The organism is Bradyrhizobium sp. USDA 10063 (assembly GCF_054063735.1).
Map to the genome: position 1 here is coordinate 6,826,127 of NZ_JBSSGP010000002.1, position 222,343 is coordinate 7,048,469.

The window sequence follows — 222,343 nt, forward strand, 5'->3', positions numbered from 1 at the left end:
GCGGAATTCCTGGCATCGGGAAAGCTGAACGGCCTCTGCCTCGTCGAGCCGCGGCAGGGCAACTGCCACGCGATCAATGCGGCCTTCGAGACGGCGCTCGCGACCTTTCCGCGGGCTGCGAACTTCCTGATGATCGACGACGACGAAATCGCCTCGCCCGATTGGCTCGAGCGCATGATCGAGGCCGCCGAGACGACCGGCGCGGACGTGATCGGCGGACCGGTCTGGCCGAATTTCGACGACGAGCACAAGCGCGGCCTGAAGCGTCATCCGGCCTTTGCGCCGGCCTATCATAGCAGCGGGCCGGTGCCCGTGATCTATGGCTGCGGCAACTGCCTGATCCGCCGCCAGGTGTTCGCTCGCCTCGGTAGTCCCGCGTTCGACTTGCGTTTCAATTTCTTAGGCGGCGGCGACCACGATTTCTTCGCCCGCTCCCGTCGCGCCGGTTTCCGCTTCTACTGGGTGACGGATGCGGCCATCATGGAGACGGTGCCGCGGAGCCGGACCAAGCTCGGCTGGATCGTGCGGCGTGGCCTGCGGATCGGGGCGATCAATTATCACATCGAGCACAAGGCGGCGCAGTCGGTCTGGTCGCGCGCCGCTGTGATGGCCAAGATGTTCGGCCTGGTGCCGTTCTCGCTGTTCCGCGCCACGCGCATCGTCTTGCGGGAGCACCAGCCTATCATCGCCATGCATCCGATGATGGTCGCGGTCGGCAGCGCGCTTGCGGTGCTCGGCATCGAGCCGCAACCCTACGCCGCCTCAAAGATCGTTTCGTGACTGAGTTCTTCATCACTTCCGAAGCCCGGGCCGTCCTTGCCGATGTCTGGCGGCGGCCGGTGATGGATTTCGTCCGCGCCGCGGTCTTCATCGGCATTCTGCTGCTGGTGTGGCTCTCGCTGCATCCGTTCGACGATCTCAGCGACATGCGCGTCGGCGAGGTAACTTCCGGCAAGGAGGCCGTGCTCTACGCGCTGTTCGGCGTGCTCATGGTGCTGATGCTCTTCTTGACCATGCGTGACAACATGCCGGCGCTGGCCTCGCTGTTGACCCCGGCCTATGTGCTGTTCGGGACCTGGCTTTGCCTGACCGTCGTGCTGTCGTTCGATCCGGCCACCTCGAGCCGCCGTTTCGCGCTGTCGGTGTTCGTCGTGGTGGTGACGGCGACGATGATGCTGCTAGCGAAGTCGCAGGGCGAGTTGATGCGCTGGTTCAGCATCGCCGCGCTGGTCTTGCTCGCGACCTGCTATCTCGGGATATTGCTGGCCCCGAACCTGTCGATCCATCTGGCGACCGACCCGCAGGAGCCGGCGCTCGCCGGCAATTGGCGCGGCGCGTTCGGGCACAAGAATGTCGCCGCCGCGATGATGGCGATGATGATGTTCCTCGGCGTCTATTTCATCCGCGCCGGCGGATGGATTTCGGGCGTCATCGTCATAGCGCTCTCCGCCCTGTTCCTGGTCTACTCGGCGGGCAAGAGCTCGATCTCGCTTTGCCTGGGCGTGCTGCTGCTGACCTCGCTGATGTCCGTCGTCCGTTCCTTCTGGGGGCGCGCCTTGATGTTGCTGTTGCCGCTCATCGTGCTCAATCTGTTCAGCGTCGGCACGGTGCTGAGCGATACCCTCGCGTCGGTCGCGAAGCTCTTGCCGCTGGATACGAGCTTCACCGGCCGTTCCGACATCTGGGTCTTCGCCGTCGAGTCCCTGCATCAGCGGCTCCTGACCGGCTACGGCTTCGAAGCCTTCTGGGGCAGCAACGCGATCACGAATTTGAAGGAAGGCAAGGAATGGGCGGGTTACGCCTCGCATAGCCATAACGGCTATCTCGACACCGCGCTCGGCACCGGCCTTCCGGGGCTCGTGTTTCTGATCGCCGCGATCGTCGTCAAGCCGCTGCGCGACTTCCAGGCTGCTGACGAAGGCGGCAATGATGGGCCGCTGTCGATGGTGTTCCTGCGGATATGGCTGTTCGGCCTCTATCTGTCGTCGATGGAGAGTTTCTTCCTCGACCGCGCCGATCCGATCTGGGCGACATTCCTGATCGCCGTGTTCGGCCTGCACTATCTCGCGCGATTCCGGTTGCGGGCATAGATGACGGCCGCCGCCGCGGCCGCTACATCGCGCCACCAGCCGGTGAAGTCAAAGGGGGCTTGCGCCGGCGGCTGTTCCGCCGCGGACACGATCGCATCCGCATAGACCTCGCCCGCCGATCCGCGCGGAACCAGGATGATCGCGCCGCGATCGATCAATTGCCTGAAGCGCGGATGGTGGTCGAACTCGTTAGCCAGGGCAGGGCCGGTCGCGATCAGCGGCCGGCCCGATTGCGCGCAGGTGAGGATGCTCGAACGGCGGGCCGTAATGCCTTCGTCCAGCGGGTAGCAGAAAGCGTCGACCTCGCTGAACAGGCCGAACACTTCGGCATCCGAGGCAACATAGCCGGAGACGATCACGTCCTCGCCGAGGCCAAGCTCGGCGGCGCGCGCGTGGAAATTCTCCTCGACCTTGTCGACGCCACGGATGAAGGAGCCGATATAGACAAGCAGCGGCCGCAATCCGCGCGCCTTCAGGATCGCGCCGATCTCGAGCAGCGCATTCGGCTGCTTGCCCGGATAGATCGAGCCGAAATGGCCGATCACCAGTCGTCCGCTGGCGCGTGCCGCTGATAGCCGCTGCCGCAATTCGGAGTCGTCGATGGTCGCGGGCGCTTCGACATTGGGCGGCAGCGGCGCGAGCACGCACTTGTCGACAGCGGAGGCGACCACGGGATCATCGGCAAGCTCCTTCCGCACCAGCGGCGAGAACATGACGATACTGTCGGCAAGCCACACCGCGGGGATGTAGGTGATCCGCCGCATCCAGTTCAGCCCGGCCCATTCATGTTCGACCAGGATGACCGTGCGTCGCCTGAGCTTTGCGATTGTGAGCGTGAGAAGCGGCCGCAGGATCACGCGCTTCCAGGCCACGATCGGAAAATTGCAGACCACGCTCTGCGCCGAACCGACCGCGCGCCAGATGTCGCGGAGCGATCCCTGGCCGCGTGTCAGCGTTAACGTTTGGCTACTGCCGGGATCGAGCTCTTCGATCGCTTCGCCGAGCAGGCGCGTGAACTGCCCGACGCCGCAATGCATCTCGGCTCCCGCGCCGAGGAACAGCGCCCGATATCGGGGTGTGGAGGTCATCGCTGCAGCGGCGGGCTTCCGAGGTGATCTCCGTTAGCCATATCGCGCAGACCTTAGCTTCCGGTAAGCGCCTGAATAGTGCCGGCATCGATCTTGCCAATCCTGGCGTGACGGCGGCCCGGTCGTCCCGTAACGGGACATCGGACAATCAAAACGACGCAAGGCGACCAGGAGCGCGACATGACGAGAAGCAAGATCTTCACCAAATGGGATGACACCCATTCGGAGCTCTGGAGCCATCAGCCGATCCGGCTCGAGCACGCGATGCACAAGCAGCCCGCGTTCTCGATGGACGAACTCGCGAAGCTGATCGAGAATTATCCGCGCGAGCACTACAGCCTGGTCAAAACAGGTGCGAAGGGCTCCAGCCGGGTCTGGCGCGAAGGCGAGATCGGCAAGCTTGGGGGTCGCGAGGTGATCGAGGCGATCTCGCGCGGCGGCCTCTGGCTCAACCTGCGCAACGTCACCTCTGTCGATCGCCGTTTCCGCGAGATGGTCGATCAGATGTTTGCGGAGATCGCCGCGAAGGCTCCCGGCTTCGACGCGCCGACGCATCAGGCGGGCATCCTCGTCTCCTCGCCGGACGCGCAGGTCTATTACCACTCCGACCTGCCGGGGCAGGGATTGATCCAGATCGCCGGCCGCAAGCGCGTCTATATCTATCCGAACACACCGCCATTCATCCGGCCGGAGCATCTCGAAGATATCGCGCTCTTCGACGTCGAGGTCGATATCCCCTATGCAGCCTGGTACGACCAGCACGCCCAGGTGATCGATCTCGAACCCGGCCAGATGTTGAACTGGCCGCTCAACGCGCCGCATCGGGTCGAGAATCTCGGCGTCGTCAACATTTCGATGACGGTATCCTACGTCAACGATGAAATCCGGCGCGCGCAGATCCTGCATCTCGCCAATGGCATGCTGCGTCACCGCTTCGGCTACACGCCGAAGAGCCGCAGCCTGCGTGGTCCGTCCTTCTTTGCCAAGCAGGTGATGCAGAAGCTGCTGCGCGACGGCAATTGGGTGAAGCGCGAGCGATCGGTGCGCCGCCCGATCGACTTCCGTCTGGACGAGACCGAACTCGGCAAGATCGTCGACCTGCCGAAGGCGGCGTAAGCGCGACTTGCGGCGATGACAACACTTGCAACATCGGCGGGCAAGCTCACGGCGCATGCGAAAGCGCGCGCGGCCGGCTATCGCGTCGAGATCTTCTCCGACTGGAAGCAGGCGGCAGCGCGATGGGGCGCGTTCGCCCCACCGACCGCGTTCCAGAATCCGCAATGGTATGAAGCCTGGTACGCCGCTTTCGCCGATACCGACGGTGTCTCGCCGGTGGTCGCCTTCGTCACCGACGCCGCGACTGGCGAGCCGGCGGCGTTGTTGCCGTTGATCCGTCACCGACAGGGCAACATTCGAACCATCGAATTCGCTGATCTCGATCTCACCGATTACAACGCGCCCTTGCTTGGGTCGGCTGCGCCGCGTGATGCCGCCGCAGCGCGTGCCTTCTGGCGCGACCTGCGCGCCGCGTTGCGCAAGCTGCCCGGCGGCGCCGATCTGATCCGCTTCCGCAAGGTCGCACCCGATCTCGACGGCCGGCCCAATCCGCTGGCGCTGCTCGATGGCGCGGCGGTGTGCCCGGTCAACGGCAATCTCGTCACCATGGGCGAGGACTACGATGCCTGGCGCTACACGCTGGAGCGGACGGTGCGCAAGGAGCTGGAGCGGAGCTGGCGCGTGTTCACGCGCGATCCGGCGGCGGCCTTCACGATCGCCGCGGACAGTGACGAAGCGCTGCGGATTCTCGCGACGACCGAGGCTCAGCAGAGCTCGCGGATGCAGAGCCTGGGAGTCAATTTCGTCCTCAATGACGAGAACTGCGCCGCGTTCTATCGCAGCCTGGTCCGCAATGGTGTCGCCAGCGGCTATGCCGTGGTGTCGGCGCTGACGGCTGGCGAGGAGGTGGTGGCAACGCTGCTCGGTATCCGCAACGGCTCGCGCTACGTGATGATCCGCATCAGCAACGCCGGCGACCGATGGAGCAATTGCTCGCCGGGCCGGCTGATCATTGAGCGTACCATGGCGGCGCTGCACAAGCAGGGCGTTCGCGAGTTCGATTTCTCGATCGGCAACTACGCCTACAAGCGTCGTTACGGCGTGAAGCGCTTTCCGTTGCTCGATATCGGCGCAGCCTTGAGCTTGCGCGGACTGCCACATGCCCTCCGCGACCGCGCTGCGCAGGAATTACGCAATTATCCGAAGCTGACGACGTATCTGAAACGCGCGCTCGGCAAGCCGCCGTCCCGCGAAGAGACATGATCGCGATGCCGTAGGGTGGGCAAAGCGCAGCGTGCCCACCATCAAGCACTTCGCTCGTGACGGTGGGCACGCTTCCGCCGTCGCTCGTGGATGGCTCATGGCAGAAGAGTCGCTTTGCCCTCCCTACGCACCGCCGTCCCGCGAGGAGAGCTGATCTGCTTTAATGCAGAATTGTCACACTCACGCGGATTGTGTGGGTGTTCTTCCTATGTTCGCAAAAGTCCACAATTGTGGTCGCTGCAGCGCCGTATGCTGGCTCCCGGGCTAAGGGCCACCGGGGAATGTTTCCGCAAGGAGAGCCGACATGCCAGCCTATATCCATCACCATGCCGTGGAACCGGACTTCATCATCTGCCCGAGCTGCGCAGGTCTTCCGATGTTCGTCACGGATGTTGAGCCGCATTGGAGCATGGCGAAAATCGACTTCACCTACGAATGCTCCGATTGCGGCGCGCAGGTCAGGCAGACGGTGACAAAGCCGGAACTGCTGAATTAGAGCGTGATCCGGAAAAGCAGGAACCGCTCAAGCGAAAGATGAGGTCATGATCCGATTCAAGCTGATCGGATCACGATTCAAGGTCGGCGCTGTTCAGAGCTGCCGCACCACGCCGGGTCGGCCAGGCGAGCATTCCAGCGCGGCGCGATCCCATTTTGCGGCAATCGCGGCAGCCTCATAGGTGCTTTGCAGGAATTCCAGCACCGCCTGGTCGGGATCGCTGGAGGTGCGCGCGGCATCATAGGGCAGGATGAATTCGCCAAGCGACTCACTGAAGAAGGCTGCGTCGGGTCGCACCTTGGCGGTGCGGAAGCCCGCAGGCTCGGGATAGGCATAGCAATAGAACGCCGGATAATCGATGGCGCCGCCGCCCGGCCAGAAACCCGCGCTGCTCACCTCATGCGAATAGGCTTCGTGCGCCACCGCGTCGGGCAGGTGTGGCACACCACCGGGATGGCGTGGTGCCGTCCTGCCGGAGAAACGTGTCACCGCGAGATCAAAGCTGCCCCAGAAGAAATGCACGGGGCTGGCTTTGCCGAGGAAGCCGGTGCGGAACTGCTTGAACAGCCGGTCGCAGTTCAAGAGGATCTGGAAGAAGCGCCGCACCGCGTCCGCATCGTAGGAGCGGTGCTCGTTGTCTTCCGAGAACCGGATCGGGTCCGGCAATTCGTTCGGCATTTCGTCGATCGCAACGTCGATGCCGAGCTCTCTCAACGCAGCGAGCGCCGCCGCGTAGAAGCCCGCCACCGAGAGTCCGGCCAGCGCAAAATGCCGCTCGCCGCCGTCGCTGCTCGAAATGCGCAAGGCGTGATCGATGAAGTCGAAATCGATTTGAAAGGTTCTAATGCCGTCAGGGATCGGCGAGGTGGTCAGCCCGCGCGCGGTGACATAGAGCGTGACGTGCCACGAATGGTTCAGCCAGGGCGACTTGGCCAGCCGGATCTTGCCGACGATCTGGCTCCAGAGCTGCAGCGTGGCACAGGTATCGCGCCATGCCGCGGTCGGCAGTTCCGGCCACAAAACTTGCTTGGTGTTGCTCATGCCAAGACCTCACGCGTGATAGCCCGTGAAGCAGTCAATCTATCACGAGTTCGTTATGGCAATTCCAGGGATGCGCGCGGATAAATCGACATCACGACTTCGTGCATTCCGGACAGCGGCGTTGCCCGCGCGTGGCGCGGAAAAGACCCTTGCACCACCAGCGTCGCGCGAGAGCCTGCAGCGGCCTACGCACCAACTGCGCCATGAAAAGCATTTCAACCATATCGTGATCCCCGACGCGCATGTGCCGCCAGGTCCGGGGGGCAAGGACCTGGCGGCTGCAGTCATGCGGTTTGAACATGAAGGTGCGATCGAATGAAATTTCCGACCGCACCAGTCAGATAGGGCAGTGCTCGCAAAAGAGAACGCCCTTGAACTCGCATCAGCCATGCAGTTTGTTCGCGGTCTCCGCGATCACACGTCCTTGATAACGCGCGCCTGCAAGCTCGTTCGCGCTCGGTTGCCGGCTGCCGTCGCCGCCGGTGATCGTGGTGGCGCCATAGGGCGAACCGCCGGTGATCTCGTCGAGCTTCATCTGACCGGCAAAGCCGTAATTGAGGCCGACCACGGTGAGGCCGAAATGCAGCAGGTTGGTGATGATCGAGAACAGCGTCGTTTCCTGCCCGCCATGCTGGGTCGCAGTCGAAGTGAACGCGCCGGCGACCTTGCCATGCAAGGCGCCCTTGGCCCAGAGACCGCCGGCCTGATCCAGGAAATTCGCCATCTGCGAGGACATGCGGCCGAAGCGGGTGCCGGTACCGATGATGATCGCATCATAATTGGCGAGGTCGTCGATCTTCGCGATCGGCGCTGCCTGGTCGAGCTTGTAGTGTGACGCCTTCGCGACTTCGGCCGGCACCAGCTCAGGCACACGCTTGACGTCGACGGAGGCGCCGGCTTCGCGCGCGCCTTCGGCGACCGCATTCGCCATGGCCTCGATGTGACCATAGGCGGAATAATAGAGGACGAGAACTTTGGCCATGATGGCTCTCCTTTGGTTGTGTTGTTGAAGTTTGTGAGTAGTTGAAGTTGGAGCGTCATTGCCGGGCTTGACCCGGCAATCCATCACAATCGAGAAACCTTTCGGAGGGGATGGATGCCCGGGTCATCCCCGATCGGGTCGGGGACGGGCGCCCGGGCATGACGAGTGGAGTTACGCCGCGTCGACCAGCACCAGTTCGGAATCTTCCCGCGCGGTGATCGTCAGCTTCGCTTCATCGCGGATCGCGGCGCCGTCACGGGCATCGACACGCACGCCGTTGACTTCGATGCTGCCGGCCGCGGGCACAAGATAAAGATGCCGCTTCTGCTCCGGCGCATATTCTGCGCTCTCACCGGCCTTCAGCGTGGTGGCAAGCACGCGCGCCTTGGCGCGGATCGGCAGCGCATCCGCATCGTCCTCGAAGCCGCTCGCGATGGTGACAAGCTTGCCGGAGCGATCGGCCTTCGGGAAAGGCTTGGAGCCCCAGGTCGGCTCGCCGCCTTGCGTCGTCGGCTCGATCCAGATCTGGAAGAGCGTCGTCTTCGACGGCTCGAGATTGTACTCGGCGTGGCGGATGCCGCTTCCCGCGCTCATCACCTGCACGTCGCCGGCCTCGGTGCGGCCTTGGTTGCCGAGCGAGTCCTGGTGCGTGATCGCGCCTTCGCGGACGTAGGTGATGATCTCCATGTTGGCATGGGGATGCGGCGGAAAGCCGGTGTTCGGTGCAATCTCGTCGTCGTTCCACACGCGCAGGGCGCCGTGGCCCATATTGTTCGGATCATAATGGCTGCCGAAGGAGAAGTGGTGCTTTGCCTTCAGCCAGCCATGGTCGGCGCCGCCGAGCTTCGCATAGGGTCTGAGTTCGATCATCGGATATTTCCTCAGTTTCGACACGCCTTGGATATGCCGCCGGGCGTGGTATAGAAATAGAAACTATCGAAACTCATTGTTTCCGTTTATGGCAAAGGGCAGTCGCCAAGATGTCAAAACTCCCGGATTTCGAAGCGCTCGCGATCTTCGCAAAAGTCGTGGAATTGCGGTCATTTGCGGCGGCCGCAACCGAGCTTGCGCTGTCGAAGGCCACCGTCTCCAAGGCGGTCAGCCGGCTCGAGGACCGGCTTGGTGCGCGGCTGTTCAACCGCACCTCGCGGCGGCTGGCGCTGACGGATGCAGGGCAAAAACTGTCCGAGCGCGCCGCGCGCCTGCTCGCCGATGGCGAGGCGGCCGAGAACGAGGCATTGGCGCAATCGGTCACCCCGCGCGGCCTGGTGCGGCTCGCGGTGCCCATGACATTTGGAGTGAAGTCGGTCGCGCCGCTGTTGCCGGAATTTCTGGAGAAATATCCGGAAGTGTCGATCGACCTGCATTTGAGCGATGCGACCGTCGATCTGATCGGCGAAGGTTTCGACGCCGGCCTGCGCATCGCGCGCCTGCCCGATTCGTCCTTGATCGCGCGGCGGCTCTGCGCGATGCCGCGTTATACGGTGGCGGCGCCGTCCTACCTGAAGCGTTACGGCCGGCCGACGCATCCGATGCATCTCGCCGAGCACAAATGCTTCGGCTACGCCTATCTCTCGACCGCGGGCGTCTGGCACTACACCAACGCAGCCGGCGAGCAGGCGAGCGTGCGACCCGCCGGGCAGTTGCGCGTCAACAATGGCGAAGCGCTGCTGCCGGCCGTTCTCGCCGGCCTCGGCATCGCCGATCTTCCCGGCTTCATCGTTGGAGAAGCCATCGCGCGCGGCGAAGTCGAAGTGATCCTCAAGGGCTGGAAGCAGCCCGAAGGCGCCGTGCACCTGGTGACACCCCCCGGCGGCCCGCGCCCCGCGCGCGTCGAAGTGCTCGCGGAATTCCTGGCAAAGCATTTTACGAAAGGCCGGAAGCGGTGAGGCGAATGCCACCTTTGCCCATCACGCCCTCTATCGGCTACGCTATTCCCCACAAACCAAAACAAAACCACTGGGGAGAAAATGCTGATGAAACGCCGGGAGATTCTGAAAGCCGCCGCGGTCTTGCCGCTGGCGCACGCCGCGCTTTCGCATGCTGCGTTCGCGCAAGGCGCTGTTTATCCCAACCGCAACATCACCATGATCGTGCCGTTTCCGGCTGGTGGGCAGGCCGATCTTGCGGCGCGGCCGGTGGCGGCGGCGCTCGAGCGGATCCTCGGCAAGCCCGTGATCGTCGACAACCGCGCCGGTGGAGCCGGCGGCTCCGTCGGCAATGCACAGGCCGCGCGTGCCGAGCCGGACGGCTATACGCTGTTGATGACGCTGTCCTCGCTCGCCGTGCTGCCCGAAGCCGATCGGCTGTTCGACCGCCCCGTCGCCTATGAGGTCTCGCAGTTCGCGCCGATCGCGCGCGTGCTCGCCGATCCGACGCTGCTCGCGGTGCCGGCCTCTGCGCCTTGGAAGACGCTGCAGGATTTTGTCGACGACGCCAAGAAGCGACCTGGCCAGATTCCCTATGGCTCGTCCGGTCCCTACGGCACGCTTCACGTCGCGATGGAAATGTTTGCCGCAAGCGCCGGCATCAAATTGCTGCACGTGCCGTTCCGCGGCGCCGGCCCGGCGCTGACCGCGCTGTTGAGCGGCACGGTGCAGGCGATGGCATCCGCCCCGGGCACGCTGAAACAGCAGGTCGCGGACGGCAAGATGCGGGTGCTCGCTAATTGGGGCGCCGAACGCGTCGCCAGCTTTCCCGATCTGCCGACGTTCAAGGAACTCGGCTACCAGGATGTCGAGTTCTACATCTGGGCCGGCCTGTTCGCGCAGCGCGCATTGCCCGCGCCGATCATGGCGCGACTGCGGGAGGCGATGGCGGAAGCAGTGAAGGCGCCGGAAGTCGTCAGGACCTTCGAGACCGCGGGCAGTCCGGTCGCCTATCTCGACGCGCCGGAGTTTTCCAAATTCGTCGCCGATGACAGCGCGCGGCTGATCGCGGCGGTCAAGAAGATCGGCAAAGTGGAGTAGGCGATTTCACATTTTGTTGCGGGTCGCGAACCTTCCACAGTCTCATTCATTTGGCATAGTTGGAACGTGGCGTGTGCCTGGAACCGGCGCGCCGAACATCGAACGAGACGTTTATCGACAAGATATTGGAAGAGGATCCTGCATGCGAACGCCGCGCATTGTCCTGGGCTGTGCGATCCTGGTCGGCACCGGACTGGTCGTGCAAACCTCGGCATTCTCCCAAGAGTATCGCGGAACCTGGGAACAGCAGATGGCCTGCACGCCCGACGTCTGGCGGCTGTGCAGTGATCAGATTCCTGATGCCAACCGGATCACGGCATGTTTGCGGCAGAACACGCCGCAACTATCCCGTGATTGTCGTGCGGTATTCGAGTCCAGTGCGAGCGCCCAGCAGCCGCCTTCACGCGTGCCGCCGCGAGCCGCGCCGCGCGCACGGGGAGCGCCGCCCGCTGCGCAGCCTCAACCGGCGCCGCCCAGACCTGACGACGACGAATAGGCCGACGCTTCATCCTGCGGCTGATGCTCGCAGACGTCGACCCATTCGGCCGACGTCAAGTCCGCCATTCGCGCCGGCGTAATTCTGACCGCGCTGTGGGTCGAGCCGGCGGCGGGTACGACGGTGTCGAAAGCCTTCAGCGACACATCGCAATAGACTGGCAGCGGCGTCCTCAGGCCGAACGGGCAGACACCGCCGACCTCGTGTCCGGTGATATCGGCGACCTCGTGCAGCCCCAGCATCTTCGGCTTTACGCCGAACAGCGTCTTTATCTTCTTGTTGTCCATCCGCGAGGTACCGCTGGTGACGATCAGCACCACGCGCTCGCCGACCCGCAGCGACAGCGTCTTGGCGATGCGCCCGGGCTCGACGCCATAGGCTTCCGCGGCCAGCGCTACCGTCGCGGAGCTCCTGGTCGATTCGATCACGGCAATGTCGGGCGCCTTCTCGGCGAAGAAGGCGCGAACGGATTCCAGACTCATATTCTAGGACCTGTGGGAAGAGACCAGCGCAGGAAGCTCGGATAGACCATGGATGCGATAGTCCGGCGCAACACCGAGCTCATCCATCTGCGTGCGCAGCGCCTTGAACATCGTCAGCGGCGGCAGCGTCTCGTTTTCGACGCAGGCGAGCGCTATCGCCTGCGGCGTCACCCGCTCGATCCAGGCGACGTTCAAGCCGAACGCCTTCGCGCCGCAGGCGTCCCACGGATTCGAGGAGATGAACAACACATCCGAGGGCGGCACGCGAAGCACGTCTTCGATCAGCGCGTAGGCCTCCGGGCTCGGCTTGAAGATCTTCTTGGCGTGGACGCTGATGGTTGCGTCCAGCACGCGGTCGAGTCCGCTGTTGCGCACCAGCGCCTTCAGCATTTCCGGGCTGCCGTTGGAGAGGATCGCGAGTTTCTTGTGCTTCATCGCTTCGAGCGAGGCGAGCGCGTCCGGATAGAGATCGAGATCCAGGTATTTGTCGATGATCCTGTCGAACGTCCCGGCGTCGTATTCCAGGCCGAGGCTCCGCAGCGTGTAGGCGAGCGAGTCGCGCGTGACGACGGAAAAGTCCTGGTAGCGCCGCATCAGCGAGTGCAGCCAGCTATATTCGAGCTGCTTGATGCGCCAGATCTGCGTGATGATCTCGCCATAGCCGGGAAATGCATCCTCGGTCACTTCAGCGACCGACTGGACGTCATAGAGTGTGCCATAGGCATCGAAGACGACGGCTTTGATGGTCATTGTAACTTCTCTTGCCCGCCGATGGTCGCATACAGGAATTTGCGGACCGCGTCGACCGATTGATCCCTGGCTGCCTGGTTGAATTCTAGGTGATGCCCGAGAAACTTTACTGGCGTTGCAAGGCTGGGGACATCGAAGGCGTGATAGGCGCCGGGATAGACGATGAACTCGATCGGAACGCCCAGGCCCTTCTGGCGCGAAATGCCGTAGTCGTCGCGGCCTTCCACCAGGTTGCGGCACTCCTTGGCCAGCGTCCAGTCGTCGAGCTCGCCGATCAGGATCAGCGTCGGCACGGTCATGCTGTCCTTGATGCCGAGGCACGGCGGATAGAATGCAATCGCCGCGCGGAATTTGTCGTTCGATGTCCGCTCGATCATGCCGCGCTCGACCGAGGTGAGCGCCAGCAATCCGCCCTGCGAGAAGCCGATGACCGCAACGCGATCGCGATCGACGAAAGGCTGCTGCACGAGGAAGGCCAGCGCCCGATAGGCGTCGAAGACGGTTGCGGTTGGCGGGCCGCCGGCGCAGGTGCTGCTGAGGCCGCGCGGACCAAAGCGGTCCACCGTCAGCGTTACATAGCCCCAGGATACGATCAGCCTGCCCCAGCGCTCGTCGAGCTGGCGCCAGCCGCCATTGCAGCCATGAAGCAGCACCACCGCCGGCAAGGCGCCGCTATCGCGCGGCTGCCGCAGGTAACCTTGCAAGGGCTGCGAGGTCGCCAGCGGATTTTCGACCTCGACCAGACGGCCGTCGGATAGACCACCCGCGAGGCATGCGGTCGCGCTCCCGGTCAGGAGCGCCGCGAGAATGGCAGCGAAAGTGGCAGCGACCTTGGCGAGGCTTGGCATCGACCACCTCCCGTTCGATCGCCGGCCAGCGATCCAAGGATCGCCTTATATACCCAAAATCTTCCGCGCGTTGGCCTTCAGTACCTTGGGCCGGATCTCCTCGCGGATGTCGAGCTTGGCGAAATCCGAGAGCCATCGGTCCGGCGTAATCACCGGCCAGTCCGAGCCGAACAGCATCTTGTCCTGCAGGATCGAGTTGATGTAGCGCACGAGGATCGGCGGAAAATATTTCGGCGACCAGCCGGAGAGGTCGATGTAGACGTTCGGCTTGTGGGTCGCCACCGAGAGCGCCTCTTCCTGCCAGGGGAAGGACGGGTGTGCGAGGATGATCTTCAGGTCGGGGAAGTCGGCGGCGACATCGTCCATATACATCGGGTTGGAATATTTCAGCCGCATCCCCATGCCGCCGGGCATGCCGCTCCCGACGCCAGTCTGTCCGGTGTGGAACAGCGCGATCGCGCCGCCGTCATTGATCGCTTCATAGAGCGGGTAGGCGAGGCGGTCGTTCGGATAGAATCCCTGCATGGTCGGGTGGAATTTGAAGCCGCGGACGCCATAGTCCTCGATCAGCTTTCGTGCCTCGCGCACGCCGAGCTTGCCCTTGTGCGGATCGATGCTGACGAAAGGAATCAGCACATCGAGATTTTCGGATGCGACTTCCAGCATCTCGTAATTGTTGTAGCGGCGGAAACCGGTCTCGCGCTCGGCATCGACAGGGAAGATCACGGCCGCGATGTTCTTGGATCGGTAATAGGCTGCGGTCTCCGGCACCGTCGGCGGATGCTTGTGGGGCGACTTGAAATACTCCGCCATCTGCGCCTGGAAGTCGTCATAGCCGTCGTCGCCATGCATGCCGCACGGCTCCTCGGCATGGGTGTGAATGTCGATCGCAAGGACGTTGTCGATGTCGGGCAATTTGAGCTTGGGCATTTTGGGGTCCTTGGGTTCCCGCGGCTTGTTTCCTCGGTTTCCAAAATTGATTATACTATATAACGAATTCCGCAAGGCAGCCAGAAACCCGCAGGCGGCGGGCCTGTTCGGATTGACATTTATGCCTCCGATCGCCTAGAAGGCGCGTGTCCCGGGCGGCAGGGCCGTTTTTCGGGACAAATCCCATTTTGCCACATTTGGGCAGGTTTTAGGTTCGGGCTTGAGCACGGCCTTTCAACGCATCAGGATTGTCCCATGAAGGTCCGTAACTCGCTGAAATCGCTGCGCGGCCGCCATCGCAACAACCGCCTGGTCCGCCGCAAGGGCCGGGTCTATGTGATCAACAAGGTGCAGCGCCGCTTCAAGGCCCGCCAGGGCTGATCGCCGGTCCTTAACCCCGGTTCGCTCCAATACGTCGTTTCACACGTCTTTGACGTCGCGCTGCTTTGCAGCGCGGCGTTTGTGCGTTTAAGCTGCGCCAATGGAGTTGAGATTCCTGAGGCCTATAACGCGCTCCCTGATCGCCGCGGTCATTATTGCGGCGCCGGCGACAGCGTTTGCCCAGGGCGATCCCCGGGTCATCCCCCCGCCCAAGGAGCAGAAGAAGCTCCCCGAGGCGCCCAGCAAATTGCCGAAGGTTGGCGCCGACCGTACCCGCGGACTGGATTTCCTGTTCGGGGCGCTGAAGGCCGCGCCCGATGAGGCGAGCGCCAAGCACGTGGAGGCGCGGATCTGGGCGCAGTGGCTGCAGACGCCAAGCGATACCGCGATGCTTCTCATGGTGCGCGCCAAGGCCGCGATGGACGCCCAAAATGTCGATGTCGCGCTGAAACTGCTCGATGCCGTCGTGAAGCTGCGCCCCGACTATATCGAAGGCTGGAACCGGCGTGCGACAATCTATTACCTGAAGAATGACTATGCGCATTCGCTGGAGGATATCCAGCAGGTCCTGATCCGTGAGCCCCGCCATTTCGGCGCGCTGGCCGGCCTCGGCATGATCATGCAGGACCTGGGCGACGACAAGCGCGCGCTCGACGCCTTCCGCAAGGCGCTCGCCATCAATCCGCACCTGGAGAAGGTGCCGGACCTGGTGAAGCAGCTCAGCGAAAAGGTCGAAGGCCGCGATATCTAGTCTCACCGGATTAACCACGACTTCCGGCCGCCGATTGCGGCGTGGAACAATTACGGCTACCGGGCTTGGTTCCCGCTCGAACCCGCCTGGAGCGAAGCCATGAAATCGTTGCTGTTGGCCGGCACGGTGATCGTCGCGACGACAGCCGTCGGTCTTGCCGACGGGCTCTATTGGGTGGTGGGCAACCGCGCCACCAACACCTGCGACATCGTCACCAGCAACCCGATCATCGACGGGAACATCTGGTTCGCCGACGGTCCCTACAACTCGGTTGACGACGCCAAGCTCGCGCGCTCCACCATCAGCCAATGTCCAAAGGATCAACCGCCGGCCGACAACCCCAAGTAAGGGGCGAAGTGACGGCGCGAGGTTGAGCCGCTGAACTCAGTGCAACAGCCTGCCGCTACGGGTGAACTGGTCGCGCGCCGCTGCCGCATAAAGCTGCTGCAGCTCAGCCTCGAGTTGCTCATTGACCAACAGCAGCGCCCTCAATGCGCCATGCAGGTCGCCATTGCATCTTGCGACGATCTGGTCGATAGCCGCTTCGCACGGATCGGAACTCATTGATACTCCTCCGAATTTCCTTGTGAACTGTTGCTGCGGCGTCCTGTTCCTGTGGATTGCGTGGACAGGCTTGCCGTGTTCCATCTCGATCAAGCCGCGCGTTTTGGCAGAATGCCGGCGGGAATTTACGGAACAGGTAATGACGCTGGTATGAACCCGCTATCCACAGGATGGACGTGCTGTGGAAAACCGGCGGCGCCTGACGATAGGACATCGGCGTCGGCGGCCGCCGTTCACCTCTGCAACAGACCGTCCGGGCCTTAATCGATGGCGATTGTAATCGCAGTGGCGGCGCTGGCGCTGCTGGCCGCAGCCACGCAGGTAGGCGTCGTGCTGGTGCAACGGGCCTTTCCGGCGCAGGGCGTGATGGTCGAGGTGACAGGCGACGTGCTGCATGTCGTCGATATCGGCCCGCGCGAGGCGGCCTCGCCGCCGATCGTGATGTTGCATGGCGCAAGCTCCAATCTCGAGGTGATGCGCCGCCCGCTCGGCGAGCGCCTTGCCCGAGATCACCGCGTGATCCTGATCGATCGTCCCGGCCATGGCTGGAGCACGCGCGCGCGGGCCAGCGATTCCACGCCTGCGATCCAGGGGCAGATGATCTCGGAGGCGCTGACGAAGCTCGGCATCGAGCGGGCGGTCGTGGTGGCGCATTCCTGGAGCGGCGCGCTGGGCCTGAGATTGGCGCTCGATGATCCCGACCGCATGGCCGGTCTCGTGCTGCTTGCGCCGGTCGCCTATCCCTGGAAGGGCGGCGTCGGCAGGTACAACGAGCTGATCGCCACGCCCGTGATCGGCCCGCTGTTCGCCTATACGATCACGCTGCCGCTCGGCACGCTGCTCACCCGCTCGGGCGCACGCGGCGTATTCCTGCCGCAGACCATGCCGGACGGTTTCGTAAAGGACACAGCGACGCCGCTCTTGCTGCGGCCGCGCGAATTCATCGCCAATGCGCGCGACCTGGTGACGCTGAAGGCCGCGGTCGCCGAGCAGGCGCCGCGCTACGGCATGATCAAAGCGCCCCTCACCATCATCACCGGCGACGCCGACAAGACGGTATCGACCGACATCCACTCCCGCCCGCTCGCCGCCGCGGTGCTGCATGCCAAGCTGATCGTGCTGCCGGACACCGGTCACATGATCCAGAACGCAGCACCTAGCGTAGTGATCGCGGAGATCGAGGAGATGATCGCGAAGCCCCACGAGACTGCGGCCGGAGGATGATGGCAAATCAGAACATGAACTGCTATAATATGGACATGACCAAACTATTCGAACGTGCAATCGAGCGAATGCGGGAGCTTCCTGCGCAAGATCAGGACGCTCTCGCTAACGCACTGCTCGCTCTTGCCGGAGAGCCAACACCCGTTGTCTCTTTGGATGACGATACCCGCGCTGCTATTGCGGAAGGCCTTGCGCAAGCCAGGCGCGGCGACTTTGTTTCCGACGAAGAGGTGAGAAACGCCGAGAAGCGTCGGGGTCTATGAAGGTCCGATATACTCGGCGCGCGTTCAATGATCGCGAAGCCATTTACGATTTCTTGGAAGAGCGAAGCCCAAACGGGGCAATCAACGTTCAGCGCGCCATCCTCAATACGATTCACGCGCTCAGATCGTATCCGCGGCTCGGACAACGAACCGAATTCGCAGACGTGTACGAGCTAACCGTTCCCCGCTACGCGTACAAAGTCTACTATCGGCTTGAGGGTGACGAGGTGTGGATACTTCATATTCGCGATGCTCGCCGTCGGCCGCTGGAGGGGCGAGATTTACCTTAGCACGGCCGTCGCGCGTCGTAACGCCGCGCCGAGAGGCGTTACGACGCAGGATGAGCATTACTACTGCTTGATTTTCCCGTCCTTGTCGAACTGTGCAAGGTAGGACCAGAGGTTGTTGGCTTCCGTCTCGTTCTTGATGCCGGCGAATGCCATCTTGGTGCCCGGAATCTTGGCCTTGGGGTCCTTGATGTATTCGAGGAACTGTTCCTTGCTCCAGGTGATGCCGGAATTCTTGTTGGCGTCCGAATAGTTGTAATCAGGCGCGGTGCCGGAGTGGCGGCCGTCGAGCCCGTTGAGCTCGGGGCCGACCTTGTTCTTGGCGCCTTCGCCAATCGCATGGCAGGCGAGGCACTTGTTGAACGAGGTCTTGCCGGCGGCAACGTCCTGCGCCTGCGCGCCCGACGCAACGAACACTGAGGTGACGACGGCCAGCGCGCTCAAGATCGATGTTTTCATGTGGTGCTCTTCGTTTCTTCCCTGATTAGGTGGGCGGGTTGCTTGTGGCAAACCCGCCTCGGTTGGACAAGTGACGAAACTTTGACAGTCTTCACGGCGGCAGGCTTGCCCGAGAGCGAACTTGACCTGCAGGAGCAGCAAGTTTGGCGCGGCCTTCCCATTTAAGCCCGGAAATGCTTGATTTTCCCGGACAAATCGATAAATCGCTCCGTTTGGAGGGACCCGCATGGCCATCATGATGCCGGCTGCCGATCAGGCGGTTCTCAGTCGCCGCAGCGAGATCGTTGCTGCACTGCGGGCGATCGTGCCGGGCGAGGGCGTGATCGACAGTGCGGCCGAGATGCTGGCCTACGAATCCGACGGCCTCACGGCCTATCGCCAGCCGCCGATGGTCGTGGTGCTGCCCGATACCACCGAGCAGGTCTCAAGAGTACTGAAATATTGCCACGAGCAGGGCATCAGGGTGGTGCCACGCGGCTCCGGCACGTCGCTGTCCGGCGGCGCACTGCCGCTTGCCGACGGCGTGCTGCTCGGCCTCGGCAAATTCAAGCGCATCCGCGAGATCGATTTCGACAACCGCGTCGTGGTGACCGAGCCCGGCGTCACCAACCTCGCGATCAGCCAGGCGGTGGCGCATGCCGGCTTCTACTATGCGCCCGATCCATCGTCACAGATCGCCTGCTCGATCGGCGGCAATGTCGCGGAAAATTCCGGCGGCGTACATTGCCTGAAATACGGCATGACCACGAACAACGTGCTCGGCTGCGAGATCGTCCTGATGAACGGCGAGGTCCTGCGCATCGGCGGCAAATCGGCGGAGAACGCCGGCTACGACATCATGGGAATCATTACCGGCTCGGAGGGCCTGCTCGGCGTCATCACCGAAATCACCGTGCGCATCCTGCAGAAGCCGGAGACGGCGCGCGCGCTGATGGTCGGCTTCGCCGAGGTCGAGGCCGCCGGCGAATGCGTGGCGCGCATCATCGGCGCCGGCATCATCCCGGGCGGCATGGAGATGATGGACAAGCCCGCGATCCACGCCGCCGAGGCCTTTGTCCATGCCGGCTATCCGCTTGACGTCGAGGCGCTCCTGATCATCGAGCTCGACGGTCCGAGCATCGAGGTCGACGAACTGATCCGGCGGGTCGAGACCATCGCGCAGGGCTGCGGTTCGACCACGTGCCAGATCTCCAATTCGGAAGCCGAACGCAATCTGTTCTGGGCCGGCCGCAAGGCGGCCTTCCCCGCGGTCGGGCGGATCTCGCCCGATTACCTCTGCATGGACGGCACCATCCCGCGCGGTGCGCTGCCGAAGGCCTTGGCGCGTATCCGCGAGCTCTCTGAAAAATACCAGCTCGGCGTCGCCAACGTGTTTCACGCCGGCGACGGCAACCTCCATCCGCTGATTCTCTATGACGCCAACAAGCCCGGCGAGATGGAGCGGGCGGAAGCTTTCGGCGCCGACATCTTGCGCTGCTGCGTCGAGCTCGGCGGCGTGCTCACCGGCGAGCACGGCGTCGGCATAGAAAAGCGCGACCTGATGCCGGAAATGTTTTCCGAGATCGATCTCAACCAGCAGCAGCGCCTGAAATGCGCCTTCGATCCGCAAGGCCTGCTCAATCCCGGCAAGGTGTTTCCGACCCTGCACCGCTGCGCCGAACTCGGCCGCGTCCATGTGCATGGCGGCAAGCTGGCGTTTCCGGATATTCCGCGGTTCTAGCGCGCCCTTCTTTCGTTTCTCCCCTTGTTGGCACTTCTGCACGCCACGATCGCGGCAGGCGTAGGGTGGGCAAAGCGTAGCGTGCCCACCGTTACCACTGCGCTCGTGATGGTGGGCACGCTTCCGCCCGTGCTCGTCTGAGCGGTGGTGAATGAAGTCGCTTTGCCCACCCTACCGCTCAACGCACAACAATTGGCACTTCAATCACAGCAGCGCGTATTGCGTGCGTTCGCGTTTCGCCAGCAGCGGCAGCGCTTCGCTGGCGATGTAGGTCTTGAAGTGCGCGCTCTCCTGATGCGCCTTGAAGGCGGCTTCGTCGCGGAACAGTTCGTAGAACAGGAACTGCGCCGGATTGTCCTTGGCGCGCGAGATCAGGAACAGCTTTGCACCAGGTTCGCGCTGCGCCTCGGGCAGGAAGCGCGACAGGATATCGGCAATGCGGTCGGCCTGGCCTTCCTTTGCCTCCCATTGCGCGACCACCAGCAAGCCGCCGCCGTTGACGGCTTCTTTCACTGTCGTGTCGATTGCGTATTGACCCATGGCCATTGCTCCTTTGATAGGTTGCGTGGAGCTTGCTTCCTACATCCGGTGCTGCCGATGATAATTCGATATCGGACGAATGATGAACGTAATAACTTCGATATTGATCGAAGTGTTTGTGCGGATGGAGGCGCCAGGATCGCGCGCCAAATGGATCGCGGAGGGGCGATGGCGAAACCGCCAACTTTACCCATGGTGCTCTTGTGTCCGGCATCGATGCCTTTAGAAGGGGTGGCGGAGAACAGCAGCGGCTGCGGTGGAAAGGCAAGGCGGTAGGCGTGGATATCCGGAAGGTACGAGATGCTGAAGACGTCGAGCAGGTGGTGCGGGCGGCGATCGCCGCCGAGCAGCCGCTCGAGATCATCGGCCATGGTTCCAGGCGAGGAATCGGCCACCCGATGGCGACCAACGCGGTGGTCGATCTCTCCGCGCTGAACGCGGTCGTCTCCTACGAGCCGAACGAACTGATCATCACCGTGCAGGCCGGCGCGCCGCTTGCCGACGTGCAGTCGCTGATCGATGCCAAGAACCAGCAATTCGCCTTCGAGCCGGTCGATAGCTCGGTGCTGCTCGGCACGAAGGGGAGCGGCACCATCGGTGGCATGATCGGGGCGGGACTCGCCGGGCCGCGCCGGATCAAGTCCGGCGGCGTCCGCGATCACCTGCTCGGCGCCCATGCCGTCTCCGGCTTCGGCGACAGCTTCAAGACCGGCGGCAAGGTGGTGAAGAACGTCACCGGCTACGACCTCTGCAAACTGCTCAGCGGTTCCTGGGGTACGCTCGCGGTCATGACGGAGGTGACGCTGAAGGTGATGCCGAAGCCGGAAGCCGAACGCACGCTCATCCTGCGCGGTCTGGACGACGTCACCGCGGGCCGCGCCATGACTGCGGCGCTCGGCTCGCCCTTCGACGTCTCCGGTGCGGCGCACCTGCCGGGTTCGGCGCTCCGGCCGGCCGACGCCTCGCTCATTCCTCTAGGGGCGCCGGAGCAGGCCGTGACGCTGTTGCGGCTCGAGGGGATTGCGGCATCTGCCGCGCACCGTGCGGCCCATCTCGCCAAGGCGCTCGCTTCGTACGGCGCGGTCGAGACCATCGAGGATGCCGCCTCCCTCTCGATCTGGAGCGCGCTCCGCGACGTCGCGCCGTTCGCGGCGAATGGCGCGCTCGGCGCCTGGCCGGTGTGGCGGATCGTCTGTCCCCCGGCCTCGGGCGGCGCACTCGGGCAGGCCTTGGCACGGGAGACCGGCGGCGACGTGATCTATGATTGGGGCGGCGGATTGATCTGGGCGGCTGTGCCGCTCAAGGCGGACGCGCAGGCCGCGCAGGTCAGGGGCCGCGTCGAGGCCGCCGGCGGCCACGCCACCCTGATCCGCGCATCCGAGGAGGTGCGGCGTGCCGTCGACGTGTTCCATCCGCAGCCGCGCGGGCTCGCCGATCTCAGCGAGCGCGTCCGCCTGAGCTTTGACCCCAAGAACATCCTCAACCGCGGCCGGCTGACGCGGGGGACTGCATCATGAAGACCGAATTCTCCCTCACCCAACTCGCCGATCCCGATATCGCCGAGGCCGACAAGATCCTGCGCGCCTGCGTCCATTGCGGCTTCTGCACCGCGACCTGTCCGACCTATGTTCTGCTCGGCGACGAGCTCGATAGTCCGCGCGGCCGGATCTACCTGATCAAGGAGATGCTGGAAAAGGACAAGCCGCCGACGGCGGAGGTGGTCAAGCATATCGACCGCTGCCTCTCGTGCCTCGCCTGCATGACCACCTGTCCGTCCGGCGTGCATTACATGCACCTCGTCGACCAGGCCCGGGTCAGGATCGAGCGGGACTATCGGAGGCCGTTTACCGAGCGGCTGCTGCGCTCCGTGCTTGGTTTCGTGCTGCCGCGACCCGGCGCCTTCCGTACCAGCATGACGCTGGCCCGGTTGGCCCGGCCGTTTTCGGCGCTGTTGCCGACGCCCAAGGGCGACGCCACCCCAGGCCTGCTTCGGCGAATCAAGGCAATGCTGGCGCTGGCGCCATCCCGCCTGCCGCCGGCGGGGCCGCCTGCGGGAAGCGTGTTCCCGGCGGCTGGGACACGGCGCGGAAGGGTCGCGCTATTGCAGGGTTGCGCCCAGCAGGTGCTGGCTCCGCGTATCAACAAGGCCGCCGTCAACGTGCTGACCCGTCACGGCGTCGAGGTGGTGCTGGTCAAGGACGAGCAATGCTGCGGCGCGTTGACCCATCACCTCGGGCAGGACGGCGATGCGCTCGCCCGCGCCCGCGCCAACGTCACGGCATGGCGGAAGGAGGCGGAACATCGCGGCCTCGATGCCATCCTGGTGACCACGTCAGGCTGCGGCACCGTGATCAAGGACTATGGTTTCATGCTGCGCGAGGATCGCGAATTCGCTGCTCCCGCAGCGAAGGTCTCCGCGCTGGCAAAGGACATCACCGAGTATCTGGCCGGCATTGAACTCGATCCGCCGCGCCTCGAAGATGAGGTCACCATCGCGTATCACTCCGCTTGTTCGCTGCAGCACGGGCAGAAAATCACAGGCCTTCCGAAAGAATTGCTTTCCAAGAATGGATTCGTGGTGAAAGATGTGCCGGAGAGCCATTTGTGTTGCGGTTCGGCGGGGACCTACAACATTCTCCAGCCCGACATTGCGATGAGGTTGCGCGATCGGAAGCTCGCCAACCTCGCGACAATCAAGCCGGACATGATTGCTGCGGGCAATATTGGCTGCATGGTTCAGATTGCCAGCGGCACGTCAGTTCCTGTGGTGCACACGATTGAGCTTCTCGATTGGGCGACAGGAGGTCCTCGGCCAGGGGTGAATTGATCGATTGCCTATCGAGCATGAACCGGACCCGGGGGCCGTGTTGGGGCGACGTGGGTAGCGGTTTTCTCCACGACAGGCGCACGCGTTTGCGCGGAGGCCATGCGCGACAAAGGACGGGGAGGGAGGTGCTTCGAAGAAGCACGATCCCGATCCGGGCAAGCGGACTATTCGAAGCGCTCGACAGACTGAATCAGCGGCAACAGGAGGATCACGATGGCTAAAGCGAAGAAGGGTAAGAAGGGGAAAAAGGCCAAGAAGGTTAAGAAGGCGGTAGCGGCGAAGAAGAAGTCTGCGAGGAAGGTCGCCAAGAAGACCGCGAAGAAATCTGCGAAGAAGGCCGCCAAGAAGGCGGCGAAGAAATCCGCGAAGAAGTCGGCAAAGAAGTCGGCAAAGAAGGCCGCGAAGAAAACCGCCAAGAAGGCGGCGCCGAAGAAGGCCGCCAAGAAGAGCGCGGCAAAGAAGGCTGCAGCTCCCAAGCCGGCCGCCCCGGTCGCTGCCCCCGCTCCCTCGCCGGAGCCCGAACTCGGTCCGAGCTGGGCAACCCCCAGCCCGTCGGAGCGGTCGGAAGGCTCGGAGGACTCCTCTAGTCCGTCCTGACACAGCCAGGCAAAACCCGACGTGAGAGCCGCAGCCCTTTACCGCTGCGGCTCTTTCGTTTCCAGCTCAGGTATCGTGACGTCACACGGATGATTCGACTGCGCGCGGCCCGGACCGTTGCAGGAGAGACTCAGTCCGGGGCGTTCGAGGGGTGCGGATGTACTTCACGAGGCAGGGAGGTCGGTAAAGTTGTTGTGAGATTGCAACACCCGTCAACAACCTCGTTCCAACAGGGCAGAACGCCTAAAAAGTCGGCACATGCTCGTCTTTTTTGCTTCAACATGAGGGCCATCGCGTTCCAGATTGCCTGCGGAATTTGGTCGCAGTCGGTGATCGCTCGCCCCGGGGGGCCGGAGGAGCTGGACTGTTTTTGAACGTGTGGGGATCCTTCATGAAGAAACTGGCTTTGTTAGCAACGGCGCTGGCAATGTTCTCAAGCTCGGCAATGGCTGCCGATATGGCCGTGAAGGCCGTCAAGGCGCCGCCGCCGCCCCCGTTCGAGCCTTGGGATTTCGCCTTCGGCGCAGCGCTGATGAGCGACTACGTGTTCCGCGGCATCACCCAGTCGAACCACAAGCCTTCGGTCGCCGCCTATTTCGAGCCGCGCTACAACGTCACCAAGGACCTGCAGCTCTATATCGGCGCCGCCGGCGAGAGCATCTCCTTCCCGAACCGCGCCGCGGCCGAGATCGATATCTACGGCGGTATCCGCCCGACCTTCGGCATCTTCGCCTTCGACTTCGGTGTCTGGGGTTACCTCTATCCGGGCGGCTCGTGCTTCAATTCCGCCGCGCTGCCGGGCTCCGGCATTCCGGGCTCGGATTCGAGCTGCGCCGCCAGCCCGTTCGGCAACTCCGATCCGATCACGGGCGGCCTGCCGATCAACGGCAACTTCGCTAAGAAGAGCGCGAGCTTCTATGAAGGCTACGCCAAGCTCAACATCGCCATCAACGACCAGTGGGCGGTGGGTTTCAACGAGTACTACTCGCCGAACTTCCTGAACCTCGGCGCCTGGGGCAACTACGCGTCGGTCACCGCCAAGTGGACCGCGCCCTCGACCCTCTTCGGTTCTACCGGCATCGGCATGTACGTCTCGGGTGAGTTCGGCCGGCAGTGGCTCGGTACCTCCGACTCCTTCTATGGCACCACCATTGCCAGCCCGCTCGGCGGCGGACCGTTCCCCGGCGGTATCCCGGAGCCGAGCTACAACACCTGGAATATCGGCATCGGCTTCACCTACAAGGTGTTCACGCTGGACCTGCGTTACACCGACACCAACCTCTCGAAGGGTGATTGCAACGCCTTCACCAGCGACTACACCGCCCGCTTCGACGGCAGCTTCACGCCGATCAACCCGGGTGGCTTCAGCTCCAACTGGTGCGGCGCGACGGGTATCGCCAAGCTCTCGGCTGACCTGACTGCGATCTCGAACCTGAAGTAAGCTCCACGCGCGTGGATCTTTGGGGGCGGCGGAGCGATCCGCCGCCCCCTTTGTTTTTGTGGCGGTCCGGGCGCCGGCGCGAAGCGTCTCAACCTCCCCTTGAAAAGTGGAGGTCGGTTTGCGCTGGAAGCGCAAAGCGGGTGGGGATCAGGTCTCTCCACACGAACAGTGTGACTCGCGGCAGACCCCCATCCCAACCTTCCCCCTTGCAGGGGGAAGGGGCGCAGCGGTGCAAGTGGCAATCCCGCTCTAAGACGTCGCGGCGACCTTGGCGGATTCACGCAACGTAAACCGGTCGCCGTCTCGGACCAGCGCGATATTGCGCTGATGGAACTCCTCCAGCGTCGAGCGATGGCCGATCGAGACGATCGTGGTATCAGGCAGTTCCTTCATCAGCAGACGATAGAGCGCGGCTTCCGACGGCTCGTCGAGCGAGGCGGTCGCCTCGTCGAGGAACAGGTAGTCGGGCGCATGCAGGAGCGCGCGCGCCAGCCCCAGGCGCTGCTGCTCGCCGAGCGACAGCATCCTGTTCCAGTGCCCCTCTTCCTCGAGCCGCGATGCAAGCCGCGGCAGGCCGATCTGGGCGAGCACTTCCCTGATCCTGTCGGCGCTGAACTTTTCGGCTTCGGCGGGATAGACGATCGCCGCGTGCAGCGAGCCGATCGGGAAATAGGGTTTTTGCGGCAGCATCATCAGCGAGGCGTGCTCGGGAATGACGATCGAGCCGCTGCCGAACGGCCAGATGCCGGCAACCGCCCGGAACAGCGTCGACTTGCCGGCGCCTGACGGCCCGGTGACCAGCGTGCGTTCGCCGGGACGAAGCTTGAGCTCGGTTGCCGAAACCAGCGGCGTGCCATTGGGCAGTTTCACGAGAAGCTGCTGCAAGGCGATCTCATCGCTTGCAGCGGGCGCTGCTTTGACCGCATCGGGATCGGCCGCGATCCGCTCCGCCTCTGCAATCGATCGCTCGAAGCCATCGAGACGGGCGACCACCGCGCGCCATTCCGCCATGGTGCGATAGACCGATATGAAGAACGACAGCGCATCCTGCACCTTGCCGAAGGCTTCAAGGATCTGCATCACGGTTCCGAGCTGGATCTTGCTCGCGAAATAGGCCGGTGCGGACAGGATGACGGGAAACACCACGGCAGTCTGCGAGTAGCTCTGCGTGAACGCCGTCAGCCGCTTGGTCCGGCTCATGATGCCGTACCAGTTGGAAACCACGCGGCCAAAGCGCGTCGATAGCTGTTCGCGTTCGGCGCGGTCGCCCTTGAGCAGCGCAATCTGTTCGGAGTTTTCGCGAACCCGCACCAGGTTGAAACGGAAATCGGCTTCCAGTCGCTGCTGATCGAAATCGAGCCGCACCAGCGGCGAGCCGATCCACTGCGTCAGGGCCGTGCCGAAGATGGCGTAGACCAGCGCGCCCCACACCAGATAGCCGGGGAACGACATGTCGCTGCCGAACAGATGCAACGGCGCCGCCGCCGACAGGCCCCAGAGGATCACGACGAAGGACGCCAGCGTCACGATCGAGCTCAACAGCCCGATGCCGAGCCCCAGCGTCTGGTTGACGAACATCTTGACGTCGTCGCTGATGCGCTGATCGGGGTTGTCGGCCGCATCGCCCTGAAGCTGCATGCGGTAGTGGTTGGCATCATGCAGCCATTCGCCGAGATATCTGCTGGTCATCCAGCGGCGCCAGCGGATCTGGAGCCACTGGTTGAGATAGAGCTGATAGATCGACAGCACGGTGAGGACCGTGGCGAGCACGCAGAACACGATGAGTTCGCGGACGAAGCCATCCCAGTTGTGGTCCTGCAGCGCGTTGTAGAAACGATTGCGCCACTGGTTCAGCAGCACGTCGTTGCCGACCAGCGCCAGCTCGATCGCGATGACCGCGGCAAGCAGGCCGCGGCCGGCCCATTTGTCTTCGGAGTTGAAATAGGGCGCTGCAATGCGCCACACCGTCGCGAGCGTCGAACGAATGTTGTTCACAGATCAGCGTCTCCGGGGATCGCCTACAAAGGCTTGAAAAAACGGGATAATCAGGGAACCTTCAGACTAAAGTCGTAGGTTCCGCGGTCAGCGTCCACTTGTCGCAGCGTGAGAGTCGACCCTAGCATGCCGAGGCGACGCGGGGCTGGGGACTTTCTGATTTCGCGAGGTTGTGAGCGTTTCGGCTTTCGCCGATTCGGGCAGGCCTGTTTCGCACGACATCATCTTGATAGCGCCGGTTCATGCTGGTCGCAGACGCCGACGGCAAGCCTTGGGGAGGAACAAGAAAAATGTGGAACCAAATCTACAACCCGCTCGGCAACGCCGCGCTGTCGACGATCGCCGCCGCCGTTCCCGTGGTCACCCTGCTGGTCCTGATCGCCAGCGGCAAAGTGAAGGCGCATGTCGCCGCCATCATCGCCGTGATCGTGACCAACCTGATCACGATCTTCGTCTTCACCATGCCCGTGAACATGTCGGTCCGCGCCACGCTGCTCGGCGTGGTGACCGGCTTCTTCCCGATCGGCTGGATCGTGCTGAACGTCATCTTCCTCTACCAGATCACAGTGTCGACCGGGAAATTCGAGCTCTTGAAGCGCGCGATCGGCGGCGTCACCGAGGACCGGCGCCTGCAGCTGCTCCTGATCGCGTTCGCCTTCGGCGCGTTCTTCGAAGGCGCCTCCGGCTTCGGCACGCCGGTCGCGATCACAGGCGCGGTCCTGATCGGGCTCGGCTTCTCGCCGCTCGCGGCTTCCGGCCTGTCGCTGATCGCCAACACCGCGCCGGTCGCCTACGGTGCGCTGGGCACGCCGATCCTGGGCCTTGCGTCGGTTACCGGGCTCGATCCTTACGTGCTTGGCGCGATGGTCGGGCGGCAATTGCCGCTGTTCTCGCTGATCGTGCCGTTCTGGGTGGTGTGGGCGTTCGCCGGCTGGCGGGGCATGAAGGACGTCTGGCCGGCGATCCTGGTCACGGGCGTCTCCTTCGCGGTCCCGCAATTCGTGATCTCGAACTTCATCAATCCCTGGATCGTCGACATCGGCGCCTCGCTGATCTCGATGGGCTGCCTGATCCTGTTCCTGCGCGTCTGGCAACCACGGCAACTCTGGCTGTCGCCGGCGCTGCGCAACCACGATGAATCGGCCGCCACGATGGCTGCGCCCAAGCCGCTGGACAAGACGCCGCTGACGCAGAGCGAAATGTGGAGCGCGCTGCTGCCGTGGATCATCGTCTGCATCCTGATGCTGATCTGGGGCAACGGCGCCTTCAAGGCCTGGGCGAACGCCAATTTCGTCTGGAACTATCCGGTGCCCGAGCTCGACAAGCTGATCAACAAGATGCCGCCGGTCGCTGCCAAGCCGACGCCGGAAGGCGCCGTGTTCGGCTTCACCTACCTGTCCTTCACCGGCACGGGCATGCTGATCGCGGCGATCATCTCGGGTCTCTTGATGGGCTTCTCGCCGCTCAAGCTGATCACCGAATATGGCCGCACCATCCGCCTGTGCGCGATCTCGCTTATCACGATCTCGGCGATGCTCGCGATCGGCACGCTGACGCGGCTCTCCGGCGTCGACGCCACGCTCGGGCTGGCCTTCGCCGCAACCGGCGTGCTCTATCCCTTCTTCGGCACGCTGCTCGGCTGGTTGGGCGTGGCGCTGACCGGATCGGACACCGCCTCCAACGTGCTGTTCGGCAACCTGCAGAGGATCACCTCGGAACAGTTGGGCCTGTCGCCGATCCTGATGGCCGCCGCCAACTCCTCCGGCGGGGTCATGGGCAAGATGATCGACGCGCAATCGATCGTGGTCGCCTCGACCGCGACCAACTGGTACGGCCATGAGGGCTCGATCCTGCGCTACGTGTTCCTGCACTCGATCGTGCTGGCCTGTCTTGTCGGCCTGTTCGTGACGCTGCAGGCCTATGTCTTCCCGTTCACGGAGATGGTCCTGAAGTAGCGATCCCTCCTTCACCTTCCCCCTGAAAGGGGGAAGGCCGGGATGGGGGTCTGCCGCGAGTCACACTGTTCGTGTGGAGAGACCTGATCCCCACCCGATTTGCGCTTGCGCGCAAACCGACCTTCCCTTTTCAAGGGGAGGTGTTCCCGCCGCGGCCGATCTCGCCAACGTCATCGGTGTCCAGTAAAAGCGCGCGTCGGCGCAGCTTGGAGATTTGCGAGCGGAGTCATGGTTTCACGGATTTATGGAAAAGGTGCCTTTGTTCTGGCGCTGCTCGCGACCGCGGTGACGGTGCGCGCGGCTCATGCGCAGGAAGAGTTTCCCTTTGGCTTCGAAATGACGCTCGATGCCGCGCGCATGCCCGGCTCCAAGCGGATTCCCTCGCTCGATATCGGCGACAATGGTGAGGTGGTGCTCGAACTCTGGTGCAAGGGCGGCAAGGGCCAGTTCTCGGTCGCCGGCAACACCATCATCTTCGTTCCCGGCACAATGGAGACGCGCAATTGCCCGCCCGACCGGGCGCAGGCCGACGATGATCTGCTTGCTGCGCTCGGCGACGTCGCGACCTGGCGCCGTCAGGGCGATGCCATCACGCTCACGGGATCAAAGACCCTGCGTTTCCGCCTCAATACGAACTGACGTCTTATTTCCACGCCGACTTGTCGGCGTCCCAGCGTTGGGCCTTGAATTCCTTCGCCAGCGCCTCGATCGAGCCGTTGTCGTTGGGCGGCTCGCCGCCTTCCTCGTCGCCGACGGAATCTTCCGAGAGGTTCAGCTTTGGGCCTGAGCCTTCGTCGGCGGTGGTGACCACCGGGCTCGAGACCCACAGCATGAGCTTGTCCGACGTGCCCGGCTTGTCCGAGGACACCAGCGCCGACATCTCGATGGTCTCGGTGAGGCCGAGCGCGGGATAGATCTGGCTCGGACGCTTGAAGGTCAGTTTCAACTTGCCGGTGTTGGCGTTCCATGATGCCGTCGCCGGCTTTGCCGCCAGCGTCTTGCTCAGCACGCCCGATGTCGCGGATGCGATCTTGTCCTTGTTGATCTTGTCGCCGGTGAGCCAGTCGGCGGCGGCGAAGCGGATGGTGCGGTCCATCTCGACGGTGCCCGTGGTCCAGCCGGCCGCGACCACGCCCGGCGTCGTCTTGGCCTTGGCGACGAGGGCCGCGGCCTGTTCCGGATCGACGGTGAGGTTGATGGTCTGCTCGCCGGCGCGCAGCGCGTCGCAGGTGATGCCGAGGCTCGAGAGACCGACCTCGACGACCTGGCCCTTGAGGCTCTTCAGGAAGTCCAGCGCCGCGTCGAGCTTGACGCGCACGCCGACGGATTCGGGAGAGACTTCGGTGAAATCCTTCGGCTGCGGCGTGATGCCGTCATCGGTGGTCTGGCTCTCCTGAAATTCCCGCTCCGAAAGGTCGGTATTGTCGGAGGAGGCCACTTCCGTCACCGCCTGGCCGATCGTGATTTGGCCGCGGAATTCGAAACTGTCGCCGGTCGGCTTGCGCACGAGCTTCACCGTGACGGACGATTTGTCATTCAGGCTCTGCGTCGTGCCGCTCAGGTTCTGGCCGTTGACGGCGAGGTTGACGACGAAGCGGTCCTTGCGGTCGGAACCTTTTTCCGCGGGATAGCAGACGTCGAGCACCGCCGCGGTGACGTTCTTGCCCTGGCGGGTTTCCTTCAGCACCGCGTCGGCGTTGCCCTCCATCAAGCCGTCGATCGAGGTGAAATAGCGCGTCTCGGTCGCGCCCGGCGCCGTCCTGGACGGCAGCTTCATCTGGGCAAAAGCGAAATCCGACGAGGCCGTGATGAGGCCCAACAGGCAGAGCAGGAGCGCGCGCATAGGAACTTCCTCGGCGACAGAATCAGCGACGTCGTAACTACCAAACCTCGCTCCTATTGGCCAAAAAAGAAGGCCGCCCGGAGGCGGCCTTCGCGTCTGATATCTGCGGGTTGATTTGGGCCTCAGAAGCCCATGCCACCCATGCCGCCGCCTCCTGGCGGCATGGCCGGCGCCGGCTCCTTCGGCAGTTCGGCGACCATGGCTTCCGTCGTCACCAGGAGGCCCGCGACCGAGGAGGCGTCCTGCAGCGCGGTCCGCACGACCTTGGCGGGATCGATGATGCCCTCCTCAACCAGGTCGACATATTCCTCGGTCTGGGCGTCGAAGCCGAAGGTCTCGGACTTGTTCTCGAGGATCTTGCCGACCACGATCGAGCCTTCGACACCGGCATTTTCCGAGATTTGGCGTACCGGGGCCTCCAAGGCCTTCAGCACGATGTTGATGCCGGCCTGGACGTCGGAATTGTCGTTGGAGAGACGGCCGACCGCCTTCTTGGCGCGCAGCAGCGCCACGCCGCCGCCGGGCACGATGCCTTCCTGCACCGCGGCGCGGGTTGCGTTCAGCGCATCCTCGACGCGGTCCTTCTTCTCCTTGACCTCGACCTCGGTGGCGCCGCCGACACGGATCACCGCGACGCCGCCGGCGAGCTTGGCCAGCCGCTCCTGCAGCTTCTCGCGGTCGTAGTCGGAGGTGGTCTCCTCGATCTGCGCCTTGATCTGCGTGACGCGGGCGTCGATGTCGGCCTTCTTGCCGGCGCCGCTGACGATCGTGGTGTTCTCCTTGTCGATCACGACCTTGCGGGCGCGGCCAAGCATCTTGATGGTGACGTTCTCGAGCTTGATGCCGAGCTCTTCGGAGATAAGCTGGCCGCCGGTCAGGACCGCGATGTCCTCCAGCATCGCCTTGCGGCGGTCGCCGAAGCCCGGTGCCTTGACGGCGGCGACCTTCAACCCGCCGCGCAGGCGGTTGACCACCAGCGTCGCCAGCGCCTCGCCCTCGACGTCTTCGGCGATGATCAAGAGCGGCCGGCCGGACTGCACCACCGCTTCCAGCACCGGCAGCATCGCCTGCAGGCCGGACAGCTTCTTCTCATGCAGGAGGATGTAGGCGTCCTCGAGCTCGGCGGTCATCTTCTCAGCATTGGTGATGAAATAGGGCGAGAGATAGCCGCGGTCGAACTTCATGCCTTCGACGATGTCGACCTCGGTCACCAGCGACTTGTTCTCCTCGACCGTGATCACGCCCTCATTGCCGACCTTCTGCATGGCCTGGGCGATCATCTTGCCGATCGCGGTGTCGCCATTGGCCGAGATGGTGCCGACCTGGGCGACCTCGGAGGAGGCGGCGACCGGTTTGGCGCGCTTCTCGAGGTCCTTGACCACGGCGGCGACCGCGATGTCGATGCCGCGCTTGAGGTCCATCGGGTTCATGCCGGCGGCAACCGCCTTGCCGCCCTCGCGCACGATCGCCTGCGCCAGCACGGTCGCGGTGGTGGTGCCGTCGCCCGCGGTGTCGTTGGTCTTGGAGGCGACTTCGCGCAGCATCTGCGCGCCCATGTTCTCGAACTTGTCCTCGAGCTCGATCTCCTTGGCGACGGTGACGCCGTCCTTGGTGATGCGCGGGGCACCGAAGCTCTTTTCGATGACGACGTTGCGGCCCTTCGGGCCGAGCGTGACCTTCACCGCATTGGCAAGGACATCGACGCCGCGCAGCATGCGCTCGCGGGCTTCTCCGGAAAATTTAACGTCTTTGGCAGCCATATCTTGCTCCTGGAATGATTGAGGGCAGATGGGCCGCGCTCTTCAACCGTCATTGCCGGGCAAAAGCGCGAAGCGCGTCTTCACCCAATTTTCCGGCAATCCATCCTTACTGAAGAACGATGGGTGCCCGGATCAAGTCCGGGCATGACAGTGGAGAGCGCGGCTGTTTTGCTTGAGTTTGCGGCTTAGACCAGCACGCCCATGATGTCGGACTCCTTCATGATCAGGAGTTCCTCGCCGTCGAGCTTGACCTCGGTGCCCGACCATTTGCCGAACAGCACACGGTCGCCGACCTTGACGTCGATCGGGATCAGCTTGCCGGTCTCGTCGCGGCCGCCCGGCCCGACGGCGGTGACTTCGCCCTGCGAGGGCTTTTCCTTGGCGGTGTCGGGGATGATGATGCCGCCCTTGGACTTCTCTTCGGCTTCGATGCGCTTGACCACGACACGGTCATGCAGCGGGCGGAATTTGGATTTAGCCATGACGTTCCCTCTTGGAGGCTCGGTTTCAGGTCTCATTCATCGAGGCCGGGATTGAATGCCGGCCGGTCGATGGCTTGCGGGCAGGTATCCGGCGCCTTAGCAATCGTCGCGCCAGAGTGCTAATTTGTGGGCCGGGAAATATGGCTTGGCGCCTTTCCTGTCAAGCAAAGTGGTTAAGGCCTTGGTGAGGCCAATATAGGATGCTGCAACAAAACCAAATCAGAGCCTGGGTTGGAGTCTTTGCGTCATCGTTTCGACGTCATTGCTCTGCCTTACGTTTTACGCTTGGCTGCAGGACGGGTGCGGCCCAAGGTGCGGCCCAAGGATATTTTGGGGGAGTACGGATGATCGGATCAGATGACGCGCGCGCGGTTGCGAAATTTGCGACCGTTTCGGCGCTGACGCTTCTGTTGAGCGCGTGCAGCAGCGTCAACCTGCCGTCGCTGTCATCCAACCCGGAGCCCGCCCCCGAGCCGGGGGTGGCGCCGGAAATGCCCGCTACCATCCGCTCCGACGAGATCGTCGGCCGCTGGGGGCTGGCCTCCTACCAGAACCCCGCGGACCGCGCCCGCACCGAGAAGATGGCGCGCGACCAGTGCAAACAGCCTTACGTCATCGGCGCCGGCCAGACCGGCGGCGTGATCATGCATCTGGCCGACCAGGCCACCCCGCAGGAACTGCGACTGAAGGGCTCTCCGAGCGGCAAGAACTATATCGGCCCGCCGGGTCCGGCCGGCACCGAGCAGGACCGCGAGATCGTGTCCTTCGACGGCCGCGTGATGGTCACCCGCTTCGTCGACAAGGACGCCGCCGTCCGCTACGGCAACATGGTCTACGTCCGCTGCGCGCCACGGGCGTGAGCCTTCGGCGCCTGCTTCCGTCATTGCGAGGAGCGAAAGCGACGAAGCAATCCATGCCTCAGCAAGCGGAGAGATGGATTGCTTCGCTTCGCTCGCAATGACGCCGAGAAACAAAAAACGCCGGCATCGCGCCGGCGTTTTGCGTCGTTCCTGTGAGCATTCCGCTCAGTCGAACATCGCGTCGATATCGTCCTGCGAGGCGTGGCCGATGTCGCCGTCGAGCTTCGGGCCGTTGAGCAGGCGGGCATCGCCCTCGCGGGTGTCGATGATCGGCGGCGCGTGCGCCTTGATGGCATCGACACCGCCCCAGATATCCATCATCGCGTTGATGTGCTGCTCGATGAACTTCATCGTGCTCATCACCTTGCTGATGCGCTGGCCGGTGAGGTCCTGGAAGTTGCAGGCCTCGAAGATCGCCACCACGCGCTCCTGGATATCCTCGGTGAGCAGTTTCTGCTGTTCGGGCGAGGCGACCTTGGTCAGCGCGGTCGCGGCCTGGTCGATCGCCTCGGTCGCCTCGAGGATCTGCTGGGTCGCCTGTTCGGTGCCGCCGACGACGGCGCCGAGCTCGCCATTCACCTTGGCCATCTCCTGGCCGTCAAAGCTCTTGCCGTGCAGCACCGCGATCTCGCGCTTGGTGCGGTTGATGGCATCGTGGATCAGGTCGAGCTCGACCTTCAGCTTCTCGCATTGCTCGATCTGCGCGCGATAGGTATCGAGCAGCGCGTGCGCTTCCGCGACCTCGCGCGCTACCGCCGCCTCGGCGACTTCGGTTGCGGCCGGCCGCTGGGCATGGACGCCGAGCGCCATCTGCGCGCGGATGGAGCGAAGCTCCGCCATGATCTCCCGATGCATTGGACCGATTTCGCCGCCTTCCACCGTAACCGGTGCCGGCATCGGCATGTCGCCCATAACGGCTTGTTCAACACGAAAACGCTTACGATTAATCGACATGAGACTATTCCCGCCCCCTTCACTCCCACTGTTCTACGCAGAAGCGATTTAATACGGAGTTCACATGGGAATGTTTTGCCGCCTGCGTTTCGCGTCGCGCCGCATACCGGCGATTAACCATGTGCGTCCTGCATTTAAGCAAAATAAACGCTAATTCCGAAATCCGCGCCCGATTGCCGACGTGGTGAATCCGAACGCTCGATACGTTTACCAAACCGATGCGGTTTTGATTTTGATTGGTCGCGCGCCACGGCGTCCCACGCCGGAGGCTTACGATTGACGAAACAGTACAGAGTACGTCGATGAAGAAAATAGTCTTTGCGCTTATTGCCGGCGCGTCGTTCCTGCTTGCCGCTCCGCATCAGGCGTTTGCGATCGATGGCGCGCCGCTTGCCGAGCCGACCGTGATCTACTCCTACCGGGCGCCGCCTCAGCCGGTGCGCAGGGCTTCCAACATGGGCGGCGGCTTCATCGAATTCCTGTTCGGCGACGGTCCCGACCAGGGCTACCCGCCATCCTACGAGCAGCAGCCGATGTATCAGCAGCAGCCGGGCTATTATGGCGGACGGCGCACCATGCTGCCGCCGATGGATCCGCAACAGCCGATGATGCGCCAGGAGGAGGCCGCCGATCCCGCGCAGCGGCCGTTCGATCCGAGGTATGAGAAGCAGCTTGTCGATTATGACGGCAAGGAAGGTCCGGGCACGATCGTCGTCGATACCCCGAACAAGTTCCTTTATCTCGTGCAGGCCGACGGCAAGGCCTTGCGCTACGGCATCGGCGTCGGGCGTCCCGGCTTCACCTGGTCGGGTGTCAAGACGATCTCCGCCAAGCGCGAATGGCCGGACTGGACTCCGCCTCCGGAAATGCTGGCGCGTCGCCCCGATTTGCCCAGGCACATGGTGGGCGGTCCGGAAAATCCGCTCGGCGCGCGCGCGATGTATCTCGGCTCCTCGCTCTATCGCATCCACGGCTCGAACGAGCCCTGGACCATCGGCACCAACGTTTCCTCCGGCTGCATCCGCATGCGCAACGAGGATGTCATCGACCTCTACGGCCGCGTCAATGTCGGCACCAGGGTCGTGGTGATCTAGTGATGCTGTCGTCCCGGGCAAGCGAAGCGCAGACCCGGGACCCATAACCCCAGCTATTCCTATTGGATGAAGCTGGGGCCACCAGTTCGCGCAACCACACCCATTGGTGGTTATGGGTCCCGGGGTCAAGCCCGGGACGACGGATAAAGAGAAACGGCCGCTCTCTCGAGCGGCCGTTCTGCTTTTCAATCCGCACGCGGCTTACGCGTAGTCGCTGCCGCCGTCGTCGCCGCCGTCATCGAACCCATCGTCGTCATCGTCGGGACCATATCCATCGTCGTCGTCGTTATTGTTGTTCGACGCCTGGTCGTACAGGCCGGAGCGCGAGTCGTTGTCGCGTCCACCGGAGCCGATGTCGTTGACGCCGGCGTCGCGCGCAAGATTGCCGCCGGACTGGTCATTGCCCCACGCCTTGCTGTCGCCGACATTGCCGGAGTCCCCGAACGCCTGGTGACCACCGCCACCGCCCATCAGCCCGCGGATGCTGTTCATCAGCAGCGAACCACCGACCACGCCGGCAGCCGCTGCCGCGGCGGTGCCGAGGAACGAGCCGCCGCCACCGCCGAACGGACCCGCTTGCGGCGCGCCATAGGGCTGGGCCTGCTGGCCGTAAGGCGGCTGGCCATACGGCGGCTGGCCGTAGGATCCTGGACCCTGCGCCTGCTGCATCGCCTGGCCGCTATTCCAGACCGGGCGGCTGCCGGGCTCCGGCGGGCGCACCGGCGGAACCGAGCCGCGCGACTGATTCTGGTTCTGGCCGAAGATCGCATCGCGCATCGAATCGAGGAAGCCGCCGCCTTGGCCCTGCTGCTGCTGTCCGCCGCCGAGCTCCGCTTCCAATTGCTGGATGTGGTCGTTGGCGCGCTTCAGCGCCTCGTCCTGCACCAGAGCGGTCTGCACCAGCGCATAGGCGGCGTTCGGCGCCTTGCGCAGCCCTTCCGAGATGGCGGCCAGGGCCTCGGGATCACGCGGGGCGTTCTCCAGCTTGGCGAGCCGGTCGAAGAGATCGTCGATCAATTGGCGTTCTTGCGGGGTCATGGCCTTCTCCTCCATCGCGTCGACTGCGTCGAAGCGCGGAACATGTAGGGCCGCCATTGTGGCGCAAGGAGTGGGGCAGCGAATTAAATTTCAGTATGCGACAAAACGACCGGCGGATTTTCCTGCGCGCATTCAAGCCAGTGTAACATTGTTCGCCGCCAGCATTTCCGGGAAGTGCTCGCTGCCAAGAAACGCATGCTCTCTTTCGCGCTGGGTCGTCAGCGGATCGAGCTCCCTGAGCATCTCATCGACAAAGCCGGGATGGCACATCACAAGTCCGCCGTCGGGCAGTCCCTCGAGAAATTGTCGCATCAGGGGACCGAAATCGGGCGATCCCGAAAAATCATAGGCGCCGGCAAAAGCCGGGTTGAAGGGAATGCCGGCGCGTCGTGCGCGCTTCCTGAACTGCGCGCTCAGCGTATCCAGCACCAGCGCTTTCGGCGCGCGCATGCGCTGCGATAATGGCTGGTTGCGTCCGCCCTGCCGCACCCAGGCTCCGGGCGCGGCTTGCTTCACCGCGCGCAGGAAGGCGTCGCGCACCTGCGGAAACAATTGCACATGCTGATGGCCGTCCACAAAGTCAGGCGCGCGGCCGAACATGTCCTTGAAGGTTGCAAGCTGCTCGATGAGCTCGGCATGGATCATCTCGCGATCAAGCCGCCGGAGCAGGCCGGCGCGCAACATCTTCGCGAACGGAAGGAAGAGGCCGCCATTGACGGGCCGGAAATGCATGGTCAGCGGGCGGAATGGCGCGCTCAGCGTCGCGTGCAGGCCGATTGCGCAGCGCGGACTTTCGGCGGCAACGCTCTTCAGCGCCGCCACTTCGTCGCGGCCGACTGCCGTGCCCACCACCATCACCGAGGTCGCATTGAGACGGCCGCGCGCGATGAGATCGCGAATGCCGCGGTTGACGCCCTCGCTCAATCCGTAATCGTCGGCGCAGAGCCAGATCCGGCGCGGCTGCGCGGCGTCGTTCATTCCGCCGCGGTCCGTTCGCCGCCCGCAGCAGCCGCATCGGGGCCGGCGCGCTTCTCGCTATGTTCGGCGACGAAATAGATCGGCCGCGCCTTCAGCTCGGACAGGATCTTGCCGATATATTCGCCGACAATGCCGATCATGATGAGTTGCACGCCGCCGATCGTCATCAGTCCGATCACCAGCGAGGGATAGCCGGGCACCTGCTTGCCGGTCGTGAAGACCTCCCACAGGATCGAGAGCCCGAACAGGAAGGCCGCGGTCGCCAGCAGCACGCCGAGCAGGCTGGCGAAGCGCAGCGGCGCCACCGAGAACGATGTCAGTCCCTCGATCGACAGGCCGATCAGCCGCGTCGCGCTGAAGGTGGTGACGCCATGCGCGCGCGGCGCCGGCTCGTAGTCGACCCTGATCTGGCGGAAGCCGATCCAGCTTGCCAGGCCCTTGAAGAAGCGGTTGCGCTCGGGCAGTTGCCGCAGCGCCGCCACCGCACGCGGCGACAGCAGGCGGAAGTCGCCGGCATCTTCGGGGATCTTCTGCCGCGCGCCCCAGTTGATCAGCGCGTAGAAGCCGTGCACCGCAAGCCTGCGCAGGAACGGCTCGTTGTCGCGATGCGCCTTCGCGGTATAGACGACATCGTAGCCGTCATCGATCCAGTGCGAGACCAGTTTCTCGACCAGGGTCGGCGGATGCTGGCCGTCGCCGTCCATGAACAGCACGGCGCCGCGCCGGGCATGGTCGAGGCCGGCCATCAGCGCCGCCTCCTTGCCGAAATTGCGCGACAGCGACACCACCTGGACATCCAGCGTGTCGGGGGACAGCGAACGCGCGATCGAGAGCGTGTTGTCCTTGCTGCCGTCGTCGACATAGACGACTTCGCACGAGAGCCCGTAGCGGTCCTTCAGCGTCCGCGCGAGGCCGATCAATCGCTCATGCAGCAGCGCGAGCCCCGCGGCCTCGTTGTAGACGGGAACGACGATCGACAGCCCTTGCGCCGCGGCATCCGCCGTGGTGGTGGTCAGGCCGGAAACGTCAGAGCCCAGCGTCATCGATTAGGTTCCAGATCATCAACAATATATGGTAGCGCCCAGTAGCTGTCGCCACGATGAACGGGCGCGCGGCATCATTGCCGCAGGAACGCTTCGAGTCTGGCGAACAGCGGGTTCTCGCGGTCGAAGACGTAGTCGAGCGAGACCACCGACACCGTATCGGCGCCATGCTCGCGCAGGAAGCTGCCGAGCGGATAAAGCTGCGCCGGTGGGCAGTGCAGCGTCAGCATGCCTGACGAAGTCGGCCCGCCGAATGGGGCGACCACGCCGAAGCGGTTGTGAGCCTCCGCCAGCAATGCTGCATCGCATCCTTTGAATCGGGTGCGGACCTCGCGATATTTGTTCGCCCGGGCGCGAGCGGCGATGTGATCCAGGATGACGCGCGCGGCTTCGCGGGCCTCGGTCGACCAGTCGGCATCTTTCGAGGCGACGAGGTTGGCCTGGCTGCGCAGGATCACGCCGTCGTCCAGCACCTTCAATCCGTTGGCGGCGAGCGTCGCGCCGGTCGTGGTGATGTCGACGATCAGTTCCGCCGTGCCGACCGCCGGCGCACCTTCGGTCGCGCCTGCGCTCTCGACGATGCGATAGTCGAGGATGCCGCGGGAGGCGAAGAAGGTTCGGGTCAGATTGATGTACTTGGTCGCGATCCGCATCCGCCGGTGATGCTGCTCGCGGAAGCCCGTGGTGACGTCGTCGAGATCGGCCATGGTGCGCACGTCGATCCAGGCCTGCGGCACCGCGACCACCACATTGGCGTAGCCGAAACCTAGCCCGTCGATCAGGTGCACGCGCTTGTCGGCGTCCGCGATGCTCTCGCGCACGAGGTCCTCGCCGGTGACGCCGAGATGCACCATGCCGCGCGCGAGCTGCGAGGCGATCTCGCTTGCCGAGAGATAGGCAATCTCGACATTGTCCAGCCCGGCGATGGTGCCGCGATAGTCGCGTGCGCCGCCGGGCTTGGACAGCGTCAATCCGGCGCGGGCGAAAAACGCCTCGGCGTTCTCCTGCAAACGTCCCTTCGACGGGACCGCGAGAACGAAGGGCGCGCTCATGCCTTGCCTCCGCGCACAGGCTTGCCGAGCTGCGTCAGCGTTTCGATCCAGACGGAGAAGCCGACCGCCGGGATCGGCTGGGCCGAGCCGAGCTGTGTCATCAATCCATCATAGCGGCCGCCGGCGACCAGCGGCTCGGCGCCGTTGCCTTTGGCGTGCAGTTCGAACTCGAAGCCGGTGTAGTAATCCAGCCCGCGCCCGAACGAGGTCGAGAAGCGCGTTTCGCTCGTATCGATGCCGCGCGCGGCCATGAAGCCGACGCGGCGTTCGAACTCGTCGATCGCGCCGGAGAGGTCGAGCTTGGCGTCCTCAGCCAGCGTGCGCAGTTGCGCGATGGCGTCGTCCGGCTCGCCCGTGATCGACAGGAAGCGCTTGATGGTGGCGATCGCGTCGCGCGGCAGCGCGCCGGCCTTCAGCGTCGATTGTTCCAGGAAGCGGTCGGCGATCTCGGCGACGGTGCGGCCGCCGACATTGGTGGTGCCGGCGATCGACATCAGGTCGGTGACGAGCGCCAGCGCCGCCTTGCGGTCGGAGCCGGCGAGCGCGGCCAGCACGCCCTGATATTCATTGCGGCCGGGGCCACCCGCGAGCGTCAGCCGCTCGATATCCTCGGTGAGGCTGACCTTGCGGTTGAAATCCTTGATCAGGCGGCGGCGCCACACCGGATAGAGCCCGAGGGCCTCGATCAGCGCATTGAACAAGGCGACGTCGCCGGTACGAATCTCGACATCAGTCAGTCCGAACGCCGCCGTCGCCTCCAGCGCCAGCGCCAGCATCTCGGCATCGGCTGCGGCGCGGTCCTGGCGGCCGAATGATTCGATCCCAGCCTGCAGGAACTCGCTAGGCTGACCGCCGCGATAACGGAATACCGGCCCGAGATAGCTGAAGCCGGCCGGCCTCCCGGCCTGCGGCGAGGCCAGGTAATCGCGCGCCACGGGGATGGTCAGGTCCGGGCGCAGGCACAGGTCCTCGCCGCTCGCGTCGGTGGTGAGGTAGAGGCTCTTGCGGATACCCTCGCCGGAGAGGTCGAGGAACGGCTCGGCCGGCTGCAGGATCGCCGGCTCGGCCCTGACGTAACCGGCCTGCGCAAACGACAATAGCAGCGCATCCGCCCATGCGGCGGAGGTGGCGGCACCGCGTGTGGTGGCAGTTACGGTCATCTCGACGTCCAACTAGCCCGAAAGCGGGTTCCCGAAGTGGCCCAAGGGCGGTTCAAGGGTTTGCGGGCGAGCCCTTAGCACGGCAAAAGCGCTGTTTCGACCGGCATCGGCCAAATCGCTTAATGGGCCGTGCCTTACCGATTTAAGCCGGCATTGCCTAGCCCTTTGGCCTAGCCCTTTGGGCCCCAGTCCCCGAGTGCCGCCTGGACCAGCGCCAGCGCCGCGACCCCTGCGGTGTCCGCGCGCAGGATCCGCGGCCCCAGCGACAGCCGGAGGATTCTGGGCTGGCGCAGGAGCAGCGTCCGCTCTTCCTCGGCGAACCCGCCCTCCGGGCCGATCAGCACGTCGATGCCGTCGGTGGCAGCCCCCTGCTGCAGCGCCTGCAGGGGATCGCCGAGGTCGGCGGCCTCGTCGCAGAATACCAGGAGCCGGTCGCCCGCGCGCCGGCTGAGGAAGCGCTCGAGCGGGACGGGATCGGCGACCTCGGCGAGGGCGGTGATCCCGCATTGCTCGGCTGCCTCGATCACATTGGCGCGCATCCGCTCGCCGTTCACCCGCGAAACCTGGGTGAAGCGGGTCAGGACCGGCTGCAGGCGCGACGCGCCCATCTCGACCGCCTTCTGCACCATGTAGTCGAGCCGGGCGTGCTTTAAGGGCGCGAAGACATAGGCGATGTCGGGCAGGCGATCCTGTGGCCGGGTCTGGCGGTGGATGGTCAGCGTGTCCGCCCGCTTGCGGCCACTGATCTCGGCCTGCCATTCGCCATCGCGGCCGTTGAACGCCAGGATGGTGTCCCCAGCCTTCAGCCGTAACACGTTACCGAGATAGTTGCTCTGGTCGCGGTCCAGCGGGACGGTTTCGCCCGCCTGCAGGGGCGCATCGACGAACAGGCGAGGGGCGCGAAAGTCGTAGTCCGGCATCTGTTAATGTTCCGTCGGAGGCATGATCCGGAAAAGTGGAAACCGGTTTTCCGAACAGATCATGCCCAAAGAGTCCGCGCTTTTAGCCTAAAGCGCTAGAATCCGTAGCTTATTTTTGATCGATGGCGCGGCGTGACGCCGCGCTGTTGCCCCAATCCACGGGTTGTTAAGGATCGGCTGGAATCGTAAAAAGCCGCATGGAAATTGTGCTTCGCTTGGAAGCCGGCTGCCGGAGAAATATCCTTGATGACCCGCCTGATGGTGTCGCTGACGGTTGCCGCCGTGGTGCTCCACGCCGGCCAGGCCTTTGCGCAGGGCGCATTTCCCGCGCCGCTGCCCGGTCAGCAGGCCGCAGCGCCTGCTAACGCCTCGCCCTTCCCGCCGGTCAACGGCGCAGCTCCGTCCGCGTCGATCGGCGCGCCTTCGGCCTTCCCAAGCCAAGGTGCAACTCCGCTTGCGGGCGGCGGTGGCGGGTTTGCACCACCGCAGCCCCCATCTGCGGGCGCGGGCCCGTCGGATGCCTGCATGAAGGGCTTCATCCCCTTGCGCGAGGAGACCGAGCGGCGCGGCAAGCTGATCAAGGTCGCCGGCGAAAAGAAGGCTGGACCGGACGAGGCCTGCAAGCTCATCGGCAATTACAGCCAGGCCGAGCTGAAGATGATGAAATACGTCAAGGACAACTCGGCGAAATGCGGAATCCCGCCGCAGATCCTCGAGCAGCTCCAGAACGGCCACAAGAACACCGAGGCGATGCAGAAGAAGGTCTGCGCGGTGGCGCAGCAGATGGCGACACAGGCGCGCGGGCCGGCCGGCCCGACCTTGAGCGAAGTGCTGGGGTCTGCCTCCGCACCCGAGGCGACGCCAACCCGCAGCAAGGGCGGCAGCACCTTTGACACGCTGAACGGCAACGTGCTGTCGCGATGAGCGACGTCACCGCCCGTGTTGCCGATGCGACCGGCAACTGGGTCGACACCCACGCGCCGTCCTGGTCGCGGCCTTACTTGCGTCTCTCCCGCTTCGACCGGCCGATCGGCTCGTGGCTGTTGTTGATGCCGTGCTGGTGGTCGGCGGCGCTCGCGGCCGGCATCGCCCATGACCTCCGCCAGCTCCCGCTTGTCATCCTGCTGTTCTTCATCGGCGCCTTCGTGATGCGCGGCGCGGGCTGCACCTGGAACGACATCACCGACCGCAATCTCGATGCGAAAGTGGAGCGGACGCGGTCGCGGCCGATTCCGGCGGGGCAGGTGAGCGTGACGCAGGCGCTGATCTTCCTGGTCGTGCAGGCGCTGATCGGTCTCGTGGTGCTGCTGCAGTTCAATCGTTTTGCGGTCATGACCGGCATCGCCTCGCTCATCATCGTCGCGATCTATCCGTTCATGAAGCGCATCACCTGGTGGCCGCAGGTGGTGCTGGGGCTCGCCTTCTCCTGGGGCGCCCTGATGGGATTTGCCGTCATCCTCGAGCGCATCGATCTGACCGCATTGACGCTCTATGCCGGCTCGATCGCCTGGGTGATCGGCTACGACACCATCTATGCGCATCAGGACGCCGAGGACGACGCGCTGATCGGCATCAAGTCGACGGCACGCCTGTTCGGCGCAGCGACGCACAAGATGCTCGCGGTGTTCTATTCGCTCGCGGTTGTCCTGATCGGCACGGCGCTCGTGCTCGCGGGCGCGCGCTGGTTCGCGTGGATCGGCCTCGCCGCCTTCGCGGTGCATCTGGCCGTCCAGATAAAGCGGCTCGACATCAGGGATCCCGCGTTGTGCCTGCGCATCTTCAAGTCCAACCGCGACGCCGGCCTCATCCTGTTCGCCGGCCTGCTCGTTGACGCCGTGATGCGCTGACGCGTCCCGGTCATTCCGGGGCGCGCCTCTTAGCGCGAGCCCGGAATCCATCGGGCCGCATGTACTGGTGGTGAAATGGATTCCGGGCTCGCCGCTTCGCGGCGCCCCGGAATGACGGCGCGTGTTGTGGTGCGAGCCGTCGTCCCGCTCAATCCCGCGCGATGATCTCGCGTTCGCCGCGATGGACGCGGGCCGCATCGAGCGCGCCACCGCTACAACGGCGCACCAGGAATCGCGGGCGGCGCGTGTGAATGACGTTGCGGCGCCTTCGCCGGGCCGCAGGCTCGCGCGGCGCCTGCTCGCTCAGTTGCGGCAGGCGGAGCACGTCGCTCCACATCTGCCAGGCGCTTTCGATCTCGTCGCGATCGGAACTGACGCCAAGCGGAATCGTGAGTGACGGATCGCGGTGGACGAGCGTCAGTAGCTGCTCGTCGCCGAAGTCGCGCAACGCGACGCCGATGAAGTCGCTGACGCGAAGATTGACGGCCATCCGCATGCCTTTGACGGCACGGCGCAGCACGACGCGTTCGTGGTGAAGTTCAACCTGCCGCACGCCGCCGTCCGCGCGGACGTCCTGCGCATGGAAGCTGAGCGGAAGAGAAAGCGGGTCGAGCCGTTGCACACGGCCCGACCCGGCGGGGTTGAGCCCGCCTGTTGCTGTTTGACGCCTCACGGCTTTATCTCCCCGCCGGGATTATGTTCCCGGTCGATGCGCGAGACCTTAGCGCAGCCGTTTCCGGATCAGCTTAAAAAGGCTGGTTAAAGAGAGGTCAAAGGCGCACATGCTTGACGAGACCTTGACGGGCTCAAGCAATTCTTCTTCATCGCGCCGGCAAAATGCTTGAAATCGCTGCAAATCCGGCACATTTGGTGGGCTTGGCGCGTCGCGTTCCGTCGGGCCCCTTCAATGTCAGGAATCTGTTCGTGAACCCTTCACCATCGCTAGCCGAGAAATCCGCGACCGGCCTGTTCGACCAGTCGGCCTTGAGTGAACTGGCGCAGCGTCTCGTCGAAGCGGCCAAGCGCGCCGGCGCGGATGCGGCGGATGCGATCGCGGTGCGCGGCGTTTCACAGAGTGTCGAGGTGCGCGACGGGCGCGTCGAGGAGTCCGAGCGCTCCGAAGGCGACGATGTCGGTCTGCGCGTGCTGGTCGGCCAGCGCCAGGCGGTGGTCTCGACCAATGATGTCACTGGCGATGGGATCGCCAAGCTTGCCGAGCGCGCCGTGGCGATGGCGCGTGTCGCGCCCGACGACAAATATGTCGGGCTCGCGGATCCCGCGCTGCTCGCGCGCGACTTCCCCGATCTCGACCTGCTCGACCGCAACGTGCCGTCGACCGCGGAACTCGAACGCCGCGCCACCGAGGCGGAAGCCGCGGGGCTCGCGGTGAAAGGCGTGACGAAGTCCGGCGGCGCGTCGGCTTCCTCCGGCATCGGCGGCATGGTGCTGGTGACCTCGACCGGTTTCCATGGTTCCTATCTGCGCTCGAGCCAGGGCATCTCGATGACCGCGATCTCGGGCGAGGGCACCGGCATGGAGCGCGACTATGATTTCACGAGCGCGCTGCATGCATCCGATCTCGCAACGCCTGCAAGCGTCGGCCGCAAGGCGGCCGAGCGCGCGGTGGCGCGCACCAATCCGCGCAAGGTCGAAACCTGCAAGGTGCCTGTCGTCTATGATCCGCGCGTTTCGAATTCGCTGGTTGGCCATCTCGTCGGCGCCATCAATGGCGCATCGATCGCGCGCAAGACCAGTTTCCTGAAGGATCGTCTCGGCCAGCAATTGTTCGCCAGCAACGTCCGCATCATCGATGATCCCCTGCGCGTGCGAGGCCTGCGCTCGCAGACCTTCGACGCCGAGGGCGTCAAGGTGAAGAAGACGGCCCTCATCGATGAAGGCGTGCTCACCACCTGGCTGCTCGATTGCGCGACCGCGCGCGAGCTCGGCATGGTCACGACGGGACATGCGCATCGCGGCGTCTCCTCGGTGCCGTCGCCGGGGGCCTACAATCTACATCTCGAGCCGGGCTCGGCGACGCCGAAGGAACTGATCGCCGACATCAAGCAGGGCTTTTATGTCACCGACCTGATCGGCTCCGGCGTCAACGGTGTGACCGGCGACTATAGCCGCGGCGCCTCTGGCTTCTGGGTCGAGAACGGCGAGATCACCTACGCCGTCAGCGAAGTGACCATCGCAGGGCACCTGCTGGCGATGTTCAAATCGCTGGTCGCCGCGAACGATCTGGAATTCCGCTACGGCGTGAATGCACCGACCTTGCGCATCGAGGGACTGACGCTTGGCGGACGCTGATACGGACGACGCGATCCTGGCGCGCGACGCCGGTCTGCTGGCGGAGACGGTGCGGGACGCGGGGGCGCTGGCGCTCTCGCTGTTTCGCACCGAGTTGAAGAACTGGATCAAGGGCGCCTCTTCGCCGGTGTCGGAGGCCGATATCGCGGTCAACGACCTGCTCGAGCAGCGCCTGCGTTCGGCGACGCCGGATTACGGCTGGCTGTCGGAAGAGAGCGCCGACGACCAGGCGCGGCTTGGCAAGCGCCTGGTGTGGATCGTCGATCCCATCGACGGCACCCGTTCCTATCTGGCCGGGCGCGAGGACTGGTGTGTCAGCGTGGCGCTGGTCGAAAATGCCTCGCCCGTGCTGGCGGCGGTATTCGCGCCCGCCAGCGAGGAGTTCTTCTTCGCGGTGCGCGGGCAGGGCACCACGCGCAATGGCATCGCGGTCCGCGCGGCCGCGGGCACCGATCTCGATTTCTCCCGCATGGCCGGCCCGAAGCCGCTCCTGCAGCGACTGAGCCCTTCGACGCATGAGATCACGCTGCATCCGCGAATCGGTTCGCTGGCGCTCAGACTATGCCGGGTCGCGCATGGCGCGCTCGACGCGGCCTTCGCCGGCGGCAATAGCCACGACTGGGACCTTGCGGCGGCGAATTTGATCGTGCAGGAAGCGGATGGTAAGATGACCGCGCTTTCGGGGGATGCGATTGAGTATAATCGCCGGGAGCTGGCGCATGGGGTGCTGGTGGCAGCGGGACAAGATCGTCATGCACGTATTGTCGAGCATTTTCGCAACCGCCCGTTGCACTGACCGCCTCGCGCCACAGGACTTCCCTGCCGGGCATCTCATCAGGAAAAACCGTTATGTCAGATAGTGCCCAGCCGCAGCAATTATTGCATCTCGTCATCGGTGGCGAGCTGATCGACCTCCAGCACAACACCTTCAAGGATCTCGATCAGGTCGAGATCGTCGGCGTCTATCCGAACTACGCCAGCGCTCACGCGGCCTGGAAGGCAAAGGCGCAGCAGACCGTGGACAACGCCCATATGCGCTATTTCATCGTCCACCTCCATCGGCTGCTCGATCCGGGTCAAGACACAAAGCCTTCCCTTTGAAACGACTGATTCGCGATTTTCTGCGCAGCGGCCTCGTGCAGCGTGCGCTGGGCCTGCTTGCGGCCGAATATCTGCGGCTGGTCTGGCTGACCAACAGGTTCAGCTTTGAGCCGCCTGACGTCTACGAGCAGGTGGAACCGCAGATGCCCTGCATCTTCGTGTTCTGGCACGGCCAGCACCTGATGACCCCCTTCATCCGGATCAGGGGGAGCTACCGCGCCAAGGTCCTGATCTCGCGCCATCGCGACGGCGAGTTCAACGCGATTGCGGCCGAGCGGCTCGGCGTCGGCACCATCAGGGGGTCGGGCGATCATTCCGGCAGTTTTCACCGCAAGGGCGGTGTCGGCGCTTTCAGGGAGATGGTGAAGGCGCTGGAGGAGAAGTGGAACGTCGCGACCACCGCCGACGTGCCCAAGCGCGCCCGGGTCGCCGGCCTCGGCGTCATCATGCTGGCCCGCGAGTCGGGCCGGCCGATCATGCCTTTTGCCATGGTTACCAGCCGGTTCATCCGGTTGAAAAACTGGGATTCCACCACCATCAATTTGCCATTCGGAAGGGGCGCATTGGTGGGCATCGATTCCGTGGAGGTGCCGCCCGACGCCGACGCCGCGACCATGGAAACGCTGCGGCTCAGGGTGGAGGCTTTGCTGAACGAAGCGACCCGAAAGGCCTATGCCGCCGTCGGGCGTCCGGAGGGAGCGCTTGGCTAACTCGCTGCCGATGACGTTGCGGGTCTACCAAAGACTATCGTCCGCGATGGTCCCGCTCGCGCCTGCGCTGATCCGGCGGCGGCTGAAGCTCGGCAAGGAGGATCCGGCCCGCGTCGGCGAACGGCGTGGCGTGAGCGCCGATGTGCGGCCGCACGGCCCGCTGGTGTGGATCCATGGCGCCAGCGTCGGCGAGGTGCTGGCAGCGGCGGCGCTGATCGAGAAACTGCGCGAGCTCAACCTGCGCATCCTGCTCACCTCCGGCACCGTCACCTCGGCGGCCATCGTCGCCAAGCGCTTCCCGCCTGACGTCATCCATCAATACGTGCCCTATGATTCCCCGCGCTATGTCGCCCGCTTTCTCGATCACTGGCGGCCGTCGCTGGCGCTGTTCATCGAGTCGGATCTGTGGCCGAACCTGATCCTGTCGAGCTCCGCGCGCCGCCTGCCCATGGTGCTGATCAACGGACGGATGTCGCAGCGCTCGTTTCCGCGCTGGCAGCGGATGTCGAACACGATCTCGGCCTTGCTCGACCGCTTCGACATCTGCCTGGCGCAGTCGAGGATGGACGGAGAACGCTTTTCGGCGCTCGGCAGCCGCAACGTTGTCATCACGGGCAACCTCAAGCTCGACGTCGCAGCGCCGCCGGCCGATCCTGCCAAGCTGGAAAGGCTGATGTCGGTGACGCGCGGCCGGCCGATCGTGGTCGCGGCCTCCACCCATCCCGGCGAGGAAGAGCAGCTCGTGGAAGCGCATCGCGCGCTTGCGGGTTTCTTTCCCTCGCTGCTCACGGTGATCGTGCCGAGGCACCCGGATCGCGGCGAGGCGGTCGCGCGTGTCGTCGAGGCGGCCGGCCTGCACGGTGCGCTGCGCTCGCGCGAGGAACTGCCGATTGCGACCACCGACATTTATATCGCCGACACCATGGGCGAGCTCGGCCTGTTCTATCGGCTGGCGCCGATCGTGTTCATGGGCGGCTCGCTGGTTCCGCACGGCGGCCAGAACCCGATCGAGGCGGTGAAGCTCGGCGCCGCGATCGTGCACGGCCCGCACGTCTTCAATTTCACTGACGTCTATGAGGCGCTCGACCGTGCCGGCGGCGCACGGCGCGCCGAGACGCAGGACGCATTGGTGAAGCAGCTCGGCCGGTTGCTGGACGATGCCAAGGCGCGCGAAGCCGCGCTGGGGGCCGCCGAACATGTGGTGCGGCAACTTGGCGGCGCGCTGGAGCGCACGCTTGCGGCGCTCGAACCGTATCTGTTGCAGTTACGGATCGAGATGGGAGCCGCCAATGCGTGAGCCGGCCTTCTGGCACGGTCCGGCATCTTGGAAATCGCATCTGTTGCAGCCGCTCGCCGCGCTCTACGGCGCCATCGCCGCCAAGCGCATGCAGCGCAAGGGGATTGACGCCGGCATTCCCGTGTTCTGCGTCGGCAATTATCACACCGGCGGCGCCGGCAAGACGCCGACAGTGCTGGCGCTGGCGAAACTGTTGCGCGATCTCGGCGAAGTGCCGGTCGTGCTCAGCCGCGGTTATGGTGGCCAATTGCGCGGACCGGTGAAGGTCGATCCTGCCACACATTCCGCCGCCGATGTTGGCGATGAACCGTTGATGCTCGCCGAGCAGCTACCGGTCGTGATCGCGCGCGACCGCGCCGACGGCGTTGCGCTGGCGAAGTCGCAAGGCGCGAGCGTGCTGGTGATGGATGACGGCTTTCAGAACCCGGCGGTCGCCAAGGATGCCTCGATCGTCGTGATCGACAGTCACCGCGGACTCGGCAATGGCAAAGTGTTTCCGGCCGGTCCGTTGCGTGCGCCGCTCGCGCCGCAGATCGCGCGCACCGACGCGCTCGTCGTGGTCGGCGACGGCGCCGCGGCAAAGATGCTGGCGACCGAGATTGCCGTGCGCGGAAAGCCGGTGCTGACGGCGCGACTGCGCCCGGACGATGCATCGCTGACCTCGCTGCAGGGCCGGCGCGTGCTCGCCTTTGCCGGCATCGGCGATCCCGCGCGCTTCTTCAACACCCTCAGGAAGAGCGGCATCGACGTCATCAAGGAGAGTGCATTCCCCGATCACCACGTGTTCTCGAAGGCCGACATCGATGCCCTGCTGTCGGAGGCCACACGCGACGGGCTGACATTGGTGACCACGGAAAAGGATCTGGCGCGGCTCAAGCTGCGCGGCGAGTCGCCCGTCTGGGCGCAGGCGGTGGTGCCGTTCGCTGTGACGCTGGAGTTCGAGGACGGAGCCGCATTGCGGAAATTCGTCGCGTATAGCCTATTCAAAGCGCGCGAACGCGGTTTCCAAGAGACCAATTCGTAGCCTGGGTACGCTTCACTCCACCCGAGCTACAGAACGCAAGCGGCCACACGTGACGCCCTCATCCTGAGAGCGTGAGAATCTTTAGGCAATGAGCATTTGCCACAGCCGCGGTGCTGTGATTCGCTTGCATTGCGCGCGAGGCAGGGGCTGACGATGGCTGACGAGCAATTGTTCGAGGGGTTACCTGAGCAGGAAAGACCGCAGGCCGAAGGGCGTGGTGCGCTGCGGCTGCGGGTGCCGGAACGCAGTCAGATCGGCATGCAGGTGGCGGCATTGGACGATCTGATCTCGGAGGATCATCCGGTCCGCTCGGTCTGGGCGTTCGTCGAGGGGCTGGATCTGTCGGCGTTGCACGAGGTGATCAAGGCGCGCGAGGGCCAGCCCGGACATCCGCCAGCAGCACCGGAACTGATGTTGGCGCTTTGGCTGTGGGCCACGGTCGATGGGGTGGGCAGCGCCCGCCAACTGGATCGGCTGTGCCGCGATCATCTGGTCTATCGCTGGTTATGCGGCGGGGTGTCGATGAACTATCACAGCCTGTCGAACTTCCGGATCGCGCATATGGCAGTTCTGGAGCGGCTGCTGGCGCAGGGGGTCGCATCCATGGTGGAAGCTGGCCTGGTGTCGCTCGACACGTTGGCGCAGGATGGCTTGCAGGTGCGCGCGGGTGCCGGGGCGAGTTCCTTCCGCCGGCGCGCGCGGCTTGATGATCTGCTCACCGCGGCGCAGACGCGGGTGGCGCGCCTGCGCGCTGAAGCCGAGACGGATCCGGCGGCTGGCGATCGTCGCCAGCGGGCGGCGAAGGCGCGTGGCGCCCGCGAGCGCGAGGCGCGGATCGCGGCGGCGCAGCAGCGCATGAAGGAACTGGAGGTCGAGCGGGAGCGGCGCGAGAAGACCAACAAGAACCAGGTGGCCAAGCAGAAGGAGCCGCGCGCTTCGACCACCGATACCGACGCGCGGGTGATGAAGATGGCCGATGGTGGGTGGCGTCCGGCTTATAACATGCAGATCATCTCGGCGCCGGAACACCAGGTGATCGTTGCGGTCGACATCGATACCAGCGGCTCGGATCGCGGCCTGGCGCAACCGGGGATCGAGACGGTGCACGCTGAAGGCTACGACCCCTCCAACTATCTGGTCGACGGCGGCTTCACCAAGAACGACGACATCGAGTGGGCCCACGCCAAAGATATCAAACTGTGGTGCCCGGCGGGGCAAACCAGGCACGGCACCGACCCTTATGCGCCGAAGCAGGGTGACGGTGTTGGCGTCGCGGATTGGCGTGAACGCATGCAGAGCAAGGACGGTAAGGCATTCTACCGACTGCGCGCCGAGCACGAATGCATCAATGCCCATGCCCGCCGCATGGGACTGCGCCAGCTAACCCTGCGCGGCAAGATCAAGGCCCGCCTCCATCTGCTGTGGTTCGCCGTCGCTCACAACATGATGCGCTTCCTCGCCTTGCACGCCAAGGCGCAGGTCGCGGCATGAACAGAGGCGTCCACGCCAGCAGGTGCCCACAAAGCGCCGCAGCAGCCGCAGCACCGGCCCGGAGGTCAGATCGCGGTCATTCGGCGCCGGCTCAACCGAAAAGCTTTACGGTCTGTGCCTTCCAGCCCATCACATGTAAAATTCTCCGGACAAGGCGAATCATTCTCACCCTCTGAGGAGGCCGCGAAGCGGCCGTCTCGAAGGATGGGCCCGGGAGCGAGAGCGGGGCCTCATGGTTCGAGACGCGCTACGCGCTCCTCACCATGAGGGTCTGGCATCGCGCCCGCGGAGCAGCCCGTAACCCGGGCTACGAACGAATGCGCGCTATCCCTGCTGCTTCAGCGCCGCGGGAAAATGCCGCTGCAGCACTGCGCCTGGGGTTGCATAGGGCTCTTGCAGATCGACGCTCCAATACTTCAGCTCGTCGAGCGGGATCCGTACGTCCGTGATGGCGCAGCGGACATAGGTTCCCGGCGAGATCACGCGGAAATCGCCATCCAGATATTGCACCTGCGCTTCGCCATGACCCGAGGGACCGAACTTGTTCAGCACTATGAAACTCTCCGCCCGGCCTAAACCCAAGGCCTCGTTGGGGTTGCGATTTATACCTACCATAAATAGGCTGTAATGTCCGCAGGTTAAACCACCGACTTGTGATGAATTGCGGCCAGACTGCATGATAGTTTCGCAAGTATGGTCCGCTCGGTCAGCAGCGACACCATGATCCGGCCAATTGAGATGCGGTTTTTGTCAGCAGCCATTTTCCTGACGCTCGTTGCCGTGGCTTCCGCCGCGACGGCGGCGCCGCTGCCCGCTCCGCACCAGGTCGATATTCCCGCCATCAATCTCACGTTGCACGCGCAGCTCTATAAGCCCGATGGCAACGGCCCGTTTCCGACCGTGATTGCGCTGCATGGCTGCGGCGGTCTCACCGGGCGTTCGGAGCCGGTCTTGCCGCGCTACCGCGACTGGGCGGAACAATTGCTCAGGGCCGGTCACGCCGTGCTGTTGCCCGACAGCTACGGCTCGCGCGATCTCGGCCCGCAATGCCGCGTCAAGGAGCGGGAACGGCACGTGCTGGCGCGCCGCGAGCGGGTCGCCGATATCGTGGCGGCGCGGCAATGGCTGATGCAGCAGCCCTGGGTGGCGCATGAGCGCATCAGCCTGATCGGCTGGGCCAACGGCGCCAGCGCGCTGTTATGGGCCGTGCGGCCGCAACTCCTGTCGCGCGGCACCGAGCCGGATTTCCGTTCGGCGATCGCGTTCTATCCGGATTGCCGGCTGTCCTCCAGGCTCGGCTGGAGCACGCGGGTGCCGACCTTGGTCATGATCGGCGGCAACGACGATGTGAGCTCGCCGCCGGCCTGCCACCAGATGGTCGACGGCGCGCGCGGCCGCAGCGCGCTGGCCCGGATCATCGTCTATCCCGGCGCCTATCACGACTTCGACCTCGCCAACCTGCCGCTGCACGCGATTGCCGAAGCGACCGATGCCGCGGTGCCCGAGGGCGGCCACGTCGGCACTGATAAGGCGGCGCGCACCGACGCCCAGAAACAGGTCTCCGCCTGGCTCGCGCGCTAGAACAGGCTGCCCTGGTCGACCGGCTTTGCTATCCGCTTTGGCGTCGGCTTCGAGTCGCGCGTGACCGGTTTGGGCTGGGCGGGAGGCGCTGCGGCGGCAGGGCGATCGGCATCAGCGGTGGCGGCCACCCGGCCGTCGGCGAATTCGATCGACAGTTGCGCATTCGGCCCGACGCTGGCCGCGGCATGCACCGGATGTCCCGCGTCGTCGCGTACCAGCGCAAAGCCGCGCGTGAGCACGCTGCGATAGGACAGGGCCGCCAGCAATTTTCCGCTCTGGCCGACGCGCGCATCCAGCCGCTGCAGCAGCGTGACCATGGCGCGCTGCGCGCGCTCGGCGAGCCGATGGGTGCGTTCGCGCTGGCGAGCGATCGCATTGCGCTGCGCCTGCGCATTGGCGAGCTTGGAAGCCTTGAAGCGAACTTCGAGGCCGGTAAAGCGCTCGCGCCGGCTGCGCAGGAGCGAGCGTGCCGAGAGCGCTATCCGCTCGCCCGACACGGTCAGGCGTTGCCTGGCATGCGAAATCTGCCCGTGCAGCACGCGCAGCGTCAGCCGGCCGCTGGTGGACGCGAAGCGGCGGAAATGCGCGTGCGTGTTCGCCTTCAACCCGCGCGGCAACGCGGCACCGAGATGATCCAGCCGCTGCCGCGGAATTGCCAAAAGTTCGCTCGGCGCCGGCAGCGCGCGCGCGGCGGCCCGCAATTCGTTGCGGCGGGCCTCCTGGCCGCGCTGCCAGCACACGGACGCGCGCCGGGCAAGGGCTGCGACCTCGGCAAGCAATTCGCTGCGCACCGGCACCGCCATTTCGGCCGCCGCCGTCGGCGTCGGCGCGCGCTTGTCGGCGGCGAAATCGATCAGCGTGATGTCGGTCTCGTGGCCCACAGCCGAGATCAGCGGGATCATGCTGTCGGCGGCGGCGCGGACCACGATCTCCTCGTTGAAGGACCAGAGGTCCTCCAGCGAACCGCCGCCGCGCGCGACGATCAGAAGATCGGGTCGCGGGATCCTTCCGCCTTCGCCCAGCGCGTTGAAGCCGCGGATCGCGGCGGCGACCTGCTCGGCGGAGCCGTCGCCCTGCACCTTGACCGGCCACACCAGCACGCGGCGCGGAAAGCGGTCCTCCAGGCGATGCAGGATATCGCGGATCACGGCGCCGGTCGGCGAGGTGACGACACCGATCACTTCCGGCAGCCAGGGCAATAGCTGCTTTCGCGCCTCGTCGAACAGGCCTTCGGCGGCGAGCTTCTTCTTGCGCTCCTCCATCAGCGCCATCAGCGCGCCGATGCCGGCCGGCTCCAGCGCCTCGATCACGATCTGGTATTTGGAGGAGTTCGGATAGGTGGTGAGCTTGCCGGTCGCGATGACCTCGAGCCCCTCCTGGGGCTTGAAGCGCATGCGGGCGTGGGCGAACTTCCAGATCACCGCCTCGATCTTGGCGTTCTCGTCCTTCAGCGCGAAATAGCAATGGCCGGAGGAATGCGGGCCGCGGAAGCCCGTGATCTCGCCGCGGACCCGGACATGGCCGAACCGGTCCTCCACCGTTCGCTTCAGCGCGGAGGACAGTTCCGAGACGGTGAATTCGGGCGCATTGAGCAGATTCGGTGCAGTGGTCATATCACCTGATAGAATCGGGCTTTTCGGGCGCGGGCGCAAGGTCCCGGGGTGATAACCAGGCCGTCCGGCCACATATCCACATCAGGCCCAAGATCTTGCCCAAGCCATTCCTTGCGGCGGCGTGATGCCGTGCTAAACCGTCGCGCTACGGCGCGGCAACCCTTAATTCTGACTGCAATCGCATGAACATTCTCCTGATCGGTTCCGGCGGCCGCGAACATGCGCTGGCGTGGAAGATCGCCGCCTCTCCACTGCTGACAAAGCTGTGGTGCGCCCCTGGCAATGCCGGAATCGCGCGCGAGGCCGAATGCGTGGCGCTCGAAGCAGCCGATCATTCCGCCGTGATCGAATTCTGCAGGCGCAACGAAGTCGATCTCGTCGTGATCGGTCCGGAGATTCCGCTCGCCGCCGGGATCGTCGATGATCTTACTGCCGCCGGGATCAAGGCGTTTGGCCCGAGCAGGCAGGCTGCGCAGCTCGAGGGGTCCAAGGGTTTCACCAAGGATCTCTGCCGCGAGTTCAACATTCCGACCGGCGCCTACCGCCGCTTCGACAATGCCAATGACGCGCTTGCCTATGTGCGGGCGCAGGGCGCGCCGATCGTGGTCAAGGCTGATGGCCTCGCCGCTGGCAAGGGCGTCGTGGTGGCGAAGACCGTGGGCGAGGCGGAAGCGGCCATCGCGATGATGTTCGAGGGCGCGTTTGGCTCGGCCGGCACCGAGGTCGTGATCGAGGAGTTCCTGTCCGGCCGCGAGATCAGCTTCTTCGCGTTGTGCGATGGCGAGACCGCGATCCCGCTTGCCTCCGCGCAGGACCACAAGCGCGTGTTCGATCACGACGAGGGGCCGAACACCGGCGGCATGGGCGCCTATTCGCCGACGCCGTTCGTGACGCCTGAAATCCACGACCAGATCATGGCGCGGATCATCCTGCCGACCGTCGCCGGCATGAAGCAGCGCGGCATTCCATTCCGCGGCGTGCTCTATGCCGGCGTGATGCTGACGGAGCAGGGCCCAAAGCTGTTTGAATACAATGTCCGCTTCGGCGATCCCGAATGCCAGGTGCTGATGCTGCGGATGATGTCCGACATCGTGCCGGCCTTCCTCGCCGCCTGCGACGGGCAGTTGAAGAATTTCGACCTGCGCTGGTTCCCCGAGCCGGCGCTGACCGTCGTGATGGCCGCCAAGGGCTATCCTGGCGACTACAAGAAGGGCACGCGCATCGAAGGGCTCGACGAGGCCGCCCAAATCGAGGGCGTGGAGATCTTCCACGCCGGCACGATGGAGAAGGATGGCGCGATCCTCGCCAATGGCGGCCGCGTGCTCAACATCTGCGCGTCGGCCACGACCGTGACGGAAGCCAAGCAGCGTGCTTACGCCGCGATCGACCGCATCCGCTGGCCGGACGGCTTTTGCCGCCGCGACATCGCCTGGCAGGCGGTGGAGGCCGAGCAGGGCGGCTGACTCACTCGTCATACGCGGGCTTGACCCGCGTATCCATCTTCAAAAGAATCAACTTGCGGGACGGATTGCCGGGTCAGGCCCGGCAATGACACCGACGCACAGGAGGTACGCGAATGTCCGATCTCGCCGATCTGTTTCCCGGTTACGCCTCCGAATGGATCAACACCTCCTCCGGCCGCATCTTCGCGCGCGTCGGGGGCAAGGGACCGCCGCTGCTCCTGCTGCATGGATTCTCGTCCACGCATGTGATGTGGCATCCGGTGGCGCCGAAACTCGACGACAGGTTCACGCTGATCATCGCCGACCTGCCGGGTTATGGCTGGTCCGATATGCCTGACAGCGACAAGGACCACACGCCGTATACCAAGCGCGCGATGGCGAAGGCCCTGATCGAGGCGATGGAGAAGCTCGGCCACGCGCGTTTCGCGCTCGCCGGTCACGACCGCGGCGGCCGCGTCTCCTATCGGCTGGCGCTCGATCATCCGGGACGGCTGTCGAAGCTCGCGGTGCTGGATATCCTGCCCACCTATAACTACTGGGAGCGCATCAACCGGCTCTATGCGCTGAAGATCTATCACTGGACCTTCCTGGCGCAGCCGGCCCCGTTCCCGGAGACGCTGATCCTGGGCGCGCCGGATTTCTTCCTGAAGCACAAGATGGCGAGCCAGACCAAGTCGAAGACGCTGGACGCGATCGATCCGCGGGCGCTGGAGCATTATCTGGCGCCGTTCCGCGATCCCTCACGCGTGCATGCGATGTGCGAGGATTACCGCGCCGGGGCCTATGCCGACTACGAGATCGACAAGGCCGATGTCGAGGCGGGCAAGAAGATCACGATCCCGATGCTGGCGCTGTGGGGCGATGCCGGCATCGCCAATGCCGCGGCCACGCCGCTCGACACCTGGAAGCAGTGGGCGACCAATGTCGTGGGATCGCCGGTCGATTCCGGGCATTTCCTGACCGAGGAAAATCCGGAAGCGACGGCGAAGCTGCTGCGGGAGTTTTTCCTGGCGCTTTAACCACAACCTCCCCCGTCATACCCCGCGAAGGCGGGGTATCCAGTAAACGCCGGCAGTGGTGTTTGAACCGGGACGCCTGCGTTTACTGGATCATCCGCCTGCGCGGATGATGACAGCGGCGTGGGGTGCGCGCATGGACGCAACTCACCGCCGCTCCTTGAAAAACTCCCGCAACAGCGCCGCGGCCTCCGTCTCGCCGATGGCGGGATAGATTTCCGGCCGGTGATGGCAGGTGGGTGAGGAGAAGAACCGCACGCCGGACTCGACGGCGCCGCCCTTGGGGTCGGCCGCGCCGTAATAGAGCCGCCGGATGCGGGCGAACGAGATCGCGGCGGCGCACATCGTGCACGGCTCGAGCGTGACATAGAGGTCGCAATCCACCAGCCGCTCGGTGCCGATCGCCTCCGCGGCCTGCCGGATCGCCAAAATCTCGGCATGCGCGGTCGGGTCGCGGTCGGTCAGGGTCCGGTTGCCGGCGGTGGCGATCACCTCGTAGCCCCGCACGATCACGCAGCCGATCGGAACTTCGCCGGCCTTTCCGGCGTTTTCGGCGGTTTTCAGCGCCAAATCCATGAAAGAAGGGACGGTCATGCCTCGTATCATCGGAAGAAACCTGCTACTAGCTGCGCCTTCAGCAACAGTGGACACCGGCTTTGCAATAGATGCCGCCCGAAAATGGCGCGCGCAAATGCCTTTTGACCGACATTTAGAGTGAGATCTTTCATGCCCCGCGACCGCGACAAACACAACGACTCCCCGCGCGGCCGGCGGGACTGGGCGCCGGGCAAGGGCCGATCGGGAAAGCCCCGCGGGCCGGAAAAGAAGTTCGCCAAGCGCGGCTACGGCCGGGACCGCGACGAGGGCGAGAAGCGCTCGTTCGGCGGCAAGCGCGAGGATCGCCCGTTCCGCCGTCGCGAGGAGGGCGATGCGCCGCGCCGCGAGTTTGGCGACCGGCCGCGCTTCAAGCGCGACGATCGTCCGCGCGAGGATCGCGGCGAGCGCACCTTCAAGCCGCGCGGCGACCGTCCGAAATTCGGCCGCGATGACCGAGCCCCGCGCGATGACGCCCGACCGGCCGGCCGCTTCTCGGATCGGAAGTTCGGCGACAGGAAGCCTTACGCTTCGCGCGACCGCGACGGCGAGAAGCGACCCTTCCGCGAGCGCGGCGAGGGTCCCCGCGGCGAACGCTCGTTTGGCGAGCGCCCGAAGAGAAAATTCGGCGACGACAAGAAATTCTCCCGTGGTGCTGCGGATCGCAACAGCGACCGTTGGGATCGCAACAGAGACCGTGGCCCGCGCAAGGATTTTGGCGACCGTCCGCCGCGTGGCGAGTCCAAGCCGTGGGAGAAGCGCGAGCGCGATTTCGACCGGCCGAAGTTCGACAAGCCGCGCCATGACCGACCGCACGGCAATCGCGGAGACGAGCGCCCGCGCTTTTCGCGCTCGCGCGACGACCGTCAGCAGGGCGATCGTCCATTCCGTGAGCGGCCGAAATTCGATCGCCCCCGCGAGCGCGGCGATGAACGTCCCCGCGGCCCGCGACGTCCGGAGGGGCGCCAGGATTGGCAGGAGCATCCGCGCAGCGAAGGGCGCTTCGGTGATCGTCCGCGCCGCGACAATGAGGATGACAGCAAGATCTTCGCGAAGCGTCCGGCCTTCGGCGGCCGCGGCGCCTATCGCGAACGTCCGGCGGATTTCGAGAGGCGGCCGCGTCCGGAGCCGAAACCGAAGAAATCCGGCGAGCGCATCGCCAAGGTGCTGGCGCGTGCGGGACTTGCCTCGCGCCGCGACGCCGAGGAGATGGTGACGCAGGGCCGCGTCACCGTGAACGGCCGCGTCATCAATTCGCCGGCGCTCGACGTCACCGCCAACGATGTCGTTGCGGTCGACGGCAAGCCGTTGCCGCCGCGCGAGCGGACGCGATTGTTCATGTATCACAAGCCGCGCGGGCTGATGACGACGCATGACGACCCCGAGGGGCGGCCGACCGTATTCGACAATCTGCCCGAAGGCCTGCCGCGGCTGATCAGCGTCGGCCGGCTCGACTTCAATACCGAAGGCCTGCTGCTGCTCACCAATGACGGCGGGCTCGCGCGCGTGCTCGAACTGCCGGACACCGGCTGGCTCCGGCGCTACCGCGTCCGCGCCCATGGCGAGGTGACGCAGGCGCAGCTCGACGAACTGAAAAAGGGCGTCGAGGTCGAGGGCGTCAAATACGGTCCGATCGAGGCGACGCTGGAGCGCGACCAGGGCTCGAACGTCTGGCTGGTGTTCGCGATCCGCGAAGGCAAGAACCGCGAGGTGCGCAACGTGATGGCGCATCTCGGGCTCGAGGTGAACCGGTTGATCCGGATCTCCTACGGCCCGTTCCAGCTCGGCGAGCTCGAGGAAGGCAAGGTCGAGGAGGTCAAGACGCGGGTGCTGCGCGAGCAGCTCGGCGAGAAGGTCGCCAAGCTTGCCGGCGCCGACTTCGCCCGGCCCGAGCACCATGCCGGCGGTGACGACGATGCGCTACGTGACAGGAAGCCGCCCAAGAGCAAGCGTGCCGTGATCGCCGACCGCAAGGGCCGCCGCGTGCTGGTGCAGCGCTCCGGCAGCGAAGAAGCGCGCGCCCGCAACGAGGAAGAAAATGCCGGCTACGGCCCGCCGCGCCGCGTCAAGCGCGCCTATCACGGCAAGCGCGACCTGAAGCCGAAGGACGAGTAGCCAAGAGATGCGCGTCGTCGGGGGACGATTGAAGGGCCGGAGCCTGGCCGCGCCATCTTCGCGCGACATCCGCCCGACCGCGGACCGCCTGCGCGAGTCCGTGTTCAACATCCTCGTCCACGCCTATGACGATCCGATTGAAGACGCGCGCGTGCTCGATCTCTTCGCCGGCACCGGCGCGCTCGGCATCGAGGCAGTGTCGCGCGGCGCGAAGTTCGCGCTGTTCGTCGACAATGGCGCCGAAGCGCGCGCGCTGCTCCGCAACAATATGGAGTCGCTTGGCCTCGGCGGCGTGACAAAAGTGTTCCGCCGCGACGCCACCAATCTCGGCCCCGCGCATCCGGTCGAGCCGTTCTCGCTGGTGTTTCTCGATCCGCCCTACGGCAAGGGATTGGCGGAGAAGGCGCTGACCTCGCTCCGCGACGGAGCGTGGCTGACGCCGGGCGCGCTCGTGGTGGTGGAAGAGGCGAAGGCCGCCGCGTTCACGGCGCCGGAGGGATTTGAGGAATTGGAGCGCCGCGCCTACGACGACACGGAGTTCGTGTTTTTGCGGGCGCGGTGACCGCACCACCGCCATCGTCGTCATGCCCCGCGGAGGCGGGGCATCCAGTAACCCGCAGCCTTTCACTTAAGCCGAGATGTCTCTGGAATACTGGATCGTCCGCCTTCGCGGACGATGACCGAGCACCGTTACCTTCTTCCGAACAGCTTCTCGATATCCGACAGCTTCAATTCCACATACGTTGGCCGGCCGTGGTTGCACTGGCCGGAGTTCGGCGTGTCTTCCATCTCGCGCAGCAGCGCGTTCATCTCTTCCGGCTTGAGGCGGCGTCCGGCGCGCACCGAGCCGTGGCAGGCCATGGTGGCAGCGACATGCATCAGGCGTCGCTCGAGCGGCAGCGCCTCGTCCCATTCGGCCATGTGCTCGGCGAGGTCGCGCAAGAGCCCGGCCGCATTGGCCTTGCCGAGCAGCGACGGCGTTTCGCGCACCGCGACCGCGCCGGGGCCGAAGGATTCGATCGCAAGCCCGTAAGTGGCAAGCTCCTCGGCGCGATCCAGCAGCTTCTCGACGGTCGATTCATCGAGCTCGACGATCTCGGGGATCAAAAGGATCTGCCGCTGCACGCCATTCCTGGCCAGCGACGCCTTCAGTCTCTCATAGACGATGCGCTCATGGGCGGCGTGCTGATCCACCACGATGAGTCCGTCGCGAGTCTGCGACACGATGTAGGTCTCGTGGATCTGCGTGCGCGCCGCGCCGAGCGGGCGATCGAGCATGTCGGCCACAGGCTGCGCCTCGAAGCGGACATCGGCGGTCGGCGCGCCGACGTCGAAGGCGGCCTGGCCGGGCTCGGCCAGCGCGCTCGCCGCCGCGCCGTCGAACGAAGGCATCGGCCGCACCGGAAAAGCGGGCGAGTTTCGCCAATCCCAGTTGCTCGGGCGCGGGGCCACGAAGGCGGGGCGGAAGGCGGAGAGCGCCGCGCCATCGGTATTGGCGGCGGTGCGCCGTCCCTCGCGCGCAAGCCCCTCCTTGAGCGCATGCACGATCAGGGCGCGGACCAGGCCGGCATTGCGGAAGCGCACCTCGGTCTTGGCCGGATGCACATTGGCGTCGACCTCCTGCGGCGGCAGCGTAACGAACAGCGCCACCACCGGATGGCGGTCGCGCGGCAGATAGTCGGCATAGGCCGCGCGCACCGCTCCCAGGATCAGCTTGTCGCGCACCGGCCGGCCGTTGACGAACAGATACTGGCCGAGCGCATTCGCCCGCGTCAGCGAGGGCGCGGCGGCAAAGCCTTCGACCACGACGCCTTCGCGCTCGGCACGGACCTCGATCGCACATCCGCGGAAGTCGGTGCCTAAGATATCGCCGAGCCGCGTCAGCCGGCCGGGAGCGCCGGGCAGCGCCGCGGCCCAGGTCACCGGCGCGCGCTCCTCACCGGCGAGCGTGAAGGCGATGTCGGGCCGCGCCATCGCCAGCCGCCGCACCACCTCGCGGATCGCTTCCGCCTCGGTGCGGTCGGTCTTCAGGAATTTCAGCCGCGCCGGCGTCGCATAGAAGAGATCGCCGACCTCGACGCGGGTGCCATGGCCGAGGGCTGCCGGCATGACCTCCGATTTAACGCCGGCCTCCACCGAAAGCGACCAGGCATGTGGTTCGTTCGCATGCCGCGTCACGATGTTGAGCCTTGCCACCGCGCCGATCGAGGGCAGTGCCTCGCCGCGGAACCCGAGCGTCCGGATCCGCAGCAGGTCTTCGTCGTCGAGCTTCGACGTCGCGTGGCGGTCGACCGCAAGCGCGAGGTCGGCGCGGGTCATGCCGCCGCCGTCATCGGTGATCCCGATCCGCCGCCGCCCGCCGCCATCGGTGAAGACATCGATCCGGCTGGCGCCGGCATCGATCGCATTCTCCACGAGTTCCTTGACCACGCTCGCGGGGCGCTCGACCACCTCGCCGGCGGCGATGCGATTGACGACCTCTACGGGAAGCTGGCGGACGGGCATGGTGCGGGATCGATTCGAGCTGCAACCCATTCTAGGCGGGCGCCGCGGCAAATGCATGCCTCAGGCCGGAAATCCCTACCGCACTGGGGATGGGCGCCAGCTATCGCGTTGAAGACACTGACATTCGCGAGTTGGCCGCCGTGCAGCGCAGGATTGTCGGGTGGCACGACCGGGTATATCGTTTAGAAAAATTATAATCTGGCGGGAGGATCCCATGTGCCATCTGTTCGCCCATCAGCCGCAACGCGACTACGAATCGCAGACGCGATCACTGCGCCTTGGCGGCCATTGCACCTCGATCCGGCTGGAACTGGCATTCTGGGACACGCTGGAGGAGATCGCGGCGAAAGAGGGGATGAGTCTGGCGAAATTCCTCACCACCCTGCACAACGAGGTTCTCGACCATCACGGCGAGGTCAATAATTTCGCCTCGCTCTTGCGCTGCTCCTGCCTGATCTATCGCTCCAAGAGCGCCGCCGCGACGCCGGAATTGCACGGCGACAGGGCCGCGATTCTCGACGCGGCCGAGTAGGGAACTGCACTCCCTCTCCCGGCTTGCCGGAGAAGGCTGGGGTGAGCGTGCCTCCACGGTGGGATTCTCTGTGTGGAAAGAGCCCTCGCCCGGCGCTCCGCGCCGACCTCTCCCGCAAGCGGGAGAGGTGACTCTCAAGGCCGCTCCGCGGCGAGGTTGCCGAACGGGAGGTGCCGGTTCTCCCTCTCCCGCTTGCGGGAGAGGGCTGGGGTGAGGGTGTCTCCGCGATGGGACTTTCCGTGGGGAGAGAGCCCTCACCCGGCGCTGCGCGCCGACCTCCCCCGCAAGCGGGGGAGGTGAAGCCTACGCGGCCCGCGCATTCACCCAACCGACATCACCCTAAATCTCCTTCCGCTGCATTGCGCCGGCGATGTGGTCGGCTTGCCGGATCGCCAGGGACACGATCGTCAGGGTCGGGTTGCAGGCTGCCCCGCTCGTGAACTGGCTACCATCCGAGATGAAAAGGTTCTTGACGTCGTGGGTCTGGCCGAACTTGTTCACCACGCCGTCCTTCGCCTTCTCGCTCATCCGGTTGGTGCCGAGATTATGCGTGCTCGGATAAGGCGGCGTCGGATAGGTGACGGTGGCGCCGACCGCCTCATAGACCGCGGCGCCTTGCTTGTAGGCATGGGCGCGCATCGCCAGATCGTTCGGATGGTCGTCGAAATGCACGCTCGCGACCGGCATGCCGAACTTGTCCTTGGCCTTGGGATCAAGCGTGATGCGGTTGGTCTCCTGCGGCATGTCCTCGCCGACCAGCCACATGCCGGCCATCCGCGGATAGCCTTCCATCGCGCTGGTGAACGAGCGCCCCCATGCGCCGGGATTGAGGAACGCGGCCATGAAGGGAAGGCCGATCGACAGCGTCTCCATCTCGTAGCCGCCGACGAAGCCGCGTGAGGGATCGTTCCTGGACTCGTCGCGGATGATGCCGGCCATCGTGGTGCCGCGATACATGTGCACCGATTTCTCGAAGGTCGCGTAGACGCTGCCGGTCATGTGCCGCATGTAGTTGCGGCCGACCTGGCCGGAGGAGTTGGCGAGCCCGTCCGGGAACATGTTCGAGGCGCTGTTGAGGAGCAGTCGCGGGCTCTCGATCGAATTGCCGGCGACGGCGACCACGCGGGCCTTCTGGCGCTGCATCGCGCCGCTCTCGTCGGCATAGACCACGCCGGTCACCTTGCCGGATTGATCGTGCTCGATCTTGATCACCATGCTGCCCGGGCGCACTTCGAGATTGCCGGTGGCTTCGCCCTTCGGGATCTCCGTGTAGAGCGTCGACCATTTCGCGCCCGACTTGCAGCCCTGGAAGCAGAAGCCGATCTGCTGGCACGCGCCGCGGCCGTCACGCGGCTCGCTGTTGATCGCCATGTTGCCGGTGTGCACGGTCTTGTAGCCGAGCTTCCTGGCGCCGGCCTCGAGCACCTTGAAATTGTTGTTGCCGGGCAGCCCGGGAATGCCGTTGGTCCGCGTCACGCCCATCTTGTTTTCGGCCTTGGCGTAATACGGCTCCATCTCGGCGAGCGTGATCGGCCAGTCCAGCAGATTGGCGCCGGGGATGCCGCCATAGGTGCTCTTGACCTTGAATTCGTGCTCGTCGAAGCGAAGCGAGGCGCCGGCCCAATGCGTGGTCGAGCCGCCGACCGCCTTCACGATCCACGCCGGCAGGTTCGGAAAGTCCTTGGCGACGCGCCAGCTTCCCGACGTCGTGCGCATGTCCGACCAGGCGAGCTGGGCGAAGCTGTCCCATTCGTCGTTGACGAAGTCATGATTCTCGACGCGCGGTCCGGCTTCGAGGATAACGACCTTGACGCCCTTCTGCGCCAGCTCGTTGCCGAGCGTGCCGCCGCCAGCGCCGGAGCCCACGATCACCACCACGCCGCTGTCATTGAGATCGAATTTTGCCATTGTGTCCTCCCAGCTCAGGCTTTCGGGAGCCAGTCGATGTCGGCGAAGCCGCGCGTGATGTAGCCGCCATATTCGGCGGACGAGCCCTCATAGCCGAACTTCGGCCAGACCTCTTTCTGGTTGTAGAGGGAGACGACGAGATCGCCGCGGATCTTCTGGAAGAACGCGGTCCCTTCGATCCGCTGCAGCAGCACCACGCGATCGGCTTCCCACGGCACCTGCACGTAGGGCACCTTGTGGCGGGCGTTGGCCTCCTGGTCGAGACGCACAACGCCGTCATTGATCAGCGATTTCACCGCGGGATCCTTCGCCGCCTTGCCGTCCCACGGCTTGACCGCGGTGATGTAATAGCTGTCACCCAGGAAATCGTGCGGATAGATGTCGCGCGCCATCTTCACCAGCGTCTTCAATGTCGCCGGCGTCAGCGTGGTGGCGTCATCGGCCCAGGCATCGCTGATGGTGAGGCCCGTGCTGGTGGCGATGGCGACGGTCGGTACCGCCGTCGCCGCGCCCTTCAGGAAGACGCGGCGATCATATTGGCTTCGACGATCGACTTCTCTCATGGGTTTCCTCCGTGGAATGTTTTGTCATTGTTGATTGGTCACTATCTCTTCTAGCCAAAACGGCCGCCGCGCTGGATCACCTCGATCTTGTAGCCATCGGGATCGGCGACGAAGAAGAAGCGCGCCAGCGTCTTGCCGTCGTGCTTGAAATCGCGCAGCGGTCCCGGCGCGAGCTTCTCCCGCTCGAACCGCGCATGCTCGGCATCGACATCGTCGACGACCACAGCGAGATGACCGTAGCCGTCGCCGAGCGAATAGGGCTCCTTGCGGTCGAAATTGACGGTCAGTTCGACCTCGAAGGGCGAGGAGGGATGGCGCAGGTAAACAAGCGCGAAATCGTCAAACTTGAGATGATCGGCGACCTCAAGGCCGAAGGCGCGCGCATAGAAATCGAGCGACCTCGCCTCGTCGAGCACGCGGATCATCGAGTGAACGGGTTTTGCCATTCAGTTGAGCTCCTTCAGATAGGCGATGATGGCGGCGCGGGTCTCCGGTTTGGCTTGGCGATAGGCCATGATGGAGCCGGGGATCATCGCCTGCGGGTTGGCGAGCCAGGCGTCGAGACTGGCGTCGTCCCAGACGAAATCGGCTTTCGCGAAGCCGGCCGAATAGTGAAAGCCTTCGGCCTTGCCCGCGTGACGGCCAACGATCTTGAACAAGGGCGGGCCCTGCCGGACCGGATCGGACAGGTTCGTGGTGTGGCAGGTCGCGCATTGCTGCTTGAATAGCGCAGCGCCGTCGGGCGGCTTGGCGGCAGGCAGTGGCATCTGCGCAGCCGCGACCGTCGCGAGCAACGCACTGCAACATCCAAGCCCGATTGCCGACGTTGCGCGTAGCCTTCTCATCCGCATCCCCGCCTCTACGCGGTGACTCTAGGTCGCTCGCGAAAGGCGGTGGTAGTAGCGGGCTGTTTCACCGCAGAACAAAACGCGTCGATGAGTGGATAGGAAAACAATGCCGGCGAGACAGCCTCACGCCGCCGCATATGTGAAACGCAATTTCGCGAAATTGCCCCGAAATCCCTGCACGATCTCCACACGACGCAGATTGCATGACGCACGCGCCGTTTGCGACACGTTCAATCCGCGTGAAGGGGAGTCCGGCGCAGCAGGCGGCGTATGGAACCGCCGAACCCTCCCGCACGAACAAAATCCAGGAGCAATGGATGAAGCTAGCGAAAACCTCCGTGATCGCGTTTGCCCTCTCGGCCGCACTGGTCGGCCCTGTCCTTGCACAAGGTGCTGCCACCGGCGGCACGATCCGTGGCGGCGCGCAGGAAAGGGGCGCGGCGCCGGGCGGGATGACGGGCGGCGGCGCCGATGAGGAGATGAACGCGCAGACCGAGACTCCGACTGGAAAGGCCGGTGCGAAATCCGGAGCCAAGGGGACTGTCGGTGCCGGCGGCAGCGCGCGCAAAGGCGCGGCGCCGGAACCCGCTGCTCCCGGCAGCAAGCGCTACTAGAGCGAGCTCTTCACCTCTCCCGCTTGCGGGAGAGGTCGCTGCGCAAAGCGCAGCGGGTGAGGGCTCTCTCCTCTGGGGGGCTGTCTGGAATCATGCCGGTCCAACCCTGTGGAGGCACCCTCAACCCCAACCCTCTCCCGCAAGCGGGAGAGGGGGCGCAGCATGCATCGCGGATGCGATGCGACTCATCATGCCCTAATCCTCAAACCCTCGCGCGCCGCGCCGGGCCTTGATGTCGCCGCGGCGCTTCTTGCCTTCCAGCCGCCGCTGCTTGGAGCCGAGCGTCGGCTTGGTCGGCCGGCGCGGGGTTGGCCGCACCATGGCCTCGCGCAAGAGCTCGAGCAGGCGGTCGATTGCGTCGGCGCGATTGCGTTCCTGGGTACGGAAGCGCTGGGCGTGGATCACGATCACGCCGTCCTTGGTCATGCGCTGGCCGGCCAGTCGGACCAGCCGTGTCCGGACATCCTCGGCGAGCATGATCTTACGCGTATCGAACCGCAGTTGCGCCGCGGTCGCGAGCTTGTTGACGTTCTGCCCGCCCGGACCCGAGGCACGCACGAAGCCGATCTCGATATCGTTCTCGTCAATGAAGAGGTCGCGGGCAACCCGCAGCATGGCATCACCGGTGGCCGGGCAAGAATCGTCCGCCGCACCATAGCGGGTTTCGCGTGCGTGCGCTCCGCGAGCACGAGACCTCGGCCAAGACGGAGGTGCGCTCCCTCTCCCGCTTGCGGGGGAGGGCCGGGGTGGGGGTGTCTCCGCGATTGACACTCTTTGAGTGGACAGAGCCCTCACCCGCCGCGCTTCGCGCAGCGACCTCTCCCGCAAGCGGGAGAGGTGAAGAAAGCACTCAATTCGGTGCGGAGGGCTTGGCGGCTGACGGCGCGGCGGCCGGCGGGCTTGCGGCTGGCGGTGTCGCGGCTGATGGCGTGCTGGCCGGTTGAGCCGCGGCCTGCGGGGTGCGGCCGACGACGACCGTGAGCAGGCCCTGGCCCCAGAGCCGCTGCGAGGCCTTCCTGGCATCGTCCAGCGTCACTGCATCGACGATGGCGTTGCGCTTCTCGATGTAGTCGATCGGCAGTCTGTCGATCTGATACTGCAGCAGCGCCTGCGCGAGCTTCGAGGAGGTGTCGAGCGCCAGCATCTGCGAACCCTTCAGGTAGGACTTCGCCTCGTCGAGCTCCTTCTGGGTCGGGCCTTCCTCGGCCATGTGGCGGATTTCCGTCTCGATCGCGTCCACCGTTTCGCTGGCGCGATCGGCGCGGGTGCCGGTGTTGCCGATGAACAGCGCGGAATGCTCCATCCAGACCAGCGCTTCATAGACCGAATAAGCGAGCCCGCGCTTCTCGCGCACTTCACGGTAAAGCCGCGAGGACAATCCGCCGCCGCCGAGGATGTGGTTGACGACATAGCCCGGCATGAAATCCGGCTCGCTGCGGCGGATGCCGGGGCCGCCGAAGGTCACCACCGTCTGCGGCACGTCGAGCGGAATCGAGGCGCGCTGGGGCGGCTTTGTCACGACGATGTCGGCGACCGGCGTCAGCGTCGCCTTGGCCGGCAGGCTGCCAAAGGTGTGGTCGAGCAGCTTGCCGAGCGTGTCCGGATCGACATCGCCGACCACGGCGACCTTGAGCGTGTCCTTGGCGAGCACGCGGCGGACATAGTCCTTGAGCTCGGCGATCTCGATCGTCGGCACGCTCTCCAGCGTGCCCTGGGCGTGCCGGCCATAGGGATGGTCGCCGAACGCGACTTCGAGGAATTTGCGGCCTGCGAGCGCGCTCGGATTGGTGGATTCGCGGCGCAGGTTGGACAGCACCTGCGCGCGGATACGCTCGACGTCGGGCGCCTCGAAGCGCGGCGAGGCCAGCGCCGTGCGCAAGAGGTCGAAGGCTTCGTCCTTGTTGTCCTTGAGCATGCGCAGCGAGCCGCGGAAATTGTCGCGCTGCGAGGAAAAGCTCAATTCGATGGCGCGGCGATCGAGCCGCTCATGAAAGGTCCTGGAATCGAGATCGCCGGAACCTTCATCGAGGAGGTCGGCAACCAGATTGCCGACGCCGGGCTTGCCGGCAGCATCCTGGCTGGCGCCGCCGCCGAAGGCATATTCCATCGCGATCAGCGGCACGGTCGAATCCTGCACGAACCAGGCCTCGATGCCGCCGGGCGAGACCAGGCGCTGGATCTTGGTTGCAGCCTGCGACGGGCGCGATGCGAGCATCGTCGTCAGCGCGAGCGCGCTGCCGCCGATCAGGATCGAACGCCGTGTGAGGGAATAGGTCACGAGCGCTTCTCCTCGCGTTTGGGCGCCACGTCCTTGATCAAGTAACCGGTCACCGAACGTTTCTTGTCGAGCCAGTTCTGCGCGGCTTCGCGGACCTGCTCGGCGGTGACGGCGCGGATGCGGTCGGGCCAGCTCCTGATATCGTCGACGCTCAAACCCGTGGTGAGCGCGCCGCCATACCAGCGCGCCAGCGTCGCCTGGTTGTCCTGCGCGTAAATGGCTTCCGCGATCAATTGGGTCTTGACGCGTTCGAGATCCTCGGCGCGCGGCGGGTTCTTCGCGATATCGGCAATGACCTTGTCGATGGCCTCCTCGATCTGCGCGAAGTCGACGCCTGGCTTCGGCGATGCTGAGATGATGAACTGCGAGGGGTCGAGCGCGGTGCCCTGGTAATTGGCGCCGGTCGAGATCGCGAGCTGACGGTCGATCACCAGCGAGCGGTAGAGATAGGAATTGGCGCCGCCACCCATCAGTTGCGCGAGCACGTCGAGCGCGGGGCTTTCGCCCACCGCCGCGGTGGCGGCCGACGGCACCAGGTAATAGCGGCGCATGGTCGGCTGCTCGACGCGCGGATCGGCCAGCGTTACCGTGCGCGGCGAGGCCGGCGCCGGCTCCTGCGGACGCAGGCGTTTGGCGGGAATCGATGGCTGCGCGGGGATGTCGGCGAAATTCTTCTCCACCATCGGACGGATCTCGTTGGCGTCGACATCGCCAGCGATGATCAGGATCGCGTTGTTCGGCGCATAGAAGCGCTTGTAGAAGGCGAGCGCGTCCTCACGGTCGAGCTTTTCGATTTCCTGGTGCCAGCCGATCACCGGGCGGCCATAGGGATGGTTGAGATAGAGCGCCGCCATGATCTGCTCGGTGAGCCGCGCATCCGGATTGTTGGCGACGCGCATGTTGTATTCTTCCAGCACGACGTCGCGCTCCGGCAGCACGTTCTCGTCGTGCAGGATCAGGCCGGTCATCCGGTCGGCTTCGAATTCCATCATCTTGCCGAGCTGCTCGCGCGGCACGCGCTGGAAATAGCCGGTGTAGTCGGTCGAGGTGAAGGCGTTCTCGTTGCCGCCGACCCTGAGCACGGTCTGGGAGAATTCGCCGGCCGGGTGCTTGGCCGTTCCCTTGAACATCAGGTGTTCGAGGAAATGCGCCAATCCCGATTTGCCGGGGGTCTCGTCGGCGGAGCCGACCTTGTACCACATCATCTGCGTCACGACCGGGGTGCGGTGATCGGGGATCACCACCACCTGCAGGCCGTTGTGCAGCGTGAAGCTCGCGGGGCGTTCCGAGGTGATCGTTGTCTGGGCGACGGCACCGCTGGCGGAGAGGAAGGCCGTCGAAAGCAATCCGGCAAAAAGCGAAACGACAAGGCGGTGCTGGGACATCAGGACCTATCTAAAAAACCCGGAGCAACATTGCTCCGGGTGACCGCGGCATCATAGGCTGCGCGTAAAAGCGGCCATCCTCACGAAGGCGAGAGGCGAGGTTAATTAATCGCCATACTTGCCCTGGGACGGGTTGTATTCCTTGTTCAGCGATTCCTTCGGCCCGGTGCCATAGGCGAAATTCGGCGATGGCGTCTGGTAGCCGGGCGGCGGCTGGGTCAGGGATTCCCGGGTCGGCTCGCTCTTGAAGGTCGCCGTCTCCGTCTTGCTGCCGCCGAACAGGCCGCTGAAGCCGCCCTTATAGCCGAGCTGCTCCGGCGAAAGGATCGCGCTGGCGCCGGGGTTGCCGCCGGGCTGGTCGACCGACTCGCCGCCGCTCGACTTCTTGTCGCTCTTCTGCGCGAGCTCGCTCGGCGTCAGGACGCGGCTGGCCTCGCGTGGATCCTTGTTCGTGTTCTTCCGTGCCGCGATTGCCGCCTTGCGGCGCTGCTCGTCGGGGTCCTTCGGCCAGTTCGGCACCTTGGCCTCGGCGGAAGCCGCCGGCGCGGGCAGGTTGAGGTTAGGCGGCACGACCAGAGGCGAGCGCTCGCGATAGTCGATGCCGCGGTTTTCCATGTTGGTGCCGCCGAGGCCCTTCATGATGCCTTCGATGACCTTCTCTTCGAAGGTCTTGTCGTCCTCGTCGTCCTCATCGTCGCCGGCCCGCACGGGGCCTGCGGCCATCACAAGGCCGATGCCGACGGCGACCGCGGCGAGCCGCAATCCGTGCATCAGCGCTTTCCAGGCAGTCGAGGTGTTGGTTTCCGAGGCGTTGGCTTGGCGCATCGCGCTCTTCCCCACTCATTAAAATTCGGTAAGGCGATCACCGGCTTAGGCGCGGCTCCGCCCTTGAAATCCTACCCGCTTGCAAAGCCGTATCGACCGCGATCAGGGCGCTTTTGCGGCGGGTACCCCCAGAAAAGAATCATACAATAGCGCCGCTACCCCGGCAACGATGGCCACATCCGCGAGGTTGAACACGTACCAATTGAGGGTCTTTTCCCCGATCTGGACGTGAAACAGGGCGAAATCGACCACCGCGCCGTAGGCGAAGCGGTCGATCGCATTGCCGATCGCGCCGCCGATGATCAGCCCCAGCGCAATGGTCGCGAGAAGGGTACGCGAGTACGCCATCCAGATCGCCAGCGCCACCACGGCGATCGCCTTGACCGCCATCAGCAGGAACTGGGCCGTCGGGTTGTCGCTCTGGAACCAGCCGAAGCTGATCCCGACGTTCCAGGCCAGCACCAAGTCGAAGAACGGCGTCACCTTCACCACGCCGCGCCGGGCGAGGTCGAACGAGAACAACAGCCAGAGCTTCGACGCCTGGTCGAGGATCAGCGTGATGACGGCCGCGATGATGCCGGCGCGCAGGGGAGTGGTCATGTGGCGAGCGCCACCCAACACAGTGTCGTCCCCGCGAAAGCGGGGACCCATAACCCCAGGCGGAAGTTGTCTGAACGAATCTGCGTCATCTGCCATCGCCTATTCCGGACAGCGGTGGTTATGGGTCCCGGCTCAAGGCCGGGACGACGAGAACTTAGACGCTAACGCCCAATGCCTTCCACTCCCGCAACGCCTGCGCGTCGCGCGGGGAGACGTCGGGATATTCGGCATCCTCGCCGACGGTGGGCAGGATCTTCCACGACCGCGCGCATTTGCGTCCGACCGCCTTCTCAACCACCACGGCAACATCAGGCACGTCGCTCAGGCGGAATGCATCCTCCGGCGCGTCCTGGTTGGTCACCATCGCGTTCGAGGTGATACAGACTTCGGCAAGGTCGACGTTGAACAGCGTGTCGAGCAACTCTTGATCAGAAACATAGACCAGCGGCGAGGCCTCCAGCGACGATCCGATGTTCTTGGCCGCACGCTCGATCTCGAGCGCGCCGGTGACGACGCGCCTGATGTCGCGGACGGTTTCCCATTTGGTGGCCAGCCGCTCGTCGCGGAATTTCTCCAGCCCCTCGGGGAACAGCGTCAGGTGCACGGAAGGCTCCGCGTCCGGCTCGTACATCCGCCACGCCTCGTCGGCGGTGAAGCTCAGCACCGGCGCCAGCCATTTCAGGACCGCGTCGCAGATCATGTCGATCGTGGTCAGCGCCGCCTTGCGCGCGATCGAGGACGGCGGGTCGCAATAGAGCGTGTCCTTGCGGATGTCGAAATAGAACGCCGACAATTCCGTATTCATGAACGTGGCGAGGCTTGCGACCACGGTCTTGTAGTCGAATTCGGCGTAAGCCTTGCGGATGATCGCGGCCTGGCCGGCGAGCTCATGCAGCATCAGCCGCTCGAGCTCGGGCATCTCGCCATAGGCGATTTTCTCGCCAGGCGTGAAGTGATGCAGCGTGCCGAGCATCCAGCGCACCGTGTTGCGCAGCTTGCGGTAGGTCTCGATGGTGTTCTTCAGGATTTCCGGACCGATGCGCTGGTCGTCGGAATAGTCGGTCGCGCAGACCCACAGCCGCAGGATATCGGCGCCGGAATCCTTGATCACCTTTTGCGGCTCGACGGTGTTGCCGAGCGATTTCGACATCTTGCGGCCGTTCTCGTCCAGCGTGAAGCCGTGGGTCAGCACGACGTCATACGGCGCACGCCCCCGCGTGCCGCAGCTCTCGAGCAGCGAGGAATGAAACCAGCCGCGATGCTGGTCGCTTCCTTCCAGATACATCACGCTGTCGTCGCCGCCGTCGATCTTGCGCTTGATGCCGGCAAGGCCCGGGAAGTGCACGGGGTCTTCCAGCACGAAGGCGTGCGTCGAGCCGGAGTCGAACCAGACGTCCAGGATGTCGTCGACCTTCTTCCAGTCCTCATTGGCAAGCGACCCGAGGAAGCGCTCGCGCGCGCCGTCGGCGTACCAGGCATCAGCGCCTTCCTGCTCGAAGGCGTCGGCGATACGCTTATTCACCGTCTCGTCGCGCAGGATCTCGGCCGAGCCGTCGCCTTTCTCGCGCACGAACACGGCGATCGGCACGCCCCAGGCGCGCTGGCGCGAGATCACCCAGTCGGGCCGGTTCGCGATCATGCCGTTGATGCGGTTCTGGCCCGCCGGCGGCACCCATTGCGTCACCGAGATCGCCTGCAGCGCGCGGGCGCGCAGCGTGTCGCCTGGCTTTGCCTTGCCGTCGTCTGCGATCGGCTTGTCCATCGCGATGAACCATTGCGGCGTATTACGGAAGATCACCGGCTTCTTCGAGCGCCAGGAATGCGGATATTGGTGCTTCAGCCGTCCGCGCGCGAGCAGCATGCCGCGCTCGATCAGCGCCTTGATCACGGCTTCGTTGGCGTCGCCCTTCTCGCCCTTGTCGTTGATCACGCGCTTGCCTTCGAAGCCCGGGGCTTGATGGGTGAAGGCGCCGTTCTCGTCGACGGTGTAGGGGATCGTGGGATTGATGCCGCGGCTTTCCAGTTCCCGCGCATTCGCCGTCCAGACGTCGAAGTCCTCGCGGCCGTGGCCCGGCGCGGTGTGCACGAAGCCGGTGCCGGTGTCGTCGGTGACGTGATCGCCCGCGAGCAGCGGCACCGTGAATTCGTAGTCGCCGGCGAAGCCCTTCAGCGGATGCGCCACCTCGACGGCATCGAGCGTGTCGGCGGGCAATTCGCGCACCTTCTCGTAGGCGGTGACGCGCGCCTGCTTGAAGACGCTTTCCGCGAGCGCGTCGGCGAGGATCAGGAGATCGCCGGTCTTCGCCCAGTTGTCGGCTGGCGCATCGGTGACTTTGTAGAGGCCATAGGCAATTTTGGGCGAGAAGCTGATGGCGCGGTTGCCGGGTAGCGTCCATGGCGTCGTGGTCCAGATCACGACACTCGCATTCGCCAGCACGCCATGCGCGGGCGAGGTGACCGGAAATTTCACCCACACCATATCGGAGGTGTAGTCCTCGTACTCTACCTCGGCTTCAGCCAGGGCGGTCTTCTCGACCACGCTCCACATCACCGGCTTGGAGCCGCGGTAGAGCGTGCCGTTGGCGGCGAACTTCATCAATTCGCGCGCGATCTGGGCTTCGGCCGGATAGCTCATGGTGGCGTAGGGGTGCGCCCAGTCGCCGATCACGCCAAGCCGCTTGAATTCCTCGCGCTGGACGTCGATCCAGTGCGTCGCATAGGCGCGGCATTCCTTCCGGAACGCCACCATGGCTGCGGAGTCGCGGAAATCCGGCTTCTGCTTGCCCTTGCGGCGGTAGTTCTCCTCCTCGATCTTCCACTCGATCGGCAGGCCGTGGCAGTCCCAGCCCGGCACGTAGTTGGAATCGAAGCCCAGCATCTGCTGGCTCTTGGTCACCACGTCCTTCAGGATCTTGTTCAGCGCGTGCCCGATATGGATGTTGCCGTTGGCATAGGGCGGGCCGTCATGCAGCACGAATTTGGCGCGGCCCTTCGCGGACTGGCGCAGCTTCTCGTAAAGGTCGATCTCGTTCCAATATTTCAGGATTTCCGGCTCCCGCTGGGGCAGGCCGGCGCGCATCGGGAATTCGGTCTGCGGCAGGAACAGGGTTTTGGAATAGTCTTTGGCGTCGGACTTTTGCGGCTTTTCGGACATCGGATCAGGTTTTGGGGTCAGGCTTGGCCAGGATGGGCGCGTTTAGCGATCTATCGCGGGAGGAACATGAAAATCCCGGTCTCGCGCCGAGCCTTGAGAGCTCAGGCGGAAGCCGGGCCGCTAATGCCGATGGTGCGCCGTATCAACATGGGGCCTTCCATAGCAGCCGGAACAGGAAATCGCAAAGCCCGGCGCCAGCACGTCTGGTTTATCACGGTCGCGGTCGGGCCGGATTTCCGGTGACAATCTGGCCCGCGGCGACGTCGCGGGTGACCACGCTGCCGGCGCCGATCACGGCGTTGTCGCCGATCGAGACGCCAGGCAGGATGATGGCACCGCCTCCGATCCATACGTCCCGGCCGATCCGCACGGGGCGGCCGAATTCAAGGCCGCTGCGCCGGGTTTCGGCGTCCCGCGGATGGTCGGCGGCATAAATCTGCACGGCGGGCCCGATCTGGGTGCGGTCGCCGATGACGACCTCGACGATATCGAGAATGACGCAGTTGAAATTGAGGAAGACCTCCTCGCCTACATGAATGTTGTAGCCATAGTCGCAGAAGAACGGCGGACGGATCACGGCGCCCTTGCCGACACGGCCGAAATGTTCCGACAGCAGCGCATGCCGCTCGGATGCCGGCGCGGCCAGCGCGGCGTTGTAGCGCGCGAGCCAGGCCTTGTTGGCGGCGGCATCAGCCTGCAGTTCCGGGTCACCCGGACGATACAATTCGCCCGCCAGCATCTTTTCTTTTTCGGTCTTGCTCAATCGATCGCTCCGAGCTTCGGGAATGCCTCAGGGGCAGCGGCGAGCTGCGCCTTGGCGCGGGCGCTGTCGTCATCCATCTGGCGGATCAACGCTTCAATGTTGTCGAATTTCAGCTCATCGCGGATGAAGCCGATGAAGGCGACGTCGAGCACACTGCCGTAGAGATCGCCCTTGAACTCGAACAGGAACACTTCGAGCAATGGCGCGCCATTGTCGAAGGTCGGGCGGCGGCCAAAGCTGGCGACGCCATCGATCCGCTCCGAACCGCGACCCACGCGCACCGCATAGATGCCGTGCTTCAGGCCGCAATTCTTGTCGAGGCGGATGTTGGCGGTGGGATAGCCGAGGTCGCGGCCGCGCTTCTCGCCATGGATCACCTCGCCGGTGACGAACCAGGGGCCGCCGAGCATAGCGGTCGCGTCCGCGATCTGGCCTTCCGCGAGCGCCATGCGGATGGCGCTGGAGGAAACCGGCCGCTCCTCGATATCGACATGGGCCTGGACGTCGACCTCGATGCCGAGCCGCGGGGCTTCGGCGACCAGCAGGCTCGGCGAGCCGACCCGGCCCTTGCCGAAATGGAAATCGTAGCCGACGGCGATGCCGCTGATCCCGAGCCGTCCGATCAGGTCGTGATGGATGAAATCCTGCGCGCTGGTGCCGGCCCGGTTCTTGTCGAAGGTCATCACCACGGCGCCCGCAAGCCCGGTGCCTGCAAGCAGGCGCAGCTTGTTGGTTTCGTCGGTCAGGCGGAATTGCGGGCTGTTCGGGCTGAAAAAGCTGCGCGGATGCGGCTCGAACGTCAGCGCCAGCGCGGGTTTCCCATGCGCCTTGCCCATTTGCAGGGCGGCCTCGATCACGGCGCGGTGGCCGAGATGGACGCCGTCGAAATTGCCCATCGCCACCACGGCCCCTCTCGGGATCGCGCTCTGGGGGGTATTGTCGCGGATAACACTAAAACCGGTCGTCATTTTCTCGCGCGTTCTTCAGGAATTCTTAAGGCTCGATTAGAGCATGATCCGGACCCGGCGGGCCGCGTTAGCGCAAAGTGGAAACCGGTCTTCCGAAAGATCATGCTCAGACAAAGAGATGAGATCATCGTCCGATTCCTTCCAATCGGATCATGATCGAGTGGCCGGACGGTGGCTTGCCTACGCCATCGAAGTCAAGCGGGCGAAATCACGTCAAAACGGATGCAATCCGCCCCAAGCCGGTTAACGCGCTGTTTAACGCCTGATGCTACAGCTTCGGGCGAGGAATGCGGGTCGCGCAGGCCTGTTGGGTTTTTCGTGCAAGCGTCAGTGGCGTGTTTGGGGGAGAGAAGATGGCGGTTGATTTGTCCATGCCGGTTCTGGTGGTCGATGACTACAGCACCATGATCCGCATCATCCGGAATCTTCTGAAGCAGCTTGGTTTCGAGAACATCGACGATGCCTCCGATGGCTCCGCGGCGCTGAACAAGATGCGCGGCAAGAAGTATGGTCTCGTGATCTCCGACTGGAACATGGAGCCGATGACCGGATACGACCTGCTCAAGGAAGTCCGCGCCGACCCCAACCTCGCCACCACGCCCTTCATCATGATCACGGCCGAATCCAAGACCGAGAACGTGATCGCGGCCAAGAAGGCCGGCGTGAACAATTACATCGTCAAGCCGTTCAATGCGGCGACGCTGAAGACCAAGATCGAGGCGGTCTTCCCCGACATGGCGACGGCGTAAATCCCCCGGTGTCGTCCCCGCGAAAGCGCTAGGGCATGCACGTATCTGGTGCGACGGATTGACTCGGGGCGGGTGTGAGGGATTCCAGAATCGGGAATCTGTGTGATCTCTATTGCGGCACTTCGATTTGACGGAGGTGCCGCCATGTTGCCACGGATTGACTGGACGTTGGGCCGGTTCGGGGATCGTCGTCTCGATAAAGGGGGGCGGCGCTCGTCGAACGCATGGTTGCGGGCAAGGATGTTTGCCTGCGGCGGCTTGCCAAGGGCGACCGCGCGCTGGAGGTGCGGTTCAACCGCTTTCTCGGCCACGCCAAGGTGACGACGGAGCGCATTATCGAGAGCTGGAGCGAAGGCACGGTTGCGGCGGTCGCGGGCCGCCATGTGTTGGCGATCCAGGACACCAGCGAGATCCACTTCAACACCACGCCACACCATCGGCGTGGGCTCGGGGAGATCGGCAAGGGCAATCACCATGGCGTGCTGCTGCATCCGCTGCTGGCGGTCGATGCGGACAACGGCGCCTGCCTTGGACTTGTGAGCGGCGAAGTGTGGACGCGCGAGGGTCGCCGCACCGTCTCGCATGACTCGCGCGAATTGTCGGACAAGGAATCGCAGCGCTGGATATCCACTGCGCTTGCGGCCAAGCCATTGCTCGCCGGCGCCGCGATGGTGACCGTGCTCGGCGACCGCGAGAGCGACATCTTCGCCCTTTATGCCAGTGCGGCCGAGCAGCACTACCACGTGATCGCCCGCAGCATGCATGATCGCAAGCTGGCCTCCGGCGACGGCTTGTATGCGGCCAGCGACGCCATGACGGTGGTGGATCGGCGCACCATCGAGCTGCCTGCACGCCCACAGCGGCCTGCACGTTCGGCTCACCTCGAACTCCGTTTTGGCGCAACCGAGCTCGCTCGACCGCAGACCAAGTTCCTGCGCCATTTACCGAAAAGCTTGCCGCTGGCCGTGGTTGACGTGCGCGAGGTCAACGCCGGAGCCGGGGTCGAGCCGCTGCATTGGCGGCTTCTCACCTCGCATCAGATCGCCAATACAGAAGACGCTTGGCGCATTGTCGAATGGTACAAACAGCGCTGGATCATCGAGCAGTTCTTCCGCGTCCTCAAGACGCAAGGCTTCCGGCTCGAAGACAGCCAAATCGGCACCGCCAACCGGCTGCTCAAACTGGTCGCCATCGCAGCCAAGGCCGCCGTCATCACCATCCAACTCCTGCAAGCGCGCAACGGCAGCCCACAGTCGGTCCACATTGCCTTCAACGCCAGCGAGGTCGCCGCGCTTACTGCCCTCAATCAGCAGCTCGAAACCAGGAGCAAACGGCTGAGAAACCCGCATCCATCCCACAGCCTCGCCTGGGCCGCCTGGATCATCGGTCGTCTCGGCGGCTGGGATGGCTATCGATCATCCAAGCCACCAGGCCCGATCACCTTCAAAAACGGCCTGGAATACTTCCATGCCGCCGCAGTCGGATGGAGCCTCAGACATCCGTGCATGCCCTAGCGCGAAAGCGGGGACCCATAACCACAGGGCGCTGTTGTTACGCACGGTTGTCGTTCCAGCGCGCTCGAAAACTTCGCCCTGTGGTTATGGGTCCCGGGTCAAGCCCGGGACGACGTGGGAGAGGCCGTCATTCCCACAAGAGCAGCGGCGACTGCCTTCACCACCTCAACTCCCGGATCAGCGCCTTCGGCGGGTGGCCGAACAGCTCCGTCACCGAGGCCGGATCGAGCTGGTCGACGCCTTCGAATTGCTCGGAATGGATACCGCGGGTCACGAACAGGCAGTCGACGCCAAAGCCCTTGGCGCCCGCAATGTCGGTGCGCACGGAATCGCCGATCGCCAGCACACGATTGAGTTCGACCGGATGGCCGGCCCGCTCGGCCGCGAGCTGCATCGCGCGCTCGTAGATCGGCTGGTGCGGCTTGCCGTAGAAGATCGCTTCGCCGCCAAGCTCGCGATAGAGCTCGGCGATGGCGCCCGCGCAATAGATCAGCCGGTCGCCACGCTCGACCACGATATCGGGATTGGCGCAGATCAGTGAGAGCTTGCGTTCGCGCGCCTTCAGGAGCATCGCGCGATAATCTTCCGGAGTCTCGGTCTCGTCGTCGAACAGGCCGGTGCAGATGATGTAATCGGCCTGCTCGAGCGCCGTCAGCGGCGCATCGAGGCCGCGGTGGATCGAGGAGTCGCGCTCCGGGCCGACCCAGTGGATTTTCTTGCCGGGATGCTCGGCAACGAAATGCCGGGTCAGGTCGCCGGAAGAAACGATCGCATCATAGGTCTCGTCGGCCACGCCCAGCTTGCGCAATTGACGCTGCACCGAGTCGGCCGGCCGCGGCGCGTTGGTGATGAGGATGACCGTGCCGCCCTGCTGGCGGAACGTGTGCAGCGCCTCACAGGCCTCTGGAAACGACTCGAGCCCGTTGTGCACCACGCCCCAGACGTCCGACAGAATGACTTCCACGTCGCCAACGACATCGCGCAGCCCCTCGACAAAGTGAAGTGAGGTCATGATCGCGCGTGTTTTCTGGTGTCTGATGCCATTGGGTTGAGTCTGTGGCGAGTTGGTTCCACCTCTCCCGCTTGCGGGAGAGGTCGGCGCGCAGCGCCGGGTGAGGGCTCTCTCCACTCGGGGAGTCCCAATGCGGAGACACCCCCACCCCAGCCCTCTCCCGCACGCGGGAGAGGGGGCGTAGCATCCGTCGCGGATGCAATTCGCGCCAGCCGCATCATACCTTAGCCCGGGCCCGCGACGCGGCGCGCGAGCGCGGCGTTACCGGTAGCCCGCGGCGACGGGTCGATAGCAGGGCTATTCTGGGAGGGGGTAGTGCTGGCGCCATTGGCTTCCTGCGGCTTGGGCGAAGAGGCCCCGGCGGTAGCAGATGCGCCTTCGGGCCGCAATGGCCGCGGCGGCGCGAACAGGAACCCCTGGCCGAACCGGACATCGTAGTCGAGCAGGTCGACGACGGCGCGCTCGCCCTCGATCTTCTCCGCGATCAGATCGATGCCGTAGCGGCCGAGCAGGTCGGAGAGGTCTGAGGGGTGAATATCCGAGGTCGAGCTCTGCCCGGGATCGAGCAGCAACGCCGCCGGCACCTTGATGAAGCGCACGCCGCGGTCGGCGAGTTCGCGCGGCTCGAAACGGAGATCGCTGACATGGTCGATCGAGAAGCGGTAGCCGCGCTGCGACAGCGCGGCCAGATGCTCGCTCTCGGTCGGGCCAGGATTGCGGAAGGTCGACTGCTTGAATTCGAGCACGAAGGACGGCGCGAGCGCGCGATTGGCTTCGAGGAAATCGAGGCACTGGGTGAAATTGACGGTGTTGCCGAGCGTCGCTGCCGAGACGTTGCAGAACACGCCGACGTCCTTGTTGCGGACCATCAGCCGGCGCAGCACCTGCACACAGCGCAGCATCACCATGTGGTCGATGCGCCCGATCAGGCCGCCGGCTTCCGCCGCGCCGATGAAATCATCGGCGGCGACGATCTGGTCGCGCTCGTCGCGCAGCCGCGTCACCGCCTCATAGTAACGCACCTTGCGCTGCGGCAGCGTCACCATCGGCTGCAGGTAGATGTCGAGCCGGTTGCCGTCGATTGCATTCTTGATGGCGGTGACGAACTGAGTCTGGCTACGCGAGACCGCGATGGCCTCGGCCGGGGCTGATACCGCCGGTGCCGGTGCCGCGAAAACCTGTGGGGCCGTCGTCGGGACGGCGGCGCTCCACACGGCGCCGGCGGCCGGGGCTGAAGTAGCAGGGCGTCGCTCCGGTTCAGGCTCTGCGGCCGGTTTGCTCGAAGGCGCGATCGCTGTGGCCGCCGCGGCGGTTGCCAGCATGTCTTCATGGCTGGCGACGGAGCCCGCGAGCTGCTTGACCAGATTGCCGAGCTCGTTGATTTCGCCGACGACGGCCTGGAGGCGGTCGGCGCTTGCGGAATTCGCCGACACCACGCGGCCCTCGACGGCGGCGAGCCTGCGGCCGAATTCGCCGACCTGGCGGGCGAGATCGGCGGTGCCGCGGGAGAGGTCCGCGATCTGGCCGCCGACGTCGGAGCGGTCGCGCAGCCGCATCGACACGGCGCTGTAGAGGATCAGGAACGTCAACGCGGTCAGCGCCACGATTGCCGATTCGGTCCCGCTGATGCCCACCACCGAATAGAGCACAAGGCCAAGCGAGGCCGCGACAAGCACCATGCAGATGGCGATGAAGATCGTCGAAATGCGAATCATGTCGCGCGCGTTACATCCTCAAGTTTGGCTATCCACCTCGGCTGTCCCACCCGGGAAAACACGGGCCCCTTTTGGCGCGGTCTGTCTGCGCTCCCCCAAGCGGGACCACTGTACCATCAAGTTTGATTCGGCAGGCTAACGTTCTTTGGAGACTCAAGAAGCCGCGGGTCCAAGCGTGTCGGCGACCTCGGCCTTCTCATCATGAAGGGTTGGCAGCGCATGCGTGGCGAGACGAATTAAGCCAGTGATTTCAACGTGATTTGGCCTGTCCACCCCTCGCACAAAAAACATTCCGCTTCCGTCGTCGGGCAAATCAGTGATTTAACTCCCCGCGTCTCACCCGAATGAGGGGCGGCTCGCGATCGTCACGAACGTTGCGGTGAGATGCGGTGGACGAGAGTGTCACGACCGACGAGCGTGGCACTCACGGACGGCGAAGTCGTGTGGTTCTGGCGCCCCGACGCTGGCGCTAAGCTTCTAACGAAGTGACGGTGGCAAGAAAGCCCGGTCACCGGGAAGAGCACGAAGTAAGCCGTAAACCATCGCGCAGGGAAAGCCGGTGTTGCTCCGGTTGACCTGTGGTCCTACCCCCGTGCTTTTTGTTGCACGGGGCCCACGGGTGCAACCGGCACCCGGCTTTCCCTGCGCCCTCTGATCGATGAGAGGGTGAAACGAGACGCAAAACTCGGGCGTAATGCGCCGCGAGAACGCGGACTCGCACCTCGCTCCACCGTCATGCCCCGCGAAGGCGGGGCATCCAGTATCCGGCGGCCTCTCAACTTAAGCTCAGGCGCCTCTGGAATACTGGATCGTCCGGTCAAGCCGGACGATGACAGAGAAGCTGTTTGACATTCGAATCAGAACCTCACCGCCCGTCATTGCGAGGAGCGAAGCGACGAAGCAATCCATGCTTCCACAAGCGGCGCTATGGATTGCTTCGCTTCGCTCGCAATGACGGCCGCGAGCTCCAGCAAAATCGCGCGTTACGCCACCGCGCGGATGATCTTGCCGACCTTGTCGACGATCTCGCCGATCTGGTCCTCGCTGACGATCAAGGGCGGCGTCAGGCACAGCGAGTCGCCGGCGATCCGCAGCATCAGGTCGTTGTCGTGGAAGGCGCTGTTGAGTGCGGCGAAGCCGCGCTTGCCGGGACCATCGGCGATCGGCGCGAGGTCGATGCCGGCGGTCAAGCCGACGGTGCGGATGTCGACCACGTTCGGCTGGTCGCGCAGCGACATCACGGCATCGGCGAATTTCGGCTCGAGCTTGCTCGCGCGTTCGAACAGCTTCTCCTCGCGGTAGATGTCGAGCGTCGCAAGGCCGGCGGCGCAGGCCAGCGGATGCGCCGAATAGGTGTAGCCATGGGCCAGCTCGACCACATGTTCCGGCCCGTTCATGAAGGCATCGTGGATGTTGCCGCGCACGATCACGCCGCCCATCGGCGCAGCGCCATTGGTGATGCCCTTGGCGAAGGTGATCATGTCGGGCGTCACGCCATAGCGCTCCGCAGCGAAGGCAAAGCCGAGCCGGCCATAGCCGGTGATGACCTCGTCGAAGATCAGCAGGATGCCATGCTTCTCGGTGATCTCGCGCAGCCGCTTCAGATAGCCCTTCGGCGCCGGCAGCACGCCGGTCGAGCCCGCCATCGGCTCGACGATGACGGCGGCGATGGTGTTGGCGCCGTGCAGGTTGACGAGACGCTCGAGCTCGTCGGCGAAATGCACGCCATAGTCCGGCTCGCCCTTGGTGAAGGCCTGCTTCTCGCGGTCATAGGTCGCCGGCAGATGGTCGACGCCGGTGAGCAGCGAGCCGAACAGCTTGCGGTTGCCGACGATGCCGCCGACCGAGGTGCCGCCGAAGCCGACGCCGTGATAGCCGCGCTCGCGGCCGATCAGGCGGATGCGGCTGCCCTGGCCGCTGATCTGGTGATAGGCCAGCGCGATCTTCAGCGCGGTGTCGGCCGCTTCCGAGCCCGAATTGCAGAAGAACACGTTGTCGAGCCCTTCAGGTGCAAGGTCGGCGATGCGGCTGGCGAGTTCGAAGGATTGCGGGATGCCGAACTGGAACGGCGGCGCATAGTCCATCGCCGCCGCCTGCTTGGCGATCGCTTCCGAAATCTGGGTGCGGCCATGGCCGGCATTGCAGCACCACATGCCGGCGGCGGCGTCGATGATCTGGCGGCCGTCCACGGTGAAATAGTGCATGTCCTTGGAGCCGGCGAGCAGCCGCGGCTGCTTCTTGAACGCACGGTTGGCGGTGAACGGCATCCAGTGTGCGGCCAGGTCGTTGGGAACGTTGACGGCGGCGGGGCGGGGGCTCTTGTCCAGCATGGGGGCCTCGTTGATGGCGGTGAGCTGATTTGCCTCGAAAGTATCAGCTTCGCTGCCCCACGTGAACGGCGTGAGCTGCGATATTTCCGCCGCGTTGCACTGCATTACACAGCGTTTTCGCGCGAAGTGGATGCCGGTTCGCGTCAAACCGACATGAGATCGGTTGCGCCAATCCAGAACACTTCGCCTTCCGAATCCTCGGTATCGAGCCAAAGCAGCGGCAATTGCGGGTAGGTTGCTTCGAGAAGCTCGCGGCCGCGGCCGATTTCGCAGAGCAACCCGCCTTCCGCGGTCAGGTGCTGGGGCGCCTCATTGAGGATGCGCCTGACGACGTCGAGCCCGTCGGCGCCGCCGTCGAAAGCCAGCTTCGGTTCGGCGCGGCATTCCCGCGGCAGCGAGGCCATGCCGAGCGCATCGACATAGGGCGGATTGGAGATGATGAGGTCGTAACGCCTGTCCTCGAGCGGTTCGAACAGGTCGCCCTGGTGCAGCGTCAGGCGGTCCTCAAGACCGTAGTCGCGAACGTTGCGCGCGGCGACCGCCAGCGCGTCCTTCGAGATATCGACCGCGTCGATGTCGGCATTCGGGAAACTGCGGCTGGCGAGGATCGCAAGGCAGCCGGAGCCGGTGCAGAGGTCGAGCACGGTGACGACGGATAAGGGATCGTCGATCAGCGAGCCGCCTTCCTCCTCGTCGCCGCCGAAATGCGAGTCCAGCAGTTCGCCGATGAAGGAGCGCGGCACGATGGTGCGCTCGTCGACATAGAAGGGCAGGCCGCGCATGTAGATCTTGTTGACGAGATAGGCGGCCGGCTTTCGCGTCGCGATCCGGCGCTCGATCAGGTCGAGGATCCTGCCGCCCTCATGCGCGGTGACGCGCGCACCGGCGAACTGGTCGAACTGGTCGGGATGCAGGTGCAGGGTTTCGCAGACCAGGAAAGCGGCTTCCGCGACGGGATCGGTGGTGCCGTGCGCGAACACGAGCTTGGCCTCGGCGAAGCGGCTCACCGCATAACGGACGAAATCGAGCAGCGTCTTGAGCTCGCCGGCCGCGACTTTCGGAGATTTCGCTGGAGGTCGGCCGCGCGTGGCGGCCGGCGTGGTACGCTTGGCCATCAGGATTTGGTCCAGCGCGCGGCCGCCGCGTCATCCTGGTCGCGGGCCTCGATCCAACTCGATCCCCGCGCGCTCTCCTCGCGCTTCCAGAACGGCGCGCTGGACTTCAGGTAGTCCATCAGGAATTCGGCGGCCTGGAATGCGGCCTGCCGGTGCTGCGACGCCGTGACCACCAGCACGATGTTCTCGCCCGGCGTGATGCGGCCGACCCGGTGAATGACGGTAAGACCGGATAGCGGCCAGCGCGACATCGCCTCCTCGGCATGGCGCCTGATCTCGGCTTCCGCCATGCCGGGATAGTGCTCCAGCGTCAGCGCCGCGATCGGCTCGCCGTCCTCGCTGCCGCGGCAGATGCCGGCGAAGCTGACGACGGCGCCGATATCGGTGCGGCCCTTGCCGATCGCGGCAATCTCCTGCGCGATGTCGAAATCGGCTTCCTGGATGCGGATGGTCGCAATCGCGGTCATGTCTTGGCTCAGCTCTTGGCTCAGCCGCCGGTCATCGGCGGAAAGAACGCGATCTCGCGCGCGCCTGATATCGCGGCGTCCTGCTTGACGTGGGCATGGTCGATCGCGGCGCGGATCACTTTCGGCTTCTCGAAGGCATAGGCGGAGGCCTCGTCGCGCCCGGCGAGCCATTCAATGAGCTCGCCGACGGTGCCCACCTCGGCCGGCGGCTCGATGGTCTCTTCGGCCTTGCCGATGCGTTCGCGCACCCAGGCGAAATATTTCACCTTCATCCTTCATCCTCCTTGATGAGATGATGGATGCCGGCGCGGAAATAATCGTAGCCGGTATAGATCGTGACGATGGCGGAAATCCACAGCAGCGCCAGCCCGATCAGGGTGACCACCGGGACCACCTGATCGCCGGCCTCGCCGGCCAATAGGAATCCGATCGCGACCAGTTGCACCGTGGTCTTCCATTTGGCGAGCTTGGTCACGGGGACGCTGACGCGCAGGCCTGCGAGATATTCACGCAGGCCCGACACCAGGATCTCGCGGCACAGGATGACGATCGCGGCCCACAGCGTCCAGCCGTGGATGATGCCGTCGGCAGCCAGCATCAGGAGGCAGGAGGCGACCAGCAGCTTGTCGGCGATCGGGTCCAGCATCCGGCCGAACGCCGATTGCTGGTTCCAGATCCGGGCATAATAGCCGTCGAGGTAATCGGTGATGCCGGCCGCAATGAAGATCGCGACCGCCACCCAGCGCAGCCATAGCGGGCCGTCCAGGATCGCCTGCACATAGATGCAGCCGACCACCACCGGGATGGCGGCGATGCGGGCGTAGGTCAGGATATTCGGAAGGGACAGGGTCTTGGGCTGCCCCCGTGTCGTCGCCATGTTCATCCGTCTTACCAATACCGCTGAAGCGTCAAGGTCAACCGTGCGCGCACAAGATGGTCCCCCGCAGGCGACGCCTTGATGACTCCATCCCTTTAGCCTCCCGGCTGGGCGTGGAAAAACTCGAAAATCTTTCGCGCGCTCTCGGCGCTGACGCCGGGAACCTTGCCGAGGTCGGCGATCGAGGCGCGTTCGATCTCCTTCAGCGTTCCGAAATGATGCAGCAGCGCGCGCTTGCGCGAGGGGCCGATGCCGGGAATTTCCTGCAAGCCGGCCTCGCGGATGTCCTTCTTCCGCAGCTTGCGATGCGAGCCGATCACGAAACGGTGCGCCTCATCTCGAAGCCGCTGGATGAAGTACAGCACGGGATCGCGCGGCTCGAGCTTGATGGCCTCGCGGCCGGGCATGAACAGCGTCTCGCGGCCGGCGTCGCGGTCCGGCCCCTTTGCCACCGCCATCAGGGATACCTGGGTCAGCCCGAGCTGGTCGAAAATCTCCTTCACCGCGTTCAATTGCCCCCGGCCGCCGTCGATGATGACAAGGTCAGGCCATTGCGGGAAGGAATCGTCATCCGCCTTGACCTTGGCCGCATCGCCCTCGGCCGGCTTCAGCAGCCGCTTGAAGCGCCGTTCCAGCACCTCCCGCATCATGGCGTAGTCGTCGCCGGGCGTAAGCCCCTCGGACTTGATGTTGAACTTGCGGTACTGGTTCTTCATGAACCCGTCGGGACCGGCCACGATCATCGCGCCGACCGCGTTGGTGCCCTGGATATGGCTGTTGTCGTAGACTTCGATGCGCTTCGGTACCTGCGGCAGGGCAAGCGTCGTGGCCATGCCTTCGAGCAGGCGGCCCTGGGTTGCAGTATCCGCAAGCTTGCGGCCGAGCGCCTCGCGGGCATTGGTCAGCGCATGGGTGACGAGCTCTTTCTTCTCGCCGCGCTTGGGGACTAAAACCTCGACCCTGCGCCCGGCCTTCACCGACAGCGCGTCGGCGAGCAGCGCGGCATCCTCGACCTCGTGCGAGAGCAGGATGAGCTTCGGCGGCGGCTTGTCGTCGTAGAACTGCGCCAGGAAAGAGGAGAGCACCTCCTCTGATGTGAACGACTTTTCCGCGCGCGGGAAATAGGCGCGGTTGCCCCAGTTCTGGCCGGTGCGGAAGAAGAACACCTCGACGCAGGAATAGCCGCCCTCCTGATGGATGGCGAACACGTCGGCTTCCTCCACCGTGCGCGGGTTGATGCCCTGCTGCGACTGGATCGCCGAAAGCGCGGCGAGGCGGTCGCGGTAGAGCGCGGCGGTCTCGAATTCGAGCTCGCTGGAAGCCTTCTCCATTTCGGCGGCAAGCTCCTGCTTCACCGCGTGGCTGCGGCCGGACAGAAACTCGGTGGCCTCGCGCACCAGTTCGCCATAACCGGGGAAATCGATCTCGCCGGTGCAGGGGCCGGAGCAGCGGCGGATCTGGTAGAGCAGGCAGGGCCGGGTGCGGCTCTCGAAGAAGCCGTCGGTGCAGGAGCGAATCAAGAACGCGCGCTGCAGCGCCGTGATGGTGCGGTTGACGGCGCCGGCGGAGGCGAACGGGCCGAAATAGCGCCCGGGGCGCGTCTGCGCGCCGCGATGCTTCAGGATCTGCGGCGCCCAATGGTCGCCGGTGATCAGGATGTAGGGAAACGACTTGTCGTCGCGAAGCTGCACGTTGAAGCGCGGCCGGAGCTGCTTGATGAGATTGGCCTCCAGCAGCAGCGCCTCGGTTTCGGTCGTGGTCGAGACGATCTCGACGTTCACCGTCGCCGCGATCATGCGCAGGATGCGCGCCGGCAGCGGCGCGTTGGGCCGGGCATAGGAAGAAAGTCGTTTGCGGACATTCTTCGCCTTGCCGACATAGAGCACGTCGTTGGCGCCATTGAGCATGCGGTAGACGCCCGGCGAGGTCGGAGCGAGCCGCACCGCATTCTCGATCGCGGCATGGCCGACCGCGAGCGTACCCTCGGCGACGGCCTCCGCCGGTTCCTCGGGAACCTCGGGCAGCCTGGCGTCCTCGTCGTCCTCCGTGGCAGACGTCGCCGGATCGACGTCGCCGGTGACGAGCGCGAGATCCTGCGGCGGCAAATCTGATTTTTGGCCGTGGCGCGTTCCCTTGGGGACGGACGCCTTCGGATGGTCGGTAGAATCGTGATCCATGGGCCTAAACTAGGCGCTGCCGGCCGCCATCGCCAGCATCGGGCTTCGAGCGGAAAGCCCGCGCCGGTAACACTCCATTAAGACTGACGGGTGGGCGACAGGCGCCCTTAACAGGCCTTTAACTTAAAACTTTCGATAAATCCTCCCGAAAAACCAGTGAATTCCGTAACCACGCCGGCCCTCGCAACCGGCGGGTCGCGGCTGTTGCGTGTTGTGGAGTGCTTGCGATGAAGCGGTTAGTCCTGCGCCTGCTGGCGCTGATCATTGCCGGGTGGACGACGTCGTCAGCGGCGGCCGACCTCAGCTATCGTGCGCCCTACACCGTCAACCAGCCGCTCAACGCCTTGAGCTGGGCGGGACCCTATCTCGGCGGCAATCTCGGCTATGCCTGGGGTGGCGTGGACAACAACCCGGCCAAGCCATCGGGTTTCGCGGGCGGCGCGCAGATCGGTTACAACTGGACCAACGGTCCGTGGGTGTTCGGCGCCGAAGGCGACATCCAGGCCACCGGTGCGGAAGAAACCTTTGCGCCGTGGAAATTCTCCAACCCGTGGTTTGGCACCATCCGCGGCCGCGGCGGCTACGCGTTCCAGAACGTGCTGTTCTACGCCACCGCTGGCCTTGCCTTCGGCGAATTGCGCGCCGAGACCTTCGGCCTGTCGGAGTCCCACACCCATGTCGGCTGGACCGCCGGCCTTGGCGCCGAAATGGGATTTGCACCGAACTGGAGCGCCAAGCTCGAATATCTCTATGTCGATCTCGCCAGCAGCAACTTCATCATCACCGGCGCATCGAACGGCTACCATTTCGGCGTCATCCGTGCCGGCGTGAACTATCACTTCTAGCCATCGCTTCAAAGAACAAGAAAACGATCGACGACAACCTACCGGCCGTCGCAGGCGGCCGGAATTTTTTTAAGCTGAGCTGACGCGCAGGATCACGCGCATGCCTGTGCGAGCGGGACGCCGCCCGGCAAATCCTCAACCGAGAATTCAGACCGCTTCAGCGTGAGCGCAAAAGCTCACGATGAAATCACCAGATTGACCGCTTTGGGGCCTTTGCCCTTCTTGTCCGGTTCGACGTCAAACGTAATCCGTTGTCCTTCGGTCAAATCCTTCAGTCCTGCGCGCTCGACAGCGGTGATGTGAACGAACACATCGCGGCCGCCGTCGTCAGGCTTGATGAAGCCGTAGCCGCGCTCTCCATTGAAGAATTTGACTGTCCCAGTCATGGCCATCGGGAAACTCCTCCCCCGCATTGCACCGCCGCCACGCGTAACTCACGTAGCGGGCGACCGGACATTCGCTGCCGGAAGCTTGGCCACCTCAGCGGATCCGTGTCACGCCACCGACCCGCCTGGATTTTTCTTCGGCCTTGTCACTCCGCCGCAACCATTCGCGGAAGCGGAACGTAAAGCCAGTCCTAACGTGACAAGCATAATACGGTTCCGGGCAAGTTGCCTATGGTCGAGTGGGAGTTTTCAGCAACGGCTTTGGCTTAGGGTTTGGGCGTCTCCAGCCTGAATCGGCCTGCGCCGCCTTGGCCCAAGGGCTTTTCCAATTCGGGCAGGATGGTCTTGAGTTCGCCGGCAAGCGTCCACGGCGGATTGACGATCAAGAGCCCGGTCGAGACCAGGCCGCTATCGGCTTCGCGGGGCGCGACGCTGAATTCGAGCCGCAGGCATTTGCCGGCCGGCTTGCTCTTGCCTGTCTCCGACGCGACGTGGCGCGCAAGATCGTCGGTCACGCGACGGCTTTTTGCGGGATACCACAACAGATAGCTGCCGGTCGGCCATTTGGCGAACGCCTCCGAAAAGCCTTGCGCCAGCCGCTCGAACTCGTCCTTGGCTTCAAACGGCGGGTCGATCAGGACGAGGCCGCGCTTTTCCTTCGGCGGGACGAAGGCCGGCAGCGCGGTCCAGCCATCGAGGTCGACCACTCGCGCCTGGGCGTCGCGGCGCAGCGCGTCGATCAGGCGCTTGCGCGCCTGGGGCTCAAGTTCGCAGGCCGTGAGGCGGTCCTGCGGCCGCAACAGTGCCCGCGCGATCAGCGGCGAGCCCGGATAGGCCTTCAGTTCGCCCGGCGGGCTGAAAGCCCTCACAATGTCGAGATAAGGCAGCACCAGCGGCAGCGCTTCCTTGGAGAATCGCGCCTGCATCAGCCGCGCGATCCCGGTCAGCCATTCGCCCCCGCGCCGTGCCTCGTCGGAGGTGAGATCATAGAGGCCAGCGCCGGCATGGGTGTCGATGACGCGGAGCGCCGCGGGCTTTTCCTGCAGGTAGAGCAGGATCCGCACCAGCACGATGTGCTTGATGACGTCGGCAAAACCGCCGGCGTGAAAGGCGTGACGGTAGTTCATGAGATATCTGCGGGTCTGTACGACCGTACTTCTACTCGTCATGCCCGGGCTTGTCCCGGCCATCCACGTCTTTGTCGAGCGTGAAGAAGGCGTGGATGCCCGGGTCAGGCCCGGGCATGACGGTGGAGATCGTGTCTAACCACCCCGGATCGGCGGCATCACCACCTGGTCACGGCGGCAGGCGCGGCGGTCGGTTTCCTCACAGGCGCGGAACTGCATGTCCTTGCTCATGCAGATCCTGACCTCGCTGAGCCGCTTGCTGTCGCAGGTCACCGAGATCGCCGAACTGCCGAGGCCCGGATTGGCCTTGATGAAGGCCTCTTCGATCTCGGCAGGGGCGACCGTCTTCGGCTCTGACAATTGCAGGAATTCCTCCGGGATCTTCACCGCGGCGCGCGCCTTGCGGATGCTCTCGAAATAGGTGCGCGCGGAGAGGCCCGAGCAGGTGCCGTGCTTGTCCCATTCATTGTAGATCAGCCCGGGCGCCGGCATCAGGTCGAGCATCGAGGTCATGACGTTGCGGGCGAGCCGTGGGGCGGGACGCTGGCAATATTCCGGAAAGCCGCGCTCATATTGCGGCCAGAGCCCATGCACCACGAAGGAGTAGGGGCGTCCGTCGCACTGGACCTGCGCCCGCCTGCCATCGCCACGCTCGGAGGCCGCTTCGCAGAACGACGGCGACCAGGACAGCGCGAGCACGTAGAAATCGAACTCGCCCGGCGCGTTTTGCCGGCGATCCTGGGCGCTGACCGTGCCGATCACGACAAAATAGGCAAGGACGGAAATCAGCAGCCGGGAAACCAAGGCCAATCGAAACATAAAGCACCCCCACACTCGACCGGGTGCGAGCCTAGCAGTGAGATGGAACATTTCAAGAACAAATTGCGATGCGACGCAGCGATTGATTAGCGGGCGGCGCTATGCGGGCTTTCGAGGGTCAGGGCCGGGCCGACTTGCAGGCGGGATTATAGGCCCAGTTGCGGTCCAGTCCGGTCACGCACCATTCGACGCCCTGACCGATGCTGGCAAAGCCGCCGTCCTCGATGATCGAGAAGTGCACGGTGCGCACCTTGCCGTCGCTGAGCATCACGCTGCCCGAGCAATAGCGGCGCGGGATATTGTCGGACTGCCAGGGGCGGAAGGCGGTCTCATGGATGCGGGTATAGCCGGTGATCACAAGCGGGGAATTCCAGAACTGGCTCTCTTTTTCCTGGAACTGAGCGGCGATGGTCGGCAGCGCTGCCTCGCAGGGGGCCACCCGGCCTTCATAATTCGGCCCGGAGAGCCAGAAATTCAACTCAAGTGGGTTGGCGGCCTGCGCCGTCTGGGCGGATGCCAACAGGCCAACCAGCAGGCCGAATGCGGCGCAGAGGCCAGTTTTGGTCGAGGAAAGAACAGAGTTGCGCATGGGAATCCGCCGGACAATCCAACGCGCGGGACGGTGCCGCGAAGCCCGGGCGAGGTCAAGTGCAGCGCGGCAACACTGGCGGAGAACTCCGCAAATCTCCGGCCCACGATTCTTTTCACCGTCGCCGGCGCACTTTATGGTGCCGCCCAAGGATTTGAGGAGAGTCTGCAATGCGAAGGATTCTGGCCGCTGGCATGGTTGCCGCAGGCGCAATGCTGGCCGGTGCACCGGCACAGGCCGACTGGGTGCCCCCGTTCAAGGGCAACGATACCGGCGGCATCATCGCCTATTCGCTGGCAAGGCAGGCCGACGCGCGCCAGCTCGCGGTCGATCACTGCGCGTCTTACGGCAAGGTGGTGAAATTCCTCGCGGTGCAGCCTTATGAAGGCGGCTATGTCTCCTTCTCCTGCCGCTGGGTGCCTTGGAGCGCCGCCCAGCGGCCGCTGCGCACGCTTTATTGATCATCGGCCCCGTCACCGGCATCGCCGCATGACACGACATGTCGTCCTGCTCGGATCGGCCCTCGGCCTGGCTGTGCTGTTGCCGGGCGCGGCCGGCGCCGTCGATCTGCCGGTCCGCAAGGCGGGCCTGTGGGAGATGAAGATCGTGCGCTCGGGCGCGGCCATGCCCGAGATGACGATGCAGCATTGCACCGACGAGACCACCGACAAGGACATGAGCACGGCGGTCTCGCCGATGGCGAAGGATATCTGCTCCAAGCAGGATATCCAGAAGACGGCGACCGGCTATGTCAGCGATTCCGTGTGCGGCGTCGCTGGCGTCACAGTGACCTCGCATGCCGAGATCACCGGCGACTTCAACTCCGCCTACACGGTCAAGACGACCTCGCACGCCGATCGCGGCTCCGCGGGCGCGGCGCGCGATACCACCGCCACCATCGAGGCCAAATGGCTCGGTCCCTGCAAGGCGGACCAGAAGCCCGGCGACATCATCATGGCCGGCGGCATGAAGATGAACATCAAGGACATGGAAAAGCTGAAGGGCATGATCCCTAAGCTGCCGAAGTAGTGCTTCTCGTAGGGCGGATGGAGCGCGGCGCGTGTCCGAACTAGCTCAGCCTTGAGACGCCAGTTGTTGCGCCCTCTCCCACAAGGGGCCCACAAGGGGAGAAGGGAAGGATTTCCCTACACCGGCACTCTGACCGTCGCGCGCAGGCCGCCCATCGGGCTGTCGCCGAGCATGATGTCGCCGCCATGCGAGCGCGCGATGTCGCGGGCGATGGCCAGTCCCAGGCCAGTGCCGCCTTCGTCCTGGTTGCGGGCGTCGTCGAGCCGCAAGAACGGCTTGAACACCTCCTCGCGCATGCCCACCGGAATGCCTGGGCCGTCGTCGTCGACGGTGACCGTGAGGTAGCGGTGGTCGCGGTGGCCGGTGATCGAGATCGTGCTGGCGTGTCGCGCCGCATTGGAGACGAGATTGCCGAGGCAGCGCTTGAACGAGGCCGGCTTCACCGTCACGACGGGCAATCCGTGGAAGGCGACGGTCGCGGTATGGCCGTGGCGTTCGGCGTCGTTGCGCAATTCCTCCAGCGCCATCGCCATGTCGGTTGGCTGCGCGATCTCGCCGGAGTCGCCGCGGGCGAAGGCGAGATAGTCCTCCAGCATCATCGACATCTCGTCGACGTCCTTGCGCATGGCGTCGATCTCGGGGCCTTCGCCGAGCAGCGCGAGCTCCAGCTTGAAGCGGGTCAGGATGGTGCGCAGATCGTGCGAGACGCCGGCGAGCATGGCGGTGCGCTGCTCGATCGTGCGCTCGATGCGCGCCTTCATCTCCAGGAACGCCTGCGCTGCGCGCCGCACCTCGCGCGCACCGCGCGGCCGGAAATTCGGTGCCTCGCGGCCCTTGCCGAAGCTTTCGGCGGCGTCCGCCAGACGCAGGATCGGCTTGATCTGGTTGCGCAGGAACAGCACCGCGACGATCAAGAGGATCGTGGACGTACCGAGCATCCAGAAGATGAAGATCTCCGAATTCGACGCGTAGGCCGCGCTGCGCAGCGCGAAGATGCGCATGATCGCGTCGTCGAGCTGCACGCGGATCTCGACCAGGTTGGATCTGCCGACGGTGTCGATCCAGAACGGACGCCCGATCTGGCGGCCGAGCTGCACCGACAGCGTCTGGTCTAAAAGCGAGAAGAAGGGCTTTGGCCCGGGTGGCGGCATGTCGCCGGGGGGCAGGAAATCGACCACGAGCTGCAGCCGCTGCGCGATCCGGCGCACCTGTGCGCGGTCCTTATCCTGCGGATAGGTCTTGTAGACGTCGATGAGGGCGGCGATGTCCTGCACCACGGCGGCCGAGAGGCGGCGCGTCACCGTGTTCCAGTGCCGCTCCATGAACACGAAGGCCACCACTGTCTGCAGCACCACCATCGGCACGATCATGATCAGCAGCGCGCGGGCATAAAGGCCGGTTGGCATCCAGCTCTTGAACGCGTTTCCCATCCGGCCATTGGCTCTGGAGACGCGCTGCGAGGCGTTGCGGATCAGGCTCAGGCCCGTGTCGATCGTGCTCATGGTGAATAGGTCTTAAGGCGAGGCCACCAGGCGATAGCCGATGCCGCGCACCGCCTGCAGGAACAAGGGATTGGCGGGGTCGCGCTCGATCTTCCGCCGCAGGCGGTTGATCTGCACGTCGACGGCGCGCTCGTTGACGGTGCCGTCGCCGGTCAGCGCGCCGCGTGGCACGGTTTCGCCCGGGCTCGCGGCGAGGATGCGCAGCATCTCCCGCTCGCGGTCGGTCAAATGGATGATCTCCTCGCCCTGGCGCAACTCGCCGCGGTCGAGATGGAAGACGTACGGGCCGAAGGCGATCTGCTCCAGCGTCTGCGCTGGCGGCGGCGCGGTGCGCTTGAGGATGTTGCCGATCCGCAGCACCAGTTCGCGCGGCTCGAACGGCTTTGCCACATAGTCGTCGGCGCCGATCTGCAGGCCTTCGATGCGGGATTCCGCCTCGTGGCGCGCAGTGAGCATGATGATCGGCACCGACGAGGATGAGCGGATGAAGCGCGCGAGATCGAAGCCGTTCTCGCCGGGCATCATCACATCCAGGATCAGCAGGTCGAAATTGAGTCCGAGCAGTTTGGCGCGCGCGTCGCTGGCGCTCATGGCGGTCGTGACGCGGTAGCCTTCGCCGCAGAGGAAGCGCGAGAGAAGATCGCGGATGCGTCGGTCGTCATCGACCAGCAGCAGGTGCGGCGCGTCGTCGGCCGGTTTCATCGGCATGCGTGCCGTCGCGGCGGCAATCGTTGCTCCCTGCGTCACGTTCACTCCCTCGTCTTCTTGGCCGCGCTGCCGAAGATCGTCTCCAGCACCTTGTCGGGATCGTCGCGGTCGATCATCGCGCGCAGGAACGCCCGTACGGTCTCGACGCCGGCCGGATCGAGGCCGGCAAGCGCGCGGTTGATGCGGTCGGTCTGCAATCCTGCCAGCTTGGCCACCAGCGCTTCGCCCTTGGCGGTGGCGTAAAGCAGCCGCTGCCGCCGGTCATTGCTGCCGGTCTTCTGCAGGATGTAGCCTTCGTCGAGCAATTGCTTCAGCACGCGGCCGAGCGATTGCTTGGTGATGCGCAGGACGTCGAGAAGGTCGGCGACCTTGAGCCCGGGATAGCGTGTGACGAAATGCATCACCCGGTGATGGGCGCGGCCGAAGCCGAACGCCTCCAGTTCCTGATCGGCATCGCCGACGAAGTCGCGATAGGCGAAGAACAGGAGCTCGATAATGTCCCAGCGCAAATCGCCGGTCCGCGGTCCCGGAGCGGATACGTCCGTTCCCGGCGAATCGGGCTGTGCTGCTGCCGTTGAGAAATTTATGTCAGCCATATTGACGTATCTTGGGTTCAATGTTACAAAACTGCCAGTCACGACGAAATTTTAGATCGTTTCGTCCCTGGCGAAGTTAGAACGGCCACGAGCAGACCAGTGATGGAGGCTTGGGCCGCAAATTGGGACTACCGTGCGATTGTCGAGCGGCATTTCGACAAAACATACTGGACTTCAGCATCCGGCAAAAGCATGTCCTTGAGGACATGACGGCGATGGAAACCGGCCGCCAGGCTGGTGGTGGAGTCCAGACCTATTGAGCCATGGGGCCCGAAGAGGCCGGCGCCAGGAATCGCGCCGACTCCGACAGCGGGAAGCAAGAAGATGAGTTTGAAATTCGAAATCCAGCCTGCGCCTAATCCGACGTCCGACAAGGAGCGCGCGGCAAAGCTCGTGGACCCGGGCTTCGGCCGGATTTTCACCGATCACATGGCCATCGTCCGCTACAATCAGGCGAAGGGCTGGCATGGCGCGCGCATCGAATCCCGCGCGAATTTTCCAATTGATCCGGCCCTGGCCGTCCTGCACTACGCGCAGGAAATTTTCGAAGGCCTCAAGGCCTACAAGCGCGACGACGGCGGCGTGAACCTGTTCCGCCCCGACGCCAATGCCCGGCGCTTCTGGAATTCGGCTGAGCGCATGGCCATGGCGCCGCTGCCCGAGCCTGTGTTCATCGAGGCGGTCGAGCAGCTCGTGCGCATCGACCGCGCCTGGATTCCAGGCGGCGAGGGCAGTCTCTACCTGCGGCCGTTCATGATCGCGAGCGAGGTCTTCCTCGGCGTGAAACCATCAGCGGAATACATCTTCGCCGTCATCGCCTCGCCAGTCGGCTCCTATTTCAAGGGCGGACCCGCGCCGGTGTCGATCTGGGTGTCGGAGAACTACACGCGCGCCGCGATCGGCGGCACCGGCGCCGTCAAATGCGGCGGCAATTACGCCGCCAGCCTGCGCGCGCAGGCCGAGGCCATCGAACACGGCTGCGATCAGGTCGTTTTCCTCGATGCGGTCGAGCGCCGCTATATCGAGGAACTCGGCGGCATGAACGTGTTCTTCGTGTTCGACGACGGCTCGCTGTTGACGCCGCCGCTCGGCACGATCCTGCCGGGCATCACCCGCGACTCGATCATCGCGCTCGCAAAGGATTCCGGCACGCGCGTGCGCGAGGAGGCCTACACGATCGACCAGTGGCGCGCTGATGCCGCCAGCGGAAAGCTTAAGGAGGCCTTCGCCTGCGGTACGGCGGCCGTCATCTCGCCGATCGGCAAGGTGCGCTCCACGAAGGGCGATTTTCTCATCAATGGCGGCGAGGCCGGCCCTGTCGCCATGGGGCTGCGCAAGAAGCTGGTCGACATCCAGTACGGTCGCGCGGCCGACCCGCACAACTGGATCAGAAAGGTGCTGTGACCGGTGGCGGAATTATTCCGCCGCTTCGGCGTGACGGTTGCCGCATTCTCCATCCGCTGGTAAACGCGCGCCCATGGCCGACAAACCGAAAAAACCGCAGAAGCTGAAGGCACGCCTGCCGCGCGGGCTGGAAGATCGCGGTCCTACCGCGATCGCCGCGACGCGCCGGATGACCGAGACCATCCGCGAGGTGTTCGAGCGCTACGGGTTCGAGCCGGTGGAGACGCCGGCGATGGAATATACCGATGCGCTCGGCAAGTTCCTGCCCGACCAGGACCGCCCGAACGAGGGCGTGTTCTCGTTCCAGGACGATGACGAGCAGTGGATCTCGCTGCGCTACGACCTGACCGCGCCGCTCGCCCGCTATGTCGCCGAGAATTTCGATCATCTGCCGAAGCCCTATCGCAGCTATCGCGCCGGCTACGTCTTCCGCAACGAGAAGCCGGGCCCCGGCCGCTTCCGCCAGTTCATGCAGTTCGATGCCGATACGGTGGGCAGCGCATCGCCGGCCGCCGATGCCGAGATGTGCATGATGGCGGCTGACACGTTGGAGGCGCTGGGGATTCCGCGTGGCTCCTATCTGGTGAAGGTGAATAATCGAAAGGTGCTCGATGGAGTGATGGAATCGATCGGGATCGGCGGCGATGACAATGCGGGCCGCCGGCTGACGGTGCTTAGAGCAATCGACAAATTCGATCGCCTAGGTGTTGAAGGCGTGCGTCAGTTGCTTGGTGAGGGGCGCAAGGACGAAAGCGGCGATTATACCAAGGGTGCCGGTCTGGGCGACGATCAAATATCCTATGTCTTTGCGGTGATACACTCGACAGTCGCGATACAAGGACGGGCAGGAGGCGGTGAAGCGTATGGCAACGCGGCTGCGTTCACGCCACATGAGCGTTTCCCATTCAACGAATCGTTTGTGAAGAATGCCAACGTCCTGTTTGCAGAAGGCGTAACTGAGCTCGCGCAGATTAAGAGCTTCCTTCATGCCGGCGGCTACGATGATGATCGTGTTTGCATCGACCCTTCCGTCGTCCGCGGTCTCGAATACTACACCGGCCCCGTCTACGAAGTAGAACTGCTCCTCGATACCAAGGACGAAAAAGGCCGTCCCGTCCGCTTCGGCTCGGTCGGCGGCGGCGGTCGCTACGACGGTCTCGTCTCGCGCTTTCGCGGCGAGCCCGTCCCGGCGACAGGCTTTTCCATCGGCGTGTCGCGGCTGCAGGCGGCGCTGACGCTGCTCGGCAAGCTCGATACGCGGCCGCAATTCGGGCCCGTGGTGGTGACGGTGTTCGATCGAGACCGGGTCGCGGATTATCAAAAAATGGTCGCGCAACTCCGTAGCGCCAACATCCGCGCCGAGCTCTATCTTGGCAACCCCAAGAACATGGGCAACCAGCTCAAATATGCCGACCGCCGCAACTCGCCTTGCGTCATCATCCAGGGCTCGGATGAACAGGCGCGCGGAGAAGTGCAGATCAAGGACCTGATCGAAGGCGCGAAGGCTGCCGCGGCGATCGCTTCGAACCAGGAGTGGCGCGAGACGCGGCCGGCGCAGTTTTCGTGTGCGGAAGCCGACCTCGTCGCGAAGGTGCGCGAGGTGCTGGCGCGGCATGACGTGACGTGGGGATAGCCATTACCGCGAGGCGTCATGCCCGGGCTTGTCCCGGGCATCCACGTCTTGTTTGATAGAAAAGAGCGTGGATGGCCGGGACAAGCCCGGCCATGACGGTAACAGGGAGAAGACAGAATGCCTGAGATCACCGTGAGCATGGCCGCCGGCCGCACCGACGAACAGAAGGCCGGCATGATGCGCGACATCACGCAGGCGCTGGTCAAGAATCTCGGGGTCGACGCCGAAGCCGTCGTGATCCAGATCAACGAGGCGCCGCTCACCCACAAGATGAAGGGCGGCAAGACGTTTGTCGAGCGCGCCGCAGCGGCGAAGAAGTAGCTCGCGCAGAAAGTAGTCGTCCCCGCCTTGTGCGCAATTGCGCACTGGAGCGGGGACCCATAACCACAGAATTGCGTTGTGGCAGCGAGCTGCCAATCGCCAGCCTTCGCCAAATAACTTGCTGCGGTTATGGGTCCCGGATCGGCGCTCACTGCGTTCGCTTGTCCGGGACGACAGCGTGTGTGAGGCAACATGGACGCCCGTGACATCATCAAGATCGGCATGAGTGCCGAGCGCACCCTCGTGGTGCCGCCCGAGCGCACCGTCGGGCATTTCGTGCCTGGCATGCCGATGGTCTACGCCACGCCGATGATGATCCTGGAGATGGAGCTGGCCTCGGGCGATGCCATCCGCGGCAGCCTTCAACCCGGCTGGGTCACCCTGGGCACCGAGGTCGATATCCGCCATCTCTGGGCCGCACCCGTCGGCGCTTTGGTGCGCACCACCGCAAGAGTCATCGCCGTGGAGCGCCGCGTGATCCGCTTCGAGGTCGAAGCCTTCCATGGCGAGCGCAAGATCGGCGCCGGCCGCCACGCCCGCGGCCTCGTCAATGTCGAGAATTTCACCAGGCGGCTTGCGGAGCGGTAGATTCCATGGGGCGGTGAGCGCGCCCTTTCCGGTAGGTTTGGGTTTCCACACTCGAACCATCGGAGAGTCTGATGCAAGCATTGACCAAGAACACGCCCACCGCCGGGCATTGTGGCACGATTTTCGTTGCGATCGAACTGAGTCAGAAGACGTGGCTGGTGACGCTGCACAGTCCGGATCGGGACCGGGATATCGCGCCACAAGCTGGAAGGCGGCGATCACGCCGGGCTGCTGGCGCTGATCGAGCAGGTCAAGGCCCGGGCGACTGCGAAGCTTGGAGCGGCGCCGCGGGTGGTGAGCTGCTACGAGGCTGGCTATGACGGCTTCTGGCTGCACCGGCTGCTCGCGGCGGCTGGGATCACCAACTTCATCTTCGACCCGGCGAGCATCGCGGTGGAGCAACGGGCGCGGCGGGCGAAGACAGACCGGATCGATGGCGAGCTTCTGCTGCGCACCTTGATGGCTCATTTGCGAGGCGAGCCGCGGGTGGTGCGGATCGTCCGGGTGCCGAGCGTGGCCGAGGAGGACGCCCGGCGCGCCAGCCGCGAACGCGAACGACTGGTGAAGGAGCAGACGGGGCACACCAACCGGATCAAGGCGCTGCTGCGCCTGTTGGGCATGGCGGCCGGCACCTTGCGACGACGGACCTGGCTCGCCTGGCTGGAGCAGCAGCGGGACTGGCAAGGGCAGCCGCTGCCGCCGCAGCTTCTGGCCGAAGTGAAGCGCGAGCATGCCCGGCTGATGCTGGTGCGCGACCAGCTCAAGGCGCTGGAGCAGGCCCAAGTCGCTACAGAAGTCGCGGCAGAAGTCGCGGCGGAAGCCGCCGCGGCGCCGGCGCCGATGGCGAAGCGACGGGATCAGTTGCAGCAGCTCAAGGCGCTCGGCCCGGCGTTTGCCGCGACGCTGGTGAACGAGGTGTTCTACAAGGACTTCCGCAACCGGCGCGAGGTCGCCAGCTATTGCGGATTGGCGCCCAGTCCCTGGCAAAGCGGCAGCATCGATCGCGAGCAGGGGATCAGCAAGGCCGGCAACCGGCGCGCCCGCCACAAGACGATCGAACTGGCCTGGCTCTGGCTGCGCCATCAGCCGGACAGCGCGCTCAGCCGCTGGTTCCGCACCCGCACCGAAAACGCCGGCAAGCGCGCCAAGCGCATCGCCATCGTCGCGCTGGCGCGCAAGCTGATCGTGGCGCTGTGGCGCTATCTCACCACCGGCCTTGTTCCGGAGCAGGCCGTGATGAAGGCCTAGCACCGGACCACGCCACCAGGGCGAGGCGGCTCCGCGCCGCGCGCCCCGTACAGGATGGATGATGACCGTGCCACCCAGGGGCCCAACCAGGCCGCTTTGTAGATGGGTCTCATCCTCTTGGCTTCCTCGCCGCAAGCATGCGGAATGTGGGTACGGATCAGCCGATCCGACCGGATATGAGGTGATGCAGTGAGCTGCAGAAATCTTCGGAAGCCAATCCTCGCCCGGGGCCCGGTCGTCGCGCTGCGCTACGCATGGCTCCGCGCGCCGCCCTCTCACTGCAAAAACCCAACCCGCACCGGTTCAAGAGCCTTGACTCACAAAGCCCCATATGAGGGTGGGCAAAGCGTAGCGTGCCCACCATCCACGTTCCACACGCAATGGTGGGCACGCTTCGCTTTGCCCACCCTACAGGATCCCGCTACTTCGCCAATTCCTTCGATCGCTTCGTCGCGGCGGCAATCGCGCGGATCATCAGCGGCCGCAAGCCGTCGGCGGCCATCAGCACGTCCAGCGCGGCGGCGGTGGTGCCGCCGGGCGAGGTGACGTTCTGACGCAGGGTTGCCGCCGGCAGCTCCGAGCGATGCAGCAATTCGCCGGAGCCGGCGACGGTTGCGCGTGCCAGCTTGGTGGCGAGGTCGTCCGGCAATCCGGCCTCGACACCGGCGCGCGCGAGTTCTTCGGCGAGCAGGAACACGTAGGCCGGGCCGGAGCCGGAGACCGCGGTCACGGCGTCGATCAGGCCCTCATCGTCGACCCATTCCACCGCGCCGGTGGCACGCAGCAGTGCATCCGCGGTCGCGCGCTGTGCGGCGCTGACGTTGTTCGCGGCGACCGCGACCGTGATGCCGCGGCCGATTGAGGCCGGCGTGTTCGGCATCGCGCGCACCACCGCGCCGCCGCAGACCTCTTGGAGCGAGGCGATGGTTGTTCCGGCCATGATCGAGACGACGAGTGTCGATGGTGCGACCAGCGACTTGAGCGCCGCGCCGGCGTCACGGAACGATTGCGGCTTGACCGCGACCACCAGCGTGTCGACGGGCCCTGCGTCTTCCGGATTGAGACGGACGCCCTTCGCGGCAAGCGCGCTGATCTCCGTTGACGGCTGCGGGTCGATCACGACGACGCGCCCGGCATCGAGGCCTCCGGCGAGCCAGCCGGTCAACATCGCCCCACCCATCTTGCCTGCGCCGGCGAGCGCAATGGTGCCGGTGATTTGCTGCAAAACGCTATTGTTGCTCAAGGGCGTCACCACCACTCCTGTCGTCCCGGGCTTGACCCGGGACCCATAACCACCTGCGGTTCTAGTCAGGCGCAGAACGCGCGACAAGCATTTTAGCCACACGGGGACATCACGCGGTATGGGTCCCGGCTCAAGGCCGGGACGACGGCGAGTGCGCGGATGCAGTGTTCCTAAGCCTCGCCCTCGGTCTCGAACATCGCGGCGCTCATCGCTTCCTGGGCGGTCTTGCCGGCCCACACCACGAATTGGAATGCCGGGTAGTAGCGCTCGCAGGCGTGGATGGCGCCGACCAGCATGCTCTCGCATTGCGCGGTCGATGCGTTCAGCCCGCCGGGCAGCACCAGCGCCTGACGATGCATGATCATGCCGGTGTGGGTCCACAGATCGAAATGGCCGATCCACAATTGCTCGTTGATGGCGGCGATCAGCCGCTGTGCTTCGGGTCGGCGCGCCGGCGGAATCTTCATGTCGAAGGCGCAGGCCAGATGCAGCGCCTCGATCTCGCTCATCCAGGTGAAGGAGAGCTGATAGTCGGTCCAGTCGCCCTTGGAGACGATCGTGACCTCGTCGCCGGCGCGCTCGAACGCCCAGTTGTTATCGGTCGCGATATCTTCGACCACCGCGAGCGGATGGTTTTCGGAATCGATTACGCCTTCGAGGAGGGACATGCCGTCTCGACCCTTGTTCTTCTGACTTTATTGGTACGCACGCGGAAGGCCGGCCTGCACCAGATAACGCATGGTTGCCGACTGCAGGCCCCTCCATCGCCTTCCCGATCGCTCCGAGGCTTGCCATGATGAAGTGATGTGATTTGCGGAATCCGCGCAACCGGGGCCCGAGTCCGTCCACAGCCAAAGGCGCGCTCGTCCACAGCTCATCGCCGCCATAATTATTAACGCGAGAACAAACCGGAATCGGATTTGCGCGACCGTCGTAATCGTTAACGCGAGCGCCGCGTTTCGGATCGAGCCGGGGCACTCAGGACTTGCCAAGGGGGCATCAAGGGGTCGCCAAGCGGTCGTCAAGGCTCGCGCCGGGCACATGGGGAACATGCCGATTCGCCATGCCAAGGCGCTTGCCGCATCCCTCGATTTGGCAATAGCTTTGGGCAGGTCGTCCATTCCGGGCGGCCGATGTTCTCAGGGCGGGGTGAAAGTCCCCACCGGCGGTAAGGGCCTGACGGCCCAAGCCCGCGAGCGCCTTGCTCCTCCCCGGGGCAGGGGTCAGCAGATTCGGTGCAATTCCGAAGCCGACGGTCAAAGTCCGGATGAAAGAGAACGGTTGCGGCAGCCTCGCCATCGCGCGTGGCTATGGTCGTTTTCCGTATGCCCTGATTCTGGTCCTTAACGAGGAAAGCCATGAATCAGATGTTGCAAGACGCCGAAGTCCAAACTCCCGAAGCCGAGGAAGTCCAGTCGCCGCCCGAGGTTACCACGCCGGCAACCCCAGAGCCGCCACCGGCGCCCACGCATCCGCGTTTCGCCAAGCCACAGCGCGTTGCGTTCGTGCAATCGTCCTGGCACCACGAGGTGGTGGAGGAATGCCGCATCGCCTTCCTCGCCGAGATGGAGGCGCGTCACGTCACCAATATCGACGTGTTCGAGGTGCCGGGCTCGTTCGAGATCCCGCTGCACGCGCAGATTCTTGCCAAGACGCGCCGCTACACGGCGATCGTCGCCGCCGGCCTCGTCGTCGACGGCGGCATCTACCGCCACGAATTCGTCGCCGACACCGTGATCAAGGCGCTGATGGACGTGCAGTTGCGCACGGAGGTGCCGGTGTTCTCGGCGGTGCTGACGCCGCAGCAGTTCCACGAGACCGAGGTGCATTACGATTTCTTCCGCAAGCATTTCGCCATCAAGGGCGTGGAGGTCGCGGAAGCCTGCGCCAAGACGTTGCACAGCCTTGAGCGCCTGCGCGGCCAGGTCGCTGCGGGGATCGTGGGGTAGGTTGATCGCGGAATCGTAGGGTGGGCAAAGCGAAGCGTGCCCACCATTACGAGCGGAGCGTTGACGGTGGGCACGCTTCGCTTTGCCCACCCTACAACATCAAGAGTTTCAGTCGAACAGGCTCGACACCGACTCTTCCGCAGCGGTGCGGGCGATCGCCTCGGAGATCAGACCGGCGATCGAGAGCGTGCGGATGTTGGCGGAATTCCTCACCGCTTCGGTCGGCAGGATCGAGTCGGTGATGACGAGCTCTTTCAGCTTGGACGAGGCGATGCGCGCTGCGGCGCCGCCGGACAAGACGCCGTGGGTGATGTAGGCGAACACTTCCTTGGCGCCGTTGGCGATCAGGGCATCGGCCGCGTTCACCAGGGTGCCGCCGGAATCCACGATGTCGTCGACGAGGATGCAGGTGTAGCCGGCGACATCGCCGATCACGTTCATCACTTCCGATTCGCCCGGCCGCTCACGGCGCTTGTCGATGATCGCCAGCGGCGTGTTGATGCGCTTTGCAAGGCCGCGTGCGCGGACCACGCCGCCGACGTCGGGCGACACCACCATCACGTTGCTGAGGGCGAAGCGCTCGCGGATATCGCGCACCATCACCGGCGAAGCGTAGAGATTGTCGGTCGGAATGTCGAAGAAGCCCTGGATCTGGCCGGCATGCAGGTCGAGCGTCATCACCCTGTCGGCGCCGGCATGGGTGATCAGGTTCGCGACCAGTTTTGCCGAGATCGGCGTGCGGGAGCCGGATTTCCGGTCCTGCCGCGCATAGCCGAAATAGGGCACCACCGCCGTGATGCGGCGGGCGGAAGCCCGGCGCAGCGCGTCGGTGATGATCAGGAGTTCCATCAGGTGATCGTTGGCCGGAAACGACGTCGACTGCAGGATGAAGACATCGGAGCCGCGGACGTTTTCCTGGATCTCGACGAAGATCTCCATATCGGCGAAGCGCCGGACCACGGCCTTGGTCAGGGACAGGCCGAGCCCGTCAGCGATCTCTTGCGCCAGCACAGGATTGGAGTTGCCAGCTACCAGCTTGATCGCGCCGTTCTTGGCCGACATGGACGCTTCTCCCCGGGGTTTGCTCGATACCATGTCCAACATCTCAAGTACCTACAGAACCGGCGGGTTTCGATGGGCGACGAGATATCAGGCGAGGGGAGCAGCGGCAACCCGTCACACCCGTTATCCCGGCCAAAAAATGACAGCTTTTTGACTATCCCGAACGTTTAGTTAGCGCTGTAGCCGAGAGCTACGACCCCGGATTCTTTCGGTTCGGGGGCGCTCGCGACCGCAGGTCCCTGCCGGCTGGGCGCCGAGGCGGGCGCTGGCGCATCAGCCGGCCCGCCATTGATCATGCTGCTGAGGCCGCTCAGGCCCGCTTGTGCGATCTTGCGCAGGACCAGGTCGTCGGCGGCAGCCCAGGCGTCACGGCCGGTCTTGCCGGCCGGTTCTTCGCCGGAGAGGCGCAAGGCGCGCTGCTGATTGGCGTCATAGACGTCCCAGACCCAGGCGATGATGGTCTTGCTGCGCACGACCTGCGCCGAGAGATAGCTGCGCACGCGGTAGGCGGCCGCGCCTTCGCGCGACACGATCGCGAGATCGCGCAGTTTCGATTCGCTGTCGAGCACACCGACCATGCGGTCGAACACTTGTGGCGGCGGGCCGTCGATCGATTCGAACGCGACCGTCGAACCGCTGCCGCCGGCCATCGCATAGGCATTGTTCGCCGCGCCGTTGTTGGCGCAGCCACCGAGCGCGCAGGCCGCAAGCAGCAACGTCGCGACCATCGCGGCGCGCGCAATTCGGGAAAGGGTGACGATGGTGTCGCTCATCATCCCCCCGATATCGTTAAAATACGTTAAGGTCTAGGGCGGCGAGGCCACAGCGCCGGCTCGACAGATTCCGGACGTTGATCGAAATTTTCGTTGAAGTTTAAGTACTTCCAGCGGCCGCGGTCATTTTTCCAGGGCGATGGCGTGCACGTGGCGGCCATAATCGCCTTCCTTCCGATGCACCGAGCGGCGGTAGCTGTAGAAGCGTTCGTCGGAATAGGTGTCGATACCGATGTCGTCGATCATCAGGATACCGGCGTTCTCCAGCCGCATCCGGATATAGCCGCCGAGGTCGAACATCGCGTGTCCTTCGCGCTCGCCGGGCAGGAAGAAGAGGGCGTTGTCCGCATCGGCCTCCAGAAAGCGCGCGACGAATTCGGGCCCCACTTCATAGGAGTGCTGGCGGATCAAGGGGCCGATTGCGGCGACGATGCTGCTGCGGTCGGCGCCGAGCCTTTCCATCGCCTCGACGGTCGATTCCAGCACGCCGGTCTGCGCGCCTTTCCAGCCGGCATGCGCCGCGCCGATCACGCGGGCATTGGGATCGACGAACAGGATCGGGCCACAATCGGCCGCGGTCACGCCAATCGCAAGGTTTTGGGTGCGGGTGACGATGGCGTCGCCCTTCGGCCGCGCGTCACTCGCCCATGGTGTGGTGGCGACCACGACGTCGGGCGAATGCACCTGGTAGAGCGTGAGCAGGCGGTCGGGCCCGACCCCCATGCGTTCCGCCATGCGCCGGCGGTTTTCCGCGACCTTATTGGCGTCGTCATTCGAGCCGATGCCGCCGTTGAGGCCGGCATAGATGCCCTCGGACACGCCGCCGTCGCGCGAGAAAAAGGCGTGGCGCAGGCCGGGAATGGCTGAGAGCAGCGGGGAAGCCAGGGTCATGAACGTTCCGCATCATGTGGGTAATCGCTCAGCCCCGCGATCGAGGTGAGCTCCGGGTGGGAGACCGCCATGGCCTTGAACATTGAGCCCATGCCGCCGCGGCCGCTGTCGGTCAATCGTTTCAGCGCTCCGGCGATCTCGGTGGCGACTTCGGGCGTGGCCTTTGCCATCAATCCCGCGGCGCGCGCCTCGATGCCAAGGCGCTTTAAGAATTCACCCTGCGTCACCGGGCCGTGGACGCGCGCGCCGACATCTTCGGCGGCGCGTGCCAGCGCCTGGAAATCGATATGGGCGGTGACGTCGGTCTGGCCTGGATGCTTCAGTGGATCGGCAAAGCTGTGGCGGGCGATCGCCTGGAAGGTGTCGCCGGCATCGCTGCGCAGATGGCCATAATCGATGATCAGCGCTGCGCCGTCCTGATCGCGCACGCGGCTGGCGAGCTTCATGATCTCGGTGTCGGGCCGCCATTCGAACACCGCGCCGATGGGAGCGGCGCGCACCAGCGGCGGCAGCAGCACGTCGAAGCGCGGTATTGGCTCGGGTGCGGTGCCGAATGTGAGGTTGCCATTGCTGTCGAGCTGGATCACGCGTTCGTGCCAGCCGTTCTCGCCCCTCACCACCTGATGGATCGGCAGCACGTCGAAATATTCGTTGGCGAGGATCACCGCCGGCCCCTCGGGCACGTCGTCGATGCTCGCGTGCCAGGTGATGTCGCGGACACTGCCCAGGGTCGCGCGCTGCTTCTCGCGCAGCACCGGATTGATCTCGACCAGATGCACGCTGAGCGCCTGATAGAGCGGCGGCAGTACCCGCAGCGCCCGCAGCGCGTCCGCCATCATGGTGCCGCGGCCGGGGCCGATCTCGACCAGCCGCAACGAGTCAGGCGAACCGATCGCGCGCCAGATCGAGGCCGACCACAGCCCCAGGAGTTCGCCAAACATCTGGCTGACCTCGGGGGCGGTGGTGAAATCGCCCTCACGGCCCAGCGGGTCACGCGACACGTAATAGCCGTGCTGCGGATGCATCAGGCATAATTCCATGTAGCGCCAGACCGGCATCGGGCCGGATGATTTGATCAGCTTCTTGATCTCGGACAGCAGCGGCGAAACTTCGGTCACATCCAGCCTTAAATCGAACTCGGTACCGGCTGCGGCGCCCTGCGGCGCCAAGCCATCACGACCATGATAGTGCCGACAATAACCATCGGCACCGACAACAGCATTCCCATGGTCAGCCCGCCCCACAGGAATCCGAGCTGCGGGTCGGGCTCGCGGAAGTGTTCGCCGATGATGCGGGCGATGCCATAGATCAAGATGAAGCTGCCGAGCACCAGGCCGGGCCGCTTCAACGCACCCATCCGGATCATCACCGCCAGTATCGTGAACAGCAGGATGCCCTCGAGCCCGGCTTCATAGAGCTGGCTCGGATGCCGCGGCAGCGGTCCGCCATTGGGAAACACTATGGCCCAGGGCAGGCTCGGATCGGCGGGCCGACCCCACAATTCGCTGTTAATGAAATTGGCAAGGCGGCCAAGGAACAAGCCGATCGGCGCCACCGCGGTGGTCATGTCGCCGAGCGACAGGATCGGGACGCGGTTCCGGCGCGCAAACCACATCACCGCGACGACACAGCCGAGGAAGCCGCCATGGAACGACATGCCGCCCTTCCACAGTTCGAAGATCTCGGCGGGGTGCTGAACGAAGAACGGCAGGTTGTAGAACAGCACATAGCCGGTCCGGCCGCCGACGATGATGCCGAGCGTGACCCAGAGAATGAAGTCGTCCATCTGGGTGAGCGTAATCGGCGCCGGCCCGCCCCACAATTTTTCGTTCTTGATCATCGCCCGCGCGTAGATCCAGCCGATCACGATGCCGCAGATGTAAGCGAGCGCGTACCAGCGGATCGCGATCGGTCCGATCGAGATGGCGATCGGATCGAACACGGGGAAATCGATCAAGAGGAAGGGCATCGCACCTCAGGCTATGCGGACAGATTGCGGCGATAGAGCGAGAGCAGCCGCTCCCAGTGCCGCTCGGCGGCATCACGATGATAGACCGGGCGCTTCGGGAAGGCGAAGCCGTGATGGGTGGCGGGATAGATCTCGACCTCGTTGTTCGATCCCTTCATGCCGGCCTGCACTTTTTCGATGATCTCCATCGGCGCGTAGATGTCGGTCTCGGCACAGGCGAAATAGAGCTCGGCCTTGGTCTTGCCAGCCGCCAGATGCGGACTGTCGGGCTGGTCGGTCGCCAGATGCGTGCCGTAGACCGAGGCGGCGGCCCTCACGCTGTCAGGAAAATGCGTCGCCGCGTTGATCGCATAGCGCCCGCTCATGCAATAGCCGACGGTGCCGACGATGCGCGTATTCGCGGCAGCCTGGCCCTCGGCATAGGCGAGCAGGGCCTTGGTATCATCCATCACCATGGGGATGTTGATCGAGTGCATCAATTCGAACATGCGCTTGCGCTCGGGCGATTCCGGATCGGGATTGATCGGCCCGAGCTCCATGACGCCGGCGCGATAATAGAGGTTCGGCAGCATCACATAGTAACCGGATGTGCCGAGCCGGCGCGCCATGTCGCGCAGCTCTTCGCGGATCGCCGGCGCATCCATGTAGAAGATGATCACCGGAAACGGGCCGCCGCGCTCGGGATGGCTGATGAAAGTGGTGGTCTTGCCGTCCTTGGTCGGGATATCGATTTGCTGGTCGATCATGGGCGTTTCTTTGGTTCGTGATTCCTGTCCCTTGGGCGTTGAGTACGATTGCAAGGAAACCGGAGCATGACAAGGCGAGCGGCATCATGGGTCATTTGCGGTCTTGAACCACGCGCTTTTGATTGCCATTGTCTTGATCGCCCAAGGGAGTGCGGCAAGTGCGGAGAGCCAGATGACCCAGACCACGAACCGGTTTTTTGACGAGATCGGTCGCCTCATGAACGACGCCGCCGGCGCCGCCCAGGGCGTCAAGCGCGAAGTCGACTCGGTCATGCGCAATCAGGCCGAACGCGTCCTGCGCGACCTCGATGTCGTCCGGCGCGAGGAATTCGAGGCGGTGAAGGACATGGCCCGCCTGGCGCGCGAGGAAAACGAGGCGCTGAAGGCGCGGATCGTAGCGCTGGAGGCCAAACTCGGGACCTCGCCGGGCACCGCAGCGTGAAGGCGGACGGGTAGGGCTGTTTCTCACGCATTCCGCCGTCATGCCCGGGCTTGTCCCGGGCATCCACGTTCTTTCTTCCTGTCGACCGAAGGGCGTGGATGGCCGGGACGAGCCCGGCCATGACGAACTGGGGAGGGCAATGCTTCCCAAATCACCGCCCATTTTCCTTGTCATTTCGGCCCTTTGGGGCTAAAAGCCCGCCACGTCCGCAGCCCCCGCACCCCTGGAGGCTTGCTGCGGCACGCGAAACGGGGCCGCGATGCGGCCTTTAACTTTTTGCAAAACAAGGACTTAGACTGATGGCGACCGTCAAGGAATTGAAGGCGACCGCACGTCCGAAGAGCGGCAAGGGGGCCGCCCGGGCTGAGCGTCGCGCCGGGAGAGTTCCCGGAGTGATCTATGGTGACAACAAGCCCCCGCTGACCATCTCGGTCGAGGACCGCGAGCTGCGGCAGCGCATCCTCGCAGGCCGGTTCCTGACGACGCTGTTCGACATCGATCTCGAGGGCAAGAAGCACCGCGTGATTCCGCGCGACTATCACCTCGACCCGGTGAAGGACTTCCCGCTTCATGTCGACTTCATGCGGCTCGGCGAAGGCGCGACCATCCGCGTCAGTGTCCCCCTGCACGTCATCAACGCGGAAACGGCGCCCGGCGTGAAGCGCGGCGGCACCGTCAACATCGTCACCCACACGATCGACCTCGAATGCTCGGTCGAAAACATTCCGCAGTACATCGACGCCGACGTCGGCGCGCTGGAAATCAGCTACTCGCTGCATCTGTCCGACATCAAGCTGCCGAAGGGCGTCAAGGCGCTGTCGCGCGAGGACGCCACGCTCGTGACCATCGTGCCGCCGTCCGGCTACGCTGAAGAGCAGAAGGCGGCAGCGGCAGGTGCGGCCGCTCCCGCGGCAGGCGCTGCGGCTCCGGCTGCAGGCGCGGCTGCTCCGGCGGCTGCGGCTCCAGCGGCGGGTGCTGCCAAGGCGCCGGCCGGTGGCGACAAGAAGAAGTAAGCGGACGCGGGATGCCGCGTCATGCGACTCTTTGTTGGCCTCGGTAACCCCGGCGCGAAATACGCTGATAACCGGCACAACATCGGGTTCATGGCCGTGGATGAGATTGCGCGGCGTCATGGTTTCGCACCGTGGCGCCGCCGCTTTCAGGGCGAGACATCCGAAGGACTCCTCGGTCATGAGAAGGTGGTGCTGCTGAAGCCGACCACCTACATGAACGAGTCCGGGCGCGCGGTGCAGGAAGCGCAGAATTTCTTCAAGCTTTCCGCCGCCGACATCACCGTGTTCCAGGACGAGCTCGAGCTGCCGGCGGCAAAGGTGCGCGTGAAGATCGGCGGCGGCATCGCCGGGCATAACGGCCTGCGCTCCATCTCCGCGCATATCGGCAACGACTATCGCCGGGTCCGGCTCGGGATCGGTCATCCCGGCATCAAGGCACTCGTGCACAGTCACGTGCTGTCGGATTTCGCCAAGAGCGATTGGCCGTGGGTCGAAGCGCTCTGCGAGGCGATCGCCGACAATGCCGGCCTGCTGGCAATGGGGCACGACTCGTCGTTCCAGAACAAGGTGCATCTGACGATGCAGGCGAAGGGGTTCTTCGACAGCAAGGAAGAGGGCGGAAACTAACGCTCGTTCCTCAAGTCAATTCAGCCGCCGCACATTCGCGCGGGAGATCGGAAAGTACGATGGGATTCAAATGCGGGATCGTCGGGTTGCCCAATGTCGGCAAGTCGACGCTGTTCAATGCGCTGACCGAGACGGCCGCGGCGCAAGCGGCGAACTATCCGTTCTGCACCATCGAGCCGAATGTCGGCGAGGTCGCCGTCCCCGATCCGCGGCTCGACAAGCTCGCTGCGGTGGCAAAGTCGGCGCAGATCATTCCGACCCGGCTGACTTTCGTCGACATCGCCGGCCTGGTCCGCGGCGCCTCCAAGGGGGAAGGGCTCGGTAACCAGTTCCTTGCCAACATCCGTGAGGTCGACGCGATCGCGCATGTGGTGCGCTGCTTCGAGGATTCCGACATCACCCATGTCGAAGGCAAGATCGCGCCGCTGGCCGACATCGAAACCATCGAAACCGAATTGATGCTCGCCGATCTCGACAGCCTCGAGAAACGCGTCGACAATCTCACCAAGAAGGCCAAGGGCAACGACAAGGACGCCAAGGAACAGCTCGACCTCGTCAACCGCACGCTGGTGCTGCTCCGTGAGGGGCGGCCCGCGCGCGCGGTCGAGCGCAAGCCGGAAGAGGAGCGTGCTTTCCGCATGCTCGGGCTTCTGAGTTCCAAACCGGTGCTCTATGTCTGCAATGTCGAGGAGAGCTCGGCCAAGGATGGCAACAGCTTTTCGAAGCAGGTGTTCGAGCACGCGAGGAAAGAGGGCGCGGTCGCCGTCGTGATCTCCGCCAAGATCGAATCCGAGATCGCAACGCTGTCACGCGAGGAGCGCACCGACTTCCTGGAGACGCTTGGGCTCGAGGAAGCCGGCCTGGACCGCCTGATCCGCGCCGGCTACGAGTTGCTCCATCTCATCACCTATTTCACGGTGGGTCCGAAGGAAGCCCGTGCCTGGACGATCGACCGCGGCACCAAGGCGCCGCAGGCGGCCGGCGTGATCCATACCGATTTCGAGAAGGGCTTCATCCGCGCCGAGACCATCGCCTATGACGACTACGTCGCGCTCGGCGGCGAAGGCGGCGCCCGCGATGCCGGCAAGCTGCGTCTGGAAGGCAAGGACTACGTCGTCGCCGACGGCGACGTGATGCATTTCAGGTTCAATACCTGATCACCGCATCCCGCCCTGGTCGCGGATCGCGCCGAGATGCTCGTTGATGCGGAACACGATCAGGATGAATTCGGCGGCGATGCGCGAGAGCACGATGCCGACCACGATGCTGGCGAGCGAGGCGAGCAGCAGGATGAAGCCGCCGAACGGGCTGATCGCCATCGCGGCCAGGCTCCAGAGGATTCCGTAAATGCCGAACAGCACGATCACGCCGATGACCAGCCAGTAGAACGTCTTGATGATCGTGGGGGTGATGAAGCGGTCCCACTGAAACAGGTCTTGAAAATCGAACATCGGTGGATTCTCCCGGCCAATCGATCTTGAGTCGCGCCGAAGCAGGGCTAGCTCCGAACCTGTGTCCGGGCAAGTCGGGGAGCGGTACGCAAGGACGGTGCTCCCCCGCTATGGTGATGCCCCTTGACAGCAAGCCATGCGGACGGGCGGGTTGAGAATGCCGCAAATAACGGTCACAATCGGGCCCCTCTCTCCTGAAACCCCCAGCATGACCACGCTCACTTTCGAAGATTTCAAGACAGGCCATTTCGGTACCTTCGGCCCGCGCCACGTCACGCGCGAGGAGATCCTGGCTTTTGCCGCCGAGTTCGATCCGCAGCCGATGCATCTCGATGAAGAGGCGGCGAAACGATCGATGCTCAAGGGCCTGTCCGGCTCGGGCTGGCATCTCGGCTCGCTGACGATGCGGATGCTGGCCGATGGCTTTATCTCCCGCACGGCGTCGCTTGGCTCACCCGGCGTCGGCGAGATGCGCTGGCTGTCGCCGCTGCGCCCGGGCGACGATTTGACGCTGGATGTCGATGTGGTGGAGGCGCGGGTCTCGCGCAGCCGGCCTTCGACCGGCATCGTGACCTTCAAATGCACGGTCCGCAACGCAGCCGGCGTGGTGTTGTGCGAGATGGAGTCGCCGATCATCGTCGGCCGGCGCGCAGAGGCGGTGGTGGGGTAGCATCGATGCGCTTCTTTGAGGATATCGAGATCGGCGCGCGGCGCGAGCTCGGCTCGTTCACCTTCACCGCCGAGGACATCAAGCGGTTCGCGGCGCAGTTCGATCCGCAGCGCTTTCATCTCGACGAGGAGGAAGGGCGCAAGTCGCTGTTCGGCGGGCTGGCGGCGTCGGGCTGGCACGTCGCTTCCGTCTGCATGAAGCTTCTGGTCGCCGACGGCAAGCGTCTGGCGCAGGAGATGGCGGCGCGCGGGGAAGAGGTCGCTATGTGGGGACCGTCGCCCGGCTTTCGCGAATTGCGCTGGATCAAGCCGGTCCTGGCCGGCGACACCATCAGCTACGCCAATGTGGTCGAGACCAAGCGCACCTCCGAGAAGCGTCCGGAATGGGGCATCCTGCAGGGCCGCAACACCGGCACGAACCAACGCGGCGAGCTGGTGTTCTCGTTCCTCGCCACCGCCTTCGTCCCGCGCCGGAAGGCAGGGTGAAACCACACCTTGCGTGATTACGGGAACCTTCGCGCTCTTAACCGTATTCGACGATTCCCGGAAACGATCTATTTGCTAACCCATTTTGAACTTTCTGCCGGCCATATCAGACCCAGGGAAGTACCGTGGGGACGACAATGGCAGATCGTGTCGGATTGAAAGTTCTGGGCGCTATTTTCGCGACCGTCACGGTTGCGGTGATGCTGACCACCGGCATGGTGGTGAAGGGCTATGCCGACGGCGCCTTCACGCTGGAGAGCAGCTCGGTCGTCCGCCGCTGATCTTCAGCGTTTGCTAACCATAAACCATCGCGCCGTTTCGAAGGCGTCAGTGGCTCCAGATCAGCACCATCACCACGGTCGCCGCGATCAATAGTCCGACGAAGCGGAGCATGATGGTGCCGACGCTGTGCGGCGACTGCCGCAGCGGGATGGGATCGCCGTTGTCAGGCCGAACGCTTTGCATCAGTGCTGTTTTCCCCAAGAAACGGCTTGCCGTTGCGGCGTGATCCGAATGGAAACGATCACGCTCTGCCAAGCGCCCCAATCACGCGTCGCGCTTTTATCTTTCAAATCATTTTAGTCAAATAGAAACCGCCGCATCCTCCGCACGGGTGATGCGGCGGTCTCAACTTGTCGCAAATCGCCGAGATTAGCTGTTGCGCAGCCCGTCGGCAGCGCGTTTCCACTGCGTGACGTTGTCGGCAATCATGCGGGTCGACTTCATCGCAGCCTGGCTGAGCTGGGCGTAGCCCGAGATCTCGCGCTGGACGCGCTGGCCTTCGGCGTGCAGGAGGTCGCGCAGGCTTTCGAGCTCGGAGATCAACTTCTCGATCTCCGCGAGCGACGTGCCGGCGACGCGCTGGATCAGCGAGTTGACATTGTTCACGGTGGCCTCGGTGTTCGGCTCGAGTGGTTCCGTGCTCACCTGCTGCGGCGACCGGCGCAGATACGCGATATCGTTGCGCACGAATTCGCGGATGCCGGCCTCGACGTCCGAGACGGCGGCGAGGTTGTTGTCGATTTCCGTCTCTTGTTCTTGTTCAACTTGCTCGGAACGATTGGTGGCGTTCATCGGCTATTCCTCTGTTACGCAATGACGCGAGCGCGGAAGGGCCCCCGCCGCACGACGACGTGAAGAGGTAACTATGGGCGTCCGATTTTGACCGCATCTGGGCCAAGTTGCGGCAATCGTTCGATCATTCCTTAAGGGATTGCGGCCGCGGCGGCCTCACCAGCTTCGCTTGAACCCGGCCGTCAGGCTCTTGTTAACCGGGCCTTGCGCGGTTTCGCCGATCGAGCCGGAGATGGTGACGCCGTCGAACAGCTTCTGCTCGGCGCCGACCCGGTGCAGCCATTTGTCCTCGCCGGTCGCGAGCGTCTGGCCGGCGATGAAGCTGGTTCCCAGGTCGTTGATGCTCAGCCTCGCCGATTGGTCGGCCTCGTAGCTGCGCGAGGGATGGCTGACGATGCCGGGCACCGGCACCACGCCTTGCTGGATCAAATTGTAGCCGTTCTGCAGCGTCAGCGAATACTGGTCGGCGAGCGGCACCGACTTGCTGATCGAGGTCCCGAACCTCGTCTGATCGGAGCCCGGATCGACGCGGGCCTCGACCGAGGTCTTGTCCCAGATCGAGCCAACGCCCGGCGCGGTCATCGCGGCCCAGGCGGTGCCGGAGGATTGCGGCAGGCTGCCGCCATTGGCGAGCCGTTCCGACAGCAGCTCCGAATTGGTCAGCGGGCCCTGGGGCGCGACCGTCATGTCGGCGCCGATCCGCGTGTCCCAGAACGGCGAGATCGATTGCTTGACCGAGACCGCGGACGTGCCGTTCGCGTTGTTGCTCGACGACCATGCGGCATCGCTGCCATCCGCCTTCTTCGGCGCGGCGGCCTGCTTCGGCGTCAGTCCCGTGTCGGACGGCGAGGCATCGGCGCTGAGCAGGCTCCAGTCGAGCTTGTCCACGTCGACATCCTTCAGCACGTCGGCGTCATTTGCCTCTGGCTCGGGCGCGGCCTCCTCGGCGGCCGGCGTCTCATTGTCGATGCCGCTCCAAGGAGAAATTTGCGTGGAGGTTTGCGCCGCCGCCGGCAGCACGATCGCGAGACTGGCGCCGACAGCCAGTGCCGGCAACCACGCCCAGCCAGATCGTTGTTTGGAAGTCATTCCCACAGCCCGCATTCCAGTCGGAATCGCACGTTCACCATAGCGCAATATTGTGACGGCGACGTTGTATCCGGCGCGACAGCATATAGCACGGATCGTCGCAGCACGGATCGTCATGGCCGGGCACAAAAGCGTGAAACGTATTCAGCTCATGTCCCGGCCATCCAGGCCTTCCCGGGGCTGGCAAAAGGAAGGCATTTGGATACCCGGGAAACGCCCGGGTACGACGAAACTGAAAGCGCTTACTGCGCCGCTGCGATCCGCGGCAGGTGGATCGGATAGCCGACGGTCTGCTCGACCAGGTCGAAGCTGTCGACCAGGACGCGGAGGCGGGTCAGCAGGCCGGCACGGAATTGTGCGAAATGCGCAATGCGTACCGCGATCGGCTTGTTCGAATCCAGCGAGGTCAGGGAATAGCGCATCATCGATGCCGCGGAATCGACGCCGAGCATGACGGACTCGCGATCGAAGCGGCGGACGCGGAAGTTCTCGGCCATCTGCCTGATCACCTCGAGCGCGGCGGCCTTGCCCTGGCGCGCGCCGAAGAAGGAGAACAGATCGATCGGTCCATAGATCGCCCATTCGACGTCCTCGTCGAGCAGGGCGGCAACATCCGCGAGCTGGCGTTCGTTGATCGCACGATGAAACGCGCGCGAAAAACGCCAGAGACTATGCTCTGTCATTTATCGTCTTTCCGAATCTGGATTGCAAAACAGCAACGGCGAAAGGGCGTCCGCATCGACGCCGCGCCAGGTTGCTGCACTTCAAATTTCACCGCCTCAAATAAAGCGGCTGCACCAGAACACAATCGTTATTTTTGCATTGCACAAATGCAGACTTTTTGCGGGATTTTGCATGGATCCCGCCTTCTGCCGCCCGTCAGCGGTCGTGACGGGCGACCTGCTCGTGCTCGATCGCGATCCCGGTGTCGCGGATCGCGTGCACGGCGAACAGCAGCGCACCGCCAATGCCGCCGATCACCGCTCCCAGCGGCATGAAGGTGAAGAACACCAGCATGCCGCTATCGTCTTCAAGATTCGAGGTTTTGAAGATTTCGATCCAGGCAAGCCCGGCGCTGATCCCGAGCGCGGCGCCGCCCAGCGCCCCGAATGCCAGACCCAAGAGCGCCAGCAACGCGATTTTCATGGTGTTTCGTCAGCCCCATCGTCGGCAGCATCCCGCGTAGTTGGTCACGCGAGCGGCGATGAGGTTCAACCTGGCGGTGAATTAATGGAGAGTGTCGTCCCGTCGAAAGACGGGACCCATAACCACAGGGAGTTGTTGTGAGGCGAGCAAGTTGTTGCAGCGGAGCGCACTGCAAACGCTTGTGGTTATGGGCCGCGGGGTCCCGGCTACGCCAAGGCTTCGCCGCGGCACGCAAGCCCGGGACGATGTGGGGAGAGTTCCTGATTCAAATGTCAAACAGCCTCTCCGCTGTCATCGTCCGCGAAGGCGAACGATCCAGTATTCCAGAGGCGCGTGAGTTTGAACCGAGGGGCCGCCGGATACTGGATGCCCGCCTTTGCGGGCATGACGGTGGAGTGTGAGGAAAGAGCGTAAGTTCGCATTCTCGCGGCATGTGCTGCCCGAGCTTTGCGTTTCGTTTCACCCTCTCATCGAACAGAGGGCGCAGGGAAAGCCGGGTGCCGGTTGCACCCGTGGGCCCCGTGCAACAAAAAGCACGGGGGTAGGACCACAGGTCAACCGAAGCAACTCCGGCTTTCCCTGCGCAGTGGTTTACGGCTTACTTCGTGCTCTCCCCGGTGACCGGGCTTTCTTGCCACCGTCACTCTGCGGATAGTTGATCCACAGAACTTAGCGCCAGCGTCGGGGCGCCAGAACCACACGACTTCGCCGTCCACGGATAGCTGCGTTCGTCGTTCACAGCACCCGCGTCCACCGCATCTCACCGCACGTTCGTGACGATCGCGAGCCGCCCCTCATCTGGGTGAGACGCGCGGAGTCATAGTGCTGATTTGCCCGACGACGGAAGCGGATTATTTTTCGCTGATAGTATGGACAGAGTTTTGCTGATTTGCCCGTCGAGTTACTTTGTCACACTCACTGCTTCCAGTTTGTCCTTGCAAGCGGAGCGAAGCAATCCGTGAAGCCAGACGCGAAGAGATGGATTGCTTCCGTCTTCGCTCGTTGAGCTACGGCGGGCAAGTCGCTTGCGCTCGCAATTGTGCTGCTCGCGGTGAGCGTGGCGAGCACAGGTTGATTCCGCCATTCCGGGGCGCTGCAGCTCTGGAATGACGAAGATCGATTGGGGCTCTTGAACCCGAATTAATCGCCTACTGCATTCTAAGGGATTGGGGCCTGCCAGTTCCACATTCCAAGAGTGGTCAACGCCTTTTCTAAATTTCTGTCGGCCTGACATGCTTCCCCGTTGCTCACGCTCAAAATAGTAGGCATGCAACTTGTCGCAACGGTAGCTTCTGATTTGAGCGTTTGGCGTGCGGCCACTAAATGTTGTGCAACGAGTTGGTGTACGCCATTCGCGAACTTAAGTTTGGCAATTGAAAGGGCAGGCCTTACCGCACCGAGGACGGCTTCGCCGTAGGACACCGCCTCTGAGCGGCTCGGAATTTTTCCTCGGTGGATCACATCATTGCGAAATTCGTTGTGTTTCGAATTTAGCAAAACCGGCATCGTTCCGCACTCGCGCATGTAGAGGGCAATATACGCTCCCAGTTGCCGTTCAGATTGCCTGGCCAAATGCTTCCAAATTGACTCGATGTCACTATGCGTAGCTCCATTCTGCAGAAATACTGCCCGGATAAAGAACTCGTGGAATCGCTCTAGGCTAGATGTGAAAGATGAAACGGCCTCACGATAATAGCCATCAACCAGGGCGCACGCGCCGATATCAAAAAGAAGTTCGAACTTTTGCTGCTGCAGCACGACGTAGCTTTCGTGCCCCCTTGGACATCGAACTTGGTAGATGCCACTGTCGTTAAGCTCTGAAGATGCGATGAAATTCGCGAAAGCTAGATTGTCGTTCATGCATCCAGAACAAATCAAAGGAATTTTCAAAGGGCTTCTCCGGCGCGAACATCTAGTGTTACCTCTTCTTCTATCCACCTCACCACGACGACCATGTCGGTTTGCGCATGCGCTGACCCCGTTGTGTGAAGGCTTAGGATTCAGTTTGAAATTCAGATTGGGCCTACGGGGCAATCTGCAGGGCGCATTTCATTCCATTTTTGGATCAAGTCGAATTTGTGCGACTCCCACCACCCTCGGATTCTCCGTTCGTAGCGTTCAAGCCCTTGCGTTCCGGCGAGACGCCTGCACTCTAAAATGGAGAAGCTTGCATCCTCTCCTTGATACCGCACATGAAAATGAGGAGGTGGGTGTTCATCAGCCCATATAACCATGGAAAGCCCGCTAACCCGCGCCACGAGCGAATAGGCCACGCCCGGCTCTGCCTGGAAGTCCGAAAATCCGCCTTCCTCCCAGAAGAACTCTTCACTTAGGCTGTCAAGCAACGAGCCTCTTACGACAATGTCAGTTCTATCGACCATATGCTCTCTCTGGCGAAGCTTACCGCTAAGCATTAGCCTCTAGCTTTGGAGCGAAGCAGGAGGCCAAACTGTTTTACGTTTCGCACATGACCCCAATCAAGCGGGCGCGCATCCACAAGGGTTCTTGCCCCCATTGTCGTGATGGCAGAGGTCAAGAAAACCAAGAGAGGAACAATTCTGGGCATGCCGGATGGTCTAAGCCGTTCGCGACGCTTGAGGAAGCAGAGACGTATATGGCTCAGGCTTTTCCGGGATTTGACGACAAGGGCAAGTGCGGCCACTGCAAGCCGGGAGTTGATTGAATGTCCCGTACATATAAAGGCAGAGGATCCCGACAAGTGCGACCGGCGTCGCCATCATGGTCGGCAAGATCGCAACCGGCGAGATCGAGGACTTGACAACGGAGGACGGCAAAAATGTCGCTGCTCGGGTGGATGGATGGGAAAGCGCGGGCGAAAGGTTCTCCCTAAGCGACTGAAAGAAATAACAAAAATATATATTCGGTAAATTACTTTACATGAAGTGGCATTTTTTGTAATCTGCTTGCGGTGTTGATTCGATGCCGGAAGGGCTTAACTTAATGGATGAATTCCAGAGGCGTCTCGAGGCTGCTTTTAACCCAGGTACTGACGGTGAGACCATTCGCGGAGTGAGCGAGGGAATCCTGCTCGGGGACGACCTAATCGAAAACACGCCGATATTGCGTCACGCCGCCGGCCGGGATTTGCGCGGACTTATTCGTCGCGCAGGGATTATCTTCCGACTCCACGATTTGTGCGAGAGGGGTGACCTTCCGTTTTCGGCTGAGATTTTACCGATGCCGCACGGCAACTGGCATTGGCTGGAAGTGCGCTCTGATAATTTCAAAGCGCACATTTGCCGTAGTGATGGGCCTTACGACTTCCCCGAAGAAACTCTAAGCCGGCAGGACTCGCGACTGGTCAACCAACCCGATCTGTTTGCCCAAAATGTGGTTCCCATTAGCGAAGTGGTTGATAAGGTTCCGGAGTTATATGCATGGCTCACCTACTCAGCAGAAAGGGGTGGGTCTCTAAGACATTTATGTTGGGCGATGCCGCCTGCGGACGGCGGCTCATGGCTTGCCCATATTGATGTCCTAAGACGCTCTGAGCAGAGCGCGGTTGATGAGGCACCTCCTGCGGAAGAGCCGACGAAAATTATCAAACTGAAGTTTAGAGACCACATCGAGGAGGTGCTTTCCAGGCAGGACGAAAGCAGCAACAAAAAAGAGTCCTGAAGCTAGGGGACGGAAATGAACAATATCAACAACAACAGGGGCCCAAAAAAGCCCCTGCCAAAGGCGATTCCGGAACGCATCAGAGAGGCTCGTGAGGCGCGCGGTTTTACCCCAGAAGAATTCGCCGAACTCCTTAGTGTTAGTCGTCAGGCTGTAGCTCAGTTTGAGACCGGACAAATCTCGCCCTCGGGCGAGGTAATGGCAAAGATAATTGCTGTCACTGCTCAGCCACCTCTGTTTTTTGTTACGCCGCGCGAGCGGGCTCGAACCGGGATGCCGTTCTGGAGAAGCCTTAAGCGTATGGAGCAGCATCATCGCAAGAGGGTTGCTAGGCGTCTCGAATGGGCGCGCGATATCGCAGCTTATGTCGATCGCTTTATTGAACTGCCCGACGTAAACTTGCCGCACGTCGAATTTGATGTGGAGCTTGCATCAGACGAAGAAATTGAGCGCGCTGCAGAAGCGTTGCGCGATCACTGGAAGTTGGGCCGCGTCAGAATCCGGAATCTCGCTACAGTTCTGGAGGAGAATGGAATAATATTAATCCGTGAGGCAGTCGAATGCCCGGACATGGATGCCGTTTCGTGCTGGCAGGGCGGCCGACCGTTCATCTTGTGTGCGGCTGAGGTCAACAGCGGTCCTAGATCTACCTATAATTTGGCCCATGAATTGGGGCACGTCTTGCTTCATGCTGGCGTTGAAGTTTCCTCTGACAATTTGTCGCGAATTGAAAAGCAGGCCAATCGCTTCGCGGGAGCGCTGCTTTTGCCGCGTGAGACATTCAGCCAGGAAGTGCTGGGTACGTCTGTGAGCTACTTTGAATCGCTTAAGAAGCGATGGGGCGTCGCTATTGCTGCAATGGCGTACCGCTGCAAGGATCTCAAAATTTTCAACGAAAACCAATTCTCTTATTTGATGCGCCAAATGAACGCGCGGCGCATTCGAAAGGTGGAGCCGCTAGACAATGCCTTTCCGGTCGAAAAGCCATCATTACTCGCAGAATCCCTCAGAATGATTATAGAGCGGGGCGTGCAAACGAGAGAGCAAATTGAGGCCGCTCTTTCATTAAACTTGTCCGATATAGAAAACCTATGTGGTGTTTCAAAGGGATACCTGGATACCCGAGTAGTAGCTTTTACCCCGCGCCAGAGATAATTTGAACTGAATGCTTGCACTAAGCATAAAGTTCAGGTGCACGGGAGCATGAACAGGTGGCCGCTGCAAACTCGCGTCCTCCTGACGTTACTCGGCAAGGGCGGCATCATGCGGTCTATACCTCCGTGACGAGCGTGAGCTCAATACAGTGATGCTCGCTTATGCGTAGTGATGCATTGCGTTTCCGCCTGTGCAGACAACCGATTACCGGCCGCCAAGCGATGTGAGCGCTGCCGGCGCGCCACTCGCTCACGCCATCCGCATCTCCTCGATCCGCGGCGGCGTCATGGCAAAATCGCTGTACCTCACCCAGCGCGGGCGGATGCGGACGTAGGCGATGTCGGGCCATTGCTCGCGTTCGCGGCCGTCGGGCCAAGTTGCAAAATAGGTCTGCTTGCAGGCGTCGAGGTCGGCACCGGCAGGCAGGTCGGCGATGCCCTCATATTGCACGGTCTGTTCGGCGTCCCAGCCGATCACCAGCGCGACGCGCGGGTCGGCGCGGAGGTTGGCGTATTTGCGCGAGGTGGAGAGCGTATCGAAGACGATGTCGAGCGTCTCGGTGACGGCGATGCCGACCACGGCCGCCTGTGGCGACGCCGGTCCGATCGTGCTGACCACCGCGAGCCGATGCTTCCGCAGGACGGCGTGAAGCTCGGCGCGCGTCACGGCTTACCTCTTCTTCCACCCACCCCGATGACCCGGCGCTCCGCCGCTCGATCGTGGCGCCGGCCCGAACTCCGGTCCCGACTGCCGCGAGTCGGTCGGCTGGATGATCCTGCTGGTGCTGCCGAATGGCTTTGCCGGCCTGGCCGCGGGGTTCGGGCGGAAGGGCAGGGACTCCGGGCCGTGCATCTCGTCGAGATGGGGCTTGTGGATCTTTGAGCCGGAGCTGCCGCCGGCCTTGATTGCCGACGTCACGCTCTTCTTCTTCATCGCGCTGACCGGCAGGTTGGCGGCGTCGCCGTATTTCCTCGTGCCGGCATAGGCGCCGGCCTTGCCCTGCACGGTGCGCTGCTTGGCGGTGGGATCGTCGACGACGGCCATTTCGGTGGCGCGCAGGCGTTTGACCTCGTCGCGCAGGCGGGCGGCTTCCTCGAAGTTCAGATCGGCGGCGGCTTCGCGCATGCGGGTTTCGAGATCGGCGAGAACAGCCTCGAAATTGTGGCCGATCGAGATCACGTCCTCGGTCACGCTGCCGTCGCGGATATCGACCAGCACATGGTCGCGCTCGTAGACGGAGTTGAGGATGTCGCCGATCGACTTCTTCACGCTCGCCGGCGTGATGCCGTTGGCGGCGTTGTATTCCATCTGCTTCTCGCGGCGGCGGTTGGTCTCCGCGATCGCGCGCTCCATCGAGCCCGTCATGCTGTCGGCATAGAGGATCACCTTGCCGTCGACGTTGCGCGCGGCGCGGCCGATGGTCTGGATCAGCGAGGTCTCGCTGCGCAGGAAACCTTCCTTGTCGGCATCGAGGATCGCGACCAGCGCGCATTCGGGAATGTCGAGGCCCTCACGCAACAGGTTGATGCCGACCAGCGCGTCGAACGCGCCGAGGCGGAGGTCGCGGATGATCTCGATGCGCTCGATGGTGTCGATGTCACTGTGCATGTAGCGGACGCGGATGCCCTGCTCATGCAGATATTCGGTGAGGTCCTCCGCCATCCGCTTTGTCAACACGGTGACCAGGCTGCGGTAGCCGGCCGCGGCAGTCGCGCGCACTTCGCCGACGAGGTCGTCGACCTGCGTGCGGGCAGGACGGATGTCGACCGGCGGATCGATCAGCCCGGTCGGGCGGATCACCTGCTCGACGAACACGCCGCCGCTCTCGTTGAGCTCCCAGCCGCTGGGCGTCGCAGACACCGCGACCGTCTGCGGCCGCATCATGTCCCATTCCTCGAAACGCAGCGGACGGTTGTCCATGCAGGAGGGCAGGCGGAAGCCATATTCGGCGAGCGTCGCCTTGCGGCGGAAGTCGCCGCGGAACATGGCGCCGATCTGCGGGATCGAGACGTGGCTTTCGTCGGCGAACACCAGCGCGTTGTCGGGCACATATTCGAACAGCGTCGGCGGCGGCTCGCCGGGGCGGCGCCCGGTGAGGTAGCGCGAATAGTTCTCGATGCCGGCACAGCTTCCGGTCGCTTCCATCATCTCGAGGTCGAAGGTGGTGCGCTGCTCCAGCCGCTGCGCCTCGAGCAAGCGGCCCTGGTCGTTGAGCTGGTCGAGCCGCTGCTTCAGCTCCACCTTGATCGACTTGATCGCCTGCACCAGCGTCGGGCGCGGCGTCACATAGTGCGAATTGGCGTAGATCTTGATGAATTCGAGCTCGTCCTGCTTGTGGCCGGTGAGCGGGTCGAACTCCTCGATGTTCTCGACGGTATCGCCGAACAGGTTCACGCGCCAGGCGCGATCCTCATAGTGCGCCGGGAAGATGTCGATGATGTCGCCGCGCACGCGGAAGGTGCCGCGGGTGAAATCGGCCGAGGTGCGCTTGTACTGCAGCGCGACGAGGTCGGCGATCAATTGCCGCTGGTCGATGCGCTCGCCCTTCTTCAGCGCGAACGTCATCGCGGTATAGGTCTCGACCGAGCCGATACCATAGATGCAGGAGACCGAGGCGACGATGATGACGTCGTCGCGCTCCAGCAGCGCGCGCGTTGCGGCGTGGCGCATGCGGTCGATCTGCTCGTTGATGGAAGAGTCCTTCTCGATATAGGTGTCGGTCCGCGGCACATAGGCCTCGGGCTGGTAGTAGTCGTAGTAGGAGACGAAATACTCGACCGCGTTGTCCGGGAAGAAGTTCTTGAACTCGCCATAGAGCTGCGCGGCCAGCGTCTTGTTCGGCGCAAGGATCAGGGCAGGGCGCTGGGTAGCCTCGATCACCTTGGCCATAGTGTAGGTCTTGCCGGAGCCGGTGACGCCGAGCAGCACCTGGGTGCGGTCGTTGCGCTGGATGCCCTCGACCAGCTCGGCGATCGCGGTCGGCTGGTCGCCCTTCGGCTGGTAGTCGGACTTGATCTCGAAGCGCACGCCGCCTTCGGATTTTTCCGGGCGCGGCGGGCGGTGCGGCGTCCATACTCGCATCGAGCCGTCGTCCTTCCGGAACTCGGGACGGCCGTCGCGGATCAGCGTCTCCAGCGCATCCGCCGTGGCCTTGACGCCGAGCGCTTCGGTCTTGCTGCGCGGCGGGCGGGCCAGCGCCTCCTCGTCGTCCTCAGCGGTCGGCAGGCCGAGCTGCCGCGCCAGTTCGGGATCGAGGAACGGGACGGTGGCTGCCGTGCCGTAGTTTGCCTGCGGGGCTTCACCGAAGCCCTCGTTTGTGGAGGCACCCTCTCCCTGGCCCTCCCCGCGCGAGCTTTGCTCGTCGCGCCCCGCAAGCGGGGGAGGGGACACGACGACCGGACGATCTCTCGGAAATTCCTTCGGGGTCGAGGCGCGTGCGCGATGCGCCGCGGCCTCGCCGCCGGCGCGGCGGTCGCGTGAATTGTCCGGCGGCGGCTGCAGGCCGGTGCCGGAGCCAAGCCCGGCATCGCCGCGATTGATCGCGGGATTCAGCAGCTCGGCAAGCGCCGGCGCGATCGGGAGAACCTCGGGCCGGTGTGCTTTGGATCTGGGGGATTTGCCGGGCTTTTTGGGAGTATCAGGTTTCTTCGCCATGGCCGGAATATGGGACGAGTCCGGCTGGCATGAAAGGGCAAACCTGCCCGCGCGCCTGCCCTGTCAGCAGATGTCAGCAGCCGCGGAACTGCACCGCGGCGGGGTTGCCGAGGTGTCGGTTCTCCCTCTCCCGCTTGCGGGAGAGGGCGGGGTGAGGGTGTCTCCGCGATGGGACTTTCCGTGTGGAGAGAGCCCTCACCCGGCGCTACGCGCCGACCTCTCCCGCAAGCGGGAGAGGTGAAGCGAGCCGTCAGCAGGCGGGCGAGGTGGCCTCAACGATGTTGAGATGAATGCCGCCGCAACCGGTGCAGCGCATGGCCCAATATTCGGCGGTGCGGCCGGGGATGACGCGGAGCAAAGCGAGCTCGGCATTGCATTCCGGGCAGTTGTTCAGGAACGGCGGCGCGGGCGAAAGCGTGGGCGCCGGTTCGGCTTCATACCGCGGCGCGGCGGCGACCAGGGCGCTGCCGACTAAGGCGAGGTCGGCGACGGTCCGGTTGAGTTCACCCCATAGCGCCGGCCGTGGCGGTCGATCTGCGCTTTCGCGTGGGCGATCGCCGCATCCGGATCGGACCACGCAAAACCGAGCTCGAGTGTCGGAAACGAGATGCCATCGATGACGACCGGCTCGCGATCGGCTCGTTGAATCCTGGCGTGCCATAGCCCCTTCCCTGCCTCGAATGAGTTGATCTCAAAGGCTCCGTAAATCATGCCCGCGATCCCAGGTCTTTTCCCAAATGGGACCAAAGCACGCCGGCGGAGCGGAGATTTGTGAATTGGTTCACACGGGGCAGGAATCTTTCGTCGCAGGCGTGCCGCCTCACGCCGCGCCGCGCTGCCCTTTGCCGCGGGTGGCGGGCTCGGCCGCGGCGCGGATGATCCAGCGGCGGAAGGCGGCGAAGTCGCGCTGGCCGGTGCGGAAGCCGTGATAGACGAGGTACCAGCGCATGCCCTTCGGCACGCTGAGCTCGAACGGCGCCACCAGCCGCCCCGCGGCGAGGTCGTCGTCGATATAGGGCCGGATTCCCATCGCGACGCCGAGGCCGTCGATGGCTGCCTGCAGCGCCTGGCCGTAAAACTCGAATTCGGGCCCGCGCGCCGTGATGCGGGCGATGCCGGCAGCCTTCAGCCACACCGGCCAGTCGTCCGGCGAGTGCGCCACGCGAAGCAGGCTTCTTCCCTTCAGGTCGCCGGCGCGCTTGAGCTGGCTTGCCAGCCGCGGCGCGCACACCGGCAAGAGATCGGCGGCGAACAGCGGCTCGGCCACCAGCCCCGGCCAGTCGCCGTCGCCGAGCTTGATGCCGCAGCTCCAGTCGTCGCTGAACGGCTCCGGCGCCGCGGCGCCGCCGGTGGTGATGCGCACCTCGATCTCGGGCTCCTGCTTCTGGAAATCGGCGAGCCGCGGGATCAGCCATTTCATCGCGAAGGTCGGCCCGACGCCGATGGTCAGGACACGGACGCTCGCGGGCGCGGTGACCTGCGCCGTCAGGCTCGCCAGTGCGTCGAAGATCGGCGTCAATCCGCTCTGGTAGAAGCGGCCGGCCGCCGTGGTGACGAGGCGGTTGGCCTTGCGCTCGAACAGCGCCACCCCGAGCCGCTCTTCCAGCAGATGCACCATCCGGCTGATCGCGGCCGCCGTCACGTTGAGCTCGGCGCCTGCGGCGGCAAAGCTGCCGGTGCGCGCCGCGGCCTCGAATGCCTTGATGCCGTTGAGAAAGAGCAGCCGCCGCAAACCCATCACCCTCAGGAAAACTGATGCCAGGAGGAGATAACTCAGTTTGCGCCGCATGTCCAAGCGGGGCAAAACATGAAGGTAAGACCTGTGGTTGAATCGGTGGCGGTTCGCTTCACCTCGCCCCGCGAGCAAGCGGGAGAGGTGACAAAGGCGCTCCGCGGCGCGGTCGCCGAATGGGAGGTGTCGAATTCTCCCTCTCCCGCTTGCGGGAGAGGGGCGGGGTGAGGGCTCTCTCCACGACGGGATTCTTCGTGTGGAGAGAGCCCTCACCCGCCGCGGCGCGGCGACCTCTCCCGCAAGCGGGAGAGGTGACTTCAAAGGCGCTCCGCGAGGTTACGAATGGGAGTTGCCAGTTTGCCGCGTATTGATTCGTCCCACTGGAGATTCTCTTGAGTTCGCTTCTGATTGCAGCCCTTGGCGTGCTGATGGTCGCGACGGCGTTCCTGTCGGGCCTGTTCGGCATGGCCGGCGGGCTGATCCTGATCGGCGTGCTGCTCACCATCCTGCCGCTGCCGTCGGCGATGGTGCTGCATGCGATCACGCAGATGGCCTCGAACGGCTGGCGCGCCTTGCTGTGGCGGGCGCATATCCGCTGGCGGCCGGTCGCGGTCTACATGATCGGCTGCGGCCTGGCGCTGGCGATCTGGTCGATGATGCGCTACGTGCCGGACAAGCCGATCGCGCTGCTGCTGCTCGGCGTCACCCCGTTCATGGCGCGGTTGACGCCGAAGGGCATAAAGCCGAACCCGGACAGCATCTGGCAGGGCACGTTCTACGGCTCGGTCTGCATGGGGCTGATGCTGATGACCGGCGTGTCCGGCCCGCTGATGGACACCTTCTTCCTCGGCGGCAATTTCGGCCGCCGCGAGGTGGTCGCGACCAAGGCCACCTGCCAGGTCGCGAGCCATTTCACCAAGCTGATCTATTTCGGCGGCATCATCGACCAGGCCGCGACGCTCGATCCGGTGCTCGCGGGCGTGGCTGTCGCGGCCTCGATGCTCGGCACCACGCTGGCACGGCGGATCCTGGAAGCGATGAGCGACGCGCAGTTTCGCACCTGGGCGAACCGGCTGATCACGACGGTGGCGAGCTATTACATCCTCTATGGCGGCTGGCTGCTGGTGGCGCGGGGCAGCGCGATGGCGCATTAGGGCATGAACACAGAAGAGGAGGGCATGATGCAGGAGACGACAGATGCCCTGGTACTTGATCTCGTCGAATGGATCGCGCGCGGACCACGGCCCTACGCGGAGGTGATGGAGACCTGGCGCACCTCCTGTCCGCGCCTCACGGTCTGGGAAGATGCCATCGACCGCGGCTATATCGCGCGCCGCCCGACGGTCGAGGGCTTGCGGGTGGCGGTCACCGAAAGCGGCAAGCGATTTTTGCGCGAGCATGGGCGCGCGTACTGATATCTGCCGTCGCATTAACGCGCCATGCGGACGACGCGGGTCCGTCATCACTTTCCTCCGCCAGCCCCTCGGCGCCATTGACTTGCGCCCGCGGTCCGAGCAAATTCCATGCAATCGCATCTTTCTCCGATGCGCGTCCCTCCTTTTCCAGCCGCAGGATCATGCCCATGATCGACCTCCACTACTGGACCACGCCGAACGGCCACAAGATCACGATGTTCCTCGAGGAGGCCGGGCTCGACTACAAGATCGTCCCGGTCAACATCGGCAAGGGCGAGCAGTTCACGTCCGAATTCCTGGCGATCGCGCCCAACAACCGGATTCCCGCGATCGTCGATCATGCGCCGAAGGGCGGCAGCAAGCCGATCTCGCTGTTCGAGTCCGGCGCGATCCTGCTCTATCTCGCCGAGAAGACCGGCAAGTTCCTGCCGGCCGATCTCTATGGCCGCTATGACGCGATCCAGTGGACGTTCTGGCAGATGGCCGGCCTCGGGCCGATGGCGGGGCAGAACCATCACTTCCGCAACTACGCGCAGGAGAAGTTGCAATACGCCATCGACCGCTATGTGAACGAGACCAACCGGCTCTATGGCGTGCTCAACAAGCGCCTCGCCGACCGCGAATTCGTCGCCGGCGACTATTCGATCGCCGACATGGCGAGTTATCCCTGGGTCGTCGGTCACCAGAACCAGGGCCAGAACATCGACGATTTCCCGCATCTGAAGCGCTGGCTGGAAACGATCAAGGCGCGGCCCGCCACGGTGCGCGCCTATGCCAAGGCGAAAGAGGTCAATCCGAATTTCGGCCAGCCCGCGATCCGCACCGAGGAGGAGCGCAAGATCCTGTTCGGCCAGACCGCAGCGGTGGTGCGGTAGCATTCCGCGCTATCGCCTACATGCTCTGTCATCATCCGCGAATGCGGATGATCCAGTAACCACCGGCAGTCGTGAATCCATGCAGCCGCTGCGGCGTACTGGATGCCCCGCCTTCGCGGGGCATGACAGCTTTCTGGCTTTCGCGGTTGCGCTCGTTGCGACCACGGCTACTCTGACTGCCGACATCAGCGAGACCGACCCATGGCCATGAAACTGTTCGAACTCGTCGGCACCGATACCTCCCGTCCGTTCAGCCCGTATTGCTGGCGCACGCGGATGGCGCTGGCGCATAAGGGGCTCGGTGCCGAGTCGATCCCGTGGTGCTTCACCGAGAAGGAAGCGATCGCCCCGCACAAGTCCGACAAGGTGCCCGTGCTGCTCGACGGCGACACTTCCGTCGCCGATTCCTGGGCGATCGCCAATTATCTCGAGGATACCTATCCCGACCGTCCCTCGCTGTTCGGCGGCGAGGGTGGCCGCGCCATGGGGCGCATGCTGAACTGGTGGGGCGATGTCACCGTGATCGGTGGCATCTTCCCGCTGATCGTCGCCGATATCCCGGCGCATCTCGCGCCCGTGGACGTCGCCTATTTCCGCAAGACGCGCGAGGCGCGGTTCGGCAAGCCGCTGGAAGAGGTCGCCGCCACCCGCGACCGCGCGGTCGAGGGTTTCCGCAAAAGTCTCGATCCCTTGCGGCTGACGCTGAAGACGCAGCCCTATCTCGGCGGCGACAAGCCAAACTATGCCGACTACATCGTGTTCGGCGGCTTCCAATGGGCGCGCGTGGTGAGCCCGTTCAAGCTGCTTGTCGAGAGCGATCCGGTCTACGCCTGGCGCGAGCGCCTGCTCGACGCCTTCGACGGCATGGCGCGCAAGTCGCCGGGCTTCGAGGTGTAGCTACAGCGCGCCGCGTTGGCGCAACATCGCCAGCGCGGCGTTGAGGTCCGGCAGCACGGCGGCGCATTTGGCTCGCGTTTCCTCGGTCGGCGGGATCATGTCCGGCACCATCAGCGTGATCGCGCCGGCGGCATGGGCCGCGGTCACGCCATGGTTGGAATCCTCGATCGCGACGCAGGCTTGCGGCTCCACGCCGAGCCGCTTCGCAGCCAGGAGATAGAGATCCGGGCTCGGCTTGCAGTGGGTGACGTCGTCACGCGTCAGGACGGTGTCAAAGCGCGCGCGGATTCCTGCCAGCGTGAGGTGCTGGTCGGCGGAGCGGCGCGAGGAGGAGGTCACGATCGCCATCGGATAGTCCGCGGATCGAAGCGCATCGAGCAGCTCGATGGCGCCGGCCTTCAGCGGCAGGCCTGCGCGAAAGATTTCGTCCCGGTTGGCGGCGAAAGCCTTGTTGATCTCGGCGAGCGGGAAATCGTCGCCGTAGCGCCTCACCAGCATCAGCTCGCATTCCGGGCCGGGAAGGCCGATCATGGCGTGACACAGGGCGACGACATCGTCGGTATAGCCACGCGCGTTCAGCGCCGCGACCAGGCTGTCGAAATAGACCTTCTCGGTATCGAGCAGCGTTCCGTCCATGTCGAGCAGCACGGCGCTGATGTCCCAGGGCGTTGTCACGTTGTGGCCGCATCGGTTTGCTGCCTCGCGAGCTTGCGCATGCAGTCCGGGCACAGGCAGTCGCAGGCATCATGCGCCGGCATCGGCAGGCGGTAGGGTTCCGCCGCGCACCAGCATTCGCCCGACAGGCTGCAGGTGAAAGCGGTACCGCAGCGTCTGCAGGAAAGCTGACGCGGGATGCTTTCTTTCCGATTTGTCATGTCATCGGCCGCTTTCCTTTCGCTGAATTAATCCAGGGTTCATCCGGATGCGCGCTATCATGCCACAAAGATCATAGACCGAGGACGCCCGAAGGGAAATCCGATGGCCCGCGATTCGCAAGCAGCCCTTGTTGCGCTCAATCGCTTCGGCTTCGGCGCCCGCGGCGGCGCCTCCGGCGATTTCGTCAATGCGGCGTCCGATCCGCGCGGCTTTGTCAAATCCGAACTCGATCGCGCCAATGCCGCGCTCCTGGAGATGCCCGGGCTGTCCTCGACGCCGGTGCTCGGCAAGGCCCTGTTCGATTATCAGTTCGAGATCCAGCAGGCGCGCGACGTGGCCGCAAAATCCGCAGCGACGGAAGCGCCGCCAACGGAACCGAGAGCGCAGCGCCACAATCCGTCGCGCGCCTCGATCGCAAAGGACATGACGGCCAAAGAGCCGATGGCGCAGGCCGATGCGATGCAGCCCAATCCGCCAAAGCCGCCGCAACCCGCCAACGTCATCCAGAAGACGTTTCGCACTGAAGCGCTGGCGCGTATCCAGCGCGCGACGTTTGCCGAGTGCGGTTTCGTCGAGCGCCTGGTCGTGTTCTGGTCGAACCATTTCTGCATCTCCGCGAGCAAGGGCGGGCTGGCGCGGATCTGGGCCGGCTCGTTCGAGCGTGAGGCGATCCGGCCGCATGTGCTCGGCCGCTTCGCCGACATGCTGAAGGCGGTCGAGCAGCATCCGGCGATGCTGTTCTTCCTCGACAACCAGCAATCGCTCGGTCCGGACTCGCGCGCCGGCATCAACCGCAACCGCGGTCTCAACGAAAATCTCGCCCGCGAGATCATGGAATTGCACACCCTCGGCGTCGGCGGCGGTTATACGCAGGACGACGTCACCTCGCTCGCGCGCGTCATTACGGGGTGGACCTTTGCCGGACGCCAAGGCCAGCTCGGCCCATCCGGCACTTTCGTGTTCAATGCGAACGCGCATCAGCCCGGCGCGCAGCGCGTGATGGGCAAGGTCTACGAGCAGAATGGCGTGGCACAGGGCGAGGCCGTGCTCGCCGACATTGCGCGCCATCCCTCGACGGCAAAATTCATCGCCACCAAATTCGCGCGCCACTTCGTGGCCGACGATCCGCCGCCGGCCCTGGTGGCGCGGCTGCAGGACGTCTTCGGAAGGACCGACGGCGATCTGAAGGCGCTCGCGACTACGCTGGTCGATTCAAGCGAGGCGTGGCAGGCGCCGCTGACCAAGATGCGCTCGCCTTACGAATTCCTGATCGCCTCCGGCCGGCTGCTCGGGCGCAATCCCGAAGATCCGTCACGCTATCTGGGCGGCCTCAACGTCCTCGGTCAGCCGCTGTGGTCGCCCGCCGGCCCCAACGGATTTCCCGATACCAGTGCTGCATGGGCCGCGCCCGAAGGCATGAAGCTGCGGCTCGATATCTCGGCGCAGATCGCCTCGCGTCTTGGCGATGGCGTCGATCCGCGCGAATTGCTCGAGCTGGTCGCTGCGGACGCCGCTTCGCCGGATACGCGCCGCACGATAGAGCGCGCGGAATCGCGCCAGCAGGCGCTGGCGCTCTTGTTGATGTCGCCGGAATTCCAGAGGAGGTGACGATGCAATGCTGTGAAAGCCTGCGGTCGCAGGCCACCTCGCGCCGCTCTCTGCTGCTCGGCGGCGCCGCATTCGCCGCCTGGGCCTACGTGCCGAAATTCGCGCGCGCAGCGGATGGCCGCGATCCGCGGCTCGTGGTCGTGATCCTGCGCGGCGCGCTGGATGGCCTTGCGACGGTGGCGCCGATCGGTGACCCCGATTACGCCGGCCTGCATGGCTCGATCGCGCTCCGGCCCGACGGCCCGAACGCGGCCGTCATGCTCGACGCCTTCTTCGGCCTGCATCCGGCGATGCCGGAATTCGCGCGGATGTATCGCGCCAGGCAGGCCGCCGTGATCCATGCGGTTGCGACCTCCTATCGCGAGCGCTCGCATTTCGATGGCCAGGACGTGCTCGAGAGCGGCTTCGCCGGTCCGGGCAGGGTGCAATCGGGCTGGCTCAACCGCGCTCTCGAGGCGTTGCCGAGAGGTGAGCGGGTGACGCGCGCGCTGGCGGTCGGCCCGACGACGCCGCTGGTGCTGCGCGGCGCGGCGCTGACCGTCGGCTGGGCGCCGGCCGCGCTGCCGCAGGCCGATGACGACACCGCGATGCGCCTGCTCGAGCTCTATCAGCATCGCGATCCCGCGCTCGCCTCGGCGCTCACGCAGGGCTTGCAACTGGAGAAAGTCGCGAAAGGCGACGAGATGAAGCCGAAGCCCGGCACCAATGGCATCAGTGCGATGCGGCTCGTCGCACGCGGCGCGGCGAAATTGATGGCGGCCGATGACGGGCCGCGGATCGGCGCGCTCGCCTTCGATGGCTGGGACACCCACGCCAAGGAGGGCGGGCCGGTCGGCCGTCTTGCGCAACTGCTCGGCGGCCTCGACGGCGCGCTGGCGGAATTCGAAAGCGGGCTCGACGATCGCTGGCGCGACACCGTGATCGTGGTCGCGACCGAATTCGGCCGCACCGCGCGCATCAACGGCACCGAAGGCACCGACCACGGCACCGGCACCATCGCGCTGCTCGCCGGCGGCGCGGTGAAAGGCGGACGCGTGATCTCGGATTGGCCCGGCTTGAAGCCCGCCAATCTCTATCAGGGACGCGACCTTGCGCCGACCACCGATTTGCGCGCGGTGATGAAAGGCGTGCTGCACGACCAGTTCGGCCTCGCCGACCGCGTGCTGACGGAGAGCGTGTTTCCCGACAGCCGCACCGCAAAGCCGATGCAGGGGCTGGTGGTATAGGCGCGGGCTTCAGCCACGCCGTCGTCCCGGCCTTGAGCCGGGACCCATAACCACCGGCTTAAATGATGTGCTCCGCTGCAACCACTTGCGCGCGCCACAATGCCTTCCTGTGGTTATGGGTCCCGGGTCAAGCCCGGGACGACAGCGAGTCTAGTTCGTGATCTCGTCGATCTGCGCCAGCTCTTCCGCGCTCAAGGTCCAGCCGATCGCCTTGACGTTCTGCTCGACCTGCTCGATGCGCGTGGCGCCGGCGATGACGCTTGAGACTTGGGGGCGGGCGGCGAGCCAGGAGAAGGCGAGCTCCAGCAAAGTATGGCCGCGCTCTTTGGCGAAGGCCTGGAGCTTGTCGACGATGTCCTCGTTGCGCGGCGTGATGTAGCGGTCGCGCAGCGCCGGCATCTTGCCGAAGCGCGTGTCGGCGGGTGCGGCAGCGCCACGCTGATATTTGCCGGTCAGAAGGCCGCTTGCGAGCGGGAAGAACGGCAGCAGGCCGAGATTGTATTCCTGCGCCGCCGGCAGCAAATCCTTTTCGATGTCGCGCACGACGAGGCTGTATTCGTCCTGGCAGGAGACGAAGCGGCTCACATTCATCGCGCGCGCGACATATTCGGCTTCCGCGATGCGCCAGGCCGGGAAATTCGAGTTGCCGATGTAGCGCACCTTGCCCTGCCGCACGAGATCGTCGAGCGCGCGCAGGGTTTCATCGATCGGGGTCAGCGGGTCGTAATCGTGCTGCTGGTACAGATCGATGTAGTCGGTCTTCAACCGCTTCAAGCTGGCTTCGACCGCCGACATGATGTAGCGCCGCGAGGCGCCCTGCTTGGTGCCGTCGGTCGCCATCGGCTTGGAATATTTTGTCGCCAGCACGATGTCCTTGCGCCGGTCGCCGAGCACGGTGCCGAGCACAGTCTCCGAGCCGCCCATCCCGGCATAGATGTCGGCGGTGTCGAACAGAGTGATGCCGAGGTCGAGCGCACGGTGGATCACCTGGCGCGAGGTTTCGAGGTCGGTGCGCTGGCCGAAATTGTTGCAGCCGAGGCCGACGGCGGAAACGCGCAGGCCCGAGCCGCCGAGATTGCGAATTTGCATGGAGCGATCCAAAAATTTGAGGAAAGAGAATGCATTGTGGCCCGCACGCCAGGACCTCGCAAGGCGGCGGCCGGCTTGCACGCCATCGCCGGCTGCAGTGCAGCCATGAGCGGATGCCGCACAAAAAAAGCGGCCCCGGTCAGACGCGGCGACTGACGGGGACCGCTCGGGGGGCGTGTGATCTGAGACGGGGGGCCTGATCAAACGCACGGGAAAGCCTAGCCGTGCTTTATTACGCCCCGGTGACAGGCAAGTTATCCACAGCCGGCCGCGCGGCCGACAGCTCCGCGCGAGGACCGATCAGAACAGCTTGCGATAGACGACAAAGCCGGGTTTGTCGGCGACTTTGTCGTAGAGCTGCATCGCGGTGTGGTTGGTCTCGTGCGTCAGCCAATAAACACGCGCAGCGCCGGCGCGCCTCGCCTGCTCATAGACACCGGTGATGAGCGCCCCGCCGATGCCTTTGCCGCGCGCCGCCTCGCTGGTGAACAGATCCTGTAAGTAACAGACCGGCTCGATCGCCGTGGTCGAGCGATGAAACAGGTAATGCGTGAGGCCGAGCAGCGCGCCGCTCCGTTCGGCGACCAGCGCATGCACTGGTTCATAAGCATCGAAGAAGCGCGACCAGGTCATGCGCGTGATGTCAGGTGCCAGCGCGGTTGCGCCCGAACGGCCGTAGAACGCGTTGTAGCCGTCCCATAGCGGCAGCCACTGCTCGTAGTCCTGCCGGGTGACAAAGCGGATGATGACGTCGTCGGACATGAGGGAAGCCGTCATGAATCGAGAGATGACGCTGCCGATAGCAGCATGGTGCCCGTGGTTTTTATCGGCACCGTGGACGCGGATCAATCGGTCCTATTCGGCGGCGCGCAACGGCGAGCCAAGCCCGCGATCAAGTGCGTGGCCGATGCCGCGCAGGGAGCGATAATAGTCGGCCTTCTTCGGATCGTCGGTGCGGCGCACCAGGTCGGTCACCGGCGTGTAGCTCAGCATGCGGCCGCCATCGGGCAGCGCGGTGCAGCTAAAGCGCAGCACCTGGCCGTCGGCGAGGTTGATGTTGATCGGGGTGGAATCGCCGATCCGCATCAATTCGATGCGCCGTGCGATGAAGTCGTTCAATTCGTGCTTCGGCAGTTCATAGGCGCCGGTGTCGCGGCCGTGATACATCAGCGCGATGAACGGCGGCCTGCTCTCCGCCTGTTCATCCGAAAGCGCGAAATAATCGCGGAAGGCACGATTGATGAACTCCGCCCGCGTATCCGAATCCAGGAGCACGATGCCGATGTCGACCTGATCGAACGCGGCCCTCAAGCGCTCCGCGGTGGCATGATGCGTCTGCTCCCAGGCGAAGGCCTCGACCCATTTTCGCCTGAGCAGCCCGGTGATGACGGCGGTGACGACGGCGGTCGCCGCCAGCATGGCCATCCGCGCCAGATCCGACAAGTCGTAGCCTGGCGTCGCGCGATGGTTGAGGAAGAAGATCGCCGAACCCGCCACGGCAATGGCTGCGCTCAGAAGGCCCGAGGCGATGCCGCTGATGGAGCTCGCGAGCGCGACGATGCAAACGAATAGTGGCGCCGGATTGGGCACGGCGGCGACATGACGATCGATGGCGAAGGCGGTCAGTGCCGTCGCCGCCGTGAGGGCAGGGCCCAGGATCGCGTGCCAGTTGAGCTGCATGCTTGCGCCTCGTTACAACCGAGGATAGGCGCACAGTTTGACGACGGATTTCGCTCGCGGCGGGATTTTGCGCGTCACGCTTAAGACGCGTTTGATCACACGGCCAAAACTTTCGCATTGTTGGAATCAAATGCTATGCGAACTACCTGAAACCAGTTCCGTGGCATGGATCGCTCGAGAAGATCATGCTCGTCATGCTGCAGCGGACCATTGCTAGAGGATACCGATGCCCACCATTGCTCCCAAGATCCTGCCGATCCTGATGCTGTTTGCTTCCAATGTCTTCATGACCTTCGCCTGGTACGGGCATTTGAAGTTCAAGCAGAGCCCGCTGCCGGTGGTGGTCATCGCAAGCTGGGGCATCGCGTTCTTTGAGTATTGGCTTGCCGTGCCGGCCAACCGCTGGGGCAGCGCGGTCTATTCGGCGGCGCAGCTCAAGACCATGCAGGAGGTGATCACGCTGGTCGTGTTCGCGGGCTTTTCCGCGCTCTATCTCAAGGAGCCGCTCGCCTGGAACCACGCGCTCGGCTTTGCGCTGATCGCCGCCGGCGCGTTCCTGATCTTCCACAAGTTCACGTGATTGTGGTGATCTGCGCTCCCTTCACCTCCCCTTGAAAAGGGGAGGTCGGTTTGCGCGCAGGCGCAAACCGGGTGGGGATCAACTCTCTCCACACGCACCTGTGCCCGCGGCAGACCCCCATCCCAACCTTCCCCCTTTCAGGGGGAAGGAGCGCAGCGGCGCAAGCTGCGCACGCTATTTCTTCGTCGCGGGGGCGAGGACGTGCACCGCGGGTGCGCGGTCCTCGCCATGGGTGCTCGTGACGATCAGGAGCGAGGCCGCGAGCAGGATCGCAACCGTCAGTCCAACCGCTACCAGTCCGACAGGTGTCTTCAACATGCTCTGGTCGCGATATCAGTCATCGCGCCTTGCGTTGGTGACGATTCTAAAAAAGGAAACCACCGGATCAGGTCGAAAGCGGCATCGCCATCGCGACCTTGATCGACAGCATTGTCAGCGTGATCACAACACACAGCGACAACGTGCCGATCGTGACCGAGGTGGCGGTCCCGCTCGCCAGTCGAAACGGGATTGCTGGCGCGGTGCGGCTCTCGAAGCCGGCCGTGCCGGGCGACCATGTCATGGCCCAAATCCTCGCATGCGCGGGCGAATCACCCACGTTGTCTGGCCGGAGGATTCGCAATCGTCGCCGGCAATATTGCGGCGGCGATCGTGCGGAAAATGGCAAAACCACGGCATCGCGGGCGGTTTTGCCCGTAATTTTACGGGCTATACCCGCAATTCCCGCTATTCAGGCCCCTGCGGCGGCGATGCCCGGGGTGTCGTCGATCTCGGCCTCCTGCCGCCAGTCCATCGCGACGAAGCCGGGGACCTGTTCGACCCGCCTGAGCCAGGCGCGGATCGCCGGAAAAGTGGTGAGGTCGAAATCGCAGCGGTCGGCAAGGTGGGTGTAGCCGTAGAGCGCGATGTCGGCGACCGTGAGCTGGTCGGCGGCGAAGAAGCGCGCGATCTTGAGATGGTTTTCCATCACCTGCAGCGCGGCATAGCCCCGCTCCATCCAATCCTCCAGCGCGTGCGTCTGGAGGTCGCGGCCGCCCTTCACCAACGATAGCCAGAAATAGGCCGCGCCGATGTTCGGCTCCAGCGCATGCTGCTCGAAGAACATCCACTGCAGCGCCTCGGCCCGCTCGATCTCCGACTCCGGCGCGAGCGGCGTGCCGCCGGCGACATACCAGAGGATGGCGTTGGATTCGGCGAGATAGCGTCCTTGCTCGACTTCGAGCAGCGGCACCTGGCCGCTCGGATTCTTCGCCAGAAACTCGGGGGTGCGACTCTCGCCGCGCAGGATGTCGACCTCGATCGCCTCATAGGGCGTATTCAGCAGTGCCAGCGCAAGGCGAACCTTGTAGCTGTTGCCGGAGCGCTGCATCGAATAGAGCTTGTACATCTTCCCGAGTTCACCCAATCGAAGCGTTAACCGCAGGTAGTGCCGCAAACGCCACCCCACAATGATGCCGATGGGGGTGCGTCGCAAGACCTGCGGGATGGAAAAAGTCGAAAACCGCTCCCGCACCGCACGCGTGCAGAATGATTCCATCGGGTAGCAGAGGATCACGCCTCTGCTATCTGGTGATCGCGGCACGATCCCTCGGACCCGATCGAGGACGAGCGAAGCGAAGCTGCGGCAAAAGTGCCGAGGAAACCCTGCTTTTCGCTTGCCGCTGCACCGCAACAGTCCTAGAAACAGCGTTGCGCTGCTGTTGCGCTTTTCCCAACACAATCCGGAGACGATGATGTCCTTTCTGTCCGCTGCGCTTGACCGTGTGAAGCCGTCCGCGACGATCGCGGTCACGGATAAAGCACGCGCGCTGAAAGCGGCAGGCCGCAACGTCATTGGCCTCGGCGCCGGCGAGCCGGATTTCGATACGCCGGCCAACATCAAGCTGGCGGCAATCCATGCGATCGAGGCCGGCAAGACCAAGTACACCGATGTCGGCGGTATTCCCGAGCTGAAGGAGGCGATCATCGCCAAGTTCCAGCGCGAGAACGGCCTCACCTACAAGCCGAACCAGGTGATCGTCGGCACCGGCGGCAAGCAGGTGCTCTACAACGCGCTGATGGCGACCATCAATCCGGGCGACGAGGTGATCATTCCCGCGCCCTATTGGGTGAGCTATCCGGAGATGGTCGCGCTCGCCGGCGGCGAATCCGTGCCGGTGGTGTGCACGGCCGAGCGCGGCTTCAAGCTCAGCGCAGAAGATCTGGAAAAGGCGATCACGCCGAAGACCAAATGGATCATCCTCAACTCGCCGTCGAACCCGACCGGCGCGGCCTATACGCGCGTCGAACTCAAGGCGATCACCGATGTGCTGGTGAAGCATCCGCACGTCTGGGTGATGACCGACGACATGTACGAGCACCTCGTCTATGACGACTTCCTCTTCCACCACGCCGGCGCAGATCGAGCCGAAACTCTACGACCGCACGCTGACGGTGAACGGTGTCTCCAAAGCCTATTGCATGACCGGCTGGCGCATCGGCTATGCCGGCGGGCCTGCGCAGCTCATCAAGGCGATGGCGACGATCCAGTCGCAGTCGACCTCGAACCCGTCGTCGATCTCGCAGTGGGCCGCCGTCGAAGCGCTCAACGGTCCGCAGGACTTCATTCCGGTGAACAACAAGGTGTTCAAGGAGCGGCGCGACCTGGTGGTTTCGATGCTGAACCAGGCGGCTGGTATCGACTGTCCGCGGCCGGAAGGCGCGTTCTACGTCTATCCGTCCTGCGCCGGCACGATCGGTAAGACATCGCCGAGCGGCAAGGTGCTCGAGAACGATGAGGACTTCGTCACCGAGCTCCTGGAGAGCGAGGGCGTCGCGGTGGTGCACGGTTCCGCCTTCGGCCTCGGCCCGGCGTTCCGCATCTCCTACGCCACCAAGACCTCGGATCTCGAGGATGCCTGCAAGCGCATCCAGCGCTTTTGCGGCAATCTGCGCTAGTCAAATCGGTCGAGCGAGAATGAGAGGCCCGCGCGAGCGGGCCTTTTCTTTTGGAGAGTATCTCCGATCAGGTCGAATTGCAGCCGCGATGAACGCTGCGCTCCCTCTCCCGCTTGCGGGAGAGGGTCGGGGAGAGGGCTCTCTCCACGACGGGACTCTTCGTGTGGAGAGAGCCCTCACCCGGCGCTCACTCGCCGACCTCTCCCGCAAGCGGGAGAGGTGACTCTAAGAGCCGCTCCGCGGCGAAGTTGATAACCTCGCAACCGCGCGGGTTGCTGGCACGGCCAATCTGGTACTGCCTTGAAGCTTGTGGCATAGACGAGCATGCGCCGGGGGCAGGCGCGGTCCTTCGTCGCTACTCACGTCACATCTTTTCAGCCGGAGATATCTTCATGCGTCGCTTCGTCCTTCGCGCGGGCACGACCATCGCCATGCTCGCATCAGTCATCGCCGGCGCCAACGCACAACAGCCAGAGCGCGTGCGGGTCGGCGTTCTGGAATGCCGCGGCGGCGCCAGCGTCGGTTTCATCGTGGGGTCGGTCACTCATCTTGGCTGCGTGTTGCGCGCCGAGGGCGTGCCGGAGGACCGCTACATCGCGACCATCCAGAAGGTCGGCCTCGATATCGGCATCACCGAGCAGACCGCGCTCGCCTGGGGCGTCTACGCGCCGGTCTCGCGGATCGGGCCCGGTGACCTCGCCGGCAATTATGCGGGCGCGCAGGGCAGCGCGACGCTCGGCGTCGGTGTCGGCGGCAATGTGCTGGTCGGCGGCTCCAACAATTCGATCGCGCTGCAGCCGCTGAGCCTGCAGGGCCAGGTCGGCCTCAATGTCGCCGCGGGACTCGCAAGCCTGGAACTCCGGCCAGGGCGCTGATGCTGGTCCCGTAGGGTGGGCAAAGCGAAGCGTGCCCACCATCCACATTCGGTGCAAGACAAGGTGGGCACGCTTCGCTTTGCCCACCCTACAACTCTCCCGTCATTGCTTCGCTCCACTCGCAATGACGTGTGCCTGCTTCATTACATTACATCGCAACGCAGCGACGTTTTCCCGCTTGCCAAACGCGCGCGACGGGCGGAGCATCGACGATTGCCGACCCAATCAAGGGCCGAGCTCCAGACGAGGAGACGGCAATATGGGACAAGACGTCAGAAGTCCCCGAGGTCCACGGTGTATTGCACTAGTGGGCCCTTTCCAGAGCGGTAAGACCACACTTCTAGAAGCGATCCTGGCGCGGACGGGTGCGATCCGCACAGCCGGCAGTGTCGATGCCGGAACTTCCGTTGGCGACGCCAGTACCGAGGCGCGTCACCACAAGATGAGTGTCGGGCTTACCGCCGCCACCACCACCTTCATGGGCGACAGCTACACCTTTCTCGATTGTCCCGGTTCGGTCGAATTCGCGCATGACATGCGCATGGCGCTTCCCGCCGTCGATGCTGCGGTCGTGGTCTGCGAGGCCGACGAGAAGAAGCTGCCGCAGTTGCAGCTCATCCTGCGCGAACTGGAAGAGCTCGCCATTCCCCGTTTCCTGTTCCTGAACAAGATCGATCGCGCCAACAAGCGCGTCCGCGAGACGCTCGCCACGCTGCAGCCGGCCTCGCGCGTGCCGCTGGTGCTCAGGCAAATTCCGATCTGGAACGGCGACCTGATCGAGGGTTTCGTCGATCTGGCGCTGGAACGCGCCTTCGTCTATCGCGAGCACAAGCCGTCGGAGGTGGTCGCGCTCGAAGGCGGCAATCTCGATCGCGAGAAGGAAGCGCGCTTCTCGATGCTGGAGAAGCTCGCCGACCATGACGACGCGCTGATGGAGCAGTTGCTCGAGGACATCCAGCCGCCGCGCGACGCCGTGTTCGACGATCTCGCCCGCGAACTGCGCGACGGCGTGATCTGTCCGGTGCTGCTCGGCTCGGCGCTGCGCGAGAACGGCGTGCTGCGCCTGATGAAGGCGCTGCGCCATGAAGCGCCTGGCATTGCCGAGACCGCAAAGCGCCTCGGCGCGCCCGACTCGAAGGATGCGCTCGCCTATGTGTTCAAGACCGTGCATCTGCAGCACGGCGGCAAACTCTCGCTGGCGCGTCTGCTCGGTGGCCATCTCGACGACGGCGCGACACTGACCTCCTCGTCCGGCGAGACCGGCCGTGTTTCGGGCATCCTCTCCGCGAACGGCGCGTTCGACACCAAGCGCGCCTCCGCGGAAGCCGGCGATACGGTTGCGCTCGGCAAGCTCGATGCGATCAAGACCGGCGACACCGTCGCGAGCGGCAAGACCGCGCCGCCTTCGCTGGTGAAGGTCGAGCCGACGTCGCCGGTGCTTGCGATGTCGCTTGCGGCCACCGACCGCAAGGACGACGTCAAGCTCGGGCAGGCGCTGCTTCGGCTGAACGAAGAGGATCCGTCGCTGACCCAGATCCAGAACCAGCGCACGCATGACACCGTGCTGTGGGGGCAGGGCGAGATGCACCTGCGCGTCGCGGTGGAACGGCTGCGCGACCGCTTCGGCGTCAACGTCAAATCGCAGGCGCCTGCGATCGGCTATCAGGAGACCATCCGGAAACCGATCACCCAGCGCGGCCGGCACAAGAAGCAGTCCGGCGGCCACGGCCAGTTCGGCGACGTGGTGCTGGAGATAACGCCCCAGCCGCGCGGCACCGGCTTCACCTTCGACGAAACCGTGGTCGGCGGCGCGGTGCCGCGGAACTATATCGGCGCGGTGGAGGAGGGGGTGGTGGACGGCCTGCAAAAGGGGCCGCTCGGCTTTCCCGTGGTCGACGTCCATGTGCGCCTGACCGATGGTTCCTATCACAGCGTCGATTCCTCGGATCTCGCGTTCCGCACTGCGGCGCGGATCGGCGTCAGCGAGGCACTGCCGAACTGCCAGCCAGTGCTGTTGGAACCGATACACATGGTCGAAATCGTCTGTCCGACGGACGCCACCGCCAAGATCAACGCCATCCTGTCGGCGCGGCGGGGCCAGATCCTCGGTTTCGACACCCGCGAGGGCTGGACCGGCTGGGACTGCGTCCGCGCCACCATGCCGGAAGCCGAAATCGGCGACCTGATCGTGGAACTCCGCTCCGCGACCGCCGGCGCCGGCAGTTTCACCCGGCAGTTCGACCGCATGGCGGAGGTAACCGGCCGCGCCGCCGATCAAATTATTGCGGCGCATCGCGTGGCGGCATAAGTGTTGCTAGGATCATGGCCCCGGATCGAGGGTCATGATCCCCGCATCGCCATGGACGTTGTCGATCTCTCCTTGAAAATGCGGCGGCTGATGCAATGGCTGGACGGCCGCTGTCAGCCCTATCGCCTCGTGCGCCGACAGTTCGACGGTCCGCCGTTCGGTCACTGTTACGTAACCATCGATCCCGAACGCCAGGCGCCGTTTCCATCCGCCAATCTCAATCGCGTCTATCTCTGCGGGACCGATCCCGCCATGACGGATGATGCGGTGGCGCGCTTCATCGATCTGTTCACGGCCGAGGGCGTGAAACGCTTCTTTGTCTGGCTCAGTCCCGGTCCCGACATGGACGTGATGCGGGCGCGGCTCGAGGCGTGCGGCCTGTCGCGCGCGCGCCGCACCGGCTATCCGACGTTGTGGCGCACGGCGTATTCGCCGCTTCATTTCAGGACCGATCTTGCCATCCGCGAGGTGACCACCGACGAGATCGACGCCGCGCGCGACCAGCTCGGCGATACGATGTGGCCGGAATATGCGCGCTCGGCCGGCCGCAAGGGCTTCGTTCATTACATGGCGTTCGACGGCAATCAGCCCGTGGCGATCGCCGCACTCTGCCTGTTCGAGGACATCGGCTATCTCCTGGCCGCGACCACCGCCGAAAGCCATCGCAAGCGTGGCGCGCAGCAGGCGCTGATTGCAAAGCGGGTCGAACGCGCCGAGCAGATGGGCTGCAGGGTCCAGGTCTCCGAGACCATGTACATGCTGGAACATTCGTACCGCAATCTGCGGCGCGCCGGCTTTACCGAAGCGTACGAGAAAGAGGTCTACGAGTGGACGGCGTGATGCATGCTTGACTCGCGCCGCAACATGACGCTGGCCTGCGCGCTCAGCGCGCTGGCCGGTTATCTCGACGGCATCGGTTATCTGCACCTCGGCGGCCTGTTCGTCTCCTTCATGAGCGGCAACTCGACGCGGCTCGGTGTCAACCTCACCGAGGCGAACTGGTTCGCGGCGGCGCAAACCATCGGCATCATCGTGACATTCGTGTTCGGCGCGGCCGCCGGCAGCCTGATCGCGCTTGGTCGCGGCGGCCGTCGCCAGACCTGGCTATTGCTGACGGAAAGCCTGCTGCTCATCGGCGCTGGGCTGGCCTATGCGTTCGGCTGGCCTGTTGTCGCGGTCGCGGCGATCGTGTTCGCGATGGGACTGGAGAACGCCGTGTTCGAGGTTGGCGGCGGCTCCGCGCTCGGCCTCACCTATGTCACGGGCGCGCTGGTCAAGGCCGGCCAGCTCCTCGGTGCCGCGCTGAGCGGTGGTGCGCGCTGGGACTGGCTGCCGAACCTCCTGCTGTGGGCGGCGTTGGTTTCGGGGTCGACCGTCGGCGCACTCGCTTATCTCCACTTCAATCTTTCGGCGGTCTGGTTCGCGGCGGGAGCCGCGGTTGTGCTGACCGCGATCGTCGCGGTGCGGGATAAGTGAGGATTGACAGTCCTCACGGCTTGTCCGATTGGACTGAAATGACCGAACCGACCAAAGCCCGCGCGGCATGCCTGATCGGATGGCCGGCCGCGCATTCGCGCTCGCCGCTGATCCATCACTACTGGCTGAGGAAGCTCGGCATCGCGGGCGGCTACAACATCGAGGCGATCCCGCCGGAGGGCTTTGCCGAGTTCGTGCTGCATCTCGCGTCCCACGGCTTCGTCGGCGCCAATGTCACGATCCCGCACAAGGAGCGCGCGCTGGCGCTGTCGGTGCCGGATGAGCGCGCCCGCGCGGTCGGCGCCGCCAACACGCTGTGGTACGAAGGCAGCGAGCTGCGCTCGACCAACACCGACGTCGAAGGCTTCATCAACAATCTCGACGCCTCCGCGCCCGGTTGGGACCAGGCGACCGACGCGCTGGTGCTGGGCGCCGGCGGCTCGGCGCGCGCCGTGGTGTTCGGCTTGCTCGATCGCGGCATAAAGCGCATTCATCTCGTCAACCGCAGCGGCGAGCGCGCCCGCGCGCTTGCCGATCAATTCGGTGCGCGTGTCGAGCCGGCGAACTGGGATGCGCTCGCCGATCTGTTGCCGCGCGCGGGGCTGCTCGTGAACACCACCTCGCTCGGCATGCATGGCCAGCCGGCGCTCGCGCTCGACGTCGGCTTGTTGCCACAGAATGCCGTTGTCGCCGACCTCGTCTATGTTCCCTTGAAGACGCCGCTGCTTGCGGCCGCCGAGGCGCGCGGATTGAAGACGGCCGACGGGCTCGGCATGCTCCTGCACCAGGCGGTGCGCGGCTTCGAACTGTGGTTCGGCCGGCGCCCGCAAGTGACGCCGGAACTGCGGGCGCTGGTCGAGGACGATCTCACAAAGGCTTGAGGCGGCGAAATATCGCCGCAAGAGCGGGGTCTCTGCACAGGTGATCCACCCGGAGTCCCGCGATGCCCCCCTACCGTTCCACCCTCATCCGCCCGCTATTTGCCGCCGCCATGGTTGCGGCATCGACCCTCTATGCGATCGCGCAGCAGCCGCCGGTGCCCTCGCGGGTGCGCGGCACCATCGAAAGCGTCCATGGCGACACGATCGAGGTCAAGTCGCGCAGCGGTGAGGAGGTCAAGCTGCATCTGACGGGCGATGCGCGCGTCGCCGGCATCGTCAAGATCGCGCTATCCGACATCAAGGTCGGTTCCTTCATCGGCGCCACCACCGTACCGGGTTCCGACGGCACGCCGAAAGCGGTGGAAGTCCACGTCTTCCCGGAAGACATGCGCGGCACCGGCGAGGGCTCGCGGCCCTGGGACACGCGCCCCAACAGCAGCATGACCAATGCCACGGTCGAGCAATCCGTGGTCAGCAATGACGGCCACACGCTGCTGGTCAAATACAAGGACGGCGAGAAGAAAGTGCTGGTCTCCCCTGACACGCCGGTCGTGACCTATGTTCCCGGCGACAAGTCCGAGCTCAAGGCGGGCGCCAAGATCATCGCGTTCACGAAAAAGTCGCCCGACGGCTCTCTGGAGACCAACCGCATCAGCGTCGGCCGCGACGGCATCACGCCGCCGATGTAAGTGTGCGTTGATGCGCGCATTCCCTCTAAGCTGTTAAGCCCGATCCCTTCACGAGTCGTCCCCGCGGAAAGCGGGGACCCATAACCACAGGGAGGTGTTATGGCGTGAGCAAGTGGTTGCGGCAGAGCACCCCCCGCCTGTGGCTATGGGTCCCGGGTCAAGCCCGGGACGACAGCTAGCAAGGTGCAGCGACGGTGATCAAACCGCGAGCACCTTGTCGTCGATCTCGGCGATCGTGTTGACGCCGCACAGGCCCATGGTCGTGAGCAGTTCCTTCGCCAGCACGTTGATCGCTTCCGCAACGCCAGCCTGTCCGCCGGCGCCGAGACCGTAGGCATAGGCGCGGCCGATCATGCAGGACTTCGCGCCGAGCGCGAGCGCGCGCATCACGTCCATGCCGGTGCGGATGCCGCCGTCGAACATGACTTCGACCTGCGAGCCGACGGCGTCCACGATCTCCGGCAGCACCTCGATCGAGGAGGGCGCGCCGTCGAGCTGGCGGCCGCCATGGTTGGAGACCACGATCGCCTGCGCCCCGGTCTTGGCCGCGATCTCCGCATCCTCGACGTCGAGGATCCCCTTGAGGACCAGCTTGCCTGGCCAGATGCTGCGGATCCAGTCGATATCCTTCCAGTTCAGCGAGGTGTCGAACTGCGAATTGATCCAGGTCGACAGCGAGGTGATGTCCTGGTCGACCTTGAGATGGCCGGCGAGATTGCCGAAGGTGCGGCGCTTGCCGCGCAGCACGCCGGAGACCCAGGCCGGCTTGGTGGCGAAATCGATCAGCTTCGACAGCGACCATTCCGGCGGCACGGTCATGCCGTTCTTGATGTCCTGGTGCCGCTGGCCGATCACCTGCAGATCGACGGTCAGGACCAGCGCGCTGCACCTGGCGGCGATCGCGCGCTCGATCAGCGCCTTGATGAAGCCGCGGTCCTTCATGACGTAGAGCTGGAACCAGAACGGCTTTTCGACAGCCGCCGCGATGTCCTCGATCGAGCAGATCGACATCGTGCTCTGGGTGAACGGAATCCCTGCGGCCTGTGCGGCGCGGCAGGCATGGATCTCGCCGTCGCCATGCTGCATGCCGAGCAGGCCGACGGGCGCGAGGATCAGCGGCATCGCGGCCGGCTCGCCCAGGATCGTGGTCCTGAGGTCGCGCTTGGAGACGTCGACCAGGATGCGTTGGCGGAATTTGATCTGCTGAAGATCCTCGCTGTTGGCGCGCAGCGTGTCCTCGGTATAGGAGCCGCGGTCGGCATAGTCGAAAAATGCCTTCGGCACGCGGCGCTTGTGTAGCTGGCGCAAATCTTCGATGCAGGTGATGTGCTTCATGGACGCTCCCGGCCCGTCTTGTATTTCGCGAATGCGCCGTCATCTAGCATGGTTGGATCATCTGCCAAATCATTCCACCGAACTTCGCTCCATCAGGAGGCCACCATGACCGGATCGACCCCCAAGCCGAAAGATACCGACCGCGAAAAGCGCGCGCTCGAAGAGTCGCTGGAGGAGGGATTGGAGGAAACTTTTCCGGCCTCCGACCCCGTCAATGTGACCCAGCCGGCGCCTTCCAAGGACGACCACCACATCCTCCGCAAGCGCTAGAATCGGGTGGGGCCGCAGCCGCCAGGACTACGGTCCCTAAGAATTATACATTATTTTACAATATATTAACCTAGACTCTTGCCATCGGCTGACGGTAATGATTCATCATATATTTTGAAGCCGTCTTGGCGGCTGACGCATTATAACGCCTGCATCGATGGCGTTTCGGGCTTCTCGCCAAACTTGCTGGAGAAGCCCTGGCCTAGCTGGGGGTGATATGAGCCGTAAATATTTCGGGACCGACGGGATCCGTGGCCGTGCCAACGGCCTGATTACGCCGGAACTCGCGCTCAAGGTGGGGCAGGCCGCCGGCCTGGTGTTTCAGCGCGGCGATCATCGCCATCGCGTGGTGATCGGCAAGGACACGCGGCTCTCCGGCTACATGATCGAATATGCCATGGTCGCGGGCTTCACCTCGGTCGGCATGGACGTGCTGCTGCTCGGCCCGATGCCGACGCCGGCGGTCGCGATGCTCACCAAATCGATGCGCGCCGACCTCGGCGTGATGATCTCCGCCTCGCACAATCTGTTCGAGGACAATGGCATCAAGCTGTTCGGCCCGCAGGGCTTCAAGCTTTCCGACGACGTCGAGAAGCAGATCGAGCAACTGCTCGACGAGCCGATCGAGCGCCGGCTCGCACAGAGCGCGAGCCTCGGCCGCGCCCGCCGCATCGACGGCGTCCATGATCGCTACATCGAATTCGCCAAGCGGACGCTGCCGCGCGAATTGAGCCTTGACGGCCTGCGCGTCGTGATCGATTGCGCCAATGGCGCGGCCTACAAGGTGGTGCCGGAAGCGCTGTGGGAGCTTGGCGCCGACGTCGTGTCGATCGGCGTCGAACCCGACGGTTTCAACATCAACAAGGAATGCGGCTCGACCGCGCCGGAAGCGCTGGCGAAGAAGGTGCGCGAGATGCGCGCCGATATCGGCATTGCGCTCGATGGCGACGCCGACCGCGTGATCCTGGTCGACGAGCGCGGTCACCTGGTCGATGGCGACCAGTTGCTCGCCGTGATCGCGCAGAGCTGGAAGGAAGAGGGCCGGCTTGCCAAGCCCGGCATCGTCACGACCGTGATGTCCAATCTCGGGCTCGAACGCTTCCTGCAGGGCATTGGGCTCGAGATGGTGCGCACGCCGGTCGGCGACCGCTATGTGCTCGAGCGGATGCTGAAAGACGGCTACAATCTCGGCGGCGAGCCGTCCGGCCACATCATCCTCTCCGATTACGCCACCACCGGCGACGGATTCGTCGCAGCGCTGCAGGTGCTTGCCGTGGTGCAGAAGCTCCGCCGCCCGGTGTCGGAAGTCTGCCACCGCTTCGATCCACTGCCGCAGATCCTGAAGAATGTGCGTTATCGTAGCGGCAAGCCGCTCGATGATGCCGAGGTCAAGTCGGCCATCGTCGACGGCGAGAACCGGCTCAACGGCCACGGCCGCCTCCTGGTCCGCTCCTCCGGCACCGAGCCGGTGATCCGCGTGATGGGCGAGGGCGACGACCGCCTCCTGGTCGAGGAAGTCGTCGATCACATCGTCTCCGCACTCGGCCAGGCGGCGGCCGCCTAGCGCTCCTGCGGGGCAGGGCTGTCGCATATAGCTGTTTGGTGGCTGCGGACGAGGCGGGCCTCATGGTTCTCCGAGCGATGCGCAGCATCGTCTCGAGACGCGCCGCAAGCGGCGCTCCTCACCATGAGGGTCTAAGATTCCGCCGCGAAATCAGACCTCATCCTGAGGAGCCCGCCAAAGCGGGCGTCTCGAAGGATGGGCCGCGAAGGGACTGCCCAACGCGTCGGTTGCATCACAGCCATCAGCGATTGGCGGTGGTCGCAGCGGGTCGTGCGTCGTAAGCACGGCTCATTGCTGTTTCGCGAGTCCTGCCAGGAATTTCCGTTGAACAAGCCCGTTGCCGTTTCAGAAGAAGCGCTGGGTGAACCGGTGCTGGTTCCCGACGTCGCGCCGCGCATGGCCGCGCGCGCGGCCTCGGTGGGGCCGGCCTACATTGTGCTTGCGGGCATCAGCTTCTCGCACTTCCTCAACGACACCATGCAGTCGTTGATCGCCTCCGTCTATCCGATCCTGAAGGACGCCTACGCGCTGGACTACTCGCAGATCGGCATGATCACGCTGGCGTTCCAGTTCACGGCGTCGCTGCTGCAGCCTTTGGTCGGGCACTTCACCGACAAGAAGGCGCAGCCGTTCTCGCTCGCGCTCGGCATGGGCTTCACCTTTTTCGGCCTGCTGCTGCTCTCTGGCGCGCACCACTACGGCATCATACTGATCGCGGCGTCGCTGGTCGGCCTCGGCTCGGCGGTATTCCATCCGGAATCGGCGCGGATCGCGCGGCTCGCCTCGGGCGGCCGTTACGGCTTTGCGCAATCGGTGTTCCAGCTTGGCGGCAGCTTCGGCACCTCGATGGGCCCGGTGCTTGCGGCGCTGATCGTGGTGCCGTTCGGCCAGTCCTCGATCGCGTGGTTCTCCTCGATCGCGGGCCTCGCGATCCTCATCCTGTGGCGGATCGGCGCCTGGTACAAGCCGCAGATCGTGACCAGGAAGGCGGCGGTCGTCGAGCGGCACCCGGACGCGCCGGCCGGGCGGCGGGTGATGGTCGCGCTCGCGGTGCTGGTCGCGCTGTTGTTCTCGAAGCAGCTCTATGTCTCGAGCCTCTCCAGCTACTACATCTTCTATCTGATCGAGAGGTTCGATGTCTCGACGCAGGCAGCCCAGCTCTATCTCTTCATCTTCCTTGCGGCGAACGCGGTGGGTGTCTTCCTGGGCGGACCGCTCGGCGATCGGTTCGGCCGCAAATACGTGATCTGGTTTTCGATCCTCGGCGCGCTACCGTTCACGCTCGCGCTGCCCTATGCCGGCCTCGTCACCAGCGCCGTGCTCAGCGTGTTCATCGGCTTGATCATCTCGTCGGCGACGTCCTCGATCATCGTGTTCGCGCAGGAACTGATGCCGCATCGCTTCGGCATGATCTCCGGCCTGTTCTTCGGCTTCGCGTTCGGCATCGGCGGATTGGGAGCAGCGGTGCTCGGCAAGCTTGCCGACCATACCGACATCGCCTTCGTCTATCAGCTCTGCGCCTACCTGCCGGCGATCGGGCTGCTCGCGGTGTTCCTGCCGAGAATGCCAAACCACGCGCGTTAAAAATTTCGTCAACGCATCGTTAGCGTTTGTGGCGCGGCCGCTATCTGTTCGATAGCGGGAATAGCGCAACAGCACGAGCTTTCGGAAAATTCGTCAGAGGTTGTCAACCTTAATAATTAGGGTTAAGCGCCGCTTAAGCATTTAGTGCCATCGTCCGGCCGTGGGTTTTCAGACGTGAGGCTTCCCTGCTCGCCTCACCGGCCAAAAGGACGAAGCCAATGCGTAGCGTTAACTCTCTCATTGCCGCTGGTGCGGCCTCCCTGATTTCTTCGGTGGCGTTCGCCGCCGACATGCCGATCGCGCCGCCGCCGAGCTACGGACCGCCGCCGGTGGAAGATTTCGGCGGCTGGTATCTGCGCGGCGATATCGGCTTCAGCAATCAGAGCGTGAAGGAAGTGCGCAACGGCAATGAAGCCTTGTACACGCCGCTGCTCTCTCTGAACCAGCAGACCGGCTTTGATACCGGCGGCATCTTTGGTCTCGGTGTCGGTTATCAGTTCAACAACTGGTTCCGCGCCGACATCACCGGCCAGTACCGTGGCAGGACGAACTTTCACGGACAGGATCTCGTGACCTTTCCGCTTGGCGGCGGCGTTATCGGCGCGGGATCTGACAACTACACCGCAAGCAAGTCGGAATGGCTCGTCCTTGCCAACGCCTATGTCGATCTCGGCACCTGGTGGTGTGTGACGCCGTTCATCGGCGCCGGTGTCGGTGCAGCGCGCGTGACCATATCCAATTTCACCGATCAGGGCCTTGCGGACATCACCCCCGGCGTGATCGGGCCGGGCTTTGCGCTTGCGAATTCGGCTTCCAAGTGGAATTTCGCATGGGCTGCGCACGCAGGTCTTGCCTACAAGGTTAGTCCAAACCTGACGCTCGAAGTCGCCTATAGCTACGTCGACCTCGGTTCAGGACTGACCGGACCCGTGACGACGTTCCAGGGCTTCACGACCAACAATCCGATGAACTTCAAGGATATCACCTCGCACGATCTCAAGATCGGCGTGCGCTGGAATCTGGATAGCCCGCAGCCGGTCTACGCGCCGCCGCCGCTGGTGCGCAAAGGTTAATGCGAGCCTTCATTGGTTAACGATTGCAGACGGCGCGGGATATTCCCGCGCCGTTTCGTTTTGCAGGGAACACGGTGCGCATCACGCGGAAGATTGTGGCAAACGCAGCGCGCGACAACCATTGGTTAAGGTTAACGAGCGATGATCATCGCCGGGTTTGGTTAAGTCGATTTGGGGGCGTGGGCGATGCGCAGGTTTCTGCTGGCGGTAGTGATGTGTGGCGCGGTGACGAGCGCGCAGGCCGCCGATCTTCCTGATCTCCCGGTGCTTCGCGGCAGCTTCACCGATGGGCTGAGCACTTCCAGAGCTTATTGGGAAGGTCTCTACATTGGTGGTCAGGCCGGCTACGGATCGTCCGACGAGAATTTCGACAGCAAGCCGTCATCTTTGATCGCCTCGCTGATTTCCGACAACGTCGTCCAGGAGATGGGCGTTGCGCAATGGAATCTCGGACTCGGAAAGCAGTCGGCGCGCTCATCCGCATACGGAGCCTTTGTTGGATATAACTGGCAATGGAGCGACGTCGTGCTCGGCCTGGAGGCGAGCTACGTGCACGGCAGCTTTGGCGGCTCGGCCAGCGCCAGCAAGGAGCTTGTGAGCGGCGCTCCTCTCTCCGACACCTTCTATCACGATGTCGGAGTCACCTCGGCAGCCTCGATCTCGATCTCGGACATGGCGACGTTCCGGGGACGCGCAGCTTATGCTTTCGGGTGTTTCCTGCCTTACGCGTTCGGCGGCTTCGCGCTCGGCAAGGCGAATATCTCGCATAGTGCAGTCGTAACGGACGCGGTGAGCACCGCTCCGCTTGGGCCTTTCACGCCGTTGATGCCATTGAGCGCGACGGATGCCGTGCACAATCACCTGATCTACGGCTACACCGCCGGACTTGGCATCGACATCAACCTGGTCGGCGGCCTCTTCATGCGCGCGGAATGGGAATATATCCGCTTCACCACAACGGTCGACACCAGCATCAACACGGTGCGCGCCGGCCTCGGCTACAAATTCTAGGCGCGCTTGCGCCTGACGTGTTGACAGCTCCTGTTTCCGCTGTTGCTCTGTCGTTCGGCAACAGGACAACCGCCAGCCATGAAAATCTACGGTGACGACAAGTCGGGCAACTGCCTGAAGGTGAAATGGGTGTGCGATCACCTCGCGCTGCCCTACACCTGGATCGACGTCGATATCCTCAAGCAGGAGACGCGGAGTGCGGACTTCCTGAGGATGAACAGCGCGGGCCAGGTGCCGACGGTCGTGCTCGACGACGGCCGCGCCTTGGCGCAGTCCAATGCCATCATCCGCTATCTCGCCCGCGGCAGCGATCTCATTCCGTCCGACGATTTCGCCGCCGCGAAGATGGATGAGTGGCTGTTCTGGGAGCAGTACAGCCACGAGCCCTATATCGCGGTGTGCCGGTTCCAGATGCGCTATCTCGGCAAGCCGGCATCCGAGCTCGATCCGGAGAAGGTCAGGCGCGGCCATGCCGCGCTGGTGCGGATGGAGCAGCAGCTTGCGCTGACGCCGTTTCTGGTCGGCGAGACGCTCTCGCTCGCCGATGTGGCGCTGCTCGCCTACACGCGGCTCGCGCATGAGGGCGGCTTTGATCTCGGTAGCTATCCCGCGATTGGCCGCTGGATCGGCGAGGCCGAGCGCTCACTCGGCCTGCCGCCGGCGCTCTTTATCTGAGCATGATCTTTTCGGAAAACCGGTTTCCACTTTTCCGGATCATGCTCTAACTGTTTCGGAACACGTCATGGCAACTGCGTCTTCGATCACCATCCGTCGCGCTCGTCGCGACGATGTCCCCGTCATCGTTGGCATGCTGGCGGACGATCGGCTCGGCAGCGCCCGCGAGCGGATCGAGAATCCTTTGCCGCAATCCTATTTCGCCGCGTTCGAGAAGGTCGACCGCGATCCGAAATTCAAGCTCATAGTCGCCGAGGACGCCGACGGCACGGTGGTCGGCTGCCTGCAGTTGTGCATCCTGCCGGGCATAAGTTCACAGGGCGCCTCGCGCGGCTTGATCGAGGACGTGCGCGTTGCAACCCACTGCCGCAGCCGCGGCATCGGCGAACAGATGGTGCAATGGGTGATTAAAGAAGCGCGCACCAACGGTTGCATTCTCGTCGAACTGCTCACGCATCACACCCGCGTCGACGCGCAGCGCTTCTATGAACGGCTTGGATTTCAACGCAGTCATGTCGGCATGACGATACGCTTCTGAGTTGTACCAAGTTGCGCAGCCGAGATCGCTGACCGCAGTGGTAGTCCTCGCTCTGCGTTCCGGTTAACAAGCGATAAACTACGCCGGCCTCCGTAATTTTACCGGAGGGAACGCTCCTGCTAGTTACGCGTCTCCCAGCGGCAGAACATGGTCCGCAAGAGATCATGATCAAGCAAGAAAGATCGAACGCGGCGACGGTCCAAAGCCATCGCGTTCAGGGACGGCTTGGGGATATTTCAGATGAAGCGATATTCGATCGTCAGGGCGGGCAAGGAATACATCGTGCAGGTCGATGAAAAGAGCATCATGAAAGTCTCCAGCCGGCGGAAGGCCGTGAAGCTGGTGAGCGAGGCGGCCGGACTGCTCGACCAGGTGCCGGCTCCGTCGCCCGACGAGCCCCCATCAATCGCCTGTGATCGTCCTGAAGTTCCTTGACGATCCTTTACCCTTCCACTATCTCCGACGGCGGGAAACCTCTCCCCACCGAGAGGCAGCTATCTGGAAGGGTAGATCATGACTGCAGCGAAGCCCGCTTCGCGGCCGAACGTGCCGCATTTCTCGTCCGGCCCCTGTGCCAAGCGCCCCGGCTGGAATCCCCAAAATCTCAAGGACGCCGCCCTCGGTCGCTCGCACCGCGCCAAAATCGGCAAGGCCAAGCTCAAGCAAGCCATTGAGCTGACGCGCGAAGTGCTGGAGGTGCCGGCCGACTATAAGATCGGCATCGTTCCGGCCTCAGACACCGGCGCGGTCGAAATGGCGCTGTGGTCGCTGCTCGGTGCGCGACCCGTCACGACGCTCGCCTGGGAATCCTTCGGCGAGGGTTGGGTCAGCGACATCGTCAAGGAACTGAAGCTGAAGGACGTCACCAAGCTCAACGCCGGCTACGGCGAGATACCAGATCTCTCCAAGGTCGACCCGGCAAGTGACGTCGTCTTCACCTGGAACGGCACCACCTCAGGCGTGCGCGTGCCGAACGCCGACTGGATCAGCGCGACCCGCGAAGGCCTCACCATCTGCGACGCGACCTCGGCGGCGTTTGCGCAGCCGCTCGACTGGCCGAAGCTCGACGTCATCACCTTCTCCTGGCAGAAGGCGCTGGGCGGCGAGGCGGCGCACGGCATGCTGATCCTCTCACCGCGCGCGGTGGAGCGGCTCGAGACCTACAAGCCGGCCTGGCCGCTGCCGAAGATCTTCCGCATGACCAAGGGCGGCAAGCTCAACCAGGGCATCTTCGAAGGCGAGACCATCAATACGCCGTCGATGCTCTGCGTGGAGGACTACCTCGACGCGCTCGACTGGGCGAAGTCGATCGGCGGCCTGAAGGCGCTGATCGCCCGCGCGGACGCCAACACCAAGGTGCTCGCCGACTGGAAGGCGAAGACGCCGTGGATCGATTTCCTGGCCAAGGATCCCGCGATCCGCTCCAACACCTCGGTGTGCCTGAAGATCACCGATCCCGCGATCACCTCGCTGACGCCGGACCTGCAGGCCGACTTCTGCAAGAAGCTGGTCGCCCTGGTCGAGAAGGAAAACGCGGGCTTCGACTTCGCGCATTACCGCGATGCGCCGGCGGGCCTGCGCATCTGGTGCGGCGCCACCGTCGAGGCGAAGGACGTCGAACTGCTCACGCAGTGGATCGACTGGGCGTTCGCCGAGACCAAGGCCTCGCTGCCCAAGGCTGCATAAGTCAAGGCTGCATAAGTCAAGGCTGCGTAAGAAACGTCACCTCATCGTCATGGCCGGGCTTGATCCGGCCATCCATCACGAAAAGAGGATGGACTCGCGGGACAGGTTCGCGGGTGACGATCTCGAACATTCCGACCATTAGGGATCAGTCCCATGTCAAAACCGAAAGTTCTCATTTCCGACGCGCTTTCGCCCGCTGCCGTGCAGATCTTCAAAGACCGCGGCGTCGAGGTCGACTTCCAGCCCAATCTCGGCAAGGACAAGGAAAAGCTCGCCGAGATCATCGGCAACTATGACGGCCTCGCGATCCGCTCGGCGACCAAGGCAACTGCCAAGATCATCGAGAAGGCCACCAGGCTGAAGGTGATCGGCCGCGCCGGCATCGGCGTCGACAATGTCGAGATCCCGGCCGCCACCGCCAAGGGCATCATCGTGATGAACACGCCGTTCGGCAACTCGATCACGACCGCCGAACACGCGATCACCCTGATGCTGGCGCTGGCCCGCGAGATCCCGCAGGCCGATGCCTCGACGCAGGCCGGCAAGTGGGAGAAGAACCGCTTCATGGGCGTCGAAATCACCAACAAGACGCTGGGCGTGGTCGGCTGCGGCAATATCGGGTCGATCGTCGCCGACCGTGCGCTCGGCCTGCGCATGAAGGTGATCGCCTTCGATCCGTTCCTGTCGCCGGAACGCGCCAAGGACATCGGGGTCGAGAAGGTCGAGCTCGACGATCTCTTCAAGCGCGCCGATTTCATCACCCTGCACACGCCGCTCACCGACAAGACCCGCAACCTCATCGATGCCGCAGCGCTTGCGAAGATGAAGAAGGGCGTCCGCATCGTCAATTGCGCCCGCGGCGGCCTGGTCGACGAGCAGGCGCTGCTGGACGCGCTCAATTCCAAGCATGTCGCCGGCGCCGCCTTCGACGTGTTCTCCGAGGAGCCGGCGACCTCGAACGTTCTGTTCGGCCATCCCAACGTGATCTGCACCCCGCATCTGGGCGCCTCCACCACGGAAGCGCAGGAGAATGTCGCGCTGCAGGTCGCCGAGCAGATGTCGGACTATCTGCTGACCGGCGCGATCTCCAACGCCATCAACTTCCCCTCGATCACGGCGGAAGAGGCGCCGAAGCTGAAGCCGTTCATCGAGCTCGCCGAGAAGCTCGGCTCGTTCGCCGGCCAGCTCACCGAGAGCGGCATCATCAAGACCCAGATCACCTATGAGGGCCATGTCGCCGAGATGAAGATCAAGGCGCTGACCTCGGCGGTGCTGTCCGGCCTGCTGCGGCCGATGCTGGGTGACGTCAACGTTGTCTCCGCGCCGGTGGTTGCCAAGGAGCGCGGCATGGTGGTCGACGAGGTGACGCGCGCCGCGCAGAGCGACTACGAGAGCCTGATCACCGTGACCGTGACGACGGAGCGGCAGGAACGCTCGGTGTCCGGCACCGTCTATCACGACGGCAAGCCGCGGCTGGTCGACATCAAGGGCATCCGCGTTGACGCCGAGTTCGGCAAGTCGATGATCTATGTGACCAACGAGGACAAGCCGGGCTTCATCGGCAAGTTCGCAAGCCTGCTCGGCGACGCCAAGATCAACATCGCGACCTTCCATCTCGGCCGCGTCGCGCAAGGCGGCGATGCGATCGCGCTGGTCGAGGTCGACGGCCCGGTGCCGGCGGACGTGCTCGCCAGGGTGCAGGCGCTGCCCCAGGTCAAGCAGGTCAAGGCGCTGGCGTTCTAGCGCGGGATCTTCACCTCCCCCGCTTGCGGGGGAGGTCGACGCGCGAAGTGCGGCGGGTGGGCTCTCTCCCGACGGAAAGTCCCATTGTGGAGACATCCTCACCCCGGCCCTCTCCCGCAAGCGGGAGAGGGAGCGTAACTTCGTCGCGGCTTGAACTCGACCCGACTAAATCATGCGCTAGACCCACATATTCCGACCTGCGGAACACAACGCCGCCCCGATGCTTCGGGGCGGCGTTTGTCGTTTGGCGGCCGACGAAATCTGTGTACGAATGGGCCAAGACCGGTCATATCAGGCCGTCCGAACAAGGGAGAAAACAATGCGTGAAGCCGTTATCGTTTCCTATGCACGCACCGGGCTGGCGAAGTCCGCCCGCGGTGGGTTCAACATCACTCCGCCGATGTCGCTGGCGGCGCACGCCATCAAGCATGCCGTCGCCCGCGCCGGCGTCGACAAGGAGTATGTCGAGGACTGCTATCTCGGCAATTGTGCCCATGGCGCGCCGAATATCGGCCGCCAGGCCGCGCTGCTCGCCGGCCTGCCGAAGTCGACCGCCGGCGTCTCGGTGAACCGCTTCTGCTCCTCAGGGCTGCAGACCATCGCGATGGCCGCCAACTCGATCCGCTCCGATGGTGCCGAATGCATCGTCGCCGGTGGCGTCGAGAGCATCTCTATCCCCGGCGGCGGCACGCCGAAGGAGTCGGTCGATCCTGAGCTGCTCAAGACCGCGCCCGACATCTTCATGGCGATGATCGACACCGCCGACATCGTCGCCGATCGCTACAAGATCAGCCGCGAATACCAGGACGAGTTCTCGCTGGAGTCGCAGCGCCGCATGGCCGCCGCGCAGCAGGGCGGCAAGTTCAAGGACGAGATCGTCCCGATGAAGACCCAGATGAAGGTGGTCGACAAGGTGACGAAGGAGGAGAGCATCAAGGACTATGTCGTCGACCGCGACGAGTGCAACCGTCCCGACACCACGATGGAGGGGCTGGCGAAGCTCGAGCCGGTGAAGGGGCCGGGCAAGTTCATCACCGCCGGCAACGCCAGCCAGCTCTCCGACGGCGCCGCCGCCGTGGTGCTGATGGAAGCCAAGGACGCCGAGAAGCGCGGGCTGGAGCCGCTCGGCCGCTTCGTCGCCTGGGCGACCGCCGGCTGCGAGCCGGATGAGATGGGCATCGGTCCGGTCTTCGCGGTGCCGAAGCTGCTCAAGCGCCACGGCCTGAAGATCGACGACATCGATCTCTGGGAGCTCAACGAAGCCTTCGCCAGCCAGTGCCTGTACTGCCGTGACCAGCTCGGCATCGATCCCGAGAAGTACAACGTCAACGGCGGCTCGATCGCGATCGGCCACCCCTTCGGCATGACCGGCGCGCGCCTCACCGGGCATCTGCTGCAAGAGGGCCGTCGCCGCAAGGCCAAGTGGGGCGTCGTCACCATGTGCATCGGCGGCGGCCAGGGCGGCGCCGGATTGTTCGAAATCTATAGCTGAGTCCTGGCTCGGCTGAATGGCACATGAACCAAAGCACGGCGCCCCAAGCGCCGTGCTTTTCTTGTGCTTCACGCTCTCCACCGTCATTGCGAGCGCAGCGAAGCAATCCATCTCTCCAGTCCTGGGCTGGCAATGGATTGCTTCGCTGCGCTCGCAATGACGTGGAGGTACCGCCACGCAACCGGATACCGCATGTCCGCTGTCTCCATCTTCATGGCACCTCAATCGAACCCGTTTCTTCTTCGCTGCGTCTCACCACCGATGGGGGTGTGACATCAGCCACTGTCCGGCCGTGCCTGACAGGGTGGAGTTTGCGCGCAATGCAGGAAAGGGATCCAATGCGTTTGATTACCAATTGTCTTGTCACCACCAGCCTGGTGCTGGTGACCGCGCTTGCCGCTTTGCCGGCGCGTGCGGCGGACGTCGATGCCTCCTCGACGGTGGATGCGGTGACCGTCTATCCCGATGGCGCGAGCGTCACCCGCGTCATCACGCTCGATCTGCCGTCCGGTGACAGCACGCTGGTCGCCAGGGATTTCCCGCTATCGCTCGATCCGTCCTCGCTGCGTGTCGAAGGCGAGGCGGGAGCGAGGCTGACCATCGGCTCGATCGACGCGCGGCAGCCGCGCGCGGCGCCGCCGGTCAACCTGCCCGAACTCGACAAGCGTATCGAGGCCTTGAGGGACGAGCGCGCCAATCTGCAAGGGGCGATCGACGCCGCCAAGGCGCGCCGCCAGTTCGCCGCGCGTTTTGCCGAAGCCGCTCCGGTCGGCATCGGCGAAAAAGGCGAGGCGCGGCCGATCTCCGAATGGCGCGCTGCCTTCGCCGCCGTGTCCGAGGAGATCGCGACCGCCGACACCGCGGTCCGCGAGGCCGAGCGCAAGCAGCGCGACATCGACCGCGAGATCGCGCGGCTGGAATCCGACCGTGCCGCCAAGCCGCCGAGCAAGCTCGAGGTCCGCATCGATCTTGCTGCCGCGACTGCGACGAAAGCCACCCTGCGCGTCACCTATTCGGTGCGCAACGCGCGCTGGGCGCCGATCTACGACGCGCGCCTCGATACCGGCGCAAAGGACCGCAAGCCCTCGCTCGAACTGGTGCGCCGCGCCGAGATCACGCAGTCGACCGGCGAGGACTGGTCAAACGTCGCGCTCGGCGTCTCCACCGTGCGCATTGCCCGCGGCGGCAGTGCGCCCGAGTTGAATTCGCTGCTCGTGCAATATCCTCAGCCCCCACGCCCGGTGCCGCTGTCTGGCGCCGTGTCGGAGTCGGCGAGGCCCGCGCCGATGCTGCGCTCGGCGCCGGCCGCAAAGGCCGCCGACGCGCTCGATGCGCGCGAGCGCGCCGACGAGCAGCAGGCGGTGGCCGAGATCGGTGACTTCCAGGCAACCTTCAAAATTCCGGGCCGCGTCAGCCTCGGCGCCGGCGAAGGGGCGAAGAGCCTGCGCATTGCCAGCAGCGTAATTGCGCCTGATCTTGTGATCCGTGCCGCGCCGGTGGCCGATCCGACGGCTTTCCTGGAGGCGAGCTTCAGGCAGGCCGAGGACGCGCCGCTGCTGCCCGGCCGTGTCGCGATCTATCGCGATGGCATATTCATCGGCCGCGGCAAGATCGCCGCCGCCGGCAAGGATGAAATCGTGCGGCTCGGCTTCGGCGCCGACGACAAGGTCAAGATCGAGCGCGCGGTGGTCAGGCGCAACGAGGGCTCGGCCGGCCTGATCGTGACGACGTCGAAGACCGACGAACGCTCGTTCAAGACCAGCATTCGCAACGGCCATGATTTTCCTGTCCGCATCGCGATCGAGGATCAGCTTCCGGTCAGCGAGAACGAGGAGATCGTGGTCGAGCTGCTGCCGCAGACCACGCCGCCGACCGCGACCAATCTGCGCGACAAGCGCGGCGTGCTGCAATGGACGTTTGACGCGAAGCCAGGCGAGCTCAAGGAAATCAACTTCGGCTGGCGCATCCGCTGGCCCAAGGACAAGGGCGTCGTGATGACGCCGGCGGGGTGAGGCCATCGCTCCTCCGTCATGCCCCGCGCATGCGGGGCATCCAGTAACCCGCGGCGTCAGTGGTTCGCGCAATTGAGCGCCGCGGAGTACTGGATCGCCCGGTCAAGCCGGGCGATGACGGTGAGTTTCGCGGAGCACGGACTTACTTCGCTTTCAGAAACTCACTCACTTCCAGCAGCACGAACTCGTTGTCGTCGGCCTTGTTGGGATCGCGGCTCGAGGAGAACGGCAGGTTGTTGTCGTTGCCGACGATGATGTGGGTGTCGTCGATCTTGTCGACGTTCTCGATGGTGAAGAACGGGAACGTCAGCACGCCGTCATTGAGCGGCTTCTTCGCCTTCTTGTCGGGATCGCGGATCTTCATCAGGTCGATATAGGCGACCTTGCGCACGGGCTTGCCGACATTGGCATCTGAGAGCTCGATCTTGTAGACACGCTTGAACTTCGCCAGATCCGGGAAGCATTTCTCGCCGCGCTGGCCCTGCGGGCAGGCCTTGTCGGCGGTGCCTTCGCCATTGTCGCGCTCGATGATCAGGCCATTGGTCCCGTCGATCATGTTGAAGTCGCCGATGGCGTTGCCGTTCTGCTCGAACACATATTGCCAGTAGCGGCCGGTGAACTTCTCGTTCGCGACGTCGAACTCGAGGATGCGCGAGGCTTCCTTGCCGTCGACCTTCTCCCAGTCCTTCTTCTCGGCATCCCACAGCGGGCCCTCGAGCAGGCCGTACAGGAACTTGCCGTCCTTCGAGGATGCAAAGCCCTCGTATCCCTTGGAGCGGCGCAGGTTGACGGTAGTGTAGCTCGCGCCCGGCGCGCCCGGAGACTGCACAGACCAGTGATCGGGCGAGCGCACCGGCTTGCCATCGGCGACGCTCTCGAACACGGCCAGCACCTTGCCGGTCTTGTCGGCCTTGATCACATAGGGCCCGAACTCATCGCCGATCCAGAAGGTGTCGCCGATGATCTGGAAGCCCTCGGTGTCGAAATCGGCACCGGTGAGATAGCGCTTGGTGGTGTCCTCATGCACGATGCGGAACGGCACCTTCTTGTCGGGGTCGTGCAGGAATATGGTTTCCTGCCGCTCGATCTTGCCGCTCGCCCAGTCGATCTTGTGCCGGTTCAGGTACAGCATCGAATCGGCTGAGTTGTAGCGCGAGCCCATGCCGTTGTCGGTGAGCACCCAGAACGTGCCGTCCGCCATCACCTTGATGCCGGAATGGCCCTGCAGCGGCTGGCCCTTGAACGGCAGCGACACGCCCGTCGGCCGCTCGTAGGACTTGCCCATCACGGTGCCGGTGGCGTCGATGCGGCGGCCGGTGGTGTATTTGCCCGAGGTCTTCAGATCATCAGGTGCATCGGCAGGCGCGTCGATGAAGCTTTCCGCCGGAAGCACGGCGTGGCCCTTGAGGGTCGCCGGATATTCGCCTTCGCCTTGCGCGAAAGCGGCTCCCGAGAGCAGCACGATCGACGCGACGGAGCAAAGCAGTGATTTGCGCATGTTGATCTCCCCTGAAGATGAACGCCGCGGAGTTCTGGGAGGCGGGTGTTACATGCCGCTGACAGTTTCGTGACGGTGGGCGATTGGCGCTGGATATGCCTGCGGCGTTACGTCACCGGCCGCATCGTTTGCGGCAGCAGGAAGGGAATGCCGCCGTCGGTATAGTCGATGGCTGCGTCGACCTCGAAAATGGTGCGGATCGTCTCCGCGGTCATCGCCTCGCTGCGACCGCCATCGACCGCGAGCCGGCCGCGGTGCAGGAGAACGAGACGGTCGGCAAAGCGCATCGCGAGGTTGAGGTCGTGCAGGATCGCGATCACGGCCGTGCCGTTCTCAGCGCGCCGGCGCGCGGTCTCGACCAGATCGATCTGGTGCCGGAGGTCGAGGCTCGAGGTCGGCTCGTCCAAGAGCAACAGGCCGGGGCCGTTCAACGCTTCGCCGCAGGCAAGCTGCACCAGCACGCGGGCGAAATGCGCGCGCTGCTGCTCGCCGCCCGACAGCGTCGGCAATTGGCGATGGCGGAAGCCTCTCAGCCCGACTTCGTCCAGGGCGGACTCGACCAGCGGCGCCACTGTTGCGCGCGAACTGTCGCCTGCGCCCATATAGACGATCTCCTCCACCGTGAACGGGAAGGTGACGTTGACGTGCTGTGACAGCATGGCGCGATGGTGCGCCAATTCGCGCGGCGTGTAAGCGCGGAGCGCGCGCCGCTTCAATTCAACCGTGCCGCGCGTCGGCGTGATGTCGCCGGACAGCATCCGGAGCAATGTCGACTTGCCGGCGCCGTTCGGTCCGACGATCACGATCATCTCGCCCGGATTGACGCTGAGGTCGACGGCATCGACCAACGTGGCGCCGCCGACCACCACCGAGACCGAGCTCGCCCGCAGCATCGGTGTCATAGCGAAACCAGGCTGCGCTGCCGCAGCAGGATGGCGAGGAAGAACGGCGCGCCGACTGCCGCCGTCAGGATGCCGATCGGCATTTCCGCTGGAGACACGATGGTGCGGGCCATCGTGTCGGCACCGACCAGCAGCACAGCCCCGAGCAGCACGGAAGCCGGCAACAGCAGCCGGTGCGCCGGCCCGATCACGAGCCGCAGCAGATGCGGTACCACGATGCCGACAAACCCGACGACGCCGCACACGGAGACCGCGACCCCGGTCATGGCCGAAACCAGGATGATAGCGATCCGTTTCAGTCGCTCGACGTCGACGCCGCTGTGAAAGGCCTCGGCCTCGCCGAGCACGAGGACATCGAGCCCGCGCGCGATCGACAGGCACGCGACCAGTGCAACGGCGAGCACCGGCGCCAGCGTCGCGATCTTGCCCCAGGTCGCGCCGCTCATCGAGCCCAGCATCCAGAAGGTGATGTCGCGGAGCTGGCGGTCGTCGGCGATGAATACCAGAAGCCCGATGCCGGCATTGGCGATCGCGGCGATCGCAATTCCCGCCAGCAGGAAGATCGCAATCGATGTTCGCCCGGCGCGGCTCGCGATGCTGTAGAGGATGATGGTCGTCACGAGCGAGCCGGCAAACGCTGCCAGCGGCAGCAATTGGTGCTGCATGAATCGGACGCTCTCGCCGATGTGATTGTCGGTGAAGACGATTGCGGCTGCCGCAGCAAAGGCGCCGCCGCTGGAGACGCCGACGAGCGCGGGATCGGCAAGGGGATTGCGGAACAAGCCCTGCATGATCGCACCGGAGGCCGCCAACAGGCCGCCGACCATCGCGGCGGCGACGATGCGGGGAATCCGGATCGACCACAGCACGAGCTGGTCGCGCGCAACCAGCGGGCTGGCCGCACCGTCGCTCCACAGGCCAAGCGCGGCGGGGAGGCGGGCGAGGGGGATTCCAGCGGCGCCGAGCGTCACCGCAATGAGCGCTGTACTGACGAGAGCGGCGCAAAGGCAAAGCAGCGTCAGCGACGCCGGCGGGCGCAACGAGCGCTTGATGCGACGATCGGAAGTCCCGCTGCGCGCGTCCGCCAAGGCGCTCATTGCCGGCAGTTTGTCGTAAGCGCTGCGGGCACGAACTTCTCCGCCTGCGGCGCCAGCGCCGGATAGAGTTTCGTCGAAAGGTCGCGTGCCGCGGCCGCCGTGCGCGGCCCGAAGCCGAGCAGATAAAGCCCTTCCATCGAGATGAAGCTCTTGTTCGCTGCGACCGGCGTCAGCGCGAAGGCCGGATGCGTATAGATCGCCTCGGCTTCCAGCGAATCCTTGCCGCGCTGGATCGACAGCACGACGTCCGGCTTGGCGGCGACGATCGCCTCGTCGCTGATGATCTTGTAGCCGTCATAGCCTTCGACCGCATTGACGCCGCCTGCGAGCTGGATGATCTCGTTCGCCGCCGTCTTCTGGCCCGCCGCCATGGCGCGGCCGTTCAATAGCGACATCACGAACATCACCCGCACCGGCTTCGTCACCTTGGCGCGCAACTCCCGCAATTGCGCGAGATCATGCGCGACGGCGGTACTCAGGCATTCGGCGCGCGGATCGGCATCCATGGCGTGGCCGACCAGCTTGATCTTGTCGAGCAATCCCTGCTCGGAGAATGTCTCGGGCACCAGCACCAGCGGCACCTTCGCCGCTTCCAGCACGTCCATGGTCTCCTTCGGCCCCGAGCCCTGCACCGCCAGCACCAGCGAGGGATTGAGCCCGAGCACGCCCTCGGGCGAGAGCTGGCGCATATAGCCGACATTGGGTTTGTCGCGCAGCGCGGCGGCCGGATAGAGGCTGGTCGCATCGACGCCGGCGACGCGGTCCTCGAAGCCGAGCGCATAGAGGATTTCGGTAATCGCCCCGCCGATCGAGACGATCCGCGAAGGGTTGTCGATGATGACGTCGCGGTCGCGCGCATCATGCACGGTGGTGCTTGCGGCAGGTGCCGCCTGAATGGGCACGAGGCTGGCGATCAGCAGGACTGCGAGCGTGCGACAAAATGCCATCGAGGGATCACTTGGTGAGGATCAGCTTGTTCTGCGAGGTCAGCCGCAGCCGGTAAATCTCTTCGCCATGCGCGATGATGATCTCCCGTTCGCTCTGAAACAGCTCACGGCTGTCGATCCGGTTGCCGGTCATGGAGAGGTTTCTCACGGCAGGTGAGGCATTTCCCGCGCGCCCCCCGGCGCCTTCGATACTGTCTCCGGAAGTTGCCGCCATATCCTCTTTGCTGCGCCCCGAACGTTCTCTGGATTGCTGTTTGTATAGTTCGCCCGCGCCGCAAGCCAATCGCGGCAGTTTACAATCGATATAAACTGCGCCGTGCCGTTATTGACCACTTTGTTACCGCGCCGTAACGAAGATGAACGTAATGCGGGCGGATGGCCCGCGCTGTATATTTTGGTAGCCAGCAAGCCGCTCGCATCATTTGGCGAGCGCACGCCAGCCAGACCCAAAAAGCAGATCTTTGGATTGGGGCAGTATGGCTGACGGGGCTAGGATTTCGCGTGCCCTCATTTTGGGCGCGTCGGTGGTTTCAATCGGGTTGTTGCTTGCCGAGTCCGGCTTGGCCCAGACTACGGACGCGCAGCCGGCTGATCGCGCGTCCGAGCGTGCCAAGCAGGCCAAGCGTAAGCCGGCGAAGCCGAAAGTCGAACAGCAGGCGGCGGCGCCCGTGATGAATGCGCGCGCGCAGATCGGCGGCACGCCGGTGCAATCGCTCGATACCATCACCGCCACCGCATCGAAGACGGAAGAGCGTGCGATCGACGCGCTTGCGCCGGTCAGCGTGGTCACGCTCGAGCAGATCCAGGGCCGCCAGCCCTCAACGGTCGGCGATCTCCTTTACAATATACCGGGCGTCTGGGTGCAGAATCGCGGCGACGAGCCGTCGACGTCGATCAACATCCGCGGCCTGCAGGACTTCGGCCGCGTCGCCGTTGTGGTCGATGGCGCCCGGCAGAACTACCAGCGCACCGGCCACTTCGCGAATGGCTCCTTCTTCCTCAATCCGGAGCTGATCAGCAGCATCGACATCGTGCGCGGCCCGACGGCGAACATCTACGGCTCCGGCGCGATCGGCGGCGTGGCCTCGTTCCGCACCAAGGACATCGAAGATGTGGTGCGCCCCGGCGAGAGATGGGGCATCGACTACAAGAATGTGTTCGGCAGCAATGAGGGGCGCTGGCTCACCTCGGCTTTCGGCGGCGTTCACGTCAATCCCAATGTCGATGTGTTCGCGGGAGGCACCTACAGCACGCAGGAGAACTACAAGGACGGTACCGGGTTTGAAGTCGCCAATACCGGCAACCGGCTCTCCAGCGGCATCGCCAAGCTGACGGTGCGCCCGGCCGACGGACACGAAGTCAAGCTCGGCACCATCTTCCAGGAAGACATCTACAGCGTCGGTCAGCCGGCGCGGCGCGCGGGCGATCCGAACTCGACCAACCCGAACGGAACCAACAACCTCTTGGGTACGTCGGTCTATGCGAGCAACGTGAAGAACTACACGACCACGCTGGGCTGGACCTATTCGCAGCCCGATGACCGGCTGTTCGACTGGGATGCGAAGGTCTACTGGAATCGCACCGAGAACGACCAGATCAAGACCGCGCATACCGGCACCACGCCGTCGGCGTTCTGCGGCGGCGTGCCCGGCAACGCTGTCTCCGGCTGCATCGGCAGCAATCGCGGCTATCTCCTGGATACGTTCGGCGTCGACGTTCACAACACCTCACGCTTCGACCTGATGGATTGGCAGCATGCCATCACCTACGGCCTTGATGCGTTCCAGGACGAGGTGAGCACGAACGACAGGACCGGAACGTCCGAGGTGACGACGCCGGGCGGCCGGCGCACGCTATCCGGCGGCTTCGTGCAGTGGAAGGCCAATTACCAGAACCTGGTCGAAACCATCTCGGCGCTGCGTTACGACAATTACCAGTTGGAATCGGGGACGACATCCTCCAGCGGGGACCGCTTGTCGCCGAAGATCACGGTCGGGCTTCTACCCGCCGCGATGCTGACGCCCTATGTCAGCTATGCGGAAGGCTACCGCGCGCCATCGATCACCGAGACGCTCGTCAACGGCCCGCATTCCGGCGCCACCATCAACGACTCGTTCTTCCGCTGTCCGTCGGGCACGCCGGGACCCGGCGCCGACTCGACATTCTGCTTCGTCCCCAATCCGAACCTGAAGCCCGAAGTCGGCAAGAACAAGGAGATCGGCTTCAACCTGAAGAAGAACGACCTGTTCGTGCCGGGCGACAGCATTCGCGGCAAGTTCAACTTCTTCCGCAATGACATTGAGAATTACATCGATCTGGTGTCCTACGGACCTCCGCTGGTGGTTCCGACCGGTCCGCCGCCCGCACCGTCGATCACTGTGCTACCGTTCGTGCAGTATCAGAACATCGCCGAGGCCAGGATCCAGGGCTTTGAAGCCGAGACGATGTACGATGCGCGCACCTGGTTCGTGGGCATTGCCGGGAGCTACATGCAGGGCAAGAACCTCCAGACCGGCCTCGGGCTCTACAGCATCCCGCCGCAGAAGATCACCACGACGGCAGGCGTGCGCCTGCTCGACAACACGCTGGTGATCTCCGCGATGTGGACGTCGGCCCAGGCCAATAACAATATTCCTCCGACCTTCACCCCGGCGACGTCTTACGATCTCGTGAACCTCTACGTGGCCTACACGCCGACGCGCGATCTGGTGCTCAACTTCTCGGTCGAGAACCTGCTGGATCAGTACTACCGGCCCTACGCCATTCCGGTCGGCTCCGCCGGCGATACCCAGAACGACGTCAAATGGGCTAGCGCAGGACCGGGGATCGTGTTCAAGGGCGGCCTTAGATATCACTTCGGAGGTACCTGATCGAGGAACCGGAAGCCCCGACGGGGGCGTAACCATCATCCGCACCGCCGGCCGCGCTGATGTCCCAGCGCGGCCTGGTGCGTTCTTGTTTTCAACCCACTTAATCGGCAGGCTGCCCATGCGGCGCAGCGCCGAAAGCCTAAAAAGCCTAACAAGCGGCAAAGCGCCGCAAATCTAGAAGGAGAATTCGACGATGTTTATCGCCATGAACCGCTTCCAGGTGAAGAAGGGCGCCGAGCAGGCGTTCGAGACCGTCTGGGCCACCCGCGAATCCTATCTCGGCAACCTGCCGGGCTTTGTCGAATTCCATCTGCTCAAGGGGCCGGAGGCCGAGGATCACACGCTCTATTCGTCACACACCACCTGGGTCGACAAGGCGGCCTTCGAAGCCTGGACGCGCTCGGAGGAATTCCGCCGCGCGCATGCCCGTGCCGACAACAAGACCGGCGAGAGCCTTTATCTCGGTCATCCCAAGTTTGAAGGCTTTGAGGTGATCCAGACCGAACGCAAGGCGAGCGCTGCGGCGTAAGGAGACCGCCATGTCGAGTACGGAGTTCGCCGATCTCAGGGCGTACATGGTCGACAATCCCGGCGCCGTGATCGAGGACGTCGCGCGCGAGCGAAAGGTTTCGCCGCGCGCGGTGATCGAGGCGCTGCCGGGCGAGATGGTGCGGCTCGGCAGTGGCGGCGAATTCGCCGACGCCATGCAGGACATTGCGGAGTGGGGCGAGGTGACGCTGATCGTCCACACTGATGATGCGATCTTCGAGTTCACCGGCGCGATACCGGCCGGTGAGATCGGCCGCGGCTATTTCAACCTGATGCAGCCGAAGGGCCTGCACGGCCATTTCCGCCACGAGCGTTGTGGGGCGATCGCCTTTGTCGAACGCCCCTTCATGGGGAAGTCGTCGGCCTTCATCGCCTTCATCAATGTCGACGGCGGCATCATGTTCAAGGTGTTCGTCGGCCGCGACGAGACCCGCGCGCTGCGCGGCGATCAGCTTCAGCGCTTCCATGCGCTTGCGGACCGGATCGCGCCGAGGAAGGCGGCCTGAGGAAGCAACACCGGGAGGCGATCATGCAAACATGGCTCGATGGATTTTGCCGGCGCGCGCTGATCGCCTCCAGCGCGGCGCTGTGGCCGGCCGCTTGCTTTGCCGCCGACGACAATGCGCTGCTGCCACGCAATCTGTCGCCCTGGGGCATGTTCCAGAGTGCCGACATCGTGGTGAAGGCGGTCATGATCGGGCTGGCCTTTGCCTCGCTGGTGACTTGGACAATCTGGCTCGCGAAGACCATCGAGATCCGCCGCGAGACGGCGCTGGCGAAAGAGCGCCTGCGCCTGCTCGAGAAGGATACCGTGCTGGCCGAGGCGGAGCAGGCGAGCCGCGGCGGCGACGACGCGGTGGCGCAGATCATCCAGTCGGCAGCGCGCGAGGCGAGCCTCTCCGGCGGCGTGTTCGACGACGGCTTCAAGGAGCGCACCGTGCTCCGCCTGGAGCGGGTGGAGGCCGCGATGGCGCGGCAGGCCGCGCGCGGCACCGGCGTGCTCGCGACCATCGGCGCCACCGCGCCCTTTGTCGGCCTGTTCGGCACGGTCTGGGGCATCATGAATTCCTTCATCGGTATCTCCGAGGCGCATACGACGAACCTCGCCGTCGTCGCGCCGGGTATTGCCGAAGCGTTGCTCGCGACGGCGCTCGGCCTCGTGGCCGCGATTCCGGCGGTCGTGATCTACAATCATCTGACGCGGTCGATCGCTGCCCATCGCGCGCTGCTCGGCGATGCCTGCGCCATGGTGCTGCTGCTGGTGAGCCGCGAGGGCGATCGCGGCCTGCTTCGGCTCGCCCGCGCTGCGGAGTGAATGATGGGCGTCAGGCTCGGGGCGGGCAGTGCAGGGGGCGGACGGTTTCGCGCCGAGGACGATCTCGTCGAGGCGCATGAGATCAACGTCACCCCCTTCATCGATGTCATGCTGGTACTGCTTATCATCTTCATGGTCGCTGCTCCGCTCGCGACTGTCGACCTCGGCGTCGAGCTGCCCGCGAGCACCGCCGAGCCGCAGCCGCGCCCGGACAAGCCGGTGTTCGTCACCGTGAAGCCCGACCTTTCAGTTGCCGTCGGCGAGGACATCGTCGCGCGCGATGCGCTGGCCACGACCATCGATGGTGCTACCAAGGGCCGCAAGGACGAACGCATTTTCGTGCGCGCCGACAAGGCGGTGAGCTATGGCGAATTGATGGAGGTGATGAACCTGCTCCGCAACGCCGGCTATCTCAAGATCGCGTTGGTCGGCCTCGACGGCCGAAGCTGATCCGCCATGAACGCCTTCGCGCTGCATGACGTCACCGACGACACCACGCTGCGGCGCTGGGGCATATCCGCGTTCGCGATCCTCGCCACGCACGCGGCGCTGATTGCGCTCGGCATCAACTGGTATCAGGCGTCGCCGCCGGGCGTCACCTTGCCCGCCATCATGGTGGATATGGCGCCTGCGACATCGGCACCGCAATCGACACCGTTGGAGCGTGTGCCGGGGCCCGTCATGGACGAGGCCGATGCCTCGCCGCCCGAGCCCGTGCAGCAGCAGGCCGTGGAAGAGCTGATCCCGCCGACGCCGGTGCAGGAAAAGCCTGATGTCGTCGCGCCGCCGGAGCAGAAGGCGCAGCCGACGCCGCCAACGCCAGAGCCGGCAAAAATGGTTCCGGATCAGAAGCCGGCGCCTGCGAAACCGAAGGTGGTTCGTCGGGAAGCGAAGAAGCCGACCGATGCGCTGCCGGCTCCCCGCACCACGGCGCCGCCCCGCGCCGAGCGTCAGGCGCCCGCAGCATCGGCGATCAGCGCCGGCGCCTCGGCGTCAGCGATCGCATCCTACAATCAGCGAGTCCGCGCGCACCTTTTGCGCCTCCATCAATATCCATCGGGAGGCAATGGCCAACGGGGCGTTGCCAGGCTGAGCTTCACGCTGAGCCGCAGCGGACAGGTGCTCGCCAGTCGGCTCAGCGGATCGTCGGGCATTGCGATGTTCGATGCCCACGCGCTGGCTTTGGTTCGCCGCGCGCAGCCCTTTCCGGCGTTTCCGCCGGAGATCAGTCAGGGGTCGATGGCTTTCACCATCCCGGTCGAGTTCGTCGTCCAGTAGCCTATTCCTTCACCGCGCCGGTCAGCGAGGACACGTAGTAGTCCACGAACAGCGAGTAGAAGATCGCAACCGGCAATGAGCCGAGCAGCGAGCCCGCCATCAGCGCGCCCCATTGATAGACGTCGCCGGAGACCAGTTCGGTCAGGATCGCGACCGGCACGGTCTTGTTGGCGCTGCTCTGGATGAAGGCGAGCGCGTAGATGAACTCGTTCCACGATAATGTGAACGAGAAGATGCCGGCCGAGATCAGGCCGGGCACGGCGAGCGGCAGCGTGATCCGCCGCAGGATCTGCAGCCTTGTTGCGCCGTCGACCAGCGCGCATTCCTCCAGCTCATAGGGGATCGATTTGAAATAGCCGATCAGGAGCCAGGTGCAGAATGGCACCAGGAAAGTCGGATAGACCAGGATCAGCGCCAGGGGACTGTCGAACAGGCCGAACTGCACCACCACGGTCGCGAGCGGAATGAACAGGATCGACGGCGGCACCAGATAGGCGAGATAGATGCCCAAGCCCACATAGGGGCTGCCGCGGAAGCGCAGCCGCTCGATCGCGTAGGCCGCGAGCGTGCTCGCAAACAGCGACAGGAAGGTCGAGCCGATCGCGACCAGCATCGTCGTCTTCAGCCAGCGCGGATAGGCAGTGTTGAACAGGAGGTGCTGGATATGCGCCAAAGTCGGCGAGGAGATCCAGAACGGGTTGTGCTCCCTGTAGTTCAGCAGCTCCGCGTTCGGTTTGAACGCGGTCACCGTCATCCAGTAGAACGGAAACAGAAGGATGATGACGAAGCAGGCGAGCGGCAGATAGATCATCATCATCCGCCGTGCGCGGGAGTCCCACGCCATCGTGTCGGGGGCTGCGCTTGCGGCCTTGGTTGGCTGGGCGACGGCGTCAGTCATCGCTCTCTCCCTGCTGCCATTTGCGCCGGGCCAGGCCGAAATAGCTGAACAGCGTCGCAAAAACGAGGAACGGCACCATCGACACCGCGATCGCCGCGCCCTCGCCGAGTTCGCCGCCGGCGATGCCGCGCTGGAACGCCAGCGTCGCGAGCAGGTGCGTCGAGTTCACCGGCCCGCCGCGGGTGATGGCGTAGACGAGCTGGAAATCGGTGAAGGTGAAGATGATCGAGAACGTCATCACGATCGCCAATATCGGCATCATCATCGGGAAGGTGATGTAGCGGAAGCGCTGCCAGGACGAGGCGCCGTCCAGCATCGCCGCTTCGTATAGCGAGGGCGAGATCGTCTGCAGGCCGGCCAGCAGCGAGATCGCCACGAACGGAATGCCGCGCCAGATATTGGCCGCGATCAGCGAGAACCGCGCCGGCCAAGCCGAGCCGAGGAAGTCGATATTGGTCGTGCGCCAGTGCAGCACGTCGACCAGCAGATAGGAGATGATCGAGAATTGCGGGTCGTAAATCCACCAGAACGCCAGCGCCGACAGCACGGTCGGCACGATCCACGGCAGCAGCACGATGGCGCGGAGCAGGCTCTTGAGCGGAAAGTGGTTGTTGAGCAGCAGCGCCAGCCAGAAGCCGAGCGCGAATTTCCCGAAGGTCGCGATCCCCGTATAGAACACGCTGTAGAACACCGCGCCCCACCACAGGGGATCGCTGAGGAGATACTGAAAATTCTCCAGCCCGACATAGATGCCGCGCCGTCCGATCGTGGTGTCGGTGAAGGCGAGCCAGACGCCGAGCCCGAGCGGATAGGTGAGGAACACGGTCAAGAGCCCGATCGCCGGCGCGAGGCATACGACGATCAGGAACGGCTTGTAGTCGAGCAGGCGCGCGAACCAGTTCGGCTGGCGCAGCGCGATTCCTCGGGGGGAGAGTGTGGTCACGGACATGAATACGTGTCCTGTGCTGATCGAAGCCCTACGTCGTCATTGCGAGCGTAAGCGAAGCAATCCATCTCACCGGTTGTGGAGGCATGGATTGCTTCGTCGCTCCGCTCCTCGCAATGACGGCGCTTATCGATTTACCGCCGGAAATACCGCTTGCAGCGCCGTTCCGCCTCCGAGGCCGCAGCCTCCGGCGTCGCGGCGTCGGTCGCGACCGAGGCGCACATCTGCACCAGCACGTAATCGGCATTGACGGCGCCGGTCGCGGTCGAGATCGGGCCCTTGTAGCCGGCGTAATACTGGCTCTTCATGGTGTCCTTGAAGATCTTGACCTTGGGATCGCCGGACCACACGGCAGCATCCGCATAGGCCACGAGCGGCTGCGCCCAGTATCCGCTGTTGGCGTTCAGCCAGGGCTCGTATTGTTCCTTCTCCATCATGAACTGCAGGAAGGCCTTGGCGGCATTCGGATAGGGGCTGTGCTTGAACACCATGGCGTTCAGCGTCAGGCCCGCCATCGGCGTGGTGCTGGCGAAGCCCTTCGGCAGGAACTGATGCTCGGTGTCCTCGGCGATCCCTGCGGTTGCCGGATCGTTCTTCAGCGCGAAATAGAGCGAGACACCGTTGGCCGTCAGCGCGATTTCCTGCGACGAGTAGGCGCGATTGTTGGAGACGTCGTTCCAGGACGGCGTGCCGGCGATGAAGGTCGGATACAGTTCCTTCAGATATTTCAGCGCCGCCACCGTCTCCTTGCTGTTGATGGTGACGTTGCCTTCTTCATCGAGCAGGGATGCATTGTGCGACCACAGGATCCAGTTGGCAAAGCCGTTACCGTCGCCGACGGCGTTGCCGAGTGCGAAGCCTGCGGGCTTACCGGCTTTCTGCAGCTTGCGGCAGACATCCAGCACGCCGGCATGGTCTTCCGGCACCTTGTCGTAGCCGATCGATTGCAGCACCGATTTGCGGTAGACCAGCGGACCGCTGCTGGCGCCGAACGGCAGTCCGATCCAGGCGTTGCCCTTGGCGCGCTTGCCGTATTTCTGGGCCAGCGTCTGCCAGCCGCCATAGCGCTTGCCGAGATACTCGGCGACGTCGGTGAGCTCGATCAGCTTGTCGGCGTAGATATGTGGCGCGTCCGAGAAGCCGATGATGATGTCGGGACCGGCGCCAGAGTTCGAGGTCACCGCGGTCTGCTGGTTGATGTCCTCCCAGCCGACGAAATCGACCTTGACCTCGACGCCCATCTTCTCGGTGAACTTGGCGGCGTTGGCGCGGAACACGTCTTCGTCGGTCTTGACGAAGCGGACCGGCCGCAGCATCCGCAGGCTCGCGCCCTTCTCGATCGGCAGCGACGGTGCGGCGACGTCGGCGGCCTTGACCAGCGATTCGCTTGATTGCGCCGAGCCGCCGGTTGCCGCCAGCGCCGCGGCCGAGAGGCCGAGCGCCAACGCGTCACGACGTGTGAGGTCGTTCCCCATAGTCTCCTCCCTTGTTTATCGTTCCCGGCGTTACTCGCCGGTGAACGTGAACTTCGGCCCTCGTGGGACCGAAGCGATCGCCTTGAGACTTTTGCCCCGCGCAATTTCCGCATCGCGGGAAACGTGTGTTCCCCGCCGGCTAGCTGTTCGGGCCGCGATCCATGCTGACGGGCTGCCAGCGCCGGAGCGAGGTGTTCTGCAGCACCGACGGATTGACGCAGCTTACCGGCCACAGCCCGGAAAGCACCAGTGACAATTCGTAGCCCACGCGCCGCTTGCGCGCCTCGTCGAAACGTGCCGATGCGGAGGCGACATGGGCGGTCAGCGTGACGTTGTCCATGCGGAGCAGGGGATTGTTGTGCGACGGCGGCTCCTTCTCCAGCACGTCGAGCGCGGCGTGCGCGATCCAGCCCTCCTGCAGCGCCTTGATCAGCCCTTCCTCGTCCACCGTGGCGCCGCGTCCGGTATTGATGAAGATCGCGCTCTTCTTCATCTGCCGGAAATGCTTCTCGGTCAGCATGTGGTGCACCTCGGGCCGCGCCGGGGCATGCATCGAGACGAAGTCGGATTGCGACAGCACCTCCGACAGCGTCGCCGGCAGCACGTTGTGTTCCGACATCAGCGTTTCCTGGATGAACGGATCGTAGGCGATCATCCTGAGGCCGAACGGTGCGGCGCGCTTCGCCACCGCGCGGGCGACGCGACCGAACGAGATGAAGCCGAGCGTCTGCCCCATCAGGCGCGGAATCTTCAGGAGCGCCGGGCGCCCCTCTGCCCAGCGGCCCTCGCGCACCATCTTGTCCTGCTCGACCAGGCGGCGGAAGCCGGCAAGCAAGAGCATCATCGCGTGGTCGGCGACCTCCTCGATGAAGGTGTCGGGGATGTTGGTGACCGGGATGCCGCGGGCGGTTGCCGCCTTGACGTCGACGCTGTCGACGCCGACGCTGCCGAGCGTGATCACCTTGCAGTTCTCGAGCGCATCGATGACCGCCTTGGTGATCGGCATGCCCTTGGCGTAGATCGCGTCCGCCGTCTTGGCTGCGGCGATGAATTCCGCCTCGTTGGCGGGAGCCTCGATGATCTCGGCGCCGATCGGATCGAGCGCCTCCTTCTCGTAGTCGTAGCCGCCGCCGGCCACCGTGAAGCTTGCGCCCTTCGGCGTCACCACCCTGAACTTCGACATCTCCTGCTCCCGATTTGATTGTTCGGTTGTTGATTATTCGGCCGCGACAAGTCGTCGCTGCCTCGTCTTCGCGCAGCGAAGCGCGCTCCGCACCGTTCCCGATTGCCTTGAGCGCGGCTTTCCCGGGCTTTTACGGAGAGGCTTCGTAACCTGACGCTAAAGGCTCTCACATTACGGTGGGCCGAATCAATCCGACAAACATGCAAGCGCGCCATTCCCGGAGACGCCCTGTGAAGCTGACCAACCTCAAGATCACCCCCAAACTCGGCATTTTGGTGGGGGTGACCATCCTCGGCCTCTGCGCCGCCGGCGTCCTCGCGCACCATCTGATGCAGCGCGAAATGATGAACGCTCGCATCGACCAGACCAAGGCGATGGTCGAGATGGCCAGGAACATGGCGGCCGGCCTGAAGAAGGAGGTCGATGCCGGGCGGATGACCAAGGAGGCGGCCCTCGCCGAGCTCGGCAAGCGCGGCAACTCGATGACCTATGACAACGGCTCCGGCTACCTGTTCGGCACCTCCTATGACGGCATCACCATCCTGGCGCCCGATCCCAAGCTGATCGGCACCAACCGCATGGACGTGGTCACCAACGGCCGCAAGCTGTCCCGCGAATTGATGGATGGCGTGAAGGCGAAGGGCGAAATCCTCCTCACTTACGAATATGTGCGGCCCGGCGAGCAGAAGCCGATCCGCAAGATCGGCTATGCCGTCGCCGTTCCCGGCTTCGACATGTATCTCGGCACCGGCGCCTATATCGACGATATCGACGCCAAGCTGGCGCCGATCGCCTGGCTGCTCGCCCTGTCGATCCTCGGCATCGCCATCATCTCCGGCTCGATCGCCTGGCTGATCGGGCGCAGCATTACCAGGCCGCTCGGCCAGCTCGGCACCAGGATGCGAGAACTCGCCGACGGCAAACTCGACGGCGACATTCCCGGCGTCGGCCGGGGCGACGAGATCGGCGCCATGGCGGCGACCGTGCAGATCTTCAAGGACAATGCGGTTCGCATCCGCGGCCTCGAGCAGGCGGAAGCGGAGACGCAGGCCCGTGCTGCGAGCGAGCGCCGTGCCGCGATGGAGAATATCGCCAACGATTTCGAGCGCAGCATCACCGGCGTCGTGCGTTCGGTCGCGACCGCTGCGGCCGGCATGCAGACCACCGCGCAATCGATGACGGCGACCGCGAGCGACGCCAGCGCGCGGGCTGCGACCGTCAGCGCGGCCTCCGAAAGCGCCTCGAACAACGTCGGTACCGTTGCCGCGGCCGCCGAGGAATTGTCGAGCTCGGTCACCGAGATTTCCCGCCAGGTCGCGCGCTCCAGCGAGATCGCCAACAAGGCGGTGGCCGATGCCGAGCGCACCAACGCCACCGTGCAGGCGCTCTCCACCGGCGCGGAGAAGATCGGCGAGGTGGTGAAGCTGATCCACTCGATCGCCGCGCAGACCAACCTGCTCGCGCTCAACGCCACGATCGAAGCGGCGCGGGCCGGGGAATCCGGCCGCGGCTTTGCGGTGGTCGCTTCAGAGGTGAAGGCGCTCGCCAACCAGACCGCGAAAGCGACCGAGGAGATCTCCGCCCAGGTCGCCGCCATGCAGGCCTCCACCACCGAGGCGGTCGCCTCGATCGGCGGCATCACCGAGACGATCGCGCAGATGAGCGAGATCACCGCCAGCATCTCGACCTCGGTCGATCAGCAGGGCGATGCGACGCGCGAGATCGCGCGCAACATCCAGCAGGTCGCGACCGGCTCGAGCGAGATTTCCACTCATATCGGCGGCGTCACCACGGCCGCCGCCGCCACCGGCACCGCGGCCTCCGACGTGCTGTCGAATGCCCGCGAGCTCGACACCCAGTCCGGCATGCTCCGCAACGCGGTGGACCAGTTCCTGGCCAAGGTACGCGCGGCGTAAGGCCGTTGTCGTCATGCCCCGCGTAGGCGGGGCATCCAGTAATCACTGACCACAGTGATTGATTCGAAACGCCGTCGTTTACTGGATCGTCCGCCTTCGCGGACGATGACGACGGAATGCGCCGCTACTGCTTCTCGATCCCGGCGTCGGTGATCAGCTTCTCCCAGAGCACGAGCTGCTCTTTCAGGAAGGCGTCGAATTCCTCCGGCGTGCCCGAGAAAGCCTCCATGCCGCGTTCGGCGAGCTGGCTCTTGATGTCGGGCCGCTCGATGACCTTGCGGATCTCGGCATTCAGCTTGACCACGATATCCTTGGGCATATTGGCCGGGCCGAGATAGCCCTGCCATGAGGTGATGTCGAAGCCTTTCACCGTGTCGTCCATGGTCGGCAATTCCGGCAGCAGCGCCGAGCGCCGCTTCGTGGTGACCGCCAGCGCTTTCAGCGCCTTGGCGTTGACGTGCGGCAGCCCGGTCGGGACGTCGACGAACATCATGGAGACGCGTCCGGCGATGACGTCGGTGAGCGCGGGCGGCGAGCTCTTGTAGGGGACATGCAGAAGATCGATGCCGGCGAGGCGGGCAAACGTCGCGCCCGATACGATCGCCGACGAGCTGCCGCTGGCGTAGGAGTATTTGCCCGGCTCCTTCTTGGCGAGCGCGATCAGCTCGGCGACCGAATTGGCCGGGATTTCCGGATTGATCACCAGCATGAACGGCAGGTCGCCGGTTCGCGCGATCGGCGTGAAATCCTTGATCGGGTCGTAGCTCATGGTCTTGAGCAGATAGGGATTGGCCGAATGCGTCGTGTTGGTCGTCACGAACAGGGTGTAGCCGTCGGGCGCGGAACGGGCGACATAGTTCGCCGCGATCGAGCCGTTGGCGCCCGCCTTGTTCTCGATCACCATGGGCACGCCGAGCGCAGTGCCGAGCTCCTTCGAGATCAGGCGCGTCGTGGTGTCGGTGCCGCTGCCGGCGGCAAACGGCAGCACCAGCGTGATGTTGCGGTTCGGGTAGTTCGGCGCCTGCGCCGTGGCTGCGCCGGACAGTAGCGCGAGCCCCACGGATGCCGCCGCCGCGATGCGCCAATGGTGTTTCAGTCCCGAGATCATATCGTCGTTTCCCCCGCTGTGTGTATGGGCAGTTGGTTGCCGCGGAAACTAGCCGGTCGCAGCTCGAAACGGAAGGCGTTGCCGTACCGCATTCACCGCTTGGCCGAGCCGCGCCGTGAAGCGATCACGACGCCGGCCAGCACCAGCGCGTAGCCGATCAGGTGAAACGGCTGCAGCGCCTCGCCGAGCAGGAAGATCGCCATCGCCGAGCCGAACACCGGCACCAGATGAAAGAAGGGTGCGGCGCGGTTCGGTCCGATCAGCGCGATGCCGCGGTTGAAGAACAGATAGGCCAGCGCCGAGGGGAAGATCAGGACATAGGCCAGCGTTCCCAGCGTCATTGCGTCGAACTTGAGCGTGGCGCCGGTCAGATATTCCCAGATCGAGCCGGGTACCAGCATCAAGGCGCCACAGCCGGTGGTGAATGCGATCAGCGAGAGCTGATGCGTCACTGGGCGCCGTGTCATCATCGCCGAATAGAGCCCGAATGACAGCAGCGCGGATGCGAGCATCACATCGCCGCGGTTGAAGCTGATGGAGGCGAGCGCGCCGAGATCACCGCGCAGGATGATGGTGAGCACGCCGGCCAGCGAGATGGCGATGCCGGCGAATTGCGCGCCGGTCAGCCGCACGCCGAACAGCACCAGGGCCCAGAGCGCCACGAACAGCGGCCCCGCCGACTGGATCAGGAGCGCGTTGAGCGCCTGGGTATATTGCAGCCCCCAATAGGAAATCGCATTGTTGAAGGCGAAGCCGGTCAACGAGAGCAGCAGCAGTAGCGGCAGGCGGGCGCGCAGCGCCGGCCAGTCATGCCGCAGATGCGGCCAGGCAAAGGGCAGCAGGATGAGGCAGGTGCCCGACCAGCGCAGGCAGGACAGCGTCAGCGGTGGCACGTGATTGCCGACATAGCGCGCGATCACGATATTGCCGGCCCAGAACAGCGACGTCAGGCTGAGCAGCAGATAAGGCTGGTTGTTGAGCCAGGCGAGCGCGGAGCGGCGTGTGGGAGCGGATGCGGACGGCAAGGCGCGAAGGTCGGTCATGCTATCAGACCTTTTTGCTGGATTCTCCCCGTGCGACAAGACGCTCCGGAAGAATGCAGCCATGCGCGCTGCCGCGTCATGGACGCGACATATGCGAGAACTGCAAGGAATCATCGGAGAGACGTATGGGCGTGGACCTGTTGAATGTCGAAGGCCTCAAGGCGCTGCAGCCGCAGGAGCCGGTCGTGATGGTGAACCTGATGCGTTTCCGCGAGCGCTCGCTCGACGGCGACGGGTCGGGCTGGGACGCCTATCTGCGCTACAGCGCGCTCACGGTGCCGATGATCAAGGCGCGCGGCGGCACGCTGCTCTGGACCGGCCATGCCAGCACGGTCGCGCTCGGCAGGCCTGATGGCAACCAGTGGGATTATCTGGCGCTGGTCTATTATCCAGCGGTCTCGGCCTTCATCGACATGATGACCTCGGCCGATTACGAAACGCTTTGCGATCCCCATCGCCGCAACGGCTGCGCCGAGCACGTGATCATCGCGACCACGGAGGCCTACAGCAAGTTCAAGATGAGGTAGTGCGAGGGAGTCTCCGCGAATGCGGCTGCGCTCCCTCTCCCGCTTGCGGGAGAGGGTTGGGGCGAGGGTGCCTCCGCGGGCGAGATCTTCGTGTGGAGAGAGCCCTCACCCGGCGCTACGCGCCGACCTCCCCCGCAAGCGGGGGAGGTGGACGTGCGGTCAGATCGATTCAATCAACGAGCGCTAAAACCGCCGCACCAGATCCGGGGTGATCTCGCTGATCGAGCGGATGCCGAGCAGCGCGAGGTCGCGGTCGATCTCGTCGCGCAGCAGCGTGATGGCGCGCATAACGCCGGCTTCGCCGGCGGCGACCGCGGCACAGAGGAACGGTCGCCCGACCCACACGAAGTCGGCGCCCAGTGCCAGCGCCTTGATGATGTCGGTGCCGCGGCGGATGCCGCCGTCGACCATCACGGTCATGCCGTCTGCCTTGGCCGCGATCTCCGGCAGCGTGCGCAGCGCGGAGACCGTGTAGTTGAGCTGGCGGCCGCCATGGTTGGACAGCATCACGCCATCGACGCCACTTTCGCGCGCGATCCGCGCATCCTCCGGCGACACCAGACCCTTGACCACCAGCTTGCCCTTCCAGCGCTTGCGGATCAATTCGACATGCTTCCAGGCGAGTTGGTCGCGTGCGCCGATGTTGCGGATCAGGTTCTTCGAAAGCACCGGCGGGCCGCGCTGCGCGTCCATGTTCTCGAAATGCGGCATGCCGTGATTGAGGACCGTGCGCGCCCAGGTGTTGAGCAGCCAGTCCGGATGCGTGATCGTGTCCCAGAACACGCGCGGCGTGATCTCAAGCGGCACCTGGAAGCCGTTCCGGATGTTGTTCTCGCGGTTGGGCGCCACCGGCACGTCGGCGGTGACGACGAAGGTGTCGTAGCCGGCCGCCGCGACGCGGTCGACCAGCGGCTCGATGCGCGCGTCGACGCCGGCGAGATAGGCCTGGTACCACGCGGCCTCGTTCTCGCGACGGACGTCCTCCAGCGTGATCAGCGAGGAGGCGGAAAGGATCATCGGCACGTTCATCGCCGCCGCCGCCCGCGTCAGCACGATGTCGCCGCGATAGGCGCAGAGCGCGGACGATCCCATCGGCGGAATCCCGAACGGCGCGGCGTAGGTCTTGCCGAACAAGGTCGTGGTCTGGTCGCGGCCGGAGACGTCCTTGAGCACGCGCGGCACGAAGCCGTACTCCTCGAAAGCTCTGCGGTTGTCGCGCTTGGCCGCATCGGTCTCCGCGCCGCCATCGATATAGCCGAACAGGAATTTCGGCAGCAGCCGGCGTGCGGCCGGCTCGAAATCATCGAGCGTGAGATAGCGCCGCAGATGCCGCGGCACCGCGCTCTGGGCGCGGGTTACCGTAGGCGGCGGCGCGGGCGGGCTCTTCGTCTTGTCGTGCACAGCGAGCGTTTCCATATTTGTTATCGTCGCGCTACGTTAGCGCGCGCCGCCGGTTCCGCCAAATTTCCGGTTGGCTTGATTTACGGACTGGCTGATATCGCCGAGCATCTTCCGGGTGTCGGCCATCAGCGCGCCGGACTTCTTGTCGAAGCTCTCGATCAGTTCGCGCAGGGAGATGACGGTCGGCAGCAATTCGCCGCCATATTTGGCGCTGCCGAGGCTCGTCAGGAACGCTTCGGTCCGGCTCATGCCGTCGTCGAGGCCATTGACGCCCGCTTCGGCGGTGCTGATGACGCTGCTGATCTTCTCGCCATTGCTCGACAGCGAGGCGGTGAAGGTCTCGAACCCCCGCAGTGTGTCCTTGATCGCCCCCTCGTTGTCCTTGATCACCGTGTCGACGTTGCGCAGCACGACACGGATCTTTTCCTGGATGCCCATCGTCCCCAGGGGATCGGCGGTCAGTTCCGGAATGCCGTCGGGGCCGGTCGGCGGAAGCGGCGCCTCATCCGTGCCGCCGGTGAAGGAGATCCCGGCGATGCCGGTCAGACCCTGGAATTCGAGGCCGACCTGGGTGTCCTTCCTGATCGGCGCGGTCTTATCGATCCACGTCATCGCGATCACGCGGTGACGGTCGAGCCTGATGGACTCCACCTCGCCGATGCGCACGCCGGCGAAATTCACGCTGCCGCCTCGGCGCAGGCCCGAGGCCGGGCCTTCGAAGATCACGCGGAACGGCACCTGTTGCTGGATCCCGGCATATTTGCGGTAGCTGAGCCAGCCGCCGAGCGAGCCGGCGATCAACGCCAGCGCCAACGTCCCGATCATTACATTGCTGGCGCGCACCATGTTTCGACTTTCGTGAAGCAGGCGGCGAAAATAGCGGATTTGCGGCGGCCAGTCACCGCGCCGATCGAACAATTCGGCAAGATCATCGTGAGGCTCCGTAGCCACTTTGTACCGAGAGGAAAGAAAGGCGTAAAAAGAAAACGTGCAGCGAAGCGACCTGTGAAGGTCGATGGACTGCAGGCGGGGTGACCAATGAGCAACATGATGTCCGGCGACCGCAGAGGCGGCGTTGCGAGCCGGCAAGTCAATCGCCGCAAGGCCCTGGCGGCGACGGTTGGCGGCGGCTTGGCGCTGTCGAGCCTGGCTCGGTCCGCGGGCACCGAGGCGGGAACCGCATCCGGCGTCCGCATACTTCAATCACCCGAGCAGCTTGGTCCGGCCTACGACTACGTCATTGTCGGTGCGGGCTCGTCCGGTTGCGTTGTGGCGCATCGGCTCGCCCTCGCTGGACGGCGGGTGCTCCTTGTCGAGGCCGGCGGCCAGGCGAAGCTGGCAGCCGTCAGAGATCCGCAGGAATGGCCTAAGCTGCAGGGCACCGAGCTTGATTGGCGCTATTTGACGACCCCTCAACCGGGGTTGGGAGACCGCATTGTCCGCTGTCCGCGCGGCAAGGTCCTGGGCGGCTCGAGCACAATCAATGCGCTCGCCTATCAGCGCGGCCACGCGGCCGCTTACGATCGCTGGCCCGAAGGGTGGCGCGCTGCGGACCTCCTGCCGTACTTCAAGCGCGCCGAGACTTTTTCCGGTGGTGCCAGCGCATGGCGGGGTGGCAGCGGTCCTCTCCACGTCCTGTCGCTCGCGGATGTCCCGGATCGCAATCCTGTGGCATCCGCCTTCGTCAAGGCGTCGCAAGACCTTGGCTTCCCGATGTCATCGGATATTGGAGGGGAGGTCACGACCGGTGTCGGCTGGAATCAACTCAGCATCAAGGAAGGGGCTCGCCACGATGCGGCGACGGCCTATCTCGGAAGTCTCGAGAGCGTGACCGTCGATCTGCTGGCGGACATCGAAGTGCTGGGCCTCGTGATCGAAGATGGACGGTGCATCGGCGTGCGGCTCGCCGAACACATCGTGCGGGCTGCGAGCGAGGTGCTGCTTTGTGCCGGTGCGATCGATTCGCCACGCCTGCTGATGCTGTCGGGAATCGGCCCGGCCGACCAGCTCCGATCGTTCGGTATTCCCGTTGTCGTGGATCTGCCGGATGTCGGCCGCCATCTTGAAGATCATCTGCTGGTCGCGGGCGTCGCCTACGCCGCACGGCGCGAGGTGCCGCGCTCTCACTACAATCACGCCGACGCGCTGTTGTATGTGCCGCGCAGCGACCCGGGTGAGAGCCCGGAGCACCTTGTGATGTGCCTTTCCTTGCCGTTCGTGCTGCCGGGCGTCGGCCCGTTGCCTCCACCGGCTTACGTGCTCGTTTCCTGCCTGATGCGACCCCGCAGCCGCGGCGGCGTGAAGCTCGCCTCCGGCCATCCGCGGGCCCCGGCTCTGATTGATCCGGACTATCTGTCCGAGCCGGCCGATCTGGACCTTCTTGTCGAGGGCGTTTCCCTTGCCCGCGAGCTCGGTGCCGGTGAGGCCTTTGCCGACTGGCGCGCACATGAGGTCTATCCGGGGCCTAAGGCAACGACCACCAGCGACATACGCAAGTTCGTTCTGGGCGCGGCGGATTCATTCCATCACCCTGTCGGCACGTGTCGCATGGGGGCCGTCGTCGATGAAGCCTTGCGCGTGAAGGGTGTGGCGGGTCTGCGCGTCGTCGATGCCTCGGTGTTCCCCGGAATCCCGCAGGCGATGACCAACGCCGCCGCAATCGCGGTCGCCGAAAAGGCGAGCGATCTGGTGCTCGCGGGGTAAAGCAACGTCGTTGCTTGGCGACACTACGATCGTAACGCGCTTTTTCCGCGCTGAAATCACGCTGTAACCCGTTCGTCCCCTCATATCGCAACGCCGCTGCGATGAGGAGAGGACTGCGATGGTAGGCAAGACGATCGGCAAACAGGCCGTTGTGATCGGTGCGGGCATGGCCGGTTTGGCGGCAGCGGGCGTGCTGGCCGACCACTTCGAACGGGTGATCGTGCTTGAGCGCGACCGCCTGCCTGAACAGGCAGTGCCGCGAGCGGGCACGCCGCAATCCCGGCATCTGCACGTTTTGCTGCCAGGCGGCCAGCGGGCGCTGACCGATCTGTTTCCGCATTTCGAGCGGGATCTGGCGAATGCCGGCTCGATGCCGCTTCGAATGTCACGCGACGTACGTATGGAGATCCCGGGCCTCGGTCCACTCCCGTCACGCGATTTCGGCTGGTTCCTCTACTGCGCATCCCGTCCGCTGATCGAGCTGATCACGCGCCGACAGGCCGAGAGGCTGACCAATCTGACGATGCGACCGGGATGCCGGGTGCTCGAGCTCACCGCCACGTCGGATGGCACCATGGTCACTGGCGTCATATACGAAGATGCTGATGGGCGGCAGGAAGCCCTCGCAGCCGATCTCGTTGTCGACGCTTCCGGACGCGGTGCGCCAACCTTGGCACTGCTCCGTTCGTCCGGCCAGCCGGTGCCGGATGAAATCGTCATTGGCGTCGATCTCCATTATACGACAACCACCTTCGTCATTCCCGAAGATGCACCCTCCGATTGGAGAGGCGTAGCCACTCATCCCCATGCGCCGGAACGCAGCCGCGCCGGCTATATGTTGCCGGTCGAAGGCAAACGCTGGGTTGTGACGCTCGCGGGACGGCTCGGCGAACGGCCTCCGGCCGAGCCGGACGGATTTATGGATTATGCCCGGCGGCTCGAGACGCAGACGATCTTCAACGCCATCAAGCATGCCGAGCGGCAGGGCAGCTTCGAACGCTATGGCTACCCGGCCAGCGTATGGCGTCGTTTCGACCGGCTGAGCGTATTCCCGCGCGGCCTCTTGCCGATCGGCGATTCGATCTGCCGCTTCAACCCCGTCTATGGCCAGGGCATGAGCGCGGCGGCGCAGGAAGCCCGCCTTCTGAAGCAGCTTCTGCAGGGGCGCGCGACCAAGGCCGATCCGCTTGCCGGACTGGCGCTGGCATTCTTTTCCGAAAGTCTGCCGTTGGTCGAGGCTCCCTGGAACATGTCGGCGATCCCGGATCTGGTCTATCCCGAGACACGCGGCGAACGCCCGGCCGATTTCGAGAACCGGCTCCAATACAACGGAGCTCTGATGCGGGCCGCGATGCGCGATCCTGCCGTTCACCGGCTAATGGCGGAGGTTCAGCAATTGCTCAAGCCGCCAGGCGTCCTCCAGGAACCGGCTGTCGATCGGCTCGTTCAGCTTGAGCTGTCCCAAATGGCTGCCGAACAGGTTTGAAAAAGGCGAAGCTTCGTCGCCACACGGTCCTGTCAACGAAGCTCGCCGAGCAAAGCCTTGGCGTTTTGCAAATCGCTTGTATCAAAACCTTCGGTGAACCAATCGTAGACCGGGGCAAGAAGGTCACGAGCTCGTTGTCGATTGCCCTGCTCAGCCAGGAGCCGTGCCAGGCTCATCGCCGCGCGCAATTCCCACGACCTTGCCTGCTGGGCGCGCGCAAGGGCGAGGGATCGCTCGAAACACGCCTGCGCTTTCGCCATGTCCCGCTGCGGCGATTTGAGCGCGATTTCACCGGCAACGCGATGCGCCTCAGCTTCGCACCACCTTTCCTTGGTTGCCTTCATTGCCGCCATTGACTTCTCGATGCAGCGCCACGCGGCTTCGAATTGGCCCGCGTCCGCATGCGCGGCTGCCAACATGAACTGATGCTCCGGTGTGAATATGGTCGATCCGGCCGACCGCCATAAATCGATGCCGCACGTGACCGTCTTGACCGCCTCCGTGGCCCTTCCCATGAGGGTGAGGATATAGCCGCGTCGTAATACCCCTTCCGCCTTTCGGAATGGGGCGCGCTTCTCCTCCGCCAACAGCACAAGTTCCTTGAGATGCTCGTTCGCGACGTCGTACTTCCCGCAATAGGTGTTAACGAGAATGGGGAAATTCAGCGTGAACATCAAAGTGGCGGCATGTTCAATCTGACGCGCTTCCATCAGCGCGCAATCTGCATCCCTGAGCGCGGCGCTGGGATAGCCGAGCTGCCACAAGGCCATCGAGCGAAAGCCCAGGCAGGTCACCCGGAGGTCCTGGCCGAATCGCGTCATCAATCGCCGGTGCTCGGCCGGACGGTAAAGCGCCAGCGCCTCGTTATAGTGCGCGAGAGCCTTGACCTGGTCCCCCATGAACGCGAGCGTGCTCGCCATGGTGCGGTGTCCAACCATGAGCGGGACCGTCGTCCCTTCCTTCTCACCGAGAGCAAGAAATCGCGCTGCGAGCTCTCGCGCAACCTCGCCATCAAAGCTGATGAAATTGACGAGCCACTGCCCGAACAGCGCCGAGAGCAGCAGTGACGCGTCATCGGGAGATTCTCCGAGCCGTTCGGCCTGCTCGATCAGCGTTCTCACCTGAGCCACGGCAGCCTTGGTCTCAGGCGCGCTATATCCTTTGACATGCATGAGCGTGTTCACGAGCGCAGTTTGCCAAACGATCTGCTCGCGCCGCAGGTCGGGCGTGCTCGGCAAGGTCGCGATTTGCGCCAGAGCCTGGGTAAGTTGTTCGGCGGCTTCGGCCAGCGCCGAGCGCTCCTGTGAGCGCTGTCCGGCCTTGCCCCACAGGCGCGCCGACTTCTCGATCAGATCGGCGTTCATGTAATGACGCGCCAGCACCTCGGGCTGGCTCTCGGCGGTTTCCGGGAACTGACTTTCGAGGACTTCGGCGATGCGCGCGTGCAGCATGCGCCGTGGCTCGCGCAATAGCGTGCTGTAGGCTGCGTCCTGCACCAGCGCGTGCTTGAACAGATAGCTCGCCAGCGGCGGGGTGCCCTGCCGAAACAACAAACCCGCCGTCACGAGCCGGTCAAGCGCGTCGTCCAATTCCGCCGGCGGCTTTCGCACCACCGCGGCCAGCAACATGTAGGGAAATTCCCGGCCGATTGCCGCGCCGACCTGCGCCACGTCTTTGGCTGGTCCGAGCCGGTCGAGCCGTGACATCAGCGAAGCCTGCAGGCTTGCCGGGACCGGCACCACGGACCTTGGTCCCCCTGCAACGGCCCGCTGCGCTTCGCTCTCACCCTCCGCATCCAGCACCGCCTTGGTCATTTCCTCGACGAACAGTGGAACGCCGTCGCTGCGCTCGATGATGTCCTGGCGGATGCCCGCCGGCAGCGGCCGGACGCCGGCGACTCCCTTGATGAGGCAATCGATGTCGCGCCCCGTCAGCCGGTTGAGCGTCAGCGCGGTCACGTGCGACCGTCCGATCCAGGGCGGGCTGAATTCCGGCCTGAACGTAACCAGTATCAAGAGCCGGTGCCTGGCGGCCAGATCCACCACCCGGGCGAACAATTCGAGGCTGGTTGGATCGGTCCAATGCGCATCTTCGAAAATCATCAGCACGGGGCTGATCCGCGCCAGCGCCTCGAGCTGCGAACAAAGAGCTGTCAGCGTCTTCTGACGACGGAGCTGCGGCTCAACTTCAACCGGAGGGTAACGTCCATCGTTGGGCAGCGACAGCAACTCGGCAATCAGGGACGCCTCCTCTGATGACGCCGAGCACTGCGCCAGCATCGCATCGAGCTTGTCCAGTTTGGACCCAGGGCTGTCATCGTCTTCCAATGCGGCGGCACGCATCAAATGGCTGATGACCGGATGGAGCGCGCTATCGGTATGCTGCGGCGAACAGACGTAGCGCTGGCGTATGTGCGGCTCGCCAGCAAGCTGCTGCGACAGTCCGAAGGTGAGCCGCGATTTGCCGATCCCCGCTTCACCGGAAATCAGCACCACCTGGCCTTCGCCGACCTTGGCCCGTGACCAGCGCCGAAGCAGCAAGTCGAGTTCTTCTTCCCGCCCCACCAGCGGCGTCAGGGCACCCGCGTGCAGCGCCTCAAAGCGGCTCGCCGCTGAGCTCGGTCGCAGTGCCGCCCACGCGCGCACCTGGCCCTGGATGCCCTTGAGGTCCTTTGTGCCGAGATCCTGCAGCTCGAACAGATTTCCGAGCAGCTTTCGGGTGCCGTCGGCAATGACCACCATGTTGGACGACGCGATCTGCTGCAGCCGCGCGGCCAGGTTTGGAGTTTCACCCACAATGCCGCGTTCCTCGGCGTCGCCCGACCCGTTGAGATCTCCCACGATCACCACGCCGGTCGCAATCCCGATACGGATCTGCAGCGTAACCGGAGCTTTGAGGACGGATATCGCCGAAATCAGCTCCAGTCCGGCCCGCACCGCACGCTCCGGGTCATCCTCATGGGCCTCTGGATAGCCGAAATAGATGAGAACGCCGTCGCCCATATATTTTGCCACGAAGCCGTCGAAGCGCCGCACGCTCTCCCTGACACATTTCTGGTAGGTTGAAATGATGTCTCGTAAGTCCTCAGGATCCATGCGCGCCGAGAGTTCCGTCGAGCCGACCAGGTCGACGAACATGACGGTGACCTGACGGCGCTCCGCAGCGTCCAATGTCTTCGGCGCGCTCGAAGCGGCAGGGCGTGCCTGTGCAGTCTGTGCCGGGGCTGCAGGCTCGCTGACGGCTGCAAGGATTTTCCGCCGGTGCCCGAGCGGAATCGCGATGTCCTTCAGGTCTTCATCGGTCAGATGGCGCAGAACCGAGACGTCAATCTCGTGCTCGGCAAAACGCTGCGCGTATTGCCCGAGACCAAGTCGATCAAGCCACTCGGCAATCTCCTGCACCTCGCCTCCGGACTTAGCTGCTGTCAATCATGACCAGGCCGGCCGACCTATATTCCGTGCGGCAACGGGACAAAAAGGTTCGCGCTTCGCCGCGCCGCCGTCGATCGGAACATCGCGCCCACAGAGGCAGCGGGCCTAGTCGCCGCACCTCCGAAAGGGAACATGCATCCGGGCTCGTCAGAGCCCTGGTCTGGATTACCGCAGATTACATCGATCGAGAGTGAAATGGCGCACAGATTGCGCGCCAACGGCGGGTCAAAAGCGGACTCGCGCAGCGCGCGCAAAGCCCGCTCTTGTCAGCTTTTGCGCTTCACCGCTTCGTACGCGAGCCGTTTGAACTCGACCACAAACGGATGCCCCATCTCACGCTGCGCCATGATCAGGCCCGCCGCATTCGTCTCAGGTGAAATCCACCATTGAGTGCCGCCACGTCCGCCCCAGAAGAGCTCGCCTCTCGCGTCGGGATGGTCGAACGCAGAAGGCTCCAGGATCAGCGCTCCCGCGAGCCCGTGCCCCTTGCCTTGAAGTTCTCCGTACGCGGCAAAGCGTAGCCACACGCCCTCAGGCAACTGGTTGGTCATCATCAGCTTGATCGTATCCGGCTTGAGCAAGGTCGGGCCACCCGGAAGCAGGCTTCGAATGAGCGCCACCATGTCCGGCCGTTCGATCGGATCATCCAGTTGGAAGCGGCCCTTCCTCGAGTAGAAGAAGCGCAGCGCAGGATGTGATCAGCTTCGTATTTGAAAAGACGCGGAATATGTGGTCGACCCGCAATGGTATCTGCGCTTCCTTGTCGGCCCACCCGATGCATTGCACATCGACCAGGTCTCTACCGACGAGCACGGCGGAAGCGAATCCGGAAAGAAGATTCCCGTCGACGTAGCGCCGCATGGCAGCATGCGCAGGCCGAAAGTCATATCCGGTGACCGTGACTTTCATGTCTTCCATGATCGGCACCTCGTGTTCGCGACAACGGCCTGATGCCAAGCCTGTCGGTTCATGACCTGGTGCCAAGGGATTCGCGCGGTTCAGGTCTTCGCAATGAAGTCCTCAAGGTCATCAAAGAACCGCTGCTCAAAGCCCAGCATGCGATGGGGATGATGGCCGCATTGTTCGTATTGGACAATTTCAAGCTGGGGATTGGTCGCCAGTAAACTGCCGACGTGTTCATCCCAAAATGCTCCCCCGAACCGTTCTTCGCCTCGTACGAGCTTTGCCGGACACAAGAACGGCCGCTCGGTTGATATCGATGACAACGTTTCTTTCAAGCTGTCAGCACGAAGACAACGCGGGTCGACGCGCTGTATCGCGGAAGCGTGGCTGAGCAAGTGCCGGGCCGATATGTGGTCCCGAGCCATGCCTCCCAAGCGGTCAGGCCCATTGGAAAGAAACTCAACATAGGTTGAATATGGCGGAGGCTCCTGCTGCCATTTCGTCAGCCGCAGGAGCAAGAGTGAGAACAATTTCGAGAATAGCGACCGGCTCCACTCCTCCGGACGTCCCAGGAACCACGGCGGGTCCTCGAGAAAGACCGCCCGGATGTTCGGATTGGCTTGGCCGAGCACACCGGCCACGCAGGCGCCTAGCGAATGCCCGACGACGATTGCCGGACGGCCTATGGCCGCCAGAGCAGTCTCGGCATCGGACATATAACCTGCAAGGTCGTAGTTCGGCGCGCGATCGGAGTGGCCGTGACCACGAAAATCGAGCGTCCAAACGCAATATCGATTCATCAATTGTTGCGTTGTTTCGTTCCACGTATCGCGACTTACGCTTGCCCCATGCAGGAACAGGATCGGAACCGCATCCATCGGGCCATCAACCGATGCTGCAAGTCGTACATTTCCGTTCGCCAAAGTCAGGTGAGTCATGCTTTATGCCCCGCAGTGCGGATCACGGGCGACAGATTGCCACAGTGAGATTTTCGAATAGAGTTTCAAGAGCCTGCTGCCTCACTCGCGCGGAACACAAAAATCGCCCAATTGCGTGCCATTTCTGCCACGTTCGTCGAAAAAAGGTTGCCCAATTATTGGCTTGGGAGCCTGTTCTTGCGCCCGCAAGGAGCGTCAGGTTAGTTCTAGTGTTGCCCTTTACGGCCGGGCGACGTTCTGACCGAGATATAGGCCGGTTGGGAGCACCATGAACACGCCGCACCCGTGCAACGTGCTTATGCTTTATCCGCGCTTCGTTGCGGACTCGTTTTGGAGCTTTACCGAATCCTGCAAATTGATGGGAGTTCGCCGCCCCGCGGCTCCCCTCGGTTTGATTTCCGTTGCGGCGATGTTACCGGGCAGTTGGACGGTGCGCCTGGTCGACTGCAATACGGCGTCGATGACCGACGAGGATCTTGCCTGGGCCGACGTCGTGTTCACGGGTGGAATGTTGCCGCAACAGGCTGACACGCTGCGGCTGATCGAGCTTTGTCGCTCACGGGGCAAGCCGGTGGTCGTCGGTGGCCCTGACCCAACCTCCAGTCCCCACATCTATGCCGCGGCCGACTTTCAGGTGCTCGGAGAGGCTGAAGGTGTCATTGACGAGTTCATTGCGGCTTGGGAGGGCGGTGCCCGATCGGGCGTCTTCACGGCGCCGAAGTTCCAGGCCGACGTCACCAAGACGCCGGTGCCGCGTTTCGACCTGCTCAACCCTCAAGACTATCTTTATCTTGGCGTGCAGTATTCGCGCGGCTGCCCCTTCACTTGCGAGTTTTGCGACATCATCGAACTTTACGGACGGGTGCCGCGGACCAAGACGACCCCGCAGATGCTTGCCGAGCTCGATGCGCTGTACGAGATGGGATATCGCGGCCATCTCGACTTCGTCGACGATAACTTCATCGGCAACAAGAAGTCGCTCAGGCTGTTTCTTCCCGAACTCGCCGCCTGGCAGCGCGCGCACGACTATCCGTTTGAGTTTTCGACAGAAGCCTCGGTCAATCTGGCCGATGATCCGGAACTCCTGAAAATGATGGCCGCGGCCAACTTTTTCGGCATTTTCGTCGGCATCGAAAGTCCGGACCCGGAGACCCTGGCCGCGACCAAGAAGAAGCAGAACACAAGGCGCGATATCGCCGAGAGCATTCACAAGATATACGGCGCCGGGATGCTCGTCACCGCGGGCTTCATCGTGGGCTTCGACAGCGAGAAACTCTCGATCGCGGATGCCATGATCGACTTCATCGAGGAAGCCGCCATCCCCGTCTGCATGGTTGGCCTGCTCTACGCCTTGCCGAACACGCAGCTCACGCGCCGTCTCACCCGCGAGGGTCGGCTGCACCCCAATCACGATCTGGGGCCGACCATCGGCGGCGATCAGTGCACCGACGGCATCAATTTCGATCCGACGCGTCCGTTGCGCGACATCTTGATGGACTACAGACAGATTCTGGAGAGCGTCTATCACCCTGTTGCGTACGCGAGCCGCGTTGACCGATTGATGACGATGCTCGACCGTTCGGGACAACGTCAGGAACTGCCCGTCGGTGATATCCGTGCCAAAGTGCGGGCACTAGAGACCGTGAATCGCGTCGTCACCGCCATTCCCGAAGCGCGCGAGCCGTTCTGGCGAACCTTCCTCAACTGCGCCAAGCGAGACTCGTCCTCGGCACGAATCGCAGTAGCCATGATCGCGGCCTATGCGCATCTTGGACCTTTCTCACGCCGGGTCATCGACGCAATCGATCGTCGTCTGGCCGCCCTGGACCAGCCACCGTCAAATTCGACGGCCGCAAACATCGCGATGGCCGAGAGCACGACCTGACGCCGGCGATGGGGTAGACGCAGATAGTCTCGTCGTGACATCGGGCGGCGAAAGACTTCTGGGCCAAATGCGGCTGTCATCTCAGTAGGAGATCGAGGGCCTCGTCTACGCACACCTCCAACTTGCGATGCGCCGTATCGATAACAAGGCGATCCCAATTCCATTTGTCGTAGGCGCGGGCGGCACTCTGCTCCGATCGGGTTCCAAAAAAATATCGTGATGACCCCGATGGTTGGATTTGACCGACATCAATCTCGCAGATCATTCGAAGCCTAGTCTCCTTTGCGCGCGTTGCTTGCGAACAGGGGAAAATGTCATGAAAGCACTCGTCTATAACGGCCCGGGCAAGAAGGCAGTCGAAGAACGCGCAAAGCCGGAGATACCCGCGCGCTCAAGGTCCTGATCGAGTTCTAGAGCCTGATCCGGAAAAGTCTGAAGCGGCTTTCCGAAAAAGATCATGCTCAAACAATAACCTAAAGCGCGATGATGATTCATCCTCATCTCATCGCGCTCTAGCTAGGAATCTATGCCGGTTTCGGCTTGCGCGATGCGACGAACACGCCTGACAGCACCAGTGCAAAGCCGATGACGTGGAAGAGCTGCGGATGCTCGCCAAGGAAGATGATCGACAACACGGTGCCGAACACCGGCACCACGTGGAAGAACGGCGCGGCGCGGTTGGCGCCGATCAATTGGACGCCGCGGTTGAAGCAGAGATAGGCCAGCGTCGAGGGGAATACCGCGACATAGATCAGTGACAGCAGGTTGTTGACGTTGAACTGCATCACCGGGCGCGCCAGCAATTCCCAGATCAGGAACGGCGTCAGGCACGCCGCGCCGCAGCCAAAGGTGAACGCGACGAACGACAGGCCGTGGATCTCCGGCCGCTTCAGCGACAACACCGAATAGATTCCGAAGATCGTGAGCGCGGTGAGGAAGATCAGGTCGCCCTTGTTGAACTCGACCTTCGACAGCGCGGTGAGGTCGCCGTGCAGGATGATCACCAGCACGCCCGCAAGCGACAGCAGGACGCCGAAGGCCTGCGCCGCCGTCAACCGCACGCCGAGCAGGACCAGCGACCACACCGCGATGATCAGCGGCGCCGCCGATTGCAGCAGCAGCGTGTTCAGCGCCTGGGTATATTCGAGCGCCCAGTACTGCATGGTATTGAAGACGCCGATCCCTGTCAGAGAGAGCAACACCATCAGGCCGAAACGGCCACGGATCGCCGGCCAGTCCTGCTTCAGATGCGGCCAGGCCCAGGGGAGGATCAGCAGGAACGCCAGCGACCAGCGCAGGAAGGAGAGCGTCACCGGCGCAATATGGCCGGCAGCGAGCCGGCCGACGATGGCGTTGCCCGCCCAGAACAGCGCGGTGAGGCTGAGCAGCAAATAGGGCTGGTTGGCGAGCCAGTTGCCGGAGCCGGCAGGGGAGGTGGTCTCGGAAGCAGACATTCGTCGGGCCCGGTTCATGACGCCGCGGCCCGCCCGGCGGGTTCACGCGCCGGGCCGGAATGTGAGAGGACCCGGCCCAGGCCACAGACACGGATTTTGCGGCGACGGCAATGGCGGCGGCTGCATCGCGACCATGCGCGCGGCTCGATCGCGGCAAGCCTGTCGGCTGCTCCGGGTGACGGCTTCGCGGGCGCCGGCGCGCCGAAGGGCCGCGTCAGCCGGCCTCGTCGGAAGGATCGGCCTGGCGCTTGACGATTTGTGCGGCGAGATCGATGAGGATCCGTTTCGTATCGACGTCGTGCAATTCGCGGAACAACCGCAAGAGGCGCAGCTCGAGCAGCGACTGCAGCGATGCGGAGCCCGGCTCCGGCAGCCGCCGCGTCCGGGCGGCGGCGCTGCTGGCGCGGCCGTTGAAGAGATCGACGGAGACGCCGAGCGCGCTCGCCACCTGGCGCAAGCGCTCGATATCGACCGCATCCCGCGCCGTTTGCGCGCCCTGTCCGTTGCGGAGGCGTTGCTCCCAGCACTTCCGCAAGGTCGGACTGCGATAGTCCGATCTCGCGCCACTTGGCCTGCACCAATTGATCGATGTGCCCGTCGGTCGATTTGCTCATTGCGTTGCTCAGCCGATCTTGGACTGTGTTTCGTTCACGAAGCCTGCAAACAGATTGACCAGTGGCTCCCCCTTGTAGGTTTTCTGCAGGTCGTTGGGATGCACGAACTCGTCGCGGAACCACGGATACTTGCGGCCGTCGAAGGCCTGGATGGTCCAGTCGATCAACTGCTTGACGCGCGGAATCCGCTTGGCGTCGGGGTGATAGGCAAGCCAGATGTCGAGCGAGAAGTTGATGCCGATGTCGAGCGGGATCAAAGGCCCGGCGACTGCCGGCACATAGGTCGGCAGCCAGCCGATGCCGGCGCCCTTGGCGACCGCCCAGACATGGGCGCTGCTGACATTGTTGCGCATGGCGACGAAGCCGACCTGCTCGCGGCCGGCATATTGCTCGTACATCTGTTGCGCGCGGGTCTGGTCGGCGTCCTGCAGCACGATGCGGTGGTTCTGCCGGATGTCGTCCTGGTCCTTCGGCATGCCGTAGATCTCGACATAGGACGGGCTGACGAATGGCATGACGTGGAGACGCCCGATCTTGACGCGCTTCAGGTCGGGCTTGTCAGGCTCTTCGAGTTGCACCGCGACGTCGGCCTCGAGCCTGAGCACGTCGGCCGAACGCATCTCGCATGTGAGGTCGACCAAAAGCCCCGGATAGACACGCTGGAATTCGATCAGCCGCGGCGCGACCCAGAAGGTGCCGAGACCTTCGGTGATGGCAAAGCGCACCTCGCCGGACAGGGCCGGCGTGGTCTGGCTCAGCGCGCGGTCGAGGCCGAAGGCGGCTTCCTCCATCCGCCGTGCCGCCTCCAGCACCTTCTCGCCTTCCGGCGTCAGCCGCACGCCATCGACATGCCGGGTGATCAGCGTCGTTTTATAGGCACTCTCTAGGTGCAGGATCTGCTTCCGCAGGAAGTTGGCCGAAGCGTTCAGCTCGAGGGCTGCAGCGCGGAAGCTGCCGATCCGTGCCACCTCAAGGAAGATCCGCACCGAATCCCACTGGGCGATGCGGCCCGGGGGGTGTGCACGGTGGTGAACACCCCTGCGCTCAGGTGAGTGCATACAAATCGCCTCGTTTGTCGCCTTTTAGCTTAACGGGAACATCCCTCTATTCTTGGCAGAAACGCGGCGAATCCACAACCGCGAGAGATGATCGATGACAGCTCTGGACCTCGATTTTATTCGCAAGGCCGCCACCAGGCGTCAGGGGATGGGTCCCGCCCGTTCGCTCGACAAGATGACCATGCTGCAACTGGCGAAACGCACGGTGATTTTCACCGTCGATGCCGCCGGGATTGCGGCGCTGATGGATGCGGCCAGGGAAGATATTCCCGGGCTGACCACCAACCGGATCGTGCAGACCGTCGCCAACCATAATCCCGATGTGTTCTGGGCGATCGCGCGACGGGACCAGTTCGACATTGCCGCGCCCAAGGGCGAAGGTTTCCTGGCGGTGCTGCCGCTGACCCATGAAGGCACGCGCCGCCTGATCGACGGCCGGCTCGATACCAAGAATCCCGATCTCGCCTTCGTCGCGCGGCAGTCGGAGCGACCCGCGGGCATCTATGTCTGGGCCATCCACGCCAAGGGGCCGACGGTCGCTGCGATCCCGCTGGTGCTGCAGAAATTCTCGACCCCGCTCTACCAGGGCATCAACATCTATTCGCGGCCGATCACCAAGGAAGGTCTGCGCGTGCTCGAGCCGCTCGGGTTCACGCCCGGCGCCCGCTATGACGGATTGTTCGCGCCGCATCTGCAGATGCTCGATCGCTCGCACGAGATGCCGCCGCTGAAGCCGGTGCCGCCGGACCCGATCTCGGTGCGGGTGGTGCGCTCGATGGACGAGATGGCGCGCGTGATGGCGATCCGCAGCGCCGTCTACATGGGCGAGCAGCATTGCCCGTTCGAGGAGGAGTTCGACGGCAATGATTTCTCCGCGACCCATCTGATCTGCCATCAGGGCCGCGAGCCGGTCGGCTGCATGCGGATCCGCTACTTCGCCGATTTCGCCAAGCTGGAGCGGCTGGCGGTGCGCAGCGAAAGCCGCAGCGGCGGCATCGCCGGCCGCATCGTCGATGCCGCGATCGAGCTCTGCCGCAAGAAGGGTTACAACGTCCTCTATGCGCATGCGCAGAAGCGGTTGCTCGGTTTCTGGGAGCAGCGCGGCTTCGAGCGCATGCAGGGCTCGCGCGAATTCGTGTTCTCCGATTTCGACTATGTCGAGGTCAAGCTTCAGACCGAACGGCATCCGCAGCGCATCACCCTTGGCGAGGATCCCTACGTCCTGATCCGCCCGGAAGGACAGTGGGACGTCCCCGGCATCCTCGAAATGTCCGCCGGCCGCGGCGCGGCGGCGCAGCCGGCAACGATGTGATCGCCATGGCCCCGGTGATCGACCTCAAGCCCTATGTCGGCGCCTCCAACACCCGCCTGCTGGTCATGGTCGACCTGCAGGAGGACGCCTATTTTCGCGCGGCAGCCTGCGCTGACGATGTCGAGCGCTCGCTGGAAAGCTGCAGGGCCGCGATCCAGCACGCCCGCAATGCCGGGATGCCGATCGCGTTCACGCGGCGGGCCCAAGCCTTGGACATCCCGGGCCTGGATCTCCTCGACAGGAAGGCGCAGTCGCCCTGGATCATGGGCCTCGAGCCGAAGCGCTCGGACATGGTGTTCGAGCGCAGGCAGCCCTCCTGCTACGCCAATCCGCTGTTCGAGGACGTCGTCTCGCGGATCGGCAGCTTTGCGATCGGCGGTCTGGCGGCGGAAGAGGTCTGCCTTGCCACCGCCATCGACGCTTCACACCGTGGCCATCGCGTCACCTTCCTGACCGATGCAGCGGCGAGCCGGCAGCGGCGCGATGCCGATCCTGGCTCGGTGCACCTTGTCGCGACCAAGGCGATCGAATTGTTCGCCGACGTCGCCACCACCGCCCACTGGCTGGTCGCGACCGCGCAGCGGCCTCTGAGAGGGCATCGATATGGATGAACTGAGGGCCCGTCGCTTGCGTAACGTGATTCCGGTACTGACCGAACAGCGTAACATTCTGGTGTCCGGCGGGCTGTCCTTTGCGGGCCATCTCGTCGATCTCGCGATCATGCAGCTTCAACTGTCGCTGCACGAGATTTCCGAAGACGAATTGTCCGAATTTTCCAACGCGGTCAGCCTCAATCTCGCCAGCGGCGACTTCCAGGATTGATCGGGGAGGCGTTGATGCCCCGCAGATGGATCGTGCTTGCCGTGCTGTTCGCGGCGCGCGCGACGACCGGGTTTCAGTTCCAGTCGGTCGGGTCGACGACCAATTTCCTGATGCACGATCTGGCGCTCGGCTACGCCCAGCTCGGCATGCTGCTCGGTGCTTATCTGTTGCCCGGAATCGTCGTCGCCTTTCCGGCCGGCCTGATCGGCCGGCGCGTGCGCGAGACGACGCTCGGGCTCAGCGGCTTGGCGCTGATGGCAATGTCGGGCATCGCTCTGTCCTATTGCGATAGCTTCGCCGCCGCATTGATCGCGCGCGTGATCGGTGGCGTCGGCGCCACCATCGTGATCCTGGTCGCCACCAAGATGACGACCGACTGGTTTGCCGGCCGCGAGATTGTGCTGGCGATGTCGCTGTTGCAGATGAGCTGGCCGTTCGGCGCGATGATCGCGCTGCCGGCACAGACTTATCTCGCACAATCGCTGGGGTGGCCGGCGGTGATGGCGTCGAGCGCGATGTTGGCCCTGGTCGTGCTCGGCGCCTTCACATTGCTGCCGCGGAGTCCCGTCCAGGCGGAGGCCACGACGGCCGCGCGCACTGGCCTGCCGGTCAGGACACTGGTCCCGATTCTGGTTGCGGGTGTCATCTGGGGCGCGATGAATCTCGCCTGCGTGTTGTTCTTCAGCTATGCGCCGCAATTGATGGTGGCGCAGGGAGCGAGTCCGACGGGGGCGGCGTCGCTGGTCGGCCTCGCGATCTGGCTCACCATCGTGGCCATTCCCGCCGGCGGCTATCTGGTCGAGCGGTCGGGGCGGCCGGTCGCAGCGATCATTGCTTGCGGGCTTGTCGCGGCGCTGGCGCTGGCGCTGTTCGTCGCAAACGTCCACCCAACGGTTGCCTGCCTTGTCTTCGGCGTCGCCATCGGGCCCTTGTCCGGCGCGATCCTGTCGCTGCCGACGCGCGTGCTCGAGCCGTGCGACCGCTCGCCCGGCTTCGGCCTGTTCTTCACCTGCTTCTATATCCTGATGGCGATCGGGCCCTCTGCCGCCGGCCGGCTGCAGGACGCCTGGGGCAAGCCGTCGGCCGCGCTGATTGCGGGCGCCGTGCTGCTGGCGGCGATGGCGCCGCTGTCGCTGTTGTTCTCGCTGCTCACAAAGCGCCGCGAGGTGCTGGCGCTCAAGCCCGCGACGGCCTGAGCGTCACGTCCAAAGCAATCGTTGAAAGATAGCCCCGGTGAAGCTGTGCTCCTCTCCCGCTTGCGGGGGAGGGCTGGGGTGGGGGTGTCTCCGCATTGGGACTCCCCGAGTGGAGAGAGCCCTCACCCGGCGCGGAGCCTGTACTCGGACGGCGCGAAGCGCCGATCCGGGTGCGCCGACCTCTCTCGCAAGCGGGAGAGGTGAAGATTAAGCCTGATTGGACCACGCTCTAGCCTCACGCCGTCAGCGGCCGCACGATCCCAGCCGTCGCCTTCACCGCATCATCGGGCGCGAGCTCGATCTGCAGGCCGCGCTGGCCGCCATTGACGAACACGCTTCCCTCGGCGAGCGCCGCCTGTTCGATCGCGACAGGCACGCGCTTCTTCTGCCCGAACGGGCTGATGCCGCCGACATGGTAGCCGGTCAGCCGCTCGGCATCGGAGGAGCGCATCATCTTCGCGGTCTTGCCGCCGAAGGCGGCAGCGAGCTTCTTCATGCTGACCTCGCAGTCGGACGGCACCACCGCGCAGACCGGCTTGCCGTCGACCTCGGCCATCAGCGTCTTCAGCATCCGTTTTGGCGCCACCCCCAGCGCTTCGGCGGCCTGCAGGCCGATGCTCTCGGCGTCAGGATCATAGTCATAAGCGTGCAGGGTGAATTTCACGCCGAGCTTTGCCAGCGTCTCCGTGGCGCGCGTGCTCTTGGACATCTGGCTGGCTGTTCCCTTAATCCTTGTCCATGATCTGCCCCTGCCTTTCCGCGGCCACAAATTTTCCGGGGATATCAAAGGCTTGGAGATCATCGAAACGACGCAAAAACTACCCTTCTTGCTTGCTTAAGCGTAGCGCTTCCTTTATCGGGGTTAGCGACCTGTGTGCGAGCGGCCACCGCCGTGATTTCGGCCGGGCAGCTTAAACCATGATCCGGAAAGTTCGGTACCGCTTTTCCGCGTCCATCATGATCGAACCTTAGTGTTGCAGGGAACGCTTGCGAAATGGCCAATGTTGTCGTGGTCGGCGCCCAGTGGGGCGACGAAGGGAAGGGCAAGATCGTCGACTGGCTGTCGGAGCAGGCCGACATCGTCGTGCGCTTCCAGGGCGGCCACAATGCCGGCCATACGCTCGTCATCAACGGCGAGACCTACAAGCTCGCGCTCTTGCCGTCGGGCGTGCTGCGGCCGTCGAAACTGGCCGTGATCGGCAATGGCGTCGTGTTCGATCCGCAGGCCTTCCTGGATGAGGTGGCGCGGCTGAAGGGGCAGGGCGTCGCGGTCAGCCCGGACAACTTACGGATCGCCGAGAACGTCACGCTGATCCTGCCGCTGCACCGCGATCTCGACGCGCTGCGCGAATCATCCAACGCGATGACTGCGATCGGCACCACGCGCCGCGGCATCGGCCCGGCCTATGAGGACAAGGTCGGCCGCCGCGCCATCCGCCTGATGGACCTCGCCGACCTCGACACCTTGCCGCACAAGATCGACCGCCTGCTGGCGCACCACAATGCGCTGCGCCGCGGCCTCAATCTGGAGGAGATCGACGGCAGGGGCATCCTTGCCGAGCTGTCGGCGCTGGCGCCGAAGATCCTGCCGTATGCCGAGACCGTCTGGCGGCTGCTCGATCTCAAGCGCCGCGAGGGCAAGCGCATTTTGTTCGAGGGCGCCCAGGGTGCGCTGCTGGACGTCGATCACGGCACCTATCCCTACGTCACCTCCTCCAACACGGTGGCGGCGCAGGCGGCGACCGGCGCCGGGCTCGGCCCCGGCGCGGTCGGCTATGTCCTGGGGATCTGCAAGGCCTACACCACCCGTGTCGGCCAGGGGCCGTTCCCGACCGAGCTGACGGACGAGATCGGCGAGGAAATCGGCCGCCGCGGCAAGGAATTCGGCGTCAATACCGGCCGCAAGCGCCGCACCGGCTGGTTCGACGCGGTGCTGGTGCGGCAGACGGTGCGCACCTGCGGCATCACGGGGCTGGCGCTGACCAAGCTCGATATTCTAGATGGATTCGATACCATACAGGTCTGCACCGGCTACAAGCTCGACGGCAAGGAAATCGACCATTTGCCGGCGGGCGAGGGCGCACAGGCCCGCGTGGTGCCGATCTATGAGACGATCGAGGGCTGGAAGCAGCCGACGGCGAACGCCCGTTCCTGGGCCGACCTGCCGGCACAGGCCATCAAATATGTCCGCCGGGTGGAGGAATTGGTCGGCTGCCCGATCGCGCTTCTTTCCACCAGCCCGGAACGCGAGGATACTATTCTGGTACAGAATCCGTTCGAGGCTTAACGGGATATTACCTATATCCCACCAATTTGATGGAAATGGCTGATTACTACCCGCTGATTGCCCGTGCCATCGCCGGATTGGATCCCAATGCTCCCGGTGAGAGCCGCCGCGCGCTTTACGAGCGGGCGCGGGCGGCGCTGATTCAGCAGCTCCGCAGCGTCCAGCCGCCGCTTTCCGAGTCAGAGATCACCCGCGAGCGCCTGTCGCTCGAGGAGGCCGTGCGCAAGGTCGAATCGGAAGCTGCCCAGCGCGCCCGCGAGGCCGGCCGTCCACCTGGCGGCGGTTCCCGCAGCGGCGATGCGTTCCGCCGCGCCACCGCGGCCGCCCGCCCGCCGGAAGCCGCTCCGGCACAAGGCACCCCGCCGCGCCCGCGCACTCCACCGCCGCCGCGTCCGCCTGGTGGCGAGGATCGCCCGCCGCGCAATCTTCGTGGCGAGGCGCCGCCGGTCGCCCCGCGTCCGCCGACGCCACCGCCGCCCGATCCGCAGCGGCCCCCCGGCGCGCGCCGCGGGCCGGACAATAGTGCTGGCGCGAACAACGGCGCGCCGCCGGCGCCGCAGCCGCCGGCCATGCGGGGCTTCCGCGACCTCGCCGCTGACGCCGACGATCTCGGCCGTGCCGCCGCGCAGGCCAACCGCAACGCGCGCAAGACCTACGCCAACGTGCCGTCGCCCTCGCCGGAGTTCGACCGGCTCGAGCCGAACATGGAGAACCGCGGCGCCGATCCGGACGCCCCCTATTCCTATGACGAGTCGAGCGAGGAGGCGGAGCGCTACCCGCAGGGATCGCGGCCGCGGCTCGGCAATGGCGATCGCGAGGTCAAGAAGAGCGCGCGGCTCGGCTCGGCATTCCCGTTCAAGACCGCGATCGCGGTCGGCATCATCCTGATCCTGATCGGCGCCGGCATCCTCTGGGGCAAGCAGGCGGTCACGGTCGTGAGCGGCCTGCTCAAGTCGTCGCCCTCGGTGGAAGCGCCGAAGGATGCGTCGGCGCCCGCGGCCAAGCCCAAGATTCCGGATCGCGTCGGCCAGCCGTCGTCCACCGAGCCGGTTGCGCCGGTGGCGCAGCGCGTCGTGCTCTATGACGAGGACCCCAGCGATCCCAAGGGCAAGCAATATGTCGGCTCGGTGATCTGGCGCACCGAACCGATCAAGTCTTCGGGCAACGCGGCCGCCGATATCGCCGTGCGCGCCGACATCGAGATCCCTGACCGCAAGTTCAAGATGACGATGTCGTTCCGCCGCAACACCGACTCGTCCCTGCCCGCGAGCCACACCGCCGAGCTCACCTTCATCCTGCCGCCGGATTTTCCGAACGGCGGCGTCGGCAATGTGCCTGGCATCCTGATGAAGTCGAACGAGCAGGCCCGCGGCACCCCGCTCGCAGGCCTCGCAGTGAAGGTCACCGACGGCTTCTTCCTGGTCGGCCTCTCCAACGTCGACGCCGACCGCTCGCGCAACCTGCAGCTCCTGAAGGAGCGCTCCTGGTTCGACGTGCCGCTCGTCTACTCCAACCAGCGCCGCGCCATCATCGCGATCGAGAAGGGCGCGCCAGGCGAGCGCGCGTTCAACGACGCCTTTGCGGCGTGGGGGGAGTGACGAAGGACTGAGATCATGGCCCGGTTCATCTCGGATCACGATCTCATGCAGTGAGAGTGGGCGCCATGAAACGCTACCTGATCTTCGCCGCCATCGGCCCGTTCATCGGTGGCCTCATTCTGCTGTTCGCGACCTCCTATCAGTCGGGCTATTGGACCGAGACGGGCGCGCACGAGGTCGGAAAGTTCTTCCTGGCTTTCGCCAAGACGCTGCAATACGCGTATCTGTTTGGCATCGTGCCATCGCTGATGCTGGGGGCGATCGACGACATCCTGATGCATGTGCGGAGGATCACGCCGCTGGTGCGGATGCTGATCATCGGCGCAATCGGATTCATCGCGTCCGAACTGCTCTACGGCTCGCGCGGGCCGGATTCCGGCGTGGTGCAGTTCATCCTCTACGGGCTCGTCGGCTTCGTACCGGCAACGCTGTCGTCCTGGCTGGCGCACAAATATGCGGAAGAGCCGCAGCCGGCGACCACCTAGAATCGTGGGCGGATTAGCTTTTCGCCGCGGATCAAAGAGCGGTGGCGAAAAACGTCATCCACCGTTCGTTTGCTGCGATGCTCTATTGCAAGCCGTGCTTGTGCAAAGTGACGATCATGATGCGAATGATGCAGTCCGAGATCGTTTCGCCTTGCAGCCGCACTTGCTGTAGCCGTTCCCACGTTACCTCGTTGACCGGTATGAGCCAGTTGCCGTTTGGCAAGCGCCGTCCGGTCGGGGGTTCAATCGCGCTCTCAATCAGGGCGCGGCACTCCTCAGTGATCTCAATATTCGGCATCGCTTTGATGGAGTTCCTCGCGGAATTGAAGTGGCCGGTGTTGGCCTGAGCCGAGAAGATCCACCAGTTAAATCGCGGCAATGCTTTTTTGCCCCAATCTGCGTGACGAAATGCCCGAACATCGCTTCGCAATGACGGCGAGTGTGTGGCGCGCGAGCCCGGTCGCGAGGTGACAGAGCGGTAATGTGACGCAACTTGTGCCGCGCCTCTGCGTTACCATCTGAATGCCCATGTCCGACGACATCTTCACGCCCAATCGCGCCCGCTCGCAAGGCGCCTTCCGCGACGCCAGGTCGCGGCCGCAGGGAAAAATCATCGATCAGGAAGGACGCGAGATTCCGGAAGCCTCGCTGCATCCGCAGTTCGAGGCGTTCCGGCTGGATTTCGACACGGCCAATCCGTTCGGCAATCTCACCCGCGAGCAGCGGCTGGCGCGGCTCGAGGCGATCGCAAAACTGCTCGACGTCGCCTTCATCGTGCCGGGCACCAAGATCCGCTACGGCATCGACGGCCTGATCGGCCTGATCCCCGTGGTCGGCGACATCATCACGACGGCGATCTCGCTGTGGCTGGTGCGGGAAGCGCGCGCACTCGGCGCGCCCTGGCACATCACCGCGCGGATGCTTGCCAACGTCGCGCTCGATGGCGCGGTCGGCCTGGTGCCGCTTGCGGGTGACGCGTTCGACGTCATGTTCCGGGCCAATGTCCGCAATGTGCGCATGCTCAAGCGCTGGCTGGACAAGCAGCCGCGGCTATAGACGCAAAAGAGACAGACGCAAAAAGAGAAAGCCCCCGGATCCCGAGGGCTTTTCGCTTGGTAGGGACCGATTGACTTAAGCTGCGTCGGCGTCGGTATTGGCCTGCACCGGGCGCGGACGACGCGGCAGCGGGAACGCCTCGCTCTCATAGAGCGAACGGATGCCGTTCTGGTCGAACCGGGCTTCCTCGACCTGCAGGTAGGCGCCGTTCAGGGAATCCGCCGGCAACTCCTCCATGGCGTACCGCACGGCTTCCGCCGCGGTGCCAAAGCGCCGATAGGCGAAACCGGCCCGCTTCTTCTTGCGAATGGCGGCGGGAAACAGTTCGGCGGCGGTGTTAAAGTTGAACGGACGCATAGGACGCATGGTCGACGACCTCTTACTCTTCTTGGCGCTAGCGCGATTGGGGGTTGGGGACGGCGGGCCACAACCGGCGGCGCGCCGCGCATGTCATTTCGTCCCCTAATATAGGCTTATTTGACAAAATTGCGACCCCTGAACGGCATCGACAGACCTCATGATGAATCCGCGCATGGCAGTAAGGAAACCAGATTAAAATTAATTAAATCAATATGTTATGAAGTATTCGGGGGCGAGGGCACCGGGTAAACACGGGAGCCGCCGGCGCGCCCGGCTCGCAGCGACGCCGAGGCTTGTGCGGGGCGGGCGGGGCTTTAAAACTGGCGGCAACAACAGAACCACCGGTCATCGCGCATCGCGCCGCCGGCCTGCGAGGAAATGCTGGGAACGCCGAGGATCATGCTCAAGGAAGCCGCAACCTACGACGAGCTCTACCGCAACTTCCGCTGGGACGTTCCGGCGCGCTTCAACATGGCGACCGCCTGCTGCGACCGCCATGCCGATGGCTCCGGCCGGCTCGCACTTGTCTATGTCGACGAGGACGGTACCCAGACGCGTACCACCTTCGACGAGGTCGCGGAGATGTCGCGCCGCTTTGCCAATGTGCTGAAGGCCGATGGTCTTGAGCGCGGCGACCGCGTCGCGGTGTTTTTGTCGCAATCGCTGGAACTGCCGATCGCGCATATCGCCGCCTTCCGCTCCGCAATGATCTCGATCCCGCTGTTCGCGCTGTTCGGCGAGGATGCACTGGAATTCCGGCTGTCGAATTCCGAAGCAAAGGCAGTCGTCACCGACGCGGCCGGCTGGGAGAAGCTGGCAAAGATCCGCGACCGCCTGCCCGAGCTGAAGAACGTCTACGTGGTCGGCGATAACGTGCCCGCAGGCACCAGGCCGTTCTGGCATGCACTGCGTGCGGCCTCGCCGGAGTTCACGACAGTCGATACCTCGGCCGACGATCCCGCGCTCATCATCTATACGTCAGGCACCACAGGCAATCCGAAGGGCGCGCTGCACGCGCATCGCGTCGTGCTCGGTCACCTGCCGAATGTCGAGATGTGCCACAACTTCCTGCCGCGGCCCGGCGACCTGATGTGGACGCCGGCGGATTGGGCCTGGATCGGCGGCTTGATCAACGGCCTGTTCGCGTTCTGGTACCACGGCATTCCCCTGGTCGGCCATCGCGCGCGCAAATTCGAGCCGCAGGCGGCGATGCAGATGATGGTCGAACTCGGGATCCGCAACGTGTTCCTGCCGCCGACCGCGCTGAAGCTGATGCGGCAGGCCGGCGTGAAAAATTCGGGCGTGAAGCTGCGCAGCATCTTCACCGGCGGCGAGTCGCTCGGCGGCGAACTGTTGGGCTGGGTGCGCGACACGTTCGGCATCGACGCCCATGAGGTATTCGGCCAGACCGAATGCAACCTCGTGATCGGCAGCAATTCGAATCTGTTTCCGATCCGCCCGGGCTCGATGGGCAGGGCGACGCCCGGCTTCGACGTGCGTATCGTCGACGACAGAGGCGAGGAGCTGCCGCGAGGGACGCGCGGCATCATCGGCGTGCGGCAGCCGTGCCCTGTCACCATGATCGAATATTGGCGCAATCCGGAAGCGACCGCGAAGAAATATGCCGGCGAGTTTCTGCTGACCGGCGATCTCGGCGTGCAGGATGAGGACGGCTATTTCTGGTACGTCAGCCGCGAGGACGACGTCATCACCACCGCCGGCTATCGCGTCGGCCCCTCCGAGATCGAGCATACGCTGATGAAGCATCCGGCGGTGGCGATGTCGGCCGTGGTCGGCATTCCCGATCCGATCCGGACTGAGTCGATCAAGGCCTGGATCGTGCTCCGCCCGGGTTATGCGGCGAGCGACACGCTCGCCCGCGAGATCCAGGATTTCGTCAAGGTGCAACTCGCCGCCCACGAATATCCGCGCTTCGTGGAGTTCGCGGAGTCGTTGCCGATGACCGCGACCGGCAAGGTGCTGCGCCGCGAATTGCGGGCGAGGGGGTAAGCGTCAAACACGGTTGTCGTCCCCGCGGAAAGCGGGGACCCATAACCACAGCCCTCTATTGTTTCGCGAGCTGCTCGTTGCTCGCTTCCTTTTCCTACAACGAGCCCCGGTGGTATGGGTCCCTGCTTTCGCAGGGACGACAACGATGCATGCGGCTACTTACGGCGTCGCGATCCCCAGCTCCTTCAGCGCCGCCAGCATCCGCTCCGGCGGCTGCATCTGGACGACGATGGCATTGCCGGTTTCCAGCAGGCTCTTGAGGCTGGAGAGGATCGCGGGCCAGCCGGCGCGGCCGCCGGAGAGGATGTCGTCGCTGAGCGGCCGGTCGTGCGATTGCAGGAGCGTCAGCTTGACCGCGTTGCCCGCCGGTTCGATCTCATAGGTCACGAGCGTCGGCCCCAGTCTTTCCACCAGCGCCGGCCAGTTGACGTTGAAGGTCACGGTCAGCTTCCGCGCCGGCTCGCATTCGATCACCTCGCCGGTGATGTGCGGCGCGCCGTCGGGCGTGCGCACCATGAATGCGCCGCCGACCCTGAGATCGACCTCGACCGCGTTGCCAAAAAAATACTTCCGGCTGAACTCGGCGCTGGTCAGCGCCTCCCAGACCTTCTCCGGTGTGGACGCGATATAGATCGTGTAGACGATCGCCGGCTTGAATTTCTCGATATTGATATCCACGCGATTCCTCCGATAGATCTTCATCTCTATTCGAACCCTTCGATCCCAAGCGCACGAGGCGGGATCGCGAACACTTTTCCGGTTTCGAGCAGGGTCTTGAGCCCGGACAGGATCGCCGGCCATCCCTTGGAGATGCCGTCGAGCAGCTTGCTGCCTTCGACGAAGCCTTCATGCGTCACGGTCAGCTTCACGAGGCTGCCGTGGGGCTCGATGGTGAAGACGACCTTGGTCGGCGGCTCCTTGCGCAGCTCCTCATCAAGCTGGTGCTTGAAGGTGTAGGCGAGCCGCCGCGGCCGGTCGGCCTCGAGGATTTCCCCCACATCCGTCGTGGTGCCGTTCATGACCAGCGCGAACGCGGAGCCCACCTTCCAGTCGGATTTCGCTTCCGTGTTGAACCAGTAACGCTTGGTGAATTCACTATCGGTCAGCGCCTCCCACAATTTCTCGGGCGTGGTCTCGATATAGGTGACGTATACGAATTCCGGCTTACTCATCACGCTTCTCCAATTGCCGTTTCAATTCGGTGAGCGCGACCAGCTTGGCGCGCTCGAACTTCTTGATCCATCGTTCGCCGATCTGATGGATCGGCACCGGGTTGAGGTAGTGCAGTTTCTCGCGGCCATGCTTGAACGTGGTGACGAGGTTGGCCTCTTCGAGAATCGCAAGGTGCTTCGTCACTGCCTGCCGCGTCATGGCGAGGCCTTCGCACAGTTCGTTCAGTGTCTGTCCGTTTCTGGCGTGAAGCCTGTCCAGGAGCGACCGCCGCGACGCGTCCGCCAGCGCTTTGAAGACTTCGTCCATGCGATCGACAATAGGCAACCAAATGGTTGCATGTCAAGAGCGTGTTTTTGGCGCAACGTTCGGTCGTGTTATCGTGTGATCAGCCAACGGAGATTGGCCTTGAAACAAGGGGTGGAACACATGAAGGGTGGCGGCAAACTTGCGCTGTGTGTGGCAATTTCTTTTCTCGGGGTCGCGGGCGTTTATGCAGAGCAGCAAAAGATCGGAGCCCCGCCCGAAGCCTCCAATATGAGATTGGTGGGAACCAACGATTTGCAGGCGCGCAGCGCCTATCAGCCCACCATCCATCATCAGGGCGACCGCTGGATCGCCTATATCGGCCATCACGGCGGCACCGACGAGATTCCCCATCCCGTCAATCCGATGACCGGCAAGGGCGAACCGAACGGCACGTCGATCGTCGATGTCACCGACCCCGCGCATCCAAAATATCTGCGGCACATTCCGGGCCAGGAGGGCAAATACGAATCCGGCGGCGCGCAGATGGTGCGTGTCTGCGACGGCAAGGATCTGCCGAAGGGGGATCGCAGCGCGGTCTATATGCTGCGCACCTTCGGCAGCGAGGCGCATGAGATCTGGAATGTCGCCGATCCCGCCAATCCGGTGCTGGTCTCGCGCATCGGCGGACTGAAGGACACGCACAAGAGCTGGTGGGAGTGCGACACCGGCATCGCCTTCCTGGTCTCCGGCGCGCCGGACTGGCGCACCCGTCGCATGACGCAGGTCTACGATCTCAGTGACCCCGCGCACCCCGTGAAGATCAGGGATTTTGGCCTGCCGGGCCAGGAGCCCGGTTCGACCGGCGCGGTGCCGACCGAGCTGCACGGGCCAATCTCGACGGGGCCAAGCGGCAACCGCGTCTATTTCGGCTATGGCACCAACAAGGGCGGTTTCCTGCAGATCGTCGACCGTGACAAGCTGCTCAACGGGCCGAAGGAGCCGATTGCCGAAAATCTTCGCTATCCCGAAATATCGCGCATGCCGCTGTCGGCACTCAACGGCGCGCACACGGCGTTCCCGATGCCGGGCATGCCGATCGCGGAATTTTCGCACGACAAGGATGGCAAGACCCGCGACATCGTGATGATCGTCGACGAGGCGATCTTGAACGAATGCGGCGAGGCGCGGCAGATGGTGTGGTTTGCCGACGTCACCACCGAGACGCGGCCAATGATGATCTCGAGTTACACCGTGCCGGAGGCAAGCGGCTCGTTCTGCGAGCGCGGCGGGCGGTTCGGTTCGCATTCCTCCAGCGAGAGCATGGCGCCGGTCTACTACAAGAAAATGGCTTTCATCGCGTTCTTCAATGCCGGCGTCCGTGCGCTCGACATCCGCGATCCCTATCACCCCAAGGAGGTCGGCTACTTCATCCCGTCGATCACGCCGGCAACCGACAAGCGCTGCGTCCCCATCGAAGGCAAGGATCGCTGCAAGGTCGCGATCCAGACCAACAATGTCGAGACCGACGAGCGCGGCTACATCTATGCCGTTGATCGCGCCAATACCGGCCTGCACATACTCGAGTTGACCGGCGAGGCGCGCGCTATCGCCGGCCTGCCGTGAGGGACGAATGCGCGCCTGGCCGGTGATCGCGACAGCGACGCTCGTGCTCGGTGTCCTGTCGGGCGTTGCAGCCTACGAGACTTCGACGCCGCGCGCGAACTGGCAGGAGATCGCCTGGCCGTTTCCGCGCGACGGCTGGCCCGCGGGCCGTGCGTTCCGCTGCGGCGCGGCATCCTGCGGCGGCGCTATCGAAGTCTACGTCCGTCCAAAGCTCGGCTTCTGCAATTGTACGAGCGGCGTTGCCGATGACGACGAGGTCGACCGCGTCGCGGATATCGACCTGATCAGCGAGCGCTTTGTCCCGATTGGCACCGGCGAGGCGGTGCGCGTCGCCGACATGCCCGGACGTATCAGGCCATACCATCTGGGCGATGGCACGCGTGCTGCAGTCGGCATTGCTGTCTCGCACCGCTGCGATCTCCTGGTGGTGGCGGCGCAGGGCAGGGGAGATGCCATTCGGCTACAGCGCGCCGCGTTGGAATTCCTGGCGAAGGCCGAGCCGGCGCAATGGATGAAATCAGCCATGAATACGCAATAGAACTCGCCGCGCCCGGGCTTGTCCTGGGCATTTCCATCTTTATGATGCGACCAGAGTCTCCAGCCGAGTCCCCCCATGTCCCTGCAAGCCTATCTCGCCTACGTCGCCGCCTGCATTGCGCTCGCTTTGTTGCCCGGCCCGATCGTCACGCTGGTGATCGCCAACGGCCTGCGCTATGGCACCCGCGCCGCGCTGACCAATGTGCTGGGCGCGCAGGCGGGGCTGGCGATCGTGATCGGCATCGTCGCGGTCGGCCTCACCTCGCTGATGGCGACGATGGGCTACTGGTTCGACTGGGTGCGCTTTGCCGGCGCGGCCTACCTGGTCTGGCTCGGCATCAAGCTGATCCGCTCCCCGGTCGAGGAGGTGAGCACGGATGCGCCGCCACCGCCGCCGCGTGGCGGGTTCTTCCTGCAGGGATTTCTGGTGCTGCTGTCGAACCCGAAAGTGCTGGTGTTCTTCGGCGCCTTCATTCCCCAGTTCGTGGACCTGAACAAGGACCACTTCCCGCAAGTCGCGCTGCTTGGCGTGACCTTCATGGTGACGGCGGCAATGAGCGACATGATCTACGCGCTGCTCGCCGGCCGCGCCCGAAAATTCTTTTCCAAGCAGCGGACGCGCCTGGTCTCGCGCATCTCGGGCGGCTTCATGATCGGCGGCGGCATCTGGCTCGCGCTGACGCGGGGGCGCTAGCGTGCCCCTGGACCCGGCGATGTCCAGTCCCGGAAGCTGATTCCGGACCAGGATTTTGGCTGCTCGCCTACAATTGCAATCATTTCCCGACGGACTGAAACAGCTCTGTAATGCGGCCGGTTCAGTCTCTCTGGAGGAAGTTGGTAGCGGGACAGCAGTTCAATGACAATCACTCTATCGGCGCCTTGACGTGCCGGGCGCAAACTTGACCGATAGCTCGGCATTCCTCTTTCACGCGCAAGCGCGGACCTAGAGGCTGGTCGACGACCATCAAAGCTCCAGCGATGTCGAGCGCCCCGTCCAAGAACGCCGCATTCGGTCGTAAAGCTTGATGGTTCCCGAGGCTGCTGACATCTCTGCGTGAATGCTACCCGTGTGCCTCCATATGGCTCACCCGCCGCCAGCCTTCCCGTCGCCCCGCCATCGTTTGGCGTCGAAATGAGTAGCCTGCTATCACGCCTCTTCGTGCTGGTGGCTGCGGCCATGCTGCCGGCAATCGCGATACAGGCGTACAATGAAATCGACCTGCGTCGCACACGCCAGGTCGAAGTCCAGGACGAGGCACTCGGCCTCGCCAAGCTCGCCGCCGCTGAGCAGCAGCAGATCGTCCAGGGAGTTCGTCAGGCCTTGATCGCGCTTTCGGAGCTTCCGGCGATAAAGGCGAAAGACGTCCAGGGATGCAACGCCTACCTTTCCAGGATCAAGCAACGATACCCGGAGTTCATCGTCTTTATCGTGGTTGACATGAACGGCAGTTCCTTCTGCGACTCAACCAGAGAGCACAAGCCAACTACCGCCGCTGGACGTTCCTACTTCGCCCGCGTCGTGAAAACCGGAAAATTCACAATCGGAGAGTTCGCAATCGGCCGATCCACCGGTCAAAACGTCCTTCAGTTTGCGCTGCCATTCTACGACGACGAGGGCCGCATGGGCGGACTCGTCATAGCGGCTCTCAGCCTTGATTGGCTCGCTGACTACATCGCGAACAAAGGCGTTCCGGAGGGAGCTGCGCTCGCCATCACGGACCGCAACGGCATCTGTCTCGCTCGCTATCCTGATAATGGCCGGTACGTCGGCAAGAAGTTGCCGATTGTAGACCCGATGCTCTACAACGGGACTGTCGCGGACATTGTTAACATTGACGGCGTGCGAAGAATTGTCGGCTTCGCCGCCGTGGGGGAAGATCTTCTTGTCGGCTTTGGCCTCGGCAAGGCGCAGACTTTCACCAAGATCGAACATCGCACGCAGCGCGACGTGTTGTTCATTGTCATGAGCGCCCTGATCGTTTTGATCCTGACGGCGTGGGGCGCCCAACGGCTCATCCAGCGTCCGTTCGCGCAATTGGTCGACGCTGCGAACCGATGGCGGATCGGCGAATTCGGCCAGCGTGTGGATATCCCGGGCAACTCGGAGATCGCACGGGTCGCCAGGGCATTCAACGCCATGGCCGATGCGCTGAAGCACCGTGAGCACGAATTGTCCGAAGCGAGGGAGCAGTTCCATCAGAGCCAGAAGATGGAGAGCGTCGGCCAGCTCACCGGCGGCGTCGCGCACGACTTCAACAACCTGCTCACGGTGGTCTCCGCGAATCTCGAACTCATCGAGGCTGGCGACGATATTGGCAAAGCCCGGCGCTTCGCCGCGGCTGCACGGCGTGCCGTCGATCGGGGGGCAAAGCTGACGGCGCAGCTTCTTGCCTTCTCGCGACGGCAGGTATTGAATCCGAAACCGGTCAACGCAAACCAGCTTGTTTCCGAGTTCCAGGGACTCATTCGCAAAGCCGTGGGCGAGGCATGCCGGGTCAAGGTGTGGACCACTGAAGGGTTGTGGCTGTGCCATGTCGACCCGGCGCGGCTGGAGACCGCTCTGCTCAATCTGGCCCTGAACGCGCGCGACGCCATGCCCAATGGCGGCGTGCTCGACATCGAGATGAGGAACATCGTCGTGGTCGAAGGAGCCGTGGCAGGGTGCTTGCCCGGTTCGTACGTCAAGCTGTCTGTCAGGGACACTGGTTCTGGAATGTCCTCCGAGGTGCGGGACCGCGCGTTTGAGCCCTTCTTCACAACGAAGGAGGTTGGCAAAGGTACCGGGCTCGGCCTGAGCATGGTCTACGGCTTTGTCCGTCAGTCCGGGGGGCACATTGCCATCGAAAGCGCATTGGGAAGGGGGACCACTGTCGCTCTCTACTTGCCCAAAGCCACGGACAAGCCCGGCGTCGAAATCGAAGATGTTCAATCCCAAGCGTTTCCGGCCGGCTCGGAGCGAATCCTGGTTGTCGAGGATAATGACGATCTTCTGGACCTCACGTCTGCGATGCTGTCCAGGTCGGGCTATCAGGTTCGCTGCGCCCGGAATGGCGCGGAAGCGCTTCGGATGCTCCGAAGCGAACAATTTGATCTCTTGCTAAGTGACATCGTGATGCCAAACGGGATTAACGGCATCGAGGTGGCCCGCGAAGCCAGGCAATTGAACAGGGGCATCAAGGTCCTGCTCGCCTCGGGCTATGCGGGAGACGCGTTAGAGCGACATCGGGCGGTGGGCGAATTTCCGATCATCGACAAACCGTTCCGCATGTCAGAATTGGCCGCGCGCTTGCGGTCAATCCTGCACGAAGGTTGAGCTGCTTCTTGCCGCTGCTTCCCTGCAGCGCATAGCGCCATTGATCAGATTCCGCCGCCATAGTCGGTGCTCAAACCCAAGAGACCGCCGCAGTCAATCGCGAAGCCCGCTCCAATTGACGTCGAGCCCTACGGCGGCATTCTCTTCGGGGCTTGCCAGCCAATACCCGTTTGCACGGACAAGTTCGAGGAAGCGCCGAGCATGCTCTTCGGGCGACGCATCGTCGTCTGAAATCGAGATCTCTTGCAGAAACTGGACCACCTTTGTTGTTGTCACGCAGAGCATCGAAGCGGCCTCCTGCGAGGAGTTTCTCCAGGCGTGCTTGGCCCCGTCTCGCACATCGAAGACGTCGCCTGATCGAAGCGTCTCCCACCGATCTCCCCTCAGAGCGTCCACCTTTCCGGACACCACGTAAAACGTCTCTCGGTCGGCGTGACTATGCATCGGCACAACCGCCCCCGCGGGCAGGGTGCATCGTATGACACAGTAATCGCCTTCATCATTGGAGACTTCCGTGAGATACTCGTTCCTCGGCCGCAGGTGTTTCTGCGGGGAAAGCACTTCCCTGGCATCGGTCGCGCGCGTCGGCCGATGATTATTCAGGTCGAGATTGTCGGACATCGTTCAGAGGCCTCTTGCATGACGCTGCAGGCAACAAACTTGCGGGGTGACGTCCGCCCGTTGACCGCAGCATTGCTCCGAGACTCACTCACACATGTTACACAGGCGTTTCGGCTTCGACGTTGCTGGTTACACTTGAAATAGATCGCAATCCGAACCTGACCAATCCGCAGCCGATTCGATCTGATCGGATCATGCTCCAAGGTGACCTGGCGCGGAATTGACCGGGGCTGGATTTCTATCTGGTGCCGACCCGGCTCGCCAGCGCGCGCATCTCGATCAATGTGGTCTTCTCCAGGGTTTCGCGGGCAATGGAATTCGCTTCGTTGCAGCTCTTTGCGAGGTAGCGCGTCATGGCCAAGCCCCTGATCGGCACGGCACCGAGCCGTCCAGCCTCCGCATCGTGAAAAATCGAAGAATGCGGCAAGAGCCCATAGACCCGTCCGCTCAGCAGCAGTTGCCGCAAGGTGTCCGGGCTCTCCAATTCGAGGTGGATGTCGAGCCGGGCTCCCTCGCGCGCCGCGGAGTTCTCGATCAACTGGCGTGACCGATTGCTCTTGTTGGTCATGACCAGCGGAAAATCCCCGAGGCTCTTGATCTCGAGACTTCGTTTCCTAAGGCGCATGTCATCGGGGCGACCGACAAGATAGATCGACTCGGTAAAGAGAGGCGTATACTCGAGCAGAGGATCGGGCTGCGGGTCGGTTACGATGGCGAGGCTGAGTTCGCCGCGCCGGAGCTGTCCCAGAACATTCGATGTCCAGCCATCAAGCAGGCTGAGCGTCACCTTCGGATATGACTTCAGAAAGATCTGCGCCAGCCTGGTGAACAGCAATCGTCCGATGGACGGCGGCGCCGCAAGCGAGACAGGCCCGCTCGGCACATGCGCCTCCGTCTGCAGCGTCTCCTTTAGTCGCTCGACTTCGCCCAGGATGTGCTGCGAGCGTTCGAGCAGGCGCTGGCCCGATGCGGTCAGCCGAACCTCGCGCTTGACGCGATCAAACAGCAGAAAGCCAAGCTCCTGCTCCAGAAACTGGATCTGCCGGGTCAATGCCGACTGTGCGATGCGCAGATCGTCGGCGGCCTTGCGAAAGTTCTGGCGCCGCGCGGCCTGGATGAAATAGCGGAGCTGGCGCAGGTCCATTTCGGTGATGCCGATTTTCGATCACACTGATGATAATTCAATATTATCGCAATCAACGGACCAGTGGTAATTTTATCTCGGATCACCCGGCACTCTAAGAATCGCTGCGCATGACAGCGGCAGTCGGGCGTCCAGGGAGAGAAATGGCCGACGTGACGCTCGACGCCCAAAGCGCCGTTCAAGGCGCCGTTGAGGCGAATGCCCATGGCGCCATCCAGCGGGCAACCCACGATCCTTCCAAAGGCAATGCGCAGGACTGGCTCAGCTCGATCGAGAGATCGGGACTGACGCCGCGCTATTTCGCAACGATCGGGCTCGTCGTCCTGCAGGAGATGTTCGAGTTCTACGATTTCTTCCTGGTCGGATACCTGGTGTCGGTGCTGGCGCCGGGCTGGCATCTCACCTACGGGCAGAGCGCGGTGATGCTGCTGTCGTCCGGCATCGGCGCCATCGTCGGTTCGCTGATCGGCGGACAGATCGCCGACATCGTCGGACGCAAGCGGATGATTTGGGGCGGTGGCCTGCTGTTTTCGCTGGGCGCGGCCGGGTGCGCGCTGATCCCGGACGGCGCCTGGATTCAGTTTTCGCTGCTGCGTTTCGTCGTCGGCTGCGGCTCGATGGCGGCGACAACGGCGCAGAATCCGCTTGTCGTGGAGATAACGCCGACGCGCTACCGCACATTCGTCTCCAGCATGATGGTGGTTCCTGTCGCGCTCGGCACGATGTTCGCGGCAATGATTTCCGCAAGCCTGCTGCCGGTGATCGGCTGGCGAGGCGTCGCGGCTACCGGCGCGCTGCCTATCGTGACCTCGCTCTTGATCGCCTTGATCGCACCGGAATCGGTGCGCTGGTTGCTGTCGCGCGGCCGCAATGCCGAGGCGCGACGCGAGGCCGCGAAACTGCTCGGCGTGCCCGAGACCAGCTTCGCTCTGCCGAACGTGATTGAACCGGCCCGGAAGTCGGGATCGATGGCCGAGCTGTTACAGGACCAGGAGCGCTTCTGGTGGGTCGTCGTGATCTGGATCGGGATTTCCACCGGCACCTATGGCGTGATCCTGTGGGGACCCACCATCCTGTCCCAATTGCTGAAGATCACGGCGCACGAGGCCGCGCATTACTTTGTCTATGCGAGCATCGCCTCGATGCTCGGTCGCGTGCTGTTCTCGGTGCTGCCGCTCCATATCGGGCGCCGCGGCGCGGCCATCGTCGGCACGTTGGTCTCCACCCTGACCATGCTGGCGATTTTCTGGTTCTATCGCGAATTCGTTGCGGGCTGGTCGGTGTTTGCAATCCTCGTGATTGTTGGAGCCGCGTTCTACAGCGGCCAGTTCTCCAACATGTCGCCCTATGTGGTCGAAGTGTTTCCGGTCTCGCTCGGCGGCCGCGCGTTCGGGCTGGCGCAGGCCTCAAATGGTGTCGGCAAGATCCTGGGCCCGATCTGCCTGGCACTGATTGCGGGCAGCAACGACGTGGTCTCGCCAAAAGCGACGACCGACGCGGTCGCGCCGGCGTTCCTGTTCCTGGCTGCCTGTGAACTGGCGGCGCTGATCGCGATCCTCGCCTTTCGCCAGGAGCCCCACGGCAAGCCGATGGAACTCCACTAATTCATGCAGGGCTGAAGAAAAAGGATCAAAGATGCGGCACATCCCTGTTCTGATTTCTGGCGGCGGACCGGTCGGGCTCACCGCCTCATTGCTGCTGTCGCAGCACGGCGTGCGTTCGCTGCTCGTCGAACGTCATTCCGGCACCGCGATCCTGCCGAAAGCCCGCGGCATCAATGCGCGCACAATGGAAATCTTCCGGCAATGCGGCATTGACGGAGCGATTCGTGAGGCCGGGCTCGCGGAAGGCAGTACCGGCCTGATCGTCTGGGTCGAGACCCTCGCGGGCAAGGAGATCGAGCGGCGGGTGCCCGGTCGTGCCATCGCGAAGAACCTGGCGGTGACACCGGTCAAGAATTGCCTCTGCGCCCAGGATGACCTCGAGCCGGTCATCCGTCGCTTTGCCGAGCAGGCGGGACCGGGAACGCTCCGCTTCAACACCGAAATGACGGCATTCAGCCAACAGCCAGGCGTGGTTACGGGGATATTGACTGATCGCGTGACGGGCGCCGAGACGCCTTTCACGGCGCGCTATTTGATCGCGGCCGAAGGCGCGCAAAGCCGTGTGCGCCGCGCGCTCGGCGTCAGCATGCTCGGCACAGAGAGGGTCTACGACAGCGTCAACATCCTGTTCCGCGCCGATCTCGCCCAATGGGTCGAGCATCGACCTGCCGCACTTTACTTTGTCGAGCAAGAGGACCTGCGCGCTACCTTCCTGACGATCAATGGTCGGGATCGCTGGGGATTTCTGATTCACAGCCCGACACAATTCGGCTGGAAGGCCGAGGACTTCACAGCGGAGTTCTGCGCCGATCTGATCCGTAAAGGTGTCGGCATCCCCGATCTCGACGTCGCTGTGCTGGGAATCAGCCCATGGCAGGCCTCTGCGATCGTTGCCGAACGCTATCGCGTCGGCAACGTCTTCCTGGCCGGCGATGCGGCACACGAGATGCCGCCGACCGGAGGCTTTGGCCTCAACACCGGGGTTCAGGACGTTCACAATCTGGCCTGGAAGATCGCGGCTGTGCTGCGCGGCAACGCCGACGAAAAGCTGCTCGACAGCTATCACGCCGAGCGCCAACCCATCGCCCAGATCGTCACACAGAATTCGCTTGCCAATGCGCTCTCGATGGGACGCACGGCGCGGCAAAGCAATGTGCTGCCGCGGCGCGAATTCCTCAACGAGCAGGGGCTGATCTTTGGCGCCTGCTACGAATCGACGGCGGCGCTGTCGGATGGCACGCCATCGGCGGCCGCCGACGATCCCGTCACCGACTATGTGCAATCCGCGCGGCCGGGCAGCCGCGCGCCCCATGTCTGGCTCGACCGCGGCGACGAGAAAATCTCGACCCTTGACCTGTTCGGCGCTGGCTTCGTGCTGCTCGCCGGCAGCCGCGGCGATGCGTGGAAACGGGCCGCTCGGGCGATCGACCTGTCGTGGCCGGCACTCACGGCCTTTACGATCGGCAAGGATGGCGACCTGATCGATCGCGACGGCGATTGGCGCGAGGCGTACGGCGTAGACGCTGATGGTGCGGTGCTGGTCCGGCCGGACGGATATGTCGCCTGGCGCAGCCGTTCAGGCGCATCGAATCCTCACGAAGTCTTGCGCGCCGCGCTCGATCGCCTGCTCGACAGAGTGCCGGCGATGGCATGATCGGTGTCCGCTTTATCTGAGAGCGGATATTGGCGGCTCCAGCGGCCGTTGGAGGCAACGGGCTACCAACACACATGCCGGAGCTTGTTTCCAGTCCACAGCAATGCAACATGACGTGATGTCCAAGTGACATCACG

At 64.1% G+C, this 222,343-nt stretch carries 220 protein-coding genes, 2 pseudogenes and 1 riboswitch (1 of these 223 only partly in view); of the genes and pseudogenes, 111 read left to right on the forward strand and 111 right to left on the reverse strand.

Annotation, left to right across the window (positions count from 1 at the left end):
• Both ACVJGD_RS34140 and ACVJGD_RS34145 read left to right on the forward strand, forming a co-directional pair.
• Positions 1–780, forward strand: the 3' portion of a protein-coding gene (locus ACVJGD_RS34140; protein WP_456640460.1) for a glycosyltransferase family 2 protein. 222 nt of this gene lie to the left of the window's left edge; 780 of the gene's 1,002 nt are visible here — the last part of the coding sequence; its start codon lies beyond the left edge, outside the window; its stop codon occupies positions 778–780.
• Complete coding sequence (locus ACVJGD_RS34145; protein WP_456638322.1) at positions 777–2,090, forward strand: O-antigen ligase family protein; 1,314 nt, start codon at positions 777–779, stop codon at positions 2,088–2,090. Before ACVJGD_RS34140 ends, ACVJGD_RS34145 begins: the two co-directional genes overlap by 4 nt.
• On the opposite strand, the gene ACVJGD_RS34150 is transcribed toward ACVJGD_RS34145, so the two are convergent.
• On the reverse strand, positions 2,060–3,178 hold the full coding sequence (locus ACVJGD_RS34150) for a glycosyltransferase (protein WP_456638323.1): 1,119 nt from the start codon (positions 3,176–3,178) through the stop codon (positions 2,060–2,062). The two genes, ACVJGD_RS34145 and ACVJGD_RS34150, sit on opposite strands and share 31 nt — an antisense overlap.
• Positions 3,179–3,358: 180 nt before the next feature.
• Here ACVJGD_RS34150 and ACVJGD_RS34155 point away from each other — a divergent pair, with 180 nt between their 5' ends.
• From ACVJGD_RS34155 to ACVJGD_RS34165, 3 genes are all read left to right on the forward strand, one after another.
• Positions 3,359–4,294, forward strand: a complete 936-nt coding sequence (locus tag ACVJGD_RS34155; protein WP_456638324.1) for a cupin-like domain-containing protein — start codon at positions 3,359–3,361, stop codon at positions 4,292–4,294.
• Positions 4,295–4,309: 15 nt separating this feature from the next.
• Entirely contained in the window at positions 4,310–5,497 is a 1,188-nt protein-coding gene (locus ACVJGD_RS34160; protein ID WP_456638325.1) for a GNAT family N-acetyltransferase, read from the forward strand.
• Positions 5,498–5,801: 304 nt separating this feature from the next.
• Entirely contained in the window at positions 5,802–5,993 is a 192-nt protein-coding gene (locus tag ACVJGD_RS34165) for a hypothetical protein (RefSeq protein ID WP_456638326.1), read from the forward strand.
• Positions 5,994–6,086: 93 nt separating this feature from the next.
• Here ACVJGD_RS34165 and ACVJGD_RS34170 read toward each other — a convergent pair whose 3' ends face one another.
• Positions 6,087–7,034 (reverse strand): DUF5996 family protein, encoded by a 948-nt coding sequence (locus ACVJGD_RS34170; protein ID WP_456638327.1) that lies wholly within the window; start codon positions 7,032–7,034, stop codon positions 6,087–6,089.
• 25 nt (positions 7,035–7,059) lie between these two features.
• Here ACVJGD_RS34170 and ACVJGD_RS34175 point away from each other — a divergent pair, with 25 nt between their 5' ends.
• The gene (locus ACVJGD_RS34175; RefSeq protein WP_456638328.1) at positions 7,060–7,353 is read left to right on the forward strand and encodes a hypothetical protein; all 294 of its coding nucleotides are present in this window, start codon (positions 7,060–7,062) and stop codon (positions 7,351–7,353) included.
• Positions 7,354–7,416: 63 nt separating this feature from the next.
• Here ACVJGD_RS34175 and wrbA read toward each other — a convergent pair whose 3' ends face one another.
• Both wrbA and ACVJGD_RS34185 read right to left on the reverse strand, forming a co-directional pair.
• Complete coding sequence (wrbA, locus tag ACVJGD_RS34180; RefSeq protein ID WP_456638329.1) at positions 7,417–8,016, reverse strand: NAD(P)H:quinone oxidoreductase; 600 nt, start codon at positions 8,014–8,016, stop codon at positions 7,417–7,419.
• Positions 8,017–8,187: 171 nt separating this feature from the next.
• Positions 8,188–8,886: a pirin family protein gene (locus tag ACVJGD_RS34185; RefSeq protein WP_456638330.1), complete on the reverse strand. Its 699-nt coding sequence runs from the start codon at positions 8,884–8,886 to the stop codon at positions 8,188–8,190.
• A 110-nt stretch (positions 8,887–8,996) separates the two neighbouring features.
• On the opposite strand from ACVJGD_RS34185, the gene ACVJGD_RS34190 reads away from it, so the two are divergent.
• The 3 genes from ACVJGD_RS34190 (at position 8,997) to ACVJGD_RS34200 (ending at position 11,481) form a co-directional block, all read left to right on the forward strand.
• Positions 8,997–9,905, forward strand: a complete 909-nt coding sequence (locus tag ACVJGD_RS34190) for a LysR family transcriptional regulator (protein ID WP_456638331.1) — start codon at positions 8,997–8,999, stop codon at positions 9,903–9,905.
• An 87-nt stretch (positions 9,906–9,992) separates the two neighbouring features.
• Positions 9,993–10,985, forward strand: coding sequence for a tripartite tricarboxylate transporter substrate binding protein (locus tag ACVJGD_RS34195; RefSeq protein ID WP_456638332.1), 993 nt, complete (start codon positions 9,993–9,995; stop codon positions 10,983–10,985).
• A gap of 142 nt (positions 10,986–11,127) precedes the next feature.
• On the forward strand, positions 11,128–11,481 hold the full coding sequence (locus ACVJGD_RS34200; protein WP_456638333.1) for a hypothetical protein: 354 nt from the start codon (positions 11,128–11,130) through the stop codon (positions 11,479–11,481).
• Here the strand turns inward: ACVJGD_RS34200 and ACVJGD_RS34205 are convergent.
• Genes ACVJGD_RS34205 through ACVJGD_RS34220 form a run of 4 tightly spaced genes read right to left on the reverse strand, consistent with a single transcriptional unit; the run spans position 11,445 to position 14,491 of the window.
• Positions 11,445–11,963 carry a YbaK/EbsC family protein gene (locus ACVJGD_RS34205; protein ID WP_456638334.1) on the reverse strand — a complete coding sequence of 173 codons (519 nt, stop codon included), beginning with the start codon at positions 11,961–11,963 and terminating at the stop codon, positions 11,445–11,447. The genes ACVJGD_RS34200 and ACVJGD_RS34205 overlap by 37 nt on opposite strands.
• A gap of 3 nt (positions 11,964–11,966) precedes the next feature.
• On the reverse strand, positions 11,967–12,713 hold the full coding sequence (locus ACVJGD_RS34210) for a haloacid dehalogenase type II (RefSeq protein ID WP_456638335.1): 747 nt from the start codon (positions 12,711–12,713) through the stop codon (positions 11,967–11,969).
• On the reverse strand, positions 12,710–13,561 hold the full coding sequence (locus tag ACVJGD_RS34215) for a dienelactone hydrolase family protein (protein WP_456638336.1): 852 nt from the start codon (positions 13,559–13,561) through the stop codon (positions 12,710–12,712). Before ACVJGD_RS34215 ends, ACVJGD_RS34210 begins: the two co-directional genes overlap by 4 nt.
• Before the next feature lie 45 nt (positions 13,562–13,606).
• On the reverse strand, positions 13,607–14,491 hold the full coding sequence (locus tag ACVJGD_RS34220; protein ID WP_456638337.1) for an amidohydrolase family protein: 885 nt from the start codon (positions 14,489–14,491) through the stop codon (positions 13,607–13,609).
• Positions 14,492–14,746: 255 nt separating this feature from the next.
• Here ACVJGD_RS34220 and ykgO point away from each other — a divergent pair, with 255 nt between their 5' ends.
• The 3 genes from ykgO to ACVJGD_RS34235 all read left to right on the forward strand — a co-directional run bounded on the left by ykgO (position 14,747) and on the right by ACVJGD_RS34235 (position 15,971).
• The gene (ykgO, locus tag ACVJGD_RS34225) at positions 14,747–14,872 is read left to right on the forward strand and encodes a type B 50S ribosomal protein L36 (protein WP_002718645.1); all 126 of its coding nucleotides are present in this window, start codon (positions 14,747–14,749) and stop codon (positions 14,870–14,872) included.
• A gap of 100 nt (positions 14,873–14,972) precedes the next feature.
• The gene (locus ACVJGD_RS34230; RefSeq protein ID WP_456638338.1) at positions 14,973–15,623 is read left to right on the forward strand and encodes a tetratricopeptide repeat protein; all 651 of its coding nucleotides are present in this window, start codon (positions 14,973–14,975) and stop codon (positions 15,621–15,623) included.
• A gap of 99 nt (positions 15,624–15,722) precedes the next feature.
• Positions 15,723–15,971 carry a hypothetical protein gene (locus ACVJGD_RS34235; protein WP_456638339.1) on the forward strand — a complete coding sequence of 83 codons (249 nt, stop codon included), beginning with the start codon at positions 15,723–15,725 and terminating at the stop codon, positions 15,969–15,971.
• Positions 15,972–16,007: 36 nt separating this feature from the next.
• Here the strand turns inward: ACVJGD_RS34235 and ACVJGD_RS34240 are convergent, their stop codons facing one another.
• Positions 16,008–16,187, reverse strand: coding sequence for a hypothetical protein (locus tag ACVJGD_RS34240; RefSeq protein ID WP_456638340.1), 180 nt, complete (start codon positions 16,185–16,187; stop codon positions 16,008–16,010).
• Positions 16,188–16,454: 267 nt separating this feature from the next.
• Here ACVJGD_RS34240 and ACVJGD_RS34245 point away from each other — a divergent pair, with 267 nt between their 5' ends.
• From ACVJGD_RS34245 to ACVJGD_RS34255, 3 genes are read left to right on the forward strand one after another with little or no spacing between them, the layout of a single operon-like run.
• On the forward strand, positions 16,455–17,411 hold the full coding sequence (locus tag ACVJGD_RS34245) for an alpha/beta fold hydrolase (protein WP_456638341.1): 957 nt from the start codon (positions 16,455–16,457) through the stop codon (positions 17,409–17,411).
• The gene (locus tag ACVJGD_RS34250; protein ID WP_456638342.1) at positions 17,408–17,674 is read left to right on the forward strand and encodes a hypothetical protein; all 267 of its coding nucleotides are present in this window, start codon (positions 17,408–17,410) and stop codon (positions 17,672–17,674) included. Before ACVJGD_RS34245 ends, ACVJGD_RS34250 begins: the two co-directional genes overlap by 4 nt.
• Positions 17,671–17,964 carry a type II toxin-antitoxin system RelE/ParE family toxin gene (locus tag ACVJGD_RS34255; RefSeq protein WP_456638343.1) on the forward strand — a complete coding sequence of 98 codons (294 nt, stop codon included), beginning with the start codon at positions 17,671–17,673 and terminating at the stop codon, positions 17,962–17,964. Before ACVJGD_RS34250 ends, ACVJGD_RS34255 begins: the two co-directional genes overlap by 4 nt.
• A 60-nt stretch (positions 17,965–18,024) precedes the next feature.
• Here ACVJGD_RS34255 and cycA read toward each other — a convergent pair whose 3' ends face one another.
• Positions 18,025–18,420 (reverse strand): cytochrome c-550 CycA, encoded by a 396-nt coding sequence (cycA, locus tag ACVJGD_RS34260; RefSeq protein WP_456638344.1) that lies wholly within the window; start codon positions 18,418–18,420, stop codon positions 18,025–18,027.
• Positions 18,421–18,646: 226 nt separating this feature from the next.
• Between cycA and ACVJGD_RS34265 the strand changes: the two genes are divergently transcribed.
• On the forward strand, positions 18,647–20,140 hold the full coding sequence (locus ACVJGD_RS34265; protein WP_456638345.1) for an FAD-linked oxidase C-terminal domain-containing protein: 1,494 nt from the start codon (positions 18,647–18,649) through the stop codon (positions 20,138–20,140).
• A gap of 204 nt (positions 20,141–20,344) precedes the next feature.
• Here the strand turns inward: ACVJGD_RS34265 and ACVJGD_RS34270 are convergent, their stop codons facing one another.
• Positions 20,345–20,680: a putative quinol monooxygenase gene (locus ACVJGD_RS34270; protein ID WP_456638346.1), complete on the reverse strand. Its 336-nt coding sequence runs from the start codon at positions 20,678–20,680 to the stop codon at positions 20,345–20,347.
• 278 nt (positions 20,681–20,958) lie between these two features.
• Between ACVJGD_RS34270 and ACVJGD_RS34275 the strand changes: the two genes are divergently transcribed.
• On the forward strand, positions 20,959–22,197 hold the full coding sequence (locus ACVJGD_RS34275) for an FAD-binding protein (RefSeq protein WP_456638347.1): 1,239 nt from the start codon (positions 20,959–20,961) through the stop codon (positions 22,195–22,197).
• On the forward strand, positions 22,194–23,507 hold the full coding sequence (glcF, locus tag ACVJGD_RS34280) for a glycolate oxidase subunit GlcF (RefSeq protein ID WP_456638348.1): 1,314 nt from the start codon (positions 22,194–22,196) through the stop codon (positions 23,505–23,507). Before ACVJGD_RS34275 ends, glcF begins: the two co-directional genes overlap by 4 nt.
• Before the next feature lie 164 nt (positions 23,508–23,671).
• Here the strand turns inward: glcF and ACVJGD_RS34285 are convergent, their stop codons facing one another.
• Positions 23,672–23,983, reverse strand: coding sequence for a hypothetical protein (locus ACVJGD_RS34285; protein WP_456638349.1), 312 nt, complete (start codon positions 23,981–23,983; stop codon positions 23,672–23,674).
• Between the two features lie 512 nt (positions 23,984–24,495).
• Here ACVJGD_RS34285 and ACVJGD_RS34290 point away from each other — a divergent pair.
• Entirely contained in the window at positions 24,496–25,545 is a 1,050-nt protein-coding gene (locus ACVJGD_RS34290; RefSeq protein WP_456638350.1) for a TorF family putative porin, read from the forward strand.
• Positions 25,546–25,794: 249 nt separating this feature from the next.
• Here the strand turns inward: ACVJGD_RS34290 and ACVJGD_RS34295 are convergent, their stop codons facing one another.
• Entirely contained in the window at positions 25,795–27,540 is a 1,746-nt protein-coding gene (locus ACVJGD_RS34295) for an ABC transporter ATP-binding protein/permease (RefSeq protein WP_456638351.1), read from the reverse strand.
• A 290-nt stretch (positions 27,541–27,830) separates the two neighbouring features.
• Between ACVJGD_RS34295 and ACVJGD_RS34300 the strand changes: the two genes are divergently transcribed.
• Together ACVJGD_RS34300 and ACVJGD_RS34305 are read left to right on the forward strand one after the other, a co-directional pair.
• Positions 27,831–29,495, forward strand: coding sequence for an L-lactate permease (locus tag ACVJGD_RS34300; protein WP_456638352.1), 1,665 nt, complete (start codon positions 27,831–27,833; stop codon positions 29,493–29,495).
• A 336-nt stretch (positions 29,496–29,831) separates the two neighbouring features.
• Positions 29,832–30,134 (forward strand): META domain-containing protein, encoded by a 303-nt coding sequence (locus ACVJGD_RS34305; RefSeq protein ID WP_456640461.1) that lies wholly within the window; start codon positions 29,832–29,834, stop codon positions 30,132–30,134.
• 4 nt (positions 30,135–30,138) lie between these two features.
• On the opposite strand, the gene ACVJGD_RS34310 is transcribed toward ACVJGD_RS34305, so the two are convergent.
• From ACVJGD_RS34310 to ACVJGD_RS34320, 3 genes are all read right to left on the reverse strand, one after another.
• Positions 30,139–31,338: a hypothetical protein gene (locus ACVJGD_RS34310; RefSeq protein ID WP_456638353.1), complete on the reverse strand. Its 1,200-nt coding sequence runs from the start codon at positions 31,336–31,338 to the stop codon at positions 30,139–30,141.
• Positions 31,339–31,460: 122 nt separating this feature from the next.
• Entirely contained in the window at positions 31,461–33,098 is a 1,638-nt protein-coding gene (gene groL, locus ACVJGD_RS34315; RefSeq protein ID WP_456638354.1) for a chaperonin GroEL, read from the reverse strand.
• Between the two features lie 185 nt (positions 33,099–33,283).
• Complete coding sequence (locus ACVJGD_RS34320; protein ID WP_027580177.1) at positions 33,284–33,580, reverse strand: co-chaperone GroES; 297 nt, start codon at positions 33,578–33,580, stop codon at positions 33,284–33,286.
• 344 nt (positions 33,581–33,924) lie between these two features.
• Here ACVJGD_RS34320 and ACVJGD_RS34325 point away from each other — a divergent pair, with 344 nt between their 5' ends.
• Positions 33,925–34,440, forward strand: a complete 516-nt coding sequence (locus ACVJGD_RS34325; protein WP_456638355.1) for a hypothetical protein — start codon at positions 33,925–33,927, stop codon at positions 34,438–34,440.
• A gap of 165 nt (positions 34,441–34,605) precedes the next feature.
• Here the strand turns inward: ACVJGD_RS34325 and ACVJGD_RS34330 are convergent, their stop codons facing one another.
• Positions 34,606–35,394 (reverse strand): protein phosphatase CheZ, encoded by a 789-nt coding sequence (locus ACVJGD_RS34330; RefSeq protein WP_456638356.1) that lies wholly within the window; start codon positions 35,392–35,394, stop codon positions 34,606–34,608.
• A 302-nt stretch (positions 35,395–35,696) separates the two neighbouring features.
• Between ACVJGD_RS34330 and ACVJGD_RS34335 the strand changes: the two genes are divergently transcribed.
• A complete protein-coding gene (locus ACVJGD_RS34335) occupies positions 35,697–36,488 on the forward strand; it encodes a L,D-transpeptidase family protein (protein WP_456638357.1) in 792 nt (263 codons plus the stop codon).
• A gap of 201 nt (positions 36,489–36,689) precedes the next feature.
• Here ACVJGD_RS34335 and ACVJGD_RS34340 read toward each other — a convergent pair whose 3' ends face one another.
• From ACVJGD_RS34340 to ACVJGD_RS34365, 6 genes are all read right to left on the reverse strand, one after another.
• On the reverse strand, positions 36,690–37,526 hold the full coding sequence (locus tag ACVJGD_RS34340; protein ID WP_456638358.1) for a DUF2076 domain-containing protein: 837 nt from the start codon (positions 37,524–37,526) through the stop codon (positions 36,690–36,692).
• A 132-nt stretch (positions 37,527–37,658) separates the two neighbouring features.
• Complete coding sequence (locus tag ACVJGD_RS34345) at positions 37,659–38,504, reverse strand: ChbG/HpnK family deacetylase (RefSeq protein WP_456638359.1); 846 nt, start codon at positions 38,502–38,504, stop codon at positions 37,659–37,661.
• Entirely contained in the window at positions 38,501–39,547 is a 1,047-nt protein-coding gene (locus ACVJGD_RS34350; protein ID WP_456638360.1) for a glycosyltransferase family 2 protein, read from the reverse strand. Before ACVJGD_RS34350 ends, ACVJGD_RS34345 begins: the two co-directional genes overlap by 4 nt.
• A gap of 74 nt (positions 39,548–39,621) precedes the next feature.
• Positions 39,622–40,599 carry an ATP phosphoribosyltransferase gene (gene hisG, locus ACVJGD_RS34355; RefSeq protein ID WP_456638361.1) on the reverse strand — a complete coding sequence of 326 codons (978 nt, stop codon included), beginning with the start codon at positions 40,597–40,599 and terminating at the stop codon, positions 39,622–39,624.
• Positions 40,596–41,759 (reverse strand): ATP phosphoribosyltransferase regulatory subunit, encoded by a 1,164-nt coding sequence (locus ACVJGD_RS34360; RefSeq protein ID WP_456638362.1) that lies wholly within the window; start codon positions 41,757–41,759, stop codon positions 40,596–40,598. The genes hisG and ACVJGD_RS34360 overlap by 4 nt, the downstream gene beginning before the upstream one ends.
• A 170-nt stretch (positions 41,760–41,929) precedes the next feature.
• Positions 41,930–42,679 (reverse strand): 16S rRNA (uracil(1498)-N(3))-methyltransferase, encoded by a 750-nt coding sequence (locus ACVJGD_RS34365; protein WP_456638363.1) that lies wholly within the window; start codon positions 42,677–42,679, stop codon positions 41,930–41,932.
• A 243-nt stretch (positions 42,680–42,922) separates the two neighbouring features.
• On the opposite strand from ACVJGD_RS34365, the gene ACVJGD_RS34370 reads away from it, so the two are divergent.
• Positions 42,923–43,603, forward strand: a complete 681-nt coding sequence (locus tag ACVJGD_RS34370) for a hypothetical protein (RefSeq protein ID WP_456638364.1) — start codon at positions 42,923–42,925, stop codon at positions 43,601–43,603.
• Positions 43,600–44,526 carry a 4-hydroxybenzoate octaprenyltransferase gene (ubiA, locus tag ACVJGD_RS34375; RefSeq protein WP_456638365.1) on the forward strand — a complete coding sequence of 309 codons (927 nt, stop codon included), beginning with the start codon at positions 43,600–43,602 and terminating at the stop codon, positions 44,524–44,526. Before ACVJGD_RS34370 ends, ubiA begins: the two co-directional genes overlap by 4 nt.
• A 148-nt stretch (positions 44,527–44,674) precedes the next feature.
• Here ubiA and ACVJGD_RS34380 read toward each other — a convergent pair whose 3' ends face one another.
• Complete coding sequence (locus tag ACVJGD_RS34380) at positions 44,675–45,199, reverse strand: DUF6101 family protein (RefSeq protein ID WP_456638366.1); 525 nt, start codon at positions 45,197–45,199, stop codon at positions 44,675–44,677.
• A gap of 251 nt (positions 45,200–45,450) precedes the next feature.
• On the opposite strand from ACVJGD_RS34380, the gene ACVJGD_RS34385 reads away from it, so the two are divergent.
• From ACVJGD_RS34385 to ACVJGD_RS34415, 7 genes are all read left to right on the forward strand, one after another.
• Positions 45,451–46,836: a TldD/PmbA family protein gene (locus ACVJGD_RS34385; protein ID WP_456638367.1), complete on the forward strand. Its 1,386-nt coding sequence runs from the start codon at positions 45,451–45,453 to the stop codon at positions 46,834–46,836.
• On the forward strand, positions 46,823–47,632 hold the full coding sequence (locus ACVJGD_RS34390) for a 3'(2'),5'-bisphosphate nucleotidase CysQ (RefSeq protein WP_456638368.1): 810 nt from the start codon (positions 46,823–46,825) through the stop codon (positions 47,630–47,632). Before ACVJGD_RS34385 ends, ACVJGD_RS34390 begins: the two co-directional genes overlap by 14 nt.
• A gap of 53 nt (positions 47,633–47,685) precedes the next feature.
• Positions 47,686–47,937: a DUF4170 domain-containing protein gene (locus ACVJGD_RS34395; RefSeq protein ID WP_454616885.1), complete on the forward strand. Its 252-nt coding sequence runs from the start codon at positions 47,686–47,688 to the stop codon at positions 47,935–47,937.
• Positions 47,934–48,647, forward strand: a complete 714-nt coding sequence (locus tag ACVJGD_RS34400) for a lysophospholipid acyltransferase family protein (protein WP_456638369.1) — start codon at positions 47,934–47,936, stop codon at positions 48,645–48,647. The genes ACVJGD_RS34395 and ACVJGD_RS34400 overlap by 4 nt, the downstream gene beginning before the upstream one ends.
• Positions 48,610–49,944, forward strand: coding sequence for a 3-deoxy-D-manno-octulosonic acid transferase (locus ACVJGD_RS34405; RefSeq protein ID WP_456638370.1), 1,335 nt, complete (start codon positions 48,610–48,612; stop codon positions 49,942–49,944). Before ACVJGD_RS34400 ends, ACVJGD_RS34405 begins: the two co-directional genes overlap by 38 nt.
• Entirely contained in the window at positions 49,937–50,968 is a 1,032-nt protein-coding gene (gene lpxK, locus ACVJGD_RS34410) for a tetraacyldisaccharide 4'-kinase (protein WP_456638371.1), read from the forward strand. The genes ACVJGD_RS34405 and lpxK overlap by 8 nt, the downstream gene beginning before the upstream one ends.
• Positions 50,969–51,121: 153 nt before the next feature.
• Complete coding sequence (locus tag ACVJGD_RS34415; protein WP_456638372.1) at positions 51,122–52,459, forward strand: IS1182 family transposase; 1,338 nt, start codon at positions 51,122–51,124, stop codon at positions 52,457–52,459.
• 324 nt (positions 52,460–52,783) lie between these two features.
• Here the strand turns inward: ACVJGD_RS34415 and ACVJGD_RS34420 are convergent, their stop codons facing one another.
• On the reverse strand, positions 52,784–53,011 hold the full coding sequence (locus tag ACVJGD_RS34420) for a DUF2093 domain-containing protein (RefSeq protein WP_456638373.1): 228 nt from the start codon (positions 53,009–53,011) through the stop codon (positions 52,784–52,786).
• A gap of 186 nt (positions 53,012–53,197) precedes the next feature.
• Between ACVJGD_RS34420 and ACVJGD_RS34425 the strand changes: the two genes are divergently transcribed.
• Positions 53,198–54,040 (forward strand): dienelactone hydrolase family protein, encoded by an 843-nt coding sequence (locus ACVJGD_RS34425; RefSeq protein WP_456640462.1) that lies wholly within the window; start codon positions 53,198–53,200, stop codon positions 54,038–54,040.
• Here ACVJGD_RS34425 and xseA read toward each other — a convergent pair.
• Positions 54,037–55,653: an exodeoxyribonuclease VII large subunit gene (xseA, locus tag ACVJGD_RS34430; protein WP_456638374.1), complete on the reverse strand. Its 1,617-nt coding sequence runs from the start codon at positions 55,651–55,653 to the stop codon at positions 54,037–54,039. The genes ACVJGD_RS34425 and xseA overlap by 4 nt on opposite strands.
• 182 nt (positions 55,654–55,835) lie before the next feature.
• On the opposite strand from xseA, the gene purD reads away from it, so the two are divergent.
• Both purD and ACVJGD_RS34440 read left to right on the forward strand, forming a co-directional pair.
• Positions 55,836–57,116, forward strand: a complete 1,281-nt coding sequence (purD, locus tag ACVJGD_RS34435) for a phosphoribosylamine--glycine ligase (RefSeq protein ID WP_456638375.1) — start codon at positions 55,836–55,838, stop codon at positions 57,114–57,116.
• Positions 57,117–57,229: 113 nt separating this feature from the next.
• Positions 57,230–58,135, forward strand: a complete 906-nt coding sequence (locus tag ACVJGD_RS34440; protein ID WP_456638376.1) for an alpha/beta fold hydrolase — start codon at positions 57,230–57,232, stop codon at positions 58,133–58,135.
• 144 nt (positions 58,136–58,279) lie between these two features.
• Here ACVJGD_RS34440 and ACVJGD_RS34445 read toward each other — a convergent pair whose 3' ends face one another.
• Positions 58,280–58,738, reverse strand: coding sequence for a nucleoside deaminase (locus ACVJGD_RS34445; RefSeq protein WP_456638377.1), 459 nt, complete (start codon positions 58,736–58,738; stop codon positions 58,280–58,282).
• A gap of 120 nt (positions 58,739–58,858) precedes the next feature.
• On the opposite strand from ACVJGD_RS34445, the gene ACVJGD_RS34450 reads away from it, so the two are divergent.
• On the forward strand, positions 58,859–60,841 hold the full coding sequence (locus tag ACVJGD_RS34450) for a pseudouridine synthase (RefSeq protein ID WP_456638378.1): 1,983 nt from the start codon (positions 58,859–58,861) through the stop codon (positions 60,839–60,841).
• Between the two features lie 7 nt (positions 60,842–60,848).
• Positions 60,849–61,403 carry a 16S rRNA (guanine(966)-N(2))-methyltransferase RsmD gene (gene rsmD / locus ACVJGD_RS34455; protein WP_456638379.1) on the forward strand — a complete coding sequence of 185 codons (555 nt, stop codon included), beginning with the start codon at positions 60,849–60,851 and terminating at the stop codon, positions 61,401–61,403.
• A 128-nt stretch (positions 61,404–61,531) separates the two neighbouring features.
• Here the strand turns inward: rsmD and mutL are convergent, their stop codons facing one another.
• Positions 61,532–63,346: a DNA mismatch repair endonuclease MutL gene (mutL, locus tag ACVJGD_RS34460; protein ID WP_456638380.1), complete on the reverse strand. Its 1,815-nt coding sequence runs from the start codon at positions 63,344–63,346 to the stop codon at positions 61,532–61,534.
• A 214-nt stretch (positions 63,347–63,560) separates the two neighbouring features.
• Here mutL and ACVJGD_RS34465 point away from each other — a divergent pair, with 214 nt between their 5' ends.
• Positions 63,561–63,878, forward strand: coding sequence for a ribbon-helix-helix domain-containing protein (locus ACVJGD_RS34465; RefSeq protein ID WP_456638381.1), 318 nt, complete (start codon positions 63,561–63,563; stop codon positions 63,876–63,878).
• A 339-nt stretch (positions 63,879–64,217) separates the two neighbouring features.
• Here the strand turns inward: ACVJGD_RS34465 and ACVJGD_RS34470 are convergent, their stop codons facing one another.
• From ACVJGD_RS34470 to ACVJGD_RS34485, 4 genes are read right to left on the reverse strand one after another with little or no spacing between them, the layout of a single operon-like run.
• Positions 64,218–65,786, reverse strand: coding sequence for a GMC family oxidoreductase (locus tag ACVJGD_RS34470; RefSeq protein ID WP_456638382.1), 1,569 nt, complete (start codon positions 65,784–65,786; stop codon positions 64,218–64,220).
• 14 nt (positions 65,787–65,800) lie between these two features.
• Entirely contained in the window at positions 65,801–66,349 is a 549-nt protein-coding gene (locus ACVJGD_RS34475) for a gluconate 2-dehydrogenase subunit 3 family protein (RefSeq protein WP_456638383.1), read from the reverse strand.
• A 50-nt stretch (positions 66,350–66,399) separates the two neighbouring features.
• Positions 66,400–66,795 carry a VOC family protein gene (locus tag ACVJGD_RS34480; RefSeq protein ID WP_456638384.1) on the reverse strand — a complete coding sequence of 132 codons (396 nt, stop codon included), beginning with the start codon at positions 66,793–66,795 and terminating at the stop codon, positions 66,400–66,402.
• Entirely contained in the window at positions 66,796–67,116 is a 321-nt protein-coding gene (locus ACVJGD_RS34485; protein WP_456640463.1) for a c-type cytochrome, read from the reverse strand.
• 398 nt (positions 67,117–67,514) lie between these two features.
• Here ACVJGD_RS34485 and ACVJGD_RS34490 point away from each other — a divergent pair, with 398 nt between their 5' ends.
• Positions 67,515–67,811 (forward strand): hypothetical protein, encoded by a 297-nt coding sequence (locus ACVJGD_RS34490; protein ID WP_456638385.1) that lies wholly within the window; start codon positions 67,515–67,517, stop codon positions 67,809–67,811.
• A 195-nt stretch (positions 67,812–68,006) separates the two neighbouring features.
• Here the strand turns inward: ACVJGD_RS34490 and arfB are convergent, their stop codons facing one another.
• The 8 genes from arfB to ACVJGD_RS34530 all read right to left on the reverse strand — a co-directional run bounded on the left by arfB (position 68,007) and on the right by ACVJGD_RS34530 (position 77,784).
• Entirely contained in the window at positions 68,007–68,426 is a 420-nt protein-coding gene (arfB, locus tag ACVJGD_RS34495) for an alternative ribosome rescue aminoacyl-tRNA hydrolase ArfB (protein ID WP_456638386.1), read from the reverse strand.
• Positions 68,427–68,661: 235 nt separating this feature from the next.
• A complete protein-coding gene (locus tag ACVJGD_RS34500) occupies positions 68,662–70,026 on the reverse strand; it encodes a M16 family metallopeptidase (RefSeq protein WP_456640464.1) in 1,365 nt (454 codons plus the stop codon).
• A 59-nt stretch (positions 70,027–70,085) separates the two neighbouring features.
• Complete coding sequence (locus ACVJGD_RS34505; RefSeq protein ID WP_456638387.1) at positions 70,086–71,474, reverse strand: M16 family metallopeptidase; 1,389 nt, start codon at positions 71,472–71,474, stop codon at positions 70,086–70,088.
• A 105-nt stretch (positions 71,475–71,579) separates the two neighbouring features.
• Entirely contained in the window at positions 71,580–72,299 is a 720-nt protein-coding gene (locus ACVJGD_RS34510) for a hypothetical protein (RefSeq protein WP_456638388.1), read from the reverse strand.
• Between the two features lie 102 nt (positions 72,300–72,401).
• Positions 72,402–72,899, reverse strand: coding sequence for a signal peptidase II (gene lspA / locus ACVJGD_RS34515; RefSeq protein WP_456638389.1), 498 nt, complete (start codon positions 72,897–72,899; stop codon positions 72,402–72,404).
• Between the two features lie 154 nt (positions 72,900–73,053).
• Positions 73,054–76,053 carry an isoleucine--tRNA ligase gene (ileS, locus tag ACVJGD_RS34520; protein ID WP_456638390.1) on the reverse strand — a complete coding sequence of 1,000 codons (3,000 nt, stop codon included), beginning with the start codon at positions 76,051–76,053 and terminating at the stop codon, positions 73,054–73,056.
• A gap of 211 nt (positions 76,054–76,264) precedes the next feature.
• On the reverse strand, positions 76,265–76,816 hold the full coding sequence (locus ACVJGD_RS34525) for a sugar O-acetyltransferase (RefSeq protein ID WP_456638391.1): 552 nt from the start codon (positions 76,814–76,816) through the stop codon (positions 76,265–76,267).
• Positions 76,813–77,784 carry a bifunctional riboflavin kinase/FAD synthetase gene (locus tag ACVJGD_RS34530; RefSeq protein WP_456638392.1) on the reverse strand — a complete coding sequence of 324 codons (972 nt, stop codon included), beginning with the start codon at positions 77,782–77,784 and terminating at the stop codon, positions 76,813–76,815. Before ACVJGD_RS34530 ends, ACVJGD_RS34525 begins: the two co-directional genes overlap by 4 nt.
• 353 nt (positions 77,785–78,137) lie before the next feature.
• On the opposite strand from ACVJGD_RS34530, the gene ACVJGD_RS34535 reads away from it, so the two are divergent.
• Both ACVJGD_RS34535 and ACVJGD_RS34540 read left to right on the forward strand, forming a co-directional pair.
• Complete coding sequence (locus ACVJGD_RS34535; RefSeq protein WP_016844467.1) at positions 78,138–78,533, forward strand: response regulator; 396 nt, start codon at positions 78,138–78,140, stop codon at positions 78,531–78,533.
• Positions 78,534–78,757: 224 nt separating this feature from the next.
• Positions 78,758–80,047, forward strand: a complete 1,290-nt coding sequence (locus ACVJGD_RS34540) for an IS4 family transposase (protein ID WP_456635696.1) — start codon at positions 78,758–78,760, stop codon at positions 80,045–80,047.
• A 157-nt stretch (positions 80,048–80,204) separates the two neighbouring features.
• Here the strand turns inward: ACVJGD_RS34540 and ACVJGD_RS34545 are convergent, their stop codons facing one another.
• The 8 genes from ACVJGD_RS34545 to uvrC all read right to left on the reverse strand — a co-directional run bounded on the left by ACVJGD_RS34545 (position 80,205) and on the right by uvrC (position 89,740).
• Entirely contained in the window at positions 80,205–81,059 is an 855-nt protein-coding gene (locus tag ACVJGD_RS34545) for a TIGR01459 family HAD-type hydrolase (protein ID WP_456638393.1), read from the reverse strand.
• A gap of 224 nt (positions 81,060–81,283) precedes the next feature.
• Complete coding sequence (locus tag ACVJGD_RS34550) at positions 81,284–82,774, reverse strand: EAL domain-containing protein (RefSeq protein WP_456638394.1); 1,491 nt, start codon at positions 82,772–82,774, stop codon at positions 81,284–81,286.
• 983 nt (positions 82,775–83,757) lie between these two features.
• The gene (locus tag ACVJGD_RS34555) at positions 83,758–85,104 is read right to left on the reverse strand and encodes an aminotransferase class III-fold pyridoxal phosphate-dependent enzyme (RefSeq protein ID WP_456640465.1); all 1,347 of its coding nucleotides are present in this window, start codon (positions 85,102–85,104) and stop codon (positions 83,758–83,760) included.
• Between the two features lie 143 nt (positions 85,105–85,247).
• Positions 85,248–86,219 carry a 50S ribosomal protein L3 N(5)-glutamine methyltransferase gene (gene prmB / locus ACVJGD_RS34560; RefSeq protein ID WP_456638395.1) on the reverse strand — a complete coding sequence of 324 codons (972 nt, stop codon included), beginning with the start codon at positions 86,217–86,219 and terminating at the stop codon, positions 85,248–85,250.
• Positions 86,219–86,686 (reverse strand): molybdenum cofactor biosynthesis protein MoaE, encoded by a 468-nt coding sequence (locus ACVJGD_RS34565; RefSeq protein WP_456638396.1) that lies wholly within the window; start codon positions 86,684–86,686, stop codon positions 86,219–86,221. Before ACVJGD_RS34565 ends, prmB begins: the two co-directional genes overlap by 1 nt.
• Before the next feature lie 20 nt (positions 86,687–86,706).
• The gene (gene moaD, locus ACVJGD_RS34570; protein WP_456638397.1) at positions 86,707–86,958 is read right to left on the reverse strand and encodes a molybdopterin converting factor subunit 1; all 252 of its coding nucleotides are present in this window, start codon (positions 86,956–86,958) and stop codon (positions 86,707–86,709) included.
• On the reverse strand, positions 86,955–87,569 hold the full coding sequence (gene pgsA, locus ACVJGD_RS34575) for a CDP-diacylglycerol--glycerol-3-phosphate 3-phosphatidyltransferase (RefSeq protein WP_456638398.1): 615 nt from the start codon (positions 87,567–87,569) through the stop codon (positions 86,955–86,957). Before pgsA ends, moaD begins: the two co-directional genes overlap by 4 nt.
• A gap of 89 nt (positions 87,570–87,658) precedes the next feature.
• The gene (gene uvrC, locus ACVJGD_RS34580; protein ID WP_456638399.1) at positions 87,659–89,740 is read right to left on the reverse strand and encodes an excinuclease ABC subunit UvrC; all 2,082 of its coding nucleotides are present in this window, start codon (positions 89,738–89,740) and stop codon (positions 87,659–87,661) included.
• Positions 89,741–89,967: 227 nt separating this feature from the next.
• Between uvrC and ACVJGD_RS34585 the strand changes: the two genes are divergently transcribed.
• Positions 89,968–90,585: an outer membrane protein gene (locus tag ACVJGD_RS34585; RefSeq protein WP_456638400.1), complete on the forward strand. Its 618-nt coding sequence runs from the start codon at positions 89,968–89,970 to the stop codon at positions 90,583–90,585.
• A 176-nt stretch (positions 90,586–90,761) separates the two neighbouring features.
• Here the strand turns inward: ACVJGD_RS34585 and ACVJGD_RS34590 are convergent, their stop codons facing one another.
• From ACVJGD_RS34590 to ACVJGD_RS34605, 4 genes are all read right to left on the reverse strand, one after another.
• Positions 90,762–90,977 carry a cold-shock protein gene (locus tag ACVJGD_RS34590; RefSeq protein WP_027581161.1) on the reverse strand — a complete coding sequence of 72 codons (216 nt, stop codon included), beginning with the start codon at positions 90,975–90,977 and terminating at the stop codon, positions 90,762–90,764.
• A 260-nt stretch (positions 90,978–91,237) separates the two neighbouring features.
• Positions 91,238–92,098, reverse strand: coding sequence for a 23S rRNA (adenine(2030)-N(6))-methyltransferase RlmJ (locus ACVJGD_RS34595; protein WP_456640466.1), 861 nt, complete (start codon positions 92,096–92,098; stop codon positions 91,238–91,240).
• Positions 92,099–92,233: 135 nt separating this feature from the next.
• Positions 92,234–92,917, reverse strand: a complete 684-nt coding sequence (locus tag ACVJGD_RS34600) for a ribonuclease T2 family protein (RefSeq protein WP_456638401.1) — start codon at positions 92,915–92,917, stop codon at positions 92,234–92,236.
• A 118-nt stretch (positions 92,918–93,035) separates the two neighbouring features.
• On the reverse strand, positions 93,036–93,506 hold the full coding sequence (locus tag ACVJGD_RS34605; protein WP_456638402.1) for a hypothetical protein: 471 nt from the start codon (positions 93,504–93,506) through the stop codon (positions 93,036–93,038).
• A gap of 170 nt (positions 93,507–93,676) precedes the next feature.
• Here ACVJGD_RS34605 and ACVJGD_RS34610 point away from each other — a divergent pair, with 170 nt between their 5' ends.
• Both ACVJGD_RS34610 and ACVJGD_RS34615 read left to right on the forward strand, forming a co-directional pair.
• Positions 93,677–93,967 (forward strand): hypothetical protein, encoded by a 291-nt coding sequence (locus ACVJGD_RS34610; protein ID WP_456638403.1) that lies wholly within the window; start codon positions 93,677–93,679, stop codon positions 93,965–93,967.
• Between the two features lie 28 nt (positions 93,968–93,995).
• The gene (locus tag ACVJGD_RS34615; RefSeq protein WP_456638404.1) at positions 93,996–94,535 is read left to right on the forward strand and encodes a DUF3617 domain-containing protein; all 540 of its coding nucleotides are present in this window, start codon (positions 93,996–93,998) and stop codon (positions 94,533–94,535) included.
• A gap of 116 nt (positions 94,536–94,651) precedes the next feature.
• Here ACVJGD_RS34615 and ACVJGD_RS34620 read toward each other — a convergent pair whose 3' ends face one another.
• From ACVJGD_RS34620 to ACVJGD_RS34630, 3 genes are read right to left on the reverse strand one after another with little or no spacing between them, the layout of a single operon-like run.
• Positions 94,652–96,037 (reverse strand): ATP-binding protein, encoded by a 1,386-nt coding sequence (locus ACVJGD_RS34620; RefSeq protein ID WP_456638405.1) that lies wholly within the window; start codon positions 96,035–96,037, stop codon positions 94,652–94,654.
• A 12-nt stretch (positions 96,038–96,049) separates the two neighbouring features.
• Entirely contained in the window at positions 96,050–96,745 is a 696-nt protein-coding gene (locus ACVJGD_RS34625) for a response regulator (protein ID WP_456640467.1), read from the reverse strand.
• 41 nt (positions 96,746–96,786) lie between these two features.
• Positions 96,787–97,341, reverse strand: coding sequence for a MarR family winged helix-turn-helix transcriptional regulator (locus ACVJGD_RS34630; RefSeq protein WP_456638406.1), 555 nt, complete (start codon positions 97,339–97,341; stop codon positions 96,787–96,789).
• Positions 97,342–97,665: 324 nt separating this feature from the next.
• On the opposite strand from ACVJGD_RS34630, the gene ACVJGD_RS34635 reads away from it, so the two are divergent.
• The 5 genes and pseudogenes from ACVJGD_RS34635 (at position 97,666) to ACVJGD_RS34655 (ending at position 102,535) form a co-directional block, all read left to right on the forward strand.
• Positions 97,666–98,745 carry a branched-chain amino acid aminotransferase gene (locus ACVJGD_RS34635; protein ID WP_456638407.1) on the forward strand — a complete coding sequence of 360 codons (1,080 nt, stop codon included), beginning with the start codon at positions 97,666–97,668 and terminating at the stop codon, positions 98,743–98,745.
• 169 nt (positions 98,746–98,914) lie between these two features.
• On the forward strand, positions 98,915–100,378 hold the full coding sequence (gene hisS / locus ACVJGD_RS34640) for a histidine--tRNA ligase (protein WP_456640468.1): 1,464 nt from the start codon (positions 98,915–98,917) through the stop codon (positions 100,376–100,378).
• 117 nt (positions 100,379–100,495) lie between these two features.
• Positions 100,496–100,699 (forward strand): tautomerase family protein, encoded by a 204-nt coding sequence (locus ACVJGD_RS34645; RefSeq protein ID WP_225120125.1) that lies wholly within the window; start codon positions 100,496–100,498, stop codon positions 100,697–100,699.
• 192 nt (positions 100,700–100,891) lie between these two features.
• Complete coding sequence (locus tag ACVJGD_RS34650) at positions 100,892–101,287, forward strand: thioesterase family protein (RefSeq protein ID WP_456638408.1); 396 nt, start codon at positions 100,892–100,894, stop codon at positions 101,285–101,287.
• A 71-nt stretch (positions 101,288–101,358) separates the two neighbouring features.
• Positions 101,359–102,535: pseudogene (locus ACVJGD_RS34655) on the forward strand (IS110 family RNA-guided transposase).
• A gap of 421 nt (positions 102,536–102,956) precedes the next feature.
• On the opposite strand, the gene proC reads toward ACVJGD_RS34655, so the two are convergent.
• Positions 102,957–103,715: a pyrroline-5-carboxylate reductase gene (gene proC, locus ACVJGD_RS34660; RefSeq protein ID WP_456640469.1), complete on the reverse strand. Its 759-nt coding sequence runs from the start codon at positions 103,713–103,715 to the stop codon at positions 102,957–102,959.
• Positions 103,716–103,948: 233 nt separating this feature from the next.
• Positions 103,949–104,446 (reverse strand): YbjN domain-containing protein, encoded by a 498-nt coding sequence (locus ACVJGD_RS34665; protein ID WP_456638409.1) that lies wholly within the window; start codon positions 104,444–104,446, stop codon positions 103,949–103,951.
• Between the two features lie 463 nt (positions 104,447–104,909).
• Positions 104,910–105,061, forward strand: a riboswitch (FMN riboswitch).
• A gap of 75 nt (positions 105,062–105,136) precedes the next feature.
• Between ACVJGD_RS34665 and ACVJGD_RS34670 the strand changes: the two genes are divergently transcribed.
• Positions 105,137–105,727, forward strand: a complete 591-nt coding sequence (locus ACVJGD_RS34670) for a 6,7-dimethyl-8-ribityllumazine synthase (RefSeq protein WP_456638410.1) — start codon at positions 105,137–105,139, stop codon at positions 105,725–105,727.
• A gap of 108 nt (positions 105,728–105,835) precedes the next feature.
• Here ACVJGD_RS34670 and ACVJGD_RS34675 read toward each other — a convergent pair whose 3' ends face one another.
• The 6 genes from ACVJGD_RS34675 to ACVJGD_RS34700 form a co-directional block, all read right to left on the reverse strand.
• Positions 105,836–106,789: a ribose-phosphate pyrophosphokinase gene (locus ACVJGD_RS34675; protein WP_456638411.1), complete on the reverse strand. Its 954-nt coding sequence runs from the start codon at positions 106,787–106,789 to the stop codon at positions 105,836–105,838.
• Between the two features lie 167 nt (positions 106,790–106,956).
• Positions 106,957–107,562 (reverse strand): hypothetical protein, encoded by a 606-nt coding sequence (locus ACVJGD_RS34680; protein WP_456640470.1) that lies wholly within the window; start codon positions 107,560–107,562, stop codon positions 106,957–106,959.
• A 123-nt stretch (positions 107,563–107,685) separates the two neighbouring features.
• On the reverse strand, positions 107,686–108,453 hold the full coding sequence (pgeF, locus tag ACVJGD_RS34685) for a peptidoglycan editing factor PgeF (RefSeq protein WP_456638412.1): 768 nt from the start codon (positions 108,451–108,453) through the stop codon (positions 107,686–107,688).
• Positions 108,450–109,571: a class I SAM-dependent methyltransferase gene (locus ACVJGD_RS34690; protein ID WP_456638413.1), complete on the reverse strand. Its 1,122-nt coding sequence runs from the start codon at positions 109,569–109,571 to the stop codon at positions 108,450–108,452. The genes pgeF and ACVJGD_RS34690 overlap by 4 nt, the downstream gene beginning before the upstream one ends.
• Positions 109,572–109,579: 8 nt before the next feature.
• Positions 109,580–110,422 (reverse strand): prolipoprotein diacylglyceryl transferase, encoded by an 843-nt coding sequence (lgt, locus tag ACVJGD_RS34695; RefSeq protein ID WP_456638414.1) that lies wholly within the window; start codon positions 110,420–110,422, stop codon positions 109,580–109,582.
• 11 nt (positions 110,423–110,433) lie between these two features.
• Positions 110,434–111,168: a dienelactone hydrolase family protein gene (locus tag ACVJGD_RS34700; protein ID WP_456638415.1), complete on the reverse strand. Its 735-nt coding sequence runs from the start codon at positions 111,166–111,168 to the stop codon at positions 110,434–110,436.
• A 172-nt stretch (positions 111,169–111,340) separates the two neighbouring features.
• Here ACVJGD_RS34700 and ACVJGD_RS34705 point away from each other — a divergent pair, with 172 nt between their 5' ends.
• The 4 genes from ACVJGD_RS34705 (at position 111,341) to ychF (ending at position 114,407) form a co-directional block, all read left to right on the forward strand.
• Positions 111,341–111,610: an accessory factor UbiK family protein gene (locus ACVJGD_RS34705; RefSeq protein ID WP_456638416.1), complete on the forward strand. Its 270-nt coding sequence runs from the start codon at positions 111,341–111,343 to the stop codon at positions 111,608–111,610.
• A gap of 299 nt (positions 111,611–111,909) precedes the next feature.
• Positions 111,910–112,623 (forward strand): 50S ribosomal protein L25/general stress protein Ctc, encoded by a 714-nt coding sequence (locus ACVJGD_RS34710; protein WP_456638417.1) that lies wholly within the window; start codon positions 111,910–111,912, stop codon positions 112,621–112,623.
• 21 nt (positions 112,624–112,644) lie between these two features.
• A complete protein-coding gene (gene pth / locus ACVJGD_RS34715; protein WP_456638418.1) occupies positions 112,645–113,250 on the forward strand; it encodes an aminoacyl-tRNA hydrolase in 606 nt (201 codons plus the stop codon).
• 59 nt (positions 113,251–113,309) lie between these two features.
• The gene (gene ychF, locus ACVJGD_RS34720) at positions 113,310–114,407 is read left to right on the forward strand and encodes a redox-regulated ATPase YchF (RefSeq protein WP_456638419.1); all 1,098 of its coding nucleotides are present in this window, start codon (positions 113,310–113,312) and stop codon (positions 114,405–114,407) included.
• Here the strand turns inward: ychF and ACVJGD_RS34725 are convergent, their stop codons facing one another.
• Complete coding sequence (locus ACVJGD_RS34725; RefSeq protein WP_456638420.1) at positions 114,408–114,701, reverse strand: DUF4282 domain-containing protein; 294 nt, start codon at positions 114,699–114,701, stop codon at positions 114,408–114,410.
• A 208-nt stretch (positions 114,702–114,909) separates the two neighbouring features.
• Between ACVJGD_RS34725 and ACVJGD_RS34730 the strand changes: the two genes are divergently transcribed.
• The 3 genes from ACVJGD_RS34730 to ACVJGD_RS34740 all read left to right on the forward strand — a co-directional run bounded on the left by ACVJGD_RS34730 (position 114,910) and on the right by ACVJGD_RS34740 (position 116,137).
• The gene (locus ACVJGD_RS34730; RefSeq protein ID WP_456638421.1) at positions 114,910–115,371 is read left to right on the forward strand and encodes a MaoC family dehydratase; all 462 of its coding nucleotides are present in this window, start codon (positions 114,910–114,912) and stop codon (positions 115,369–115,371) included.
• 5 nt (positions 115,372–115,376) lie between these two features.
• On the forward strand, positions 115,377–115,856 hold the full coding sequence (locus ACVJGD_RS34735; protein ID WP_456638422.1) for a MaoC family dehydratase: 480 nt from the start codon (positions 115,377–115,379) through the stop codon (positions 115,854–115,856).
• A 137-nt stretch (positions 115,857–115,993) separates the two neighbouring features.
• Positions 115,994–116,137, forward strand: coding sequence for a hypothetical protein (locus ACVJGD_RS34740; protein WP_456638423.1), 144 nt, complete (start codon positions 115,994–115,996; stop codon positions 116,135–116,137).
• 46 nt (positions 116,138–116,183) lie between these two features.
• Here ACVJGD_RS34740 and ACVJGD_RS34745 read toward each other — a convergent pair whose 3' ends face one another.
• From ACVJGD_RS34745 to ACVJGD_RS34775, 7 genes are all read right to left on the reverse strand, one after another.
• Entirely contained in the window at positions 116,184–116,321 is a 138-nt protein-coding gene (locus ACVJGD_RS34745; RefSeq protein WP_456638424.1) for a hypothetical protein, read from the reverse strand.
• A 186-nt stretch (positions 116,322–116,507) separates the two neighbouring features.
• Positions 116,508–116,930: a hypothetical protein gene (locus tag ACVJGD_RS34750; RefSeq protein WP_456638425.1), complete on the reverse strand. Its 423-nt coding sequence runs from the start codon at positions 116,928–116,930 to the stop codon at positions 116,508–116,510.
• Between the two features lie 156 nt (positions 116,931–117,086).
• The gene (locus tag ACVJGD_RS34755; protein WP_456638426.1) at positions 117,087–118,019 is read right to left on the reverse strand and encodes a hypothetical protein; all 933 of its coding nucleotides are present in this window, start codon (positions 118,017–118,019) and stop codon (positions 117,087–117,089) included.
• 242 nt (positions 118,020–118,261) lie between these two features.
• A complete protein-coding gene (locus ACVJGD_RS34760; protein ID WP_456638427.1) occupies positions 118,262–118,702 on the reverse strand; it encodes a nuclear transport factor 2 family protein in 441 nt (146 codons plus the stop codon).
• A 196-nt stretch (positions 118,703–118,898) separates the two neighbouring features.
• Complete coding sequence (locus ACVJGD_RS34765) at positions 118,899–119,165, reverse strand: hypothetical protein (protein ID WP_456638428.1); 267 nt, start codon at positions 119,163–119,165, stop codon at positions 118,899–118,901.
• Between the two features lie 1,158 nt (positions 119,166–120,323).
• Entirely contained in the window at positions 120,324–121,055 is a 732-nt protein-coding gene (locus ACVJGD_RS34770) for a hypothetical protein (protein ID WP_456638429.1), read from the reverse strand.
• A gap of 122 nt (positions 121,056–121,177) precedes the next feature.
• Positions 121,178–121,579, reverse strand: a complete 402-nt coding sequence (locus tag ACVJGD_RS34775) for a DUF4160 domain-containing protein (protein ID WP_456638430.1) — start codon at positions 121,577–121,579, stop codon at positions 121,178–121,180.
• Positions 121,580–122,126: 547 nt separating this feature from the next.
• Between ACVJGD_RS34775 and ACVJGD_RS34780 the strand changes: the two genes are divergently transcribed.
• Positions 122,127–122,804, forward strand: a complete 678-nt coding sequence (locus ACVJGD_RS34780) for a hypothetical protein (RefSeq protein ID WP_456638431.1) — start codon at positions 122,127–122,129, stop codon at positions 122,802–122,804.
• A gap of 15 nt (positions 122,805–122,819) precedes the next feature.
• Entirely contained in the window at positions 122,820–123,959 is a 1,140-nt protein-coding gene (locus ACVJGD_RS34785; RefSeq protein WP_456638432.1) for an ImmA/IrrE family metallo-endopeptidase, read from the forward strand.
• 249 nt (positions 123,960–124,208) lie between these two features.
• On the opposite strand, the gene ACVJGD_RS34790 is transcribed toward ACVJGD_RS34785, so the two are convergent.
• From ACVJGD_RS34790 to ACVJGD_RS34805, 4 genes are all read right to left on the reverse strand, one after another.
• On the reverse strand, positions 124,209–124,625 hold the full coding sequence (locus ACVJGD_RS34790) for a pyridoxamine 5'-phosphate oxidase family protein (RefSeq protein ID WP_456638433.1): 417 nt from the start codon (positions 124,623–124,625) through the stop codon (positions 124,209–124,211).
• A gap of 3 nt (positions 124,626–124,628) precedes the next feature.
• Positions 124,629–127,613 carry an excinuclease ABC subunit UvrB gene (gene uvrB / locus ACVJGD_RS34795; RefSeq protein ID WP_456638434.1) on the reverse strand — a complete coding sequence of 995 codons (2,985 nt, stop codon included), beginning with the start codon at positions 127,611–127,613 and terminating at the stop codon, positions 124,629–124,631.
• Between the two features lie 471 nt (positions 127,614–128,084).
• Positions 128,085–128,324 (reverse strand): hypothetical protein, encoded by a 240-nt coding sequence (locus ACVJGD_RS34800; protein ID WP_456638435.1) that lies wholly within the window; start codon positions 128,322–128,324, stop codon positions 128,085–128,087.
• Positions 128,325–128,433: 109 nt separating this feature from the next.
• Positions 128,434–129,345, reverse strand: coding sequence for a LysR substrate-binding domain-containing protein (locus ACVJGD_RS34805; protein ID WP_456638436.1), 912 nt, complete (start codon positions 129,343–129,345; stop codon positions 128,434–128,436).
• Between the two features lie 428 nt (positions 129,346–129,773).
• On the opposite strand from ACVJGD_RS34805, the gene ACVJGD_RS34810 reads away from it, so the two are divergent.
• The 4 genes from ACVJGD_RS34810 (at position 129,774) to ACVJGD_RS34825 (ending at position 132,532) form a co-directional block, all read left to right on the forward strand.
• Complete coding sequence (locus tag ACVJGD_RS34810) at positions 129,774–130,499, forward strand: sulfite exporter TauE/SafE family protein (protein WP_456640471.1); 726 nt, start codon at positions 129,774–129,776, stop codon at positions 130,497–130,499.
• Positions 130,500–130,526: 27 nt separating this feature from the next.
• Positions 130,527–130,760, forward strand: coding sequence for a hypothetical protein (locus ACVJGD_RS34815; protein ID WP_456640472.1), 234 nt, complete (start codon positions 130,527–130,529; stop codon positions 130,758–130,760).
• A 167-nt stretch (positions 130,761–130,927) separates the two neighbouring features.
• Positions 130,928–131,635 (forward strand): glutathione binding-like protein, encoded by a 708-nt coding sequence (locus ACVJGD_RS34820; RefSeq protein WP_456638437.1) that lies wholly within the window; start codon positions 130,928–130,930, stop codon positions 131,633–131,635.
• A 201-nt stretch (positions 131,636–131,836) separates the two neighbouring features.
• A complete protein-coding gene (locus ACVJGD_RS34825; RefSeq protein WP_456638438.1) occupies positions 131,837–132,532 on the forward strand; it encodes a glutathione S-transferase family protein in 696 nt (231 codons plus the stop codon).
• Here ACVJGD_RS34825 and ACVJGD_RS34830 read toward each other — a convergent pair whose 3' ends face one another.
• Entirely contained in the window at positions 132,533–133,207 is a 675-nt protein-coding gene (locus tag ACVJGD_RS34830; protein WP_456638439.1) for an HAD family hydrolase, read from the reverse strand.
• A gap of 303 nt (positions 133,208–133,510) precedes the next feature.
• Between ACVJGD_RS34830 and ACVJGD_RS34835 the strand changes: the two genes are divergently transcribed.
• Both ACVJGD_RS34835 and ACVJGD_RS34840 read left to right on the forward strand, forming a co-directional pair.
• A complete protein-coding gene (locus ACVJGD_RS34835) occupies positions 133,511–135,016 on the forward strand; it encodes a DUF1800 domain-containing protein (RefSeq protein WP_456638440.1) in 1,506 nt (501 codons plus the stop codon).
• A gap of 2 nt (positions 135,017–135,018) precedes the next feature.
• A complete protein-coding gene (locus ACVJGD_RS34840) occupies positions 135,019–136,242 on the forward strand; it encodes a DUF1501 domain-containing protein (protein ID WP_456638441.1) in 1,224 nt (407 codons plus the stop codon).
• A 150-nt stretch (positions 136,243–136,392) separates the two neighbouring features.
• Here the strand turns inward: ACVJGD_RS34840 and ACVJGD_RS34845 are convergent, their stop codons facing one another.
• The 3 genes from ACVJGD_RS34845 to ACVJGD_RS34855 all read right to left on the reverse strand — a co-directional run bounded on the left by ACVJGD_RS34845 (position 136,393) and on the right by ACVJGD_RS34855 (position 139,011).
• Positions 136,393–137,331, reverse strand: coding sequence for an aldo/keto reductase (locus ACVJGD_RS34845; RefSeq protein ID WP_456638442.1), 939 nt, complete (start codon positions 137,329–137,331; stop codon positions 136,393–136,395).
• A 300-nt stretch (positions 137,332–137,631) separates the two neighbouring features.
• Positions 137,632–138,093 carry an N-acetyltransferase family protein gene (locus ACVJGD_RS34850; RefSeq protein ID WP_456638443.1) on the reverse strand — a complete coding sequence of 154 codons (462 nt, stop codon included), beginning with the start codon at positions 138,091–138,093 and terminating at the stop codon, positions 137,632–137,634.
• A 93-nt stretch (positions 138,094–138,186) separates the two neighbouring features.
• Positions 138,187–139,011, reverse strand: a complete 825-nt coding sequence (locus ACVJGD_RS34855; RefSeq protein ID WP_456638444.1) for a PAS-domain containing protein — start codon at positions 139,009–139,011, stop codon at positions 138,187–138,189.
• Positions 139,012–139,237: 226 nt separating this feature from the next.
• Between ACVJGD_RS34855 and ACVJGD_RS34860 the strand changes: the two genes are divergently transcribed.
• Entirely contained in the window at positions 139,238–139,591 is a 354-nt protein-coding gene (locus ACVJGD_RS34860; protein ID WP_456638445.1) for a DMT family protein, read from the forward strand.
• Between the two features lie 174 nt (positions 139,592–139,765).
• Here ACVJGD_RS34860 and ACVJGD_RS34865 read toward each other — a convergent pair whose 3' ends face one another.
• The 3 genes from ACVJGD_RS34865 to ACVJGD_RS34875 all read right to left on the reverse strand — a co-directional run bounded on the left by ACVJGD_RS34865 (position 139,766) and on the right by ACVJGD_RS34875 (position 140,978).
• Entirely contained in the window at positions 139,766–139,909 is a 144-nt protein-coding gene (locus tag ACVJGD_RS34865) for a hypothetical protein (RefSeq protein ID WP_456638446.1), read from the reverse strand.
• Positions 139,910–139,976: 67 nt separating this feature from the next.
• Positions 139,977–140,153, reverse strand: coding sequence for a hypothetical protein (locus ACVJGD_RS34870; protein WP_456638447.1), 177 nt, complete (start codon positions 140,151–140,153; stop codon positions 139,977–139,979).
• 168 nt (positions 140,154–140,321) lie between these two features.
• A complete protein-coding gene (locus ACVJGD_RS34875; RefSeq protein WP_456638448.1) occupies positions 140,322–140,978 on the reverse strand; it encodes a glutathione S-transferase family protein in 657 nt (218 codons plus the stop codon).
• 346 nt (positions 140,979–141,324) lie between these two features.
• On the opposite strand from ACVJGD_RS34875, the pseudogene ACVJGD_RS34880 reads away from it, so the two are divergent.
• The 7 genes and pseudogenes from ACVJGD_RS34880 to ACVJGD_RS34910 all read left to right on the forward strand — a co-directional run bounded on the left by ACVJGD_RS34880 (position 141,325) and on the right by ACVJGD_RS34910 (position 148,757).
• Positions 141,325–142,528 (forward strand): annotated as a pseudogene (locus ACVJGD_RS34880) (pyridoxal phosphate-dependent aminotransferase).
• A 392-nt stretch (positions 142,529–142,920) separates the two neighbouring features.
• Entirely contained in the window at positions 142,921–143,403 is a 483-nt protein-coding gene (locus ACVJGD_RS34885) for a DUF992 domain-containing protein (protein ID WP_456638449.1), read from the forward strand.
• Positions 143,404–143,662: 259 nt separating this feature from the next.
• Positions 143,663–145,711, forward strand: a complete 2,049-nt coding sequence (locus tag ACVJGD_RS34890) for an elongation factor G (RefSeq protein WP_456638450.1) — start codon at positions 143,663–143,665, stop codon at positions 145,709–145,711.
• A gap of 51 nt (positions 145,712–145,762) precedes the next feature.
• Positions 145,763–146,551: a GNAT family N-acetyltransferase gene (locus tag ACVJGD_RS34895; protein ID WP_456638451.1), complete on the forward strand. Its 789-nt coding sequence runs from the start codon at positions 145,763–145,765 to the stop codon at positions 146,549–146,551.
• A gap of 3 nt (positions 146,552–146,554) precedes the next feature.
• Positions 146,555–147,187 carry a YoaK family protein gene (locus ACVJGD_RS34900; protein WP_456638452.1) on the forward strand — a complete coding sequence of 211 codons (633 nt, stop codon included), beginning with the start codon at positions 146,555–146,557 and terminating at the stop codon, positions 147,185–147,187.
• Between the two features lie 38 nt (positions 147,188–147,225).
• Entirely contained in the window at positions 147,226–148,068 is an 843-nt protein-coding gene (locus tag ACVJGD_RS34905; RefSeq protein WP_456638453.1) for a shikimate dehydrogenase, read from the forward strand.
• Positions 148,069–148,178: 110 nt separating this feature from the next.
• Positions 148,179–148,757 (forward strand): hypothetical protein, encoded by a 579-nt coding sequence (locus ACVJGD_RS34910; protein ID WP_456640473.1) that lies wholly within the window; start codon positions 148,179–148,181, stop codon positions 148,755–148,757.
• A 198-nt stretch (positions 148,758–148,955) separates the two neighbouring features.
• Here the strand turns inward: ACVJGD_RS34910 and ACVJGD_RS34915 are convergent, their stop codons facing one another.
• Positions 148,956–150,092 (reverse strand): alpha-hydroxy acid oxidase, encoded by a 1,137-nt coding sequence (locus ACVJGD_RS34915; protein WP_456638454.1) that lies wholly within the window; start codon positions 150,090–150,092, stop codon positions 148,956–148,958.
• Between the two features lie 105 nt (positions 150,093–150,197).
• On the opposite strand from ACVJGD_RS34915, the gene ACVJGD_RS34920 reads away from it, so the two are divergent.
• The 12 genes from ACVJGD_RS34920 to ACVJGD_RS34975 all read left to right on the forward strand — a co-directional run bounded on the left by ACVJGD_RS34920 (position 150,198) and on the right by ACVJGD_RS34975 (position 163,740).
• Positions 150,198–150,362 carry a hypothetical protein gene (locus ACVJGD_RS34920; RefSeq protein WP_456638455.1) on the forward strand — a complete coding sequence of 55 codons (165 nt, stop codon included), beginning with the start codon at positions 150,198–150,200 and terminating at the stop codon, positions 150,360–150,362.
• Positions 150,363–150,579: 217 nt separating this feature from the next.
• Positions 150,580–151,926, forward strand: coding sequence for a phosphoglucosamine mutase (gene glmM / locus ACVJGD_RS34925; protein ID WP_456638456.1), 1,347 nt, complete (start codon positions 150,580–150,582; stop codon positions 151,924–151,926).
• A 324-nt stretch (positions 151,927–152,250) separates the two neighbouring features.
• Entirely contained in the window at positions 152,251–153,510 is a 1,260-nt protein-coding gene (locus ACVJGD_RS34930) for an MFS transporter (protein WP_456638457.1), read from the forward strand.
• Positions 153,511–153,728: 218 nt separating this feature from the next.
• Positions 153,729–154,583 (forward strand): outer membrane protein, encoded by an 855-nt coding sequence (locus ACVJGD_RS34935; RefSeq protein ID WP_456638458.1) that lies wholly within the window; start codon positions 153,729–153,731, stop codon positions 154,581–154,583.
• Between the two features lie 186 nt (positions 154,584–154,769).
• Positions 154,770–155,594, forward strand: a complete 825-nt coding sequence (locus tag ACVJGD_RS34940; protein WP_456638459.1) for an outer membrane protein — start codon at positions 154,770–154,772, stop codon at positions 155,592–155,594.
• Positions 155,595–155,672: 78 nt separating this feature from the next.
• A complete protein-coding gene (locus tag ACVJGD_RS34945; protein ID WP_456638460.1) occupies positions 155,673–156,269 on the forward strand; it encodes a glutathione S-transferase family protein in 597 nt (198 codons plus the stop codon).
• A gap of 67 nt (positions 156,270–156,336) precedes the next feature.
• Positions 156,337–156,807, forward strand: a complete 471-nt coding sequence (locus ACVJGD_RS34950; protein ID WP_456638461.1) for a GNAT family N-acetyltransferase — start codon at positions 156,337–156,339, stop codon at positions 156,805–156,807.
• Positions 156,808–157,047: 240 nt separating this feature from the next.
• Complete coding sequence (locus ACVJGD_RS34955; RefSeq protein WP_456638462.1) at positions 157,048–157,242, forward strand: hypothetical protein; 195 nt, start codon at positions 157,048–157,050, stop codon at positions 157,240–157,242.
• A gap of 78 nt (positions 157,243–157,320) precedes the next feature.
• The gene (locus ACVJGD_RS34960) at positions 157,321–158,493 is read left to right on the forward strand and encodes a phosphoserine transaminase (protein WP_456638463.1); all 1,173 of its coding nucleotides are present in this window, start codon (positions 157,321–157,323) and stop codon (positions 158,491–158,493) included.
• A gap of 153 nt (positions 158,494–158,646) precedes the next feature.
• Positions 158,647–160,236: a phosphoglycerate dehydrogenase gene (gene serA, locus ACVJGD_RS34965; RefSeq protein ID WP_456638464.1), complete on the forward strand. Its 1,590-nt coding sequence runs from the start codon at positions 158,647–158,649 to the stop codon at positions 160,234–160,236.
• A gap of 319 nt (positions 160,237–160,555) precedes the next feature.
• Positions 160,556–161,728, forward strand: coding sequence for a thiolase family protein (locus tag ACVJGD_RS34970; RefSeq protein ID WP_456638465.1), 1,173 nt, complete (start codon positions 160,556–160,558; stop codon positions 161,726–161,728).
• A gap of 338 nt (positions 161,729–162,066) precedes the next feature.
• Positions 162,067–163,740, forward strand: coding sequence for a mucoidy inhibitor MuiA family protein (locus ACVJGD_RS34975; RefSeq protein WP_456638466.1), 1,674 nt, complete (start codon positions 162,067–162,069; stop codon positions 163,738–163,740).
• Positions 163,741–163,882: 142 nt separating this feature from the next.
• Here ACVJGD_RS34975 and ACVJGD_RS34980 read toward each other — a convergent pair whose 3' ends face one another.
• The 5 genes from ACVJGD_RS34980 to hemP all read right to left on the reverse strand — a co-directional run bounded on the left by ACVJGD_RS34980 (position 163,883) and on the right by hemP (position 168,398).
• Entirely contained in the window at positions 163,883–165,238 is a 1,356-nt protein-coding gene (locus tag ACVJGD_RS34980) for an esterase-like activity of phytase family protein (protein ID WP_456638467.1), read from the reverse strand.
• Between the two features lie 107 nt (positions 165,239–165,345).
• Complete coding sequence (locus ACVJGD_RS34985) at positions 165,346–166,140, reverse strand: heme ABC transporter ATP-binding protein (protein ID WP_456638468.1); 795 nt, start codon at positions 166,138–166,140, stop codon at positions 165,346–165,348.
• Positions 166,137–167,237: a FecCD family ABC transporter permease gene (locus ACVJGD_RS34990; protein ID WP_456638469.1), complete on the reverse strand. Its 1,101-nt coding sequence runs from the start codon at positions 167,235–167,237 to the stop codon at positions 166,137–166,139. Before ACVJGD_RS34990 ends, ACVJGD_RS34985 begins: the two co-directional genes overlap by 4 nt.
• Entirely contained in the window at positions 167,234–168,184 is a 951-nt protein-coding gene (locus ACVJGD_RS34995; RefSeq protein WP_456638470.1) for a heme/hemin ABC transporter substrate-binding protein, read from the reverse strand. The genes ACVJGD_RS34990 and ACVJGD_RS34995 overlap by 4 nt, the downstream gene beginning before the upstream one ends.
• 7 nt (positions 168,185–168,191) lie before the next feature.
• Positions 168,192–168,398, reverse strand: a complete 207-nt coding sequence (hemP, locus tag ACVJGD_RS35000; protein ID WP_456638471.1) for a hemin uptake protein HemP — start codon at positions 168,396–168,398, stop codon at positions 168,192–168,194.
• Positions 168,399–168,660: 262 nt separating this feature from the next.
• Here hemP and ACVJGD_RS35005 point away from each other — a divergent pair, with 262 nt between their 5' ends.
• The 6 genes from ACVJGD_RS35005 to ACVJGD_RS35030 all read left to right on the forward strand — a co-directional run bounded on the left by ACVJGD_RS35005 (position 168,661) and on the right by ACVJGD_RS35030 (position 174,196).
• Positions 168,661–171,054 carry a TonB-dependent hemoglobin/transferrin/lactoferrin family receptor gene (locus ACVJGD_RS35005; protein WP_456638472.1) on the forward strand — a complete coding sequence of 798 codons (2,394 nt, stop codon included), beginning with the start codon at positions 168,661–168,663 and terminating at the stop codon, positions 171,052–171,054.
• Between the two features lie 193 nt (positions 171,055–171,247).
• Positions 171,248–171,583, forward strand: coding sequence for an antibiotic biosynthesis monooxygenase family protein (locus ACVJGD_RS35010; RefSeq protein ID WP_225122238.1), 336 nt, complete (start codon positions 171,248–171,250; stop codon positions 171,581–171,583).
• A 10-nt stretch (positions 171,584–171,593) separates the two neighbouring features.
• Positions 171,594–172,109 (forward strand): heme utilization cystosolic carrier protein HutX, encoded by a 516-nt coding sequence (gene hutX / locus ACVJGD_RS35015; RefSeq protein WP_456638473.1) that lies wholly within the window; start codon positions 171,594–171,596, stop codon positions 172,107–172,109.
• 23 nt (positions 172,110–172,132) lie between these two features.
• Entirely contained in the window at positions 172,133–172,918 is a 786-nt protein-coding gene (gene exbB, locus ACVJGD_RS35020; protein WP_456638474.1) for a tonB-system energizer ExbB, read from the forward strand.
• A 3-nt stretch (positions 172,919–172,921) separates the two neighbouring features.
• The gene (exbD, locus tag ACVJGD_RS35025; protein ID WP_456640474.1) at positions 172,922–173,368 is read left to right on the forward strand and encodes a TonB system transport protein ExbD; all 447 of its coding nucleotides are present in this window, start codon (positions 172,922–172,924) and stop codon (positions 173,366–173,368) included.
• 6 nt (positions 173,369–173,374) lie between these two features.
• Positions 173,375–174,196, forward strand: coding sequence for a TonB family protein (locus ACVJGD_RS35030; RefSeq protein ID WP_456638475.1), 822 nt, complete (start codon positions 173,375–173,377; stop codon positions 174,194–174,196).
• Position 174,197: 1 nt separating this feature from the next.
• Here the strand turns inward: ACVJGD_RS35030 and ACVJGD_RS35035 are convergent, their stop codons facing one another.
• The 4 genes from ACVJGD_RS35035 to ACVJGD_RS35050 all read right to left on the reverse strand — a co-directional run bounded on the left by ACVJGD_RS35035 (position 174,198) and on the right by ACVJGD_RS35050 (position 178,698).
• Positions 174,198–175,094 (reverse strand): carbohydrate ABC transporter permease, encoded by an 897-nt coding sequence (locus tag ACVJGD_RS35035; RefSeq protein WP_456638476.1) that lies wholly within the window; start codon positions 175,092–175,094, stop codon positions 174,198–174,200.
• Entirely contained in the window at positions 175,087–176,043 is a 957-nt protein-coding gene (locus tag ACVJGD_RS35040) for a carbohydrate ABC transporter permease (protein ID WP_456638477.1), read from the reverse strand. Before ACVJGD_RS35040 ends, ACVJGD_RS35035 begins: the two co-directional genes overlap by 8 nt.
• Before the next feature lie 131 nt (positions 176,044–176,174).
• On the reverse strand, positions 176,175–177,515 hold the full coding sequence (locus tag ACVJGD_RS35045; protein WP_456638478.1) for an ABC transporter substrate-binding protein: 1,341 nt from the start codon (positions 177,513–177,515) through the stop codon (positions 176,175–176,177).
• A gap of 139 nt (positions 177,516–177,654) precedes the next feature.
• Positions 177,655–178,698, reverse strand: a complete 1,044-nt coding sequence (locus ACVJGD_RS35050) for a C-terminal binding protein (RefSeq protein ID WP_225706455.1) — start codon at positions 178,696–178,698, stop codon at positions 177,655–177,657.
• 230 nt (positions 178,699–178,928) lie between these two features.
• Between ACVJGD_RS35050 and ACVJGD_RS35055 the strand changes: the two genes are divergently transcribed.
• Positions 178,929–180,614 (forward strand): methyl-accepting chemotaxis protein, encoded by a 1,686-nt coding sequence (locus ACVJGD_RS35055; RefSeq protein ID WP_456638479.1) that lies wholly within the window; start codon positions 178,929–178,931, stop codon positions 180,612–180,614.
• 124 nt (positions 180,615–180,738) lie between these two features.
• Here ACVJGD_RS35055 and ACVJGD_RS35060 read toward each other — a convergent pair whose 3' ends face one another.
• A complete protein-coding gene (locus tag ACVJGD_RS35060; RefSeq protein ID WP_456638480.1) occupies positions 180,739–181,722 on the reverse strand; it encodes a Bug family tripartite tricarboxylate transporter substrate binding protein in 984 nt (327 codons plus the stop codon).
• A gap of 92 nt (positions 181,723–181,814) precedes the next feature.
• On the reverse strand, positions 181,815–182,765 hold the full coding sequence (locus ACVJGD_RS35065; protein ID WP_456638481.1) for a DMT family transporter: 951 nt from the start codon (positions 182,763–182,765) through the stop codon (positions 181,815–181,817).
• Between the two features lie 125 nt (positions 182,766–182,890).
• Between ACVJGD_RS35065 and ACVJGD_RS35070 the strand changes: the two genes are divergently transcribed.
• Positions 182,891–183,292, forward strand: a complete 402-nt coding sequence (locus ACVJGD_RS35070) for a DUF1330 domain-containing protein (protein ID WP_456638482.1) — start codon at positions 182,891–182,893, stop codon at positions 183,290–183,292.
• A gap of 183 nt (positions 183,293–183,475) precedes the next feature.
• Here ACVJGD_RS35070 and ACVJGD_RS35075 read toward each other — a convergent pair whose 3' ends face one another.
• On the reverse strand, positions 183,476–184,708 hold the full coding sequence (locus tag ACVJGD_RS35075; protein ID WP_456638483.1) for an alpha-hydroxy acid oxidase: 1,233 nt from the start codon (positions 184,706–184,708) through the stop codon (positions 183,476–183,478).
• 21 nt (positions 184,709–184,729) lie between these two features.
• Positions 184,730–185,644 carry an MlaD family protein gene (locus ACVJGD_RS35080; protein WP_456638484.1) on the reverse strand — a complete coding sequence of 305 codons (915 nt, stop codon included), beginning with the start codon at positions 185,642–185,644 and terminating at the stop codon, positions 184,730–184,732.
• 87 nt (positions 185,645–185,731) lie between these two features.
• Here ACVJGD_RS35080 and ACVJGD_RS35085 point away from each other — a divergent pair, with 87 nt between their 5' ends.
• Together ACVJGD_RS35085 and ACVJGD_RS35090 are read left to right on the forward strand one after the other, a co-directional pair.
• Entirely contained in the window at positions 185,732–187,396 is a 1,665-nt protein-coding gene (locus tag ACVJGD_RS35085; protein WP_456638485.1) for a GMC family oxidoreductase, read from the forward strand.
• 118 nt (positions 187,397–187,514) lie between these two features.
• Positions 187,515–188,882, forward strand: coding sequence for an NAD(P)/FAD-dependent oxidoreductase (locus ACVJGD_RS35090; protein WP_456638486.1), 1,368 nt, complete (start codon positions 187,515–187,517; stop codon positions 188,880–188,882).
• Positions 188,883–188,914: 32 nt separating this feature from the next.
• Here ACVJGD_RS35090 and ACVJGD_RS35095 read toward each other — a convergent pair whose 3' ends face one another.
• The 4 genes from ACVJGD_RS35095 to ACVJGD_RS35110 all read right to left on the reverse strand — a co-directional run bounded on the left by ACVJGD_RS35095 (position 188,915) and on the right by ACVJGD_RS35110 (position 194,154).
• Positions 188,915–192,283 carry an adenylate/guanylate cyclase domain-containing protein gene (locus ACVJGD_RS35095; RefSeq protein WP_456638487.1) on the reverse strand — a complete coding sequence of 1,123 codons (3,369 nt, stop codon included), beginning with the start codon at positions 192,281–192,283 and terminating at the stop codon, positions 188,915–188,917.
• A 296-nt stretch (positions 192,284–192,579) separates the two neighbouring features.
• The gene (locus tag ACVJGD_RS35100; RefSeq protein WP_456638488.1) at positions 192,580–192,936 is read right to left on the reverse strand and encodes a hypothetical protein; all 357 of its coding nucleotides are present in this window, start codon (positions 192,934–192,936) and stop codon (positions 192,580–192,582) included.
• A gap of 19 nt (positions 192,937–192,955) precedes the next feature.
• Positions 192,956–193,231, reverse strand: coding sequence for a serine hydrolase (locus tag ACVJGD_RS35105; protein ID WP_456640475.1), 276 nt, complete (start codon positions 193,229–193,231; stop codon positions 192,956–192,958).
• 80 nt (positions 193,232–193,311) lie between these two features.
• Positions 193,312–194,154 carry an alpha/beta fold hydrolase gene (locus ACVJGD_RS35110; RefSeq protein WP_456638489.1) on the reverse strand — a complete coding sequence of 281 codons (843 nt, stop codon included), beginning with the start codon at positions 194,152–194,154 and terminating at the stop codon, positions 193,312–193,314.
• A gap of 268 nt (positions 194,155–194,422) precedes the next feature.
• On the opposite strand from ACVJGD_RS35110, the gene ACVJGD_RS35115 reads away from it, so the two are divergent.
• Positions 194,423–196,039 (forward strand): B12-binding domain-containing radical SAM protein, encoded by a 1,617-nt coding sequence (locus ACVJGD_RS35115; RefSeq protein ID WP_456638490.1) that lies wholly within the window; start codon positions 194,423–194,425, stop codon positions 196,037–196,039.
• A gap of 524 nt (positions 196,040–196,563) precedes the next feature.
• Here the strand turns inward: ACVJGD_RS35115 and ACVJGD_RS35120 are convergent.
• The 3 genes from ACVJGD_RS35120 to ACVJGD_RS35130 all read right to left on the reverse strand — a co-directional run bounded on the left by ACVJGD_RS35120 (position 196,564) and on the right by ACVJGD_RS35130 (position 199,165).
• A complete protein-coding gene (locus tag ACVJGD_RS35120) occupies positions 196,564–197,493 on the reverse strand; it encodes a DMT family transporter (RefSeq protein WP_456638491.1) in 930 nt (309 codons plus the stop codon).
• Between the two features lie 214 nt (positions 197,494–197,707).
• Entirely contained in the window at positions 197,708–198,028 is a 321-nt protein-coding gene (locus ACVJGD_RS35125; RefSeq protein ID WP_456638492.1) for a hypothetical protein, read from the reverse strand.
• Between the two features lie 87 nt (positions 198,029–198,115).
• Positions 198,116–199,165, reverse strand: coding sequence for a LysR family transcriptional regulator (locus ACVJGD_RS35130; protein WP_456638493.1), 1,050 nt, complete (start codon positions 199,163–199,165; stop codon positions 198,116–198,118).
• A gap of 94 nt (positions 199,166–199,259) precedes the next feature.
• Here ACVJGD_RS35130 and ACVJGD_RS35135 point away from each other — a divergent pair, with 94 nt between their 5' ends.
• From ACVJGD_RS35135 to ACVJGD_RS35150, 4 genes are read left to right on the forward strand one after another with little or no spacing between them, the layout of a single operon-like run.
• The gene (locus ACVJGD_RS35135; RefSeq protein WP_456638494.1) at positions 199,260–200,477 is read left to right on the forward strand and encodes a GNAT family N-acetyltransferase; all 1,218 of its coding nucleotides are present in this window, start codon (positions 199,260–199,262) and stop codon (positions 200,475–200,477) included.
• A gap of 5 nt (positions 200,478–200,482) precedes the next feature.
• Positions 200,483–201,088, forward strand: coding sequence for a cysteine hydrolase family protein (locus tag ACVJGD_RS35140; protein WP_456638495.1), 606 nt, complete (start codon positions 200,483–200,485; stop codon positions 201,086–201,088).
• On the forward strand, positions 201,081–201,299 hold the full coding sequence (locus tag ACVJGD_RS35145) for a hypothetical protein (RefSeq protein ID WP_454617021.1): 219 nt from the start codon (positions 201,081–201,083) through the stop codon (positions 201,297–201,299). The genes ACVJGD_RS35140 and ACVJGD_RS35145 overlap by 8 nt, the downstream gene beginning before the upstream one ends.
• A 14-nt stretch (positions 201,300–201,313) precedes the next feature.
• Entirely contained in the window at positions 201,314–202,495 is a 1,182-nt protein-coding gene (locus tag ACVJGD_RS35150; protein WP_456638496.1) for an MFS transporter, read from the forward strand.
• A 235-nt stretch (positions 202,496–202,730) separates the two neighbouring features.
• Here ACVJGD_RS35150 and ybaK read toward each other — a convergent pair whose 3' ends face one another.
• Positions 202,731–203,204 carry a Cys-tRNA(Pro) deacylase gene (ybaK, locus tag ACVJGD_RS35155; protein ID WP_456638497.1) on the reverse strand — a complete coding sequence of 158 codons (474 nt, stop codon included), beginning with the start codon at positions 203,202–203,204 and terminating at the stop codon, positions 202,731–202,733.
• Between the two features lie 285 nt (positions 203,205–203,489).
• On the opposite strand from ybaK, the gene ACVJGD_RS35160 reads away from it, so the two are divergent.
• The 3 genes from ACVJGD_RS35160 to ACVJGD_RS35170 all read left to right on the forward strand — a co-directional run bounded on the left by ACVJGD_RS35160 (position 203,490) and on the right by ACVJGD_RS35170 (position 206,865).
• The gene (locus ACVJGD_RS35160; protein ID WP_456638498.1) at positions 203,490–204,782 is read left to right on the forward strand and encodes an adenylosuccinate synthase; all 1,293 of its coding nucleotides are present in this window, start codon (positions 203,490–203,492) and stop codon (positions 204,780–204,782) included.
• Positions 204,783–204,817: 35 nt separating this feature from the next.
• Complete coding sequence (locus ACVJGD_RS35165; protein WP_456638499.1) at positions 204,818–206,380, forward strand: hypothetical protein; 1,563 nt, start codon at positions 204,818–204,820, stop codon at positions 206,378–206,380.
• Between the two features lie 65 nt (positions 206,381–206,445).
• Entirely contained in the window at positions 206,446–206,865 is a 420-nt protein-coding gene (locus ACVJGD_RS35170; protein ID WP_456638500.1) for a DUF5413 family protein, read from the forward strand.
• 82 nt (positions 206,866–206,947) lie between these two features.
• Here ACVJGD_RS35170 and ACVJGD_RS35175 read toward each other — a convergent pair whose 3' ends face one another.
• Positions 206,948–207,244 carry a hypothetical protein gene (locus ACVJGD_RS35175; protein WP_456638501.1) on the reverse strand — a complete coding sequence of 99 codons (297 nt, stop codon included), beginning with the start codon at positions 207,242–207,244 and terminating at the stop codon, positions 206,948–206,950.
• Positions 207,245–207,387: 143 nt separating this feature from the next.
• Between ACVJGD_RS35175 and ACVJGD_RS35180 the strand changes: the two genes are divergently transcribed.
• Positions 207,388–207,921, forward strand: a complete 534-nt coding sequence (locus ACVJGD_RS35180) for a DUF4112 domain-containing protein (protein ID WP_456638502.1) — start codon at positions 207,388–207,390, stop codon at positions 207,919–207,921.
• A gap of 75 nt (positions 207,922–207,996) precedes the next feature.
• Here ACVJGD_RS35180 and ACVJGD_RS35185 read toward each other — a convergent pair whose 3' ends face one another.
• Positions 207,997–208,287, reverse strand: a complete 291-nt coding sequence (locus ACVJGD_RS35185; protein ID WP_456638503.1) for a hypothetical protein — start codon at positions 208,285–208,287, stop codon at positions 207,997–207,999.
• Between the two features lie 393 nt (positions 208,288–208,680).
• Here ACVJGD_RS35185 and ACVJGD_RS35190 point away from each other — a divergent pair, with 393 nt between their 5' ends.
• Complete coding sequence (locus tag ACVJGD_RS35190; RefSeq protein WP_456638504.1) at positions 208,681–210,291, forward strand: AMP-binding protein; 1,611 nt, start codon at positions 208,681–208,683, stop codon at positions 210,289–210,291.
• A gap of 159 nt (positions 210,292–210,450) precedes the next feature.
• Here the strand turns inward: ACVJGD_RS35190 and ACVJGD_RS35195 are convergent, their stop codons facing one another.
• Genes ACVJGD_RS35195 through ACVJGD_RS35205 form a run of 3 tightly spaced genes read right to left on the reverse strand, consistent with a single transcriptional unit; the run spans position 210,451 to position 211,770 of the window.
• The gene (locus tag ACVJGD_RS35195; protein ID WP_456640476.1) at positions 210,451–210,963 is read right to left on the reverse strand and encodes an SRPBCC family protein; all 513 of its coding nucleotides are present in this window, start codon (positions 210,961–210,963) and stop codon (positions 210,451–210,453) included.
• Positions 210,964–210,995: 32 nt separating this feature from the next.
• Complete coding sequence (locus ACVJGD_RS35200; RefSeq protein WP_456638505.1) at positions 210,996–211,463, reverse strand: SRPBCC family protein; 468 nt, start codon at positions 211,461–211,463, stop codon at positions 210,996–210,998.
• Positions 211,456–211,770 (reverse strand): ArsR/SmtB family transcription factor, encoded by a 315-nt coding sequence (locus ACVJGD_RS35205; RefSeq protein ID WP_456640477.1) that lies wholly within the window; start codon positions 211,768–211,770, stop codon positions 211,456–211,458. Before ACVJGD_RS35205 ends, ACVJGD_RS35200 begins: the two co-directional genes overlap by 8 nt.
• A 144-nt stretch (positions 211,771–211,914) precedes the next feature.
• On the opposite strand from ACVJGD_RS35205, the gene ACVJGD_RS35210 reads away from it, so the two are divergent.
• The 4 genes from ACVJGD_RS35210 to ACVJGD_RS35225 all read left to right on the forward strand — a co-directional run bounded on the left by ACVJGD_RS35210 (position 211,915) and on the right by ACVJGD_RS35225 (position 217,183).
• A complete protein-coding gene (locus ACVJGD_RS35210; protein WP_456640478.1) occupies positions 211,915–213,333 on the forward strand; it encodes an LVIVD repeat-containing protein in 1,419 nt (472 codons plus the stop codon).
• 7 nt (positions 213,334–213,340) lie between these two features.
• Entirely contained in the window at positions 213,341–213,871 is a 531-nt protein-coding gene (locus tag ACVJGD_RS35215; protein ID WP_456638506.1) for a hypothetical protein, read from the forward strand.
• Between the two features lie 75 nt (positions 213,872–213,946).
• Complete coding sequence (locus tag ACVJGD_RS35220; RefSeq protein ID WP_456638507.1) at positions 213,947–214,564, forward strand: LysE family translocator; 618 nt, start codon at positions 213,947–213,949, stop codon at positions 214,562–214,564.
• A 483-nt stretch (positions 214,565–215,047) separates the two neighbouring features.
• Positions 215,048–217,183: an ATP-binding protein gene (locus ACVJGD_RS35225; RefSeq protein ID WP_456638508.1), complete on the forward strand. Its 2,136-nt coding sequence runs from the start codon at positions 215,048–215,050 to the stop codon at positions 217,181–217,183.
• 93 nt (positions 217,184–217,276) lie between these two features.
• On the opposite strand, the gene ACVJGD_RS35230 is transcribed toward ACVJGD_RS35225, so the two are convergent.
• The gene (locus ACVJGD_RS35230; protein ID WP_456638509.1) at positions 217,277–217,804 is read right to left on the reverse strand and encodes a cupin domain-containing protein; all 528 of its coding nucleotides are present in this window, start codon (positions 217,802–217,804) and stop codon (positions 217,277–217,279) included.
• A gap of 238 nt (positions 217,805–218,042) precedes the next feature.
• Complete coding sequence (locus ACVJGD_RS35235; RefSeq protein WP_456638510.1) at positions 218,043–218,948, reverse strand: LysR family transcriptional regulator; 906 nt, start codon at positions 218,946–218,948, stop codon at positions 218,043–218,045.
• 143 nt (positions 218,949–219,091) lie between these two features.
• Here ACVJGD_RS35235 and ACVJGD_RS35240 point away from each other — a divergent pair, with 143 nt between their 5' ends.
• Positions 219,092–220,552 (forward strand): MFS transporter, encoded by a 1,461-nt coding sequence (locus tag ACVJGD_RS35240; protein WP_456638511.1) that lies wholly within the window; start codon positions 219,092–219,094, stop codon positions 220,550–220,552.
• A 31-nt stretch (positions 220,553–220,583) separates the two neighbouring features.
• Positions 220,584–222,206, forward strand: coding sequence for an FAD-dependent monooxygenase (locus tag ACVJGD_RS35245; protein ID WP_456638512.1), 1,623 nt, complete (start codon positions 220,584–220,586; stop codon positions 222,204–222,206).
• The last annotated feature ends 137 nt before the right edge of the window (positions 222,207–222,343 follow it).

Coding starts and splice junctions, on each gene's coding strand:
- ACVJGD_RS34480 (WP_456638384.1), bottom strand. CDS start 66,795: ATGGCAAAACCCGTTCACTCGATGATCCGCGTGCTCGACGAGGCGAGG.
- ACVJGD_RS34910 (WP_456640473.1), top strand. CDS start 148,179: ATGGTTGCGGCATCGACCCTCTATGCGATCGCGCAGCAGCCGCCGGTG.
- ACVJGD_RS34545 (WP_456638393.1), bottom strand. CDS start 81,059: ATGACCTCACTTCACTTTGTCGAGGGGCTGCGCGATGTCGTTGGCGAC.
- ACVJGD_RS34340 (WP_456638358.1), bottom strand. CDS start 37,526: ATGACCCCGCAAGAACGCCAATTGATCGACGATCTCTTCGACCGGCTC.
- ACVJGD_RS35030 (WP_456638475.1), top strand. CDS start 173,375: ATGAACGCCTTCGCGCTGCATGACGTCACCGACGACACCACGCTGCGG.
- ACVJGD_RS34945 (WP_456638460.1), top strand. CDS start 155,673: ATGAAAATCTACGGTGACGACAAGTCGGGCAACTGCCTGAAGGTGAAA.
- ACVJGD_RS35220 (WP_456638507.1), top strand. CDS start 213,947: ATGTCCCTGCAAGCCTATCTCGCCTACGTCGCCGCCTGCATTGCGCTC.
- ACVJGD_RS34605 (WP_456638402.1), bottom strand. CDS start 93,506: ATGCGCAACTCTGTTCTTTCCTCGACCAAAACTGGCCTCTGCGCCGCA.
- ACVJGD_RS34890 (WP_456638450.1), top strand. CDS start 143,663: ATGGGACAAGACGTCAGAAGTCCCCGAGGTCCACGGTGTATTGCACTA.
- ACVJGD_RS34250 (WP_456638342.1), top strand. CDS start 17,408: ATGATGGCAAATCAGAACATGAACTGCTATAATATGGACATGACCAAA.
- ACVJGD_RS34700 (WP_456638415.1), bottom strand. CDS start 111,168: ATGATCGACCAGCAAATCGATATCCCGACCAAGGACGGCAAGACCACC.
- ACVJGD_RS35070 (WP_456638482.1), top strand. CDS start 182,891: ATGGGCGTGGACCTGTTGAATGTCGAAGGCCTCAAGGCGCTGCAGCCG.
- ubiA (WP_456638365.1), top strand. CDS start 43,600: ATGAGCGACGTCACCGCCCGTGTTGCCGATGCGACCGGCAACTGGGTC.
- ACVJGD_RS34190 (WP_456638331.1), top strand. CDS start 8,997: ATGTCAAAACTCCCGGATTTCGAAGCGCTCGCGATCTTCGCAAAAGTC.
- ACVJGD_RS34620 (WP_456638405.1), bottom strand. CDS start 96,037: ATGAGCACGATCGACACGGGCCTGAGCCTGATCCGCAACGCCTCGCAG.
- ACVJGD_RS34980 (WP_456638467.1), bottom strand. CDS start 165,238: ATGCGCAAATCACTGCTTTGCTCCGTCGCGTCGATCGTGCTGCTCTCG.
- ACVJGD_RS34185 (WP_456638330.1), bottom strand. CDS start 8,886: ATGATCGAACTCAGACCCTATGCGAAGCTCGGCGGCGCCGACCATGGC.
- ACVJGD_RS35120 (WP_456638491.1), bottom strand. CDS start 197,493: ATGTCTGCTTCCGAGACCACCTCCCCTGCCGGCTCCGGCAACTGGCTC.
- lspA (WP_456638389.1), bottom strand. CDS start 72,899: ATGACCACTCCCCTGCGCGCCGGCATCATCGCGGCCGTCATCACGCTG.
- ACVJGD_RS35215 (WP_456638506.1), top strand. CDS start 213,341: ATGCGCGCCTGGCCGGTGATCGCGACAGCGACGCTCGTGCTCGGTGTC.
- wrbA (WP_456638329.1), bottom strand. CDS start 8,016: ATGGCCAAAGTTCTCGTCCTCTATTATTCCGCCTATGGTCACATCGAG.
- ACVJGD_RS34595 (WP_456640466.1), bottom strand. CDS start 92,098: ATGAACTACCGTCACGCCTTTCACGCCGGCGGTTTTGCCGACGTCATC.
- ACVJGD_RS34625 (WP_456640467.1), bottom strand. CDS start 96,745: ATGCCGATGAAACCGGCCGACGACGCGCCGCACCTGCTGCTGGTCGAT.
- ACVJGD_RS34365 (WP_456638363.1), bottom strand. CDS start 42,679: ATGCCGGACTACGACTTTCGCGCCCCTCGCCTGTTCGTCGATGCGCCC.
- ACVJGD_RS34540 (WP_456635696.1), top strand. CDS start 78,758: ATGGTTGCGGGCAAGGATGTTTGCCTGCGGCGGCTTGCCAAGGGCGAC.
- ACVJGD_RS34960 (WP_456638463.1), top strand. CDS start 157,321: ATGACTGCAGCGAAGCCCGCTTCGCGGCCGAACGTGCCGCATTTCTCG.
- ACVJGD_RS34905 (WP_456638453.1), top strand. CDS start 147,226: ATGACCGAACCGACCAAAGCCCGCGCGGCATGCCTGATCGGATGGCCG.
- ykgO (WP_002718645.1), top strand. CDS start 14,747: ATGAAGGTCCGTAACTCGCTGAAATCGCTGCGCGGCCGCCATCGCAAC.
- ACVJGD_RS34150 (WP_456638323.1), bottom strand. CDS start 3,178: ATGACCTCCACACCCCGATATCGGGCGCTGTTCCTCGGCGCGGGAGCC.
- ACVJGD_RS34205 (WP_456638334.1), bottom strand. CDS start 11,963: ATGAGTCTGGAATCCGTTCGCGCCTTCTTCGCCGAGAAGGCGCCCGAC.
- ACVJGD_RS35045 (WP_456638478.1), bottom strand. CDS start 177,515: ATGGGGAACGACCTCACACGTCGTGACGCGTTGGCGCTCGGCCTCTCG.
- ACVJGD_RS34395 (WP_454616885.1), top strand. CDS start 47,686: ATGTCAGATAGTGCCCAGCCGCAGCAATTATTGCATCTCGTCATCGGT.
- glmM (WP_456638456.1), top strand. CDS start 150,580: ATGAGCCGTAAATATTTCGGGACCGACGGGATCCGTGGCCGTGCCAAC.
- ACVJGD_RS34950 (WP_456638461.1), top strand. CDS start 156,337: ATGGCAACTGCGTCTTCGATCACCATCCGTCGCGCTCGTCGCGACGAT.
- ACVJGD_RS34675 (WP_456638411.1), bottom strand. CDS start 106,789: ATGTCGGCCAAGAACGGCGCGATCAAGCTGGTAGCTGGCAACTCCAAT.
- ACVJGD_RS34875 (WP_456638448.1), bottom strand. CDS start 140,978: ATGTACAAGCTCTATTCGATGCAGCGCTCCGGCAACAGCTACAAGGTT.
- ACVJGD_RS34680 (WP_456640470.1), bottom strand. CDS start 107,562: ATGAGCGACACCATCGTCACCCTTTCCCGAATTGCGCGCGCCGCGATG.
- ACVJGD_RS34745 (WP_456638424.1), bottom strand. CDS start 116,321: ATGCAAAGCGTTCGGCCTGACAACGGCGATCCCATCCCGCTGCGGCAG.
- ACVJGD_RS35235 (WP_456638510.1), bottom strand. CDS start 218,948: ATGGACCTGCGCCAGCTCCGCTATTTCATCCAGGCCGCGCGGCGCCAG.
- ACVJGD_RS34330 (WP_456638356.1), bottom strand. CDS start 35,394: ATGTCGATTAATCGTAAGCGTTTTCGTGTTGAACAAGCCGTTATGGGC.
- ACVJGD_RS34500 (WP_456640464.1), bottom strand. CDS start 70,026: ATGCTCGCATCGCGCCCGTCGCAGGCTGCAACCAAGATCCAGCGCCTG.
- ACVJGD_RS35230 (WP_456638509.1), bottom strand. CDS start 217,804: ATGTCCGACAATCTCGACCTGAATAATCATCGGCCGACGCGCGCGACC.
- ACVJGD_RS35060 (WP_456638480.1), bottom strand. CDS start 181,722: ATGATCTCGGGACTGAAACACCATTGGCGCATCGCGGCGGCGGCATCC.
- ACVJGD_RS34765 (WP_456638428.1), bottom strand. CDS start 119,165: ATGAAAATCGCGTTGCTGGCGCTCTTGGGTCTGGCATTCGGGGCGCTG.
- ACVJGD_RS34725 (WP_456638420.1), bottom strand. CDS start 114,701: ATGTTCGATTTTCAAGACCTGTTTCAGTGGGACCGCTTCATCACCCCC.
- ACVJGD_RS34630 (WP_456638406.1), bottom strand. CDS start 97,341: ATGGCTGACATAAATTTCTCAACGGCAGCAGCACAGCCCGATTCGCCG.
- ACVJGD_RS34760 (WP_456638427.1), bottom strand. CDS start 118,702: ATGACAGAGCATAGTCTCTGGCGTTTTTCGCGCGCGTTTCATCGTGCG.
- hutX (WP_456638473.1), top strand. CDS start 171,594: ATGTCGAGTACGGAGTTCGCCGATCTCAGGGCGTACATGGTCGACAAT.
- ACVJGD_RS34865 (WP_456638446.1), bottom strand. CDS start 139,909: ATGTTGAAGACACCTGTCGGACTGGTAGCGGTTGGACTGACGGTTGCG.
- ACVJGD_RS34450 (WP_456638378.1), top strand. CDS start 58,859: ATGCCCCGCGACCGCGACAAACACAACGACTCCCCGCGCGGCCGGCGG.
- ACVJGD_RS34705 (WP_456638416.1), top strand. CDS start 111,341: ATGACCCAGACCACGAACCGGTTTTTTGACGAGATCGGTCGCCTCATG.
- ACVJGD_RS34490 (WP_456638385.1), top strand. CDS start 67,515: ATGAAGCTAGCGAAAACCTCCGTGATCGCGTTTGCCCTCTCGGCCGCA.
- ACVJGD_RS34850 (WP_456638443.1), bottom strand. CDS start 138,093: ATGTCCGACGACGTCATCATCCGCTTTGTCACCCGGCAGGACTACGAG.
- ACVJGD_RS34895 (WP_456638451.1), top strand. CDS start 145,763: ATGGACGTTGTCGATCTCTCCTTGAAAATGCGGCGGCTGATGCAATGG.
- glcF (WP_456638348.1), top strand. CDS start 22,194: ATGAAGACCGAATTCTCCCTCACCCAACTCGCCGATCCCGATATCGCC.
- ACVJGD_RS34215 (WP_456638336.1), bottom strand. CDS start 13,561: ATGCCAAGCCTCGCCAAGGTCGCTGCCACTTTCGCTGCCATTCTCGCG.
- lgt (WP_456638414.1), bottom strand. CDS start 110,422: ATGCCCTTCCTCTTGATCGATTTCCCCGTGTTCGATCCGATCGCCATC.
- ACVJGD_RS34735 (WP_456638422.1), top strand. CDS start 115,377: ATGCGCTTCTTTGAGGATATCGAGATCGGCGCGCGGCGCGAGCTCGGC.
- ACVJGD_RS34485 (WP_456640463.1), bottom strand. CDS start 67,116: ATGCCACTGCCTGCCGCCAAGCCGCCCGACGGCGCTGCGCTATTCAAG.
- hisG (WP_456638361.1), bottom strand. CDS start 40,599: ATGAGCGCGCCCTTCGTTCTCGCGGTCCCGTCGAAGGGACGTTTGCAG.
- ychF (WP_456638419.1), top strand. CDS start 113,310: ATGGGATTCAAATGCGGGATCGTCGGGTTGCCCAATGTCGGCAAGTCG.
- ACVJGD_RS34470 (WP_456638382.1), bottom strand. CDS start 65,786: ATGGCAAAATTCGATCTCAATGACAGCGGCGTGGTGGTGATCGTGGGC.
- ACVJGD_RS34780 (WP_456638431.1), top strand. CDS start 122,127: ATGGATGAATTCCAGAGGCGTCTCGAGGCTGCTTTTAACCCAGGTACT.
- ACVJGD_RS34600 (WP_456638401.1), bottom strand. CDS start 92,917: ATGTTTCGATTGGCCTTGGTTTCCCGGCTGCTGATTTCCGTCCTTGCC.
- proC (WP_456640469.1), bottom strand. CDS start 103,715: ATGGGTGGGGCGATGTTGACCGGCTGGCTCGCCGGAGGCCTCGATGCC.
- ACVJGD_RS35100 (WP_456638488.1), bottom strand. CDS start 192,936: ATGGTGGCGCTCATTCGAAGCCTGCTTCCGGGTGGCCCGACCTTGCTC.
- ACVJGD_RS35190 (WP_456638504.1), top strand. CDS start 208,681: ATGCTCAAGGAAGCCGCAACCTACGACGAGCTCTACCGCAACTTCCGC.
- ACVJGD_RS34885 (WP_456638449.1), top strand. CDS start 142,921: ATGCGTCGCTTCGTCCTTCGCGCGGGCACGACCATCGCCATGCTCGCA.
- ACVJGD_RS34615 (WP_456638404.1), top strand. CDS start 93,996: ATGACACGACATGTCGTCCTGCTCGGATCGGCCCTCGGCCTGGCTGTG.
- ACVJGD_RS35140 (WP_456638495.1), top strand. CDS start 200,483: ATGGCCCCGGTGATCGACCTCAAGCCCTATGTCGGCGCCTCCAACACC.
- ACVJGD_RS34415 (WP_456638372.1), top strand. CDS start 51,122: ATGGCTGACGAGCAATTGTTCGAGGGGTTACCTGAGCAGGAAAGACCG.
- ACVJGD_RS34290 (WP_456638350.1), top strand. CDS start 24,496: ATGAAGAAACTGGCTTTGTTAGCAACGGCGCTGGCAATGTTCTCAAGC.
- prmB (WP_456638395.1), bottom strand. CDS start 86,219: ATGGCCAAGCGTACCACGCCGGCCGCCACGCGCGGCCGACCTCCAGCG.
- ACVJGD_RS34155 (WP_456638324.1), top strand. CDS start 3,359: ATGACGAGAAGCAAGATCTTCACCAAATGGGATGACACCCATTCGGAG.
- ACVJGD_RS34345 (WP_456638359.1), bottom strand. CDS start 38,504: ATGAACGACGCCGCGCAGCCGCGCCGGATCTGGCTCTGCGCCGACGAT.
- ACVJGD_RS35040 (WP_456638477.1), bottom strand. CDS start 176,043: ATGTCCGTGACCACACTCTCCCCCCGAGGAATCGCGCTGCGCCAGCCG.
- ACVJGD_RS34860 (WP_456638445.1), top strand. CDS start 139,238: ATGCCCACCATTGCTCCCAAGATCCTGCCGATCCTGATGCTGTTTGCT.
- ACVJGD_RS34255 (WP_456638343.1), top strand. CDS start 17,671: ATGAAGGTCCGATATACTCGGCGCGCGTTCAATGATCGCGAAGCCATT.
- ACVJGD_RS34610 (WP_456638403.1), top strand. CDS start 93,677: ATGCGAAGGATTCTGGCCGCTGGCATGGTTGCCGCAGGCGCAATGCTG.
- ybaK (WP_456638497.1), bottom strand. CDS start 203,204: ATGTCCAAGAGCACGCGCGCCACGGAGACGCTGGCAAAGCTCGGCGTG.
- ACVJGD_RS34465 (WP_456638381.1), top strand. CDS start 63,561: ATGTGCCATCTGTTCGCCCATCAGCCGCAACGCGACTACGAATCGCAG.
- ACVJGD_RS34305 (WP_456640461.1), top strand. CDS start 29,832: ATGACGCTCGATGCCGCGCGCATGCCCGGCTCCAAGCGGATTCCCTCG.
- ACVJGD_RS34755 (WP_456638426.1), bottom strand. CDS start 118,019: ATGACTTCCAAACAACGATCTGGCTGGGCGTGGTTGCCGGCACTGGCT.
- ACVJGD_RS35245 (WP_456638512.1), top strand. CDS start 220,584: ATGCGGCACATCCCTGTTCTGATTTCTGGCGGCGGACCGGTCGGGCTC.
- ACVJGD_RS34975 (WP_456638466.1), top strand. CDS start 162,067: ATGCGTTTGATTACCAATTGTCTTGTCACCACCAGCCTGGTGCTGGTG.
- pth (WP_456638418.1), top strand. CDS start 112,645: ATGCGACTCTTTGTTGGCCTCGGTAACCCCGGCGCGAAATACGCTGAT.
- ACVJGD_RS34800 (WP_456638435.1), bottom strand. CDS start 128,324: ATGATTTACGGAGCCTTTGAGATCAACTCATTCGAGGCAGGGAAGGGG.
- ACVJGD_RS34405 (WP_456638370.1), top strand. CDS start 48,610: ATGCCGCCGTCGGGCGTCCGGAGGGAGCGCTTGGCTAACTCGCTGCCG.
- mutL (WP_456638380.1), bottom strand. CDS start 63,346: ATGCCCGTCCGCCAGCTTCCCGTAGAGGTCGTCAATCGCATCGCCGCC.
- ACVJGD_RS34195 (WP_456638332.1), top strand. CDS start 9,993: ATGAAACGCCGGGAGATTCTGAAAGCCGCCGCGGTCTTGCCGCTGGCG.
- ACVJGD_RS35135 (WP_456638494.1), top strand. CDS start 199,260: ATGACAGCTCTGGACCTCGATTTTATTCGCAAGGCCGCCACCAGGCGT.
- ACVJGD_RS34425 (WP_456640462.1), top strand. CDS start 53,198: ATGCGGTTTTTGTCAGCAGCCATTTTCCTGACGCTCGTTGCCGTGGCT.
- uvrC (WP_456638399.1), bottom strand. CDS start 89,740: ATGGATCACGATTCTACCGACCATCCGAAGGCGTCCGTCCCCAAGGGA.
- ACVJGD_RS34710 (WP_456638417.1), top strand. CDS start 111,910: ATGGCGACCGTCAAGGAATTGAAGGCGACCGCACGTCCGAAGAGCGGC.
- ACVJGD_RS34220 (WP_456638337.1), bottom strand. CDS start 14,491: ATGCCCAAGCTCAAATTGCCCGACATCGACAACGTCCTTGCGATCGAC.
- ACVJGD_RS34990 (WP_456638469.1), bottom strand. CDS start 167,237: ATGAGCGCCTTGGCGGACGCGCGCAGCGGGACTTCCGATCGTCGCATC.
- ACVJGD_RS34635 (WP_456638407.1), top strand. CDS start 97,666: ATGAGTTTGAAATTCGAAATCCAGCCTGCGCCTAATCCGACGTCCGAC.
- ACVJGD_RS34935 (WP_456638458.1), top strand. CDS start 153,729: ATGCGTAGCGTTAACTCTCTCATTGCCGCTGGTGCGGCCTCCCTGATT.
- ACVJGD_RS35075 (WP_456638483.1), bottom strand. CDS start 184,708: ATGGAAACGCTCGCTGTGCACGACAAGACGAAGAGCCCGCCCGCGCCG.
- ACVJGD_RS34565 (WP_456638396.1), bottom strand. CDS start 86,686: ATGACCGCGATTGCGACCATCCGCATCCAGGAAGCCGATTTCGACATC.
- ACVJGD_RS34900 (WP_456638452.1), top strand. CDS start 146,555: ATGCTTGACTCGCGCCGCAACATGACGCTGGCCTGCGCGCTCAGCGCG.
- ACVJGD_RS35085 (WP_456638485.1), top strand. CDS start 185,732: ATGAGCAACATGATGTCCGGCGACCGCAGAGGCGGCGTTGCGAGCCGG.
- ACVJGD_RS35150 (WP_456638496.1), top strand. CDS start 201,314: ATGCCCCGCAGATGGATCGTGCTTGCCGTGCTGTTCGCGGCGCGCGCG.
- ACVJGD_RS34200 (WP_456638333.1), top strand. CDS start 11,128: ATGCGAACGCCGCGCATTGTCCTGGGCTGTGCGATCCTGGTCGGCACC.
- ACVJGD_RS35105 (WP_456640475.1), bottom strand. CDS start 193,231: ATGGAAGACATGAAAGTCACGGTCACCGGATATGACTTTCGGCCTGCG.
- ACVJGD_RS34310 (WP_456638353.1), bottom strand. CDS start 31,338: ATGCGCGCGCTCCTGCTCTGCCTGTTGGGCCTCATCACGGCCTCGTCG.
- ACVJGD_RS34210 (WP_456638335.1), bottom strand. CDS start 12,713: ATGACCATCAAAGCCGTCGTCTTCGATGCCTATGGCACACTCTATGAC.
- ACVJGD_RS34170 (WP_456638327.1), bottom strand. CDS start 7,034: ATGAGCAACACCAAGCAAGTTTTGTGGCCGGAACTGCCGACCGCGGCA.
- purD (WP_456638375.1), top strand. CDS start 55,836: ATGAACATTCTCCTGATCGGTTCCGGCGGCCGCGAACATGCGCTGGCG.
- ACVJGD_RS35170 (WP_456638500.1), top strand. CDS start 206,446: ATGAAACGCTACCTGATCTTCGCCGCCATCGGCCCGTTCATCGGTGGC.
- ACVJGD_RS34335 (WP_456638357.1), top strand. CDS start 35,697: ATGAAGAAAATAGTCTTTGCGCTTATTGCCGGCGCGTCGTTCCTGCTT.
- ACVJGD_RS35035 (WP_456638476.1), bottom strand. CDS start 175,094: ATGACTGACGCCGTCGCCCAGCCAACCAAGGCCGCAAGCGCAGCCCCC.
- ACVJGD_RS35005 (WP_456638472.1), top strand. CDS start 168,661: ATGGCTGACGGGGCTAGGATTTCGCGTGCCCTCATTTTGGGCGCGTCG.
- ACVJGD_RS34505 (WP_456638387.1), bottom strand. CDS start 71,474: ATGTCCCAGCACCGCCTTGTCGTTTCGCTTTTTGCCGGATTGCTTTCG.
- exbB (WP_456638474.1), top strand. CDS start 172,133: ATGCAAACATGGCTCGATGGATTTTGCCGGCGCGCGCTGATCGCCTCC.
- ACVJGD_RS34165 (WP_456638326.1), top strand. CDS start 5,802: ATGCCAGCCTATATCCATCACCATGCCGTGGAACCGGACTTCATCATC.
- xseA (WP_456638374.1), bottom strand. CDS start 55,653: ATGACCACTGCACCGAATCTGCTCAATGCGCCCGAATTCACCGTCTCG.
- arfB (WP_456638386.1), bottom strand. CDS start 68,426: ATGCTGCGGGTTGCCCGCGACCTCTTCATTGACGAGAACGATATCGAG.
- ACVJGD_RS34270 (WP_456638346.1), bottom strand. CDS start 20,680: ATGGGTCAATACGCAATCGACACGACAGTGAAAGAAGCCGTCAACGGC.
- ACVJGD_RS35160 (WP_456638498.1), top strand. CDS start 203,490: ATGGCCAATGTTGTCGTGGTCGGCGCCCAGTGGGGCGACGAAGGGAAG.
- ACVJGD_RS35205 (WP_456640477.1), bottom strand. CDS start 211,770: ATGGACGAAGTCTTCAAAGCGCTGGCGGACGCGTCGCGGCGGTCGCTC.
- ACVJGD_RS34915 (WP_456638454.1), bottom strand. CDS start 150,092: ATGAAGCACATCACCTGCATCGAAGATTTGCGCCAGCTACACAAGCGC.
- ACVJGD_RS35225 (WP_456638508.1), top strand. CDS start 215,048: ATGCTGCCGGCAATCGCGATACAGGCGTACAATGAAATCGACCTGCGT.
- hisS (WP_456640468.1), top strand. CDS start 98,915: ATGACCGAGACCATCCGCGAGGTGTTCGAGCGCTACGGGTTCGAGCCG.
- ileS (WP_456638390.1), bottom strand. CDS start 76,053: ATGTCCGAAAAGCCGCAAAAGTCCGACGCCAAAGACTATTCCAAAACC.
- ACVJGD_RS34440 (WP_456638376.1), top strand. CDS start 57,230: ATGTCCGATCTCGCCGATCTGTTTCCCGGTTACGCCTCCGAATGGATC.
- ACVJGD_RS34825 (WP_456638438.1), top strand. CDS start 131,837: ATGGCCATGAAACTGTTCGAACTCGTCGGCACCGATACCTCCCGTCCG.
- ACVJGD_RS34445 (WP_456638377.1), bottom strand. CDS start 58,738: ATGATACGAGGCATGACCGTCCCTTCTTTCATGGATTTGGCGCTGAAA.
- uvrB (WP_456638434.1), bottom strand. CDS start 127,613: ATGGCGAAGAAACCTGATACTCCCAAAAAGCCCGGCAAATCCCCCAGA.
- ACVJGD_RS35050 (WP_225706455.1), bottom strand. CDS start 178,698: ATGTCGAAGTTCAGGGTGGTGACGCCGAAGGGCGCAAGCTTCACGGTG.
- serA (WP_456638464.1), top strand. CDS start 158,647: ATGTCAAAACCGAAAGTTCTCATTTCCGACGCGCTTTCGCCCGCTGCC.
- ACVJGD_RS34320 (WP_027580177.1), bottom strand. CDS start 33,580: ATGGCTAAATCCAAATTCCGCCCGCTGCATGACCGTGTCGTGGTCAAG.
- ACVJGD_RS35240 (WP_456638511.1), top strand. CDS start 219,092: ATGGCCGACGTGACGCTCGACGCCCAAAGCGCCGTTCAAGGCGCCGTT.
- ACVJGD_RS34785 (WP_456638432.1), top strand. CDS start 122,820: ATGAACAATATCAACAACAACAGGGGCCCAAAAAAGCCCCTGCCAAAG.
- lpxK (WP_456638371.1), top strand. CDS start 49,937: ATGCGTGAGCCGGCCTTCTGGCACGGTCCGGCATCTTGGAAATCGCAT.
- ACVJGD_RS35165 (WP_456638499.1), top strand. CDS start 204,818: ATGGCTGATTACTACCCGCTGATTGCCCGTGCCATCGCCGGATTGGAT.
- ACVJGD_RS34855 (WP_456638444.1), bottom strand. CDS start 139,011: ATGCAGCTCAACTGGCACGCGATCCTGGGCCCTGCCCTCACGGCGGCG.
- ACVJGD_RS35130 (WP_456638493.1), bottom strand. CDS start 199,165: ATGCACTCACCTGAGCGCAGGGGTGTTCACCACCGTGCACACCCCCCG.
- ACVJGD_RS34775 (WP_456638430.1), bottom strand. CDS start 121,579: ATGCTTAGCGGTAAGCTTCGCCAGAGAGAGCATATGGTCGATAGAACT.
- ACVJGD_RS34815 (WP_456640472.1), top strand. CDS start 130,527: ATGCAGGAGACGACAGATGCCCTGGTACTTGATCTCGTCGAATGGATC.
- ACVJGD_RS34235 (WP_456638339.1), top strand. CDS start 15,723: ATGAAATCGTTGCTGTTGGCCGGCACGGTGATCGTCGCGACGACAGCC.
- ACVJGD_RS35110 (WP_456638489.1), bottom strand. CDS start 194,154: ATGACTCACCTGACTTTGGCGAACGGAAATGTACGACTTGCAGCATCG.
- ACVJGD_RS34995 (WP_456638470.1), bottom strand. CDS start 168,184: ATGGCATTTTGTCGCACGCTCGCAGTCCTGCTGATCGCCAGCCTCGTG.
- ACVJGD_RS34510 (WP_456638388.1), bottom strand. CDS start 72,299: ATGCGCCAAGCCAACGCCTCGGAAACCAACACCTCGACTGCCTGGAAA.
- ACVJGD_RS35090 (WP_456638486.1), top strand. CDS start 187,515: ATGGTAGGCAAGACGATCGGCAAACAGGCCGTTGTGATCGGTGCGGGC.
- ACVJGD_RS34325 (WP_456638355.1), top strand. CDS start 33,925: ATGATCGGATCAGATGACGCGCGCGCGGTTGCGAAATTTGCGACCGTT.
- ACVJGD_RS34535 (WP_016844467.1), top strand. CDS start 78,138: ATGGCGGTTGATTTGTCCATGCCGGTTCTGGTGGTCGATGACTACAGC.
- ACVJGD_RS34835 (WP_456638440.1), top strand. CDS start 133,511: ATGGCCCGCGATTCGCAAGCAGCCCTTGTTGCGCTCAATCGCTTCGGC.
- ACVJGD_RS34940 (WP_456638459.1), top strand. CDS start 154,770: ATGCGCAGGTTTCTGCTGGCGGTAGTGATGTGTGGCGCGGTGACGAGC.
- ACVJGD_RS34920 (WP_456638455.1), top strand. CDS start 150,198: ATGACCGGATCGACCCCCAAGCCGAAAGATACCGACCGCGAAAAGCGC.
- ACVJGD_RS34265 (WP_456638345.1), top strand. CDS start 18,647: ATGGCCATCATGATGCCGGCTGCCGATCAGGCGGTTCTCAGTCGCCGC.
- hemP (WP_456638471.1), bottom strand. CDS start 168,398: ATGGCGGCAACTTCCGGAGACAGTATCGAAGGCGCCGGGGGGCGCGCG.
- ACVJGD_RS35065 (WP_456638481.1), bottom strand. CDS start 182,765: ATGACCGACCTTCGCGCCTTGCCGTCCGCATCCGCTCCCACACGCCGC.
- ACVJGD_RS34530 (WP_456638392.1), bottom strand. CDS start 77,784: ATGACGACCGGTTTTAGTGTTATCCGCGACAATACCCCCCAGAGCGCG.
- ACVJGD_RS34985 (WP_456638468.1), bottom strand. CDS start 166,140: ATGACACCGATGCTGCGGGCGAGCTCGGTCTCGGTGGTGGTCGGCGGC.
- ACVJGD_RS34970 (WP_456638465.1), top strand. CDS start 160,556: ATGCGTGAAGCCGTTATCGTTTCCTATGCACGCACCGGGCTGGCGAAG.
- groL (WP_456638354.1), bottom strand. CDS start 33,098: ATGGCTGCCAAAGACGTTAAATTTTCCGGAGAAGCCCGCGAGCGCATG.
- ACVJGD_RS34665 (WP_456638409.1), bottom strand. CDS start 104,446: ATGTCCCTCCTCGAAGGCGTAATCGATTCCGAAAACCATCCGCTCGCG.
- ACVJGD_RS35115 (WP_456638490.1), top strand. CDS start 194,423: ATGAACACGCCGCACCCGTGCAACGTGCTTATGCTTTATCCGCGCTTC.
- ACVJGD_RS34240 (WP_456638340.1), bottom strand. CDS start 16,187: ATGAGTTCCGATCCGTGCGAAGCGGCTATCGACCAGATCGTCGCAAGA.
- ACVJGD_RS34590 (WP_027581161.1), bottom strand. CDS start 90,977: ATGGCCATGACTGGGACAGTCAAATTCTTCAATGGAGAGCGCGGCTAC.
- ACVJGD_RS34550 (WP_456638394.1), bottom strand. CDS start 82,774: ATGATTCGCATTTCGACGATCTTCATCGCCATCTGCATGGTGCTTGTC.
- ACVJGD_RS34555 (WP_456640465.1), bottom strand. CDS start 85,104: ATGCTGGACAAGAGCCCCCGCCCCGCCGCCGTCAACGTTCCCAACGAC.
- ACVJGD_RS35145 (WP_454617021.1), top strand. CDS start 201,081: ATGGATGAACTGAGGGCCCGTCGCTTGCGTAACGTGATTCCGGTACTG.
- ACVJGD_RS34820 (WP_456638437.1), top strand. CDS start 130,928: ATGATCGACCTCCACTACTGGACCACGCCGAACGGCCACAAGATCACG.
- ACVJGD_RS34160 (WP_456638325.1), top strand. CDS start 4,310: ATGACAACACTTGCAACATCGGCGGGCAAGCTCACGGCGCATGCGAAA.
- moaD (WP_456638397.1), bottom strand. CDS start 86,958: ATGAAGGTGAAATATTTCGCCTGGGTGCGCGAACGCATCGGCAAGGCC.
- ACVJGD_RS34350 (WP_456638360.1), bottom strand. CDS start 39,547: ATGACGCTGGGCTCTGACGTTTCCGGCCTGACCACCACCACGGCGGAT.
- ACVJGD_RS35185 (WP_456638503.1), bottom strand. CDS start 208,287: ATGCGTCCTATGCGTCCGTTCAACTTTAACACCGCCGCCGAACTGTTT.
- ACVJGD_RS34840 (WP_456638441.1), top strand. CDS start 135,019: ATGCAATGCTGTGAAAGCCTGCGGTCGCAGGCCACCTCGCGCCGCTCT.
- ACVJGD_RS34245 (WP_456638341.1), top strand. CDS start 16,455: ATGGCGATTGTAATCGCAGTGGCGGCGCTGGCGCTGCTGGCCGCAGCC.
- ACVJGD_RS34870 (WP_456638447.1), bottom strand. CDS start 140,153: ATGACATGGTCGCCCGGCACGGCCGGCTTCGAGAGCCGCACCGCGCCA.
- rsmD (WP_456638379.1), top strand. CDS start 60,849: ATGCGCGTCGTCGGGGGACGATTGAAGGGCCGGAGCCTGGCCGCGCCA.
- ACVJGD_RS34670 (WP_456638410.1), top strand. CDS start 105,137: ATGAATCAGATGTTGCAAGACGCCGAAGTCCAAACTCCCGAAGCCGAG.
- pgsA (WP_456638398.1), bottom strand. CDS start 87,569: ATGAACATGGCGACGACACGGGGGCAGCCCAAGACCCTGTCCCTTCCG.
- ACVJGD_RS35200 (WP_456638505.1), bottom strand. CDS start 211,463: ATGAGTAAGCCGGAATTCGTATACGTCACCTATATCGAGACCACGCCC.
- ACVJGD_RS34650 (WP_456638408.1), top strand. CDS start 100,892: ATGGACGCCCGTGACATCATCAAGATCGGCATGAGTGCCGAGCGCACC.
- ACVJGD_RS35180 (WP_456638502.1), top strand. CDS start 207,388: ATGCCCATGTCCGACGACATCTTCACGCCCAATCGCGCCCGCTCGCAA.
- ACVJGD_RS34845 (WP_456638442.1), bottom strand. CDS start 137,331: ATGCAAATTCGCAATCTCGGCGGCTCGGGCCTGCGCGTTTCCGCCGTC.
- ACVJGD_RS34645 (WP_225120125.1), top strand. CDS start 100,496: ATGCCTGAGATCACCGTGAGCATGGCCGCCGGCCGCACCGACGAACAG.
- ACVJGD_RS34360 (WP_456638362.1), bottom strand. CDS start 41,759: ATGACCGTAACTGCCACCACACGCGGTGCCGCCACCTCCGCCGCATGG.
- ACVJGD_RS34585 (WP_456638400.1), top strand. CDS start 89,968: ATGAAGCGGTTAGTCCTGCGCCTGCTGGCGCTGATCATTGCCGGGTGG.
- ACVJGD_RS34475 (WP_456638383.1), bottom strand. CDS start 66,349: ATGAGAGAAGTCGATCGTCGAAGCCAATATGATCGCCGCGTCTTCCTG.
- cycA (WP_456638344.1), bottom strand. CDS start 18,420: ATGAAAACATCGATCTTGAGCGCGCTGGCCGTCGTCACCTCAGTGTTC.
- ACVJGD_RS34730 (WP_456638421.1), top strand. CDS start 114,910: ATGACCACGCTCACTTTCGAAGATTTCAAGACAGGCCATTTCGGTACC.
- exbD (WP_456640474.1), top strand. CDS start 172,922: ATGGGCGTCAGGCTCGGGGCGGGCAGTGCAGGGGGCGGACGGTTTCGC.
- ACVJGD_RS35010 (WP_225122238.1), top strand. CDS start 171,248: ATGTTTATCGCCATGAACCGCTTCCAGGTGAAGAAGGGCGCCGAGCAG.
- ACVJGD_RS34740 (WP_456638423.1), top strand. CDS start 115,994: ATGGCAGATCGTGTCGGATTGAAAGTTCTGGGCGCTATTTTCGCGACC.
- pgeF (WP_456638412.1), bottom strand. CDS start 108,453: ATGACCCTGGCTTCCCCGCTGCTCTCAGCCATTCCCGGCCTGCGCCAC.
- ACVJGD_RS34810 (WP_456640471.1), top strand. CDS start 129,774: ATGGTCGCGACGGCGTTCCTGTCGGGCCTGTTCGGCATGGCCGGCGGG.
- ACVJGD_RS34750 (WP_456638425.1), bottom strand. CDS start 116,930: ATGAACGCCACCAATCGTTCCGAGCAAGTTGAACAAGAACAAGAGACG.
- ACVJGD_RS34300 (WP_456638352.1), top strand. CDS start 27,831: ATGTGGAACCAAATCTACAACCCGCTCGGCAACGCCGCGCTGTCGACG.
- ACVJGD_RS34230 (WP_456638338.1), top strand. CDS start 14,973: ATGGAGTTGAGATTCCTGAGGCCTATAACGCGCTCCCTGATCGCCGCG.
- ACVJGD_RS34955 (WP_456638462.1), top strand. CDS start 157,048: ATGAAGCGATATTCGATCGTCAGGGCGGGCAAGGAATACATCGTGCAG.